At 37.3% G+C, this 230686-nt stretch carries 200 protein-coding genes, 1 tRNA gene and 1 pseudogene (2 of these 202 cut by a window edge); 124 read left to right on the forward strand and 78 right to left on the reverse strand.

Features of this window, described 5'->3' with window-relative positions; translation table 11 throughout:
- The 8 genes and pseudogenes from APB85_RS05530 to APB85_RS05565 form a co-directional block, all read left to right on the forward strand.
- Positions 1-885: the 3' portion of a primase-helicase family protein gene (locus APB85_RS05530; RefSeq protein WP_057480878.1), read on the forward strand. Its footprint begins 333 nt before the window's first position; 885 of the gene's 1218 nt are visible here — the last part of the coding sequence; its start codon lies off the left edge, out of view; its stop codon occupies positions 883-885.
- Positions 866-1195 (forward strand): hypothetical protein, encoded by a 330-nt coding sequence (locus APB85_RS17205; RefSeq protein WP_057480877.1) that lies wholly within the window; start codon positions 866-868, stop codon positions 1193-1195. Before APB85_RS05530 ends, APB85_RS17205 begins: the two co-directional genes overlap by 20 nt.
- Complete coding sequence (locus tag APB85_RS05535; protein ID WP_057480876.1) at positions 1138-2025, forward strand: toprim domain-containing protein; 888 nt, start codon at positions 1138-1140, stop codon at positions 2023-2025. Before APB85_RS17205 ends, APB85_RS05535 begins: the two co-directional genes overlap by 58 nt.
- Before the next feature lie 125 nt (positions 2026-2150).
- On the forward strand, positions 2151-2447 hold the full coding sequence (gene mbpA, locus APB85_RS05540) for a mobilization protein MbpA (RefSeq protein ID WP_057480875.1): 297 nt from the start codon (positions 2151-2153) through the stop codon (positions 2445-2447).
- A gap of 68 nt (positions 2448-2515) precedes the next feature.
- Positions 2516-3202 (forward strand): annotated as a pseudogene (locus tag APB85_RS05545) (relaxase/mobilization nuclease domain-containing protein); the annotation flags it as partial.
- Positions 3203-3327: 125 nt separating this feature from the next.
- Positions 3328-3786 carry a DUF6730 family protein gene (locus tag APB85_RS05550; protein WP_057480874.1) on the forward strand — a complete coding sequence of 153 codons (459 nt, stop codon included), beginning with the start codon at positions 3328-3330 and terminating at the stop codon, positions 3784-3786.
- A gap of 1103 nt (positions 3787-4889) precedes the next feature.
- Positions 4890-8027 (forward strand): SusC/RagA family TonB-linked outer membrane protein, encoded by a 3138-nt coding sequence (locus APB85_RS05560; protein ID WP_057480872.1) that lies wholly within the window; start codon positions 4890-4892, stop codon positions 8025-8027.
- A gap of 10 nt (positions 8028-8037) precedes the next feature.
- Complete coding sequence (locus APB85_RS05565; protein ID WP_103294420.1) at positions 8038-9570, forward strand: RagB/SusD family nutrient uptake outer membrane protein; 1533 nt, start codon at positions 8038-8040, stop codon at positions 9568-9570.
- A gap of 519 nt (positions 9571-10089) precedes the next feature.
- On the opposite strand, the gene APB85_RS05570 is transcribed toward APB85_RS05565, so the two are convergent.
- The 5 genes from APB85_RS05570 to APB85_RS05590 form a co-directional block, all read right to left on the reverse strand.
- Positions 10090-11222, reverse strand: a protein-coding gene (locus tag APB85_RS05570; protein WP_103294421.1) for an IS3 family transposase whose coding sequence is annotated in 2 segments (ribosomal slippage) — positions 10090-10961 and positions 10961-11222 — 1134 coding nt in all. Because the reading frame shifts where the segments join, the coding sequence is not laid out codon by codon here.
- A 50-nt stretch (positions 11223-11272) separates the two neighbouring features.
- The gene (locus tag APB85_RS05575) at positions 11273-12817 is read right to left on the reverse strand and encodes a glycoside hydrolase family 43 protein (protein ID WP_103294422.1); all 1545 of its coding nucleotides are present in this window, start codon (positions 12815-12817) and stop codon (positions 11273-11275) included.
- Positions 12818-12850: 33 nt separating this feature from the next.
- Positions 12851-14782: a glycoside hydrolase gene (locus APB85_RS05580; RefSeq protein ID WP_057481867.1), complete on the reverse strand. Its 1932-nt coding sequence runs from the start codon at positions 14780-14782 to the stop codon at positions 12851-12853.
- A 34-nt stretch (positions 14783-14816) separates the two neighbouring features.
- Positions 14817-15806 carry a glycosyl hydrolase gene (locus tag APB85_RS05585; RefSeq protein ID WP_057481866.1) on the reverse strand — a complete coding sequence of 330 codons (990 nt, stop codon included), beginning with the start codon at positions 15804-15806 and terminating at the stop codon, positions 14817-14819.
- A gap of 17 nt (positions 15807-15823) precedes the next feature.
- Positions 15824-18304 carry a glycoside hydrolase family 9 protein gene (locus APB85_RS05590; RefSeq protein ID WP_083482202.1) on the reverse strand — a complete coding sequence of 827 codons (2481 nt, stop codon included), beginning with the start codon at positions 18302-18304 and terminating at the stop codon, positions 15824-15826.
- Between the two features lie 159 nt (positions 18305-18463).
- Between APB85_RS05590 and APB85_RS05595 the strand changes: the two genes are divergently transcribed.
- Positions 18464-19840: an AGE family epimerase/isomerase gene (locus tag APB85_RS05595; RefSeq protein ID WP_057481865.1), complete on the forward strand. Its 1377-nt coding sequence runs from the start codon at positions 18464-18466 to the stop codon at positions 19838-19840.
- 408 nt (positions 19841-20248) lie between these two features.
- Positions 20249-20680 carry an IS200/IS605 family transposase gene (tnpA, locus tag APB85_RS05600; protein ID WP_103294424.1) on the forward strand — a complete coding sequence of 144 codons (432 nt, stop codon included), beginning with the start codon at positions 20249-20251 and terminating at the stop codon, positions 20678-20680.
- A gap of 209 nt (positions 20681-20889) precedes the next feature.
- Here tnpA and APB85_RS05605 read toward each other — a convergent pair whose 3' ends face one another.
- From APB85_RS05605 to APB85_RS05635, 7 genes are all read right to left on the reverse strand, one after another.
- Positions 20890-22107 (reverse strand): glycoside hydrolase family 27 protein, encoded by a 1218-nt coding sequence (locus tag APB85_RS05605; protein WP_057482358.1) that lies wholly within the window; start codon positions 22105-22107, stop codon positions 20890-20892.
- A gap of 78 nt (positions 22108-22185) precedes the next feature.
- Positions 22186-24675 carry a glycan-binding surface protein gene (locus tag APB85_RS05610; RefSeq protein WP_160319255.1) on the reverse strand — a complete coding sequence of 830 codons (2490 nt, stop codon included), beginning with the start codon at positions 24673-24675 and terminating at the stop codon, positions 22186-22188.
- A gap of 76 nt (positions 24676-24751) precedes the next feature.
- Positions 24752-25825, reverse strand: coding sequence for a hypothetical protein (locus tag APB85_RS05615; protein WP_057482360.1), 1074 nt, complete (start codon positions 25823-25825; stop codon positions 24752-24754).
- Positions 25826-25841: 16 nt separating this feature from the next.
- Positions 25842-27425 carry a RagB/SusD family nutrient uptake outer membrane protein gene (locus APB85_RS05620; protein ID WP_063870594.1) on the reverse strand — a complete coding sequence of 528 codons (1584 nt, stop codon included), beginning with the start codon at positions 27423-27425 and terminating at the stop codon, positions 25842-25844.
- A gap of 8 nt (positions 27426-27433) precedes the next feature.
- On the reverse strand, positions 27434-30604 hold the full coding sequence (locus tag APB85_RS05625) for a SusC/RagA family TonB-linked outer membrane protein (protein WP_057482362.1): 3171 nt from the start codon (positions 30602-30604) through the stop codon (positions 27434-27436).
- A 273-nt stretch (positions 30605-30877) separates the two neighbouring features.
- On the reverse strand, positions 30878-31846 hold the full coding sequence (locus APB85_RS05630) for a glycoside hydrolase family 5 protein (protein ID WP_063870595.1): 969 nt from the start codon (positions 31844-31846) through the stop codon (positions 30878-30880).
- 12 nt (positions 31847-31858) lie between these two features.
- Positions 31859-32731: an AraC family transcriptional regulator gene (locus tag APB85_RS05635; protein WP_057482364.1), complete on the reverse strand. Its 873-nt coding sequence runs from the start codon at positions 32729-32731 to the stop codon at positions 31859-31861.
- 210 nt (positions 32732-32941) lie between these two features.
- Between APB85_RS05635 and APB85_RS05640 the strand changes: the two genes are divergently transcribed.
- The 5 genes from APB85_RS05640 to APB85_RS05660 are packed head-to-tail and all read left to right on the forward strand — an operon-like array spanning position 32942 to position 39573.
- Positions 32942-34063, forward strand: a complete 1122-nt coding sequence (locus tag APB85_RS05640) for a glycoside hydrolase family 26 protein (RefSeq protein ID WP_057482365.1) — start codon at positions 32942-32944, stop codon at positions 34061-34063.
- Between the two features lie 13 nt (positions 34064-34076).
- Positions 34077-35915, forward strand: a complete 1839-nt coding sequence (locus tag APB85_RS05645; protein WP_057482366.1) for a sodium:solute symporter family protein — start codon at positions 34077-34079, stop codon at positions 35913-35915.
- A 10-nt stretch (positions 35916-35925) separates the two neighbouring features.
- Positions 35926-37116 carry a glycoside hydrolase family 130 protein gene (locus APB85_RS05650; RefSeq protein ID WP_057482714.1) on the forward strand — a complete coding sequence of 397 codons (1191 nt, stop codon included), beginning with the start codon at positions 35926-35928 and terminating at the stop codon, positions 37114-37116.
- Positions 37117-37120: 4 nt separating this feature from the next.
- The gene (locus tag APB85_RS05655; protein WP_057482367.1) at positions 37121-38314 is read left to right on the forward strand and encodes an AGE family epimerase/isomerase; all 1194 of its coding nucleotides are present in this window, start codon (positions 37121-37123) and stop codon (positions 38312-38314) included.
- Positions 38311-39573 (forward strand): glycoside hydrolase family 26 protein, encoded by a 1263-nt coding sequence (locus APB85_RS05660; protein WP_057482368.1) that lies wholly within the window; start codon positions 38311-38313, stop codon positions 39571-39573. Before APB85_RS05655 ends, APB85_RS05660 begins: the two co-directional genes overlap by 4 nt.
- On the opposite strand, the gene APB85_RS05665 is transcribed toward APB85_RS05660, so the two are convergent.
- The 3 genes from APB85_RS05665 to APB85_RS05675 form a co-directional block, all read right to left on the reverse strand.
- On the reverse strand, positions 39570-40946 hold the full coding sequence (locus APB85_RS05665; protein WP_057482369.1) for a sialate O-acetylesterase: 1377 nt from the start codon (positions 40944-40946) through the stop codon (positions 39570-39572). The two genes, APB85_RS05660 and APB85_RS05665, sit on opposite strands and share 4 nt — an antisense overlap.
- Before the next feature lie 3 nt (positions 40947-40949).
- Complete coding sequence (locus APB85_RS05670; RefSeq protein ID WP_057482370.1) at positions 40950-42032, reverse strand: SGNH/GDSL hydrolase family protein; 1083 nt, start codon at positions 42030-42032, stop codon at positions 40950-40952.
- A 214-nt stretch (positions 42033-42246) separates the two neighbouring features.
- The gene (locus APB85_RS05675; protein ID WP_057482371.1) at positions 42247-43452 is read right to left on the reverse strand and encodes a site-specific integrase; all 1206 of its coding nucleotides are present in this window, start codon (positions 43450-43452) and stop codon (positions 42247-42249) included.
- Between the two features lie 385 nt (positions 43453-43837).
- Here APB85_RS05675 and APB85_RS05680 point away from each other — a divergent pair, with 385 nt between their 5' ends.
- The 7 genes from APB85_RS05680 (at position 43838) to APB85_RS05710 (ending at position 52504) form a co-directional block, all read left to right on the forward strand.
- Positions 43838-44188 carry a hypothetical protein gene (locus tag APB85_RS05680; RefSeq protein WP_057482372.1) on the forward strand — a complete coding sequence of 117 codons (351 nt, stop codon included), beginning with the start codon at positions 43838-43840 and terminating at the stop codon, positions 44186-44188.
- Between the two features lie 210 nt (positions 44189-44398).
- On the forward strand, positions 44399-45778 hold the full coding sequence (locus APB85_RS05685; RefSeq protein WP_057482373.1) for a hypothetical protein: 1380 nt from the start codon (positions 44399-44401) through the stop codon (positions 45776-45778).
- A 577-nt stretch (positions 45779-46355) separates the two neighbouring features.
- Positions 46356-46763 (forward strand): response regulator, encoded by a 408-nt coding sequence (locus APB85_RS05690; RefSeq protein WP_057482374.1) that lies wholly within the window; start codon positions 46356-46358, stop codon positions 46761-46763.
- A 37-nt stretch (positions 46764-46800) separates the two neighbouring features.
- Positions 46801-50307, forward strand: coding sequence for a PAS domain S-box protein (locus tag APB85_RS05695; protein ID WP_057482375.1), 3507 nt, complete (start codon positions 46801-46803; stop codon positions 50305-50307).
- Positions 50294-50686: a response regulator gene (locus APB85_RS05700; protein ID WP_057482376.1), complete on the forward strand. Its 393-nt coding sequence runs from the start codon at positions 50294-50296 to the stop codon at positions 50684-50686. Before APB85_RS05695 ends, APB85_RS05700 begins: the two co-directional genes overlap by 14 nt.
- A gap of 328 nt (positions 50687-51014) precedes the next feature.
- Entirely contained in the window at positions 51015-51713 is a 699-nt protein-coding gene (locus tag APB85_RS05705) for a DUF2490 domain-containing protein (RefSeq protein ID WP_057482377.1), read from the forward strand.
- A gap of 23 nt (positions 51714-51736) precedes the next feature.
- Entirely contained in the window at positions 51737-52504 is a 768-nt protein-coding gene (locus APB85_RS05710) for a carbonic anhydrase family protein (protein WP_057482378.1), read from the forward strand.
- A gap of 139 nt (positions 52505-52643) precedes the next feature.
- On the opposite strand, the gene APB85_RS05715 is transcribed toward APB85_RS05710, so the two are convergent.
- A complete protein-coding gene (locus APB85_RS05715; RefSeq protein WP_057482379.1) occupies positions 52644-53555 on the reverse strand; it encodes a YitT family protein in 912 nt (303 codons plus the stop codon).
- 426 nt (positions 53556-53981) lie between these two features.
- Between APB85_RS05715 and APB85_RS05720 the strand changes: the two genes are divergently transcribed.
- The 9 genes from APB85_RS05720 to APB85_RS05760 all read left to right on the forward strand — a co-directional run bounded on the left by APB85_RS05720 (position 53982) and on the right by APB85_RS05760 (position 71004).
- Positions 53982-56750 carry a helix-turn-helix and ligand-binding sensor domain-containing protein gene (locus APB85_RS05720; protein ID WP_057482380.1) on the forward strand — a complete coding sequence of 923 codons (2769 nt, stop codon included), beginning with the start codon at positions 53982-53984 and terminating at the stop codon, positions 56748-56750.
- Positions 56751-56988: 238 nt separating this feature from the next.
- Positions 56989-60015, forward strand: a complete 3027-nt coding sequence (locus APB85_RS05725) for a SusC/RagA family TonB-linked outer membrane protein (protein ID WP_057482381.1) — start codon at positions 56989-56991, stop codon at positions 60013-60015.
- A gap of 11 nt (positions 60016-60026) precedes the next feature.
- Positions 60027-61490 (forward strand): RagB/SusD family nutrient uptake outer membrane protein, encoded by a 1464-nt coding sequence (locus APB85_RS05730; RefSeq protein WP_057482382.1) that lies wholly within the window; start codon positions 60027-60029, stop codon positions 61488-61490.
- A gap of 12 nt (positions 61491-61502) precedes the next feature.
- Positions 61503-63557: a phage tail protein gene (locus tag APB85_RS05735; RefSeq protein WP_057482383.1), complete on the forward strand. Its 2055-nt coding sequence runs from the start codon at positions 61503-61505 to the stop codon at positions 63555-63557.
- Positions 63558-63568: 11 nt separating this feature from the next.
- The gene (locus APB85_RS05740) at positions 63569-65218 is read left to right on the forward strand and encodes a family 16 glycosylhydrolase (RefSeq protein ID WP_057482384.1); all 1650 of its coding nucleotides are present in this window, start codon (positions 63569-63571) and stop codon (positions 65216-65218) included.
- A gap of 123 nt (positions 65219-65341) precedes the next feature.
- The gene (bglX, locus tag APB85_RS05745; RefSeq protein WP_057482715.1) at positions 65342-67618 is read left to right on the forward strand and encodes a beta-glucosidase BglX; all 2277 of its coding nucleotides are present in this window, start codon (positions 65342-65344) and stop codon (positions 67616-67618) included.
- A 2-nt stretch (positions 67619-67620) separates the two neighbouring features.
- Positions 67621-68379: a glycoside hydrolase family 16 protein gene (locus APB85_RS05750; RefSeq protein ID WP_057482385.1), complete on the forward strand. Its 759-nt coding sequence runs from the start codon at positions 67621-67623 to the stop codon at positions 68377-68379.
- A 119-nt stretch (positions 68380-68498) separates the two neighbouring features.
- Positions 68499-70583 carry a response regulator gene (locus APB85_RS05755; protein WP_057482386.1) on the forward strand — a complete coding sequence of 695 codons (2085 nt, stop codon included), beginning with the start codon at positions 68499-68501 and terminating at the stop codon, positions 70581-70583.
- A gap of 244 nt (positions 70584-70827) precedes the next feature.
- Positions 70828-71004: a PID-CTERM protein-sorting domain-containing protein gene (locus tag APB85_RS05760; protein ID WP_160319256.1), complete on the forward strand. Its 177-nt coding sequence runs from the start codon at positions 70828-70830 to the stop codon at positions 71002-71004.
- Here the strand turns inward: APB85_RS05760 and APB85_RS05765 are convergent, their stop codons facing one another.
- Positions 71005-71592 (reverse strand): riboflavin synthase, encoded by a 588-nt coding sequence (locus APB85_RS05765; protein ID WP_057482388.1) that lies wholly within the window; start codon positions 71590-71592, stop codon positions 71005-71007. It abuts the gene before it with no gap.
- A 145-nt stretch (positions 71593-71737) separates the two neighbouring features.
- On the opposite strand from APB85_RS05765, the gene pdxA reads away from it, so the two are divergent.
- The 9 genes from pdxA (at position 71738) to APB85_RS05810 (ending at position 79225) form a co-directional block, all read left to right on the forward strand.
- A complete protein-coding gene (pdxA, locus tag APB85_RS05770; RefSeq protein ID WP_057482389.1) occupies positions 71738-72784 on the forward strand; it encodes a 4-hydroxythreonine-4-phosphate dehydrogenase PdxA in 1047 nt (348 codons plus the stop codon).
- A gap of 96 nt (positions 72785-72880) precedes the next feature.
- Positions 72881-73420 carry a YceD family protein gene (locus APB85_RS05775; protein ID WP_057482716.1) on the forward strand — a complete coding sequence of 180 codons (540 nt, stop codon included), beginning with the start codon at positions 72881-72883 and terminating at the stop codon, positions 73418-73420.
- A 9-nt stretch (positions 73421-73429) separates the two neighbouring features.
- Complete coding sequence (gene rpmF, locus APB85_RS05780; protein ID WP_037318365.1) at positions 73430-73627, forward strand: 50S ribosomal protein L32; 198 nt, start codon at positions 73430-73432, stop codon at positions 73625-73627.
- A gap of 176 nt (positions 73628-73803) precedes the next feature.
- Complete coding sequence (locus tag APB85_RS05785) at positions 73804-74799, forward strand: beta-ketoacyl-ACP synthase III (protein ID WP_057482390.1); 996 nt, start codon at positions 73804-73806, stop codon at positions 74797-74799.
- Between the two features lie 20 nt (positions 74800-74819).
- Complete coding sequence (gene accB / locus APB85_RS05790; RefSeq protein ID WP_057482391.1) at positions 74820-75329, forward strand: acetyl-CoA carboxylase biotin carboxyl carrier protein; 510 nt, start codon at positions 74820-74822, stop codon at positions 75327-75329.
- A gap of 54 nt (positions 75330-75383) precedes the next feature.
- The gene (gene accC / locus APB85_RS05795) at positions 75384-76736 is read left to right on the forward strand and encodes an acetyl-CoA carboxylase biotin carboxylase subunit (RefSeq protein WP_057482392.1); all 1353 of its coding nucleotides are present in this window, start codon (positions 75384-75386) and stop codon (positions 76734-76736) included.
- Between the two features lie 130 nt (positions 76737-76866).
- Entirely contained in the window at positions 76867-77982 is a 1116-nt protein-coding gene (locus APB85_RS05800; RefSeq protein WP_057482393.1) for an NAD(P)/FAD-dependent oxidoreductase, read from the forward strand.
- Complete coding sequence (gene mtgA, locus APB85_RS05805) at positions 77979-78650, forward strand: monofunctional biosynthetic peptidoglycan transglycosylase (protein WP_057482394.1); 672 nt, start codon at positions 77979-77981, stop codon at positions 78648-78650. The genes APB85_RS05800 and mtgA overlap by 4 nt, the downstream gene beginning before the upstream one ends.
- A gap of 122 nt (positions 78651-78772) precedes the next feature.
- Positions 78773-79225, forward strand: coding sequence for a hypothetical protein (locus tag APB85_RS05810; RefSeq protein ID WP_057482395.1), 453 nt, complete (start codon positions 78773-78775; stop codon positions 79223-79225).
- A 335-nt stretch (positions 79226-79560) separates the two neighbouring features.
- On the opposite strand, the gene APB85_RS05815 is transcribed toward APB85_RS05810, so the two are convergent.
- Positions 79561-80571, reverse strand: coding sequence for an ABC transporter ATP-binding protein (locus tag APB85_RS05815; protein ID WP_057482396.1), 1011 nt, complete (start codon positions 80569-80571; stop codon positions 79561-79563).
- A 54-nt stretch (positions 80572-80625) separates the two neighbouring features.
- Complete coding sequence (locus APB85_RS05820) at positions 80626-81672, reverse strand: ferredoxin--NADP reductase (protein WP_057482397.1); 1047 nt, start codon at positions 81670-81672, stop codon at positions 80626-80628.
- A 192-nt stretch (positions 81673-81864) separates the two neighbouring features.
- On the opposite strand from APB85_RS05820, the gene APB85_RS05825 reads away from it, so the two are divergent.
- The 20 genes from APB85_RS05825 to APB85_RS05920 all read left to right on the forward strand — a co-directional run bounded on the left by APB85_RS05825 (position 81865) and on the right by APB85_RS05920 (position 101072).
- Entirely contained in the window at positions 81865-83349 is a 1485-nt protein-coding gene (locus tag APB85_RS05825; RefSeq protein ID WP_057482398.1) for a DUF5687 family protein, read from the forward strand.
- 12 nt (positions 83350-83361) lie between these two features.
- The gene (locus APB85_RS05830) at positions 83362-84087 is read left to right on the forward strand and encodes an ABC transporter ATP-binding protein (protein WP_057482399.1); all 726 of its coding nucleotides are present in this window, start codon (positions 83362-83364) and stop codon (positions 84085-84087) included.
- Between the two features lie 90 nt (positions 84088-84177).
- On the forward strand, positions 84178-86688 hold the full coding sequence (porW, locus tag APB85_RS05835) for a type IX secretion system periplasmic lipoprotein PorW/SprE (RefSeq protein ID WP_057482717.1): 2511 nt from the start codon (positions 84178-84180) through the stop codon (positions 86686-86688).
- Positions 86689-86707: 19 nt separating this feature from the next.
- The gene (locus tag APB85_RS05840) at positions 86708-86938 is read left to right on the forward strand and encodes an AtpZ/AtpI family protein (protein ID WP_057482400.1); all 231 of its coding nucleotides are present in this window, start codon (positions 86708-86710) and stop codon (positions 86936-86938) included.
- Positions 86928-87311 carry a hypothetical protein gene (locus APB85_RS05845; RefSeq protein WP_057482401.1) on the forward strand — a complete coding sequence of 128 codons (384 nt, stop codon included), beginning with the start codon at positions 86928-86930 and terminating at the stop codon, positions 87309-87311. Before APB85_RS05840 ends, APB85_RS05845 begins: the two co-directional genes overlap by 11 nt.
- A gap of 134 nt (positions 87312-87445) precedes the next feature.
- Entirely contained in the window at positions 87446-88537 is a 1092-nt protein-coding gene (gene atpB / locus APB85_RS05850) for a F0F1 ATP synthase subunit A (protein ID WP_057482402.1), read from the forward strand.
- Between the two features lie 23 nt (positions 88538-88560).
- Positions 88561-88791 (forward strand): ATP synthase F0 subunit C, encoded by a 231-nt coding sequence (atpE, locus tag APB85_RS05855; protein ID WP_057482403.1) that lies wholly within the window; start codon positions 88561-88563, stop codon positions 88789-88791.
- A 91-nt stretch (positions 88792-88882) separates the two neighbouring features.
- On the forward strand, positions 88883-89377 hold the full coding sequence (locus APB85_RS05860) for a F0F1 ATP synthase subunit B (RefSeq protein WP_057482404.1): 495 nt from the start codon (positions 88883-88885) through the stop codon (positions 89375-89377).
- Positions 89378-89383: 6 nt separating this feature from the next.
- Positions 89384-89938 (forward strand): ATP synthase F1 subunit delta, encoded by a 555-nt coding sequence (gene atpH / locus APB85_RS05865; RefSeq protein WP_057482405.1) that lies wholly within the window; start codon positions 89384-89386, stop codon positions 89936-89938.
- A gap of 74 nt (positions 89939-90012) precedes the next feature.
- Positions 90013-91593, forward strand: coding sequence for a F0F1 ATP synthase subunit alpha (gene atpA, locus APB85_RS05870; RefSeq protein ID WP_057482406.1), 1581 nt, complete (start codon positions 90013-90015; stop codon positions 91591-91593).
- Between the two features lie 118 nt (positions 91594-91711).
- Positions 91712-92572, forward strand: a complete 861-nt coding sequence (gene atpG / locus APB85_RS05875) for an ATP synthase F1 subunit gamma (protein WP_057482407.1) — start codon at positions 91712-91714, stop codon at positions 92570-92572.
- Positions 92573-92686: 114 nt separating this feature from the next.
- A complete protein-coding gene (locus APB85_RS05880; RefSeq protein WP_057482718.1) occupies positions 92687-93130 on the forward strand; it encodes a hypothetical protein in 444 nt (147 codons plus the stop codon).
- A gap of 25 nt (positions 93131-93155) precedes the next feature.
- On the forward strand, positions 93156-94607 hold the full coding sequence (locus APB85_RS05885) for an oligosaccharide flippase family protein (RefSeq protein WP_057482408.1): 1452 nt from the start codon (positions 93156-93158) through the stop codon (positions 94605-94607).
- 2 nt (positions 94608-94609) lie between these two features.
- Complete coding sequence (gene dut, locus APB85_RS05890) at positions 94610-95044, forward strand: dUTP diphosphatase (protein WP_057482409.1); 435 nt, start codon at positions 94610-94612, stop codon at positions 95042-95044.
- Positions 95045-95133: 89 nt separating this feature from the next.
- The gene (locus APB85_RS05895) at positions 95134-96150 is read left to right on the forward strand and encodes a sugar phosphate nucleotidyltransferase (protein WP_057482410.1); all 1017 of its coding nucleotides are present in this window, start codon (positions 95134-95136) and stop codon (positions 96148-96150) included.
- Positions 96151-96315: 165 nt separating this feature from the next.
- A complete protein-coding gene (locus APB85_RS05900; protein WP_057482411.1) occupies positions 96316-97692 on the forward strand; it encodes a tetratricopeptide repeat protein in 1377 nt (458 codons plus the stop codon).
- On the forward strand, positions 97693-98463 hold the full coding sequence (locus tag APB85_RS05905) for a DUF4292 domain-containing protein (protein ID WP_057482412.1): 771 nt from the start codon (positions 97693-97695) through the stop codon (positions 98461-98463).
- On the forward strand, positions 98463-99686 hold the full coding sequence (locus tag APB85_RS05910; protein WP_057482413.1) for a murein hydrolase activator EnvC family protein: 1224 nt from the start codon (positions 98463-98465) through the stop codon (positions 99684-99686). The genes APB85_RS05905 and APB85_RS05910 overlap by 1 nt, the downstream gene beginning before the upstream one ends.
- Positions 99687-99748: 62 nt before the next feature.
- The gene (locus APB85_RS05915; RefSeq protein ID WP_057482414.1) at positions 99749-100450 is read left to right on the forward strand and encodes a carboxypeptidase-like regulatory domain-containing protein; all 702 of its coding nucleotides are present in this window, start codon (positions 99749-99751) and stop codon (positions 100448-100450) included.
- Positions 100434-101072 carry a hypothetical protein gene (locus APB85_RS05920; RefSeq protein WP_057482415.1) on the forward strand — a complete coding sequence of 213 codons (639 nt, stop codon included), beginning with the start codon at positions 100434-100436 and terminating at the stop codon, positions 101070-101072. Before APB85_RS05915 ends, APB85_RS05920 begins: the two co-directional genes overlap by 17 nt.
- On the opposite strand, the gene APB85_RS05925 is transcribed toward APB85_RS05920, so the two are convergent.
- Positions 101069-101581, reverse strand: a complete 513-nt coding sequence (locus APB85_RS05925; RefSeq protein ID WP_057482416.1) for an acyl-CoA thioesterase — start codon at positions 101579-101581, stop codon at positions 101069-101071. The two genes, APB85_RS05920 and APB85_RS05925, sit on opposite strands and share 4 nt — an antisense overlap.
- A gap of 57 nt (positions 101582-101638) precedes the next feature.
- Positions 101639-102571, reverse strand: coding sequence for an HU domain-containing protein (locus tag APB85_RS05930; protein ID WP_057482417.1), 933 nt, complete (start codon positions 102569-102571; stop codon positions 101639-101641).
- Positions 102572-102669: 98 nt separating this feature from the next.
- On the opposite strand from APB85_RS05930, the gene dprA reads away from it, so the two are divergent.
- Entirely contained in the window at positions 102670-103770 is a 1101-nt protein-coding gene (dprA, locus tag APB85_RS05935; RefSeq protein ID WP_057482418.1) for a DNA-processing protein DprA, read from the forward strand.
- Here dprA and trpS read toward each other — a convergent pair.
- A complete protein-coding gene (trpS, locus tag APB85_RS05940) occupies positions 103767-104735 on the reverse strand; it encodes a tryptophan--tRNA ligase (RefSeq protein WP_057482419.1) in 969 nt (322 codons plus the stop codon). The two genes, dprA and trpS, sit on opposite strands and share 4 nt — an antisense overlap.
- Positions 104736-104809: 74 nt before the next feature.
- Between trpS and APB85_RS05945 the strand changes: the two genes are divergently transcribed.
- Complete coding sequence (locus APB85_RS05945) at positions 104810-105568, forward strand: lysophospholipid acyltransferase family protein (protein ID WP_057482420.1); 759 nt, start codon at positions 104810-104812, stop codon at positions 105566-105568.
- Between the two features lie 33 nt (positions 105569-105601).
- Here the strand turns inward: APB85_RS05945 and APB85_RS05950 are convergent, their stop codons facing one another.
- The 4 genes from APB85_RS05950 to recA form a co-directional block, all read right to left on the reverse strand.
- A complete protein-coding gene (locus APB85_RS05950; RefSeq protein ID WP_057482421.1) occupies positions 105602-107068 on the reverse strand; it encodes a hypothetical protein in 1467 nt (488 codons plus the stop codon).
- Positions 107065-107607, reverse strand: coding sequence for an RNA polymerase sigma factor (locus APB85_RS05955; protein WP_057482422.1), 543 nt, complete (start codon positions 107605-107607; stop codon positions 107065-107067). The genes APB85_RS05950 and APB85_RS05955 overlap by 4 nt, the downstream gene beginning before the upstream one ends.
- Before the next feature lie 12 nt (positions 107608-107619).
- On the reverse strand, positions 107620-108099 hold the full coding sequence (locus tag APB85_RS05960; protein ID WP_057482423.1) for a hypothetical protein: 480 nt from the start codon (positions 108097-108099) through the stop codon (positions 107620-107622).
- Between the two features lie 127 nt (positions 108100-108226).
- Positions 108227-109243 carry a recombinase RecA gene (recA, locus tag APB85_RS05965; RefSeq protein ID WP_057482424.1) on the reverse strand — a complete coding sequence of 339 codons (1017 nt, stop codon included), beginning with the start codon at positions 109241-109243 and terminating at the stop codon, positions 108227-108229.
- Between the two features lie 471 nt (positions 109244-109714).
- On the opposite strand from recA, the gene trhO reads away from it, so the two are divergent.
- The 7 genes from trhO (at position 109715) to APB85_RS06000 (ending at position 116953) form a co-directional block, all read left to right on the forward strand.
- Positions 109715-110746 (forward strand): oxygen-dependent tRNA uridine(34) hydroxylase TrhO, encoded by a 1032-nt coding sequence (gene trhO / locus APB85_RS05970; RefSeq protein WP_057482425.1) that lies wholly within the window; start codon positions 109715-109717, stop codon positions 110744-110746.
- A gap of 117 nt (positions 110747-110863) precedes the next feature.
- Positions 110864-112024, forward strand: coding sequence for a PSP1 domain-containing protein (locus APB85_RS05975; RefSeq protein ID WP_057482426.1), 1161 nt, complete (start codon positions 110864-110866; stop codon positions 112022-112024).
- Positions 112017-112508 carry a gliding motility lipoprotein GldH gene (locus APB85_RS05980; protein ID WP_057482427.1) on the forward strand — a complete coding sequence of 164 codons (492 nt, stop codon included), beginning with the start codon at positions 112017-112019 and terminating at the stop codon, positions 112506-112508. Before APB85_RS05975 ends, APB85_RS05980 begins: the two co-directional genes overlap by 8 nt.
- Positions 112509-112520: 12 nt before the next feature.
- Positions 112521-114833 carry a penicillin-binding protein 1A gene (locus tag APB85_RS05985; protein WP_057482428.1) on the forward strand — a complete coding sequence of 771 codons (2313 nt, stop codon included), beginning with the start codon at positions 112521-112523 and terminating at the stop codon, positions 114831-114833.
- Between the two features lie 202 nt (positions 114834-115035).
- Positions 115036-115737 (forward strand): CoA transferase subunit A, encoded by a 702-nt coding sequence (locus APB85_RS05990; RefSeq protein WP_057482429.1) that lies wholly within the window; start codon positions 115036-115038, stop codon positions 115735-115737.
- 163 nt (positions 115738-115900) lie between these two features.
- Positions 115901-116254 (forward strand): four helix bundle protein, encoded by a 354-nt coding sequence (locus APB85_RS05995; RefSeq protein WP_057482430.1) that lies wholly within the window; start codon positions 115901-115903, stop codon positions 116252-116254.
- A 45-nt stretch (positions 116255-116299) separates the two neighbouring features.
- Positions 116300-116953, forward strand: a complete 654-nt coding sequence (locus tag APB85_RS06000) for a CoA transferase subunit B (protein WP_057482431.1) — start codon at positions 116300-116302, stop codon at positions 116951-116953.
- A 56-nt stretch (positions 116954-117009) separates the two neighbouring features.
- On the opposite strand, the gene APB85_RS06005 is transcribed toward APB85_RS06000, so the two are convergent.
- The 15 genes from APB85_RS06005 to hemA all read right to left on the reverse strand — a co-directional run bounded on the left by APB85_RS06005 (position 117010) and on the right by hemA (position 128797).
- On the reverse strand, positions 117010-117375 hold the full coding sequence (locus tag APB85_RS06005; RefSeq protein WP_057482432.1) for a DUF6616 family protein: 366 nt from the start codon (positions 117373-117375) through the stop codon (positions 117010-117012).
- Positions 117376-117486: 111 nt separating this feature from the next.
- Entirely contained in the window at positions 117487-118200 is a 714-nt protein-coding gene (locus APB85_RS06010; protein ID WP_057482433.1) for a 3'-5' exonuclease, read from the reverse strand.
- Positions 118184-119338, reverse strand: a complete 1155-nt coding sequence (locus tag APB85_RS06015) for a serine hydrolase domain-containing protein (protein ID WP_057482434.1) — start codon at positions 119336-119338, stop codon at positions 118184-118186. The genes APB85_RS06010 and APB85_RS06015 overlap by 17 nt, the downstream gene beginning before the upstream one ends.
- 13 nt (positions 119339-119351) lie before the next feature.
- Complete coding sequence (locus APB85_RS06020) at positions 119352-119843, reverse strand: methylated-DNA--[protein]-cysteine S-methyltransferase (RefSeq protein WP_057482435.1); 492 nt, start codon at positions 119841-119843, stop codon at positions 119352-119354.
- Complete coding sequence (locus APB85_RS06025; protein WP_057482719.1) at positions 119779-120906, reverse strand: CNNM domain-containing protein; 1128 nt, start codon at positions 120904-120906, stop codon at positions 119779-119781. Before APB85_RS06025 ends, APB85_RS06020 begins: the two co-directional genes overlap by 65 nt.
- A gap of 132 nt (positions 120907-121038) precedes the next feature.
- On the reverse strand, positions 121039-121512 hold the full coding sequence (locus tag APB85_RS06030) for a hypothetical protein (RefSeq protein ID WP_057482436.1): 474 nt from the start codon (positions 121510-121512) through the stop codon (positions 121039-121041).
- Between the two features lie 96 nt (positions 121513-121608).
- On the reverse strand, positions 121609-121944 hold the full coding sequence (locus tag APB85_RS06035) for a hypothetical protein (protein ID WP_146256358.1): 336 nt from the start codon (positions 121942-121944) through the stop codon (positions 121609-121611).
- Positions 121945-122016: 72 nt separating this feature from the next.
- Positions 122017-123006: a porphobilinogen synthase gene (gene hemB, locus APB85_RS06040; protein ID WP_057482438.1), complete on the reverse strand. Its 990-nt coding sequence runs from the start codon at positions 123004-123006 to the stop codon at positions 122017-122019.
- 46 nt (positions 123007-123052) lie between these two features.
- On the reverse strand, positions 123053-123403 hold the full coding sequence (locus tag APB85_RS06045; protein WP_057482439.1) for a four helix bundle protein: 351 nt from the start codon (positions 123401-123403) through the stop codon (positions 123053-123055).
- Positions 123404-123443: 40 nt separating this feature from the next.
- Complete coding sequence (gene hemF / locus APB85_RS06050) at positions 123444-124346, reverse strand: oxygen-dependent coproporphyrinogen oxidase (protein ID WP_057482440.1); 903 nt, start codon at positions 124344-124346, stop codon at positions 123444-123446.
- A gap of 2 nt (positions 124347-124348) precedes the next feature.
- Positions 124349-124807: a DUF6973 domain-containing protein gene (locus APB85_RS06055; protein WP_103294425.1), complete on the reverse strand. Its 459-nt coding sequence runs from the start codon at positions 124805-124807 to the stop codon at positions 124349-124351.
- A 26-nt stretch (positions 124808-124833) separates the two neighbouring features.
- Positions 124834-125862, reverse strand: a complete 1029-nt coding sequence (gene hemE / locus APB85_RS06060; protein ID WP_057482442.1) for a uroporphyrinogen decarboxylase — start codon at positions 125860-125862, stop codon at positions 124834-124836.
- Positions 125863-125939: 77 nt separating this feature from the next.
- A complete protein-coding gene (locus tag APB85_RS06065; RefSeq protein ID WP_057482443.1) occupies positions 125940-126602 on the reverse strand; it encodes a uroporphyrinogen-III synthase in 663 nt (220 codons plus the stop codon).
- Between the two features lie 21 nt (positions 126603-126623).
- Entirely contained in the window at positions 126624-127544 is a 921-nt protein-coding gene (gene hemC, locus APB85_RS06070; RefSeq protein ID WP_057482444.1) for a hydroxymethylbilane synthase, read from the reverse strand.
- The gene (gene hemA / locus APB85_RS06075; RefSeq protein ID WP_057482445.1) at positions 127541-128797 is read right to left on the reverse strand and encodes a glutamyl-tRNA reductase; all 1257 of its coding nucleotides are present in this window, start codon (positions 128795-128797) and stop codon (positions 127541-127543) included. Before hemA ends, hemC begins: the two co-directional genes overlap by 4 nt.
- A 201-nt stretch (positions 128798-128998) precedes the next feature.
- Between hemA and APB85_RS06085 the strand changes: the two genes are divergently transcribed.
- The 11 genes from APB85_RS06085 to APB85_RS06135 all read left to right on the forward strand — a co-directional run bounded on the left by APB85_RS06085 (position 128999) and on the right by APB85_RS06135 (position 138691).
- Positions 128999-129898: an AraC family transcriptional regulator gene (locus APB85_RS06085; protein WP_057482447.1), complete on the forward strand. Its 900-nt coding sequence runs from the start codon at positions 128999-129001 to the stop codon at positions 129896-129898.
- 2 nt (positions 129899-129900) lie between these two features.
- Positions 129901-130659 carry a ThuA domain-containing protein gene (locus APB85_RS06090; RefSeq protein ID WP_063870596.1) on the forward strand — a complete coding sequence of 253 codons (759 nt, stop codon included), beginning with the start codon at positions 129901-129903 and terminating at the stop codon, positions 130657-130659.
- 89 nt (positions 130660-130748) lie between these two features.
- A complete protein-coding gene (hemH, locus tag APB85_RS06095) occupies positions 130749-131783 on the forward strand; it encodes a ferrochelatase (protein WP_057482448.1) in 1035 nt (344 codons plus the stop codon).
- Positions 131783-133138, forward strand: coding sequence for an MATE family efflux transporter (locus tag APB85_RS06100; RefSeq protein ID WP_057482449.1), 1356 nt, complete (start codon positions 131783-131785; stop codon positions 133136-133138). The genes hemH and APB85_RS06100 overlap by 1 nt, the downstream gene beginning before the upstream one ends.
- A 54-nt stretch (positions 133139-133192) precedes the next feature.
- Complete coding sequence (locus APB85_RS06105) at positions 133193-133468, forward strand: addiction module protein (RefSeq protein WP_057482450.1); 276 nt, start codon at positions 133193-133195, stop codon at positions 133466-133468.
- Positions 133431-133742, forward strand: coding sequence for a type II toxin-antitoxin system RelE/ParE family toxin (locus APB85_RS06110; RefSeq protein WP_083482218.1), 312 nt, complete (start codon positions 133431-133433; stop codon positions 133740-133742). The genes APB85_RS06105 and APB85_RS06110 overlap by 38 nt, the downstream gene beginning before the upstream one ends.
- Positions 133743-133748: 6 nt before the next feature.
- Positions 133749-134297, forward strand: a complete 549-nt coding sequence (locus APB85_RS06115; protein WP_057482721.1) for a CopD family protein — start codon at positions 133749-133751, stop codon at positions 134295-134297.
- Between the two features lie 39 nt (positions 134298-134336).
- Positions 134337-135791, forward strand: coding sequence for a sensor histidine kinase (locus APB85_RS06120; protein ID WP_057482452.1), 1455 nt, complete (start codon positions 134337-134339; stop codon positions 135789-135791).
- Between the two features lie 28 nt (positions 135792-135819).
- Positions 135820-136602 carry an enoyl-CoA hydratase/isomerase family protein gene (locus tag APB85_RS06125; RefSeq protein ID WP_057482453.1) on the forward strand — a complete coding sequence of 261 codons (783 nt, stop codon included), beginning with the start codon at positions 135820-135822 and terminating at the stop codon, positions 136600-136602.
- Between the two features lie 90 nt (positions 136603-136692).
- Positions 136693-137769, forward strand: a complete 1077-nt coding sequence (locus APB85_RS06130; RefSeq protein ID WP_057482454.1) for a PA0069 family radical SAM protein — start codon at positions 136693-136695, stop codon at positions 137767-137769.
- 136 nt (positions 137770-137905) lie between these two features.
- Positions 137906-138691: an Fpg/Nei family DNA glycosylase gene (locus APB85_RS06135; RefSeq protein WP_057482455.1), complete on the forward strand. Its 786-nt coding sequence runs from the start codon at positions 137906-137908 to the stop codon at positions 138689-138691.
- A gap of 3 nt (positions 138692-138694) precedes the next feature.
- Here APB85_RS06135 and APB85_RS06140 read toward each other — a convergent pair whose 3' ends face one another.
- From APB85_RS06140 to APB85_RS06150, 3 genes are all read right to left on the reverse strand, one after another.
- Positions 138695-139348, reverse strand: coding sequence for an HD domain-containing protein (locus APB85_RS06140; protein ID WP_057482456.1), 654 nt, complete (start codon positions 139346-139348; stop codon positions 138695-138697).
- Between the two features lie 49 nt (positions 139349-139397).
- Entirely contained in the window at positions 139398-140129 is a 732-nt protein-coding gene (locus tag APB85_RS06145) for a lysophospholipid acyltransferase family protein (RefSeq protein ID WP_057482457.1), read from the reverse strand.
- 228 nt (positions 140130-140357) lie between these two features.
- The gene (locus APB85_RS06150; protein WP_057482458.1) at positions 140358-140768 is read right to left on the reverse strand and encodes a BrxA/BrxB family bacilliredoxin; all 411 of its coding nucleotides are present in this window, start codon (positions 140766-140768) and stop codon (positions 140358-140360) included.
- 232 nt (positions 140769-141000) lie between these two features.
- On the opposite strand from APB85_RS06150, the gene APB85_RS06155 reads away from it, so the two are divergent.
- Entirely contained in the window at positions 141001-141738 is a 738-nt protein-coding gene (locus APB85_RS06155) for a TerB family tellurite resistance protein (RefSeq protein WP_057482459.1), read from the forward strand.
- Here the strand turns inward: APB85_RS06155 and APB85_RS06160 are convergent.
- On the reverse strand, positions 141735-144005 hold the full coding sequence (locus APB85_RS06160) for a TonB-dependent receptor (protein WP_057482460.1): 2271 nt from the start codon (positions 144003-144005) through the stop codon (positions 141735-141737). The two genes, APB85_RS06155 and APB85_RS06160, sit on opposite strands and share 4 nt — an antisense overlap.
- A 156-nt stretch (positions 144006-144161) precedes the next feature.
- On the opposite strand from APB85_RS06160, the gene APB85_RS06165 reads away from it, so the two are divergent.
- The 3 genes from APB85_RS06165 to APB85_RS06175 all read left to right on the forward strand — a co-directional run bounded on the left by APB85_RS06165 (position 144162) and on the right by APB85_RS06175 (position 146172).
- On the forward strand, positions 144162-144818 hold the full coding sequence (locus tag APB85_RS06165) for a metal-dependent transcriptional regulator (RefSeq protein WP_057482461.1): 657 nt from the start codon (positions 144162-144164) through the stop codon (positions 144816-144818).
- The gene (locus APB85_RS06170) at positions 144819-145640 is read left to right on the forward strand and encodes a ZIP family metal transporter (RefSeq protein WP_057482462.1); all 822 of its coding nucleotides are present in this window, start codon (positions 144819-144821) and stop codon (positions 145638-145640) included.
- Between the two features lie 70 nt (positions 145641-145710).
- Positions 145711-146172 (forward strand): hypothetical protein, encoded by a 462-nt coding sequence (locus tag APB85_RS06175; RefSeq protein WP_057482463.1) that lies wholly within the window; start codon positions 145711-145713, stop codon positions 146170-146172.
- A gap of 181 nt (positions 146173-146353) precedes the next feature.
- Here the strand turns inward: APB85_RS06175 and feoB are convergent, their stop codons facing one another.
- The 3 genes from feoB to APB85_RS06190 all read right to left on the reverse strand — a co-directional run bounded on the left by feoB (position 146354) and on the right by APB85_RS06190 (position 149441).
- Positions 146354-148456 (reverse strand): ferrous iron transport protein B, encoded by a 2103-nt coding sequence (gene feoB, locus APB85_RS06180; protein ID WP_057482464.1) that lies wholly within the window; start codon positions 148454-148456, stop codon positions 146354-146356.
- 1 nt (position 148457) lies between these two features.
- Entirely contained in the window at positions 148458-148688 is a 231-nt protein-coding gene (locus APB85_RS06185) for a FeoA family protein (RefSeq protein WP_057482465.1), read from the reverse strand.
- Positions 148689-148769: 81 nt separating this feature from the next.
- Positions 148770-149441 (reverse strand): SCO family protein, encoded by a 672-nt coding sequence (locus APB85_RS06190; protein WP_057482466.1) that lies wholly within the window; start codon positions 149439-149441, stop codon positions 148770-148772.
- Between the two features lie 218 nt (positions 149442-149659).
- Between APB85_RS06190 and rseP the strand changes: the two genes are divergently transcribed.
- The 6 genes from rseP to pncA all read left to right on the forward strand — a co-directional run bounded on the left by rseP (position 149660) and on the right by pncA (position 154627).
- Positions 149660-150976 (forward strand): RIP metalloprotease RseP, encoded by a 1317-nt coding sequence (rseP, locus tag APB85_RS06195; protein WP_057482467.1) that lies wholly within the window; start codon positions 149660-149662, stop codon positions 150974-150976.
- A 109-nt stretch (positions 150977-151085) separates the two neighbouring features.
- Positions 151086-151159: transfer RNA gene (locus APB85_RS06200), tRNA-Asn, on the forward strand.
- 432 nt (positions 151160-151591) lie between these two features.
- Positions 151592-152023: a hypothetical protein gene (locus APB85_RS06205; RefSeq protein WP_146035374.1), complete on the forward strand. Its 432-nt coding sequence runs from the start codon at positions 151592-151594 to the stop codon at positions 152021-152023.
- A 41-nt stretch (positions 152024-152064) separates the two neighbouring features.
- Entirely contained in the window at positions 152065-152592 is a 528-nt protein-coding gene (locus tag APB85_RS06210) for a macro domain-containing protein (RefSeq protein WP_057482469.1), read from the forward strand.
- Between the two features lie 14 nt (positions 152593-152606).
- Positions 152607-154010: a nicotinate phosphoribosyltransferase gene (locus APB85_RS06215; RefSeq protein WP_057482470.1), complete on the forward strand. Its 1404-nt coding sequence runs from the start codon at positions 152607-152609 to the stop codon at positions 154008-154010.
- 5 nt (positions 154011-154015) lie between these two features.
- Positions 154016-154627: a bifunctional nicotinamidase/pyrazinamidase gene (gene pncA, locus APB85_RS06220; protein ID WP_057482471.1), complete on the forward strand. Its 612-nt coding sequence runs from the start codon at positions 154016-154018 to the stop codon at positions 154625-154627.
- Here the strand turns inward: pncA and APB85_RS06225 are convergent.
- Positions 154614-155393 carry a THC0290_0291 family protein gene (locus APB85_RS06225; RefSeq protein WP_057482472.1) on the reverse strand — a complete coding sequence of 260 codons (780 nt, stop codon included), beginning with the start codon at positions 155391-155393 and terminating at the stop codon, positions 154614-154616. The two genes, pncA and APB85_RS06225, sit on opposite strands and share 14 nt — an antisense overlap.
- A gap of 202 nt (positions 155394-155595) precedes the next feature.
- Here APB85_RS06225 and gdhA point away from each other — a divergent pair, with 202 nt between their 5' ends.
- From gdhA to APB85_RS06270, 9 genes are all read left to right on the forward strand, one after another.
- Positions 155596-156939 (forward strand): NADP-specific glutamate dehydrogenase, encoded by a 1344-nt coding sequence (gene gdhA, locus APB85_RS06230; protein WP_057482473.1) that lies wholly within the window; start codon positions 155596-155598, stop codon positions 156937-156939.
- An 84-nt stretch (positions 156940-157023) separates the two neighbouring features.
- On the forward strand, positions 157024-157743 hold the full coding sequence (recO, locus tag APB85_RS06235; RefSeq protein ID WP_057482474.1) for a DNA repair protein RecO: 720 nt from the start codon (positions 157024-157026) through the stop codon (positions 157741-157743).
- Positions 157744-160152: a TonB-dependent receptor gene (locus tag APB85_RS06240; protein WP_057482475.1), complete on the forward strand. Its 2409-nt coding sequence runs from the start codon at positions 157744-157746 to the stop codon at positions 160150-160152.
- A 203-nt stretch (positions 160153-160355) separates the two neighbouring features.
- A complete protein-coding gene (locus APB85_RS06245) occupies positions 160356-160724 on the forward strand; it encodes a M57 family metalloprotease (RefSeq protein WP_057482476.1) in 369 nt (122 codons plus the stop codon).
- Between the two features lie 422 nt (positions 160725-161146).
- The gene (locus tag APB85_RS06250) at positions 161147-163156 is read left to right on the forward strand and encodes a tetratricopeptide repeat-containing sensor histidine kinase (protein ID WP_057482477.1); all 2010 of its coding nucleotides are present in this window, start codon (positions 161147-161149) and stop codon (positions 163154-163156) included.
- Positions 163149-163826 (forward strand): response regulator, encoded by a 678-nt coding sequence (locus APB85_RS06255; RefSeq protein ID WP_057482478.1) that lies wholly within the window; start codon positions 163149-163151, stop codon positions 163824-163826. Before APB85_RS06250 ends, APB85_RS06255 begins: the two co-directional genes overlap by 8 nt.
- Before the next feature lie 265 nt (positions 163827-164091).
- The gene (ileS, locus tag APB85_RS06260) at positions 164092-167493 is read left to right on the forward strand and encodes an isoleucine--tRNA ligase (RefSeq protein WP_057482479.1); all 3402 of its coding nucleotides are present in this window, start codon (positions 164092-164094) and stop codon (positions 167491-167493) included.
- Between the two features lie 4 nt (positions 167494-167497).
- Complete coding sequence (locus tag APB85_RS06265; protein WP_057482722.1) at positions 167498-167881, forward strand: TraR/DksA family transcriptional regulator; 384 nt, start codon at positions 167498-167500, stop codon at positions 167879-167881.
- 159 nt (positions 167882-168040) lie between these two features.
- Positions 168041-168661: a lipoprotein signal peptidase gene (locus APB85_RS06270; RefSeq protein ID WP_057482480.1), complete on the forward strand. Its 621-nt coding sequence runs from the start codon at positions 168041-168043 to the stop codon at positions 168659-168661.
- Here the strand turns inward: APB85_RS06270 and APB85_RS06275 are convergent.
- Genes APB85_RS06275 through APB85_RS06300 form a run of 6 tightly spaced genes read right to left on the reverse strand, consistent with a single transcriptional unit; the run spans position 168658 to position 173437 of the window.
- The gene (locus tag APB85_RS06275; protein ID WP_057482481.1) at positions 168658-169080 is read right to left on the reverse strand and encodes a response regulator; all 423 of its coding nucleotides are present in this window, start codon (positions 169078-169080) and stop codon (positions 168658-168660) included. The genes APB85_RS06270 and APB85_RS06275 overlap by 4 nt on opposite strands.
- 19 nt (positions 169081-169099) lie before the next feature.
- Complete coding sequence (locus tag APB85_RS06280) at positions 169100-170548, reverse strand: sensor histidine kinase (RefSeq protein WP_057482482.1); 1449 nt, start codon at positions 170546-170548, stop codon at positions 169100-169102.
- Between the two features lie 48 nt (positions 170549-170596).
- A complete protein-coding gene (locus APB85_RS06285; protein WP_057482483.1) occupies positions 170597-171166 on the reverse strand; it encodes a 5-formyltetrahydrofolate cyclo-ligase in 570 nt (189 codons plus the stop codon).
- Positions 171159-172139 carry a succinylglutamate desuccinylase/aspartoacylase family protein gene (locus tag APB85_RS06290; protein WP_057482484.1) on the reverse strand — a complete coding sequence of 327 codons (981 nt, stop codon included), beginning with the start codon at positions 172137-172139 and terminating at the stop codon, positions 171159-171161. The genes APB85_RS06285 and APB85_RS06290 overlap by 8 nt, the downstream gene beginning before the upstream one ends.
- Before the next feature lie 3 nt (positions 172140-172142).
- Complete coding sequence (rimK, locus tag APB85_RS06295; protein ID WP_057482485.1) at positions 172143-173015, reverse strand: 30S ribosomal protein S6--L-glutamate ligase; 873 nt, start codon at positions 173013-173015, stop codon at positions 172143-172145.
- The gene (locus APB85_RS06300; protein ID WP_057482486.1) at positions 173012-173437 is read right to left on the reverse strand and encodes an ATP-dependent zinc protease family protein; all 426 of its coding nucleotides are present in this window, start codon (positions 173435-173437) and stop codon (positions 173012-173014) included. Before APB85_RS06300 ends, rimK begins: the two co-directional genes overlap by 4 nt.
- 177 nt (positions 173438-173614) lie before the next feature.
- Here APB85_RS06300 and uvrC point away from each other — a divergent pair, with 177 nt between their 5' ends.
- From uvrC to APB85_RS06360, 12 genes are all read left to right on the forward strand, one after another.
- The gene (gene uvrC, locus APB85_RS06305; RefSeq protein ID WP_057482487.1) at positions 173615-175420 is read left to right on the forward strand and encodes an excinuclease ABC subunit UvrC; all 1806 of its coding nucleotides are present in this window, start codon (positions 173615-173617) and stop codon (positions 175418-175420) included.
- A 21-nt stretch (positions 175421-175441) separates the two neighbouring features.
- The gene (locus APB85_RS06310; protein WP_057482488.1) at positions 175442-177670 is read left to right on the forward strand and encodes a patatin-like phospholipase family protein; all 2229 of its coding nucleotides are present in this window, start codon (positions 175442-175444) and stop codon (positions 177668-177670) included.
- A gap of 191 nt (positions 177671-177861) precedes the next feature.
- The gene (locus APB85_RS06315) at positions 177862-179028 is read left to right on the forward strand and encodes a homogentisate 1,2-dioxygenase (protein ID WP_057482489.1); all 1167 of its coding nucleotides are present in this window, start codon (positions 177862-177864) and stop codon (positions 179026-179028) included.
- A 38-nt stretch (positions 179029-179066) separates the two neighbouring features.
- Positions 179067-180209, forward strand: coding sequence for a 4-hydroxyphenylpyruvate dioxygenase (gene hppD, locus APB85_RS06320; RefSeq protein WP_057482490.1), 1143 nt, complete (start codon positions 179067-179069; stop codon positions 180207-180209).
- 300 nt (positions 180210-180509) lie between these two features.
- Positions 180510-181289: a DUF3108 domain-containing protein gene (locus tag APB85_RS06325; protein ID WP_057482491.1), complete on the forward strand. Its 780-nt coding sequence runs from the start codon at positions 180510-180512 to the stop codon at positions 181287-181289.
- A gap of 3 nt (positions 181290-181292) precedes the next feature.
- Complete coding sequence (locus APB85_RS06330; protein ID WP_057482492.1) at positions 181293-182261, forward strand: tryptophan 2,3-dioxygenase family protein; 969 nt, start codon at positions 181293-181295, stop codon at positions 182259-182261.
- 2 nt (positions 182262-182263) lie between these two features.
- Entirely contained in the window at positions 182264-183502 is a 1239-nt protein-coding gene (locus APB85_RS06335) for a peptidoglycan DD-metalloendopeptidase family protein (RefSeq protein WP_173636772.1), read from the forward strand.
- Positions 183503-183632: 130 nt separating this feature from the next.
- Positions 183633-185264 carry a glucose-6-phosphate isomerase gene (gene pgi / locus APB85_RS06340; protein ID WP_057482494.1) on the forward strand — a complete coding sequence of 544 codons (1632 nt, stop codon included), beginning with the start codon at positions 183633-183635 and terminating at the stop codon, positions 185262-185264.
- Between the two features lie 190 nt (positions 185265-185454).
- Complete coding sequence (locus APB85_RS06345) at positions 185455-187986, forward strand: TonB-dependent receptor (RefSeq protein ID WP_057482495.1); 2532 nt, start codon at positions 185455-185457, stop codon at positions 187984-187986.
- 9 nt (positions 187987-187995) lie between these two features.
- Positions 187996-189714 carry a hypothetical protein gene (locus tag APB85_RS06350; RefSeq protein ID WP_057482496.1) on the forward strand — a complete coding sequence of 573 codons (1719 nt, stop codon included), beginning with the start codon at positions 187996-187998 and terminating at the stop codon, positions 189712-189714.
- A 99-nt stretch (positions 189715-189813) separates the two neighbouring features.
- The gene (locus APB85_RS06355) at positions 189814-191451 is read left to right on the forward strand and encodes an Ig-like domain-containing protein (RefSeq protein WP_057482497.1); all 1638 of its coding nucleotides are present in this window, start codon (positions 189814-189816) and stop codon (positions 191449-191451) included.
- 267 nt (positions 191452-191718) lie between these two features.
- Positions 191719-194466, forward strand: coding sequence for a TonB-dependent receptor (locus APB85_RS06360; RefSeq protein WP_057482498.1), 2748 nt, complete (start codon positions 191719-191721; stop codon positions 194464-194466).
- Positions 194467-194637: 171 nt separating this feature from the next.
- Here the strand turns inward: APB85_RS06360 and APB85_RS06365 are convergent, their stop codons facing one another.
- Both APB85_RS06365 and APB85_RS06370 read right to left on the reverse strand, forming a co-directional pair.
- Complete coding sequence (locus APB85_RS06365) at positions 194638-195405, reverse strand: TrkA C-terminal domain-containing protein (RefSeq protein ID WP_057482499.1); 768 nt, start codon at positions 195403-195405, stop codon at positions 194638-194640.
- A 211-nt stretch (positions 195406-195616) separates the two neighbouring features.
- Positions 195617-196333 carry an energy transducer TonB gene (locus tag APB85_RS06370; protein WP_057482500.1) on the reverse strand — a complete coding sequence of 239 codons (717 nt, stop codon included), beginning with the start codon at positions 196331-196333 and terminating at the stop codon, positions 195617-195619.
- A 231-nt stretch (positions 196334-196564) separates the two neighbouring features.
- On the opposite strand from APB85_RS06370, the gene APB85_RS06375 reads away from it, so the two are divergent.
- Entirely contained in the window at positions 196565-197002 is a 438-nt protein-coding gene (locus APB85_RS06375; RefSeq protein ID WP_057482501.1) for a hypothetical protein, read from the forward strand.
- A gap of 15 nt (positions 197003-197017) precedes the next feature.
- Here the strand turns inward: APB85_RS06375 and APB85_RS06380 are convergent, their stop codons facing one another.
- Positions 197018-198100 (reverse strand): endonuclease/exonuclease/phosphatase family protein, encoded by a 1083-nt coding sequence (locus tag APB85_RS06380; protein WP_083482222.1) that lies wholly within the window; start codon positions 198098-198100, stop codon positions 197018-197020.
- 102 nt (positions 198101-198202) lie between these two features.
- On the opposite strand from APB85_RS06380, the gene APB85_RS06385 reads away from it, so the two are divergent.
- From APB85_RS06385 to APB85_RS06395, 3 genes are read left to right on the forward strand one after another with little or no spacing between them, the layout of a single operon-like run.
- Positions 198203-201016 carry a TonB-dependent receptor gene (locus APB85_RS06385; RefSeq protein WP_057482503.1) on the forward strand — a complete coding sequence of 938 codons (2814 nt, stop codon included), beginning with the start codon at positions 198203-198205 and terminating at the stop codon, positions 201014-201016.
- Between the two features lie 10 nt (positions 201017-201026).
- Positions 201027-202406: a DUF5689 domain-containing protein gene (locus APB85_RS06390; RefSeq protein WP_057482723.1), complete on the forward strand. Its 1380-nt coding sequence runs from the start codon at positions 201027-201029 to the stop codon at positions 202404-202406.
- Between the two features lie 30 nt (positions 202407-202436).
- Complete coding sequence (locus APB85_RS06395) at positions 202437-202844, forward strand: hypothetical protein (protein WP_057482504.1); 408 nt, start codon at positions 202437-202439, stop codon at positions 202842-202844.
- A 20-nt stretch (positions 202845-202864) separates the two neighbouring features.
- On the opposite strand, the gene APB85_RS06400 is transcribed toward APB85_RS06395, so the two are convergent.
- From APB85_RS06400 to APB85_RS06460, 13 genes are all read right to left on the reverse strand, one after another.
- Positions 202865-203593, reverse strand: coding sequence for a hypothetical protein (locus APB85_RS06400; RefSeq protein WP_057482505.1), 729 nt, complete (start codon positions 203591-203593; stop codon positions 202865-202867).
- Positions 203594-203669: 76 nt separating this feature from the next.
- Positions 203670-204890 carry a GTPase HflX gene (gene hflX, locus APB85_RS06405; protein WP_057482506.1) on the reverse strand — a complete coding sequence of 407 codons (1221 nt, stop codon included), beginning with the start codon at positions 204888-204890 and terminating at the stop codon, positions 203670-203672.
- Between the two features lie 162 nt (positions 204891-205052).
- Complete coding sequence (locus APB85_RS06410) at positions 205053-205946, reverse strand: DUF3078 domain-containing protein (RefSeq protein ID WP_057482507.1); 894 nt, start codon at positions 205944-205946, stop codon at positions 205053-205055.
- A gap of 89 nt (positions 205947-206035) precedes the next feature.
- A complete protein-coding gene (locus APB85_RS06415; RefSeq protein WP_057482508.1) occupies positions 206036-206548 on the reverse strand; it encodes a DUF2480 family protein in 513 nt (170 codons plus the stop codon).
- Positions 206549-206630: 82 nt separating this feature from the next.
- Positions 206631-206954 (reverse strand): iron-sulfur cluster assembly protein, encoded by a 324-nt coding sequence (locus APB85_RS06420; RefSeq protein WP_057482509.1) that lies wholly within the window; start codon positions 206952-206954, stop codon positions 206631-206633.
- Between the two features lies 1 nt (position 206955).
- The gene (locus APB85_RS06425; RefSeq protein WP_057482724.1) at positions 206956-207333 is read right to left on the reverse strand and encodes a SufE family protein; all 378 of its coding nucleotides are present in this window, start codon (positions 207331-207333) and stop codon (positions 206956-206958) included.
- 43 nt (positions 207334-207376) lie between these two features.
- Positions 207377-207805: an META domain-containing protein gene (locus APB85_RS06430; protein ID WP_057482510.1), complete on the reverse strand. Its 429-nt coding sequence runs from the start codon at positions 207803-207805 to the stop codon at positions 207377-207379.
- 10 nt (positions 207806-207815) lie between these two features.
- Positions 207816-209054: an aminotransferase class V-fold PLP-dependent enzyme gene (locus tag APB85_RS06435; protein WP_057482511.1), complete on the reverse strand. Its 1239-nt coding sequence runs from the start codon at positions 209052-209054 to the stop codon at positions 207816-207818.
- A 48-nt stretch (positions 209055-209102) separates the two neighbouring features.
- Complete coding sequence (sufD, locus tag APB85_RS06440) at positions 209103-210419, reverse strand: Fe-S cluster assembly protein SufD (protein WP_057482725.1); 1317 nt, start codon at positions 210417-210419, stop codon at positions 209103-209105.
- A gap of 99 nt (positions 210420-210518) precedes the next feature.
- Positions 210519-211271 (reverse strand): Fe-S cluster assembly ATPase SufC, encoded by a 753-nt coding sequence (gene sufC, locus APB85_RS06445; RefSeq protein ID WP_057482512.1) that lies wholly within the window; start codon positions 211269-211271, stop codon positions 210519-210521.
- A gap of 41 nt (positions 211272-211312) precedes the next feature.
- Complete coding sequence (locus tag APB85_RS06450; protein WP_057482513.1) at positions 211313-211699, reverse strand: hypothetical protein; 387 nt, start codon at positions 211697-211699, stop codon at positions 211313-211315.
- Positions 211700-211722: 23 nt separating this feature from the next.
- Entirely contained in the window at positions 211723-213168 is a 1446-nt protein-coding gene (gene sufB, locus APB85_RS06455) for a Fe-S cluster assembly protein SufB (protein ID WP_057482514.1), read from the reverse strand.
- Positions 213169-213214: 46 nt separating this feature from the next.
- Positions 213215-213544 (reverse strand): HesB/IscA family protein, encoded by a 330-nt coding sequence (locus APB85_RS06460; RefSeq protein ID WP_057482726.1) that lies wholly within the window; start codon positions 213542-213544, stop codon positions 213215-213217.
- Between the two features lie 272 nt (positions 213545-213816).
- On the opposite strand from APB85_RS06460, the gene thiL reads away from it, so the two are divergent.
- A complete protein-coding gene (gene thiL / locus APB85_RS06465; protein ID WP_057482515.1) occupies positions 213817-214881 on the forward strand; it encodes a thiamine-phosphate kinase in 1065 nt (354 codons plus the stop codon).
- Between the two features lie 31 nt (positions 214882-214912).
- On the opposite strand, the gene APB85_RS06470 is transcribed toward thiL, so the two are convergent.
- From APB85_RS06470 to APB85_RS06495, 6 genes are all read right to left on the reverse strand, one after another.
- Positions 214913-215164, reverse strand: coding sequence for a hypothetical protein (locus APB85_RS06470; RefSeq protein ID WP_057482727.1), 252 nt, complete (start codon positions 215162-215164; stop codon positions 214913-214915).
- A 72-nt stretch (positions 215165-215236) separates the two neighbouring features.
- Positions 215237-216007: an alpha/beta fold hydrolase gene (locus tag APB85_RS06475; protein ID WP_057482516.1), complete on the reverse strand. Its 771-nt coding sequence runs from the start codon at positions 216005-216007 to the stop codon at positions 215237-215239.
- Between the two features lie 202 nt (positions 216008-216209).
- Positions 216210-217502 carry an aminopeptidase P family protein gene (locus APB85_RS06480; protein ID WP_057482517.1) on the reverse strand — a complete coding sequence of 431 codons (1293 nt, stop codon included), beginning with the start codon at positions 217500-217502 and terminating at the stop codon, positions 216210-216212.
- Between the two features lie 63 nt (positions 217503-217565).
- Entirely contained in the window at positions 217566-217790 is a 225-nt protein-coding gene (locus tag APB85_RS06485) for a hypothetical protein (RefSeq protein WP_057482518.1), read from the reverse strand.
- A gap of 186 nt (positions 217791-217976) precedes the next feature.
- Entirely contained in the window at positions 217977-218267 is a 291-nt protein-coding gene (locus tag APB85_RS06490; RefSeq protein ID WP_057482520.1) for a chaperone modulator CbpM, read from the reverse strand.
- On the reverse strand, positions 218264-219193 hold the full coding sequence (locus tag APB85_RS06495; protein ID WP_057482521.1) for a DnaJ C-terminal domain-containing protein: 930 nt from the start codon (positions 219191-219193) through the stop codon (positions 218264-218266). Before APB85_RS06495 ends, APB85_RS06490 begins: the two co-directional genes overlap by 4 nt.
- A gap of 332 nt (positions 219194-219525) precedes the next feature.
- On the opposite strand from APB85_RS06495, the gene asnB reads away from it, so the two are divergent.
- The 7 genes from asnB (at position 219526) to APB85_RS06530 (ending at position 227915) form a co-directional block, all read left to right on the forward strand.
- On the forward strand, positions 219526-221196 hold the full coding sequence (asnB, locus tag APB85_RS06500; protein ID WP_057482522.1) for an asparagine synthase B: 1671 nt from the start codon (positions 219526-219528) through the stop codon (positions 221194-221196).
- Positions 221197-221529: 333 nt separating this feature from the next.
- Complete coding sequence (locus APB85_RS06505; protein WP_057482523.1) at positions 221530-222192, forward strand: succinate dehydrogenase cytochrome b subunit; 663 nt, start codon at positions 221530-221532, stop codon at positions 222190-222192.
- A gap of 12 nt (positions 222193-222204) precedes the next feature.
- Positions 222205-224208 (forward strand): fumarate reductase/succinate dehydrogenase flavoprotein subunit, encoded by a 2004-nt coding sequence (locus APB85_RS06510; protein ID WP_057482524.1) that lies wholly within the window; start codon positions 222205-222207, stop codon positions 224206-224208.
- A 67-nt stretch (positions 224209-224275) separates the two neighbouring features.
- Positions 224276-225022 (forward strand): succinate dehydrogenase/fumarate reductase iron-sulfur subunit, encoded by a 747-nt coding sequence (locus tag APB85_RS06515; RefSeq protein ID WP_057482525.1) that lies wholly within the window; start codon positions 224276-224278, stop codon positions 225020-225022.
- Between the two features lie 165 nt (positions 225023-225187).
- Complete coding sequence (locus APB85_RS06520) at positions 225188-226342, forward strand: methionine aminotransferase (protein ID WP_057482728.1); 1155 nt, start codon at positions 225188-225190, stop codon at positions 226340-226342.
- Positions 226343-226485: 143 nt separating this feature from the next.
- Complete coding sequence (gene pdeM, locus APB85_RS06525; RefSeq protein ID WP_057482526.1) at positions 226486-227121, forward strand: ligase-associated DNA damage response endonuclease PdeM; 636 nt, start codon at positions 226486-226488, stop codon at positions 227119-227121.
- Between the two features lie 2 nt (positions 227122-227123).
- On the forward strand, positions 227124-227915 hold the full coding sequence (locus APB85_RS06530; protein ID WP_057482527.1) for a hypothetical protein: 792 nt from the start codon (positions 227124-227126) through the stop codon (positions 227913-227915).
- A gap of 27 nt (positions 227916-227942) precedes the next feature.
- Here the strand turns inward: APB85_RS06530 and APB85_RS06535 are convergent, their stop codons facing one another.
- Complete coding sequence (locus APB85_RS06535) at positions 227943-229301, reverse strand: dihydrolipoyl dehydrogenase family protein (RefSeq protein ID WP_057482528.1); 1359 nt, start codon at positions 229299-229301, stop codon at positions 227943-227945.
- Positions 229302-229474: 173 nt separating this feature from the next.
- Between APB85_RS06535 and mfd the strand changes: the two genes are divergently transcribed.
- On the forward strand, positions 229475-230686 hold the 5' end (the start) of the coding sequence (gene mfd, locus APB85_RS06540) for a transcription-repair coupling factor (RefSeq protein WP_057482529.1). Its footprint extends 2175 nt past the window's final position; the window shows 1212 of its 3387 coding nt (coding positions 1-1212); its start codon is at positions 229475-229477; its stop codon lies beyond the right edge, outside the window.

Consider the following 230686-nt stretch of genomic DNA (forward strand, 5'->3'; position numbering starts at 1 on the left):
CTTTTATACCTGAAACCTATTCAGATCCTGCCCATCTTGTGTTTGGTTTCAAAAGAAAGGGTGACCGGAAAAACTACTTTTCTCAAATGGTTAAAGGCTATTTTCGATAATAACCTCACCTATCTCACCAATGATAACTTCAGCAGCCAGTTTAATGCAGACTGGGCAAACAAGCTGCTTATTTGTATAGATGAAGTACTGTTCAATAAGGAAGAACTTACCGAGCGAATTAAATACCTCAGTACTACCGATTATAATAAAATGGAGGCTAAAGGCAAAGATAAGCGTGAACTTGAATTTTTTGGAAAGTTTATCCTCTGTAGTAATAATGAAGATAACTTCATAAAGATCGATAGCGATGAAACCCGTTTTTGGGTGCTAAAAATACCTTCCCTTAAAACAGAAGAAACCCAATTTTTAGAACATCTAAAAAAAGAAATTCCGGCTTTCTTGTTTTACCTGCAACACCGGGAATTAGATACAGCCCATAAAACCCGAATGTGGTTTACCCCGGAACAGATTAGGACAAATGCCTTGCAAAATTTAATGCGCAATAACAGGAACCGGGTAGAAAAGGAACTTGCTAGTATGCTTCTAAGTGCTATGGAAACTTTTGATTTGGAAGAAGTAAATCTATGCCCTATGGATGCGCTCCAAATTTTAAACCACACCCGGGTTAGGACCGATCTTACCCAGTTGAGACAAATACTAAAAAATGACTGGAAATTAAAGAACCAGGATAATTCCCGCACCTATCAAAAAATGGTGATGTGGCAGAATGGCCTTGCGCCAATCCCCGGCAAAGGGCGCTACTATACCATTGAAAAATCCTTCTTGCTTGGGAATTTTGAAGATTTGGAAAACGATGAAACGATGCAAAAGTGATGCGTGCTGTAATCCCAGTGTTATCAAGGCTTGCGGGAAGATTTGCATCAAAGCAACAAATTCGGAATACAACAAAAGAGAAAAGCCTCCGGTAATTTCTTCTTTTTTTGATGAATTGATGCAAGATAGAAATAAGACCAGTAATACTGGGGATTTTCAGCCGCATCGTTTCCGCATCACTTTATCATCAAAAATAAAACGATGCGGAGATTTGAATCTATATGATAGTATCCAATGGGAAAATGAAAAGAAATGGAAAACACAGAAACATCAAAAAGCTGGGAAAAAGCCCGTAATATTTGCATCGTAAAAACGCTTGCAAAATTAGGGCACTTTCCCAGCAGAACAACGGAAAAAGAAGCTTGGTTTCTGAGTCCCCTGCGGTCAGAAACACAAGCCTCTTTCAGCGTCTCTTTAGTAAAGAACCTATGGTATGACTTCGGAATAGGAGAAGGAGGTTCAACGATAGATCTTATTATGCTTATGAAATCCTTTTCCGTAAAGGAGGCACTGGAATATTTAAAGAACAATACGGAGACTTTTTCTTTTAGCCCATCAAAACCTGAAGATCGTTTGAAGCAAGCGGAAATTCGAATCCTGGAGGTTGAATTGATTTACCTGCAGGGATTAGTGGATTATTTGAAATCCCGGAATATACCTTTTGAGATTGCCGCTAAATATTGTAGACAGGTTTGGTATAGCTGTAAAGGGAAACGATTTTTTGCAATCGGACTTAAAAACCATAAGGGAGGCTGGGAACTTAGAAATAAATACTTTAAAACCTCCAGTAGCCCAAAAACCTATTCACTTTTTGAAAGAGGGTCTAAACAATTAATCATCACGGAAGGGATGTTTGATTTTCTTTCCCTGGCTACCATCGATGAAGATTTGGTTCAAAATTCAGACTGCATCATTTTAAATTCACTGGCTTTTGTGGAAAGGATAAAAATGCTCATTCCTAAATATGAGAAGGTTCTTATCTATCTTGATAATGACCCGGCAGGTAAAAAAGCAGCTAGTTCACTTTTAAACCAGTTTGATAATGTGACCGATTGCGGTGATTCCTACTCTGGATATGGAGATCTAAATGAAAAATTAATCAATGAAGGATGCTTTAAAAAATCCCTGACTTTAAAATAATGATGCTTTGGTAAATGGTAATTGCCTATCGGAGAATTTCAGTTGAAAGGGAAAAGCAAGATGTGTCATTGTAATGACAATCTTGCTTTGCGCCCGATGGTTGCAAAGATTTTAAAAAGAAAAAAATGAAAAGGGAATACATCCAGGTTCGCTGCTCGATCTACGAGAAGAAGCTGCTCCAAAGAAGGGCGGCCCGGGCAGGAATTTCCCTTTCAGAATATATCAGGGCAACGGCCTTTGATAAAAACATTGTAGAACGGATCACCCCGGAACAACTGGAGACTTATAAGATGCTGGTCCAGTACAAAAACAATTTTACCCGCATTGGGAATATGTTTAAAAAGCGGGATCCAAAGCTTGCCAGGGAAGTGGAAGACCTTGCGAAAGAAATCAGGGCCCATTTAAAAAACTTTAAAAAATGATAGGAAAAGGACATAGCGTTTCAGGCACCAGGGTTTCCATATCCTATGGTTGAAACCAGGAAAAAGAAGCTGATGTCGTATTAAGAGAAAACGTGGCCGGGGATACCCCTGCAGAAATAGCCGAAGAATTTAGGATTATCCAGTCGCAAAACCTGCGATGTACCAATAACACTCTAAGTTTTATCGTCAGCCCCACGATTGAGGATGGGCAGGATCTAAGCAAAAGAGACCTGGAAGAGATCGCCAGAAAGTTTTTAAAGGAAATGAACCTGCAAAACAACCAATCCATTGGATTTGTTCACCGGGATAAAGCGCATACTCACGTCCATATCTATACCAACAGGATTGGTTTTGATGGCAAAGCTTACAATGACAGCTTTATCGGAAAACGAAGTCAGATAGCGGCAGATAATGTTGCTAAAGAATTAGGACTTACCAGGGTTCGGGAAGTACAAAAGGAAAAACTACACGAATTAAAGCACTTGCGACAAGAAATTAAAAATATACATGATCGCGTACTTCAGTCCAGACCAAAATCGCTAGATGAATATATCAGTAAGATGAAAGCCCAAAAGGTTGAAGTGATTCCCACCATCAATAAAGCCAATCAACTACAGGGGTTTCGGGTGGAATACAAAGGAGTAAATCTAAAAGCCAGTGAAGTGGACCGGTCGATGAGCGGGAATAGGTTAATTCCCCAGATCGCCCAAAACAGGAGTTTTACAAGGCTAAAAGAGGTGCCAAAAAGCCTTTAGGTCTTAGATAAGACAGTGCAACTAAGCAGCAATCTGTCAACCAAAATAGCTAAAGAGATTTTAAAAGGAATAGTAAAAACAGTAAGAGATACCGGTATAGGTATGGGATATTAAAATTTTAAGCGATGAAAAAACTAGATGAAATTATGGAACTGATGGCCGATGAGATGGATGATTTCAAAACTGCTGTACTGGAACTTCAAAAGCTTTCAGAACAATTGGTAAAGATAAGCATCCCAATAAGCACGGAAGCTGTGGAAAAGAACCTGAACACATTCCTGCAAAAACAGGAAGCAGAAAAGCAAAAAACGGATGAAATCCTTATGGAAATTGATCGAAAATTAAAACACGCCAAGGTTATACCTAATTATTTGCTGATTCTTTTTGGAATCTCAGGAATTACTGCCCTGGGTTCAGTGGGGTATTTCGGGTACACCTCGAAAGAAAAAGTAGAAGACAATTTTGAAGTATATCGGACGATTGTGGAATCTCAAAATAAGCATTATGAAGATTATTTTGCAGCATATCCGGAAATCCAGGAGGCATACTGCGAGTGGATACAGGGTGGATACCCCGATTTGTAATGATAAATGGCCTGTAGCAAAAATTAGTAAATTTGCGACAAATGCCCTGAAACACTCAGTAAAACCGTGGAAATTTGCGGTAAAAATTTAGTAAAAAATAAAAGCAAATTTTTAAATGAGTGGTCAAAAGCGTGCAGATTACCAGTAAATGGCTTGAAAGGCCCTGAAAACAGGAGAAAATTTACTGGTTTTATAAAATTAAATAGGTTGCGCCCTATGCTGTTTTTACTTTACGCTTAACTTCCCGTACACTATAAAAACAGCATAGGATCCTGCGCAGGTTATGGTAGATATGGGGCGGGAGGATTAGCAATTAATCTTGATAATGTTAGAGATAGAATTGTTTTATGATCTAAATGTTGATTTTATGTGACGGCAGATGCTATTAAGATGTTTTATTACACTACAATAATTTTAAGCAATAATTCTAATTGACTTCCGACGTTATATAATGGGCTAACAAAGGGCTTAATATCTTATTTCTATAAAATTTTAAAGGGCTTAGTAAATATAAATAGAAGGTAGCTTTGACCTTATTTAAATTACTTTCAATATTATAATTCTGCTTTATCGAAAATAGGTAGCCCACACCGCTATATATGACAAAAGCATTTAGCGAATATGATTTCCAATCTTACCTCTTACAGAAATCCGCTATCATATTTTATCAGTCCGTTTTAATTTCCATAGAATTTCGGCAGATTTTGGGAAGAAGACATGTTATTTATTCAAATATTAGTAATACGATTTCACTACAGTTTACAAAAGTTTTTCTAAAAGTTTTTCATTTCCAATTTAAAGCATTCATCATTTTAGATTTTAATAAAGGACAACTCGAGTAACGAAATTATGTCTTAAAATGATAAATAAGTGTTTGTAATTCGAACCCGATTAACATATCAAGGTTTGATGTTATATGGAATTGTATTGCAGACCATCCAAAACATTATCAGGTTTTGTTTCAATATTGCTTTTCTGTTTGATAAAAATTATCAATTCTTAAATTATTTGATTAGAAATTGATAAAATAATATTAACTAAAGCTTATTAAGTACTCTAATTTTGGCTTTGATTTTAGAAATAATAAGATAAAAAGTGAAATTATGAGTAAATTCAAGGGTCTTCTTGGGTTATTATTAATGTTGTGTACACAGATTGTAATGGCTCAAACTAAAACTATTACTGGTACGGTCACCGATGATAATGGTATGCCTTTGCCAAGTGTATCAATTTTGATTCAAGGAACCACAACAGGTGTAACTACAGATTTTGATGGCAATTATAGTATTGATAATGTCAATTCTAATGATAAATTGATTTTTTCTTATGTTGGAATGCAGGAAAAAGTAGTTGAAGTAAATGAGCAAACTACTATTAATGTTGTTCTTGAAAATGATGCCAATGGCCTGGAAGAAGTTGTATTAGTAGCTTACGGGAGTTCCACCCAAAGAGATTTAACAGGAGCTGTGGGTTCCGTATCCAGTGAAGATATTGAAAAGTTTCCTGCTACCTCTGTTAGTCAGGCACTTCAAGGAAAAGCTGCAGGTGTTCAAATAACTCAAAATTCAGGAGGGCCAGGAGCTGGGCTCTCGGTAAATATTAGAGGTGTAGGTTCTTTTGGAAATAACGATCCATTATATGTTGTGGATGGTTTCCCTACCCAGGATATTTCATTCTTAAATCCTAATGATATAAAGTCCATGTCGATATTAAAAGATGCTTCGGCTGCCGCAATATATGGAGTTAGGGCAAATGCCGGGGTTGTTATTATTGAAACCAAAAAAGGTCTTAGGGATAGAGTTACGGTTAGTATCGATTCCTGGGCCGGGTTTCAGTTGGAGCCGGAGCAAATTGATATGTTAGATGTTAATCAATTTACCGATTTTGCACTCGAAATTGCCGAAAATCAAGATAAGCAAGTTTTGGATGAATGGAGAAATCCGGGAGACTTGCGTAATATCAATTGGCAGGATTATGCTTTTGATACAGGTTTTAGACAAGGTCATAATATTAGTATTCGGGGGGGAGGTGAAAAAGCTAGAGCTGCTCTGAGTGTCGGAATGGTGGATGAAGAAGGCGTTATTTTAACCTCCTCTTATAAACGCTACAATATTGGGTTAAATGCTGATTATGATATTCTGGAAAATTTAACCGCCAGAGCAGATATGAAATATGCTTATTCTGAGAGTTATCAGAATTTATCTCAGGGTTATTATGGATTTACAAAGCTGTTTACAAACGTTCCGTATCTTGATGACCGAACAGGTACTAATCAACCTTATGACGGGAATGGTAATTATGGCGCTTTTCCTGATACTGGTTTACTTTCAACCACAAATAATGTTTTGGCTAGTGCCTTGCAAAACGACAATGATAATGGTACCAATAATCTTTTAGGTAATCTTGCTTTGGAATATAGCTTCCTTGATGGATTCAAGGCCACGGGTAAATTTGGTTTTCAAACTCAGAATTATGCTGGATGGTCTTTCCTCCCAAGATATAATCGTGGTAATTCTAATGCTGATAATAATCCTTCAGCAACCTATACTATAAACCAAAGCACCTTTAATGAATATCTCGCTGAAGGTTTATTAGAATACAAAAAGACATTTGAAGACCATAGAGTGGAAGTCTTGCTTGGAGTTTCTGCACAAAAGAATAAGTTTAAGAATGTATATGTAGAATCAAGAGGATTTTTAAGTGATGATATTCGAGATCTTGCTGCTGCCGAAGAAGTAACTAATAGATCTGGTACTTGGGGAACGGCTACTTTTGCAAGTACCTTCGGCAGAGTCAACTATACTTTTAAAGATAGATACACCCTTACGGCAACCTTGCGTAGGGATGGGGTAGGAAATAAATTTTCAGAAAATAATTTATATGGAACATTTCCCTCTTTAGCGGCTGGATGGAATATAGATGAAGAAGCATTTATGGAGAATTCCACTTTTGACTTATTAAAATTAAGAGGAAGTTGGGGTGAAACAGGAAATAGCCAAGGAATTGAGCCTTTCCAGTTCTTTACTTCTTATACCGGAGGTCCCACCAATGATAATAATGGATATGTTTTTGGTGGACAACCCGTTTCCGGTTTGGCTCCTGCCTCTTTGGGAAATCCTAATTTAGGTTGGGAATCTCAGGTTCAAACGAATGTAGGTATCGATGCTGAATTGTTTAATAGACAGCTTTATTTTACTGTGGATTATTTTCATAAGTCTGCAGAGGACTTTTTGCTAAGGGAAACAACGCCACCGCAAACAGGATTTACTTCAAGAACTGTAAACGCCGGAAATGTTGAAAATAGAGGTCTTGAATTACTCGTAGGATATCGCAAGAATCAAGGAGATTTTCAATTTGATCTATCTGCGAATTTCACAAAAATTGAAAATGAAATTTCAGCACTAACAAGAAACCAAGATTTTTTGATTTTTGAGACCAACTTTGTTCCAAATTTTGTGGACAATTGGTTAGGTTTCACCCGCTCTTATGTCGGTGGTAATGTAGGTACCTTTTATGGATATAGGGCAAACGGAATTTTTCAAACACAGGCAGAAATTGATGAATTAAACGCTGAAGCACCAGATGGTACTTATCAAGAATCCACCGGGGCAAATCCTATCGCTCCCGGAGATAGGCGTTTTGTAGATTTAAATAATGATGGAGAAATAACGGCGGCAGACCGCGAAGTTATCGGAAGCCCCTTTCCAGATTTTTATGGAGGTGTAAATTTCAATGGCTCTTATAAAAATTTCGAACTTGGAATAGCCCTTTATGGTTCTTATGGAAATGACATTTTAAACTTTACCAGAGTGGAGCAAGAAACTGCCGGAGGTTATGGTATAAACAGTGCTTACACCAACGTAAGTCAGGAGTATTATGAAAATAGGTGGACCCCGGAAAACCCATCTAATACTTACGCTAGAGCGGTGGTAGAGGATGTGAACCAGAATAACCGGGTTTCTAATCATTTTGTCGAAGATGGTTCTTTTTTAAGACTAAGAAACATCCAACTCGCTTATAATCTATCGCCTGATGTCATAGAAAACATAGGTCTCACAAATGCTAAGGTATACGTTAGTGGGCAGAATTTACTCACGTTAACCGGCTATAGCGGAATGGATCCTGAAATAGGTAGTGTGACTGATATTGATGGTAACGGAGGGGTTCAATCGAGAGGAGTAGATTTTGGCGCATATCCATCTCCTCAGACTTTCACAGTAGGTGTTAATTTACAATTCTAAAATTAAAAGTATGAATTTAAAAAAGCTAAAAATAACCAGTATTTGTCTTTTTCTAACAATGTTAGGTTGTTCTGATGATTATTTAATTGATCAGCAATATGACGGAGTTACTGATGAAATAGTATTTAATGATCCCGAAACCGCATCGGCGGTCGTCACAAGTGTTTATGATACCTTTCAAGGTGGGACGGTAGAATATTTAACAAAGGCGGTATTTTATCCGGCTAATTTCTTAACTCAGGATTTTAAGAATATAGGCTCTGATGCATTTTTCCAAACCTTTCAAATTCCTGTAACCTTTGTGCCATTTAATAATATGTGGACTCAGAATTATATTGGTATTGGTAGAGCAAATAATGCTATTTACAATATAAATTTAATGGTTGAGGAAGGAGATATTGATGCTGAATATGGTAATAGATTAATTTCAGAATCAAGAGCTTTAAGAGGTGTGCTATATTCTATTATGGCGTCTAATTTTGGAGGTGTACCAATTGTAACTCAAACAGCTGAACGGATTGAGGACCCTGAAGCTCCCAGAAATACACAGGAGGAAGTTTTTCGTCAGGTGATTGAGGATATGGAGATGGCAGCAGAATATTTACCCTGGGAATATCCCGAATCGGAAACGGGGAGGATTACTAAGGGAGCGGCTTATGCCTATATGGGTAGTGCATATATGTGGCTTGGAGAATATCAGAATGCAATTGAAGCTTTTGAAATGTTAGAAGGACATTATACGCTTGAGGATGACTTTCTTGCTATTCACGCAAATGATAATCAAAATAATAATGAATCAATTTTTGAAGTTCAGCTATATGACGAATCTGGTGATCTAGGTTGGGGACGTGACGATAATAAAACGTTTATTCAATCTTTTACGATGCCTAATGAAATTGGGAATGGTGGGGGTTACGCGGTTCCAACTGAAGCTTTATACAATTCCTTTGAAGATGGGGATGAAAGAAGGTCTGCTACTCTCATTGGACCTGGGGAGGAACATCCAGATCCTATTATAGACATTGCTATGTATGAAAATGTACAGCAAAATTTTGGAGGTATCAATACCTTAGGTACAGAAGAAGATCCGTGGACGGGTATTGACGGCCTTCCGGGGAGAGAAGGGTATTATGCAGTCAAATTATGGAGAAACCCTATTGTAGACGGTTGGTCAGGACCTAATATTTTTGGAGGTCAAAACTTAATATTTTTGAGATACGGGGAAGTGCTTTTAAGCCTTGCTGAGTCTTACCACAAAATAGGCAACGATTCAAAATCTATGGAATATTTAATGAGAGTTCGAAACCGAGCTGGATTGGAACAACCACCCCAAGGTGAACTTATGAATTCAATACTTGAAGAGTATAGGCACGAATTAGCCGGCGAATTTTCACTTTGGTGGGTTCTAAGACGCTCTGGTGACCATATTGAGTATATTCAAGATCGTTTTGATATTGCCATTCCAGAGGGAAAAGATTTAATGCCCATTCCGCAACAACAAATTGACATAAATCCAAATTTAACTCAAAACCCAGGATATTAATTAAACCATTAAGTTAAATTCAGGGTAAAGGCTCCAGATTGAACTGGAGCCTTTTTTATGCATATGATCATAAGGGGACGTTATTCGTAAGGTACTAATCTTAAATACCTTTTAGAGGAATAATTAGAACCAAATAGTCACGGGTTCCATTCAAGGTTGATCCAAGAAGGACCTGATGTTAAGAATAGAAAATGAATAAATGCATTACAGTTCAATCTTATTCTTACCCATTGTTTAAAGACGGGGAAAAGGAGAGAGGAAAACTGGTTTTTGTCCAAGTTTCATAATCATGCTCGGCTTTATTGCTTTTCGGAAGTGTTGGGAAAAGTCATATTTAACTTGAGAAATCATTACTAATTACTGATTTCTTCTTAAGATTATAAAAATTGCCAAACCAAAATGGAGAATGGGTCTGGTTATAGAAACAATAGGTCAGATTCAGTATTTTTTCGATTTACTCTTCAGGAGATAAATAATCAAATTCATAAAATTTCCCAAAACCTATAGTGTAAGCTTCCCCTAATTAGAACTGCTTGATTGTCCAAAAATATCATTTTTCATTCTCCTGTCGGTACCGACAGGAGAATGAGTTTTTGCGTATGCTACGGGGGCCATTTTTCCCAGTGCATTATGTGGTCTTACATTGTTGTAATCTTCCATCCAGGTCTCGGTTTGTTCCCTTACCTGATTTAGATCTTCAAAGAGGTACTTATTGAGAACGCCTCTTCGATATGTTCCATTGAATCTCTCTATAAAAGCATTCTGGGTTGGTTTCCCAGGTTGAATATACTGAAAGTCGATTTCTTGCATCTGGCTCCATTCTGAAGCGATCTTAGCAACAAATTCAGGACCATTATCCATTCTTATTTTTTTGGGTTTTCCCCTGCGATTAATCAAATGGTTCAATACCCAGACGACACGTTTGCTGGGTAGTGAAAAATCAATTTCTATATGCAATGCTTCTCGGTTGTAATCATCAATTACGGTTAAGCCACGGAAGCGTCTTTTGTTTTCTAGGACATCGGTCACAAAATCAATACTCCAGCAACGATTAGGAGCTATGGGAGCCTCCAGGGGTTCTTTAACCCTGGCAGGTAAACGCTTTTTTACCTTTCGTCTCAAACTTAAACCAAGTTTTTTATAGACCCTGTACACCCGTTTATGGTTCCAGGGCTTGCCTTCACTCCTTAGACGATCGTAAGCCATCCAGAAGCCTTCTTCGCTATGTTCTTTAGCTTTCTGTTGTAGAGCCTCTTCGATAGCAGTATCATCCTTTGGAATTGGCCTGTAATAAAAAACGCTTTTACTCATATTTAAAACACGGCACGCCCTGCTAATACCGTAACGCGTAAGTTCTTTGGCTATGGTTCTTTTACGGCAGGGCTCTAAAGCTTTTTTTCGATGATTTCTTTGGCCATTTGATGATCCAGGGATAGATTGGCATACATCTGCTTCAGCCTTCGGTTCTCCTCCTCAAGGTCCTTCAGGCGCTTCAGCTCCTTGCCGTTCATACCGCCATAACGTTCCCGCCACTTGTAGAATGCAGCTGTACTAATGCCATATTCACGGCTGATTTCTGCGGCCGTTTTTCCGTTATCAAACTCCTTTAAAATCTTTGCGATTTGCTGTGGTGAATATCTACTCTTCTTCATAATTACTGTTTAAAGTTATAAAATATATTATACTTTTAAACAGTTCGTTTTTAAGGGTAGCTTACAATAGAACTATTATCATCAGAGACTGCAAACATCCCTAGCATTATACCTGTAAATCCTCCTGCAGTTTCAGAACTTAAGTATCTTACATCCATTTTGTCAATGAAATTATAGTTTTCTCCATCAAGACAATACGAAAAATCATAATAATCATTACTACCTTCAATATTGAGGTAAACAACTTCTTCGTTAGAAAGCTCAGTTATAATTTTCTCATGGGTTAATTCTCCCAAAATATAGCGTAGCACTAACTGTTGTTTAGAATTATTTTTTTGTCTCAGAAAAAGGTCGTAGTGTGATTGATGATCCATAAAAACTGTTACTCCTGCTTCATCTTTTTCACTTGCATCTAATAGATTCAACTTTACAATAGAATTGAAATTAATGTGTTCCTGGCGTCGTGCAATTAAAGTTGGTGAGCCGTTATCGTTTAACGAAACGGGAGATACTTTTAGGTTTATAGATCCTTCCTTAGCGTTGATACTATAATTCTCCTTTATAGGGTTTCTAATATAATTCCATTTATGTCCGAGTTCTTTTTGAGTGAAATTTGCTGGCTCTTTTGAATCTTCAAATGGTTGTAATGCTAAAGTTGGAACGTTCATATCAAGGCTAACTGTTCCACTTTTATTAATTACCGGCCAGTTGTCATTATTCCAAGATACCGGAGCTAAAAAAGTTTCCCTACCTAGCATATGGTGGTTCCCTGATTGAGGTCTGAAGCCCAGAAAAACTACCCACCAACTTCCGTCCTCTGCCTTAGCAAAATCGCCGTGTCCGGTCCCCTGAATTGGACTTGTTTGGGTTTCTACACCGATATGGGTTAAAATTGGATTTTTAGGATTAGGTTCATATGGTCCTTCAATATTTCTGCTGCGGGCTATGGTTACTGTATGTCCATATTCTGTACCTCCTTCCGATAATAAAAGGAAATACCAATCGTCCTTTTTATAGATATGAGGGGCTTCAGGATATCTTCCTCCGGTACCACTCCAAATTGGTATAGGTTCTGAAAGTTGCTCACCTGTTTTAGGATCTATTTCAGAGAGGTATATTTGATTATCTGGATTTACGGTAAGATAGCATTTTCCCCCCTCGAAAAAGAGGGATGGGTCTATTCCCTTTTGTTCTAGCCATATTGGTTCTGACCATTCACCTTTTGGGTCTTCAGTATAAACTAAAAAATTACCTTTATGGGAAACATTTGTAGAGACCATATAGAAGACACCCTTATGGTAACGGAGGGTTGGAGCATATATACCTTCTGAGATCCCTGCATTTTGTAAATTAAGCTGTGATTCCCTTGTTAAGCAATGACCTATTTGCTCCCAGTTTATTAAATCTTTACTATGAAAAATTGGTACCCCTGGAAAATAGGCGAAACTACTATTTACCAAATAAAAATCATCCCCGACTTTACAAACACTGGGATCTGGATGAAACCCCTCAATAATGGGATTTTTAAAGCCCTGTGCGTTGCAAAGGACTATCGCAAAATGGAAGTAAAGAAGAAAAGGAAGTAGTCTGCTCATAGGTATGTGAAATCTTTAAACTTTTAGATATAATTACTCAGTTACCAAACTTGTAAATCCTGCTCCCTGTAATTGCAATGTAATCGAACCATTTCGCACCGATAATGTTTCCATTAATTCGTTTGATTTTTCTTTGTTAGTAAGGAACACCTTCATTTTGCTCACTTCTTTAGGTAAACCTGTTATTGTTACTTTTCGGGTAGCACCTTTATTTACCAGGTGAATAGCATAAATGCCTTTTTCCTTATCACCGTATGCAGCAGCAGTTATAGCGTCATTACTAGTGGTGATAGGAAGTGCGTAAAGGCCTTTTGGCGTATTACCTAATTGCTGAAGATTAAAAAATCTTTGAGTTGGATGTAATTCTTCTTCAGTATTCCCGAAAATACCACCGCCCGACATCGGTGAATAATCGGCGGTAAGCTGCCATTGTAGTATTGTTAAAGGTTGGGCTTTGTTTAATATCTTTAAATAGACATCAATTTCATCTAAAGCATAGGTAGGTTCTTCCAAAATTTGAGGATAACGCCATGCTCCAGCATCTATGCTCCCTTCCCCAATAAAGAGTGGCTTATCTACACGGTTTGAAATATCATACCATCTTAGAAGGTTCTCATCCGTCCATCCACGCCAGGAATGAAATGAAACCCCACCAATATAAGGTCGGCTTTGAGGATCGGTAGAAGCCGTGGTTGTAAAATCCCAGCCATTGGCATCAGCAGTGTCTCCCAGTAAAAATTCAGTTTTCAGTCCATTTTCCCGAAAATAGGCTCCCAATTCTTTAATCATTTCATTGTGATCTTCCTCTGTTTGGCGAACATCAATGCCTAAATCGGCTTCATTAAAAGAGAACATAACCGTCTCTACACCATATTCTTGCTTAAGATATTTAATATAGGAAGTAAGAGAATTATAAATTTTCTCCTTTTTTTGAAGGTTGAGCAAATTACCCCGATTTCCATTCATATCTAATCCGCTTGAAGGTTCTCCGATTATTGCCCAACGGGGAGCAAACCAGGCAGCGAGAATTACTGGGATTCCTTTTTTATCCAGGCGTTGCGCCATTTCCATAGCAGCTTCTACCTTTGGATCAAGGTTACCTTTTCTGGCTTCTTCAATAGGATCTTTACTTGAATCAGGATGCCATTCTCTCCAGGGCATTTCAACTCGTGACCAGGCAACTCTAAGATTTTTCAGGCTATAGTCGATTACCTGAGGATCTGTCTCAGGGTTTTGCAACCTGAAATTACCACCAATTCCATCGAATTTCTTCCCTTCCTGTTGAGGGAAAACTTTTAGTTCTACAATTGAATTATCAATTTCTCCAGTAGCTTTAATGCTAAAGGTATTGCTGTAGTTTTTCTTTGGCGAAATTTCACCCGAGGCAATCTCAAAATTTAACTGATAAAAACCTTCTGAATTTTTTCTGATTATAACCTTAGTTTGATGTTTAAAATCAATTACAAATTCTCTTGAAGGAACACTTACCACTAAACCTTCGGCTGGTGCATTATATAAACCATCCAAATTTCCAGAAAGATCATTACTTGAAAGTGATGATGGAGTTCTAAAGTCAAATTGAGTTTCCTTTCCAAACTCTTCAGGCAATTCTATTCGAAAAAACGCCCCATTGAGATCTAGAGAATCGGGAGAACTGAATTCAACTTTTATATTAGCTTTTCCTTTTTCAACATCGCTAATGGTTTGTTTCCACTTGATGCTATCCATTTGATAGCTGAATGTTTTAATACCCTGATTCCTTTTAAAATCTATATCTTGCCCTTCTTTTCTGGTAATCCAGGCATTATCCCAATTAGATTTCATTAAAACAAGGCTGGAATTAAATTCCATTAATTGATTGTCGACCCTGATGCCTGTCATATTTCCCCAGGTTGTAAATTCGGCCTGTGCAAGAATAGAAGGCGCCCCAATTAATATAAATAAGATGGTAAATAGATTTTTCATTTTTTATTTTAGTTTTTTGAATTGCTACTTGATTTTATTTCTTTTTATCTGTTTCTCTTGAAATAGTCTTTTCGAAATTATAAATAGCTTTTACTTTTTCTTCTGAGTTTGCAGTCTGTAACCAATTTGACCATACCATAAACCAACTCCATTGCGGTTGAGCTTCCAGTATATTTGGTTTTGGTAACTGCCCCACTTCGCCAAGAGCAATTGGCTTCCCGTCTGCAAGTTTTAAAAGCTCTTTATAATCTTTTTGCTCATAATCAAAGTGATAAATATCAGTGGCAAGGATGTCAACATATTCATGACCAGGATAAAATTCCTGATATTCAAACGCCTCGTCCTGTGGTATATCCCTTGGACCATTAGCATTCCACACCCAAATAAGATTATTTAGGTTGTGGTGATTCGTATAACGTTCGTACATTAGTTTCCATAATTTTTGATAACCTTCGGGACCTCTTTTATTTCCCCACCAAAACCATACACCATTCATTTCGTGGTATGGTCTCCACAAAACCGGAACATTAGCTTCCTTAAGTTTCTTTAGATGGCCTGCAACATTATCAATTTGGTCCAACCATTTTTCGTGAAGTGTAGTGCCTGGAGTTACTAACTCTTCCCAATCGGCATCGCTAATCTCGTTTTGTACACTATTAGCCCAGCCATATGGAGGAGTATCCTGAGGTCTTCCTACATGCCACATTAGTGTTACTATAGCTCCTTCCCGGTGTTTTTCGATAGCGGCCTCTACAATCCTTTCTCCTGGATCGGTTTCTCCGTTCCAGTAAAAATCAGTTCCCCAAACCGCAGGGAATTTTCCGGTAATGGCTTCAACTTGATTATAAAACTTATCAGGTTCCTCATTATAGCTGTGCTGTCCGGATAGTATATTATCGTCTAAAGAATATATATAATGCAATAATTCCTTAGCTTCCTGGGTGGCATTTTTGTTCACCGGTGCTTTTTGGCTAAATACATTGCTAAAAAAGATAAAACTGATAAGCGTAACAGCGAATTTCATGTAATTTATTTTTAAGTTTATTTATTCAGTAGCTTGTCTGCCGCCAGTACTAAGAATAGGTAATCTGTAGTACCTCCTCCCAAAACATATTCGGTTTGTTGCCAAAGGAATGGCCATTCTAAAAGTTCAGGAAAGTCGGGACGAATTAATGCAGTACCAGAGCCAATTCCACCCGGGGTAAAGGAAAAATCTCCGCGGTTCATGCCATAAGCCTGCGTTAAGGATCGAGAACCAACCCCTGATGCGAAAGAAGACGTGTTTACGCCCGGATGTGTTCCTAAAACAAAATTGAGTGCGTTTAGCATATATTTCTTCGGAAAGATTTCAGGAAAAGCGGTATGTAAGAAATACTGTTTCATCCCAAAATTCTGAATTCCCCATCCTGCACCCCAGATATCGGGTTCATAAGGCATTCCGTATGGAGTTTGCGCTCCTAATTTTTCTACTTCCTGGTAATAATTTTTGACGGAAGCTTTTATTTTATTTCTGAAATTTTTATCTTGAATTTCATTAAAAATTGGGGCCAGTACCCAACCGGTTTGCGCAATATTTTCAGAAAAAATTTTAATATTTTCTTTTATAAAATTTTCATATTTCGCTTCAGCAGTACTTCTAAAAAGTTCTACACTTAAGCTGAGTTTTTGCAAGGGATTATCTGTAGAGGTATTTTCCCAGGTTTTTATAGCAATTTCCAGGGCATCTTCAGCAAGTTCAGGATTAAAATCTTTTAGAGACCTGTAAGTGGCGGCCAGGGCTGCGGCGCTTTGTAATTCCCTACGCGGATTGTCTTCGGTAAAAACCCAGCGATCATCTGGAGCGCCTTCTTGGCCTAAGGGAATTTCTTTTGAAGTACTGGTTTCTTTATAAATCTTGCCATCAGAATGGTTTATCGGGTCGCCCAGCAAAACATATTGGTCTAAAGTAGGCACAATCACCCCGCGATAAAACCTGCCCAATGATTTATAACCATTAACAATATGTATGGTGCCGTGTTCTATTTGCTGAAGAAAATCGGGCTTTCCATCGGGTTGTAAAATATCTACGGTTTTGGTTTTTTGGTTTATGGTGGTATTATCATAACCCTCCTGGAAAATCTCATAAATATGCGAAAGTCCGTGGATGGTAGAAGCCTGGGATTCTATTCTAAGATCGTAATCTCCGGCATCGTGCCAACCACCGGCATCAAGTCCCGGTACGTGTTCGCCAGGTTGGAAACTGGTTAAAGTTTTAGACCCCTGAAGATATCCGTCAAAATGATTGGTATCTACCGGTGCCATCCTGGCATCGTCCAAATGGCAGCGTCCGTGCCAGATTTTATAGCGATCATTTACCAACATATGGCACATTTGGACCGGTAAGAAATACTCCAAAGTAGGTTGCCATATACCGCGTTTATAGATATTTTCGTTAATTTGAAAAGCTTCAGTGGTATAATCGCCATATTGAATCACATACATTCCCGGCTCTTTGATATCGGAGAAGTCCAGCTGATAATATTTATATCTAAGAAACTTACCCCATTCCGAAGGATTCTCTGAAATTACTTCGGTTAAACCACCTTCATTATTTACCCTTAATAATTTCGCCTTTTTCAGGTTAGTATCATTTTTATCGGTTTCTATCACGGCAATTTTTTCCTGAGCGGGGTGATAACCAACTTGGGAAATTTGAACTACGGGATCGTAAGTGTAATCTTCCAGGGTGTTCGGAGTAATAAGCCATTCTATAGCATTACTTGTAGCTCCTGATGGTACGAGAGACCTTACCACAAACCATCCGTTGCTATGCTGGGCACGGCCGTCTATTAATTCTAATTGATTTTCTTTTAAATTTTCAATTTTTAAAGTTTGTCTGGGTGTCCCGGGAGCAATAACAAGTTCTTTTCCCAAGGCCATAGGTTCTATTTGATATTCATCTTCATCATTATAATATCCAGGGCCGTTGGCCTGACGGTTAAAAAGACCAAATTCGTTATCCATATAGTAGGATTTCCCAAAAAGATAACCGGGGAAGAATTCGATATTCATACCTACTTTGCCGATCCATGCTTCGGGCAAAGCTTCATCAAGATCGACTACAATCTTAAAGGATTTTCCCTGAGGAATAATTTTTAGATTATAAGAAAATTCCAGGTCCGGATACTCAATAGGATTAAAGCCTTTTCGATTTTTGGCTTCATCGGGATAAGCCATTTTTACGCTAATTATATTTTTTTCTCTGTCCACGACCCGTTCTCCAACTTTGGGTACAGGTTGCCATTGCCCCGGAGTAGGTTCGAGGCGTAAATCGCCGTTGGTTGCTACTCTAATCCCGTTTTGTATAATTCCAACACCGCCTTGATGACTTTCCGGATAGAAATCGTGCGCAAGCATGACATTTAACCCGCGCATTTCAAGGTATTCCTCATCGTTAATCCTTAAACTTTCGCCCTGGTTTTGTGCAATACCAACTTTCGTCAAAAAGCAGCACATTAGAAAGGTGTATAATTTCAATTTCATTCTTATTAGATTTAGCTATAAAACTATGGAGATAGGTTAATAAGGATTTATACTATTTTATCAATTCATTATATGAATTTTTCAAAAGTGTATAAGGCAATGATTTTCTTTTATCTTTAAATTATCAAAAATGAAATTTAACGATATTAAAAGTTAACAATGAAAAAAATTATCCTATTAGTGAGTTGTTTTAGTCTTTTGTATTCCTGCAATTCAAATAAGTCGAAAAAAGATAATAATGAAATAGAAAGAGAAAATTCAAATCAAGCGTTAATTGCTGAATTTGAAAATGCTGCAGATAAAGATTTATTAAAAAAGTGGTATCCATTGGTAATAGATAAAGAAGACGGGGGATATTATAGTCAGGTAACGCACGATTTTAAACTAGGTGAGGAGCATAATAAAATGGTTGTGACTCAGGCGCGCCATATTTGGACAAATGCTAAAGCTTCAAAACGAAATCAAGAAGAAGATTCTTCTTATTTAAAGAATGCGGCTCATGGTTTTGAGTTTTTGAGAGATATAATGTGGGATAAAGAAAATGGTGGATTTCATAACCTAGTAAATAAAAGCGGAGAACCTATTATCAAAAAAGGTGAAGCTAAAACCGCCTACGGAAATTCATTTGCCATTTATGCTCTGGCAGCATACTATGATGCTTCTGGAAATGAAGAAGCACTTGATTTAGCGAAGAAAACCTTTAGGTGGCTTGAAGAACATAGTCATGATAAGAAATACAAAGGGTATTTTCAGCATTTAGAAATGAATGGTACACCAGTTAAGAGAACTGCGGAAATGGCTTCAACATCAGATATTGGGTATAAAGATCAGAACAGTTCCATTCATTTAATGGAAGCATTTACTGAATTATACAGGGTGTGGCCTAATGATCTCGTGGGTGAGCGTTTAGAAGAATTACTTTTGATCATTCGGGATACTATCGTGAATGACGATGACTACATGAACCTATTTTTTGAGCGGGACTGGACTCCAGTGTCCTTTAAAGAAAAGTCTAAAGAAGAAATTAAGAAGCATTACTATTTAGATCACATTTCTCCTGGCCACGATGTGGAAACTGCTTTTTTAATGTTAGATGCTTCTGAAGCCTTAGGGCTGAAAAATGATAGCCTTACTTTGCAAACCGCGAAAAGAATGGTTGATCATAGTTTAGAAACCGGTTGGGATAAAAAAGTAGGTGGCTTTTATGATGGCGGTTACTATTTTGAAGGAGAAGATGAAATTACTACTGTGAATGATAAAAAGAATTGGTGGGCACAGGCAGAAGGCTTAAACACTTTATTGATTATGGCTGAAAAATTTCCTGAAGACGAGACTAATTATCGCAAATATTTTAACGAATTATGGAGCTATACTAAAACATATATGATGGACCAGGAGCAAGGAGGCTGGTATGAATGGGGAATAGATAAAACCCCAGGTGCCAAAACAGCTTTAAAAGGTCATATTTGGAAAGCAACGTACCATAATTATAGAGCTTTAAGTCACGTGGCAGATAGGTTGAGGGAAATGAAATAAATTACCTAGACTATCTCATATGCTGTGTAGGTAGAAAAATAACAGGGGGTCGTGTTCCCTGTTATTTTTTTGTATAATTTTAAATAGAAGGGTGGCATATATAAAATGTGTGAAGCGGAATTCGATTGTCATACAGACTAAGATATAAGCCAGAAGTACAATACTTTCAATAGCTCTATTGTTTTGGTTAAAAATGTTGCGTTCATAAAGACGCCACTATAATACGGCCAATCCCTATCAGAATTTGGGGTATAATCTTAAATCAGTTCCTTAGGTTTTATGAAAAAAGGGTGTAGACTTTTTTAAAGTCTACACCCTTTTATTTTAATTGGTCTCAAAAATGGGATTTAAACCCTGCAATTTTATTGCAGCACTTTAGTAGTGCGAAAAAATCTATATTTTCGTATTATGAGTTATCAAAGAAAAGGCTCTCATACGGTTAGTTATTTAACGTGTCATATTGTTTGGGTTACAAAATATCGTTACAAGGTACTCCGAGGAGATGTTCAAACTCGTTGTCGTGAACTTTTAATCCAAATATGTGAAGCTGAAGGTATAGAAATACTTAAAGGAGTAGTTAGTTCGGATCACGTTCATATGCACATCGAATATGCTCCAAAATTGAATGTAAGTAGCATATTGAAAAAACTTAAAGGTCGTACATCAAGGAAACTTCAACAAGAATTTCCAAAATTGAAGGAGCGTTATTGGGGACAACATTTTTGGTCAAGTGGTTATGGAGTCTGGAGTACTGGTAATATTACCGATAAAATGGTCAATGAATACTTGGAACATCACCGGCGTGATTCGAGTGATAATTCCAATTTTATATTGGAATAGTAAAGGGGACTTTTAGTCCCCAGTATTAATGAACCTCTGCACTTTTAGTGCAGAGTGGTTTAGTTTATATACGTGCCGCGAAAGTGCCATTCTTTTTTACTCGGTAATTGAGATTAAATGATCCGAGGCTTGACTTTAGATAGAATTAAATTATACTTTCCAATCTTTATGCTTCGAGAAACTGCTACGAAGTAGTTTTCTGATAATATTTATTCCAATTCCTTTGGGCTAAGCCTAAAAGTAAGCACATCGTGTGGGGAAATTCGTGCTTTTAATTTTTTGTCTGTATCCTTCAGATTTTTATCTCTCCAGATATCTTCAACTTTAAAAGTTGTTTCGTTGAAATCTACAGCATAATCAAAATCAGGGTCTTGAATTTTGTGTTTTTCCCAGTCAAATTCAACGTTCTTTTCTTCATCAGCACGATTCAGGAAAGTTACTGCCCATTCACCGTTGGAGAGTGGCTTGAACCAGGTTTCCAGACCATCTTCAGTATTGTATTTGAATGCCTGCACTCCAAGAGAGTCCTGGTTGATAGCAATCATTTTTTCATTGGTCAGAATATCTACTGTTTCAGGAGACATTTCGCGCAAATCATTTCCTGCAATTAAAGGAGCTGCAAGCATGCTCCACATAGTGAAATGCGCACGGTCTTCACTAGTGGTCATCCCATTACCAACCTCCATCATATCTGGATCATTCCAATGCCCGGGGCCGGCATATTTTCTCAGTCCCTCCTGCATATCTAGAATTTTTAGGACTCCCCAGGATGACCAGTCTCCATGATCTTCTTCACAATCCCAGCAATTGTAGATATCTCCAGTTGTTCTCCATGTATGTGCAACATCTTCTGCCCATTCCCAGGGCTGATTATCGCCCCACTCGCACATCGCAAAAAGAATTGGTCTTCCTGCAGAATATAAAGCATCCCTCATGGTACTATAGGCGCCAATTGGGTTAATATTTTCAGTATTACACCAGTCATATTTTAAATAGTCTATTCCCCATTCAGCATAAGTAATGGCATCCTGGTATTCGTAACCGCGACTTCCTGGTTCCCCCGCACAGGTTTCTGTTCCGGCATCAGAATATATACCTAATTTTAGTCCTTTAGAGTGAACATAATCAGCCAGTGTTTTCATTCCCGATGGAAAGCGCTCAGGATCCACTTGAATAAAGCCTCTTTCATCCCTTTCTCCATGCCAGCAATCGTCAATAATTACATATTCGTAACCAGCATCTTTCATTCCGCTAGCCACCATGGCATCGGCTGTTTCTTTTATGAGGTTTTCATTAATGTCGCAGGCAAAGGTATTCCAAGTATTCCATCCCATTGGTGGGGTATCTGCCAGGTCTTCAGATTTTTGGGCAAAGCTGTTTAAACTTAAAAGTAATGCTAAAAAAATATAAGTGTTTGTTCTGATCATTATTATTGATTTTTTTGATTAAAAAAAATTCCCTGAAAAAAAGATCCCAGGGAATATGGCTAATTAAATTTGTATGGTTTAGTGTTCTTCAAAGCGCACATTATCTATGGCAAAATTTAGAAGTGTATCGGCTCCTTCAAAGGCCATCCCAAATTCGGCATCTACCAGGCTGAAATCAGGCTGGTTTAATACAGATGCGGGAATGCTGACTGTGGTCCAGCTTCCACCGGTATCAAAAGCTTCACCGGTATCGTTCCAGGGCTGCCAATCGTAAAATGCGTCAACACCTGATGTAGCATTGAACCTTATTCTTATCATTCCCTCACTTATTGGTTCCAAAGTATAAATATCAAACTTAAGGTTGTAATCATCTAAATTTGAACCCACCACGTCTGCACCAAAAAAGGTATCATCATTTCTCCAAAACAGATCTTGCCAGCCGGTTCCCCCAGTCTGGAAATTAGTTCTTCCATAGTTGCTTCCGTCCAAGCTAATGGATGGATCATTCTCTACAGTTGTATTTCCCCAGTATGGATCCTTACCATCCCAGTCAAAAAAGACAGCTTCACTATTTGCTACCGGCTCTGGCCCGCCACAACCCGGGGTATCGAAACGCACATTATCTATAGCGAAATTCAGTAAAACATCGGCACCTTCAAATGCCATCCCAAATTCGGCATCTACCAAACTAAAATCTGGGACACCTAACACTGAAAGAGGGATTTCAACAGTTTCCCAACCATCTGTGGTATAAGGTTCCCCGGTATCGTTCCAAGGCTGCCAATCATAAAATGCATCTACTCCGTCTGAATCATTAAACCTAATTCTAAACATTCCTTCACTAATAGGCTCTATTACATTAATATCAAACTTTAATACATAATCCTCCAGGTTATTGCTTACCACATCAGCGCCGTAAAAAGTATCATCATTTCTCCAGAACAGATCCTGCCAACCGGTTCCACCGGTTTGAAAATTGACTCTTCCATAGCTACTTCCATCTGGGCTGAGAGACGCGTCATTTTCAGAGGTTACGTTGCCCCAATAAATACCTTTATCATCCCAGTTGAAGAAAACAAGTTCTTCATCTCCAACAGGGCACTTTCCTCCTTCGTCTGAAGGTATTCCTAAAACGGGAACAAGGCTATTTGGAATAAGCACTCTATTTATTTCGTGAATTAAGCCATTTGTTGCACCTATGTTGGAATTTACAATTCCGGAGGGTATAGCGTCTTCAAAAGAGGGTCTTAGCCTTGCATTTTCCCCAGTTAAGTCGGCAGTAATAATTTCTTCTTCAAACAAGGTGGTTATTTCCCCGCCATCGGTAAGCTGGCTGCTCATTAAAGCACCTTCACGTAAATGGTACATTAAAAGATTTGAAAGGGCTTCCAATTCTTCTTCAGATTCAAAATCATTCAAGCTTTCAAAATTTGTAATTTGTGCAAACAAGGCTGTAAACGCATCGTTATTTGGAATAAAAGCTGTTAATTCCTGTTCTTCATCTTCTAAAATACTGGTTAAACCAGCTTTTTCAACGGCAGCTAGAAAGGAAGAATATCCCCTGTCTTCACTACGTTCTTTAAGGTTAAGCGTAGCTCCTAAAATTTGTTGAAACACATCTTCTGGCAATAGCACCTTATCTACACCGTGTACAACGCCATTTATTCCCTGGATATCGGTCGTGGTAAAATTGGTGTTAGTGTAACTAGCATCAGATATCACTGCATCCGCACTAATTGTTAGAATTTCTCCTTGAAGGGTTGTTTGCTCGGTTTCGGCGATGACCTCTGATAATGTATTAGCTCCTGAAACCACATGATGTTCTAAAACCTCCTGCAGGAGGTCAGCAGGGATATCGCTAAGGTTTTCCCATCCAAAAGCTCCGTTCAGTTGCATCATGAAATTCTCAAAAGCTGTATTTGTAGGGGCAAAGACTGTAAATGGATAAAGTTCATTATCAATAGCTGTGGTTGATAAAGCTTCATCAAGGCCAGCTAGTTCAATAGCTTCCGAAAGCATTGAGAAATTAGGGTTCGCCTGGGTATGATCATAAACAGTGGGGGGTAGAAGAACACCATCTATTTGATGTAAAACACCATTCGTAGACCCTATATCTGAGGAGTTTGCTATTAGCGAAGCAGTTCCATTAAGAGATATACCACCCTCTGTATTTAAAAATAAACTTAGATTGTTCTCTTCCGGTCCTATAGCCATTGTTGCAGTATAGCCTGTTGATAAGGTGGAAGAGAAATCGGCAGTAGTAGTACTTAAAATATGATTTAGTAAAATATTTTCTAATTCGGTTTCACTTAATCCTGAGATATCAACCTCATCAAAAGCACTGTTATTAGGAGCAAATACTGTGTAGGTCGTCGTACTCCTAAGTGTGGAGTCCAGTCCAGAACTTTCTAAAGCTCCGTAAAGGCTTGAGAGGTTCTGTGTCTCACTTATAATTTCACTTAAATTTCTTGGATCATCACCGAGTTGCGGGTATATCTCATCGTCCTTATCGCAGGAAGCCAACCCTGCAACAACAGCTAGAATAACCAGGTAGTATTTTTTTATCATTTCTATGTGTTTTAAATTCAAAAGCATTAATAGGCTTTACAGAGATTTAATTTCAGTAAAGCCCATTTTTTAAAGGCTACAGGAAGCCAAAGTCATCTATATAGAAAATATACTGAGCTTTACCAGTGCCTGAAGATTCCTGAAAGTCTATGCGATTAATTACCGCAGGTGCTCCTCCATTAGGGAAGAATTCCGAAAGCGGAATAACGTATTTAGTCCATTCTCCGGGAATTAGTTCTACTGTAACCTGTCCTGCAAAATCGTTGATTGCAATATTAACTGAGTCTCCGGGGTCTCCTGTTCCGTACAAGGAAACTGTGATAGATTCGTATTCATCAAAGGCTATGCTAGGCGATAGGAATGTTAATCCGGCCCACGCTTCTCTAACACTTTTTATAGAATACTGTCCGAGAGCTTGTTCTTCGGATTGAAGTTCAAAAGTACCTCCCCATTGGCTCATTTCCCAATCTGGATTTAGATCGTCTATGTAAATTGAATAATTAAACCCATAAGAATCTGATTGTGCGGAAGCCCCCCTTGAAGTTTCTATGTTAATAAATGCCTGTTCAATTCCAGATGGAACGGCAACGGTAACTTCGGTTTCAGTTACTGAGAGAATTTCGGCTTCTCTTTCTACAAGGTTACCAGCTTCTTCTGTTCCTGATGTGAAAATAACATTGGAAGTTTCAGAAAAATCGCCACCCAAAAGTGTTACGGTCTTTATACCTTCTTCCGTAGTGCTCTCCGTAAAATCTGTGATTGTCAATAAAGAAAAATCATATTCTGTAGTACCACTAAGGTTTTCTACCATCATAATGTTATCTTGACCAACATAAGGAGCTGTCTCTGGTATTGTAACAAAAGCCAATTCATTTGTGCCCAGGGCCGGATTGAAACCTGCTCGTTCCCCATTAAAATATATGCCTATTATAGAACTTAGGTTTTCACCTCTTATAATATAGGTGTTTTCTAAAGTACCTTGTGTTACTGGAACATCTTCTCTTGCTTCGCTAACACTGGTAATTACAGGCGGCGCATTGTTATTCTCAATATCTGGCGTGTCGAATTCGTCACTACAAGAGGTAACTACTAAAAGTAAGATTAATAGCGTGAAAGAAAGCGAACCGATTTTTATATTTTTTATATACATAATTTAGTCTTTAAAATTATTGTTCGTCATCAAAATCATATGGTACCGGTGCCTCAAGTAAAGCTGGATTATTTTGAGTCTCATTACTTGGGTATGGAAATGTTAAATCTTCCATGTTTGGAGTAAACATTTCAGAAGTTATGGTAGGCGGAGTAGTATCATTATTAAAAGTTCCTCGCTCAGTTTGAGCTAAGAAATCTAGAGCGAAATCTGGTCCCCTTCTAACTACATCATACCAAAACTCAAATTCAAAAGCTAGCTCAATCCTTCTTTCATGAAAGATATCTTCTATCGTAGGGTTTTCTATATTTTCGAGGCCAGCTCTTCTTCTTACTTTATTTAATGATTCTGTTCCTTCGGCTACTGAACCTCCGCCCATCAATGCTGCCTCAGCGTGAATAAGCAAAAGCTCTGCATAACGCATAATATAGGTGTTATTAGGATAACTTTGCATACCACCACCTCCATTAGTCTCTGCGTTTCCTACTACATATTTCTTAATTCCCACATTAGTTCCCTGGTGATTTACATTTTCGGAAACTGTGTATCCACCATTAAGATCAGGATAATAAGAACCTGGATCCATTATGGTTGCATAATAACGTTCGTCTTCTTCCTGATCCTCATAAGCTTCCTGTAAATCTATTGATGGGCCTATTGCTGAGTAACCATCGGAAAAACCAGTAATTCCTGCCTGTGCAAAAAGGGACTGCAATCCGTTTCCTTCTGAATATTGGCCTGAGGTAGACCATTGAAGTGCGAAAATTGATTCTGGATTATTATCATTTGCTGTTAAGAATAAATCATAATAACTTCCCGTTGGATCACCATCCTCTGCATCACCTCCGTATAATTTGAATTCGCCAGAGTTTATTACTTCATTTGCTAACCTATAGGCTTCGGAATAATTTTCTTCATAAAGATAAATTTTGGCTAACATTGCTTTAGCCGAACCACTTGAAACACGGGCATTATTTTCATAATTGGCGCCCCTTGTTTTTTCATCCAAGTTTTCAATGGCGAATTGGTAATCCCTTTTTATAAACTCATATACATCTTCAACAGGATTACGAGGTACTACCGGCTCCAGGACATACTCATTGTTGTCTGCAATAATAGGAACGGAACCAAAGATTCTTACCAAGTAAAAGTATGCCGTGGCTCGTATAAAACGTGCTTCTCCGAGTGCATTATTAACTACATCCTGCGAAACATCTTGACTTACCGCATCCGGCAACGTATTAATTAGAGTATTTGATTGTCCAATTACTGCATATAATGACTCCCACGATTGAGTAAGGGTGCCGTGTTCTCCTGTTATGGCAAAATTGCCAAAATCTGAGTTTCTGGCATCCCAGGTACGACCATTTCCTGAACTTAACTCTCCAATGGCCCAGGCTACATTTGTGATAAAATTAAACCATGGTTTGGAATATAAATGATTTGTAGAATTTGTTACCTGATCCTCTGTATTATAAAAGGTATCTGCACTATACGAATCTTCTGGTGGCCGATCGAGGAATTCTTCACTACAAGCGGTGAATAATATAATTGCGGAAAAAAGTACAGTTAATTTTTTATTTATAAGGTTCTTCATCATCTTCAATTTTATAATTCAACATTTAATCCAAGGGTATATGTCCTTGGCGATGGATAACGCCCGTTGTCTAATCCCTGCAACAAGGCATTTTGATTATAGGCGCCAACTTCGGGATCGTAACCAGAGTAATTTGTAAAGGTGTATAGGTTTTGGACACTACCGTAAATTTTAAGGTTGTTTAGCCCTATTTTTTCTGCGAAATTTGAAGATAAATTGTAGCCCAGGGTTATATTTTGAACCCTTAAATAGGAGCCGTCTTCAATATATCGATCAGAAATATTGATGTTAGGGGTATCATTCCTGGCCAAACGCGGCGCAGAAGCATCTGGGTTATCTATAGACCAATAATCCAAAACAGAAGGAGATTGGTTTACATAGTAGAGGTTTGCGGCGGTTAAAGTCCTATCTACTGCGTTAAAAATATCATTTCCATAAGATCCCTGCAGAAAAACAGAAAGGTCAAAATTGTTATAAGAAAGGCTATTCTGGAAACCAAAAGTGAAATCTGGGTGCGGGTTACCTATAACGGTACGGTCATCATTATCTATTACCCCATCGTTATTGATATCCTTGTACTTTATATCCCCCAACCAGGTGGTCCCAAAAAGGGCATCTTCGAATGGTCTTCCAAATTGTACAGCAGCACCTTCAAAATCTTCAGTAGTCCTAAATAATCCCTCTACCTGGTAGCCGTAAAACATACCTACAGGATCACCAACCCTGGTTAGCGTAATGTTTTGGTTGGAATCGTTAAGGCTTATATCCCCATTTATTGTTAAATCTCCTAGCAATTCGTTTACTTCATTCTTATAATGAGAGAACGTAAGGGTGGAATTCCATTGCAATGCTGCTTCAGGAGCGGTACTGTAGGCAATTGTAAGGTCAAGACCTCTGTTTACCATCTCTCCAAGGTTTACCCATGGAGCTGTAATCGCCCCGGGGGAATTTCCGCCGGTAATAAAATCTGTTACTGCTAGTTGATAAAGAAAGTCACGAGAAACCTTATTATAGACTTCTACAGTAGTATTTAATCTTTGATCAAAAAGGGAGAAATCTAAACCTAAGTTAGTTTGTGTAGAGGATTCCCAAGTAAGCCCCGGATTCTCAAAATTAGCGAATTCAAATCCAGTGCCAAGACCTGTATTAATTGTATTTAACCTAACGCCGTAAGCAAAATTAGGGATAGCCTGGTTTCCTACTTCTCCGTAACCTCCATAAAGACGGATGTTTTGAATGGCATCAAAATCTTGCATGAAATCTTCGTTGGATAATCTCCAAGAAGCTGAAATGGAAGGGAAATATCCCCATCTGTTTCCTTCGGCAAATTTTGAGGAGCCGTCAGCACGTAGGGACGCAGTAACATTGTATTTATTATTAAATGAATAAATAAAGCGCGTGAAATAAGACTCCAAAGCCGAACTTCCGCGGTATTGATCTGTAAAATCGTTAGCATTACCTGTTCCTAAGACCGGCATTTCATTACCTACAAAATTCCCGTCCTGGGCGATAACACCTTCCCATTTAGATTCCTGAACTTCCTGCCCGAACAATGCGGTGATATCATGATTATCTCCAAAGGTATTGTTATAGGTAAGTAGGTTTTTAATGATCCAGAAATCATTATTTTCCCTTCTTACATTTAATTGATTCTCTCCACGATTCAAAGCTCCGTAGGTAAATGTTGGTTGAAACCTATCGCTTATATTATTGCCGAAATCTCCACCAAATTCCGTTCTGAAGGTCAGGTTTTCGTGAAAGGTGAATTCTGCGAAGAGGTTACCAAAAAAGCGGTTTCTAGTAAGGGTGTTATCTATGTTTAATGCTTCTGCTATTGGGTTTCTTATACCGTAGGCGATTTCCTGTTCTGTAACCGGTCCAGCAAACGAACCATCAGGATTATAAACTGCAGTGGCAGGATTGTTTAAAAGGGAAAGCGAAATAATACCATTACTTGCATTATTCAAAGTAATTTGATCGTTCGTGCGGCTACCTGTTAAAGTAATTCCTGTTTTGATCCAGTCGTTTACGGTAGCATTTACATTAGCTCGAACCGTTGTTCTATCAAATGAGGATCCAATCACTGTTCCTTCCTGATCAGTATGGGAGGCTGATAGGAAATAATTGATATTTTCTGATCCTCCGGAAAATGAAAGCTCGTGATTCATCTGAAATGCATTATCAAATATCTCTGCCTGCCAATCGGTTCCCGGGCCCAATAAATCTGGATTTAAAAACTCAATCTGTTCATCCAAACCGTAGATTGCCCCAATAGTATTTTGTAGTGTAGCATACTCCTGGAGGTTCATCACGTCTATTTTATTTGTAGGTTCCTGAACTCCAACATAAGTGTTGTAGGTAAGTCTTCCCTGCCCTTTTTTCCCTTTTTTAGTTGTAATTATAACCACCCCGTTTGAACCTCTGGAGCCGTATATTGCAGTGGCAGAGGCATCTTTTAAAATGTTAATAGATTCAATATCATTAGGGTTTATAGAAGCCAGGGGGCTGACATCTGTTGCTCCGGTTCCTGCTCCAATACCACCATCAGCTGTTGAACGCCCGCTTGTAGCAATATTCCTGGAATCTCCAGATACAGGTACGCCGTCTATAATATATAGAGGTTCACTTGAACCCGTAATGGTATTTACACCCCTAATTTTTACGGAAACTGCGCTACCTGGCTGCCCGGAATTTCGTGTAACCATTACACCGGCTGCTTTTCCCTGCATAAGTTGATCCACTCCAACTTGCGGAATATTTTTAATGGCTTCCGCATCAATCCTGGAGACCGAACCACTAATTTCCTCTTTTAATTGAGAGCCATAACCTATAACCAGAACTTCATCCAGACTCTCAGAATCTTCGCTTAGAGTAACACTTAATTGTTCCCCACCAGCAACTTCAACCTCTTTGCTTATAAAACCAATAAAGCTAAAAACTAAAGTGGCACTTTCACCGGTATTAATTTCAAAATTACCGTCAAAGTCTGTGGTGGTCCCGTTACTAGTATTTTTTACTAAAACGTTTACGCCTAATAATGGCATACCGTTTTCATCGGTAACTGTTCCGCTTACTGTTTCTTGTGCTTGAATTTGTTGAAATGAGACCCCAAGAAAAAAGATTAAAAAAAGAGGAGGGTATTTTATGAAACCACTCCATCGTTTTAGTAGAATTTTGTACATAAAGACTATTGTTTGAATATTGTTTAAACAATTAAGGTTTTAGAGATTTTGATAGACTTGTATTGAGGCATCTATAAAATCAGACCTAATTTTTTAGCATACTCAAAAATAGCTTAAAAGTTAAGTTAGTGTTAATATTATTTTATCATTTGCTAATAATATTTTTCCATTTATTATGAATGTGCAAAGGAAACCGATTCAAAATTTTGTTATTAATAATTCGAAACAATTAAATTGCTAAAATCTAATTACAATTTCTTAAAAATTGAACTATTAATGATCGGTTGTAGTAAGTATAGTTCTAATGAAAGCACCAGACTCTGACCAGGATTCTTTTTTCCCAATATCTTTTGGAAGGGAGTTAGGTTTTAAAGCGGCAGAGGCTTCATCTTTATCGGCGATAGACCAGTTACACCAAGATATGTTATATCTATCCATAAAATCGAACCATTTCTGGGTATTTTCTTTATAGACTTTACCATCTCCATTTGCTTCTGTTGTGCCAAATTCAGTCACAAAAATGGGCAATCCTGCTTTTATTGCCTTTTCTGCTTTGAGCATCAATTCTTTCTGATGTGTACCAGCATAAAAATGAAGGGTATATGCAATATTATCTTCCTTTATTGGGTTCTTTGCGGCTAAGTCTACATCCTGCGACCAGTTTGGTGTGCCACAAACGATAATATTGTTTTTGTCAAATTTTCTAATCTCCTTTATGATTTCTGTGTGATAAGGTTTTAAAACCTCATTCCAGGAAACATCCAAAGGTTCATTATATAGTTCGTAGATTATATTAGGGTGATTTGCATATTTTTTTGCAGTTTCTTTAAAAAACCGCTTTGCTTCGTCTAAATGGTTTTCGGCATTATGGTCGTGCCAGTCTACAATAACATAAAGGCCTAATACAATAGCAGCATCAATTACGCGGTAGACTTTCTGTTTTTCCTGTTCTGGGTTTTTTAAAAAACCTTCATGTTCTATCCCCATTGCTGCTCTTACTACATTTATTCCCCAGTCTTCTTTCAGATTTTTTATAGTTTCATAATTATAATATTGAGGCTGCCATTGGCTCCAAAATAAAGACATTCCTTTAAGTTGTATGACTACGTCCTTCTCGTTAAGAAGCCGTGTGCCTTCAATTTTTAGCTGGCCGTTGAGCTTAACTGGGGACTGGTCTTGTTGTGCCTGAAGACTGCTAAAGATTAGAATAGCACAGAGGAAAAAGATGATTTTCTTTGTCATTTTATTTATAGTTTAGAGGACTCTTTTTATTCCACGGAATTCTTCCCGGTACTGGCTTGGTGTACAATTTTTATTTTTTTTAAAGACCCGGTTAAAATTTGCAATGTTATTGAATCCGCATTTAAAAGCAATTTCTGCAACGCTAAGCTCCTTTTCTATTAACCACCTAGCTGCATAGCCTATTCTGGTATCATTTACATATTCAATAAAAGTTTTTCCAGTTCTTTTTTTAATAAAGCGATTGAAAGATACCTGGCTCATATTTACCAATTCAGAAATTTCAGCGAGGGAGATTTTATTATGATAATTTTCCTGAACATAATCGTAAATAATCCTTATCTGCTCACTATTTTCAAAATCTTTGTTATTAGAAGTATATGTGGATAAGAGACGTTGATTTCTAGAAGTAGCTAAATCGTGCAAAATAGAAATCAGCTCGAGAAAGTAATCAATACTATCAATTTTAGATAGCTGAAGAATTTTAGGTTTAATTTCATTCGCGATTTTTTCTGAAAATAAAATGCCGTGAGCAGATCTTTCAAACATATCCTTAATAGGCTTCATAATTCTTCGGCTCAACAACCTATTATCAAATAAGTCATCGTGAAACTGAATAGTAATTTCGTGAATTTTGTCATTGGTGCAATTATAAAGTTCCCAGCCGTGTTGAAGGTTGGGGCCTACCAGTACTAATTCTATGTTTTCAATTTCCTCAAGACTGTCACCGATAACTCTTCTAACTCCTCTGCCATTCAAAATAAAATTTAGCTCATATTCGGGATGAAAATGAATGGGAAAGTCAAAATCATCTTTAATTCGGTCGAAAACAAGAAAACTATCTTCTGGAGCTAAAGGTGTGATTTCTCGATGAACATCTCTTGTCATAAATTTGATTTTGTTAGAATTGGAAAAAATTTCATCATTAAATGACAAAATCCTATTAATTTGATATTAACAATCGCGCTATTTTTGATTTTTAATAATTAATAGCTGCTTCAAAATAGTTTTTAATAAAAAACTGAGGTTAAATATAAAATAACATTTTTTTAATAATAAAATATTTTGTCATTTTTCTTGCCTTTAAATTAAATCCTAATGAAGAAAATTTTCATATCAGTAATACTTATTCTTCTCTATTTGAGTGTAATTAGTTGCGGAAGCTCCTCAAACCTTGATTTAAGCAATATTAATACTGCAAATGAAAAAGCCACGATAGGAACCAAAATTCTCTACAAAAAAATAGAGGAAATTTCGAAGCAAGGAATAGCTTTTGGTCACGAAGATGCAACGGCCTACGGTGTGGGTTGGAAAGATGATGGCGGGAAAATACAAAGCGATGTAGAAAAAGTAACCGGTAAATTTCCAGCGGTACACGGCTTTGATGTAGGACATATTGAATTAGGACGATCACACAATTTAGATACAGTTTCTTTTGAATTAATGAAAAACCATATTAAGAAAATTCATAAAGAAGGGGGTATGATTACCATAAGTTGGCATCTTAATAATCCGCTTTCTGGGGGTAGTTCATGGGACTCAATTCCAGCTGTAGCATCGATTCTAGAGGGTGGAAACCAAAGAAAAAAATATGAATTATGGATAGGGAGACTTTCCAGTTTTTTAAAATCGCTTCAAGATGAAAAAGGGGACTATATACCTATAGTTTTTCGACCTTTTCACGAAATGAATGGTTCTTGGTTTTGGTGGGGAGGAGAGAATACTACACCAAAAGCTTACAAGCAATTATGGAAGGAAACTTATAGTCTTCTAAAGAAACAAAAGGTTAACAATTTATTATTCGCATTTTCACCAAACACTCTGAGTTCAAAGGAAGAATTTGATACGTACTATCCGGGAGACGATTTTGTTGATATTATAGGTGTAGATGTTTATAATCACGATGGAGATGAAGCTTTTACTAAAAGTTTAATTTCCAACATTGAGATACTAAAAAATAAAGCACGAAATTCAAACAAGCCTTATGCGCTAACCGAAACTGGTAATACTAAATTCGGCGAAAACCCAAAATGGTGGACAGAAGCTTTGTATCCAGGAATTGAAGGCACAGGAATATCTTGGGTACTAGTATGGAGAAATGCGCGCCCCAATCATTTTTTTGCTTCATTTAAAGAAGATGTTGCTAAAGAGGATTTTAAAGATTTCGAGGAATTGAAAGAAATATTATTTCTACCTGAAGTTAAAAAAATCGATTACTAATAAAAAATAAAGAATGCTACAGGAGCTTGATATCCTAATTATACTATTATATCTAATTGGTACCATAGTTATTGGCCTTGCCTTGAGAAAAAAGGCCCAAAGAAGTAAAGATGATTATTTATTAGGTGGTAAAAACCTGCCCTGGTACATGATGGGTCTTTCTAATGCTTCTGGAATGTTTGATATTTCCGGGACTATGTGGTTAGTTACATTAACCTTTGTATATGGTTTTAAAAGTATTTGGATTCCTTGGTTATGGCCTGTGTTTAATCAAGTTTTTTTAATGGTATACCTATCAGCATGGCTCAGAAGATCTAATGTAACTACCGGTGCAGAATGGATTTTGTTTCGATTTGATAGTGGACGTGGCGGGAGATGGTCGCATACAATTATTGTAGTTTTTGCTATTTTAAGTTGTCTTGGTTTTCTAGCCTATGGATTTATTGGATTGGGAAAATTTGTAGAAATTTTTATCCCGTGGGAGATTATTTCAGCCTACGTGCCATTTAATGTTCCTCCGGCTTACATACCTCATTTTTATGGAACTATATTCACTCTTTTTGCAGTTTTCTATTCAGTTTTAGGTGGTATGTCTGGAATCGTCTGGACCGATTTATTGCAATATTCTATAATGACAATTTCTTCTATTGCTATTGCAGTAATTGCGTGGCAAGCTATGGGCGAGAATACACTTAATGTTCCCGAAGGATGGGCAAATCCCTTTTTTGGTTGGGAACTTAATATGGATTGGTCTGGAATAATCAGTGAAGTTAATACTAAGATAGCTTCAGATGGATATTCGCTTTTTGGAATATTTTTCATGCTTATGTTGTTTAAGGGAATTCTATCGAGTATTGCTGGACCTGCCCCGAATTATGATATGCAGAAAATTTTATCTACAAAATCACCTTTAGAAGCGGCCAAAATGAGCGCCTTTTCAATAGCGGCTTTAATTCCTACACGATATTTAATGGTAGGCGGTTTTTCAATATTAGGTTTGTTGTTTTACGAAGAATTAAACTTAACCACTGCTGGAATTATTGATTTTGAAAAGGTACTTCCAGCTGCAATACAACAATTTGTTCCTGTAGGTTTATTGGGACTTTTATTAGCTGGTTTATTAGCTGCTTTCATGTCTACATTTGCAGGAACCTTAAATGCAGCCCAGGCTTATCTTGTAAATGATATTTATTTAAAGTACAGAAATCCGCTAGCTTCATCATCAAAAGTGAAAGTAATGAATTACAGCAGCGGAATTGTTGTTGTATTAATAAGCATAGTGCTAGGCTTTTTTGTACAGGATGTCAACTCAATTCTACAATGGATAGTTTCCGCTCTATTTGGTAGTTACGTAGTTTCTAATGTTCTCAAATGGCACTGGTGGAGGTTTAACGGTGAGGGATATTTTTGGGGAATGCTCTCTGGGATTATTCCCGCACTCATTTTTCCAATTTTTACGGATACGCTAGATTTATATTATTTCCCCATAATTCTTTTAATTTCAGTTGCAGGAAGCATAATCGGAACCTATTCGGCACCTCCAACTGATGAGGAAGTTTTAATTAATTTCTATAAACAGACAAGACCATGGGGTTTCTGGAAACCTATTTATAGTAAAATTAAGGCTTCAGAACCCGGGTTCGAGAAGAACACAGCATTTAAGCGTGATATGTTTAATGTAGTGATAGGCACACTTGCTCAAACCCTTTTAGTGATTATTCCATTATACTTAATAATGCACAAAAATATTTCAATGATTGTGTCTATTGTAATTCTCATTATATGTGTGATAATACTGAAGAAAAATTGGTGGGATTATATTAAGAATGAACCAAATATTACCAGAAAATAAGTTTAAACCTATGCAGAAAAAACAAGCAACCTGTAAAATACCTGGTTACGATAAAATTCGGCAAAAGCATCAAGAATTACTTGAAACTCCAAATATGCCGGTAGATGATTCAAATGGAGTATTTATTAGATATCAAAACCCTGTCTTAACAGGAGCCCATGCTCCTCTGGAATGGCGGTACGACTTTAATGCGGCTACCAATCCTTTTGGATTGGAGCGAATAGGGATAAATTCAACCTTTAATCCAGGTGCGATAAAATGGGGCGGAAAATATCTTTTAGCTGTTAGAGTAGAAGGTAATGATCGCAAGTCTTTCTTTGCTATTGCCGAAAGTCCTAATGGAATAGATCATTTCAAGTTTTGGAAAAAGCCTATTGAATTGCCACAGACTGAAATTCCCGATACCAATGTGTATGATATGCGCTTAACCAAACACGAAGATGGTTGGGTTTACGGTGTTTTTTGTACAGAAAGAAAGGATACCAATGCACCTCAAGATACTACTGCTGCGGTTGCAAATGCCGGAATAGTTCGGACAAAAGACCTAATTCATTGGGAAAGGTTACCAGATCTTATTTCTAGCTCTGGACAGCAACGTAATGTTGTGCTACATCCTGAGTTTGTTAACGGAAAATATGCAATCTATACCCGTCCGCAAGATGGTTTTATTGAAGTGGGAAAAGGAGGTGGAATTGGACTAGGTTATATCCGCGATATTACCAATCCGGTTTTAGAAGATGAGAAGATCATTAACCAAAAAGCTTATCATACGGTTTATGAAATGAAAAATGGTTTAGGTCCGGCACCAATTAAAACTGAAAAAGGCTGGCTGCATTTAGCCCATGGTGTAAGAAATACTGCGGGAGGATTACGCTATACACTATATCTTTTTATGACTGATCTTCAGGATATTGATAAGGTGATTTACCAACCTGCAGGTTATTTTATGGCGCCGAATTATAAAGAAACAGTGGGGGACGTCCCCAACGTTCTTTTTGGTAACGGCTGGATTACTGACGATGATGGGAAAGTATTTATTTATTATGCTTCTTCAGATACCAGGTCTCATGTAGCCGTTTCATCTGTAGAGATATTGTTGGATTATGTGATGAATACTAGGCAGGATAAATATACTTCATTAGAATCTGTTAAAGCAATTCTTCAGCAGGTGGAAAGTAATAAGACAATTACAGAAGGATAATAGAATGCAGGTAGAAGCGGAAAAGTTTCAACATCAGCTAAAAGCTGAACTTCAAAATATTCTATCTTATTGGAGGGAGTATAGTGTAGATAAAATGCATGGCGGGTTTGTGGGAAAAAGGGACCACTTCAATAATTTGATTGAAAAGTCAAATAAAGGTGTCATTCTAAATACCCGATTATTATGGAGCTTTTCTGCAGCTTGTAATTTTAATAATGATCCTGAATTGAAAGTTCTGGCTGATCGTGCATACAATTACCTGGAAGCAAATTTTTATGATCCTTCTAATAAGGGGTTTTTCTGGGAAATAGATTATTTAGGAAATACCGTAAATACTCGAAAACAAATCTATGCTCAGGCTTTTAGTATTTATTCTTATGCTGAATACTATAAGTTATCAGGAGAGGAAAATGCCAAAGAAAAGGCATTGCAAACTTTTGGGTTGGTTGAAAAACACGCGCGGGATTTAGTTGATAACGGATATCTGGAAGCTTTTCAGGCGGATTGGAAACCTATAGAGGATATGCGACTTAGTGCGAAGGATCAAAACGCTCCAAAAACAATGAATACCCACTTGCATATTTTGGAAGCTTATACCGCCTTATTGCAAATTACAGGTGATATCAGAGTTAAAGAAGCTTTAGAGAATTTGATAAACCTATTTTTATCAATTTTCTTAAATAATAAGACCGGCCATTTCGGATTGTTTTTCAATGAAAAATGGGCATTGCAAAATGCGGTAATTTCTTACGGTCACGATATTGAAGCTGCCTGGTTACTAATTGATGCTGCCAAAACAAGTGGTAATTCATTGTTGATCACTGAAACTACTGAGGCTGCAATTCTTGTAGCAGATACTTTTCTGAAAGAAGCTTATGTAAAAAACAAGGGTATTATTAATGAAAAAAATGAAGAAACCGGGGAAACCGACTTAGACAGGCACTGGTGGCCACAAGTTGAAGCTATGTTGGGTTTACAATATGCTTTTAATATTTCGGGAGATAAAAAATACCAAGCTGCGATATTGGATATCTGGGATTTTACCCAAAACAATTTAATAGACAGGCAAAATGGCGAATGGTTTTTTAGAATAGACCAGGCCAATAAACCTTATATACAAGAAGATAAACTAAGCATGTGGAAAGCACCTTACCATAATTCCAGGGCGCTAATGATGCTTTTAAAAGAAAAAAGATGAAAAAACTTAGCTATTTTTTATTGGTATTTGTGCTTTTAACAGCCTGTAGTAAGGATGATGAGATAATTAACGAACCAGACGAGGAACAGGGAAACCCTGAAGAAGAAATTCCGGAAGAACCTGAAGAAGAAACTCCAGAAACTTATGCTTTTGCGCCGGAAGAAACACTAAGCTATATGGTAGATGCATCGGCTACTGCTGAAACGGTTGCTTTATTTTATAACCTAAAATCGGTTTCAGATAATCATTTTATAGTAGGCCAGCAGGATGCATTCAGCTCGTTCTTTGATGGAAATGATGGTTTTTCTGATATGAAAAAAACTACACTAAGCGATCCTGGCTTGTTGGGGTCAGACTTTATGTTTATAACCGATGATCAAAACGATGGTACTGCACAGAACTGGTTTTATCAGCAGGAGCAACAAATTATAAATAATGCTTTACGCGCTTATAATAGCGGAATGATTAATGCTTTTACCTGGCATCTTCGGGAACCTTATGAGGGAGAGACCTTTTATTCCGATGAAATGACCGAATTTCAAAGGCAAAATGCTTTTAAAAGTATTCTTCCCGGTGGTGCGAATCACGACTACTATAAACAAAAACTGGACAAGGTTGCTGAAGTTTCTCTAAATATGATAGGAGAAGACGGTACGCTTTCTCCCATTATTTTCCGACCATTTCACGAGTTTGAAAAAGACTTTTTCTGGTGGGGGGCTGCTTACAGTACCCCTGAAGAATTTAAAACTGTATGGCGTTTTACGGTAGATTATTTAAAGAATGAAAAAAATGTTCATAATCTACTTTATGCATTTTCTCCCGATAATTCTTACTTAACCAAATCTGCTTACCTGGAGAGATACCCCGGCGATGAATATGTAGATATTTTGGGAATGGATAATTATGGCGATCTTATTGCCCAGGATGGTTCTGGTTTAAATGCTGCCAACCAAAAATTACAAGTAGTTTCAGATCTTGCCAAAGAGAGGGTAAAAGTAGCTGCCCTTACAGAAACGGGCTATTTTGTAACTCCTTCCCAAACCAGCCTTGCCGAGAAGTTTTATTCTGAAAACCTTTATGGGGTACTTACGAATAATGATGTGAATATTGGTTTTATGATGTTTTGGCAGAACTACGAAGATTCTTATACCGTACCACTCCCGGGAATGGATGGCGAAGAAGATTTTGTAGACTTTGTAGCAAAGGATGAACCATTATTATTGAATGATATGCACGATTTCTACAGTCTTCCAAACTAATTTTGTGTTGTAAAACTTGAAGCTGGCAAGCCTGCTACGTTAAAAATATTGGAGCTTGCTGTATTCTGCCAGGAGTACCTTACAAAAACAGGGTTCTTAACTGCTTTGGCTTTTAAATGAATTATATTGTTTTTAATTTCCATTCTAGCAGGATAGAATTTTTTATCAGATCCGGCAATCTCAAACTGAGATTCGGGATTTTCCCGACCAATTTTTAAACCTTCTGAATACTTAAAATGTACTTTCACTATTTTTCCTTCAGTAGTTATATAATCAAACTGAGGGGCGTGGGCTTTAATCTTTTTTCCGTAAACTTCAGCTAAAGCCAGGTTGGCAAATCTTATTCCAGGTGTGAGTTTATCTTGAGGATGGATGTCGTGAATATTTCCTACATCACTGGTCATCACCATTCCTGTTTTTGATAATTTTAAAACCTTTCGTTGCGCGTCTCTTACCTTTACCCCCGCAAACCCCTCTCCATAATCATATGGAGCAATTTGAGCATAGTAGAAAGGAAGATCTTCTTCCCATTTGCTTCTCCAGCTTTTAATCAAACTGGTAAAAATCTCTTCGTAATAATCAGCATTTATGGTATTAGATTCTCCCTGGTACCAAAGTATTCCCTTAATTTTCATTGAACTTATGGGGTAAATCATAGCGTTGTATAAAAGAGCAGGTTTTATTGGTCCCCATTCATTTTCCTCTAGCATTTTAGCAGCTTTCTTTAAAGTATCATTCTTATTAAATAACACTTCAGGCATCCATACTTCGGCCGGTGTACCTCCCCAACTGGCATTTATAATTCCAATTGGTACATTTAAATCTTCCTGTAATTTTTTAGCAAAAAAATAGCCTATTGCGCTAAAATACTTCATCGTTTCCGGTGAACTTTCTACCCAATTCCCTTCTAAATCTATTTGTGGTGAATCGGCTGTTCTGTGGTCAACGCTAAAAAACCGAATATTTTTGTTTGTCGAATTCCTAATAGCAGCTTCGGCATTGTTTATCCCTGCTGAAGCACTCCATTCCATATTAGACTGCCCCGAAATTAGCCACAGCTCACCTAGTAAAAGGTTTTTTAGGTTTACCTGGTTGTAGCCGGTAATAGTTAATTGGTGGGGTCCTTTTTTTGCGTTCGTTTGTATCTCTATGCTCCACATAGCATTTTTATCGGCTTTGGTGGTGTATATTTTATCACTCCAGGTAGAACTTATTTCTATTTCTTCCCCTGGTTTAGCCCAACCCCAAATGTTGACGTTGGCTTCACGTTGCAATACCATATTATCTCCAAAAACACCTGGCAGACTGACATTTGCAAAAGCTGGCGTTTGAGATAGGAAGCAAAGGCTAAAAAGGATTAATAATTTCTGCATTCGTTATGATTTTAAAAGATTTCTAAAAAAGGGAATGAGTTGTTTTGCCATTGCTTCATGGTTTTCTATATCAGGGTGCCCTGTACAACCTCCTGGAGATATATTTTTAAACTGAAAAATTGTGATTTCCTTTTCTAAGAATTCATTTTTGATCTCCTTAAAAACATCAGAAAGGATAGATTTCTGTTCGGCGTTAAGCATGGGACTATCAAGTAAAGCAATTTTTACATTTGGGTATTTTGAAAAAAGCATTTCAACAAAGTCAATATAAGCAGTCGTAAATTTCTCCCGGTTAAATTCTGTACGCTTTTTCTCCCCATCTCCTAACGAAAAATCATTAGTACCGAGGGCAATACTAATTATATCAGGAGCATTTTCAAAATTTCCTTTTTCCTTCGAGTCAGAATTTAAATAGAGATTCTCATAGACATCAGGCATTACTGGCTGGTCTTCATCATTCCAGTTTCGGTACATTCCCATTCCTGAAACACAATTCAGTTTAAAATCAGTATCTAGTGCCCGCGCAATTCTGGGGCCATAAGCCATATAAGCGTTATGCTGATCGTACCACTCTCCATTACCACAAGGAATCTCTAGAGTATCTGCACCCATTCCACACGTAATAGAATTTCCAATAAATTCAATTTCCGGCCTTTTGGGAAGATCTAATTTATCGATTTCAAACGCTTCAATTTTTTTGACAATAACTGCGCCGGTAGAGGCTTCAGTAGCTTTAAATATGGAAATGTCGTGAAAACCTGTCCTATCGTTTAAAGGGAACTTTAAGGGAAGGCTTTTTTTTACCTTAAAACGTCCTTTATAAGTATCACTAATTTCAAGATTAATATAAGCGTGATCTGTTTCGGGTAATTCAAAATCAACAATTAAAGTATCAGTTTTTGCTTTAAAATGAATAGCTGAAGCAGAATTAATCAAAATTAGGCTGGAGTCCTTTTTTTCGGAAGTTCTGCCTGATGTGGAAACTAGCTCCGTGGAAACACTATAGGAATTCCGGGATTTATCTTTTGATATATTACAACTTGAAATACAAACAATTAAAATAAGGAAAAGTAGAAATCTATTCATAGAGGTTTTTAACGCTAATTTAAAGCTTTTAACCAACAGTTATTTGTATGATTTTTTCAACAATTAATATCATTTTTACATTTATTAATGTTGAGAAAATAAGCGGCTTCAGAATTCAATTTGCTTCATAATTTACAGCTTTGATAAAAGCAAATATTGAAAAGTAATTCCAAGTAGTTATTGAATTTATAGTTTAATTAGAAATTCTATATAATTACTGCAACAATAATTCACTGGCTTCATCCAGTATGGCAGTATCGAGCTCTTTTAGATAAGCTTTGGTGGTTTTTATATCCTGGTGACCGAGGGATTCACTTATGATATCTGTTCCCGCACCTTTTTGTTTTAAACAATTGGCGAAGCTATGTCTGGCAACATAACTCGTAATGGGTTTATCAATTTCTGCGAGACTTGCTAATTCTTTTAGATCTTTATTAAACTTGCTCAGGGTTTTTCTTTTCCTGTCGTTTAATTGTGTGGGGGTGAGGTTGTCCCTAAAAAGTATTGGAAAAATGTACGGTCTTTTATTTTTACGGTAATAGTCAAGTATTTCTTTTACCGGTGGCATAATTTTGATAATGAAGTTTCCCTTGGTTTTTGCTCTTGTATAATGAATTCTGTCACCGGAAACATTACTCCATTTGAGCCTCATCATATCGGCGAAATTCATTCCCCTGGTATAAAAGCTAAAAATAAAAAAGTTTCTACTGTTGATTAGATGAGGCTTATCACTTAAATCTAAATTTTGTAGGTTATGGACCTCTTCAATGTTAAGGGCTTTTTTAATTGCTTTACCTTTTAGTTTGGATATATTATAGTGTTTAAAAGGGTAAAGTTTTTCATCTATTATTCCCCTTTTTATTGCCACATTGAAAATAGCCCGTATAGCTCGCATTTTCACGCCAATACCTCCACCGGTTCCGCCTTTATTGCGAAGGTGTACTTCATATTTATCTAAAAAGGTAGGGGTCACTTCGTAAAAATGTAAAGACTTTTGTTTTGTGAATTTCTGCATTGAATTCTTAGTATGGTGATAAATGGCTGCATTGCTCATTCTCCCTGCCGCTTTAAATTCATCAATTTGCTCTTGCCAAAATGCGAATATATTTGAAGCTTCAGGATTTGATTGCGTTCTAAATTTCCTTTCAAAATCATTCAAAGAATAGAAGTCCTGGTTCATTTCCAATTCACTAATTACTTCTAAAGCACGATCTTCAAATTTTCCTATTAATCGATTTGACTTAAGTTGCTGAGTAAACTTCTTATTAAAGCGTCCCAACTTAGAATCCCATTCATTTAAATTAGCTTCGAATGGAGTTCCGAAAAATTTAGATTTACGATCTTTGGTTACCCTTAATAAGACTGGGTATTTTCCGTTTCTTAGTGAAGTTTTACGAAGGATGGTTTTAATTGAAGCCATAGCTTTATCTTTTAAATTTCCATCGATTTTATGTACAACATATGTACAACAAATTGACAAATAAAGGTAATTTAAAGAAACTAAAATAAAAATAAATATTCATAAAACATTGATAATCAGGTAAATGAAAGTAAATGAAAATTACAAGTATGCTAATTTAGACTTCTCATAATCAAGGGGTCCCTGGTTCGAGCCCAGGTGGGACCACCTTTAATGCTTGTAAAGCCCTATAAACACTATGTTTGTAGGGCTTTTTTTATTTTAGGGGGTGAATATTCATAGAATTCTGGACTTTTATTGTTAAAATTATAGCAGTTATGGTCCATTTCTAAAATTTGATATATTCTATGTTATATTTGAAATTCTAAACAAAAAATAAATTTATATGGATGCTGCAAGAATAGGATTAGAACAAGATAATGGCGAGATGCTAGGATATAATATTAATTCTGAAATTCAGAATGGACTTTACCTAACTACGGAAACGGATTTAATTAATGAAAATATTGATAATTTTAATATTGACATTAAGGTTATTCCAAATCAAGTAGCTACAAAGATTTCTAAACGAGATAAAGTAGCTATAATTACTTTTGTAGTAGATGAAAGCAGAAAGTATCAATATTTAGTTGGTGCAGATTTGGACATTGAAAAAATGGAAAAAATGAATTCTAACAAGATACCAGAACAAATTAAAAATCTTATCAAGGAGGCATATTCTTTAACCCAAAAATAATAAACTTTCAGATCTTATATAATTCTTTACAGAAATTTACTTTAGTTCAGAAATTTTAATAAACCCTACAGGCAGTACGTTTGTAGGGTTTTTTTATTTCTAGAGTCATAAGATTTAATTTAAATTTCATACATTCATTTTATAGGTACTTACTTTATTGAAATTCTCAAACAAATAATTGTAGAAAATTCATCTAATTATGATTCGTATATGGAAAAATTAAATTTCGCCTCCTTTGCCGAACTTTTAAAAAATCCAGATAAATCAGATCATTCTAACTTAATATTTGAATTTGATCACAGTTCTGAAATATCATTTGCAGAAATATCTACAGAAAATACGTTTAAAAATTGTTCGTTCACAGGACAGGGTTTTGATATAATTGGAAAAAATCAAAATGAAAATAAAAGGACACTTCAATTTCTGAAATGTGAAATTCTTATAAAGGAAATTACTATTTCAGAAGGTATTTTTCAAGATTTTATTATTTCTGATTCCAATTTCACAGGATCTTTAACCTTTGATTGGTGTTATTTTGCCAATTGTAAATTTCAAGAAGTTCAAGAGGGGGTAAAATCTATCAAAATAAAAAATTCCGATTTTCAAAACATAAAAATTAAGAACTTAGTTGCAGAAAAGCTTTTTGTTATTGCTAGCACTATTCGCAGTAGTGGAGAAGTCAAAAATTGTAAGATTCAAGATGTGGATTTTAGTGGTTCTAGTCTTTCTTCTTTTTATTTTAGAAATAATGAGGTGTTTGGTTATGCTAATTTCGAACTTATAACTGGAAAATCTACCTCTCTAGAAATAAGTAATAGTCTTTTTCATAAACAGGTAAATTTCGAAACTCAACCTATTAAAATTATCTATCTCAATCAAACACATTTTTTTGATATTGTTTCATTTCAAAATGCTGTCTTAAAACGAATTTGGATTAATAAGGTATTGTTCGAAAAAGCAGTGTTTTTTGAAGGTATTGAATTAACTGATATAATGAATTGTAATATCAAGAGTATTAGAACAATTAAGCAACAACTCGTACTAACTAATAATAACCTTGATTATTTGAGATTTAGAAAAATTGAAAAAGAACTTTATAGGTTACAAACAAGAGAGCTACTATTTAATAAGGATTACCATTTTCATTATGAGAAGTATAGGGATACACGTTGCTTTTCTAGAGAAGGAGAACATTACTCTTATTATATTGAAAAAAATGATGTGCCTAAAATAAATAGATTTGAACTTTTGGGCGATTATATAACTTTATCAATGCATAAAACTATATCGAATTATAGTACGGATTGGAAAAGAGCAATAGGGGTTACTATATTATGTGGGTTTATATTGTACACCGTATTTTATTATACCGTAAATTACTCTAATGATATTTTAATAGATATAGATACAGTTAATGATTTTTTTAATGGATTGCCCAGATTTTTCCTCGTAACCGACTTCAAAAACCCACTGGAGAAAAACGAATATTATATTAATGCTATATCTTGGATTCCTCTTTTAATAGGTAAAATTTTTATAGCATTTGGAATATATGAAACAATTCAGTCCTTCAGAAAATTCAAAGGATAGGTCTTAGATAGTTTTGCTAATGCTATCCGCCCTTACAAAGTACTAAAGTATTTATTTAGATCAATCATTTTAATCTGTAGAAAAGGCTGATCTATATGATCTTTAACTTCAAATTCTTTTATAACCGCATTTAAACGCACAAAGTTGTCTGTAAACTCTGTGGTAGTGTAAAAGTCTGTGTAGAGTTCTGAAACACGCTTAGAACAGTTCCAAACCTGACATTTAAACTTAGCGTTGTTCTTAGTCACGTACTTTGTAACATAAGAAGCAATAGACCTGATATTATTAGAATTTAATTGCTTTACGTCAAATGCTGATGAAGGCTTGTAATTTTTATTTCGAGGTGTAATGCCGTTTTTTAACTGTAAGTCTATCCAGTAATTCCACCACTTTTCAATTTTCCAGTATCCTTATAGAAAAACTGTAACTAAGTATTTTCTTATAAAAATAATGTTATCTGACTATCGGGTATATTCCAAATCCTAATTATTGTCTGCTTAAAATAAATAGGTAAATCTAATTATTGAAAAATTAAATTATTAAATTGTGCCGCGACCATGACCCTAAACTTTACGCGATGTCCCCTACACAGTACCCTTGTATTCTAGCTATAGACGATACTCCTATTAACCTTTTATTGATTCAAAAACTTATTGAAAAAATATATCCTTCGGCCATAGTATTAAATTCCAAAAATGGGGATGATGCTGTTCTTAAGTTTAAGGAAAATAAGGTAGATCTCATATTTTTAGATATTCAACTACCAACTATAGATGGCTTTGAAACTGCGCGCCAAATTAGAGCCTTTGAAGTGGATGGTAATCGTACACCAATTATAGGGCTAAGTGGCTATGAAAAGGAACAATTTATTACAAATGGTGGCAGTAAAAATATGGACGATTTCCTTAGAAAACCTATAAAAATGGAATCTTTAGAAAGAATCGTAAATAAATTTCTAGCTGGAGATATAAAACAATCTTGCTAATCGCAATTTGTGATTACTGCTATTATTTAACTATGAAATGAAAAAACCTGAAAAAACCAAGAATGAGGGCGATAGATTAAAGGAACTCGAAGCGTATGATATATTAAACGCAGAGCAGGAAGGTGATTTTGATTTTCTTACCAAAATGGCTGCTCAAATTTGTAATACCGAAATTTCTTTAATTAGTTTAGTTACAGAAGATAGACAATTATTTCTCTCTCACCATGGTTTAGAACACAAGGAAACCTGTAAAGAATATTCCTTTTGCGCTTATGCCCTTCATCAACCCGATAAATTATTTATAATAGAAAATGCTTTGGAAGATGAGCGTTTTCAGGATAATCCACTGGTAATACAAGAACCTTTCATACATTTTTATGCAGGCATACCCCTGGTTAATGAAAATGGATATGCGTTAGGCACCTTATGTGTTATAGATTCTGAGCCTAAAACATTAGATCTTGAGCAAAAAAAAATGCTAAAGAACCTCGCTAATCAGGTAATGAAACTTTTGGAGTTAAGAAAAAAACAAATTGAAACCAGCAACATAAATCAAGAGCTTAGAAAAAATTTAGATTTATTGGAAGAAACTCAGCAAGCTAATAAAATTGGGGGTTGGGAGCTAGATATAGCAACGGGAAAAACAATTTGGACAGAATTTGTTTATCATATTCACGAGGTGCCTTTAGATTTTAAATTCGATAAAAAAAGTGCAATAGAATTTTATCATCCTAACGATAGGGAGAAAATTAGTAAAGCGGTAGAAAATACCATAGCAACTGGTAATCGCTTTGATGTAACCTGCAGGTTAATTACAGCAAAAAATAATGAGATTTGGGTAAGAAGTACCGGCCGTAAAGTAGGAGGTAAATTGATTGGGAGCTTCCAGGATATTACTGAGTTCAAGAAAAATGAATTAAAATTTGAGGGTATATTTAATTCTACTTTTAGCTTTATAGGGTTCTTAGATCTTGATGGGACCCTACTGGATGCAAATGAGACCGCTTTAAAAGTTGCTGATCTTCAACCAGAAGATGTAATTGGTAAACCTTTCTGGGATTGTTATTGGTGGCAGATATCAAAAGAAACCCAGGAAGAATTAAAAAGAAATTTTTACAAGGCTGTAAAGGGTGAAATAGTTTCTTATGAAGTGAAAGTATGGACTGCAAACAAAATTTCTACTACTATACTTTTTAGCCTCAAACCTATATTTGATGAACACAATAACGTGGTCTATATATTACCAGAGGGAAGTCCTGTTCAGGAAATTGTAGATGTTAGGCAAAGGTTTAAATCTGTTATAGAAGGTACCAATGTGGGCACCTGGGAATGGAATGTTCAAACGGGAGGGACTATTTTTAATGAAAGATGGGCAGAAATTTTAGGCTATACTCTAGAAGAACTCCAACCGGTAAGTATAGAAACCTGGACTAGCCTGGCGCATCCAGATGATCTTATAGAATCTAATCGTTTGTTAAATGAATGCTTTCAAAAGAGAACCGAGTTTTACGAGTTTGAAAGCAGAATGAAACATAAAGATGGCGATTGGGTTTGGATCATGGATCGAGGAAAGGTATTTGAATGGACCGAAGATGGTAAGCCATTGAAAATGTATGGGACTCACCAGGATATAAATCAGCGTAAGAAATACGAAGAAGAATTACGAGTAAGCGAAGAAGCTTTTAGAGGAAATTTTGAAAATGCTGCCATAGGTATGGCTTTGCTTAATGAAGAAGGAAAATGGCTGAAAGTAAATGAAAAAGTCTGTGAAATTTTAGGTTATACAGAAGAAGAATTGATGCAACTTACCTTTCAGGATATTACCCATCCCGAAGATCTAAACAAAGATTTAAATTTACTTACAGAAGTAATTGAAGGTAAAAGACCTAATTATAATATGGAGAAAAGATATTTTCATAAAAATGGAAATATTATTCATATAATTTTAGCTGTTTCAGTAGTAAGAAATCATCGTGGAGCTATTCTTTATTTTGTATCCCAAATAATTGACATTACTGCAGCAAAGAAACATACCGAAAAATTAAAGTATCAGCAGAACTTACTAAATGCTTTATACGAATTATCACCTATCGGTATTGCTCTTAATGATTATGAAACCGGCCAGTTTAAGGATGTAAATGATAAGTTGGTTGAGCCTTCCGGCTATTCTAGAGAAGAATTTATGAATTTAAGCTATTGGGATTTAACTCCAATAGAATACGAGCGGGAAGAGAAAAAGGTACTAAATCAATTAGAGAAGACCGGAGTTTATGGTCCATTCCAAAAAGAATATAAACGAAAAGATGGGTCAAGATATCCGGTACTTTTGCGCGGTGTAATGGTAGAGGATCTCAATAGAAATAAATTTATTTGGTCTTTTATTCAAGATATAAGTAAGGAAAAAGAAGCAGAAAATAAACTACAGGCGGCCCTATCTAACCTTCAGGCTATTTTAGATGCAAGTACGCAAGTGGTTATAATTGCAACTAATAAAGAGGGGGTGATTACCCATTTTAATTCAGGAGCAGAAACTGCATTGGGATATAGCCAGGAAGAAGTGCTTGGGAGATTAACTCCTCTAGCTATACACGAAAAGAAGGAAATTAGGGCTGAAGCAAAAAAAATAGCTAAAAAGGGTCAAAAATTTTCAGATTTTGAAGTGCTTACTTTTGAGGCGCAAAAAGAAGAGCCCGGTGCAAAAGAATGGACCTATATAAGAAAAGATGGTAGTAAGTTTACGGTATTGCTATCTGTAACTGCTATTAAAAAAGATGATGAGATTACCGGTTATCTGGGAGTGGCGGTAGATATTTCAGAATTAAAAAGAGTTGAAAACGAAATTAAATCTTTACTGGATATCACCCAGGATCAAAATAACCGCCTGAAGAATTTTGCCCATATCGTTTCTCATAATTTAAGGTCTCATAGTTCTGGTATTATTGGTCTTTTGGATGTTTTAGAGACTGATCATCCAGAGTTGGAGAGCAATGAACTTTTTAAAATGGTTAGCCGTGGTGCCGAAAATTTACAGCAAACAGTAGAAGATCTAAGTGATGTAATATCGGTTAGTTTTAATAAAGCCAATCTACATGCTGTTAGTTTGTACGAGGTGATAGAGAAAAATATAGATAGCTTATCTAACCAGATAAGAAACGCAAATATAAAGATTGAGAACCAGGTTGATATAAATACAAAAATTCAGGGGGTTCCTGCTTATATAGAAAGTATAGTCTTAAACTTTATCACCAATGCTATTAAATATAGATCACTTGAAAGAGATAGTTACTTGAAGATTTATAGTAAAGTAAAGAAAGATAAAACTATTCTGTTTTTTGAAGATAATGGTTTGGGAATGGATTTAAAGAGGCACGGAGACCGCTTGTTCCAAATGTATAAGACTTTTCATACCCATAAAGACTCCAGGGGCTTAGGCTTATTTATTACTAAAAATCAAATAGAAAGTATGAACGGGAAGATTCAGGTGGAGAGCATGGAAAACGTGGGGACAACCTTTAAAATTATTTTACCTAATGAAAAAAATTAATCTTGCTTGCATCATAGAGGATGATCCCGTGCATCAAATGCTTACTCAAAAATACGTTAAACTTACTGGCCTTGTTGATAATCTAATGGTTTGTAAAAACGGAAAAGAGGCCTATAACTTACTTAGTTCTCTTATAACCACAGGAGAACCGGTGCCCGAGGTAATTCTGTTAGATTTGAATATGCCTGTGTGGGATGGATGGCAGTTTCTTGAAGAATTTCTTAAAATTCCCATTGAACAAAAGATCACCATATTTATTTTAACCAGTTCTATAAATGAAGATGATTTTATAAAAGCCGAAATGTTTAATTTGAGTAGTAATTACTTAATAAAACCTATAAAAGTAGATAAACTAAAAACTGTGCTAAGTGAAATATAGAGATTAAACCTTTTAGCACAATATTTAAGAATAGTAATAGTACTGTTTTAAAGCTAATTACCAGATAACAGATGATTTTAGAGATATTTTCATCCAAATTTATTTTTATAGTACCAGATAAACGCACAAAGTTGTCTGGTAAACTCTGTAAACTCACTTCCGTAGTAATTTAAAGTCTGTGTTACGTTCTGAACACTCTTAACAGAAGACCATTTATTCCCAATGGTGTCTTGTTTAGAATCATTCTTATTTAATTGTTAAATACTATAGAAATAGTTAAATATGAACTATTTTTATGTTTAACAAAAGCAATTAAAATCTAAACAAAATGAAAAATTTTTGTTTCTTCATATTATTCAGTTGCTGCTATTTCTCTCAAGCCATTGCTCAGGATCCTGACGAAGATCAACTTGGTGCCTGGTATATGTATTTTTGGAACACAAATTTTGGAGAATCTAATTGGGGCCTACAAGGTGATTATCAATATCGCGATTGGCGCGGGTTGGGCGACCGGGAACAATTATTACTTAGAACAGGTGTTACATTTACTCCTAAAGAATCTGGTGTTAAATTTACGCTGGGTTATGCAAATATTACCACAGGGCAGTATGGAACCAATATTGATTCCCCCGTTTCAGAAAACAGGATCTACCAGGAAGCATTGTTTGGACAAACAGTATGGAAAAGACTACTACTTACCCATAGATTAAGATATGAACAAAGATGGGTAGAAGCCCAGGATTTTAGAACACGATATCGTTACAATCTTTTTGTATACATTCCATTTACCGGAACTACGCTAGAAAAAGGTACTCCTTACTTTGCCTTTTATAACGAGGTATTTATAAATGGAGAACGAAATATTGGAGACGGGCGTGAGGTACAATTTTTTGACCGAAACAGGACCTATTTAGGTCTTGGGTATGCCTTAAATAATAAATTGAGAATGCAGGTGGGATGGATGGAGCAAACCACGGTAAATTGGCAGAAGGGACAATTACAGATAAGTCTGCATCAAACCTTTTAGTATTAACTTTAAATAGTCATAAAATGAAAAAACTAAGGTTACCATTATTGATGTTACTGGCAGCATTTGTTTTTACTTCCTGCCAGGATGAAAAAAAGACTGAAACTGCCCAGGAACAAAACCAGGATGAAAGGGTAGAAGAAGGAGTGGTGGAGAGTATTCTTACCGCTGAAGAGCAGGCCGATATGACGCCGCAAGAAATTATAGGAAGACTTAAAAAAGGGAACGAGAATTTTGTAAATAATAACCTTACCCAACGTGATCATTCGGCACAACGTAGAAAAGCAATGATTGGTCAGTATCCAAAAGCGATAGTACTTTCTTGTGTAGACAGCCGTGTACCGGTAGAAGATGTTTTCGACCTGGGAATTGGTGATATTTTTGTAGCCAGGGTAGCCGGGAATATCGAAAACGAAGATATTGTTGGCTCTATGGAATTTGCCACTGCAGTGGCAGGTTCAAAAGTAGTGATCGTAATGGGCCATACGGCCTGTGGTGCAGTAAAATCTGCCATAGACCAGGTAGATGCAAAATCGATGAACATGAATTCCCTGGCCGATCTGTTAGACGAAATTCAACCTGCCGTGGAAGAAACCGAGCTTGATGGAGAGCGTAATGCTAAAAATACAGAATTCACCAATAAGGTGATCAAAACAAATGCGATGCGTACTGTAGAGAATATTCGTGAAGCCTCTCCTACCCTTGCTAAAATGGAAAATGAAGGTAAGATCATGATCGTTTCGGCAGTTTATGATATGGAAAGCGGGGTTGTAGATTTTCACAACAACTAATCTTTTCTAAAAATAGAAATATTTTAAAACGCTTTATATGAAATAACAGAAGAGAATTCTCTTCTGTTATTTTTTTGAATACTTATAAAATATATCGATTTCAATTGGTAATCAATTCTTCATAAGAACTCTCGTAAAACTATATTTCAATGTTATTTTCCTGAAATAAGGTAGGAGACAACTGCCTTTGCTTTCTGCGGGTAAGATATTTTCTTAAGACTCCTCCCGAGACTTTGTTCACATCAAATTCAATAACAAAGGCGTCTTTATCTACCTTTTTTAATACCCGGTAAACCTTTTTTGTATCGATCCTGTTCACCACCGTATGTATAATCTCAAGATTTTGCTTTTCTCCCTGGCTTCCATAACCCTTAGTACCCTGATAGATGGTCATTCCCTGCCCGATATCTTTTAGTAGTGTCTTTTGCATTTCCCCCGATTTGGAGGTCACTATCATAAGGCCCACATAATCCTCAAAGCCCTCCAGTATAAGATCGATAGTTTTTGCCGTAATAATATAAGTGAGTACAGAATACATTGCCACTTCTAGCGAGAATAAAAAGCCGGCTAAAAGGAAAAGCACCACGTTAAACCAAAAAATTATTAGGCCAATGGAAATTCCTGTTCGTTCGTTGACGAATATTCCAAGAATTTCCGACCCGTCCAGCACCGATCCATTTTTAATAGCGATCCCAATTCCTGCGCCTAAGAATAGCCCGCCAAAAATGGAGATAAGCAGTTTATCGTCTGTGATGGGCTGAAAATTTTCAAAATGAATTACGAGAGATAATATCAAGACAGATATTAGCGACCTTATCACTATTCTTTTAGAAACCGTGAACCAGCCAATTACAAAAAATGGAATACTAATAACCGGAAGAATTATGGAGATTTCGAACCCGGTAATTTTATTCAATAAGATCGAGATTCCGGTTACTCCGCCATCTAGAAAACCATTTGGAAGGAGAAAGGCTTTAAGGCCTATACTTGCTAGCACTATAGCAATGGCGAGTTGAAAAAATTCCCAGAAAATTATTGGTTTTATTTTCATAGAAGTAATCAGACCTAAATTACCATTTCTGGCTTTTCGATTGCCGCTATTGTTTTAAATAATTCATTTAAAGATATGATAAATACTTTTTTACAAGATCGACAGGTGTGATATTTTTGAGTATAAGCTTTTATTTATCGTATAGAATATAACTTTTCAACAGAGCAAGGGTTAAAAAGTATTTTTTAAAAGCAATTAATTTCCTAAGGAATTAAATCCGTATTTTCAAATATAGATTCGCATGGTTTATTAACCACTCTCAAAGGCGCAAGATCAAAAGATATTGAAATGAAAAGGATAAAATCGTTTATACTGTACAAAACTTAACCGGCATACTTTAATCGAAAATTGCAACAATGATTTTCTAAAAATATTCTTCTTAGTAAAAGCCCATATTATTTAGTAATTTCCGTTTTTTGCTAAACTATGCGTTTACTAGCCTTCTTTTTATTTTTTAGTTTCAGCCTGTTTGCGCAGGAATTACCTCCAATAACCAATTTTGATCCCGGTATTTATAATGCTGGCAATCAAAACTGGATGATTTCCCAGGCGCCTAATAATCATATTTATGTGGCCAATAACCTGGGACTGCTCAGCTTTAACGGGGAGCAATGGAATCTTCATAAAGTTCCTAATGCAAGTGCAGTTCGCTCGGTTTTGGCCCAGGAAGATAGGATCTACACCGGTTCTTATATGGATTTTGGCTTTTGGGAACACAGTAAAAAAGGGGAGCTAACCTACACCAGTCTTACTGATCTTTCTAAAGAGGAGATTTTGGATGGCGAACAATTTTGGCATATTGCTGCCTTAGAAGAATACATAGTTTTTCAAAGTTTACGCAGACTGTATAGCTACAATAAAAAAACCGGTCAGTTAAGTACAATTACCGCCGGCGATATTATTTCGAATTTATTTAGGGTAGACAATAAGTTATACTACCAGGTAGCCGAAGATGGTTTATACGCTATAGATAATGGTGTAATAGAACGCGTGATTACCAATGCCGAAATTGAAGATAAACCCATTATTGGACTGTTCCCTTTCGAGGAAAATAAAATGCTGGCTGTCACCCGAGATGACGGACTTTTTACCATAGAAGGGAATACCTGGCGGCCTTACCAATTCGAAAACTATCCAATAGAGGAAAGTATTTTTACCGCGCAATTACTCGAGGATAAAACATTGGTGTTGGGCAGCATTGGTGATGGTTTACATGTTTATAACCTAGAAACTTCCCTGAAATACCAATTGTTACAACCGGTGATTAATAACAACACTGTTTTATCAATAATGGAAGATAAAGCAGGTAATATTTGGGGCGGCCTGGACAATGGTTTGGTGCTTATTAATCGCAAAAGTCCGTTTAAATTGTTTACAGATATCTACGGAAAAGTAGGTACGGTTTATTCCAGCTACCAATTCCAGGATCATTTATATTTAGGTACTAACCAGGGCTTATATGTGAGCAATGATACTTCTAAAGACTATGAACTTATTCCCGGCACCAGCGGGCAGGTTTGGAGTATTAATGAAATAAACGGAAAATTATTCGCCGGTCACGATCGTGGGGTTTTCGCGATAAAGGGTAATACTGCTAATCATATTTTTGATGGTCAGGGTGTTTGGGAAATTAAGGAATTCAAGAACGGGTTGCTCCAGGGACATTACGATGGAATTAGTTTTTGGGAAGATGGCAAATTTGAAAAAGACCCGAAGTATTTGGCTAATTTCGATCTTTCTTCACGTAACCTTATAGTTGAAAATGATTCGATAATTTGGGTGGGCCACGATCACAAAGGAATTTTTAAGCTGAAAATTGATACTGAGGTCAGGGAAGTAAAAAGTAAAGAAAATTATAACGTATCCTATCAGGGCGGGATGGGCTTAAAAGTATTTCAGTTCAATGATTCTATATATTATTCTACTGAAGATGAAATTTATAAATATGATCCTTCCAAAAATAAATTCCTTCAGGAGAACAATTTAAACGCGCTTATAGAGGAACCTCGAATTACTGGAATTTCTGAAGTTTTGCCAGACAATACCTGGTGGAGTTTTGGCAAAGAAAATCTTGTTTATGTAACCAGGGACGCATTTCAGGATAGATTAAGTGCAAAGTCGGTAGCAATTCCTATAGAATATAGAAGTATAGCAAAAGGATTTGAGAATATTTCGCTAATTGGTGAACGCGAGTACTTGGTGGGATCTAATTTAGGATATACTATTTTTTCTACGCCTTTAGATCTTCCAGAGATGGAGAAACTTAGTATTAATAAGGTTTCTACGGCTAGTTTAGAGAATAATTTCAGCAGTCATGGATTACAGCTCGAGAATCTGGAATTACCCAATGCCGAAAATAATATCAATTTTGAATTCAGTATTCCTGTTTACTCTAAACTTACAAAACCGGTTTACAGCTATAGAATTAACGGCTTTAGTAAGGGTTGGAGCGATTGGCAAACCAATGGGAGTGCTACTTTTGAAAATATGCCATCGGGCGATTATGTTTTTGAAGTAAGAGGTAAATACAATAATAAAATTAGCGAGATCGCTTCCTATACTTTTAGTATTGCTCTGCCCTGGTATGCTACTACCACTGCAATAATTATTTACATTCTGTTGTTTCTACTGCTCATTTTTATCCTGCATAAAATTTATACAGGATATTTCCGAAAACAACGCAACAGGTTGATGGAGCGTAACCGCAAGAAAATTGAAATTAAGCAGTTAGAATCCCAGCAGGAGATAATCACGCTTCAAAATCAAAAGTTAGAGTCAGATATGGCATCTAAAAACCGGGAACTCGCTGCTTCTACGATGAACCTGATTAAAAAGAATGAATTTTTAAATGAACTGAAGAAAAGATTGACTTCAGCAAAAAATGAAGATGATATCCAAAAAGTTATTTCAGTAATCAATAAAAATATTGCCGAAAAAGATAACTGGAAACTGTTTAAAGAGGCCTTTGATAATGCCGATAAAGATTTCCTTCAATCGGTAAAAGAAGCACATCCAAACCTTACTTCCAACGATCTTAAACTTTGCGCTTATTTAAGGTTGAATTTATCTTCAAAAGAGATTGCTCCATTGCTAAATATTTCGGTGCGAAGTGTCGAAATAAAACGATATCGTTTGCGTAAAAAGATGGATTTAGACCATGATCAGGGTTTAGTGGAGTACATCCTCAAGTTTTGAGCACTTAACATTTAACCATTTTACCACAACATCGCCTCAACATTCTTGTTAAAAGCCCTAAAATCAATACTTCAAGTGATTTTTTTTGAAACTGCGTAATCTTCGGTTTCAGAGCGCTATAATAACAAATTCGTAAAATTTTCTCCTTATAATTTTCATGTTGAAGTATTGTAAAGGCGCTTTTTCTATGGCCTTAACAATTAATTAATAAATTGAATTCGAATTAAAATCTCAACAAATGAATAGAATACTTGTACTAATTTTGTTTTGTATTGGAACCTTTTCCTTGCAAGCACAAAACTTTTCGGTTTCGGGAACCGTAGATGAAGCAGACACCGGTCTTCCGCTCCCCGGAGTGAACATTATTTTAAAGAATACTACTAATGGTGTGGTAACCGATTTTGACGGTAATTATACCATTAATAATATTGCGGCTGGAGATGTTCTGGTTTTTTCTTATGTAGGTTTTTTACCGCAGGAAATAACCGTAGGGGAAAATCAAACAGAAATTAATGTTAGTTTAAATACAGATTCTGCTGCTTTAGATGAAGTGGTGGTAATTGGTTATGGAACGCAGCAAAAGAAAGATATTACAGGAGCTGTTTCGGTAGTATCAAATGAAACTATTGAGCAGCTTAATCCTATTAAGGTAGAACAAGCCTTGCAGGGTACTGCGGCTGGGGTTAATGTAACACCATCTTCTGGTGCACCCGGTGCAGGTATTAATATTAATATTCGTGGTATTGCTTCCAATAGTGAAAATGGACCGCTTGTACTTATAGACGGTTACCAGGGAGATTTAAATACTATTAACCCTAACGATATAGAATCTATTTCTATTCTAAAGGATGCTCAGGCTGCTATTTATGGTATTGCCGGTGCTAACGGGGTTGTTTTGGTAACTACTAAATCTGGTAAAAAGAATACCGCTCCTACTATACAATATGATGCTTACGTAGGGGTTCAGGAAACTTCAAGAGAACTTCCTTTACTTAATGCTACAGAATATGGTTTGCTTTTAAATGAAAGCTATGCCAATAACGGACAGGCTTTACCATTTCCAAATGTTAGTGAATTAGGTAGAGGTACAAATTTTCAGGAAGAAGTTTTTGATACTTCTCCAATTATGAGTCATAACCTTACCTTAAATGGAGGTTCAGAAAAAGTAACTTACTCTTTTGGGGTTTCGCACCTTGACCAGGAAGGAATTATTGGCGCTAAAAAATCTGATTTCCAAAGAAGCACCGCCAGGTTTAATATTGGGGTAGATATTTCAGATGCATTCACTTTTACCGGGAATACTATTTATACAAGTATAGACAGGAGATCAATAAACGAGAACGGTTTAGGATCAGTACTTTTTAACGCACTAAACATTCCACCAACTTTCGGTGTAGATCAGGAAGATGTTAATGGAACCCTGGGGAACGAGATCATTAACCCGCTTTCGCAAATTGAAAACACTTTTAATGACTATAATCTGAATAAATTCAATGGCTCATTCAGTCTTGATTATATGCCGATAGATGAATTGACATTTACCTCAAGAATAGGGTATAGTCTTTCTACTTCAAAAGGAAAAGATTTCGCGCCAATTATAGATTATGGTCCGGGTAAGGTTTTCAATAATGTGCGTAGTACAGTAAATCAAAATAGAATTAACGATAATTCTTATACGTATGACCTTTTTGGAACTTACGAAAACACTTTTGATGAGACACATCACCTAACAGGAACTGCCGGTATGACGGTAATTAGAAACTGGGGAGATGGTTTATATGCCACTGGTTATGATGTTCCTAACAATTCATGGGATTTTGCAGATATAAGCTTAACCACCGGAACTAATGATGGTTTAAACAACAGTGCTTATAAATATGATATTAGAAAATTATCTTTCTTCGGAAGACTACAATACGATTATAAAGGAAAATACCTTGTTTCAGGTATGCTTCGTAGAGATGCTTCTACCAGGTTTGGACCAGAAAATCGTGTAGGTTACTTCCCTTCTGCAACTGCAGGTTGGATTCTTTCAGAAGAAGATTTCTTAAGTGATTCTAACGTGATTTCTTTCTTGAAATTAAGAGGTAGTTTTGGTATTCTTGGTAATGATGAAGCCGGTGGCGCCGAGTTCTACCGTTCTTTATTAAACGGTGAAGCTACTTATGTTTTAGACGGAAACTTAGTGAACGGTACCGCATTAGGTAGAATTGCCAATCCTGCTTCAGGATGGGAAGAAGCCGAGAAAACTAATATTGGTATAGATCTAAGACTTTTAAATAACAAAATCGATATATCTGCCGATGTGTTTAGAGAAGATCGTAAAGATCTATTGATTGCCGGTATTCCTGTTTCAGGAATCTTTGGTGGCGGTGCACCGGGTTCTGGAGCTCCAACCATTAACGCGGGAACTACCCGAAATGAAGGTTTAGAATTTGCTATAAATTATAAAGAGAATTTTGGAGACGATATTCGAGTTGGAGTTGGTTATAATGCCACTTTCTTAAGAAACGAAGTTACCGAAGTGAATGGAACCGAGTTCCTTCCAGGCGGGCAATTTGGTGTGGGACAACCACAACCGGCACGTTTCCAGGAAGGTTTCCCAATTGGTTACTTCTACGGATATGAAACTGACGGGATCTTCCAAAATCAGGCAGAAGTAGATGCGCATCCTTCACAGGAAACTTTAGGTGCAGCAGCTTCTCCCGGAGATATTCGTTACGTAGACACAAATGGTGACGGAGTTATAAATGTAGATGACCGTACTAATATTGGTGATCCTATTCCTACCGCTACAATGGGTCTAAACCTTAATTTTAGCTATAAGAATTTTGATTTTACCGCTTATACCTACGCTTCTTTAGGAAACGATATGGTAAGAAATTACGAGCGTAATCAACCAAATGTAAATCGTCACGCTTATTATTTAGAAAGATGGACAGGGCCGGGAACCAGTAACGAAGTGCCACGTGTAACAACGGGTGCAACTTCTAATGTTGCTTTTTCAGATTTTTATGTGGAAGATGCTTCTTATGCCAGGCTCCAGAATGTTCAAATAGGTTATAGCCTACCTGAAACATTCCTTGAAAAAACAGGAATTAACCGTTTAAGGATTTACACTTCGGTACAAAACCTTTACACATTTACCAATTATAAAGGTTTTGATCCTTCGGCTTCAACCGGGGAAGCCATTGGTGGTGGAATTGACTACGGTTTTTATCCAGTCCCAAGAATTTTCCTTGCCGGATTAAACCTTAACTTTTAAAAAATCGCACAATGAAGAGATACAATAACATATTCAATAAGATGCTTCTGTTGCTCCTGTTGGCTTTTAGCTTTGGATGTACCGAAGATTATTTGGATGAAACTGAAGAATACACAATAGATTCAGAAAACTATTTTAATTCTGAAGAAGATTATTATAACGCGATGATTGGCGTTTATGATATCTTACAATCTACTTATGTAAATGTATTGCTGGGCGAAATTGCTTCAGATAATACCCTAAGTGGAGGTGAAAGCGCCAACGATGTTATAGGCTTTCAACAAGTAGACGAAATGACGCACACCCCTGTAAACGATAACCTGGACGACGTTTGGGATTGGAATTTTGCCGGGGTACAACGCGCAAACTACGTTTTGGAATTTCAGGACAAAACAGATTTTGAAGGTCGCGAAATGATTATTGCTGAGGTTCGTTTTTTAAGAGCTTATTTTACTTTTGAATTAGTAAAATGGTTTGGACCAATTCCAATAAAAGGAGATGAGCGTTTTGTATTGGGAGATGAGACCTCTGTGCCAAGAGCTTCTACCGAAGAAGTTTACGCACAAATTGAAAGCGATTTACAATTTGCTATAGACAACCTTAATTATACCGCACCAGAAACTGGTAGAGCAACCAAAGGAGCTGCAATGGCTTTGCTTGGTAAAGCGCATTTATATCAGGAAGAATTTGATGAAGCTGCAAATGTATTGACAGATTTGATCGAAAATGGTCCTTACGCTTTAGCAGATTTTGATACTCTTTTCTTACAGGAAGGCGAGAATAACGAAGAATCTGTTTTTGAAGTACAGTATACAGGTGAAGAAGGAGCAGGTTTTGGATGTTTACAGTGTAGTGAAGGTAACGTAGCCGTAGGTTTCCAGGGAATAAGAAATTATTCGGGTCCTGTTTTTGAACCTGGTTTCAGTTTTAATGTTCCTACTCAAGAAGCTTACGATATGTTTACTGAAGATGATATCAGGAGAGAGCCTTCTATTTTAGATATAGAAGCCTGGGCAGCCGAAACTGGCGCAACTTATGCCGAAGGTTATAAGCATACCGGTTATTTTAACCGAAAGTATCTTCCAAGAGAAAATGATAACGTAGGTGATGCTAACCTTACCCAGCCTAATAATTACCGCTCTATTCGTTACGCCGATGTGTTATTGATGGCTGCTGAAGCCCTGAACCGTGGTGGAATAGACGATAGTGAGGCTAGAACTTACCTTAATGTAGTTCGTGAGAGAGCAGGATTAGATAGCGTAGATGCCGCAGGAAATGCTCTTACCGAAATTATCTACGAAGAAAGAAGAAAAGAATTAGTAGGCGAAGGTCACCGTTTCTTTGATTTGGTAAGAACCGGCAGAGCCGCAGATAACATTGAAGGATTTACTGCAGGGAAAAACGAACTTTTCCCTATTCCGTTAGAAGAAATAGAATTTTCTCAGGGTAACTGGGAGCAAAATCCGGGATACTAAAACATTAGAATTATGAAAAGACATTATAAAATAATTTTTGCATTCCTTCTTGCTCTGCCATTTTTTGGCTGCGAGAGTGATGACGATGCCCTTGTAGATCTTGAGCAGGTACAGGCACCGGCAAATTTGGGTGCAACATTTCAAATAACTCAAGATAATTCCGGTTTGGTAGAGATTACCCCAACCGGTGAAGGAGCTGCGGAGTATACCGTAGATTTCGGCGATGGTTCTACTCCTGCAGAAGGGATTAAAGTAGGAGACGCTGTAGAACACGATTATGCAGAAGGTGAATATGAAGTAGAGGTTACCGGGATTAATATTAACGGTAAAATGGCTTCAGGAATTCAGCCTTTAACCGTTTCTTTCCTTGCACCAGAGAATTTGGAAACTGAGATTGTAAAAGATGCCAATAATAATTATTTGGTAACTGTTTCAGCCAGCGCTACAAACGCTGCAATGTTCGAAGTTTATTTTGGTGAAAACGAAGATGAAGAGGCAACTCCCCTTATGCCGGGAGAAACTGTTTCTTATACTTACAGTAGTATAGGTACATACAATGTTCGCGTAGTAGCTCTTAGTGGTGGTGCAGCGACTACTGAAGTTGAACAGGAAATTACTATTACAGATCCGCTTTTCCTTCCTATAGATTTTGAATCAGAAACGCTTAATTATACTTTTAATAATTTTGGTGGCGGCGAAGGAGCAGGAGCACCGGTAATTGATAACCCAGATCCTTCTGGTTTAAATACCAGTGCGAGGGTAGCTTCTTATACTAAACCTGCAGGCTCTGAAATATGGGCAGGAACAACTATTGGTCTTGATGAACCTATAGATTTTTCTTCAGATAAATACATTAGTGTAGATGTATGGTCTCCAGCGGCAGGAACTCCGGTTATTTTTAAGATAGAAAATCTTGATGATGCCGATCTTTTTGTTGAAAGTACTGTAGAAACTACAGTTAGCAATGCCTGGGAAACCCTGACTTTTGATATGTCGGCGGTAGATACAAGCATTGATTACGGTAGACTGGTGCTATTCTTTAACTATGGAACTCCAGGAAATGATGAGACGTATTATTTCGATAATATTCAAACAACCACTTTAGAACCATTAAAACTTCCTATAAATTTTGAATCTGAGAATCTTACCTATGCGTGGGGCGGATTTGGCGGCGCAGGCGCAGGTGTGATAGATAACCCAGATATGTCTGGCATAAACACCAGTGCTAAAGTTACCGAACTTTCTAAAGGAGATGGATCTGAAGTATGGGCAGGGGTTTCTTTAAACCTGGACGAAGCTCTAAGTTTTGAGAACGGAACTACCGTTAAAATGAAAACCTGGTCTCCAGAAGCTGGAGTGCCGATCCTGTTGAAGTTTGAAGACTCAGATTCAGCACCAGACAATAACGGAAACCCTTCAGTATTTGTTGAGGTAACTCAAAATACTACGGTTGCTAATCAATGGGAAGAGCTTTCTTTTGATCTAAGCACTTTTGACGCTTTTAACGAAAGTGTAGGTTATGACCGTTTGATCGTATTCTACGACTTCAACAGCCCTGGTGAAGGCAATAGCTTTTACTTTGATGATGTTACTATTGGCGAGGTACAAACCGAATATATTTCACTTTTTAGTGATGTTGCTGATGATGTGGCAGTTGATACCTGGAGAACTAGCTGGTCTATTTCAGACTATGAAGAAATAGAGTTTGACGGAAAATTGTCTAAACATTATTTCAACTTAGATTACGTTGGAATTGAAACAATCGCCAATCCTGTAGATGCTTCAAATATGACGCATTTCCATACCGAATTCTATACCGATAATGCTACTGTTTTTAGAGTGAAGTTGGTGGATCTTGGTCCTGATGGTGTTTTTGGAGGAGGAGACGATTCTGAATCAGAAATTGTTATAGAGAATCCTGCCCAGAATGAATGGGTAAGTTTGGATATTCCACTATCAGAATTTGAGAACCTTGATGGGATGGCCAACATCGGACAGCTTATTTACTCTGGTTTACCTGCTGGAGGGGTTAATGTTTATGTGAACAACATTTATTTTCGTAATTAAAAAGCATAAAAATGAAAAATATATTTAAAACAAGTCTTGCGGTACTTTCGCTGGTTTTTTTCAGCGCCTGTTCCAACGACGATTATGATATAGGTGATATTACCACACCTTCTAACCTAAGTGTTACCGCTGAAGTGGTAGGGCAAACTGAGGAAATGCCTAATGGCGACGGTAGTGGCGCAGTAAGCTTTACCGCCAGCGCCGATAACGCCATGACCTACAAGTTTATTTATGGCGATGGTTTTGAAGAAGTTTCTGCTTCTGGAGAAACCACCCATAGTTTTAACGAGAACGGGGTAAACGATTATACGGTAACAGTTGTGGCCTCGGGTACAGGGGGAGCTTCCTCGAATATGACCACCACCGTAACTGTTTTTAGTGATTTCAGCGATCCGGAAACTAAGGAGTTACTTACCGGCGGAAGTTCAAAAACCTGGTATGTGGCGGCCTCACAGCCGGCTCACCTTGGTGTAGGCCCAAGCTCTGGAGAAGGATTTACGGCTCCTATATACTATGCAGCTGCTCCTTTTGAAAAAGCGGGTGCAGATGTTAGTTCTTGTTTCTATACCGATGAAATGACGTTTAGCCTGAATGAAAATGATAATATAGTTTACAATTACAATAACAATGGGCTAACCTTTGTAAATGTAGCTTACACCGGTGATTTTGGTGGAGATGGATCTGAAGACCAGTGTCTTGATTTTGGTAATACTGGAGACTTTAGTGCTTCTCTTTCTCCTTCAACTTCTGGGTTGCCAGAAGATGCTACTACCGGTACGGTAATTAATATCGCTGGCGGTGGAACAATGAGCTACTATGTAGGTTCAAGTTCTTACGAAGTTCTTAATATTACACCAACTACAATGGATGTGAGGGTAATACCGGGTAACGATCCTGCTTTGGCGTGGTATTTAAAATTCACTACTTCCCAGGGTGGAGAAGAAGAGGAAGAATTTGAGAGTCAGTTTAACACCGAGATCTGGTCAGATGAGTTTGATGGTGATGCACTTAATACCGATAACTGGAACTATGAAACTGGTAACGGCAGCAATGGCTGGGGTAATAATGAAGCTCAGTATTATACAGATGCTGAAGACAACGTAAAAGTAGAAAACGGAAACCTTGTAATTACAGCAAAAAGAGAAGCTGAGAGTGGTTTTGATTTTACTTCTGCCAGAATAACTACTAAAGATAAATTCGAATTTACCTTTGGTCGTGTAGAGGTTCGTGCAAAATTACCTGCAGGAGGGGGAACCTGGCCTGCAATCTGGATGCTTGGCGCTGCATTTCCTGAAGAATCATGGCCAGGAGTTGGTGAAATGGATATTATGGAATTTGTAGGAAACGATCCCGATAGAATTTCATCTGCCTTACATTTCCCTGGAAATTCAGGAGGTAACGCTATTGTAGGAGACACAGAAGTTTCTGACGTAACCTCAGAGTTCCACATATACGAAGTTGAATGGACAGCGGAAAAGATCACTTTCCTAATGGATGGTGTGCCGCATTTGGAGTTTGATAATAATGATTCAACTCCTTTTCAAGAAGACTTTTTTATCATACTAAATGTTGCTATGGGAGGTACTCTTGGAGGTAATATTGCTGATGATTTTCAAGAATCTTCTATGGAAGTGGATTATGTGAAAGTTTTCCAGGAATAATATTATTTTAAAAATCAGACTGCCTGATTACTATGTAATTTTACGGTTGAAGATAATTTGTTTGTAGGCCACAAACTTAATTACCACACACATAGTCCAGGCAGTTTTTTTATGCTCAAAAAAATGAAAAAACGTTATCTGTTAGGTGTTTTCCTGTTGAGCTGTTTTATAGCAAAAGGGCAGGATTCAACCATAAAAAGTTCGGTTAAAAATGTAGAAGCCAAAGTAGATTCGGTTTTAGCATTAATGACCCTGGAAGAGAAAGTTGGACAGCTTGTTCAATACAACGGTAGCTGGGATCTTACCGGTCCTGCTTCTGAAATGAATAACAAACAAAAAGAAGAAAATCTTAAGGCGGGTAAGGTAGGCGCTATGCTAAATGTACTTTCGGTAGAAGCTACCAAAGAGGCACAGAAGCTGGTGATGGAAAATTCTCGGTTAAAGATTCCTTTAATGTTTGGTTATGATGTAATACACGGGTATACTACTATTTTCCCTGTGCCGCTGGCAGAAACAGCTAGTTGGGACCTGGAAGCTATGGAGAAAACAGCAGAAATTGCAGCATTAGAATCTGCAGCTAACGGGGTGAACTGGACCTTCTCGCCTATGATAGATGTTTCCCGGGATGCACGTTGGGGAAGAATTATGGAGGGATCTGGTGAAGATCCTTATCTAACCTCTAAAGTAGCAGTTGCTAAAGTAAAAGGTTATCAAAGTAACGATCTTGCCAACCCGCGTAGTATAGCTGCTACGGCAAAGCATTTTGCCGGTTATGGTTTTGGTGAAGCCGGTAGAGATTATAATACCGTGCATATTGGTGAGAACGAACTTCACAACACCATTCTTCCACCTTTTAAAGAAGCTGCCAAAGCGGGCGTTGCTACCTTTATGAATGCTTTTAATGATATAGATGGTACTCCAGCCACTGCGCATAAAACCCTTCAACGTGAGATCTTAAAAAAGGAATGGGATTGGGATGGATTTGTAGTTTCAGATTGGGGTTCTATCCCAGAAATGATCGCGCATGGGTTAGCGCGTGATAAAAAGCACGCAGCACAAATTGCTTTAAATGCGGGTAGTGACATGGATATGGAAGGTGGCGCTTACGAATCTAGCCTGGTAAGCCTTGTAGAAGAAGGAAAAGTAAGTCAGGAATATATAGATGATGCCGTAAAACGTGTTCTTCGTGTAAAATTTAAACTAGGATTGTTTGATGATCCTTATTTATATGCTAATCCAGAACTTTTAGAGAATATCTCTTTTGAAGAGCATAGAAATGTAGCTCGGGATGTAGCTAAAAAATCTATTGTTCTGCTAAAGAATGAAAATGACCTGCTGCCAATTCAGGATTCTATTAAGAAAATCGCTGTGATCGGGCCATTAGCCGATGATAAAGATACACCTATTGGAAACTGGAGAGCACAGGGAGAAGCTAATTCGGCTGTTTCTTTACTTGAAGGTTTAAAAAACAATATGAATAAAGATGTAGAAATTAGCTATGCTAAAGGTGCAGATCTTGGTATGGGGGAAAGAAGTTTTTTAATGCCCTTAAAGATTAATGAAACCGATACATCGGGATTTCAGGAAGCTATTAATAAAGCTTCTGAGGCCGATTTGGTAATTATAGCCCTTGGTGAAGATGCATTTCAAACCGGTGAAGGAAGGAGTCAGGTAGATGTTGGTTTAGCTGGCGTTCAGCAGGAATTACTTAAAGAAATTCGCAAAGTGAACAAGAATATTGTTTTGATGCTTATTAACGGGAGACCATTGGAGATCACGTATGCTTCAGAAAATATTCCGGCTATAGTTGAAGCCTGGCAATTAGGATCAGAAAGCGGAAATGCGATTGCCGATGTTTTACTGGGAGATTATAATCCTTCGGGAAAACTTCCGGTGTCTTTTCCACGTGCAGTAGGTCAGGAGCCTCTTTACTATAATCAAAAAAGTACAGGACGTCCTTCTAATCCTACTCATGTGACTTATTCTGGATATACCGATGAGAAGAAAGATGCACTTTATCCTTTCGGATTTGGACTTAGTTATACCAATTTCGAATACGGAGATTTAACAATTTCAGCAGAAGAACTTACTCCTGGCAGCCCTATTGAAGTGAGCTTTAGTCTTAGTAATACCGGTGAAAAGGAAGGTAAAGAAATCGTTCAGTTATATATAAAAGACATAGTAGCGAGTACTACGCGCCCGGTTAAGGAACTTAAGGGCTTTGAAGCGGTACAATTAGCTCCGGGGGAAACAAAGACCGTAACTTTTGAAATTAACGAAGAAATGCTTCAGTTTTATACTGCTAATGAAAAGTGGGAGTCTGAGGCTGGTGAATTTGAAGTTATGATTGGCGGAAATTCTAGAGATCTTCAAACAGTTAAGTTCAGTTTAAAAAAATAAATATGAAGAAGAGAAGTATAATTTCAGGACTTTTCCTATTTGTAGGTCTACAGCTTAGTGCCCAGGAATTAATTTGGGAAGAGAATTTTGAAGGTGATTCCCTAAATATGGAGAACTGGAGCTACGAAACCGGTGACGGCTGTCCCGATCTCTGCGGCTGGGGGAACAATGAGCGCCAAATTTACAATGAAGATTATGTAACTATAAAAGATGGAAATCTAGTAATTACCGCCGATAAGGTTGGTGATGCTTATTACAGCGGAAAAGTGAACACTAAAGATAAGTTCGAGTTTCAATATGGAACTGTTGAGGTTAGAGCTAAGTTGCCCGATGGGCACGGACTTTGGCCTGCAATCTGGATGCTAGGTAATAATATAAATGAAGTGGGTTGGCCTGCTTCGGGTGAAATTGATATTATGGAATTTGTAGGTAGGAAACCTGATACTATTCATAATGCGTTGCACACACCGGCAAGCCACGGCGATACTGAAAATATTGAGACCACGCGGATAGAAAATGTAACTTCAGATTTCCACGTTTTTAAAATGAACTGGACTGAAGACGCAATAACCTTCTACATAGATGATGAAAAAACCTATACCTTTTCACCATCAGAAAAGAATGAGGAAACTTATCCTTATAGGCATCCGTTCTATTTTTTACTGAATCTTGCAGTAGGTGGTAATTTTGGTGGACCGGAAGTGGACGATTCCATTTTTCCAAAGCAATTTTTAATAGATTATGTAAAGGTTTATAAATAAAAAGGTCAATTACTGAATTTTTTGACTTACCCTGTAGACTTTGGTTTGCAGGGTTTTTTATTGCATTTCATTTTCAGCCTATTCATTTTTAATATATTTGTCCCTCATAATGGCCCCTTATGAATATTACTAGTACTGAAGACATTAAGGAGATAAAAAGGCTTCAAACCTTACTCTCCTATAATATTTTAGACACTCCCTACGAAGAGGATTTTGATGAATTAGCACAGCTCATTGCCCTTATTTGCGATGTGCCAATTGCTGTTATTTCTATGATAGATGATAAAAGGCAATGGTATAAAGCAAAAGTGGGTATAGATGAGAACGAAACGCCTAAAGAAGAGACATTCTGCCAATATACGGTGTTGCAGGATGAACTCATTGAAATACCTGATGCTCTATTAGATGAACGCGTTAAAAATAATCCTCATGTAACTTCCGAAAATGGAATTCGGTTCTATGCCGGAATGCCTTTAAAAGCCGAAAACGGTTCAAATATTGGAACTGTATGTGTGGTTGATGGTAAACCGAAAGAGCTAAACGACCGGCAAAAAAAAGCATTGAAATTGCTTACAAAGCAAGCTATGCACCTTATAGAGGTTAGGCAGAAAAATAAAAGCCTGGGAACCGAATTGAATAGTATTCTTGAAAAAAAGGTAGAGCAAACCCAAAGGAAACTTGAGCTTAAGGAAATTGAGAATAAAGACCTGATGAAGGCAGTCAAGAATTCTAGTGGTGTCGTAGAATTTAATCCAGACGGTACAATAATTTCCATAAATAAGAATTTTGAAGAGATTTCTGGTTATTCTGAAAGTGAACTCCTGGGCAGTCATCACAAAATGCTAATTACCCCAAAGGATTATGCAGAAAGCGACCAATTATGGAAATCTTTAGGCCAGGGAATATTTAAAACCGGCCGGGTACGTAGAATACACAAAGACGGAGCAGAATTTTATTTACAGGCGAGTTATAATCCTATCCAGAATCTTGAGGGAAAAGTGATAAAAGTTGTTAAGATTTCCCAGGATATTACCAAAGAAATTGAGGCCGCTATATCACTGCAAAAAGCCAAAGAAATGGCTGAAAATCTCAATGAACAAAAAGACAATTTTATTGCCAATGTGAGTCATGAGATTAGAACGCCAATTCACGCCGTGCTTGGATTTACCGATCTTTTATTGGAAAACGAAGATGATAAGCACAAAATTAATTACTTAAATGCAGTGAAAATTGCCGGTGATTCCCTGCTGTTTATTGTAAACGATATTCTGGATCTTTCAAAAATGGAAGCTGGGCTATTGCAAATAGATAAGGATGTTTTTAATGTTAGAGAGGTAGTTAGCAGGGTTTTTTCAATTTTACACCTTAAAGCACACCAAAAGAGAATTGAATTTGAACCATTTGTTAGTCCGGATGTTCCAGAATTATTGATAGGTGATAAAAACAGGCTTTCCCAAATACTTATCAATCTTTTAGGGAACGCGATAAAATTCACTACAGAGGGAAGTGTAAGCCTTGAAGTCACTGTAATTAAGGATATTTCAAAAAAAACGATACTGAATTTTAAAGTTTCAGACACCGGAATTGGAATTCCGCAAGATAAATTAGATACTGTTTTTCAACGTTTTTTACAGGCAGAAGAAACCACCTCGCAAAAATACGGCGGTACCGGCCTGGGACTTAATATCTCCAGGCAGCTTATAGAAAAACAGGAAGGGAGTATTGAAGTGAAGAGTGAACATGGAAAGGGAACCGATTTCATTTTTGATATTCCATTTGAAAAGCCTTTAGAACAACTTGAAATTTCACAAGCTGAGGCAGACGAGATTTTTCAGGATTATACGGGTAAAATACTGGTTTGTGAGGATAGTGAACTAAACCAACGTTTGGTTAGAGCTATTTTAAAGCGAAAAGGCTTAAAAGTGGATGTGGCGTCAAATGGCGAAAAGGCACTTTCGTTTTTAGAAGAAAATAGCTACGATCTTATTTTTATGGATGTACAAATGCCGGTTAAAAATGGTTATGAAACTACCAAAATTATTAGAGATCAATTGAAACTTTCCACTCCTATTGTGGCGTTAACAGCAAATTTTATGGCTGCAGAAAGACAAAAATGTAAAGAGGTTGGAATGGACGATTATTTAGCAAAACCATTTCAAAAGAACCAATTATTTGAAAAAGTTGAAAAGTGGGTTAATGTTTAAAATAATATTGCAAAGCTTAAGTGAAATTAGGTAAACCAAATTAGAAGGAAGTTCAACTCCATACCAGCAAATGTTAAAGTAAAGCGAATTTTTATTATATTTATATAGTGTTGCCCCCACACAAAACCATCTTACCTGTTTTTACGTTATATAACCCAAACCATAGTTTTTGGGAGATAATATTATTGTGGTACATTACGCACGAATTATGAGGGTCAAAATAAATTTTTTATTTATTATAATCATGCTGCTTTTATCTACAGGTATTTCAGCACAGGTTCAGAGCCATAATTTGCCCGAGCCTCAAATGCGAGAAGAGGGTCCTGTTGTACCTCCCGGTCTTCCTATAGATTTCGGCATCTCCGCTTTAATCGCTGCCGGTTTGGGATTTGGGATTCATCATATAAGAAACAGGAAGTAACTACTTTAATTCCTGAATTCGCTTTACGTACTTGCCTATTACATCAAATTCCAGGTTTATAACATCTCCTTCTGTAAAATGTTTAAAAGTAGTATGCTCGTAGGTGTATGGAATTATAGCTACGCTAAATTCGTTCTTCTTTGAATTAACCACGGTCAGACTCACGCCATTTACCGTAATAGATCCTTTTTCTATGGTAATATTCTGTAAAGAGGGGTCATATTCAAAAGTAAATTCCCAGCTTCCGTCTTTCTCCTGTACTTTTTTACAAATAGCGGTTTGATCTACATGTCCCTGTACAATATGGCCATCAAGTCGGTCGCCAAGCTTCATTCCACGTTCCAGGTTTACCGGTGAGCCTTCAGCTAAATCTTTTAAATTGGTTTTTTCCAGGGTTTCGGCTACTGCAGTAACTGTATACTCGTTATCATTAATTGAAATCACAGTTAGACAAACGCCATTATGCGCTACACTTTGGTCTATTTTTAATTCAGGCGTCATTGCCGCTTTTATGCTGAAATGCATATTTCCACCTTCAGGCTTTACGCGACTTACTTCTCCTACTTCTTCAATAATTCCGGTAAACATATCTTTGGATTATTCTTACATTTGTGATGTAAAAATAGAAATAAACAGGGGAAGTTTAATGAAATATCCAGGAACAAATTCATATTTATACCTGGGTTGAGATTGATAAAAGTCGTAGAATAGCTAACCCAAATAATTTGAGCAGATGAAGCACGCGGAAAAGGTGAAATTAGGAATAAGTATAGGAGATTTGAATGGAATTGGCAGTGAAATAGTGCTTAAAACCTTTGATGATTCCCGAATGCTGGATTTTTGTACACCGATTATTTTTGCTTCTACCAAAGTGCTTACGTTCTTAAAGAAGCAATTTAATCTTTCTTTAAATTACCAGGGAATAGATGATGCCTCCAAGGCAATTGACGGAAAAATAAACGTCGTAAACGTATGGAAAGAAGGCGTTAACATTAATTTTGGAGAAGAAGATCCAAAAATTGGGGAATATGCATTTAAATCTTTACAGGCTGCTACCCATGCACTTAAGTCAGATGAAATAGATGTTTTGGTAACCGCACCAATTAATAAACACAGCATTCAGTCGGCAGATTTTAATTTCCCGGGACATACCGATTATTTGGCGAAAGAACTGGAAGGCGAAAGCCTTATGTTTATGATTACCGATACCTTAAAAATAGGCTTGCTTACAGACCACGTAGCTTTAAAGGATATCGCTAATACGATTACACCAGAATTAATCGAAAAGAAACTGAAGATAATCCAGGAAACTTTAAAACAGGATTTTAGAATCCAAAAACCTAAAATCGCTGTTTTGGGTATAAATCCTCATAGCGGAGATAATGGAGTTATTGGGAAAGAAGATGAAGAAATTTTAAAACCAACGCTTCAGAAGTTACGCGATAAAGGAGACCTGGTCTTTGGCCCATTTTCAGCAGATAGTTTTTTCGGCTCAAAAAATTATGTAAATTTTGATGCGGTGGTGGCTTCTTACCACGACCAGGGTTTAATTCCGTTTAAAACCCTGTCTTTTGGGAACGGAGTTAATTTTACCGCAGGATTGAGCAAGGTGAGAACTTCGCCAGATCACGGTACCGCTTTTGAGATAGCCGGAACTAATTCAGCAAATATTAACTCATTTAAGGAAGCTGTTTTTCGTGCTATAGAGATATATAAGTGCCGCGAAGAATATAAGGAGCTCACTAAAAATCCTTTAAAGAAACAGGGTAAAAAGTTATAAACAAAAATTTGTTTATAACAGCGCTCTAATTTATTAATTTTTATATATTTGCACCCGCCTAAGCAGAAGCTGCTCGGGCAAGAAACTGATGATGAGATGAGGAATTTAGCAGCGTATACGATCCCTTTTGTAGGGTTAAAGCTGGGAAAACACCAGTTTGAATACGATATTGATAATGAGTTCTTTGAGCATTTTGAGTACGACGATCTAAACAGTTCCAACGTAAAAATTGATTTGTTGTTAGAGAAAAAAACAACAATGATGGAGCTTACTTTTAAAGCATCCGGTTCTGTGAACGTAAATTGTGACCTTACCAATGAGCCATACGACCAGCCAATTGATGGAAGTTTATTTTTGGTTATAAAATTTGGTGAAGAGTTTAATGATGAAAATGAAGATTTGCTAATTTTGCCGCACGGTGAATATGAGGTGAATGTTCAGCAATATATTTACGAACTTATTGTACTATCTATACCATTAAAGAGGGTTCATCCCGGGGTAGAAGACGGAACTTTAGATTCAGAAGTACTTGATAAACTTGAGGAATTAAGTATTAATAATAACGAGAATAAAAATGATGAGGATGAAATAGATCCTCGCTGGGATAAATTAAAAAACTTATTAAACGATAAATAACAGCAAGCCATGGCACATCCAAAGAGAAAAATCTCTAAAACAAGAAGAGATAAAAGAAGGACACATTACAAAGCTTCGGTACCAAAAATAGCTACAGATCCTACAACAGGAGAAGCTCATTTATACCACAGAGCACACTGGCATGAAGGTAAATTATATTACCGAGGTCAGGTATTAATTGATAATACTGAAGAAATAGAAGCTTAGTTTAACATAGAGCTTTAACTTTTATATAAACTCTCACCTCGTGGGAGTTTTTTGTTTTAAGTTGAATAAGTGCTAAAAAGGCCTTAATTTGCACGCCCAGTCAAAGAAAAATTAGTACTTTTCTTTAGATATTTTTGCGTTTTTCTAAGCGTAGAAGGGGTTTAAAAGTCAAATCTATGAATAAAATCACAGCAGCTATTACCGCTGTGGGCACCTATGTGCCCGAGGATGTGTTGACCAACAAAATGTTGGAAAAGATGGTAGAGACCAATGATGAATGGATCTTCAGCAGAACCGGAATTAGAGAACGCCGAATACTTAAAGACCCTAGTAAAGGAACTTCATACTTAGGAATAGAAGCAGCCAAAAACCTTATAGAAAAATCTAATCTCGATCCAAAAGAGATAGACCTGGTGATTCTTGCTTCTGTAACTCCAGATCTACCCGTAGCCTCTACAGGTGTACATATTGCTACCCAAATTGGCGCTACCAATGCATTTGCATACGACCTTCAAGCTGCCTGTTCAGGATTTTTATATGCGATGTCTACAGCATCAGCATATATAGAATCTGGGCGCTATAAAAAAGTATTGGTGGTAGGAGCCGATAAAATGTCTTCTATAATTGATTATACTGATAGAACTACTTGTATTATCTTTGGTGATGGTGCAGGTGCGGTACTTATGGAACCAAATGAAGAAGGTCTTGGCTTACAAGACGAGATTCTAAGAAGTGACTCCATAGGAAGGGAATCTTTAAAAATAGAAGCTGGTGGTTCATTAATGCCACCAAGTGAAGAAACTGTAGCTAACAAGTTACATTATGTAAGGCAGGATGGTAAAACCGTTTTTAAATTTGCGGTTTCTAATATGTCTGGAGTTAGTGAACAAATTATGGAGCGCAATAAATTAATGAATGATGATGTAGATTGGCTTGTTGCGCACCAGGCAAATAAAAGAATTGTGGGAGCCACGGCTCAGCGCATGGGACTTGACGATAAAAAAGTGCTTATGAATATTGAGCGCTATGGAAATACTACATCGGCTACTTTGCCTTTATTGCTTGGAGATTATGAAAAGCAATTCAAAAAAGGAGATAATTTAGTTTTTGCTTCATTTGGAGGCGGTTTCACCTGGGGAGCTACCTACTTGAAATGGGCATATAATTCTTAAAAAACCAACACCCTAATATTATGGATTTAAAAGAAATTCAGAATTTAATTAAGTTTGTGGCCAAGTCTGGTGCCAGTGAAGTAAAACTGGAGACTGGCGATGTAAAAATCACTATTAGAACAGGCTCAGACGAGAAAGAAACTATTGTTCAACAAGTGCCTATGGGTGGCCAAATGCCACAAATGCCTGCACAGCCGCAACAGCAGCAACAGCAAGCACCGGCACCTTCACAGGAAAGTGCACAGCAGAGCAGTGATGATCAAAAATCAGCTGGTGAGGATAATTCAAATTATATCACGGTAAAATCTCCTATTATTGGAACTTTCTACCGCAAACCTTCTCCAGACAAACCAACCTTCGTAGAAGTTGGTGACTCGGTTAAAGAAGGCGATGTACTTTGTGTGATTGAAGCTATGAAACTCTTTAACGAAATAGAGAGCGAAGTTTCAGGAAAAATCGTAAAAGTACTGGTAGATGATGCCTCTCCGGTAGAGTTCGATCAGCCTTTATTCTTAGTAGATCCATCATAAATTACTGCCCATTTAGCTTAAGGTACTTTTTCCTGGGCCAAAAAAACAATAGGTATGTTTAAAAAAATATTGATTGCAAACAGGGGCGAGATCGCTTTGCGCGTAATTCGCACCTGTAAAGAAATGGGAATTAGCACAGTTGCGGTTTATTCTACTGCAGATGCTGAAAGCCTTCACGTAAGGTTTGCTGATGAGGCCGTATGTATTGGACCTCCCCCAAGTAATTTATCTTATCTTAAGATCTCAAATATTATCGCTGCCGCGGAAATCACTAATGCCGATGCAATTCATCCCGGTTATGGTTTCCTTTCTGAAAATGCTAAATTTTCAAAGATTTGCGAAGAGCACGATATAAAATTCATCGGAGCTTCTTCTGAAATGATTGCGAAAATGGGAGATAAAGCTACGGCAAAAGCTACAATGAAAGCTGCCGGAGTTCCATGCGTACCAGGATCAGAAGGGATTATAAAAGACTTCACCGAATGTAAAAAGCTAGCTAAAGAAGTTGGTTACCCGGTAATGCTTAAAGCTACTGCTGGTGGTGGTGGTAAAGGAATGCGTGCCGTATGGAAAGAAGAAGATCTCCAGGCTGCCTGGGATTCTGCTAGACAGGAATCTGCAGCCGCTTTTGATAATAACGATATGTATATGGAGAAGCTTATTGAAGAGCCTCGCCATATAGAAATACAGGTTGTTGGAGATAGTAGAGGTAAGGCTTGTCATCTTTCTGAAAGAGATTGCTCGGTACAACGCCGTCATCAAAAATTAACCGAAGAAACTCCTTCTCCTTTTATGACCGATAGTCTTCGGAAGAAAATGGGAGAAGCTGCCGTAAAAGCTGCAGAATATATTAAATATGAAGGCGCAGGTACAGTAGAATTTTTGGTAGATAAACACCGAAATTTCTACTTTATGGAAATGAATACGCGTATTCAGGTAGAGCACCCAATTACCGAGCAGGTAATAGATTACGATCTTATTAGAGAGCAAATTCTTGTAGCAGCAGGAGTGCCAATTTCCGGGAAAAATTATTTCCCACAATTACACTCTATAGAATGCCGAATTAATGCTGAAGATCCCTATAATAATTTTAGGCCTTCTCCCGGGAAGATCACTAATTTACACGCGCCAGGTGGGCACGGGGTGAGAATAGATACACACGTTTATAGCGGATATATCATTCCGCCAAACTACGATTCTATGATCGCCAAATTGATCACTACCGCCCAAACGAGGGAAGAAGCGATCAACAAAATGAAACGTGCATTAGATGAGTTCGTGATAGAAGGTGTGAAAACTACCATTCCATTTCATAGACAACTTATGGATCACCCAGACTATGTTGAAGGGAATTATACCACTAAGTTTATGGAAGATTTTAAAATGAAACCACTCGAAGAAGATTAAATTTCAACGTCATTCTGAACTTGTTTCAGAATCTAACATCTAGAATAGTTAAAGCATAAGACCTCACAGATTTTCTAAACCTGTGAGGTCTTTTTTTATTTCGTATTTTCATTGAAAATTAACCAACTCCATGAACCTTTCTTACTGGGAAACCAAAACCTGGTTTTCAAATATTGATTTTTGCATTATCGGCAGCGGAATTACTGGGCTAAATTGTGCACTAAACTTAAAAAATCGTTTTCCAAAATCTAAAGTCCTGGTTTTAGAACGTGGCACCTTACCAAATGGAGCTAGTACAAAAAATGCCGGTTTTGCCTGTTTTGGAAGCGTTTCTGAGATCCTAGATGATCTAAATTCCCATACAGAGGAAGAAGTGATGCAACTTATTCAAAAGCGCTTAAAAGGCTTGAATTTACTTCGGAAGAATCTGGGAGACCAAAATATAGGCTATAAAGAATATGGTGGTTACGAACTTTTTACCAAAGAAGATCAGCCACTTTTTGCAGATTGTAAAGCGAAGTTGCCTGAACTCAATGAGATGCTAAAACCGGTATTTGGTGACGTCGTTTTTAGTATTCAAAAAGACAACTTCGGATTTCGAAATGTTCAGAAAAAACTCATCTTTAATCAATTTGAAGGGCAATTAAATACCGGAAAAATGTTGGAGACTCTGCTATACAAAGTGCAGAAGGCCGGCATCAAAATTCTGAATAATATTACTGTGGAAGAATTCATTGAGACCAAAAATGCTGTAAATATCAAAACCGATAAATTAGAATTTTCGGCAAAGAAATTATTGATCGCTACTAATGGTTTTTCAGAAAAATTGGGCATTGCTCAGGTAAAACCGGCACGCGCCCAGGTGTTGATCACCAAACCGTTTAAAGACCTGGAGATCAAAGGCACATTTCATTTAGATAAGGGTTATTATTATTTCAGGAATATTGACGATCGCATTCTTTTAGGCGGTGGCAGAAATTTAGATTTTAAGTCCGAAGAAACCACCGAAATCGCTCAAACAGAACTTATTCAGCGGAAGCTGGAAGAATTGCTTAACACCACCGTTTTACCTGAAACCTCCTTTGAAATTGATCAACGCTGGAGCGGAATTATGGGCGTTGGAAAACAGAAAAACCCTATAGTAAAACAGATTTCAGAAAACGTTTATTGCGGAGTGCGGTTAGGCGGGATGGGCGTAGCCATTGGTAGTTTAGTAGGAAAAGAACTTTCAGAATTGGTAGCATGATCAAGAAAATATTCAAATTTATCCTGAAACTTATAAGTGGTTTAATCTTATTTTCCATTTTTATGGTTTTGCTATATAAATGGCTTCCGGTACCATTCACCCCTTTAATGGCTATTCGTTATTTTGAAAATCCTGAAGAAGAAATACGGCATTCGTGGGTGCCACGACAAGATATTTCCCGGCATTTGCAACTTAGTGTGATTGCCAGCGAAGATCAAAATTTTGTAAAACATAATGGATTTGATTTTGAAGCTATAGAGAAGGCAATTGAGGACAATCAAAAAGGAAAGCGGGTGCGCGGTGCCAGTACAATTTCCCAGCAAACAGCAAAGAATGTGTTTTTATGGCCGGGGAGAAATTGGTTTAGAAAAGGCCTGGAAGTTTATTTCACATTTTTGATCGAAACTTTTTGGAGTAAAGAACGAATTTTAGAGGTTTATCTCAATAGTATTGAAATGGGCCGGGGAGTCTACGGCGCAGAAGCTGCTGCACAGCATTGGTTCAACAAATCGGCGGCAAATCTTTCTATTTACGAAGCCGCTGCTATTGCCGCGGTTTTACCGAACCCCCGGGAATACCGGGCAAATCCCGCAAGCAACTATATAAATCAAAGAAAAAACTGGATTGTAAGGCAAATGCAGAATTATGGGAAATTTACATTGGAATAAATTTACAATAATTTCATTTATCGTCAATCTGAACTTGTTTCAGATTCTAATATCTTAGATCCTGAAATAAATTCAGGATGACCACTGAAAAAACTATTTGTGGCTTTTAGCTAAAAAAACCTATGAATTCAATAAAAGAAAAACTTTATAAAGTTTGCGAGGCTTATGTGGAAGAACGTATAAAGCGGATTGAAGCTTCTATGGCCGGACTGGAAAGTGATCTGGAAAACGAAACCAAAAGCAGTGCGGGCGATAAATATGAAACCGGCCGGGAAATGATAAACCTGGAAATAAATAAACTAGCCGAACAGCTACAGCAATTTAAAAATCTTAGAAATACGCTTAATATTGCTAAAAGCAGAACTAACAATGGCTCCGCTCAATTGGGAACTGCGGTAAAGACCAATATGTCTAATTATTTTATCGCCATCCCGGCAGATCGTATTATTGTAGATGGCGATGAATATTTTGCCATTGGCGCCAATTCCCCGATCGCGCAATTATTGCTTCATAAAAAAGCCGGAGAAGAAATTACCTTCAACGGGAAATCAGCTGAAATACTTGAAGTGTTTTAAATTAAAATGATTAGCCACGAATACACGAATATTCTATAAAATTGCTTCTCTACTTTTAAAGGGAATGAATAAAGGTGGGGTTAGGTTACAAAAAACAATGCGTGATTGCTCAGAAAGCACGACTGAAGCAATCCGCATAAATGAAACTCTCATTCAAAAGATTACCGCGCTCCTGCGTCGCTCGAAATGACGATAGTAAAGAATAAAAAACAAGAAACAAGATCAAACCCTTCCGGTCTGCGGACTTCTCTCTTGGAAGAAATGGCGTTTATCCCTGGGTATTAGGCTTGGGTTTTTGGGCCATAATTTTATATATAACGTCTAATGACTACAGACTATCGACTGGAATTATTCGTGTATTCGTGGCGAAGATTAAACTGCTTCAACCTGGATTCGATTAATTTCTCTGAAACTTTTAGATTTATTTTTTTTCCTTCTTTTAATTCCTGTAAATGATTAAAATATACAGTTTTTCCGTTTAAACTGGCTTCAATTAGCCAGGTTTCACCTTTAAACCAGGATTTTTTTACTGTTGCTTTTATTCCGGAAGTTTTGGAAAATTTTATTTCTTCAGGGTAAAGAATTAATTTTTTTCGGCTGCTTTCATCTTCAACGAGGTCCTTTAGCATAAATTCATTTACATCGCCAAAAAGGGAAGCTACATATTTATTTGGCGGATTTTGATATAATTCCGAGGGAGCATCTTCCGCATAGATTTTTGCATTTTTCAGGACGACAGTTTTGTCGGCAAAAGAAAGTGCATCGGTACTATCATGGGTGGCCACAATACAGGCGATATTCTGGTCTTTTAAATAAGCAAAAAGTCTTCGGCGTAAATTATTTTTCCTGAAATGATCTATATGGCTAAATGGTTCATCCAGCAAAAGCAGTTCGGGTTGTTTGGCCAGCGCCCGTGCTAAAGCTACCCGCTGTTGCTGGCCACCGCTTAAAAGTTTCGCTTTCTTATCGGCTAGCTCGGTCATTTCAACAACTTCCAGCAGCTCTTTTATGCGCTTCTTCTTTTTCTGTGGATATTGATTGCTGAGGTATTTCCCAATATTATCGGCTGCACTTAAGGGAAGCATGAGATCGAAATCTTGTGCCAGGTATTTAAACGATGGCTCTCCAGGCACGAGGTTGAATTTTGGCCCTAATAATTCCTTTTCTCCCCAAAAAATCTCTCCATCGGTATGAAGTAAGCCGTAAATAAGTTTAAGCAATGTGCTTTTTCCGCAGCCACTTTCTCCAATCACCGAGAGATTTTCTCCTTTTTCAAGCTTAAAACTTATGTTTTTTAAAACCGGTTCTTCAGCATAGGCAAAAGAGACATTTTTGAGTTTCAGCATAAAATTGATTTGTTCTTAACAAGATAATCTTTTCAGCCTTTCTTGCCAAAGAAACTATACATCGTCGTAGTCTACTTTTAATTTTGGGGTAAGTGGTTGTGCCTGGCAGGTAAGGATCAAGCCTTCTTCGATCTCCTCATCGGTTAAGATCTGGTTTTTACGCATTTCGGCTTTTCCTTCTACGATCCTGGCAATGCAACTGCTGCAAATCCCGCCCTGGCAGGAATATGGCACATCTAGATCGTGCTCTAAAGCGGCATCCAATACTGTTTCTTTGATATCCATCGAGAAAGTAGTTTCCTCATCGTCTACCATAATGGTAAGCTCGGTTTGTCCTTCTACATTGGTTTCTATAGCACCTGTGTCTTCAGAAGTAAAGAGTTCATAAAGAATTTTGTCTTCGGTCACTCCATTTTCTTTTAAAACATCACTTACCTGGTTGATCATTTCCTCTGGCCCGCAAAGGTAGAAAGCATCAAAAGCATGTTCTTTAAATTTGTTTTTAACCACAAAATTTACCGTGCTGGTTTCAATTCTTCCAAAGTGAGAATTGTCTTCTCTAGTACGGCTGTATACAAATTCAATAAAAAGCCGATCAGGAAATTTTGCTTGCAGTTCAAGTAATTCCTTAAAGAAAATGGTTTCTTCAGGAGATTTATTTCCATAAGTAAGCACAAACCTGCTTTTAGGTTCTTCGGCTAAGACCGTTTTTATGATAGAAAGTACCGGTGTAATTCCGCTTCCGGCAGCAAAGGCTGCATAAGTCCTGGCTTCGCCGCTAGGTTTGAGAATAAATTTGCCTTCTGGTGGGTGAACTTCCAAAATGTCGCCCGCATTAAGCTTGTTATTGGCGATTACCGAAAATTTTCCGCCTTCTACCTCTTTTACGGTCACTTTAAATTCTCCCGAATTTGGTGCCGAACAAAGGGAATATGCACGTCTTAATTCTTCGTCGCCTAATTTTGCTTTTATCGTTATATATTGGCCAGCATTAAATTTAAACTCTTCTTTTAAGTTTTCTGGAATATTAAAAGACAAGCTCACTGCCTGTGGGGTTTCCCTAATTACTTCTTTTATCTCTAATGGAAAAAACGTACTCATCAAAAAATTATTTTTGGCAAAAATACAAAGTATGTGAAATTAAAGAGTGTAACAAATGCCTAAATTTCTATACTTGTAAGGTAATCGATATTGGTATTGTGGAGATGAACAATTTTTTAGTCTAAGCACTCCTCAGTTTTTGGATGGATACCAGCGCGTTTTTAATTCCAATTATTGGGTAAATTATAAATTATGTTTAAACGATTTTTATGGTTAGAATGGAAATCTTTCTTCCGTTCTGCGAGTGTTGGGAAAAGTATTGGGTTAAAAGTCCTGCTAATTTTCCTGGCCTTATATTTTTCGGTCGCTTTTCTTGCTTTGGGAATTGGACTTTATCCTTTATTGAAGGAATATTTTCCAGATCAGGATCCGTTACAGCTGGTAAACAGGTTTGTATTATTATGGCTGGTGTTTGAGCTAGGTTTTAGGTTTTTTATTCAAACCTTGCCGGTTCTGGACATAAAACCGCTTTTAAATTTACCAATTTCCAGGCGCAAAGCAGTGAATTTTGTTTTGAGCAAGTCTATGTATTCCTTCTTTAATTTCCTGCCATTATTTATTATAATTCCCTTCGGAATTTTTTGTATTTATAAGGCTGATTATGGGACCTGGAACCTTATAGGCTGGATGCTTGCTATGATAGCCATCACCCAATGTATCAATTTTCTGAATTTTATTTTTAAAAAGAGATTTACCGATGATCTAAAGGCTTTAATTCCTGCGATTCTTACCGTGGTAGTTTTGGCGGCTCTGGAATACTTCAGGGTTTTTGAAATTAGTTTCTGGTTTGGGAAAATGTTAGATTTTCTTGTTTTAAACCCTTATTTGGTAATTATTCCTATAGTTCTGTTAGTAGTTCTATTTAAATGGAATCAACATAACCTGGAAAGTAAATTTTATTTGGATGCCGGTTTAAAGCAGAAACAAAAAGATGCCGATACAAAGGATTTTGGATGGACCAGAAAATTTGGAACGCTTGCTCCTTTTCTTCAGCAAGATCTAAAACTGATATGGCGAAACAAAAGACCAAAAACCACAATTTATATGTCTTTTATTTTGTTGGGTTACGGGTTGTTCTTTTATCCTAACGATGCTTACCACCAGTTTGAAGCTTTCTATGTGTTTATAGGTATTTTTATGACCGGTATATTTATGATCAATTTTGGGCAGTTTGTACCTTCATGGGATGCTTCATATTATCCCTTAATTATGTCGCAGAACATTCCTATGAAAGATTACCTTTCGTCTAAAGCGTTATTGCTTAGTTTTAGCGTAATAATACTGGCTATTCTTACTACACCTTATATTTATTTCGGCTGGAATATATTATTGATAAATATGGTAGCCGCTTTATATAATATTGGGGTAAATGTTCCTATTTTACTCTATTCAGGGTCTTTCAACAAAAAGAAAATAGACCTTGATAAAAGTCCGTTTATGAACTACCAGGGCACTGGAGCAGCACAATGGTTGGTTTCTATTCCTTTAATGGTGGTGCCGGTCTTAATTTTCTGGCTTTTAGAATTCTTTATAAGTTTTGAAGCAGCTTTAATAGGACTTGCAAGCCTGGGAGTGCTTGGTCTTGTTTTACGCGCTAGTTTAATGGAATACATTGCGGGAGTTTACCGAAAAAGAAAATATGCGATGATTAACGGCTTTAAACAAACCGGCGAATAAAATTTTATAATTATGATAACAGCTACAAACCTTAGTAAAATATACGGCGGAACAAAAGTTCTAAACATAGATCATCTCGATATCCCAACAGGAGAAAGTTTTGGCCTGGTAGGTAATAACGGGGCCGGGAAAACAACTTTCTTCAGCTTATTGCTGGATTTAATTAAACCAACTACCGGTAACATTTTTAACCACGAGATCACGGTGAGTCAAAGTGAAGACTGGAAACCTTTTACCGCTTCTTTTATAGATGAAAGTTTTCTTATTGGATATTTAACCCCGGAAGAATACTTCTATTTTGTGGGGGAATTACGCGGGGCTAATAAAGCTGATATCGATTCGTTTTTAGCCAATTTTGAAGATTTTTTTCACGGAGAAATTTTAGACCGAAAGAAATATTTACGAGATCTTTCTAAAGGAAACCAGAAAAAAGTTGGTATTGTTGCGGCTTTAATAGGAAACCCAAAAGTGGTGATCTTAGATGAACCTTTTGCTAATTTAGATCCTACCACTCAAATTCGCCTAAAAAAGATTATTAAAAAACTTACTGAAAACAGGGAAACTACGGTGCTAATTTCCAGCCACGATCTTATTCACGTGACCGAAGTTTGTGAGCGCATTGTGGTTTTAGATAAGGGCGAACCGGTAAAAGATATTAAAACCTCTGAAGCTACTTTAAGTGAATTAGAAAGCTATTTTTCGCGTGAAGTTGGCGCCACTCCGGTAGAAGAACTATAATGAATTGGTTTGCGTTTGCAAAAAGAAGCGTATTTTTGCACACTAAATAAGCTGATTTTTAGTTATAAAGCCATCGAGAAACGGTTAATTTTGAATATAATTACCAAACTTATTCTACTATTGCTCCTGGTGGGGAGCATCGCTGGCTGTTCGCGTAAAAAGAACACCTTTGTAAACCGAAACTGGCACGCGGTTACTACAGAGTATAATACACTCTATAACGGCAATCTTGGCCTTGAACAGGGAAAGGAAGAGCTTAACCAAAACTACGCCGATAATTACTGGGATATTCTACCCATTGAACGGATGCAAATTGATGAAAACATCGTTTTGCCCGATAGTGTTCGAAATCAAAATTTTGGTTATGCCGAAGAAAAAGCGGTAAAAGCGATTCAGCGTCACTCGATGCTGATAGAAGGAAAGGAAAGAAACCCGCAAATAGATGAAGCTTATTTATTGCTGGGGAAAGCCCGGTATTTCGATCAGCGTTTTATTCCCGCCCTGGAAGCTTTTAATTATATCCTAAGACGTTATCCTGCCAGTAACAATATTATTCATGCCCGTGTTTGGCGTGAAAAAACGCATATGCGGCTCGAAAATAATCGACTTGCCATCAATAATCTTAAAAAAGTGCTGGATCTGGATTATCTTGAAGAACAGGATATTGCCGATGCCAGTGCTACAATGGCCCAGGCTTATATCAATCTTCGACATTTAGACAGTGCGGTTGTTCCGCTAAGTAATGCTGCAGAGTTTACCGATGAAAATGAAGAAAAAGGTCGCTATTTTTATATACTGGGACAACTTTATAATCGCTTAGGGCAAACTGCATCGGCTAATGCTGCTTTTGACGAGGTAATAGAGCTAAACAGGAAATCTCCCAGGATTTATATGATTAATGCTTACGTTCAAAAGGCACGTAATTTTGAACTGGGACGGGGTAATAATTATGAATTACGGGAAATGCTTCGGGAACTGGAAGAAGACCGTGAGAACAGGCCATTTTTAGACAAGATTTATTTCCAAATAGGAGAATATTATAATCGGTTAGACTCTACCGAAACTGCTATAGATTATTATAAAAAATCACTGAGAGAGCCCGCCAGCGATGTTTATCTACGCTCTATCAATTATGAAATTCTCGCGGATATAAATTTCGACCAAAGCAATTATGTATTAGCAAGTAAATATTTTGACAGTACCCTGGCAGAGATGGATCCTAAACTTAGAGAATTTAGAACCATAAAGAAGAAAAGAGATAATTTAGAAGACGTTATAAAATATGAAGGCGTAGCTTATAAAAACGATAGCATATTACGCTTAAGCCAAATGACGCCTGCGGCAAAATTAGATTATTTTAAAGATTATACATCCGGTTTGCGTGCCCAGTTAGAAGCTGATGATGCTAAAGCTGTATTACCTGCAACTCTGCCGGCAATAGGTTCAGGACAACAAAATTCGGCGCGTACTTTTTATTTTTATAATGAAGCCAGAGTTCAGCAGGGCAGACAGGAATTCTTGAATCAGTGGGGAAATAGGCCATTAGCCGATAACTGGCGTTGGGCAGAAGTGAATTTTGAAAACGAAGATGCCGTTGCAGAAGAAGCCGGGCTTTCACAACAGGTTTTAGATAACGATCCAAGGCTTGATCCTTATACTTATATAAATCAAATTCCGACCGATTTAGCGGTTTTAGATACCATAACCCGGGACAGGGATTTTGCGTATTATCAACTGGGAATAATTTATAAAGAGAATTTCAGGGAATATAAAATGGCGCAGGATAGATTGGAAGCTGTTTTAGAGATGTCTTCAGATGAGCGCCTTATTTTGCCTTCTATGTATAATCTATATCAGGTTTATCAAACTACAAATCAAAGTTTTAGGGCAGAAGAAATGAAGCAGGAAATTTTGGAGAATTACCCAGATTCCCGCTACGCAGCATATATTTTAAACCCTGAAAGCATCCTGGAAGATGAGAATTCTCCTGAAGCAATTTACGCTGAACTTTATCGTGATTTTGAAGCGCAAAATTTCAAGGAGGTGATTGCAAAAACCAATAGATATAGTTCAGAATTCGCCGGAGATGCAATTGTTCCTAAGCTGGAACTTTTAAAAGCCCAGGCCAGCGGAAGACTTTTAGGTTTAGAAGCTTATAAAAGCGCATTGAATCACGTGGCTTTGACCTATCCGCAAACTCAGGAAGGAAAAAAAGCGCAGGAAATTTTAAATAAAACAATTCCGCAGTTAAGTGGTTTAGAATTTAATACCGATAGTCTTCAGCAAAATTATAAATTGCTTTATAAGTTTGATGTTTCAGAAGAGGAACCGGCTTTAGCTTTAAAAGAAAAGATAGAAGCTGCGATTTCAGAAATTAACTACGATCATCTTTCGGTTTCTATAGATGTTTATGATCCGGAAGTGGTTTTTGTGATGGTGCACGGTCTTGAAAATCTTAATAGGGCGAGAGGTTTTGCAGAGTTGCTTGAAATAAATGAAGATTATTTAGTTGAAAAAGAACCTATCGAGATTTCAACAGAAAATTATAGAATTGTACAAATTCAGAAGAATTTAGAGGAATACCCGCAACCGATCAATTAAGATTTTTTCAGCTTAAATTATGAAAAACGATAATTTAAATAAATACCTGGGTTTTGTGAATATTGCTTTCCAGATGGGAATCATTATTGCCGGCGGAGTTTTATTAGGGATCTGGTTAGACGGGAAATTTCCGAATAAATATTCTGCATTTACAATTTCCTTATCACTTTTAGGGGTTTTTATAGCGCTCTATCAGGTTTATAGAAGTGTAATTAAAATGAGCGAAGAAGACGAAAAAAATGAAAAATGATCTATTGGCTTTCCTAAAGCGATTGCTTCCTTTTACTTTATTGTTATGGTTAATTCAGTTTCTATTGCAGCGCTATGTTTTAGAAATGGAATTCTATTATAGCAGTTTTAGTATTTATCTATTCCATTTCCTGGCTACATTTCTTATTTATTTAAGCCTGGTTTTTGTTTATCGAAATTTTACCGAGAATACCGGTTTTGCTTTTATGGGATTAAGTTTATTTAAGATGGTGGCAGCGGTAATTTTTTTACTTCCCTTAGTCTTAAGCGAGATAAATGCAGTGTTTGCTAATATTCTTGCCTTTTTTATTCCCTACTTTTTGTATTTGATCTTTGAGACCCTATACGCAGTGAAACTAATAAACAAAGCTTAAGATGCTGTTTATCAGTTATAATAATAAAAATAACGCTTTTGCTAAAATTTTAGTTGGGGTGCTTTCAAATAAAAATTAAAAGTATACCTTTGCACCCGAATTTAGAGCCCATAATTTTAAGCAGAACAGGTACTATGATAGCACATAAATCTTTAAAGATTATAGTGACGTTTACACTAGCCTTAGCCTTACTTCCTTTTAACGCTTTTGCCAAGGACGATTCTCAGGCAGAAGAAAATAAAGATGAATTTAATCCTACCGAGATGATTATGCACCATATTGGTGATTCTCATGGGTGGCATTTTTTTGGTGAAGGAGACAGTTCGTTTACTTTACCGCTTCCAGTAATTCTATTTACTGAGGAAGATGGTTTTGTTACTTTCATGTCTAGCGAATTTCACCACGATACCGAAGGGCATCATGTGGTAGAAAAAGATGGGATGCGTTTTGTGAATTATCACGAAGATATTTACAAATTAGACGCAGGTGCTGAAACTGTTGAGTTTGATGAAGAGCATAACGTGTTAAATGCCAGTAAACCCTGGGATTTTTCTATAACCAAGAACGTAGCTGCTATGTTCTTAACCGTTATTTTAATGTTGATCTTCTTCTTCGGTTTAGCCGGTCACCACAAAAAGAATAAAAAAGCTCCTGCTGGTTTCAATAATATATTAGAGACTTTAGTGCTTTTTGTTCGCGATGAGATCGCAAAACCTCAAATTGGCGATAAGAAGTATATGAAGTTTATGCCGTTTTTATTAACAGTGTTTTTCTTTATCTGGATCACTAACCTTTTAGGTTTGTTGCCGGGTGCTGCAAACGTAACGGGTAATATTGCGGTTACCGTTTCTTTAGGTTTATTTACGCTTGCTTTAATATTGATAAACGGAAATAAGGAGTTTTGGAAGCATACCTTGTGGATGCCTGGAATTCCAACATTCGTAAAGCCAATTTTGATGGTGGTGGAGGTGATTGGTTTAGTAATTAAACCGGTTGCGCTTATGATTCGTTTATTTGCTAACATTACCGCGGGTCACATTATTATATTGAGTTTAATAGGATTGATATTTATACTGGAAAGTGCTGGAGTTGCCTGGATTTCGGTTCCTTTTGCCCTTTTTATTACAATATTGGAATTGTTAGTAGCATTCCTACAAGCGTTTATTTTTACAATGCTGTCTGCCCTGTTTATCGGGATGGCAGTTGCGGAACATGAACATCATTAATTTTAATTTTTAATTTTTATACTATGGAGTATTTACACATTGGACTTGCAGCTTTAGGAGCTGGATTAGCAGTTGTTGGAGCCGCTATTGGCGTTGGTAAAATTGGTGGTTCAGCAATGGACGCTATTGCCCGTCAACCGGAAGCTTCTGGAAAAATCCAGACTGCAATGATTATTGCTGCTGCACTTGTAGAGGGTGTTGCCCTTTTTGGAGTTGTAGCTGCGTTGCTAGGGGTGCTTACTACACCGGCTTAGTCCTAAGATTTCAAAAACCCATTCGTAACGGTTGGTTGCGAATGGGCTTTTTAAAAAATGATGTTAACAGGTATTATATAAATAAAGAATTATGGATTTAATTACTCCGGAAGTTGGTCTGATTTTTTGGCAAACCATCGTATTTTTAGTGCTGATGCTTATTCTTGCCAAATTCGCCTGGAAGCCAATTCTTGGTGCGGTAAGAACTCGTGAAGAGTCTATTAATGAAGCTCTTGCTTCTGCTGAAGATGCACGTAAAGAGATGCAAAATCTAAAGGCAGATAACGAAAAGTTGTTACAGGAAGCTCGTGCTGAAAGGGATGAGATCCTTAAAGAAGCACGTCAGTTAAAAGAAAAGATGATTTCTGAAGCTGAAGGTGATGCGCAGAAAAAGGCCGGTAATATCGTAGCTAAGGCTAAAGAAAGCATTGAAATGGAGAAGCGTGCAGCTATGGCCGATATTAAAAATCAGGTAGCTACACTTTCTATAGAAATTGCTGAAAAAGTAATTGGAAAAGAATTGTCTACCGAGGAGAAGCAACATCAGATGATTGATAAGATGTTGAACGATGCTACCTTAAACTAAGAAGTAATGAAAGGAACCAGGGCAGCACAACGTTACGCCAAAGCAATTTTAGACTTGGCAAAAGAGAAAAACACTGCAGATATCGTTTTTACTGATATGCAACAGATTTCTCAAACTATCGCAAAAAGTGAAGATCTTTCGGATATGCTTAAAAGTCCGGTTGTAAATTCAACGGTTAAAAAAGCCAGTTTAAAAGAGATTTTTAAAGATGCTGGAGAAATTACCCAGGGAGCTTTTGATGTGCTCGTTGAAAACGGAAGAATTAATATTCTTGATTTAGTAGCGAAAAATTATATTGTTCGTTACAATACAATGAATCGTTCTCAGGAAGCTGTAGTAACTTCAGCAGTTCCTTTAACTGCAGAGCTTGAAGAAAAGATTTTAGCTAAGGTTAAGGAATTAACTGGGACCGGTGCGAAGATTAAAAATGTTGTCAATAAAGATATTATAGGAGGTTTTGTTTTAAGAGTTGGAGATCTGCAATATGATGCCAGCGTATCCCGAAACCTTAATAGGCTAAAAAGGGAGTTGAAGACAAACTCATATATTTCATCTATATAAATGCCCATAATGGGCTTGCAAAAAGTTAATAAAAACCGTCACGCAATTATCGTGGCATTTTATCTTAAATAATTATGGCAGAAGTAAATCCTGCTGAAGTATCAGCAATATTAAAGAAACAATTATCAGGTTTTGAAAGTGGAGCCTCTTTAGACGAGGTGGGAACTGTACTTACTGTTGGTGATGGTATCGCTAACGTTTACGGTTTGGCAAACGCACAATACGGGGAATTGGTTCAGTTTGAAAGCGGCCTTGAAGGAATGGTTTTAAACCTTGAGGAAGACAATGTAGGTATCGTATTATTAGGACCTTCTAAAGATGTTAGAGAAGGATCTGTAGTAAAAAGAACCGAAAGAATTGCTTCTATCAACGTAGGTGAAGGAATTGTTGGTCGTGTAGTAGATACTTTAGGAAATCCTATAGATGGTAAAGGTGATATTGAAGGGGAAACTTTTCAGATGCCATTAGAGCGTAAGGCGCCTGGTGTAATTTACCGTCAGCCGGTAAGTGAACCAATGCAAACAGGAATCAAATCTATTGATGCGATGGTACCTGTAGGTAGAGGGCAGCGTGAGCTTGTGATTGGTGACCGTCAGACCGGTAAAACTACCGTTTGTATTGACACCATTCTTAACCAAAAAGAATTTTACGATGCAGGGGAACCTGTACACTGTATATATGTTGCAATTGGGCAAAAAGCTTCAACTGTAGCAGGTATTGCAAAAGTACTTGAAGATAAAGGTGCAATGGAATATACTACCATTGTAGCTGCAAACGCTTCAGATCCTGCTCCTATGCAGGTTTATGCCCCTTTTGCAGGTGCTGCTATTGGTGAGTACTTTAGAGATACTGGTCGTCCTGCTTTGATTATCTATGATGACCTTTCTAAACAAGCCGTTGCATACCGTGAGGTATCTTTGCTTTTACGTCGCCCACCGGGACGTGAAGCTTACCCTGGAGATGTTTTCTTCTTGCACTCAAGATTATTAGAGCGTGCTGCAAAAGTTATTGATGATAACGATATTGCACAGAATATGAACGATCTTCCTGATTCTCTTAAAGGAAAAATCAAAGGAGGAGGTTCTTTAACCGCACTTCCAATTATTGAAACACAGGCAGGAGACGTTTCAGCATATATCCCAACCAACGTAATTTCGATTACCGATGGTCAGATTTTCTTAACTTCAGATTTATTTAACTCTGGGGTTCGTCCTGCAATTGATGTTGGTATTTCTGTATCTCGTGTAGGTGGTTCGGCGCAAATTAAGTCGATGAAGAAAGTTGCCGGTACTTTAAAATTAGACCAGGCACAATATCGTGAACTTGAAGCCTTTGCTAAGTTCGGTTCAGATCTTGATCCTACTACTTTAAGAGTTATTCAAAAGGGTAAGCGTAACGTGGAAATCCTTAAGCAGGCTGAAAATGATCCTTACCCGGTAGAAGACCAGATCGCAATTATTTATGCAGGTTCTAAGAACTTGCTAAAAGATGTGCCGGTAGAGAAAGTGAAGGAATTTGAAAAAGACTACCTGGAATATCTTAACGCTAAGCATAGAGATATGCTAGATACGCTAAAAGCCGGTAAATTAACCGACGAGGTTACAGATACCTTGGTTTCAGTTGCGAAAGAGCTTTCAGCTAAGTATAAAAAATAGTATTGAGTATTGAGCTTAGAGCAGTTAGAAACTTAAGTTCATATTTAAACTTTAAATAAATTATAGGTATCGAGTATTTGTCTAAAATCTAAATACTCGATACTCAATACTAAATAAAATGGCAAACTTAAAAGAATTACGTAGCAGGATTACTTCGGTATCATCAACGATGCAGATTACCAGCGCCATGAAAATGGTGTCGGCAGCAAAGTTGAGCAGGGCTCAGGATGCGATCACGCAAATGAGACCTTATTCTGAAAAATTAACCCAGCTGTTACAGGATTTAAGTGCAACCCTTGATGATGATACCAGTAGCAAATACGCCGAAGAACGCGAAGTGAAAAACGTGTTGATGGTGGCTATATCTTCTAATAAGGGCTTGGCGGGTGCTTTTAATACCAATATTGTAAAGGCCGTTAAGTATAAAGCTAAGAACGATTACGATTCTAAAAAGATAGATCTTTACACACTTGGTAAAAAAGCCAATGATGTTCTTAAAAAGGACTACGAGGTTTATAAGAATAACAATGCAATTTACGACGACCTTTCTTTTGAAAACGTATCAGAAATTGCAGAAGAATTAATGCAGCTGTTTTTAGACGAAAAGTACGACAAGATCGTATTGGTGTACAACCAGTTTAAGAATGCAGCTACACAAATTGTACAGCACGAACAATTCTTGCCTATAGAACAATTTGAAACGGAAGAAGAAAAGCAACTCGATTACCTTTTTGAACCTTCAAAGATCGAGATTGTAAAAGAGCTTATTCCTAAATCTCTAAAAATGCAATTGTTTAAAGCATTAAGAGATTCTTTCGCTTCAGAGCACGGTGCCCGTATGACGGCGATGCACAAAGCAACCGATAACGCAAAAGAACTTCGTGACGATCTTAAGTTGTCTTACAACAAAGCCAGACAGGCTTCTATTACCAACGAAATTCTTGAAATCGTTGGTGGTGCCGAGGCATTGAATGGATAAACCAAAAAATAATATTCCGGAAGTAATTCCGTTCTAAAAACCCGTAAGTTAACTACGGGTTTTTTATTTGGTATGCGTTTTGTTTTTGTACTTTTAAACAACAAACTTTCTACTATGAAGAAACTACTATTTTTATTCAGCAGTATATTCGCTCTAATCTTAATTACAGGCTGCGGCAGCAATAAGGAATTACAGGAACGTGCTCCCGCACAGTTTCAGGATATTTATTATACACAGGGTGAAAATGGGTTAGATCTCCACATTCCTGTGGCGGTTATTCAGGATAATCGGGTAAGTATGGATAGTGTTTATTTTAGAGGAATGAAATCTCCATTGGTTCAGGATAAAGAACAAACTAATCTCTTTACTGCCAATTTCAGCACTGCAGGTGGAATGGATGTGATGAGTTCCGATCCTACTGAAGAAAACAAAAATAGGGTGCCACAAAAAACGGAAGAAATGCCCTTTGAGCTTGAAGACGAAGAAGCTATTCTCGTGTTTTCTCAAAATAATAAAACTAAATATTATAAGCTAACGGGAATAGAAGCGCAGAACTAAGCTCAAAATCTAATTTATCCTTCGATTGGGTACCTTTAAAAAACTATTTCAGCAAACTTTTGTTTACGGCCTCGCCACAGTGTTGCCGCGTATGCTGAATGTGATTATGGTGCCGCTATATACTCATGTTCTACCGAAAGAAGAATATGGCGAAGTTTCTATAATCTTCGCCTATTTTGTATTTTTCAATGTGATCCTTGCTTATGGGATGGAAACCGCTTTTTTTAGGTTTTACAATAAAATGAAGAATAGTAAGGAAGTGCTAAGTACTTCCGGTTGGTCAATTGTAGCAACGTCTATACTGTTTTTTACAGCAGCTTTTTTAGCACAGGATTTTATTGCTGAAATGGCAAATATACCGGTGAAATATATTCAACTGGTGATCTGGATTCTATTATTGGACGCCCTCGTGATCATCCCGTTTACCTGGCTTCGAGCAGCTGAAAAACCTATGCGGTTTGCAATAATTAAAATTATAAATGTTTGCATCAACCTAGGCCTCAATATTTTCTTTTTACTGTTTTTAAAAGATTTGGCAGTAGAGGATTCAGTTTTTCAAAGTATTTATATTCCAGATTTTGAGATCAGCTATATCTTTATTTCCAACCTGGTGGCCAGCGCTGCTACGCTGTTAATGATGCTTCCTTTCTATTTTAAAATAGATTTCAGCTTTAATACCAAATTATGGAAATCTATGTTGTCTTATGCTTTTCCGGTATTAATCGCAGGACTTGCTTTTTCGGTAAACGAAGTTTTTGATAGGATAATGTTAGATTATTTGCTTCCGCAGGATATAGCCCGGGCCGAGATTGGTGCTTATGCAGCTTGTTATAAGTTAGCCTTATTCATGACTCTTTTTGCCACGGCATTTAGATTGGGAATAGAACCTTTTTTCTTTAGCCACGCTGAAAATAAAAATGCCCCGGAAACCTATGCAGTAATCACTAAATACTTTGTAGTTTTTGGAAGTTTTATACTTGTGGCCGTGATCGTTTTTATAGATATCTTAAAAGAACTTTTAATTCAAAATAGTACGTATTGGGATGCAATGCATATTGTACCGCTTATTCTACTTGCAAACCTGTTCCTCGGGATATATCACAATCTCTCCGTTTGGTATAAGATTACAGATCGTACCCGTTTTGGCGGCTATATTTCTGTAGTGGGAGCTTTATTTACCCTGACGCTCAATATTATCTTAATTCCGTATATAAGCTACACCGGTTCTGCCATTGCAACTTTGGTAGCTTACGGGGTGATGATGCTGCTTTCATATTTCTACGGAAGAAAATATTATCCCATTCCATATAACCTTAAAAAAATAGGCGGCTATTTAGTACTTTCCGTCTTATTTTCGGTATTTTCCTTTTACGTTTTTCGCGGAAATTATTTCGTTGGAATTAGCTTATTAATAGTCTTTCTCGGAACCGTATATGTTTCGGAAAGAAAACAACTTATTAAAATATTACAATCTTAACTATGCAAGTAAAGATCATCAATAAATCGGCACACAAACTGCCGCATTACGAAACTGAAGCTTCAGCAGGAATGGACCTTAGAGCCAATATTTCTGAAGCTGTTACGTTAAAACCATTAGAGAGAACTATCGTTAAAACCGGACTTTTTATTGAGCTTCCGGTAGGTTACGAAGCTCAGGTGAGACCAAGAAGTGGCCTGGCCGCCAAAAAAGGAATCACCGTGTTAAACGCACCCGGCACCATAGATGCCGATTACCGTGGAGAAATAGGGGTGATTTTGGTGAACTTATCTAATGAAGAATTCACTATAGAAAATGGCAAACGTGTTGCTCAAATGGTGATTGCTAAACACGAACATATTTCCTGGGAAGAAGTCGATACGCTAGAAGAAACCACTCGTGGTGCAGGTGGCTTCGGAAGCACAGGAAACAAATAAAAATATAATTTAATCGGTGAATGCCGGTTGTGCGGAAAATTAATATGAATATCGATTTTCAAGGATTGAAGATCACAAAAACTAAATAAATGAAGATTATAGTTCCCATGGCGGGTCGTGGTTCACGACTTCGTCCTCATACGTTAACAGTGCCAAAACCTTTAATTCCCGTAGCTGGAAAGCCAATCGTGCATCGTTTGGTAGAAGATATTGCAAAGGTTCTTGACCAACCAATAGACGAGATCGCTTTTATTTTGGGCGATCCTGCTTTCTTTGGAGACGATATCGTAGAAAGTTTAGAAGGCCTGGCAAAAAGCTTAAATGCAAAAGCCTCTATTTACCGCCAGGATCAACCTTTAGGGACCGGTCACGCTATTATGAGTGCGAAGGAATCCCTTTCTGGCCCGGCAGTTGTAGCTTATGCTGACACCTTGATAAAAGCTGATTTTAAACTTGACAAGGAGGCCGATGCGGTGATTTGGACTAAAAAAGTAGCGAATCCCGAAGCTTTTGGGGTGGTAAACCTTAACGAAAAGAACGAGATTATAGAATTGGTTGAAAAGCCAAAAGAATTTGTAAGTGACCAGGCCGTAATTGGTATTTACTATTTTAAAGATATTGCAGTTTTAAAAGAGAAGCTGGAAGAAGTGCTTGATGAAAACCTGATGCATGGTGGCGAATACCAGATTAATGATGGTATTAAGAAAATGATGGCTGAAGACAGGATCTTTAAAACCGGAACCGTAGACGAATGGATGGATTGCGGAAACAAAAATGTAACCGTAGAAACCAATGGCAGAATGCTGAATTTTCTGCACCAGGATGGTGAAAAATTGATTTCAGATTCTGTGAAGATCACTAATTCTGAAATTACCGAACCTTGTTATATTGGTGAAAATGTAGAGCTGGTAAATGCTAAAATAGGACCTAATGTTTCAGTAGGCGATGGGACTAAAATTACTGATGCTGAAGTGAAGAATAGCTTAATTCAAACTTTTGCTGAAGTGAGAAATGCAAAACTGGATAACGCGATGATAGGGAATTTTGCGAAATTTGACGGGAACTTTACCCAAATTAGTATTGGTGATTATTCAACTTTAGAATAAGCTTATTTAAGAGGTTGTTTGAAGAATCGGATTTCGTCAAGCTGAACTGGTTTCAGCTTCTAACATGTTTTGAATAACAATAAATTAGTTCCTGAACTAAATTCAGGAGGTCGATCATAAAAATTTTTCAAACAACCTCTTTATTTTAATTTTATCCTGAAAATTATGAAAAAGTACTTCTTCATTATTGCTATGCTTTCAGGAGCCTTGTTTTCATTTCAGGGAAGTTTTGCCCAGGAAAAGGAAGTGGTGCTTGAAGATGTAAATCAGGATGACCTTGGGAATGTAACCGACGAATTTCAGGAGCAATTCTTTGAGGCCTTAAAACAAAAGGGTATTGAGAATTACGAAAAAGCCATACTTGCATTAGAAGAATGCCAAAGACTGGAACCAAATAATCCGGTGGTATATTTTGAAATGGCCAGAAATTACAGTGAGTTAGAGAATTATGACAGGGCGATTGCAAATCTTGAAAAGGCTCACCAATTAGCGCCTAAAAGGGAAGATGTTCTAGATCAACTTTATAAGACCTATACAAGGGCAAAGCAATATGATAATGCTATCGAAACCTTATTGAAATTACTGAGTTTTGATGAAGACTATAAAGAAAAGCTTGCCAATATTTACCTGTTAAACCGGCAATTTGATGAGGCGCTCCAAACTATAGATGAACTGGACGAGCATGAAGGGCCCAGTACTTACCGAAATAAATTACGAAGGCAAATCTACGCCCGCACCGGCGACACCGCCGCACAAATAGAGAACCTGGAACAGGGAATCGCTAATAATCCTGAAAACGAAAAGAATTATCTCAATCTCATTTATATCTATAGCGATATGGGAGATGACGAACAGGCTTATAATACCGCTTTACAATTGCTGGAAGCTAATCCCGGATCTACCTTAGTGCACCTGGCACTGTATAAATTTCACCTTGAAAGAGAAGAACCGGAAGAGGCTGTTAATTCAATGAAAATTGTTTTTGAAAGCGAAGAAATTGATGCCGAATCAAAATTTAAAGTGCTTAATGATTTTCTGATTTTTGTAGATAACAATCCCGAATATGAAGAAGATCTAATGCAGGTAAGCAAAATGCTTAGCGAACGTGAAAATGCTCCAAAACTCTACAGCCAATTAGGTCAGTATTATATGAAACGTGGGGAACTGGAAGATGCGTTAAATTTCTTTAAGGCCGGGCTGGCGGAAAATACTGATGATTTTCAGTTGGTAAAAAATACTATTTTTCTTCAATTAGAGTTAGAAAAGTATAAAGAGGCCCGGGATTTGAGTAAGGAAATGCTAGAGGTATTTCCGGCGCAGCCTGTTTTGTTTTTGTTACAGGGCATTGCACTAAACCAATTGAAGGAGTATCGTGAAGCTATAGAAATACTTACATTTGGTCTGGATTACTTGATTGATAACCCAAGGATGGAAATTGATTTTTACACACAATTAAAAATGGCCTACAAAGAACTTGGAGAAGAAGAAAAATCGGCTGAATTTTCGCGTAAGGTCGAAGCTTTAATAAAAGAAATAGAATAGATGTATAGAAAGATTTTAGGAGTAGTGTTATTAAGCCTTTTTATCGTTTCCTGTGGAAGCCGGAAGGGAGTAAAAGGAATTGCTACTAAAAATGCTGAAGCCGCAAACATTATAGAAAGTCACTATAATTCTGAAACCAGCTTTACCACACTTACCGGTAAGTTAAAAACGGTTTATCAAAACGAAGACCGTACGCAATCGGTTAATTTGAGTTTTAGAATGGAGAAGGATAAAGCGATTTGGATGAGCGCTTCGGTACTGGGATTTCCAGTTGCCAAAGCCTACATCACGCCTTCTCGGGTAAGTTATTACGAAAAGGTAAGTCAAACTTATTTTGACGGAGATTTTCGACTGCTAAGTGATCTTTTAGGCACTCCATTAGATTTCCAGAAACTTCAGAATTTACTCATAGGTCAGGCAATTTATGATCTTAGGGAAGAGGAGTTTGAATTTTCCCAAACCGCAAAAGGCTTTCAATTTATGCCTTCAAATGGTGGATTAATAAGAAAAATGTTCCTTTTGAATCCTAAAAACTTCAAAACCTCTGCCCAGCAGCTGGCACAAACAGAAGAAAATAAAAGTGTGACCGTAACTTATTCTGATTACCAGGAAGTGGAAGGAAAGATTTTTCCGGAAGAAATAAGTATTATTGCCAATGAGGCCGGAAGCAGCACGAAAATTGAACTTACCTATCGTTCACTGGAATTTGACAGGGGAGATCTCAGCTTCCCATTTGATATCCCATCAGGTTATGAAGAAATTAGTTTATAATGAAGATTAAGAAGTTTTCTGGATTATTATACTGTTTTATATTCTTACTGCTTTCCGCGGGAAATTTGTCAGCTCAAACAACTCGAGAAAGCCTTGAGAAAAAGCGGGTAGAACTTCGGAATGAGATCCGTAGAATAAATGAGCTAAGAAGCAGTAATAAACAAAAGGAGCGTTCGGTTTTAAGTCAGGTAGAAGACCTGGATCAACAAATAAGAAGTACAGAAAATTTAATAAAAGTAACCAACCAACAGGCCAATCTTCTAACCAATCAAATAAACGCGAATACCAATAAAATTTCCAGGCTTAGGGAAGAACTGGAGCAGCTTAAACAAGATTATGCAAGGATGATCGAGAAATCTTACAAAAGCAAATCTTCGCAGAGTAGGATAATGTTTCTATTGTCTTCCGAGAACTTTTTGCAGGCTTATAAACGGCTGCAGTATATGAAACAGTATACCAATTACCGCAAGCAGCAAGGAGATGAAATTAAAGTGAGAACTGAAGAGCTGCAGGAACTCAATGCCGATTTAGCCGATCAAAAAGAAGCTAAGGATGCGCTTATTGCCGAAAACAGGCAAACCAGAACTCAACTGGAAAAGAACAAAAAAGCGCAGCAGGATTTGATGCAGAATATTAGAAGTAAAGAAGGTGAATTCGCTGCACAGATTAGGCAAAAACAACAGGAGATCAATAAAATTGACGCTCAAATTGAGAAAATGATTCGTGAATCTATTGCGAAATCTAACGAAGAAAGCGGCTCTACCGAAAGAAATGTTTATGAATTAACTCCCGCTGCAAAAGCTCTCGCAGCAGATTTTGTAAAAAATAAAGGCCGTTTGCCCTGGCCGGTGCGTTCTGGCGTGGTTACTTCCCGTTTTGGTAGGCAGCCCCACCCGGTGGTGAAATCTATTAGCATAAATAACAACGGGGTAAATATCGATACCGATTCTGGTGGAAAAGCGCGCGCTGTTTTTAATGGTACTGTGAGTGAAGTTCAGGTGCTAAAAGGAGCTAATAAAGCGGTTATGGTAAGGCACGGAGATTATATTACCATATACGATAACCTTGAAAAAGTTTATGTGAAAAGAGGAGATGTAGTAAGTACAGGGCAGGAGCTTGGTGCTGTGGCGACCAGCCGCACCTCAGGAAAAACTACTTTGCACTTTTTGATCTATAAGAATATGCAAAAGATGGATCCGGCAGATTGGATTCTGGAAATGTAGTTTCTCCACGCAACCTTTATCGTTTTTTTGCATCTTAATAGTATAAACCTGGTTATTTGCCTATGAAAAAAGAATTACTACTTCTAATATTTATTGTTTTTACCGGTTGCGTCCAGCACAACGTAGGAGTGGTTGGCAGTAAGAGAATGCTGATATCGGGAAATATTCTAAATGCTGAAAATACACCGATAGAAAATATAAGTGTAATCGCATCGGGCGCAGAATACGATAGACTATGGGCAAGGCCAGCCCAAATGCTTGGAGAAAGTTCTACAGATGCATCCGGGGAATTTTCTTTTGTAAGTTTAGATACCGATAATAGTTTTTATGGGGTAAGTATAAACCATCCAAATCATCAGGATTACAGGGAAGAATTTAGTACTATTCACTATTTAGATACTATTGGCTCGAGAGGAAATTCCTTTGAATTGACAAATATACAACTACCTAAAATTCTGGAATTTCAAGTTAAGCTCAATAATACTTCGGCCAGAAACGATACTTTATTTTTTGAATTTTCTTATTCTTCTACTGAAATATACAGAAAAATTCAGGAAGATTCATTTGATAATCCCCTCCGGTTTCAGGGGGAGAGCGAATACTGGAACAAAATATTGCCAGGAGAAGATGAAATGACAATTTCAGCTAAAACTATAGAAAACAGCGATCTTCAGTTTAAATATAAATTTAGTGCTGAAGCGGTTTACGATACAATAAATGTTGAAATAACTCCTGAAAATTCCGTGTATGAGTTCAACTTTTAAACTTTTTCTATTCGCTATTCTATTTCCGCTTTCGCTAACTGCGCAAGATAGTATCCCCGAACCACATCTAAATCAATATGTAGCTACAGATCCTGAAACCGTATTTTTTGTCGGAGAATTTTTTAGAGGTTATAGTGTAAATAATTCCAGTTGGGAGAACTATTCTCAATTAGGTTTTGGCCTGGATTTTAATTGGTTTGTATTACCATTCTTGACAATTGGTGGAGAATATAGCCTTATGGGTGGAAATTTAAAAGGAGAGGACATCAATAATACCGGAGCAGTGAAAGGTATTACCAGTCATTATTTGGGACTTCATCTTGGTTATTATCACGCTTTTAATAAAGAATGGAACTTACATACCCTGGCCGGTTTTGGGGAGGTTAATAATGTAAACCGAGCCCCGGATTCTCGTTTTGTCGAAGATGGGAACAGTTTAATTTTGCGAAGCGAGATAGGATATCGGTTTGATAAAACCGCCGCGATTTTCATCAAAGCTACATTGCGCTGGGACAGAATGGACATTGATACTCCGCCAACTCTCGACGATTATTTCAATAAGCAAAGTTTGTTGCTGCTTGGCTTTGGGGTGAGGCTTCATCTACAAAACCCGAATGGCTAACTCTCAAATAAAGCTTTGAGTTCTGTAGCTTCATTTGGCTTCATTTTTCCTGCAAGTACCAAGCTAAGTTGCTTTCTTCTTAAAGCTGCTTCATAGCGCTCTTTTTCCAGCTCTGTTTCGGGATCTAAAGGAGGAACGGCAACAGGAGAACCCGTTTCGTCTACGGCTACAAACGTATAGATGGCTTCATTGGCCTTAGAGCGGTTTCCGCTTTCGCGATCTTCCACCCAAACATCAATAAAGATCTCCATAGAAGATTTAAAAGCCCTGGAAACTGCAGCTTCTACCGTTACCACACTTCCCAAAGGAACAGCTTTATTAAACGCTACATGGTTTACCGATGCGGTAACCACAATACGGCGACTGTGCCTTCTTGCAGCAATGCTGGCAGCACGATCCATCCTGGCAAGTAACTCACCACCAAATAGATTGTTTAGGGGATTGGTTTCACTGGGTAAAACCAAGTCGGTTAAAGTAGTTCTGGATTCTTCTGGGTGTTTTGCCTGCATTTTGCCAATTTTTGGCAAAAATAAGGTGCTTTGGGCAATTTACAGCTTAAAGAACTATTAAAGTTCCTGAACTAATAGCCACGCAGCTTCATTGATGGATTTTACTTCACGCAACATATTTATGGCGTCTCTTCTTTTTTCGTGACTGGCATAAACTACCTGGTGTAATCCATATTTGTTCTCGCCAAGAAGATGAGCTTTAAAACCTTCTTTTCTAAGTTCAGCAACTTTGGTTTTAGCATTTTCTTCTACACGGAATGCCCCGGCTACAATATGATAGCTTCCGGTTTGTTTAGCTACGTTAAAAGTAACTGCCGGTAAAGGATTATCAATAACAAAAGTAGCCTGCTGAATTTGCTCCTGAAGTTGTTCCTGGGCTTGTTGTTGCTCGGCTATATTGTGTTTGGAAACCTGGCTACTATAAATATTTAATCCTGCAAAGCCCGAAATTCCTAAAGCAATAAGACCTATAGCGGCATATTTAAGATAAGCAGGAGTTTTTCTTCTTCTTTCAGGGGTAAATAGGATAGGAGCTTTTTCTTCCAGCTCTTCCACTTGCTTCTTATAAGTTTCGCGGCTAATTGCTGAAGTTTTAAAGCTATCCAGTCCAAAAGAATCGGTTAGATAATTTACGTGCTCAAAAGGTTCAAACTGAAGTTTTTCTTCCGAATAAAAGAAACGTCCAATATTTTCCAGCTCAACCTTGCCATCCTCTTTAAAAGATTCTTCCAGTTTTTCTACAAAATCAGCAATCATATTTACTGAAGTAGTATAAGATACTTTTTGCGCTGCAGCAATATAGTTTGCCAAAAGCCCATCGTTCTTCCTTAATTGCGAATTAAAAGAAACCACTTTTTTGGGTGGATGGAAAGTTTGGGTGTCTTTGTCTATAAATGCCGGTTCTTTTTGGGATAAAAAAGCCCCAAAGCCTGGCAGAATTACGCATTCATAACGATAAAGTAAATCCTGGATGTAGTTAGCTATCTTCATTGCCGCAAAAATAAGGGGTTATTTTATTCCTCCTAAAGTTACCCAAAGAAATTTTATTAACAAATCTTTTTTTCTGTAATTTTAATGAAAATTCAATTATGTCTTCTGAAGAATTACAGTATGTCCTGGCCTTGCAACATATTCCAAATCTGGGAGATACGCTTGCTAAGAAATTGATCAGGCATTTTGGATCGGCTAAAAATGTATTGCAGCAGAAAAAGCAGAATTTATTAAAAATAGATAGGATTGGTGGCTACCGTTTACGCGATTTTTTTGATGCCTCTCATCTCAAAGCCGCAGAGGAAGAGTTGAAATTCATTGAAAAGAATCAGATAAAAGTACTTTATTTTAAAGATCAGGATTATCCCGATAACCTAAAGCATTGCATAGATGGTCCGGTGGTACTTTTCCAAAGAGGGAATATCAATTTAAAGAAACAAAAAATTGTTAGTGTAGTAGGTACCCGTAAGATCACGCAAAGTGGTGTGGCTTTTTGCGAAAAATTTATAGAAGAATTGAGTCCGTTAAATCCTGTGATCGTTTCTGGCTTCGCCTATGGAGTTGATATTACCGCACAAAGGGCAGCAGTGGCCAATAAATTGCAGAATATAGGTTGCCTGGCACATGGTTTAAATCAAATTTATCCAAAAGTGCATCAAAAATATGTAGCCTCAATAGAAGAGCATGGCGGGTTCTTTACCGATTTCTGGAGCAGTGACAAATTTGATAGGAATAATTTCTTAAAACGAAACCGAATCATCGCCGGTCTAAGCGAAGCAACTGTAGTGATAGAAAGTGCTGAAAAAGGTGGTTCGCTGGTTACTGCAGATATTGCAAATTCTTATAACCGGGAAGTCTTTGCTGTGCCGGGAAGGCCTTCAGACAAATTGAGTAAAGGCTGTAATGATCTTATAAAATCTCAAAAGGCCCATTTATTGAATTCTGCAGCAGATTTGATCTATATGCTAAATTGGCAACCGGAAGAATCAGCGAAACCGGTACAAAAACAACTGTTTGTAGAGCTTGATGAGGAAGAAAATAATGTTTTAGATTTTCTGCAAAAGGAAGGGAAAGCCCAGTTAGATAGCATTGCGATAAACTGTAACTTTCCCTCTTATAAAACTGCGGGTATTTTAATTAATATGGAATTAAAAGGCGTGGTACGCCCATTACCCGGTAAATTATTTGAATTGATCTAGTAACCTACTTTTTTCCTTACCCTGTTTATAACCTGATTAGCTACATTTCTGGCTTTTTCGGCACCGACTTCCAGGGCTTTGTCAATCTCTTCCAGGTTATTCATATAATATTCATACTTTTTTCTGGGAGTTTCAAACTGCTCTAGAAGCAATTCGTATAAAGCTTGTTTAGCGTGCCCGTATCCAAAGCCACCCGCTTCATAATTCTTGCGCATTTCAGCGATTTGTGCATCTGTAGCCACTAATTTATAAAGTGCAAAAACATTACAGGTATCAGGGTTTTTTGGTTCTTCGAGAGGTGTGCTATCGGTGTCAATAGCCATAATTTGCTTCCTTAGTTTTTTATCGGTTACAAATAAATTTATGGTGTTGCCTTTAGATTTGCTCATTTTGGCGCCATCGGTTCCAGGAACGTACATGGTGTTTTCCTGAACTTTCGCTTCAGGAATTACAAAAGCTTCGCCCATTTTAGAATGAAAACGTGAAGCTACATCACGCGTGATTTCTAAATGCTGAAGCTGGTCTTTTCCTACGGGTACAACTTCGGCATCATACAGTAAAATATCTGCTGCCATTAACATTGGATAGGTAAAAAGCCCGGCATTCACATCTTCTAACCTATCTGACTTATCTTTAAAAGAATGCGCTAAGGTTAAGCGTTGATAAGGAAAAAAGCAACTTAAATACCAGGAAAGCTCTGCCGTTTGCGGAATATCGCTTTGTCGGTAAAAAACGGTTTTTTCAATATCTATACCGCAAGCAAGCCAGGTTGCCGCTACAGAATAGGTGTTGTTTCTTAAAGTTTCGGCATTTTTTATTTGGGTTAGCGAATGCATATCTGCAATAAAAATAAAAGAATCGTTATTGGGTTTATTGGCCATTTCTATAGCCGGTAAAATTGCTCCCAATAAATTTCCTAAGTGTGGAGTTCCTGTACTTTGTACTCCTGTAAGAATTCTGGACATCTGCTTTTTCGGTTTTCTGCAAAGGTAATTTTTTTACCGAATTCCCTCGGTTCAATTTAGTACTTTTGGCTTCTATGAACATCCTACGCACAATACTTACTATTTTATGGCGAATCTGGTTTTATATTTTACTCGTATTACCAATTTTAGTAATGTTTCCGGTGCTTGTTGTATTTTCTTCGGCAGAAAGGCTTTATCCTAAATATTATGTTTGTGCCCGTATTTGGGCTAAATGTATCTTATATGGAATGGGTTTTTATCCTGAAATTAAAAGGATGCAGCAACTTGACCCGAAGAAGAATTATATGTTAGTTGCTAATCATACTTCTATGATAGATATTATGATGATGCTGGTGATCATTAAGCAGCCATTTATTTTTGTAGGGAAAAGAGAACTTGCTAAAATTCCTGTTTTTGGATTTTTCTACCGAAAAACAAATATAACCGTAGATAGAAATTGCGCAAAAAGTAAGCAGGATGTGGTTACTGAAGCTCGCCGAAGATTAGATATGGGAGAGAGTATTTGCATTTTTCCCGAAGGAGGTGTGCCCAGTGACAGGTCTTTGGTTTTGGATTGTTTTAAAGATGGGGCTTTTAGATTAGCTATAGCTCATCAAATCCCTATTGTTCCCATAACCTTTTACGATAATAAAAAACGCTTTTCTTATAAATTCGTTTCTGGGTCCCCGGGGAAACTTCGCGTGAAAATTCATGAATTTATTACTACAAAAGGAATGCAACCCGCCGATAGAAAAAATTTAAGAAATCAAACGCGCCAGGTAATTTTTGAAGAGCTTACTAAAAACCTGGAGCAAGAAAATCCTTCAAAATAAAACTTCTGAAGGATTCTACTCCTTTCATAGGTGCTAAAAATTGAAACTTATTCCGGAATACACGCCTAAATAGAATGGGCGTACGCCTGGAGCATCATTAAAAGTATCTAACTGATACTTAAATATGGGTTCTAAATTCAACTGAAAACTATCGGTAAGTTTGTAATCTAATCCCACTCCCACATTGGTACTAAAGCTAACTTTATTAATATTATTTGCTTCGCCAATTCTGGTGTTTTGATTATTGGTATTTACCTTGATATTATTTTCATCTAAAAACAGGCTGCTTCCGCCGGCAATTAAGTTAATTCCAATTTTACGATCTACAAGATTATATTCAATTTCCAACGGAACTTCAATAAATCCAAACTGTTGATTGATTTCGCCGGGTAAGGCCATGTTGGTGCCAGAGAAATTACTTCCGTCACTATTTTCCAGCTCCCTTCCCGGAATAATAATGGGTGCGCTATCTATTTGCACATTATCTGACTCGTAATTTATGGAACTAATATTATTAGGGTTTACAGTGGCAGAAAACATAATATCTTCTACATCGTAACTCATTGATACTTTAGAAATTCCACTCCTAATCTTTATTTTATCTGAAATTGCATAGGCCAAATTCATTCCATAAGCCATACTTACCTGCGAGCTGGTATTGTTACCTGCAAATTGTGGCGCTATCGGGCTTCCTTTTCCAATATTGTCATAAAAAACAGGAGCGGCAAAAGTGCTTAAACGCAGTTTCTTTTTGGTTGTTTCTGCAATAAGATCTTCTTCTTTTTCCAGGTTTTTATCTTTTTCAATCTGGGCTAATTGCCGGGCTACTTCCAGGCTGTCTTTCGTTGAAAATTGCTCTTCTATTTCAGTTTTATTCGCTTCATTTTGAGCGATAGCTTCAGATTCCTGCTGTTCGTTTTTTGAATTTGGATTGATGAAATCCTTATGTTGAATATTTTTTTCTTCGGAATTTTGATGATCTTCTGTGGCTAATGCTGAATTCTGCTCGCTTACTTCACCTGTAATAATATTTTCTGACTTCTGTTTTTCAGCAGAATTACCTGAAGTTTTTTCGAACCCGGAATTAATGTTTTCTGAAGCTAAAGCCGAATTGTTATTAGTTGATGAGTTTTTGGAATCTTTAGATGTTGAATAAAATGTTTCATCCACATTGTTCTTCAATATTTCTGAAGCATTGGTAAACTGTTCGTTTTTATTGATTTCTGGTAAATTTATTTGAGGTTTTGCACTTTCTTCCACTTCAAAAACAACTTGTGTCTCTGTGAAATTATTCTGGCTAAAGAAATAGCCGCCAAGCACCAGCGCTAGAACTGCGGCAACTCCGCCAAGTTTTATCCATAGCGGAATGATAAAAGGCTTTTTTCGATCTTTCTCCTTCAGTTTGCCGGCAATATTATTCCATAACTCAGGACTTGGTTCTGGGGCAAAATCCCTGAACTTTTCCTGGTATAGCCGGTCTATGTTTTTTCTTTCTTTCATAGCGATTGCACCTTATTGTCGTTGAGGTGGTTTTCTATTTTAGACTTCAAAATATGCCTGGCACGGGCCAAATTAGATTTTGAACTTCCTACACTTATATTCAGCATTTCTGCAATCTCTTTGTGTGAAAATCCGTCTAGTGCATAGAGGTTAAAAATTTGCCGGTAACGTTCTGGCAAATCCTGAATACTTTCTAATAGAAAATCGGTTGTAATTTCTTCGTCATCAACTTCTATTTCTGGATCTTCCAGAAGGTTTTCATTAATGATCTCAAAATATTTCTCTTTTCGGTGCTTTTGTAGGGTGGTGTTTATGACAATACGTTTCATCCAGCCTTCAAAAGAACCTTTATCTTCATATTGGTTGATTTTATTGAAAATGGTGATGAAACCATCTTGCAAGTTGTCTTCAGCCTGCTGATAGTTATTAGAATATTTAAGGCACAGGCCAAAAAGTTTACCGGAGTACAGTCGGTAAAGCTTTTCCTGTGCCCTAATATCCTGTTTTTTACACTGATGTATGAGTTTTTCTAAACTCACTAACTTAGATTGTTATGTGTTAGTATTTTCTTGTGGTGTTGTTGGTCCTGGCTCTCCAACCGGAACATCAATAATTAAAAACTCTGCTTCTCCATCTTCATCTTCTCCCGTAAGTAATTTAAATTGGTAATTATTGTAATCTTCACTAGTAATTCTTAAATCTGTTATAGTGCGACTATCAGTTAATTCTCCTTCTTCAGTACAGTCTGTAATATTTGCATCATATGAAGTTAATGCAGCAATTTCTATTACAAATGTAGAATCGGTTTCCTCAGCTATGTATTGATTGACGCTAAAATTAGAAAATTTGTGACACGCATTAGGTAGCTCATAAGCTACTTCTAAATCATAACTTTCACCAATTTCAAAATATTCCGGTAAATCAGTACCGGTAATTTCTGCGATCGCAAAATTTAAATTGGGACCATCATCATCTGTCTCGCAACTGTAAAGACTTAGGGCCAGGACCATTAACAAGGCAATTCTTTTCATTTTTAATTTGTTATTTAAGTGTTATCTATTTCATAGATGCAGCTTTATTGAAATGGTTGCGTGCCGAAACAAAAAAATCCCTTTTTTTAAGGGATTTTTAAGACTTTGTTGTTATTTAATCTTGAGCTTAAGCTTCTTTAGCTATTTTAATAGCATTTTTTATTTTTTCTTCAAGCTCATCCATAAGGTCTGGATTGTCTTTTAGTAGAGTTTTTACCGCATCACGACCCTGACCTAATTTGGTATCTTCGTAGCTAAACCAGGAACCGCTCTTTTTCACGATTTCATAATCAACCCCAATATCTATAATTTCTCCAATCTTAGAGATTCCTTCGCCATACATAATGTCGAATTCGGCGGTTTTAAATGGAGGGGCAACTTTGTTTTTCACCACTTTTACACGGGTTTTATTACCCATAACGTTACTATTACTATCTTTTATTTGCGTAGAACGTCTAATATCTAAACGTACCGAAGCATAGAATTTTAAAGCGTTACCACCGGTAGTAGTTTCTGGGTTTCCAAACATAACCCCGATCTTTTCCCTTAACTGGTTAATAAAGATTACGGTACAATTTGTTTTACTAATAGAAGAGGTGAGTTTTCTAAGGGCTTGAGACATTAAACGGGCGTGTAATCCCATTTTAGAATCTCCCATTTCACCTTCAATCTCACTTTTAGGAGTAAGCGCAGCAACCGAGTCTATCACAATTATATCTATTGCTCCAGACCGGATTAAATTATCGGCAATTTCCAGTGCCTGTTCTCCATTATCTGGTTGCGAAATAATAAGGTTCTCTATATCTACACCAAGTTTTTCTGCATAAAAACGGTCAAAAGCATGTTCTGCATCAATAAAGGCAGCGATGCCTCCTTTTTCCTGAGCTTCAGCTATTGCGTGTAAAGTTAAAGTTGTTTTACCCGAAGATTCAGGTCCATAAATTTCAATAACCCTTCCTCGTGGATATCCTCCAACACCCATGGCTAAATCTAAACCTAAAGAACCGGTAGAAATGGCGTCTATGTCTACTACGGCCTGGTCACTCATCTTCATCACGGTACCCTTTCCGTAGGTTTTATCCATTTTATCCAGGGTAAGCTTTAAGGCTTTTAGTTTTGCTTCTTTTTCTTTATCGTTGCTCATAATTTGAATAATCTATTTAGAGAGTTGCTAAATTACTATAAGTTTTCCTGCATCACAATTTTATATGAACGGCTTTTGTATATTTACCTTATATGATAGATTTAAAATACTGAAACAATTTTGCTGAGGTATTTTAATTTTTTGAATCAAATGCCTCGCTGTACTTGCAAAGAGGTAATAAACCAAATAGAAATTTAAAAATTAACTCTGCCTATGAGATTTTTGAGAAAAAGTCTGGTTATGCCTGGTGGTTTTGATGCTTCAGCGATTATTTTGCTGAATGTGAGTTGCCGGGTAGACGGTGGCTAGAATTTTAAAATCTAATTTATGAAAGAAAGTAAAAAAGATTACAAACCGAATTAGCCACACAAAAAATGCCCTGGGAATTCAATTTTCAGGGCATTTTTTCTTCCTTGAATTTTAAACGTATCTTTGCAAAAAATTTCTTTAACCTTAACTAATTCGTATAGCATGCAACTGTACAATAAATTAAGCGCTAAAGAGAGGGAAACACTTATAGACGAAGCGGGAGAAGACCGTTTAACGCTCTCTTTTTATGCCTACGCCAAAATTGGCAATCCACATTTATTCAGAAATCATCTTTTTATCGCCTGGGACCAAATGGATGTGCTTGGCCGCATTTATGTTGCGCACGAGGGGATTAATGCCCAACTTTCTGTTCCGGCAAAACGATTTGAGGAATTTAAAAAGTTTATTGATAATATTTATTTTCTTGAAGGCGTGAGACTAAATATCGCTATTGAACACGACGCCAAAGCTTTTTTAAAGCTGAAGGTTAAAGTTCGTGATAAAATAGTAGCTGACGGACTTAATGATAGCACTTTTGATGTTACCAATAAAGGGGTGCACGTAGATGCTTTAAAATTCAACGACCTTATTAGCGATCCTAATACTGTATTGGTAGATATGCGTAACCATTATGAAAGTGAAATTGGTCATTTTCAGGGAGCCATCAAGCCAGATGTAGATACATTTAGAGATTCTTTGCCAATTATAGAGAACGATCTCAAAGATTATAAAGAAGATAAAAACCTGGTAATGTATTGTACCGGTGGTATTAGATGTGAAAAGGCCAGCGCATATTATAAGCACAAAGGGTTTAAAAATGTGTATCAGCTGGAAGGTGGAATTATTGAATATGCCCGCCAGGTAGAAAAGCAAAAACTAGAGAACAAGTTTATAGGTAAGAATTTTGTTTTTGATCATCGCCGTGCCGAACAAATTTCAGGAGATGTGATCGCAAATTGTCACCAGTGCGGAAAAGCTTGCGATACCCATGTAAATTGCGCTAATGAAGCCTGTCACTTACTGTTTATTCAGTGTGAAGAATGTGCCGAAAAAATGAATAATTGTTGTTCTACAGATTGCATGGAGATTGCTGCATTGCCTTACGAAGAGCAAAAAGCCCTGAGAAAGGGTAAAGGAAACAGCAATAAAATATTCAAAAAAGGGCGTTCTGAGGTTTTAAAATATAAAAGTTAACACAGCGTTCTTAAAAGGGAGTGCCAATTAATATTGGTATATTTACCTTTTTAGAATCTCAATATAAACCCAAAAGTCTGCAAATTAGTTTGCAAGACTTACAACATATAAATATTTATGGCTTGTAGCAGTTGCTCAACCAAAGACGGTCAGCCAAAAGGATGTAAAAATAACGGAACCTGTGGCACAGATTCCTGTAATAAACTTTCTGTATTCGATTGGCTTTCAAATATGTCTATGCCTAACGGTGTAGAACCTTTTAATTATGTAGAAGTTCGCTTTAAAAACGGAAGAAAACACTTTTTTAAAAATACCGAAAACCTAAGCCTTAGTATGGGCGATGTAGTGGCTGTTGAAGCCTCTCCCGGGCACGATGTGGGTATGGTAAGCCTTACCGGAGAACTGGTGAGGGTGCAAATGAAAAAGAAAAAAGTAAAACCCGATAGCGAAGAAGTTCTAAAGATTTACCGAAAAGCCACCCAAAAAGATATTGATGTTTGGGAAGAAGTTCGCGGTAGGGAAGAAGCGATAAAGAAACGTGCTCGTGAAATCGCCATTCGCCTTAATCTTAGTATGAAGATTAGCGATATCGAGTTTCAGGGGGATGCTTCAAAAGCAACTTTTTATTATACAGCAGATGATCGCGTAGATTTCCGTCAGTTAATCAAAGAATTTGCACGGGAATTTAATACGCGTATAGAAATGCGCCAAATTGGTTTAAGGCAGGAAGCTGCCCGCCTTGGCGGAATTGGCTCTTGCGGGCGGGAACTTTGTTGTTCTACCTGGCTTACAGATTTTAGATCGGTAAGTACTTCTGCAGCGAGATATCAGCAATTATCCTTAAATCCGCAGAAATTAGCGGGACAATGTGGAAAGTTGAAATGTTGCCTTAACTACGAGCTGGATTCTTACCTGGAGGCTTTAAAAACCTTTCCAAGAACCGATACCAAGCTTTTTACCAAAAAAGGAACTGCAGTTTGCCAGAAAATAGACATTTTTCAAGGCGTACTTTGGTATGCCTATGAGGGAGAATGGATGAACTGGCATAAATTAACCGCAGAACAGGCGAATAAAATTATAGCTTCAAATCGTAAGAAAGAAGATGTTGGTAGCCTTGAAGAGTTTGAAGTTCAGCTTCAAATTGAAGAGAAACCAGATTTTAATAATGTGGTTGGGCAGGATAGCTTAACGCGTTTCGATAAGCCCAAAGGTCAGCAAAAAAAGAACAAGTCAAAAAAGCGAAGAAAACGTAAAGGAAAACCTTCTAAGAATGCGTAATGCCTGGTTATTTTTAATTTTTATTGGCGCCTTTGCCTTTTTTACTTCCTGCGATAAAAAGCGGGTTTATGACGAATACAAACCTGTAAATGGCGGTTGGGACAAAGATTCTACCCTGGTCTTTAAATTGGGAAAATTAGACTCGCTACAAAATTATAACCTGTTTATAAACGTTAGAAATAATAAAGATTATAATTACAGAAATTTATTTTTAATTACCGAAATGCGTTTTCCGCAGGGCAAAGTAATTACCGATACCCTGGAATATGAAATGGCAGCGCCAGATGGAACCTGGCTTGGTACAGGTTTTGGTGATGTAAAAGAAAGTAAGCTCTGGTATAAAGAAAATGTGAGTTTTACTGAACCCGGTAAATATAGGATTGCCATAAAACAGGCAATGCGTAAAAACGACCAGGTTGATGGAATAGAGAATTTAGAAGGAATTACCCACGTAGGTTTCAGGATAGAAAAAGACCTGCAATAATATTTTACATAAATGGCCGGAACAAAAAAGAAGCAGCAAAAGACCAAAACCAGTAAAAGGCCTTATATTATTGGATTTTGGACTCTTTTTGGTATTGGATTATTAGCTGTAGTTTTAATTTTCTTAATGGCGGGCTGGGGCGCTTTTGGTAAGATGCCCAATTTTGAAGAGCTTGAAAACCCTGAAACCAATCTTGCTACCGAAATTTTCTCTTCAGATGGGGAAACTTTAGGAAAATATTATAGTGAAAACCGTACACCTATAAAATACGACGATCTTCCCGACCACCTGGTGGAAGCCCTTGTTGCTACCGAAGATGAACGTTTTTATAAACACGCCGGGATAGATGCAAAAGGTACGATTAGAGCCGCGGTTTACCTGGGAACAAGAGGTGGTGCGAGTACAATTACCCAGCAGCTTTCTAAATTATTATTTACAGAGCAAGTGTCCAATAATCCTTTTGCCAGGATCTTACAAAAGGTAAAAGAATGGATTATCGCTACCAGGTTAGAACGCCAGTACACCAAAGAGGAGATTATTACCATGTATTTCAATAAATACGATTTTGTGTACCAGGCAGTGGGAATTCGTTCAGCTTCAAAAATTTACTTCGGAAAAGAAGCTAAAGATCTTAATATAGAAGAATCGGCGGTATTGGTGGCGATGTTAAAAAATGCTGCGCTATACAACCCTGTGCGTAGGCCAGAACTGGTAAAACAGCGTCGTAATCAGGTTTTTGTTCAAATGCATAAAAATGGATATTTATCTGAACAGGAAAAAAATTCTCTTCAGAAATTACCATTAAACCTCGATTTCTCTCCTGAAGGTCATGATGAAGGTATGGCAACCTATTTCCGTGTATACCTGCAAGGCTTTATGAAAGACTGGATAGAAAAAAATCCAAAACCAGACGGAACAGAATACAGCCTTTATAGTGATGGATTAAAAATTTATACCAGCATAGATTCTAAAATGCAACAATATGCTGAAACTGCGGTGGAAAAACATATTTCACATCTTCAGAAAGAATTTGACAGGCAAAATAAAAATAATAAAACCGCTCCATTTCGGGATCTAGACCAGGGACAGATCAATAGTATTGTGAGAAGCGCGATGCAGCGTTCGGTAAGATGGCGGGAAATGAAAGATCAGGGAAAATCTGAAGAAGATATTCTGGCCTCGTTCGATAAAGAGACCGAAATGCGTGTTTTTTCCTGGGATGGCATAAAAGACACCATTATGACGCCTAAGGATTCTATTTTTTATTACAAAGGATTCTTACAGGCAGGCTTAATGTCTATGAGACCGCAAACCGGGGAAGTGAAAGCCTGGGTTGGGGGAACTAACTTTAAACATTTTAAATACGATCACGTAAAACAGGGAAAACGCCAGGTAGGTTCTACTTTTAAGCCATTTGTTTATGCTACTGCAATAGACCAGTTAAAGCTTTCTCCTTGTGATATGATGCCTAAGAACAGGTTCACTATAGAACAGGGAAAATACGGGAATACCAAAGACTGGTCTCCAGAGAATGCTAACGGAGAATATGATGGGATGATAAGTTTGAAAAATGCCCTGGCACAGTCTATAAATACGGTAACCGCAAGATTAATTGATAAAACAGGCCCCGAACCGGTTATAGATCTAGTAAAAAAATTAGGAGTAGATACCGAAAACTTTTCAACTGGCCCTGCGATTGCCTTAGGTACCGAAGATATGAGCCTTTTTGAAATGGTTTCTGCTTATAGCACTTTTGTAAATGAAGGTGTTTATGTGAAACCGGTGATTGTAAACCGGATTGAAGATAAAAACGGAACGGTTCTATATCAACATGTTCCGCAAACTCGAGATGTACTTAATAAGGAAGCTGCTTATGTAACGGTAAACCTTTTGGAAGGCGTTACTCAGTATGGTTCAGGAGCTCGTTTGCGCGGGACTTACGCGAAAGAATTTGACCATTACAAACGTGGGGTAACTGGTTATCCTTATGATTTTAAGAATCCTATTGCCGGTAAAACCGGAACCACGCAAAATCAAAGTGATGGTTGGTTTATGGGAATGGTTCCCAATTTGGTGACCGGTGTTTGGGTTGGTGCTGAAGATCGTGCCGTTCATTTTCCTGGTATAACTTACGGCCAGGGAGCTACAATGGCGTTACCAATTTGGGGAATGTATATGAAAGATCTTTATGCAGATGAAGAGCTTGATGTTTCACAAGAAGCATTTCCAAAACCCGATAATCTTTCTATTGCGACAGACTGCGAGCAGTATAATCAGGAAAATCAATCTCAAACCGATAGTGTACCAGACGAACTTGATTTTTAAGCGCTATAGAGGGTTGGATTCCTCCAGGCGAATCTCGTAATTTTAAAAAGTATATTCCGATTCAGACGTCTTGGTCTTGCCTCGTAGTTTTTGATTATTTAGCAAAATTTCAGCTTTATTTATCAGGAAAATATAATCTACAAGCCTAAAAGCATTGTAACAGCATTTTTATTTTCGTATTTTTCGGTAAAATTAAATACCGATGATTAGAAAAACTGTAGCGAATGTAAAGGATGCTTTGCAGGGCGTAGAAGATGGTATGACGTTTATGCTGGGAGGTTTTGGCCTTAGCGGTATTCCAGAAAATGCCATTTCAGAATTAGTTCGTCTTAATGTAAAGAATCTTACCTGCATTTCCAATAACGCCGGGGTAGACGATTTTGGCCTCGGACTTTTACTTCAAAAGAAACAAATAGATAAAATGGTTTCTTCCTATGTGGGAGAAAACGACGAGTTTGAGCGCCAAATGCTTAGCGAAGAGCTGGACGTAGAACTTATTCCGCAGGGAACATTAGCTGCGCGTTGCCAGGCTGCTCAACAAGGGTATCCGGCAATATACACACCTGCCGGTTACGGTACCGAAGTTTCCCAGTTTAAGGAAACCCGTGAGTTTGATGGCAAAATGTACGTATTAGAAAAAGCTTTCAAAGCCGATTTTGCATTTGTAAAAGCCTGGAAAGGCGATAAAGCCGGAAACCTTATTTTTAAAGGAACCGCCCGTAATTTTAATCCGCTAATGTGCGGTGCCGCTAAAGTGACTGTGGCTGAGGTGGAGGAACTTGTAGAACCGGGAGAACTGGATCCAAACCAGATTCATATTCCGGGAATATTTGTGCAGCGCATTTTTGAAGGAAAAAATTACGAAAAACGGATTGAGAAGAGAACAGTTCGAAAAGTGAGTTAATGGTTAAAAGTGACCATTGAACAAAGAACCAATATTAAATAGACTATGATTTGAAGATTTGAAAATGTGATAATTTGAAGATGATTTATTGATTAAACGTTTTTACAAAATTGCCATAGCTTAGTAAAAATCGAAGGTTAAATGAATTAATTGCACTTTGGTTATGAGGAATGATAAAGATAATATTATAGTAAGCAAAACTTTTGATTTTGCGCTAAAGATTATCGATTATTCGGAAAAATTGAGATCAAACCATAAATATGAAATGTGTTCTCAACTTTTTAAAAGTGGTACTTCAATTGGAGCAAATGTTTGGGAGGCCCAAAATGCTGTAAGCAATGCTGATTTTATTCATAAGTTTAAAATATCAGCTAAAGAAGCTGATGAAACTAATTATTGGTTAAAACTTTGCAAAGCATCAAAACATCTTCCAGACCCAGATGAAGAACTTTTTTCAGAATTGACCTCTATTACAAGGATAACTTCAAAGATTATAAGTTCGTCTAAAAGACGGTAAACAGAATTTTCAAATCAGCAAATAATCAAATTTTCAAATTGAATTATGTTAGACAAAGAAGGAATAGCAAAACGTATTGCCAAAGAGGTGAAAGATGGGTATTATGTGAATTTGGGAATTGGAATTCCTACCCTCGTAGCCAATTTTGTACGCGATGATATAGAAGTAGAATTTCAGAGTGAAAACGGAATCCTGGGAATGGGACCATTTCCATTGGAAGGAGAAGAAGATGCCGATCTTATTAATGCTGGAAAGCAAACTATAACTGCACTTCCCGGTGCTAGTTTCTTTGATTCAGCAATGAGCTTCGGGATGATTCGCGGTCAGCACGTAGACCTAACCATTTTAGGAGCTATGGAAGTTGCAGAAAACGGTGATATCGCCAACTGGAAAATTCCGGGGAAAATGGTGAAAGGTATGGGCGGCGCCATGGATCTTGTGGCTAGTGCCGAAAATATTATCGTAGCTATGATGCATACCAACAAAGCAGGTGATTCTAAACTGCTTAAAAAATGTTCCCTGCCTTTAACCGGCGTGGCTTGTGTGACTAAAATTGTAACTAACCTTGCGGTTATTGAAGTTACTAAAGACGGTTTTAAACTGCTGGAAAGAGCTCCCGGAGTAAGTGTAGAAGAAATTCAAAAAGCTACTGAAGGAAAATTGCTTGTAGAAGGCGAAATTCCTGAAATGGATATATAATATAAGTACTTTGAGACTCTACATTTAGAGTCTCAAAGTACTTACTATTTAATAATTTAGATATCTAAAAACGAGGTGGAAGTTTCCTTAATGTTGATAAGAAAATCAATAGCCTCATCGCGATCAATTATTTCTCCTCTCGAATTAGCCTGCGAAAAGTATTTATACCAGCCAACCCGATCTAAATTATCTTCAAGCATTTTCACTTCTTCTTTAGAAGGCATTTTCCAAACCGTTATATATCTATAATCACTACGGTAAGGAGTGTGCTCATCGTTACGAGCCCAGCCCATATTTTCTACACCTCGAGATTTCATCTCTTTAATGCGTTCTTCCATATTTGTGAAAACCTGGCGACGTTCTTCAACGCTAAGTTTTATCCATTGATGGGTAACATTCCACATTTCAATATACAAATACATAACAACAAAATTTATCGGTTATATTCTAAAGTTAGTAATTATTTGGTGGATAATTCTTTAGCTCAGGTTAAAATGATTAAAGATATGATAAGACTCATAAATTTTAAAGGCTTATACGCTAACCACTTCTGATGCTTCTAATAGTTTTTCCTGGCGTAGTTTTAAAATAACCTGTGCAATGGCAAGTACATCTTTTTCACAGTAGCTAACAATACGATCCAGATCTTTATCAAGGTAGAAAACATTTCTTACGTCACTACCTGAAATATCATCTTTAGGAGAAGGAATTTTTAACACGTTTGTCAATAATTTTAAAGATGTAAAATGTTTGTAATCTCCAAATTTCCATAACTCCAAAGTGTCCAAATGTGGTACTTCCCAGGGCTTTTTTCCAAACAAGTTTAGTTTTAGAGGTAGTGAAAGATTATGAATTAGCATTCTGCGTGCAATGAAGGGAAAATCGAATTCCTTGCCGTTGTGAGCGCAAAGTAAATGCTGAGGTTTTGAAAAATGTTCTTTTAATAATTCTGAAAACTGTTGGAGTAGAGTTCTTTCTTCATCTTTAAAAGTGGTTAGTCTAAAAGTTCTCTCGCCATTTTTAAAGCTGAAAAAACCAACCGAGATACAAACAATCTTACCAAACTCTGCCCAAATTCCGGCACGGTCATAAAACTGTTCTGCAGTAAATTCGTCTTTGCGCTGGTATTGGGTTTTTTCTTCCCAGAGTGACTTCTTTTCTTCAGAGAGATCATTGAAACTTTCGAATTCAGGCACGGTTTCAATATCGAGAAAGAGAATATGCTCTAGCCTAATTGTTTGCAACATCGTTTAGCATTTTATAAGTCTCATCAATATACTTATAGAAATCGGGCGCGTGCTCTTCGTCTTTATCTTTTTTAATCAGGTTTTCCCCCAATCTTACAATAATTAGATCGTCTTCGGGAATAACGATAACATATTGACCGTGAATACCACGCATATAGAAAATATCTTTGTCTTTATAATCGCTTAACCAAAATCCGTATCCATATTGCGGACTGTCTTTAAACCTTGGCTGAGTAGATTGCTTAACAAATTCGGGGCTCAATAGCTGTTTGCCATTCCATTGTCCATTGTTTTTATAAAGTTTCCCAAACCGTGCAAAATCCCTTGCGTTAGACGCTATGCAACAATAGGCCTTCTCCATCCCGCTTTCTTTGCTATCTAGTTGCCAAAGGGCATCGTGCTGCATATTCATGGGTTTCCATAAATTCTGACTTAAATAATCTGAAAGATTCTCCCCTGTGGCTTTTTCTATAACCATACCGAGTAAAATAGTATTGCCACTAAGGTATTTAAAGCGCTCTCCGGGAGTTCCGGTTACTTTTAGACGTAATACTAATTCCCGAATATTTTCATCAAAATAAGCCCTTGCAGTCATCCCGAAGGGGTTATAATAATTCTCATTCCAGTTTAGGCCAGAAGACATAGAAGCCAGGTCTCCAACTTTTAGATCAGATTCAAACTGTGGGAAAAAATCGGAAACAGGTTGCTCCAGACTTTTAATATATCCATCTTTAATAGCGCTTCCCAATAATGCCGAAACAATACTTTTGGCCATAGAAAAGGAGTTTGTTTTAGAGTCGGGGCCATATTCCTGGTAATATTTCTCAAACCAAATACTGTCATTTTTAATAATTAAAAATGCAGCAGTTTCCAGCTCTTTGTTTAATTGGGCTAGATCTTGAGTTGATTCAACAGAGTTGTAATTGGAATGTCCTGGCCATTTATTAGGTTCAGTTCCTGCCTCAATCAGCCTGTTTTCAAAATGTGGATAATCATCTATAAAAGCAGTGTTGTGACCTTGAAAATAAGTGGCTTGAATTCCGCGGAAAATATAACCGAAATCAAAAATAATCAGAATAACGATGGCGATAGAAAGGACGAGTATTACCGAGCCAAGAATCTTTAAAAATCTAGTCATAGGGCTGAGGTTTTTAGAACATTGAAAGTTGTGAAGTATTGTTTTCGTGGTTTAAAAGCCATTGTTTTCGCTGCAATCCACCGGCATAACCGGTTAGGGAACCGTCACTGCCAATTACACGATGGCAGGGAACTACCACCCAAAGTGGGTTTTTTCCATTGGCTGAAGCTACTGCCCTTATTGCTTTTTCATCACCTAATTTCCTGGAAAGATCGAGGTAGCTACAGGTTTTTCCGAAAGGAATTTCGTTAAGTGCTTTCCAAACTTTTTGCTGAAAAGCAGTTCCTTGCGGATTTAATTTTAAACTGAATTCTTCCAGTTCTCCGTTAAAATAATCGTTTAATTGTTGAAACGCCGACTGAAGAAAATCGGGAATTTCTGTTGAAGTTGGGATTTTTTCATCCAGAATATGGATGGCCGAAACCCCCTCTTGATCTCCGCTAATTCTGGCTGTTCCCAGTGGAGTTTTCAGAAATATCTGATTTTTCGTCTTCGTTTTCTTCATTGTCTCTCCTTTGAATTAACCCAAGGCGTTTAGCTCTTTTTTCCCAATTTTGGCGGGCCAGCATTTGCATATCTTCAATACTATCGCTTTCGTCCATTATTTCAAGCCCCAACAAAGTTTCAATAATATCTTCCATGGTTACCAGGCCAACGGTATTTCCAAATTCGTCTACGATCATGGAAATATGCCCTCTTTTTTGAACAAAATTCTCAAAAAGTTCGGGGATTGGAGTGTCCTCAGCACTCATAAAAATATCTCTTTTTAGTGTGCTCAAAGGTTCAGCACCTTTATCGTCTATCATTTCCTCCAACACATCATCTTTTAAAATAAAACCGGTAACATTGTTGGTTTGGTTTTTATAAACGGGAATCCTGGAAAACTTAAGATTTTTATGAGTTCGGTGAAATTCTTCTATGCTGGTATCTTCATTTTCAATAATCGCCACAGAATATGGCGTCATTACATCTTTTGCCTTAACCGATTTAAATACAAGTAGGTTTTTAATAACCGTGGTTTCACTTTCGTCAAAAACGCCTTCTTCTTCGGCAGCATCGGTAATTGCAGCAAATTCTTCGCGGTTCATAGAAGAAACGTGAGCCGATTTCCCTATTAGTTTTGTAGTGAGCATCATCAACCAAAGTATACCGGTATACCTAAGCGGGAAAATCATTATTTTAAGTGCTTTAGCAGTGAAATTTCCTAAAGCCTGCCAGTAAGTTGCGCCTATGGTTTTTGGGATTATTTCTGAAAGAATAAGAATAGCCACCGTCATAACTGCGGAAACTATACCAACAGCATTACCGCCATCGCCATAGATTTTTTCGGCCTGTACACCTACTAAAATTGCTCCAACGGTATGCGAAATGGTGTTTACCGTTAATATTGCAATTAGTGGTTTGTCTATATCTTGTTTAAAATTTGCCAGGGTCTTGGCATATGCTTTTCCTTCCTTATTTTTTATTTTGATATAAGAAGGGGTTACGCTCAATAAAGCTGCTTCCAAAATTGAACACATAAAAGAAAAGAAAATGGAAAGAACAGCAAATAAAATTAGTAATCCCATATTGGTTTTTAGGCTTGTTTGAAATACTAATTTAAAGATAATTCCTGCAAACAGATGCAAAGAAATGATAAAACATAAAAAACAGCCCCGATAGATTAAAATCGAGGCTGAATAAGAGTGGCTGATTAAGCCTTAAGCTGAGAGTTTTGCACTAATTATCCTTTGCCATTTCTGGGCTGCTACTAACCTTTCTGATGCGTTATTATTCTCATTATCATCTTCATCGTAAAAGATAATTTCAGTAGGTTTTTGGTTCTTACTATTTTCAATAAGATCCAAACTAACACTTTTAATTAATTTATGATTCTCTGGGAAAGGATGAGAATTTACTTTACTATTCTTTATTCTAGTGAGATCTAAAACCCGGTGTTGCATATTATTGGCAGGTTCTATAATGAGCAGCTTATTTGCTTTACTGTCTAACCCCAGCAATAAATTGGCCGAAATCTCAACGGTATCGGTTGTTAAGTTATTTTCAGCACTTATTTTTTTAAGGTTCTTAAGCCTGTTTTTTTCTTTGTTGTTCTGTTGCCAAATCAGGTATAATATTGGCAGCATAAAAACGGCTAAAAGGCCAAGGCCAATTAGTGTAGATACGGTATCCATTTTAATAATATTTAGGTGAATTTTAATTTGTTTGCTCTTTTTTTTGAGCTAAATATGAATTGCGAAAAACCTTAAGTTCTTCGGAAATCAAGCAATTCACCAGAAAAAATGGAAAGGATATATTTGTTGAAGTATTAACTGTCTTTGGTCTATATAGTTGAAAAAAGATTTTTTCTCAACTGGAAGCAGTAAGGGTTCTTTTGAAGTAAAAGTAGGAGCTGAATTCCCTGAAAAAATAGACAGATTTTCTTCTGAAATAGTATTTTCAGAAGAGATAACTTCAGAAAATAGTACCGCCTGTTTATTTTGATCGGCCTGCAGATAATCGTAATTACGGGAATCAAGATTATGAGCAGAAAAACCAGAAAAAGCGAAGCCCTGCCCTGAAAAGGACATAAACAATATGGCAAATAGCGCATATAAAGCTTTCAAATTTTTCTGGTTTTTCACCCTGTAAATGTATATAAAAACCTGATTGGTTATCGCTAAATTTTAGTTATAAAATTAGGAAATCAATTTCACCGCATCTTTAGCGAAATAGCTGGCAATCATAGAAGCACCGGCTCGTTTTATGGCGGTTAATTGTTCTAAAACCACAGCATCGTGGTCTAACCAACCTTTTTCGGCTGCAGCTTTAATCATTGCATATTCGCCGCTAACCTGGTAAACCGCAACTGGAACATCTACTGCATTTCTAATATCACGAACAATATCTAAATAGCACAAGCCTGGTTTTACCATCACAATATCGGCACCTTCCTCAATATCCATAAGGGTTTCTTTAACCGCCTCTTCGCGGTTTGAAGGATCCATCTGGTAGGTTTTTTTATCTTTCGGAATATTTTCGGCATCAACAGGTGCAGAATCCAGTGCATCCCTGAATGGTCCATAAAATGCTGAAGCATATTTTGCGCTGTAACTCATAATGCCGGTTTCGTGAAAACCTTCATCTTCCAAAAGACTGCGCATTTCAAAAATTCGGCCGTCCATCATATCGCTTGGAGCTAGAACATCAGCACCTGCTTTAGCGTGAGAAAGTCCCATTTCAGCTAAAATAGCAGTAGTATCGTCGTTGATTACTTTTCCATCGGCAATAACTCCATCGTGTCCATAAGCAGAATAAGGATCCAGGGCAACATCGGTCATGACCAGCATTTCCGGAACTGAATCTTTTACTGATTTAATAGCGCGTTGCATTAGTCCGTCAGCATTTAAAGCTTCCGTTCCCGCATTGTCTTTTAAGTTATCAGGCACTTTTACAAAAAGCAAAACCGATTTTATTCCTAGACTCCAAAGTTCTTTAACTTCCTTTTCCAGCAAGTCAAGGCTAAACCTAAAATAATTAGGCATAGAAGCGATCTCTTCCTTTTTGTTCTTTCCTTCTACCACGAAAAGTGGCGCGATAAAATCGTTCGGAGTTATTGCGTTTTCCCTAACCAGGCTTCTCATCGCCTCGCTGGTTCTTAATCTTCTATTTCTTCTTAATGGATACATTTATTTAGCTTTAAGCCAATAGCTATAAGCAATTAGCTGTTGGCGTTTAATTTAATTTTTGAATTAAAGAGTTCAGCATTTTTTTAATCTCTTCTACTTGAAGCAACAATGGTTTGCTTTCTGCTTCTGTTATAAAATAAAGATCAATACTTAATAGAATTTGGTATTCTAATTCATTGGCTGAACCAAATGCAATGTAGAGAAATCTTGCAAAATCTTTGTCGCTTTTCCTTCCACAGCCTTCAGCAATATTTGTGGGAATAGAACTGGAAGAACGTTTCATTTGGCTAACCAAACTATAAAGTTCTTCTTGAGGATAATTGGCTACTATTTGATAAACATCAAGCGTGAGTTTATGTGCTTTTTCCCAAACTGAATAATTTTTATAGTTTCTCATACTTCCCTGCTTAATGCTAAAAGCTAAAGGCTAACAGCTATTAAACCCAAGATTTCGGTTTTTCCAAAACCTTCAATATTTTCTCTTCTTCACTGCCGGGTTCTGGATGGTGGTCATAAACCCATTGCACATGAGGAGGCAAACTCATTAAAATACTTTCTATTCTTCCGTTGGTTTTTAAACCGAAAAGCGTGCCTTTATCGTGTACCAAATTGAATTCCACATACCGGCCACGCCTTATTTCCTGCCAGTTTCGGTTTGCCTCAGAATATGATAACTTTTTACGTTTTTCAACAATAGGTGCATAAGCTTCCAGGAAGCTATCACCAACTTCGGTTACAAAATTGTACCAGTCTTCAATACTTTTTTCTTCGGAAGCTTTTAAATAATCAAAGAACAATCCTCCAATTCCACGGGCTTCGTTTCGGTGGGAATTCCAGAAGTACTCATCACATTTTTTCTTGTATTCCGGGTAAAACTCCGGGGAGTGTTTATCGCAAGCTTCTTTTGAAACCTTATGAAAATGTTCGGCATCCTCTTCAAAAAGGTAATAAGGCGTAAGATCCTGCCCGCCGCCAAACCACTGGTCTAAAACATTTCCTTCTTTATCATACATTTCAAAATAACGCCAATTAGCGTGAACTGTGGGTACCATTGGGTTTTTAGGATGGATCACCAAACTGAGTCCGCAGGCAAAAAAATCTACATCGCCAACTTTAAAATATTGTTGCATTGCCGGAGCTAAAGGCCCGTGTACTGCCGAAATATTTACGCCGCCTTTTTCAAAAACAGCACCGTTTTCTATAACCCGGGTTCTGCCTCCACCACCTTCTTCACGTTCCCAAAGGTCCTGTTGAAATTTGGCTGTGCCGTCTATCTCTTCCAGTTTTTCGCAAATGCGATCCTGTAAATCTTCAATATATTTATAAAATTCCGCTCTCATTTTCAATCTTCAATATAAACCAGTTTATCTTTCGTTTTTTCTATTTCTTCCACTTTGGAAACCTTAATAGCCACTTTCATTTTTTCCTGAAACAGAAGAATAATTTCCTCAGTTGGAACGTCATTTCCTTTAAATAAAGCCTGCCCAAACCGGTTGTTGTGTAAATCCATAGCTTTGGCCAGTTTTTTATTTGGAGAAAGTTTTTCGTGTAAACCTGTAAAATGGTCGCTCCAAACTCTGGCAGCTTCAACCGATCTGGAAATTTTAAAACATTTCTGGCAAATTAAATAATTCCAGAGGGCGTGTCTAAAGGCATTTTCTTTTCCATTTTTATGATGTTCTTTTTTATAAAGATCGTCACAAATTCTAATGGTCTCAATCGTTGCCCGGTAGGTTGGTAAAATATAGCGCGGTTTAATTATAAAAACTTTAGAGACCGCAAGCAGTTCCTTAAAGTTCATGTTTTTAATCCGCGCCCAGACTGCCACTAATTAGCTTTGTATTCTTTTACCGCATCTACAAAAGCTTTTGCGTTTTCAACTGGAATATCGGGTAAAATACCGTGTCCCAGGTTTACGATATAACTATCCTTTCCAAATTCATTAATCATTTGGGTTACCATTCTTTTGATCTCTGCTGGAGGAGAATATAATCTTGAAGGATCAAAATTACCCTGTAAGGTAATTTTGCCGCCACTTAAATAGCGAGCGTTCCTGGCGCTAAGCGTCCAGTCTACTCCTAAAGCTGAAGCTCCCGAATTTGCCATTTCGTGAAGTGCAAACCAGCATCCTTTTCCAAAGGCGATAACTGGAATTTCATCTTTTAAAGCATCAATGATCTGCTGAATATATTTCCAGGAAAATTCCTGGTAATCTACAGGACTTAACATTCCTCCCCAGGAATCAAAAATTTGTACTGCATCAACTCCGGCAGCAACTTTTGCTTTAAGATAAGCGATAGTTGTATCGGTGATTTTTTGTAATAATTGGTGGGCAGCCACCGGATTAGTAAAGCAGAATTTCTTCGCTTTATCAAAATTCTTAGAACCCTGCCCTTGCACGGCGTAGCATAGAATTGTCCATGGAGAGCCGGCAAAACCAATTAGTGGAACTTCGTTATTTAATTCCTGTTTGGTCATTTTAATGGCGTCCATCACGTAACCTAAAGTTTCCTCGATATCTGGAACAATTACATTGTTTACATCTTTAGCGGTACGAATAGGATTTGGCAACCACGGGCCAACACCGGGTTTCATTTCTACCTCGATATTCATCGCCTGAGGGATCACTAAAATGTCACTAAATAAAATAGCAGCATCGGTTCCTATTTGATGAATGGGCATCACGGTGATTTCGGTTGCTAATTCCGGGGTTCTACAGCGTGTGAAAAAGTCGTATTTTTCTTTAAGCTTCATAAAATCTGGAAGGTAACGGCCTGCCTGTCTCATCATCCAAACCGGTGGGCGTTCTACCGTTTCTCCTTTTAAAGCTTTTAGAAATAGATCGTTTTTTATCATTTTTTAGAATATTTTACTCGATAATCGAGATTAAATGTTTCGAGGCTTGACTCGAAATCAAATTATATTTATAAATATTAAATGCTTCGTGAGCTTGCTCCGAAGTATTTTACTACCTGCACAATCACATTTTCAATGGTCGGTTTGGTAGCAATTATTATGTTATTTGTATGTTTTTGCGCTTCTGCAGCCGTAGTGTTTCCTATGCAAAAAGCCGTAGTGTCTTTTAACTGATTTTTGGCTGTAAAACTCTGCACCGCACTGGGGCTAAAAAATAAAATCCCTTCAAATTCCTGCGGAAAGGACTGCTGATTCAAGCTTGTTTTATAAACTTCAATTTCGTTAAACTGAACATTTTCTTTTTGCAAAATCTCAGGAAGTTCATCCCTTCTTTTATTTCCGCAGAAAAAAGTAAATTCTTCAGCAGCATATTTTTTGGTAATAATTTCGGCTAGATCTTTGCCATAATCTGCTATTTCCTGAATATGAAATCCATTGTCACTTAAAAGCTCCCCGGTTTTTTCTCCAACACAAAAACAATTTTTAAGTTGAACTTTTTCTAAAACGGCATTCACTGCATTTTTACTGGTGAAAATGGCGTTTTCAATTTTTTCTGAAGGAAGTTTAAAATTGGTAGTTTCGGTTACAATCGCATTATATTCTACCAGGCTTAATCCCGAATTGAGAAACAATTGTTTCTGGGAGTTACTGAGTTTTTTGGTAGAGAGAATGCTCTTCATTCATAGTTATTTAAATGAGAATCAGCCTTCGGTATTTATTTCAGCTTTAATTTGCTGCATCAATTTTGCACCGCCATTATTAAGAATTTCTTCAGCACAACGCCTTCCAAGATTCTCAATATCGTGTATGGAAACTGTTTTTTCTACCCCAATTTTTTCTTTCCCATCCAGGCTAAATAATGCGCCTTCAAAGTAAACCAAATCTTTATCTATAGTGGCTAAAGCACCGATTGGGGCGGTACAACCACCTTCTAAAACCTTTAAGAATTCGCGTTCAATATGCACGGTAATTTCAGATTCTCTATGGTTTAATAAAGCAAGTGCTTTGCGGGTAAATTCGTCTTCTTCCATGGCCACCACAAGCATTGCGCCTTGTGCCGGGGCTGGAATCATCCAATTAAGATCTGTGAAATTATCTGGTTTTAGAGCGATGCGCTCCAGGCCGGCAGCTGCGAAAATAGCTCCGTTCCAGTCGTTATCGTCTAATTTTTTCATTCGCGTATTTACGTTTCCACGTAAATCTACCACCTTATGATTAGGGTGCTTATTAAGCCATTGCGCTTTTCTTCTAAGACTTCCCGTGGCAATAATGCCTTCACTTTCTAAGAAATCAAGGCCTTTATGAATAAGAATATCTTTAGTATTAGCTCGTTTTAGAACCGCAGCTTCAACAATGCCCTTGGGTAGTGCTGTAGGTACATCTTTCATAGAATGTACAGCGATGTCAATCTCGCCTTTTATCATGGCGACATCCAGGGTTTTGGTGAAAATCCCGGTGATGCCCATTTCGTAAAGTGGCTGGTCTAGATTAAGGTCTCCCGTGGATTTAACAGGAACTAGTTCGGTTTTATGGCCGGCCTTTTCCAATGCATTTTGCACTGTTTTTGCTTGCCAAAGCGCGAGTTCGCTATCTCTGGTGCCAATGCGAATTACTTTGTTCATTTGGCCTGTTCTTCTAGCTGAAATACTTTCTGGATTAGTTCCAGGCTTTCATCGGTGGTTTCGGAATCTCCTTTTAAATGATTAGCGAAATGCTTCATTATTTTTTGAATGATCCTGTCACTAACTATTTCAGCTTGTTCATCGTTGAAATCTGAAATTTTCTTGCGCTGAAAATCTAACTCGGCATCTTTCATACTTCTAAGCTTTTTCTTTAAAGCTTTTATGGTAGGCGCGAATTTTCGGGTTTCCAGCCATTTATTAAAATCGGTTTCCACCTCTTTAATAATTACTTCGGCTTCAGGAATAAACTGCTTTCTGCGTTCTAGGTTCTCATCGGTAATTTTTGAAAGCTGATCCAGATGAACCAGTTTTACATTCAGTAATTGCGCTACATCTTCTGAAACATTCTTTGGAATAGAAAGGTCTAAAACCAGTAGATCTTTATTAGAATAGATCAGTTCTTTAGAAATAGTAGGGTTTTGCGCCCCTGTAGCCACAATTAGGATATCGGTATTTCTTATTTCTGCCTGTAAATCGGCGTAATCTTTAACGATAAGGTTGAATTTCCCTGCAATTTTTTCCGCTTTATCTTTGGTACGGTTAATAAGGGTAATATGCTCGTTATGTGTATGCTTTATAAGGTTTTCGCAGGTATTTCTACCTATTTTTCCTGTTCCGAATAGTAAAATATTCTTATCAGAAACATTGGGTACATTTTGCAAAATGTATTGTACAGAAGCGAAAGAAACTGAAGTCGCCCCTGTAGAAATTTCGGTTTCATTTTTAATGCGCTTACTAGCCTGGATTACCGCGTTTACAAGTCTTTCTAAAAAGGCATTGACAAGACCAAGCTTTTTGGAACGGGTAAAGGCAACTTTTAACTGACTAATAATTTCGAAATCTCCCAAAATCTGGCTATCCAGCCCGGTGCCAACTCTAAACATATGAGAAATAGCCTGTTTGCTCTTATGAACATAAGCTACTTTCTCGAACTCTTCTACGGTGCCGTGTGTATGTTCACATAGCAGTTTAATAAGTTGAAATGGATGTTGTGCAAATCCGTAAATTTCGGTGCGGTTGCAGGTAGATGTTACCAGGATAGCTTCAATCCCTTCGGCACTAGCTTGCTGAAGTAAACGTTTCTTTGCTTCTTCGTCTAAGCTAAAATGTCCTCTTATCTCTGCATCAGCCTTTTTGTAGCTAAGGCCTATTGTGTAAAAATGTTTTCCGCTTGCGATGTGATAATCTTCCATGTACCTATTTAGGCTATTCGGTCGCAAAATTAAGCTAATGCTAAATCAAAAAGTAACGCTCAAAGTACTTTTTGTATCGCTTTCAGTTATTTTAGGTTTTTTATATCTTCAAAAAATGGTATTTGCTTACATTTGTAGTAGTGATAGTCGATTTGGAGGTAATAGTTTAGAACAATTCTAAATAGTCTAAAAATTAAAAATATGATTTTAGAAGATAAAAATAACGCTCAAGGATTTACGGAAGAATTAAAAGTTGAAGATGGTTTTTATCTTTTAAAGTTTCAAAACGAAACTTCTGATAATCAAAAAATTATTCGCGATATAGATAGTAGTTTTATCCAGTTTCATTTCAATTTAAAGGGAAACTGTAAGTTTCTGTTTAATAATAGCAATTACGAGCTTCCGCTTAACGAAGAAAGTTCATTATTACTATATAACCCACAACAGGATCTTCCGCTTAACTTAGTTTTAGAACCGAATTCCTGGTTAATTTCCCTGGTGATTTCTATTAAAAAATTCCATTCACTGTTTTCACAGGAAGCCGGATACATCACTTTTTTAAGTGCCGATAATAAAGATAAAAAATACTATAAAGATGCTCCCATTTCGCCTTCTATGGCGATAGTGCTAAATCAGGTAATGAATTTTAGTCTTACCCAAAGCATTAAAAATCTTTATTTAAAGGGTAAGGCTTATGAGCTGCTTAGTTTGTATTTTAATAGAACAGAAGATCCAGATGTAGAGCAATGCCCTTTTCTTAGTGACGAAGAAAACATTATAAAGATTAGAAAAGCTAAAGATATCGTGATTTCCCGAATGGCTGAGCCACCTTCGCTACAGGAATTATCTGATGAGATTGGATTAAGCCTGAAAAAACTAAAAGAAGGTTTTAAACAAATTTATGGCGATTCGGTGTATAGCTTTTTATTTGACTATAAAATGGAATTCGCAAGAAAACTTCTGGATAGTGGCGATTATAATGTAAACGAAGTTGGGTTGAAGGTAGGCTACAGTACTTCCAGTCATTTTATTGCGGCTTTTAAAAAGAAATTTGGTACTACGCCAAAGAAATATATCATGTCTTTAAATCCAAACGTTTAATTATGTCTAGATTAATGCTGACTTTTTTCCTTTCGCTGGTTTTTATTTCACAAAACCCCGGATTTGCTCAGGAAGTTGAGGAGCAGGTCAAAAATGATAAAGATAAAGTGCTGGTTTTCTATAAAACCGAAGGCTTTTGGCATAAATCAATTCCTACAGGAAGGTCTTTTATTGCTGATCTTGGAGAAGATCACGATTTTGAAGTTATTGCCACTAAAGATGCAGATGATTTTAATGAAAAGAACCTGGCAAAATTTGATCTCGTAATTTTTCTAAGCACTACCGGAAATGTGCTGGATGAAAAAGAACAGGAAGCTTTCGAAACATATATAAAAAGCGGTGGTAATTTCTTCGGAATTCACGCCGCAGCAGATACTGAATATGAATGGCCGTGGTTTGGCGAATTGGTAGGAGGTTACTTTGCTGGCCACCCAGAAATACAGGAAGCAGATATTCATGTAAATATGCCTGAACACCCGGCTGTTTCTCATCTGCCAAAGATTTGGACGCGAACAGATGAATGGTACAATTACAAAAATCTAAATCCTGAAATGCAGGTGTTGCTTTACCTTGATGAGAATTCTTACGAAGGCGGAACAAACGGAGAAGAGCATCCCATAGCCTGGTTTAGGGAAACCGGTTGCGGCGGAGTTTCTATTTATACAGGCTTGGGTCACACCATTCAATCATATATAGAACCCGGTTTTAAAGAGCATATCTTACAAAGTATTTTGTATGCGTTAGACAAAACAAAAAACTAATTCCTCTATTAAGGCATAAAAAAGTGCAATAATATAAAGCTTTGTTACACTTTTAATAAGCTTATTTTTGATGTTGAAAAAGAAAAACTATGAGTAAAGGCGTACTATTGGTTAATTTGGGATCCCCAAAAAGCACCGACCCAAAAGATGTAAAAGAATACCTCGACGAATTTTTAATGGACGAACGTGTAATTGACGTTCCTTATTGGGCCAGGGTTCTTTTAGTACGGGGAATTGTACTAAATACAAGACCTAAAAAGTCGGCTGCAGCTTACCAGAAGATCTGGTGGGATGAGGGTTCTCCTCTAATTGTTCTGTCAGAACGCCTTCAGGAAAAAATGGATAAAAATACCTCTGTGCCCATTGCTTTGGCAATGCGTTACGGAGAACCGAGTATAAAGTCTGGGCTTCAGGAATTGCACGATAAGGGTGTAGATGAGGTGTTGCTTTTTCCTTTATACCCTCAATTCGCGATGGCTACCACAGAAACTATTCTTGTTTTAGCCGAACAGCTTAGAAAAGAACATTTTCCAAAAATGCAATTTACTGCAGTGCCGCCATTTTATAATCACGCAGATTATATTAGGGTTTTAGCGGAAAGTATTGCTGAAAAATTAAAAGGAAAAGATTTTCAACATTTATTGTTTTCTTATCACGGCGTGCCGGAGCGACATATTAGAAAAAGCGATGTTACTAAATCTCATTGTAAAATAGATGGTAGTTGTTGCCAAACGCCTTCTGCAGCACATCAATTTTGTTATCGTCACCAATGTTATGAAACCACACGCCTGGTTGCCGAATACTTAGAATTAAAAGAAAACTCATACAGTGTTTCTTTCCAATCTCGTTTAGGTTTTGATCCATGGTTGCAACCATATACCGATAGAACCATAGAGCGTTTTGGAAAACAGGGCATGAAAAAACTAGCTATTGTAACTCCCGCGTTTGTTTCAGATTGTCTGGAAACTTTAGAGGAGATCGCTATGGAAGGTGAAGAGATTTTTCACGAAGTAGGAGGCGAAGAATTTACCGTTGTTCCTTGTTTAAACGATCGAGATGATTGGGTAAAGGTGCTTTCTCGCTGGGTAGATGAGTGGGCGCACCAAAAGCCCGTTGAAGCATAATGGCCTCGGCGAATTCTCAAAATCTTGGGAGAAAACCAATAGGTAAATTACTTGTACAGCAAGCGGCACCGGCTTCCATAGGAATTCTGGTAATGTCGCTCAATATTTTAATCGATACCATTTTTGTAGGAAATTGGATTGGTTCTACCGCTATTGCAGCAATTAATGTAGTACTGCCGGTTTCATTCTTTATTGCCGCGTTGGGAATGGCTATTGGTATTGGCGGTTCGTCTATAATTAGCCGGGCACTTGGCGGTGATGACCGTAAAAAAGCTTTAAAGACCTTTGGAAACCAGATTAGTTTAACGCTAATTCTTACCATTACCTTAGTTATTATTGGGCTAATATTCGTGGATTCCCTTATTCCTGCTTTTGGGGGAAAAGGCGATATTTTTGAACCTGCAAAAGTATATTACACCATAGTACTTTACGGAGTGCCTTTCTTAGCACTTTGCATGATGGGTAATACCGTGATTAGGGCAGAAGGGAAACCCAAATTCGCGATGATTGCCATGATAATTCCGTCTGTAGGGAATTTACTTCTGGACTATTTCTTCATCAATCAAATGGGGCTTGGCATGTGGGGTGCAGCCTGGGCTACTACGGCTTCTTATCTTTTTTGTTTTGCCTATGTTTTCTGGTTTTTCGTCTCTAAAAATTCGGAGCTTAAAATCAGTTTACCAGATTTCGGACTTAATAAATCTATACTTTCTGAAATGGGTTCCCTTGGTTTTGTCACTTTATCGCGGCAAGCAGTAGTTAGTATTATTTATTTACTGATGAATAATATTTTATTTGATCTCGGCGGCGAAGATTCAGTAGCGATATATGCGATTATAGGTAGAATGTTAATGTTCGCCCTTTTTCCTGTTCTTGGAGTTACACAGGGTTTTTTGCCTATTGCCGGGTTTAATTATGGCGCTCAAAAATACCAACGAGTTAAAGAAAGTATTAATACTGCTATTTTATATGCCTGCGGATTGGGTTTATTAGTTTTTGGTGGGATTATGTTTTTTGCTGAAGAGATTGTTGAAATCTTTACTCAAAATCCAACGATTATTGCCGAAACTCCAGATGCCATGCGTTGGGTTTTTGCGGCTACTCCTATTGTTGCCATTCAACTAATTGGTGCAGCGTATTTTCAAGCGGTAGGAAAAGCAATTCCGGCATTATTGCTTACGCTGTCCCGGCAGGGATTCTTTTTTATTCCGTTAATTTTAATTTTACCGAATTACTACGGAGAAATTGGAGTTTGGATCTCTTTCCCCATCGCCGATTTACTTTCTACTCTTGTCACAGCCTATTTTCTAAATAGGGAAATCAGGCTAAAACTGAAGCCCGAAACCTCCCGATAATATTCCCGAAGAAAAATCATAAATCCCTATCTTTGTTAGATAGCTGTAAATACCATGGATGCAAATGCTTTAAAAATAGAATTGATACAAAAGATCATTGCCTGTGATGAAAAAGATTTGCTTATAAAAATTGAAGGTTTGTTGAAAAATGTAAAACCTGAAGCCAGTGAGCCTAAAGAAAGCTATGAAGTAGAAGGCCGAAACAGTCAACTTTCTAATGAACAACTTGAAGAAATAGAAAGGCGTTGGAAAGCTTACAAAAGTGGCGAGGAGAAGGCAATTCCCTGGGAAGATGCCAGGAAAGAAATTGAAAGAGAATATGGGTTTTAGCCTTAAGATAAACTCTTCGGCTCAACTTGATTTGAAAAGTGCGATCGATTGGTATGAATCTAAACAATTCGGTTTAGGCAAGCGATTTTTAAATGATTTTGAAAACACATTAATCCAAATTCAATCTAATCCATATATTTTTCAGCTGGAAAATAATTCTAGAAATGCCCTTTTAGATATTTTTCCTTACCTAGTGATTTTTGAAATAGACTATCAAGAAATAATAATCCTAGCGATTTTTAATACCCATCAAAATCCAACCAAAAAACCATAATTTGTGATAGAATATTACCAGTATATAAAAGCTTTACATCTTATTTTCGTGATCACCTGGTTCGCCGGGCTTTTTTATATCCCGCGCTTATTTATTTATCATATTGAAGCCACGCAAAAACCTGAACCTGAAAAGAGCATTCTAGCTAACCAATTAAAACTAATGACCAAAAGGCTTTGGTTTATCATCACCTGGCCTTCGGCTATTTTAGCGAGTTTATTTGCTTTTTTATTATTGCATTTGGCCCCGGGTTGGCTTTCACAAGATTGGATGTTGGTAAAACTGGGATTTGTGGTCTTACTCTATGCTTATCACATAAAATCTCATTTCATTTTTAAAGAACTTCAAGACGATATTGTAAAATGGACCTCCAACCAAATGCGCCTTTGGAATGAAGGCTCTACCTTAATCCTTTTCTCCGTAATATTCTTAGTAATAGTTAGGGATGCTTTAAACTGGATCTACGGAGTTTTGGGAATCTTTTTGCTAGCCGCAATGTTAATGTTGGGTATTAAAATGTATAAGCGAATTAGAACTAAAAACCCCGATGCTTAATTGGTGTGATAATTGATTAATTTGGGCTAATTATTATTTATGAAGCTTTCAAAACTTTCTTTAAGTACCCGCATTTTTATCTCCATGATCTTATTGGTGCTGGGAGCTTCTATTTTAATTGTGGGAATCACTGTTTACCAATATAAACAGGAAGCCGAGAATTATCACCGTGAACGCCTGGAGAGAAAAGAGCAGGCTATTACCGAAAATATTAAATTCATATTGGCCAGTACCACCTTCCTGGTCAATACGGAGAATATGGATATTATCTTAAGGGAGCGAGATAAAATTCACGAAGTGGCCCAGGTTCACGAGATGCAGATAAATGTTTATGATCTGCAAGGTAAACTTTTAATAAAATCAGATCAATCATTTTTTAGAGATACCACAGATAATCAGTTAGACCGCCACATTTTGCAAAAATTAGAATTATCTGAAAACAAGAGATATATAGAAAAGAATGAAATTAATGGGCAAAAGTTTCAGTCTTCTTATACTTATATTACAGATGGGAAATTTAAGCCACTTGCCATTCTATACCTTCCTTATGTTCAGGATGATACTGTGCTAAACCGAGACCTTAATAATTTCCTTTTAAGAATGGGAGAAGTGTATTTGTTTATGCTGGTTCTTGCTATAATCCTGTCTTATTTTCTTTCAAAATATATCACCAAATCCTTAAAGATCATTTCAGATAAGATCACTGAAACCAGGCTGGATAAACGTAATCAAAAAATAGACATCACCAACGCTTCCGAAGAGATCTACACGCTCGTAGCCGCTTATAATAGTATGATAGATGAGTTGGAAGAAAGTGCGGTTAAACTAGCTGCAAGTGAGCGGGAGCAGGCCTGGAGAGAGATGGCTAAACAGGTGGCACACGAAATTAAAAACCCGTTAACCCCAATGCGTTTAAGTGTACAAAGTTTTGAACGCAATTTTGATAAGAACGATCCCGAAATTCAAGATAAAGTAGCCGAGTATTCTACTACGCTCATCAACCAAATAGATACCATGAGCTCTATTGCAGAGGCTTTTTCAAATTTCGCAAAAATGCCAGCTCAACAAAGTGAGATGCTAAATGTGCCAAAAATAGTAAAGCTGGCGCTGGATATTTTTAATGAAAATTATATTCAATTTAGCAGTGAAAAAGAAGAGATTCTGGCCAAATTTGACCGTACCCAACTTATTAGGGTAATTACCAATTTGGTGAAAAACGCAATACAGGCAATGGAAGGTCAGGAAAATCCGCGAATAATGGTGAGTATTCACGAAGAGGAAGAAAATGTTTGCGTGATCATTTCAGATAATGGGACGGGGATTTCCGAAGAAAATTTAGAGAAGGTATTTGAACCTAAATTTACTACCAAAAGCAGCGGAATGGGACTTGGGCTGGCTATGGTAAAGAATATTGTGGAAACCTATAATGGAAGTATTACCTTTACCTCTAAGCAAGGAAAGGGGACTACTTTTAGAGTACGTTTTCCGAAGTAAAATAAGTAACGAACCAAAAATTTTAAATATGGAATTCGAAAATATTTTAACCGAAAATAACGACGGAATTTTACAGATTATCATTAACCGTCCAAAGAAATTAAACGCACTAAACCGGGATACTATCCAGGAACTCCACGATGCTTTTTTAGATGCAAAGGACGATGAAGAAGTAAAAGTGGTGATCTTAACAGGAACCGGTGAAAAGGCTTTTGTTGCCGGTGCAGATATTAGTGAATTTTCCGATTTTTCTGCAGAAGAAGGCCGGGAGCTTGCAGCCGATGGCCAGGCGAAGTTATTCGATTTTGTAGCCAACTTTCCTAAGCCGGTGATTGCGGCGGTAAATGGATTTGCGCTAGGCGGCGGACTTGAATTGGCTATGGCTGCTCATTTTAGAGTAGCAAGCGATAATGCAAAAATGGGACTTCCCGAAACTTCACTTGGGTTAATTCCCGGATATGGTGGTACACAACGACTTCCGCAACTTGTTGGTAAAGGTCGCGCTATGGAGATGATCATGACCGCAGGTATGATAGATGCTAACCAGGCGCTTCAATATAACCTGGTAAATCACGTTTGTGAGCCTGAAGAATTAATAGAATTTACAGAAAAAATTGCTAAGAAGATTATGAAAAACTCTCTAGTAGCAATGAGTGCTGCAATTAGGGCGGTTAATGCAAATTACGAAGATGGTGTAAATGGTTTTGAAGTGGAAATTAGCGAATTTGGAAGTTCTTTTGGAACCGAAGATTTTAAAGAAGGAACTTCAGCTTTTTTAAATAAACGCAAAGCAGATTTTCCAGGGAAATAATATAAAAGCTTTGACATTCAGAAGATGTCTTTTGAATGTTAAAGCTTATTTTTTATTCTGTTAATTGGATATATTCCATAAATTTGTAATATGTCCAATAATAACGAATTTATCTACGGAAGAGGTGCGCAATTAAATGTTTCTAACCGATTTGATGCGCACAATCACGAGTTTAGGGATGATTTTCTAAATCATTGCGCTACTGAAGGCGATGAAGTGCAAAACTCCAAAACCGTTTTAATAGATACTTTTTCTAAAAGTATTGTGAATAAAGTGACCAGCCCAGATGTGGGCATGGGTTTTTCTTTAAACCCTTATCAAGGTTGCGAACACGGTTGTATTTATTGCTATGCCAGGAATTCTCACGAATACTGGGGCTTTAGTGCCGGGCTTGATTTTGAACAGAAAATTCTTGTAAAAAGAAATGCGGTCCAATTGCTCGAAAAGAAGATTAGCGGTAAAAAATGGGAAGCTGCACCCATAGTGCTTTCCGGAAATACCGATTGTTACCAGCCTATTGAGAAGAAATTGAAAATTACCCGTCAACTACTGGAAACTTTTCTAAAGTACAAACATCCGGTGGGTATTATTACCAAGAATGCTTTGGTGCAAAGGGATATGGATGTTTTACGCGAGCTGGCAGCAGATAATTTAGTACACGTAAACCTCTCGGTTACTTCACTGGAAGAAAAAACCCGTAGGATTCTGGAGCCCAGAACCGCAAGTATTAAAAAACGCCTTGAAACCATAGAAAAACTTTCCAGAGCGAATATTCCCGTTAGTGTTATGATGGCGCCTATAATTCCCGCCATCAATTCTCACGAAATCATGCCTTTGGTGAAAGAGGTTTCTGAAAGGGGCGCACTGGGTGTAGGTTATACCATTGTGCGTTTAAATGGTTCGATCGGTGCAATTTTCACCGATTGGATTAGAAAAACAATGCCAGATAGGGCCGATAAAGTTTTGAATCAAATTGAAAGTGTACACGGTGGGAGTCTCAATGATAGTCGCTTTGGGACAAGAATGAAAGGAGAAGGCGAGTTTGCCGATCAGGTAAAGCAGCAGTTTAAAATAGCGCGAGCTAAATATTTAAAAGGAAGAGAAAGACCATTGCTAAACTGCGATCTACATGAAAAATTTAAAGACGGGCAAATGAAACTGTTTTGAGAGACTTTAGTAGGTTTTAAACACGGTGCAGAATTAGATCATAAATTTTATGATGAATTTATAAGCTTAATGCTGAAATCATTGATATTTTAGAAATAAGAGAAAAACTGATAACTCAAAACTGAAAACTGAGAACATGCCAGAATTACCAGAAGTTGCTTACCAAAAAAAATACGCTGATGCTACTATTTTACATAAGAAGATCGTTAAAGTAGAAACCGGGGATAAAAAGATCTACCAGTCAGATAAAAGTGAATTTGTAGAAACCCTAAAAGACAATCAATTTACCGGAAGCGAACGCCTGGGGAAATACTTATTTCTAAATTTAGAAAAGAATGGCGTTTTGGTAGTGCATTTTGGAATGACGGGAAAACTGGAATACTATCAACATGAGGAGATGCCCAAATATGCGCAACTCACACTTACTTTCGAAGATCATTCCAGGGTTTCCTTTACCTGCCCGCGTAAATTCGGGAAACTTTATTTAGCTAAAAATTTAGCTGAGTTTCAGAAAGCGAACGATCTGGGAGTTGATGCACTTGCCCTTACAAAAAAACAGTTTTTCGAAATTTTAGATGGTAAAACCGGAACGATCAAAGGCTTGCTTATGAATCAAAAACTAATCGCTGGAATTGGAAATTTGTATGCCGATGAGGTGCTTTTTCAATCTAAAGTTCATCCAACAAGCAAAGTTGATAAACTTTCGGAAAAAGAGAAGCAGGAGGTTTTTAAAGAGATCGAAGAAGTATTGGAAGTGGTAAAAGAAGCCAGGGTAGAAGGGAAGAAACTCCCGAAGTCTTATCTAACTAAGGCGCGCAAAAAAGACGCAGAATGCCCCAGGGAGAACGGTAAAATTGAACAAATTAAAGTTTCTGGGAGAACTACTTATTTTTGTCCTACCTGTCAACAGGAAAAATCTTAGAATTTAAACTTTTCCGTTCCACTCCGCATAAAATTGCTCCAGGTAAAGTTCCATAAATTCATGGCGCTTTTGTGCGATCTCCTTTCCTGTTTTAGTGTTCATTCGGTCTTTTAGTAAAAGCAATTTTTCATAAAAATGATTGATGGTGGGTGCAGTAGAAGCTTTGTATTCTTCTTTGCTCATATTCAGTTCTGGCTTAATTTCTGGATCGTAAAGAGCGCGGGCTTTAAAGCCGCCATAATTAAAGGTTCGGGCAATTCCTATCGCACCCAACGCATCTAACCTGTCGGCATCCTGAACAATCTCCAATTCTATAGAATTAAATTCCTGCTGAATATTTCCGCCTTTAAAAGATACATTTTCGATGATTTTTACCACGTGATCTATAACTTCAGGATCAACCTGTTCTTTCTGAAGAAATGTTGATGCCACTTTGGGTCCAACACTTTCATCCCCATTATGAAATTTAGAATCTGCGATATCGTGCAGCAAAGCTCCTAATTCCACGATAAAAAGATCAGCATCTTCACTTTTTGCGATCAGTTTAGCATTATTCCAAACCCGCTGAATATGAAACCAGTCGTGACCACCTTCAGCATTTTTAAGGGTTTCTTTTACGAAGGCTTCGGTGTTTTTTAATATTTGGGGTCTGTTCATTGATGATAATTAAACCTCACAGGTCTCCAAAACCTGTAAGGTTTGGTTGTTATTTTATATCTGCAATAATTGTTCTTTCAACTTTTGCCGCTAAACTTTCAGGATCGCCCGATGCTACAGGAATAGGCTCGTGAACTTTCACTTTTATATGAACGCCGGGTTCCATCGGGAAATTACCATGTTTAAAAAGTTTCCATGAATTATTTATGGTAATGGGAACTATTAAAGCTTCGGGCATTTGTTTAAAAAGTAGTTGCATTCCACTAACTGCAAATCTTTTTGGAGCTCCATCCCGGCTGCGGGTTCCTTCAGGAAAAATCACCGCAGAACGATTAGTTTCATTAAGATACTTTGCGAATTTAGCCATTTTAGTAAGCGATTCCCGCTTATTCTTTCGGTCTATTAAAACCGAACCTCCATGGCGTAAATTAAAAGAAATACTGGGAATTCCTTTTCCCAATTCCTTTTTACTTACAAATTTTGGATGGTGCTTCCGCAAATACCAGATTATTGGAGGAATATCATACATTCCCTGGTGGTTTGATATAAATATGCAGGGCTTCTCGATAGGGATATCCTGGGGATTTTCAAAGGTAAATCGTGTTCCTAATACATTTAGGCAACGCATTAAAAAGAAATTAAAAATATCTACACTTTTTTTATGAGCCTGGTATCCGCCAAGGTTTAAGCACAGCCACTGGATTGGATGAAAAACCAGCAGATTTAAAAAAAAGAAAAAATAGAATAAAACCGTTAAGGGGTATGAAAGTATTTTTTTCATCACATAGATTATGCGGCTAAATTAAGTATTTAAGCCGAAAACCTACAAATACAAATGTGGGAAAGGGAAATAAAAAAGGTCTGAAAGAGCTTTAAGAACGTCATCCTGAATTTATTTCAGGATCTAACTTATAATTAGGTTAGAAGCTGAAACAATCCCGATGCTTCGGGGCAGCTTGACGAAAAGTGATCTTTCAGACCTTTTTCTATGATTTATACTAGCTGCCGCTTAACAGAACTCGTTATAAGCTCCGGTAAGGTTCTCAGCAATCATTTCAGCCGGGCGGCCTTCAATGTGGTGACGCTCTAGCATATGTACTAATTCACCATCTTTAAAAAGTGCCATAGAAGGCGAAGATGGAGGGAAAGGTACCATTAAGCTACGAGCTTTGTCTGTAGCTTCTTTGTCAACCCCTGCGAAAACAGTTACTAAATTATCTGGTTTCTTTGCATTCTGTAAAGAGATTCTGGCGCCTGGTCTTGCATTAGCGGCAGCACATCCACAAACCGAATTTACAACTACCAGGGTAGTTCCTTCTTTCTTCATTGCGTTCTCTACATCTTCTACAGTGTGTAATTCTTCAAAACCAATGCTGGTAAGGTCTTCACGCATAGGTTTTACTAAATCTGCTGGATACATATATTTGTTTTTTTTGTATTAAACTTTAGTAAGTAACAAAGATACCAAATTAACTTCAGCTGCCCATATTCCAATTAATTATGTGCGAATAGCTTAAATTGATGAACTTGACTAAATATTTGGTCGAAATGCACGACTCAAGCTAACAAAATTTCGGGCGAAGGCTTTGGGGCTTTTGAATCTCATTTAATGAGTAAAATAGTATCTTTGCCGCTTATTTAAAATTTTCTTCATGTTTAAATGGATTGCCGCAGTACTTGGCTATATGTATTTCCGGTTTCCGGGAGCGATTTTAGGTTTTATAATAGGAACGCTTATAGATAACTGGACGCGCGGAAGTGGCGGTGCATTTAAACAAATGTTTGGGCAGCAGGAAGAGCAAAAAGTTTCTCCAGGCGATTTTGAACTTAACCTACTTTCTTTATGTTCCCTTGTAATTAAAGCCGATGGCCAGGTTTCTCAGTCTGAAATGGACTATGTACGCTCCTATTTTGTTCAGGCTTACGGGAAAGAACGCGCCAATGCAACATTTAGAACCTTTAATGAACTAATTAAAAATCGTGAAATTTCGGCATCAAGAATTTCACAATATTTGGCTGCCAGAACAAAGTATCCTGCGCGTTTGCAAATTATTCACTTTCTCTTCGGAATAGCGCAAGCCGATGGCCGCGTTAGTGAAGCTGAGGCTCGCGTGATCCAGGAAATTGCCGGCTATCTTAGAATTGGCCGAATGGATTTTGAAAGCCTAAAAGCCATGTTCTTTAAATCGGCCGATAATGCTTATAAAATCCTTGAAATTGAAAAATCGGCTACTGATGCTGAGGTTAAAAAAGCATACAGAAATATGGTTAAAAAATATCATCCCGATAAATTAGGCCATATGGATGAAGCTTATAGAAAAGGAGCTCGCGAAAAATTCAATAAAGTCCAAGAAGCCTACGACCAAATTCAGAAGGAACGCGGACTTTAGAAATTATATTTTAAATTCAGCATAAAATTTCTGCCCGGGCTACTCACATTAAATGCTCTTAAAATTGACATATGGTCTACATAGTTTTTATTTAAAGTATTATAAACTGTAATGCCCGTTTCCAGCTGATCGTTTCCTAAATTAAATTTCTTACTTACTCCTAAATTAAGCAAAGTATAACCGGCTGTAGTTTCTTCGTTAAGACCGGCCCTGTTCTGGTCACTTACCAATCTTAATTTTGAAAAAGCATAGAGCGATCTATCTTTTAAGCCAAAATAGCCAACTTCCAGATTAAAATTATCTGGGGGAATAAAACTCAAGTTTCTATCGTTTTTAAGATCTTCTGCCCTTACAATAGCTCCTGAAAATTTTGTTTCCAGGCGTTGTTGTTGAAGCCAGGTATGTTTTATCTCAAATTCAAATCCGTATAAGTTAGCATCGGTTTGGAGGTAAGACCAAACTTCCAGATTTTGATTTGGCAAGCTTTCATCGGTAGCAGTGAAATAAATAGAATTGTTTACCCGGCTACCAAATGCTGAAAAAGTACTTTCAAACCTGTTGTTTCTGTAGGTATAACTTAAATCTGCCTGTACACTTTGTTCCCTGCCAAATTGATCGTTTCCCTTTTCAAATCGGCTGGTGCCGGGATGCGGACCGTTAGAGAATAATTCAGCCAGATCTGGCGCTCTAAAACCGGTAGAGAAGTTAAATTTTAATTGGTTGTTAGCATTGAATTTTTTAGTAGCGCCAATAGAACCCGTAAAACCATTAAATGTTCTGGTAAGTTTTCGATTTTCAGGATTTCCGGGAAGAATAAAGTCTTCTGCCATTAGTTCTTCCGAACTGGCATCAGCAGTAACATTTCTATAGTCGTAACGAAGGGCGCCCTGAAAAAACCAACTGTCAATATCTAAACTGGCCAGGTAGTAAATTCCGTTTTCAAAGATTTCGGCATCAGGAATTAGAAATTCCTGCGAATTTTTAATATTCTGGGTTTTTACAAAACTTCCCTGGGTTCCTAAGCTATGTTTTATTTTTCCGTTAGGTAAAGTTATTCTTGCATTGTAAAAGCTATGATTTTGCTGCAATCCAAGATCTACAAGACCAAAATCCTGCTCCACTTCCTTTCTATTATTTGAGTGATGTGAAAGGTGCAAAGAAGTTTCAAAATTCTCGTGTTGTGTAGTTTGATTATAAGAAAGTAAATAATCTTTTACTTCCTGAAACGGCAGTTGCATTTCCCTATCGTTTCGGCTGGTTGCAAGGCTTTTTGAATCCTGCATTTCTTCATCTAGGATTATCCCTAAATTCTGGTCATTAAAGGAAAATGATAATTTATTCTGAAAGTTTTCTTTTTCAATTCCGGTGTGTAGTCTTAGTGTCTTCGTATTGAATCGGCTGTTTCCAATTAATCTTCCATTCCCGTTTTTATAATCGGCGTGATTTTCATAGGCAAGATCGGTAGCTATAAAAATTCCATTTTCAAAAGATTTCCCCAGAGAAACATAGGTGCGAATACCGTTAGAAACGCTATTAAAAGTAGTCCCAATATTTCCGGAAAGCTTAGTAGATTCTTTATAAAACTCATCATCCTGGGTGAGTAGAACACCGCCCAAAGCACCTGAACCATATAAAACGGAAGCAGGACCTTTAATAACTTCTACTTTTTTAATACCAAGGTCATTAATTCCCAGGCCGTGATCTGCGCCCCACTGGTGATTTTCCAGCTTATTTCCCTGGTAAATAGTAACTACCCTCGAGAAGCCAAGTCCGCGGATAAAAGGTTTCACGATACCCTGTCCAAACTCTGCTCCATAAACGCCAGGAATTTCCCGTAAACTACCCATCATCCCGTTAGGATTTCCTTTAGTTTCAATACCCCGCATATCTATGCTGGATACATTATAAGGGGTGCGGCGTGTAAGCCCCGTTTGTGTATCTACAATCAAGACCTCATTAAGTTCTTCAGAAGATTTCTTCAGTTCAACATTAAGGGTTTTGCTTTGTTCTTCTTTTATTAGAATTTCATGATTAACCTTTTTAAAACCAATAGCGCTAATCTCAATACTATGATTCCCTGCCGGAATATTTTTCAATAGGAATTTACCGTCCTTATCTGCAGTAGTGCCAAGGTTTGAAGCTTTGATGTAGACATTTGCAAAAGCCACAGTGCTGCCTTCGGAAGTGATTTCTCCCGAAAGTTTTCCCTGCTGGGCAAAGCCAGAAAAACTAGTTAGTGTAAAGAATATTATTGCTAATGTTTTCATTTTCTTATTTTTGTCAAAACTATAAAATAAATTTAGATAAGTCTAAAAATTGGTTTTTAATTTTAAAAATGTATTTTTGGGAAATGCAAACTACCTCCAAGTTAGATATCGAGGTGCTGGTGGCTTTGAATTTCGATTATCAAGTAAATTAGAAGTATGTTTAGTTTTTCAGAAGAAAATTATCTTAAAGCGATTTTTCATTTAGAAAGAAAGTACCAGGCCGGTGTGAGTACTAATGCCCTGGCGGAAGAAATGGAGACCAAGGCTTCCTCGGTGACCGATATGATTAAAAAACTATCGGAAAAAGAATTGGTGATCTATAAGAAATACCAGGGAGTAAAACTGAGTGAATTGGGAGGGAAGACCGCTATCCAGGTAATTAGAAAGCACCGGTTGTGGGAATATTTTTTGGTAGAAAAGCTCAATTTTAATTGGGATGAAGTACACGATATAGCCGAACAGCTGGAACATATTAAATCTGAAAAACTTACCCGGGAGTTAGATAAATTCCTTGGTTTTCCTAAACGGGATCCTCACGGAGATCCTATTCCTGATGCTGAAGGAAACTTTAGTGTAGCTAATAAAATGCTGCTTTCTGAATTGGGGAAAGCAGAAAAAGGAATTTGTGTAGGCGTAAAAGATTCTTCATCAGAATTTTTAAGGTTTTTAGACAAGAACAATATTTCCCTGGGGAAAGAAATTAAAGTACTTGAAAAAGAAGCTTTTGATGGGTCGATGCTAATTCTCATAGAAGAGAGAGAATTAAGAATTTCACAACTAATATCAAATAATCTATATATAAAAATACAATAGATGGAAGAATTAATCGCTTATTTTGAGCAATTAGATCCGGTAACGGCAGCATTACTGGCTACAATTTTTACCTGGTTACTTACCGCTGCGGGAGCTTCCCTGGTTTTTCTATTTAAAAAGATGAATAGAAAGTTATTTGACGGTATGCTAGGGTTTACCGGTGGTGTTATGGTGGCTGCAAGTTTTTGGAGTTTATTGGCGCCAGGAATAGAAATGAGCCCCGGAGAAGGTTTTGAGAAAACAGTACCGCCTCTTGTAGGATTTGGGATGGGAGCACTTTTTCTATTCGGACTTGATAAAATACTGCCTCACCTGCATGTAAACTTTAAAATGAATGAAACCGAAGGAATTAAAACTCCCTGGCATAAATCTGTTTTACTTACCCTTGCAATTACGTTGCATAATATTCCTGAAGGTTTAGCGGTTGGTGTGCTTTTTGGAGCTGCGGGTGCAGGTTTGGAAGGGGCTAGTATTGGTGGCGCTGTGGCTCTTGCTATTGGAATTGGTTTACAAAACTTTCCTGAAGGTTTTGCGGTTGCCATGCCGCTTCGAGGGCAGGGAATGAGCCGTTGGAAAAGTTTTAATTTTGGTCAGCTTTCGGCTATTGTCGAGCCTTTTGCTGCGGTGCTTGGTGCCTGGGCTGTAATGACTTTTGAGCCTATTTTACCATATGCACTTTCTTTTGCCGCCGGTGCGATGATCTTTGTTGTGGTGGAAGAAGTTGTGCCAGAATCTCAAAAGGGGAATTTTACCGATATACCAACTATGGGCTTTATTTTAGGCTTTATGGTGATGATGACCCTAGATGTTGGTTTGGGTTAAAATCTCTTGCAACATTTTAGTTGAGGTATAGTCTTTTTAATAAAGAACTATGCAAATAAACTCGAGATATATGAAATTGACTTACAATAACAGCATTTTTCCCGTTTTAAAATCAGCTTTGTTGGTTCTTAGTCTTTTTCTTTTTACTATTTCAGCATCAGCGCAAGATGAAGCTGAAATTAAAACATATTTTGCAGAAACTCAGCTGGGAGAATCTTTCAATTTTAATGAAAGAACAATCCGGTTTAAAGAAGTGTTGGTAGACTCAAGATGCCCGAGCGATGTAACCTGTGTGAGAGCCGGGGAAGCAAAAATTCTGGTAGAAATATTTAAAGATGAAAAATCTTTAGGGCAAGAAATTATTACGGTGGGAGCAAATTTGAATTCTTTTAAAACCAGCCTGGCTAAATTTTTTGGGGAAGAATTGGACATAGAATTCCTTTCACTTTCTCCATATCCTAAAACTTCAAGGAAGATAAAAGCTTCAGATTATCAACTTAAGTTGAAAGTAACAGAGAGGGTGGAAGATTAACTACAACCACAACCTGAAACTCCGCAAGCTTTGGTCTTTTCAGACTTCTTTTTTAAGAATGCAGGTTTCCAAATAAATTTTGTCAAAATATATCCCAATGCGATCGCGAAGGTTATAAAAACGAGAATTTCCTGAATTAATTCCATAATATTTAAGTCGTTTTATACTATTTAACTTACACTTATTTTAATAATTGAAAAGCTGCTAATGCTACAAAGTAGGCGAATAAGGTCATTACCACCAGCTGCAAAACAGGCCATTTCCAGGTGTTGGTTTCTTTTTTGACAATAGCTAAAGTACTCATACATTGCATGGCGAATGCATAGAACAATAGCAAGCTGACCCCACTGGCGAAAGTGAATAGTGGACCACCCAAAATTGGATTTATCTCCGCAGCCATCCGGTTTTTAATGGTTTCTTCTTCATCGCTGCCTACGCTGTAGATTGTAGCCAAAGTCCCTACAAAAACTTCACGAGCAGCAAAAGAACTTATTATAGCAATTCCAATTTTCCAGTCGTAACCCAAAGGCGCAACAACCGGCTCAATACCTCTTCCCATAATCCCGATATAGGAATTTTTTAATTTGAAGGAAGCAATTTCTTCATCAAGCTCATCTTCTGTGATATTGCTTTGCTCGTCATATTGCTCGCTCACAATTTCACTGGCATTATTAAAATTATCTCCCGGCCCATAACTGGCTAGAACCCACAAAATAATTGAAATTGCGAGGATTATTTTCCCGGCTCCAAAAACGAAAGATTTGGTTTTTTCAACCACATTGATGGCAATATTTTTTCCCATTGGCATCTTGTAGTTAGGCATTTCTATAACAAAGTGGCTTCGGTTTTTAATTTTTAGGATCTTATTCAATATCCACGCAGAACCAATAGCCACACCAAATCCTAAAAGATACAGCAGCATTAAGGTTAACCCCTGGAGGTTAAAACCCCAAACGGCTCGATCTGGAATTACCAGCGCAATTATTATTAAATAAACCGGTAAGCGTGCTGAACAGGTGGTAAAGGGTACCACCAAAATGGTGATTAAACGCTCTTTCCAGCTTTCAATATTTCTGGTTGCCATCACAGCAGGAATTGCGCAAGCTGTTCCTGAAACTAAAGGCACCACACTTTTTCCGCTAAGTCCAAATTTTCGCATAATTCGGTCCATTAAAAATACTACCCGACTCATATAACCGGTTTCTTCAAGGATGGAAATAAAGAAAAACAGGAACGCGATTTGGGGTATAAAAATAACAATACCACCAAGTCCGGGAATAATGCCTTCAGCAATAAGATTGGTAAAAGCTCCGGCCGGTAAAGTAGTTTTTGTCCATTCACTTAAAAAAGCGAAAGTTTCATCAATAAGATCCATTGGATAGCTGGACCAACTATAAATCGCCTGGAAGATCAACAAAAGAATACCAAAAAATATGGTATAACCCCAAACTTTGTGAGTAAGAATGCGATCTAAACGAGAACGAAGGTCTTTTGCAGAACTGGCATCCACTTTCATCGTTTCTTTTAAGACCCCGTTTATAAACTGGTATCTTAAAATGGTTTCTTTATGTTGAAGTTTCTTTAGCTCGGTATGAGATTTAGTATCAAAATGATCGGAATTTGTAATTTCATTCCGATTGATATTACCAAAGTTTACATCTTGAGTAATTACCAGCCAAAGTTTATAAAGTGATTGCTTCGGAAAAGCTTTTCGTAAGCGATCAAAATATTCAGGAGCAATAACTGATGCATTTACACAAGGCTCGTCTGAGATATGCCGATAATTGATTATCGCTTCTTTGAGTTCATCAATCCCGGTATTTTTTCTGGCGCTTACCAGAACTACTTTAGTATTTAATCGTTCTTCCAGCAGATCTACATCCAGCGAAATTCCTTTTCGCTCCATCCTGTCGGCCATGTTTATAACCAGGATAGTAGGAATTCCAAGATCTTTAATTTGTGTAAAAAGGAGTAAGTTTCGTTTTAGGTTTTCTACATCGCTAACTACAACCGCAACATCTGGATAATCTTTATCACTTTTATTCAGTAATAATTCTATTACCACATTTTCATCTAAAGAAGAGGCGTTAAGGCTGTAGGTTCCCGGAAGGTCTAAAATATGGGCTTTAAGGCCACGCGGTAGTTTACAAATTCCTTCTTTTTTTTCAACCGTGATACCAGGATAATTACCCACTTTTTGATTAAGACCGGTGAGCTGATTAAATACAGAGGTCTTACCGGTATTGGGATTTCCTATTAACGCAACATTTATTTGTTTAGCCATGTTAGCTTATAAGGTCAATTTCTATAAGTAAAGCGATCTCTCTTCTAATGGCCAGGTGGCTGCCGTTAATGTTTAAATACATAGGGTCTCTAAAAGGAGCCATTTGTAGCATTTCCACTTCATTGCCCGGCAAACAACCCATTTCGAGTAATTTTAGCGGAATATTTTCTTCTGAAAATTCCTTGATAATTCCGCGTTCACCACGTTTTAAGTCGGCCAGAGTTCGTTTCACTTTTTATTTAGATTGATTTTAAACAAGACAAAAGTAAGGTAAAATTTCAGCAGTAAAAAATTTCCATAGAAAAACTCCCTTTTAACGATATTCCCGTTTTAAAACCTTGATATCGTGCATTAGGTTTTCTATGGCTTCGGCATCGGTACCATCATAAAAACCTCGAATTCTTTTTTCTTTATCTACGAGTACAAAATTCTCGGTATGAATCATATCGTACGGTCCGCCATCACCATTGCTTTTTGAAGCGAGGTAAGATTTTCGAGCCAGCTCATAAATATGTTTTTTATCACCTGTAACTAGATTCCATTTTTTGTCCATTACACCTTTTTCTTCGGCATAAGCTTTTAAAACCGGTACAGAATCGGTTTTTGGGAAGACTGTATGAGAAAGTAATAAGACTTCAGGATCGTCTTTAATTTTCTCCTGAATTTTCAGCATATGATCAGTCATTACCGGGCAAATGGTGAGGCAGGTGGTGAAAAAGAAATCGGCTACATAAATTTTATCCTTATAATAATCCTGGGTAATGGTATCGCCATTCTGGTTAATAAGTTCAAAGTCTTTTACGGTGTGGTATTTTCTAACATAGCGCACCGTAGAATCTACAAGCTCGGCATTTACCATATCTGGTTGATAAACGGGGAGAGTTTCTTCGGGTTTTAGCAGAGAGTAAATACTATAAATAATAATTACTGAGAGTATAAACAGTACAATGGCAAATTTCTTTAGCCAGGAAAAGAGATTACGCATACTATTAATTTTACTCGATATTCGAGATTTTAATTTTTTGAACTTAGTCTTCCTGAAATTAAATTTCAGTAAAAGCTGATGCAAAATTAAGTGCTAGCAATCAATTAGTCGCAGTTTAAAACCTAAAATTTCAGCTCACTAAAACAGGAAGGCTTTTAACTTTTGTAGGAGATTATAAAAGGTTACTTTTGTGCGATTTAAAATTTGAAGCATTACGAATGGATCCATTTATAGTTAAAGCCATACAGTTACTGTTAAGCTTGTCTTTATTAATAGTCTTACACGAACTTGGGCATTTTATTCCCGCTAAATTATTTAAAACCAGAGTAGAGAAATTCTTTTTGTTCTTCGACGTGAAATTCGCGCTTTTTAAGAAGAAGATCGGCGGAACAGAATATGGTATTGGATGGCTGCCTTTGGGTGGTTATGTGAAAATATCGGGAATGATAGATGAAAGTATGGATAAGGAGCAAATGGCAAAACCGCCAGAGCCCTGGGAATTTAGAAGTAAACCGGCGTGGCAACGACTTATTATTATGCTTGGTGGGGTTACGGTAAACCTTGTGCTTGGTTTCCTTATTTATATGATGATCATGTTTGTTTGGGGTAAAAACTACGTAGGTCCAGATGAAATGCCTAAAGGTTTTGCAATTGCCGAAGAATTTAAACAATACGGTTTTGAGGATGGTGACCGTGTTTTGCAACTAAACGGAGAAGATTTGCAGAATAGTACCGATGTAAATAGGTATTTATTTATGCGAGATGTAAACAGCATAACTGTTTTGCATCAAAATGGCGAAGAAGAGACTATTGAAGTTCCTGAAAATATTGGAGAACAAATGTGGGAAAAAGGCGTAATGTTACCTTTTATTCCTATTCAAAATCCGGTTATAGAGGAAGTTACCGCCGATAAAGCTGCCGAAATTGCTGGCCTGCAAAAAGGAGATAGTATTATTTCTGTAAACGAGCAGGAGATTGGTTATTGGCACGAAATAGGTAAAATCACCAAAGAAAATAAGGAAAAAGAAATAGAGCTGGTTTTTAAGAGAGATAATGATATTAAAAGCATTATGATCACGCCAGATGAAGAAGGAATGCTTGGGTTTAGTATAAAATCTAACTATGAAATAAAGCAGCAAAAATATGGTTTTGTAGAAAGTATAAAACAAGGTTTTGATTATGGTTACTGGACACTACACGATTATGTGGCTCAGTTTAAATATGTTTTTACACAAAAAGGCGCTACACAGTTAGGCGGATTTGGAGCCATTGGCGGGATGTTTCCCGATACCTGGGATTGGAAAGGTTTTTGGCATACTACAGCACTTATTTCTATAATCCTGGCCTTTATGAATATTTTACCTATCCCGGCTTTAGATGGTGGGCACGTGATGTTCCTGCTTTATGAAATGGTAACCGGAAGAAAACCTAACGATAAATTTATGGAAATTGCCCAAATGGTTGGCTTTTTCATCTTAATTGCCCTGGTGCTTTATGCCAATGGGAATGACGTATATCGCTGGTTATTTGAATGATAGAATACCAATTGAATTTTATCAGAAAAAAACCTGAAAAAAATTCAATTTTTGTTTTGCGGTGATTTAAAATTTGGTTTATATTTGCAACCGCAAAAGAGCAAAACACTCCTCCTTAGCTCAGTTGGTTAGAGCATCTGACTGTTAATCAGAGGGTCCTTGGTTCGAGCCCAAGAGGGGGAGCAACTCGCGAAAAGCCTTACAGAAATGTAAGGCTTTTTTGTTTTACAGCTTTTTCTGAAGAATCTGCGTTACAGTTCTACCACTAAAATTTTTTACTAGTCTCAAATTGTACCTCTTCTAGTTGACTGAAAATTTTTCGGTTTAAATATTCCTCATCAAATTCTCCTTTATTTAATAATTTCTTTAGAATAATGGTTTTGAGGTGTAACTTTTCTAAATTTTTGATACTTATTATCAAAATACAATTGATCATTCATTAAAAAACTTCATCACTTAAAATCCTATTTCGATTTTATCAACCCCAATCTATTATGAAAAAAATACTACTTGTAATTCTGCTATCAACTTTAGGTTTTAAAGCAAGCGCTCAGGAAAAAGACAATGAACAGATAGATAAATAACTTCGGAAAGATTGAATTGGGCTTTCACGGATTGAGTTTTGGATATGAATTGCCCATTTCGAATAAATTTGTTTGGGAAAATGCTATCGGCGCAGGAATGGGAATGAATGCAAGAGGCAATAGTGCTAACTATACCTTAGATGTTGTAAGACCTGTTCCTTTTTTGAAATCTAAACTTAAATTTGTCTATAATATTAATAAGCGAATTAAGAAGGAGAAAATTACTGTAAATAATTCTGGAAATTATGTGGCGCTGCAAACTAAATATTCATTCGGAAAAAGCGGTAGTTTCACGTATAATCCTGCATTACTAACCGAAGTGCACTGGGGACTTCAACGAAGCTTGGGTGGCAATTTTATATTTAACACACATATTGGGCTTGGTTTTGTAAGTGATTTTGATACCAGTAGCACGGCTTTCTCGCCTACTTTTGGTTTGGCATTTGGATATCGCCTATTTTAATTTGTTTGAATTCTTGAGGTTGTTTTCGTAAATTCTGAATTATGAAAAAGACTATTCAGAATGTAGAAATTGAAGTTTCTAAAGGAGATATCGCCAATCAACCTGAAATTGAAGCTGTGGTAAATGCAGCAAATGCTCAACTCACTACTGGCGGCGGCGTGGCGGGAGCAATTCATAGTGCTGCAGGACCGGGACTTTATGAAGAGTGTAAGCCTCTTGCGCCTATTTCTCCCGGAGAGGCCGTTATTACCGGCTCTCATAAATTACCGAACAAATATGTGATTCATTGTCTGGGGCCGGTCTACGGTCGGGATAATCCGGCTGACAAACTTTTGGGAAATTGCTATAAAAATGCGTTGAAATATTCAGAAGATAAGCAGGTGAAGTCTGTGGCTTTCCCCGCTATTTCAACCGGAGTATTTGGTTATCCTATAAAAGAAGCGACCAGGATCAGTTTTAATACAATTTTAGCCGAAATCCCAAAGCTTAAACACCTGCAAAAGCTTAAATTTGTTTTATTCAGTGAAGCAGATCTTAAGATTTACGAAGCGATGCTTGACGAAGTTTAAACTAACTAAAAGCTATGCTAGATTTTTCAGCTACTTATACCGACCAGTATCAACTGGCGATGGCGCAGGTATATTTTAAAAAAGGCCAAAAAGATTACACCGCAATATTTGATTATTATTTTAGAAAACTTCCTTTCAATGGTGGCTACGCAATTTTTGCCGGGCTTCAGGATCTGTTGGAGATCATTGAAAATATAAAATTTAGCGATAAAGACCTGGAATACCTTAAAAAGCAGGATTTTGATGATGATTTCCTGGAATATCTAAAAGATTTTAAATTCCGCGGAAATATTAATTCGGTTCAGGAAGGGGACGTGGTTTTTCCGACGCGGCCTGTTTTGCAGGTAGAAGCCAATATCATTGAGGCGCAAATAATTGAAACTATTTTACTGAATTTACTCAATTTTCAAACCTTAGTTGCCACAAAAGCAAGTAGGATAAAATTGGTTTCTGGAGAGCGCACTTTGTTAGATTTTGGTTTGCGACGGGCCCAGGGGCCTGGAGGTTACTATGCTACCCGCGCGGCTATTGTTGGCGGTTTTCATGGGACGAGCAATGTAATTGCCGGTAGGGATTTTGATATTCCTGTTTCAGGAACTATGGCACATTCCTTTATTCAAAGTTATGATGAGGAAATCACTGCTTTTAGAGATTTCGCTGAAGGAAGACCAAAAGATTGTGTGTTGTTAGTAGATACTTACGATACGCTTAAAAGCGGTGTGCCAAATGCGATTACAGTCGCAAAGGAAATGGAGGAGCGCGGTCAAAAATTAATGGCTATTAGGCTTGATAGTGGAGATTTAGCTTATCTCTCTAAGCAATGCAGAAAAATGCTGGACGAGGCCGGATTGGATTATGTGAAAATTGCAGCTTCTAATCAATTAGATGAAAATGTGATAAAAAGCTTGCTGGAACAAGGCGCCAGGATAGATGTTTTTGGTGTGGGTACTAACCTTGTTATTGGAAGTCCCGATGCCGCTTTAGACGGGGTTTATAAATTAGCTTATTCCCACGGCAAACCAAGAATTAAAATTTCTGAAAGTATTATTAAGGTGACGCTTCCGCATAAAAAACAAGTATATCGTTTAAGGGATGCTGAAGGACATTGCGTTGGAGCCGATCTAATAGCTCTTTTTGAAGAAAATGATATTGAAAATATGATACACCCCTTTGAACCTTATAAGCAGATGCGAATTGGGGAATTACAAAAAGAACCCTTGCTTCAGCCAGTAATGGAAAATGGAGAAAATAAATTAGAGCATAAATCCCTTCAGGAAATTGCTGAATACAGCAAAAGCAGGCTTGCAGAGCTTTCTATAGAATATAAACGATTCAACAACCCACATATTTACAAAGTGGGGATTACAGAAGCTTTAAAAGCAGAACGGGATAAATTAATTGCTTCTTATCAAAAATAAGATTTATGAAAACGCTAATTATTGTAGATCCACAAATCGATTTTATGCCCGGTGGTTCCCTTGCGGTGCCAAATGGAGATGAAATTATACCGATAATAAACGAGCTTCAGGAAAAATTTGATCTGGTGATCGCCTCCCAGGATTGGCATCCAGAAGGTCACGCCAGTTTTGCCAGTAGTCATAAAGGAAAAAACGTATTTGAAACCATTGAGCTAAATGGAATTGAACAAGTGATGTGGCCGGAACATTGTGTTCAAAATACTGAGGGCGCCGAATTTCATAAAGAGCTGAAAACCGCGAAAATTGAAGCAATTTTTAGAAAAGGAACCAGTCTGGAAATTGATAGTTATAGTGCCTTTTATGATAACAGGCATTTAAAATCTACTGGCCTTTCTGGCTATTTAAAAGAGAAGAATGCAGAAGATCTTTATTTCTGCGGACTTGCAGCTGAAATTTGTGTACATTTTACCGCTAAAGATGCAATTAAAGAAGGTTTTAAAGCTACAATAATAGAAGATGCTACACGAGCGCTAAACGCGGAAGATTTTGAAAAAGCAAAAGCAGAATTAAAAGATTTAGGCGGTAAGGTTATTACTTCTTCAACTATTGAAAATTGATGTAATAAACATAGCCTACATTAAACCAAAAAATATAATCATTAAACTTATTTTGAGGCGCATTAATATTTAGTCCGTCAATCCAGTCGCTGCCATAATATTGTCCGCGAGCTTCAATTAAAAGGTCGTGTCTAAAACCTAATCTGTAACGAACACCAAGCCCGCCAACTATAGAATAGGTGCTGCCGCGTTCAAAATCCATTCCGCCAATAAAAGTTGGGAATACATTCTTGGGATTCTCCAATGAACCGAGATCAGAATACGCATCAGCTTTATAAGACACAAAATGTCCGCCTAAACTTATATAAGGGGAGAACATATATCCCGAATGCGTAAAATCCCGAATTCGAAAAGGATGGTATTCCAGGTGTATCCCACCTTCAATAATTTCACTTTCCCCATGCATTGCTCTAAGTAACTGCCCTCCAATAGTATTCTTTCTGGCCACAGGGCCAAAATGTTCTAACTTGGAGTAGAAATAATCCAGCTCATTTCTAATTCTAAAGTGGTTGGTGAAAAAAGAAGCCGCCTGGGAGTAGTGGCAGTCGGTTTTGTAGGCAAAATTCATATAATGGGAAATCCCTATCCCGTAACCCGCATTGTTAAGGTTGTTTTTTACATTCCAGCGTTCCCCGTAATCTGTAAAAAAAGAAGCCGGGCCTGCTTTAACAGCAATTTCGTGAGCAATCCCAAATTGGGAATATCCCTTTACCTGGAAGAGTAATATAAAAACAATAAGAGGTAAAAATATCTTGTAATTGCGCATTACTTCAGACTTGGGCGAGCAACAAATATATAAAAACTACTTTAACAAAAAATTATAGATTTCATTCTGTCTGTAAATTCTTAAAATGGAGACGTTAATATTATATGAAAAGATAAAAATTTGAGGTCATTTTTTATAGAACTCATATATTTGCAACATAAAACACAGTTTTTTTTATAAACTATTTGTAGTATCACGCAATATGGAACAAAATATACAAGATTTCCTGGATAAAGTATCTCAAAGAAATCAAAACGAACCGGAATTCATGCAGGCAGTGCACGAAGTTTCTGAAACTATTATTCCTTTTATAGAAGAGAATAAAAAGTATCAAAACATGCAATTGCTGGAACGTATGGTAGAGCCAGAACGAGTAATTATGTTTAGAGTGTCCTGGTTGGATGATGAAGGTAATATTCAAGTAAATCGCGGTTTTAGAATTCAAATGAATTCAGCAATAGGACCTTATAAAGGCGGATTGCGTTTTCACCCTTCTGTAAACTTAAGTATACTTAAATTTCTTGCTTTTGAGCAGGTATTTAAGAACAGCCTTACTACTTTACCAATGGGTGGAGGAAAAGGTGGATCTGATTTTGACCCAAAAGGAAAATCTGATAACGAGGTGATGCGTTTCTGCCAGAGCTTTATGACAGAGCTTTATCGCCATATTGGCCCAGATACCGATGTTCCTGCTGGAGATATTGGAGTTGGTGCCCGTGAAGTTGGTTATATGTTTGGCCAGTACAAGAGATTGCAAAATGAATTCACAGGAATTTTAACCGGAAAAGGACTTTCTTATGGTGGTTCCCTTATTCGTCCTGAAGCTACAGGTTATGGGAATGTGTATTTTGCTCAAAATATGCTAAGAACAAGAGATGAATCTTTTGAAGGGAAAACAGTAGTTGTTTCAGGTTCTGGAAACGTAGCGCAATATGCTGCAGAGAAAGCACTGGAATTTGGAGCGAAGATCTTAACCATGAGTGATTCTGGAGGATATATTTATGATGAAGCCGGAATTGATGAAGAGAAGCTTCAGTTTATCATGGACCTTAAAAATGTTAGACGTGGTAGAATCAGTGAATATGTAGATGAATATTCTTCAGCTAAATACTTTGAAGGTGAAACGCCTTGGGGAGTAAAATGTGATGTGGCGCTTCCTTGTGCAACACAAAACGAACTTGAAGAAGCTGATGCTAAGAAATTAGTAGAGAATGGATGTATGTGTGTTGGCGAAGGTGCTAATATGCCTTGTACACCAGAGGCTGTAGAGGTATTTAAAGAAGCAAAAATTCTTTTCTCTCCGGGTAAAGCTTCTAATGCGGGTGGTGTTGCCACTTCAGGATTAGAAATGAGCCAAAACTCTATGCGTTACAGCTGGACTTCAGAAGAAGTAGATAAGAAGTTACACGAAATCATGAATAATATTCATGACCGTTGTGTAGAATTTGGAAAAGAAGAAGATGGTTATATAGACTACGTGAAAGGAGCAAATATTGCCGGTTTCGTAAAAGTTGCCGATGCTATGCTTGCCCAGGGAGTAGTATAGATCTCAATCATTTAAACGATAAACTAAGGCCGCTTTTTTAGCGGCCTTTTTTAATTATCTTCGAAGAGAAGAAATTCCTAAAAAATGCTTGTTACCACTCCGGCAATTGTTGTTAGTGCCTTAAAATATGGTGAGGCCGATTTGATCGTGAAAGCCTACACTTATAGCGACGGTTTAAAAACCTATATGCTAAAAGGAATCTTGAAATCAAAAAAAGGCAAATTCAAGGCGTCGCAATTCCAGTTGCTTACCCAGTTAGAGATCGTAGCGAATCATCGTAACCAGGGGAAGATGGAGTACCTTAAAGATGCGAAGGTGTTGCACACTTACACCAGCCTGCATACCAATATGGTAAAAGGCGCGATGCTTATGTTTTTGGCAGAAGTTTTAAAAAATGCAATTCGGGAAGAAGAAACTAATCCTCAATTGTTTAAGTATCTTGAAAACTCACTCATGTGGTTAGATCTGCATGATAAGATCGCCAATTTTCATCTTTTGTTCTTATTAAATTTAACCAGATATCTTGGTTTTTATCCTGATGCCGATGCGAAAGAGTTCACTTATTTTAATCTCTTAGAGGGCGTTTTTGAAATAAATAGCGTGAATAATTACTGCGTAGATGGTCAAAACGTGGCGGTTTTACGGCAGTTATTAGGCATAAATTTTGATAAGTTGAATGAGGTAAAATTGAATCAACAAAGTCGGGCAAATTTCCTGAATATGCTGCTTTTATATTTCGAGTTGCATATTGAAGGATTTAAGAAACCAAAATCACTTGCCGTCCTCAACGAAATTTTTAGCTAAATGCGAAATTCAATAATAGGAGTAATTCTCCTTTTTTTTATGGTTAATAGTATCTACGCTCAGCAGATACAGGTTTTGAATGAAGAAAGTCACGAACCACTTGCCAGTGTGGCTTTATACAACGCTGAAAAATCTAAAAGTGTATTAACTAATTTTGATGGAGTAGCTAATATTTCAGTATTTGATAAAGATGAGGTTATTCATTTTAAGCACGTAAACTTCACCGATAAAAGCCTCAGGAAATCCCAAATAATCCGGAATAATAATAAAGTTTATCTAAAAAGTGATGGTAATGAGCTAGACCAGGTAGTGCTTTCGGTGGCTAAATTTGAAATGAATAAAGATGAAATTCCGCAGAAGATCGTCAGCTTTTCAGCAAATGATATTATTATGGCCAGCCCGCAAACTTCGGCCGATCTTTTGGAAAGCAGCGGGCAGGTTTTTGTCCAGAAAAGTCAGTTAGGCGGTGGAAGTCCAATGATTCGCGGGTTTGCTACGAACCGTCTTTTAATTACCGTAGATGGAGTACGAATGAATACCGCGATTTTTAGAAGCGGAAATCTTCAAAATATCATCTCAATAGATCCCCTGGCGGTAGAAAATACCGAGGTAATTCTCGGCCCGGGCTCGGTGGTTTATGGAAGTGATGCGATTGGCGGGGTGATGAATTTTTACACTTTGAAGCCGAAATTTTCCTTTACTCATAAAGCTTCGGTTTCTGGTAGTGCTTACTCCCGTTACGCTTCTGCAAATAATGAAAAAACCGTACACGCCGATGTGAATATAGGCCTGGAGAATTGGGCATTTTTAAGCAGTATTAGCTTTTCAGATTTTGATGATTTAAGAATGGGATCTCACGGACCTGATGAATATTTGCGAAACGAATATGCAGTGCGAAGAAATGGGGAAGATGTAGTGGTTGCAAATGATGATCCTCGAGTGCAAAAGCCAACCGGATATCAACAAATTAATTTACTGCAGAAAGTAAAGTTTATGCCACATAAAGATTGGGACCTAAATTTAGGACTTATCTATTCTACCACATCAGATTTTCCAAGATTTGACAGGCTTTACCGAAAGCGCGATGGTGATTTGCGTACAGCAGAATGGTATTATGGCCCTCAGGAATGGTTTATGGGGAATTTTAAGATCAATAAAAAAGGAAACGGAGCATTCTATGATAAAGCCCAGATGACAACTGCTTATCAATTTTTTGAAGAGAGCCGTCATAACCGGGATTTAGGTGAAGATTGGTTATACAACACCAAAGAAAATGTAGATGCTTATTCGGTTAATTTTGATTTTGAAAAGACCTTTGAAGAGAGTCGGTTGTTTTATGGAGCCGAATATGTTTTTAATAAAGTGAATTCTACGGGATTTGCAGAAAATATTTTAACGGAAGAAGAAAACATCACCGCTTCACGATATCCAGATGGTTCTACCTGGCAATCCATTGCGGCTTATACCACCTATCAATGGAAGATCCAGGAAGATCTTTCTTTTCAATCTGGAGTTCGGTATAATCATATTTTGGTAGATGCTGAATTTGATGAGAATTTATATGATTTTCCATTTAGTGAGGCCAAAATTAATACCGGAGCTTTAACCGGAAGTGCGGGAATTAACTGGCAACAAAACAGGTTTATCGGGTGGCGATTGAATCTTTCTACAGCTTTTAGGGCTCCAAATATAGATGATGTGGGGAAAATTTTCGATTCTGAACCTGGAGCAGTAGTAGTGCCAAATCCAGATTTAAAACCGGAATATGCTTACAGTAGTGAGCTTGGTTTTGATTGGAAGCCTGCCGAAAATATCAGTTTTATCGCGACCGCATTTTATACATATTTAAATGATGCGATGGTACGCAGGGATTTCAAATTAAATGGAGAAACCGAAATAGATTACCAGGGAGAACCAAGTCGTGTACAGGCGATTCAGAATACCGCGAAAGCGCACGTTTACGGATTTGAAAGTGGGATAGAAATCGATTTTTCTGTTGCACTAAGATTAACTTCCAAAATTAGCATAACCGAAGGAAAAGAAGAGCAGGAAGATGGTTCTACCGAGGCATTACGGCACGCGGCTCCTGTATTTGGGAATACACATTTAATATGGCACAAAAAAAGATTGAAATTCGATCTTTTTGCTGAATATAATGGGCAATTTGATTATGAAGATCTCGCACCATCAGAACAGGGTAAAGCCTATTTATATGCTATAGATGATAACGGAAATCCTTATTCACCTTCCTGGTATAGCCTAAATTTAACCGGTCAATACGAACTAAGTAAAAACTTGCTGGCAACCGCTTCTTTAGAAAATATTACCGATCAACGTTACCGAACTTATTCCTCGGGAATCGCCGCTGCAGGTAGAAATTTAATTTTAGCGCTTCGTTATAACTTTTAAAGCTTGAGGAGTTTGCCAGTTCCCACCTAAAATCTACCAATTTAGCATCAAAAATAAATTTTATACCTCTCTTAAGCCCTACTGTTAGGGGTAGCTTACTAAAAGTAAGGGATTCCCTTACTTTTAGTAAGGATTATTTTTCCGCTTTTTGATTTTCAAAATTTAATTTCACGGCCTATTAAGCTTTCAATCAAAATTGCTTTATGAATCCCATAACAATAGTATTAGTTTTTCTGGCATCAACAGCTTTTTTTACTGCTTTCCAGAAAGAAAACGCCGAAAGGCCAAGTGAAGCCGAAGTGAAAGAAACCACTAAGGAAGCAAAGATCTTTAAAGAAGAGTCTAAACAAATTAGTGCTTTGCATGTTCACACCCAGGATGCTGAAGCTATAGATTTCCTGCTTTCAGAGGCTAGTGCTAAAACAACTTGCCTTATAGGATTTCCAGGCGGTAGCGACCCATATAAATATATGCCAATTTTCTCTGGTATGGAGAATTATCCTCCTTATACTAATCAGTTTGTGAACATCCACGAGATAGGCCATTCTTTGGGACTTCGACGTACTGATTAGTTTAGTAGGCAAAGTGGTGGGCAAAGCGGCGAGTTTCAAGACCCTGGTGAAGCGGTTCACCTACACGGCACCCCAACCGAATATGATTAAAATTCGCTTATGCTTGCCTGCTTCTGTGCCACTAGAGTGAAGGCTTTGTCTATTACGGTGAAGTTGCTTTATAATAAGTTTATTAATGTTAGAAAATTTGGACTCAGTCTTAATTTGTTAGTTTAGGAGGGTGTCTGTAGGGGGCATCCTTCTTTCTTTTCTGAAAGTAAGTTGCTTATTTTACAGATAAGTAATTATGAAAATTAGTTAATTACCGAAACGGTATTCGGGAATGGAACTTGAAATATTTAATGTGGAAAAAACAGCACATAGGGGAATGAGTAAAACCATAAATAAATAACCCCAATTTTTTTATATTTTTATCGGCCCACATGCAATATAAATCTACATCTTTTTACAGGCTGATAATTTTATTTTTCTTGTTTTTTTCCTGTAATTCAAATAAGAAAAATGAACTTCCAAATCAAAACACTCGCACGCAACAAATAGAGCAATTAAAGGCTGCAAAGAATCCTTCTGTTTATAACGCACTAAGAGATACGATCTTGAGTTATCCAAATGACTCGTTGAAGAATACTTTAATATCTGATATTTCCTATCATTTCTATTCTAAAAATGATTCTATTAAATTCCGCTACTGGAATTCCTATTCGTTTAAAATTTCCGAAGAGCGAGAAAATATTTCAGGCATAGCAGAAGCTAACTGGGATCTTGGTAACTTTTTTTATCGGCAGAATAATATAGATAGTTCTTACTATCATTATAATCTTGCTTATGAAGAATATCTGGAGGCCAGGGACGAAATAAAAGCCGGTAGGATGTTATTGAATATGGCAATTCTTCAAGAATATATAAAGGATTATGTGGGAAGTGAAAATACTACTTTTAAGGCCCTCGATTTATTTGAAGAGTCAACCCAAGCTGAGAAATACATCTACCGGGCCAATAATAATCTTGGCATAATTTATAATGGTTTAGAAAATTATCCTCTGGCACTTGAATACCACAGAAAAGCCTTAAGAAATGTGGAAGTTTTAAAGCAACCGGTAAAATCTGCACAATCTTTAAATAACATAGGTGTAGTTTATCAAAACATGTTAGATTACCAAAGCTCTATTTCTAATTATAACCGTGCGCTTTCTGTAGATAGCATTTATGAGAATAACACCAGGCTCTACGCGATGCTTACCGATAACCTGGGATATTCAGAATTTAAATTGGGCAATTACCAGGTAGCAGAATATTTGTTTCAGGAAGCACTGCAAATTCGCGATAGTATTGGTCATAAGGCGGGTGTAGTAATCAATAAACTGCATCTTGGGGAGTATTATTTAAAAAGTGGCGATACCACAAAGGCATTTCAGTATACCAGAGAGGCTAATTTGCTGGCTGAAGAGACCACGAACAATCGAGACTTATTGGCTTCTTATCTCTTACTTGCTCAAATAGAGCCTCAAAAAGCATCAAATTATCTGGATAATTATATTCAACTTAATGATAGCTTATTAAAGAAAGAACGTGCTATTCGCAATAAATTTGCCCGAATTAGGTTTGAAACCGATCAATATATTCAAAGAACACAGGAACTCAGCAATGATAAATTATGGATTAGTTTAGCAGCTATAATTTTAGCTTCGGTCTTATTTCTTTTATACCTATTGAAAGCTCAAAAAGTGAAAAATAAGGAGCTCAAATATCAAAAAGAACAGCAGGAATACAACGAAGAGATCTATAAACTCTTGCTTAAACAACAAACCAGGCTTGAAGAAGGGAGACAGGAAGAGCGCTCCAGGATATCAGGCGAATTGCATGATGGCGTTCTGGGTAAACTTTTTGGAATTAGAATGAATTTTGGATTGTTAAATTTAAAGACATCCAATCAAGAGGCGGATAAGTATGATCAATTATTAGAGAAATTGCAAGTGACAGAAGATGAGATAAGGCAAATTTCACATAATCTTATTTGTGAGGTTTCTGCATCTCATCTTAATTTTGTCAAATTGCTAGAACAACTGGTAGAAGAATATCGCCAACTTACTTCGGCAGAAATTAAATTTAATTTTGACGAGGATATTGAAGGGGAGTTAGTTGATGAAAATATTCAAATTAATTATTATCGAATTTTACAGGAGGCTCTACAAAATGTGATAAAACATGCTGAAGCTAGCGTAGTATCCATAAAAATCTACCGTTTACAGAATTTTTTGCTAATGGAAATTCGAGATGATGGTAAAGGTTTTGACATTCGTAAAAAAGTAAAAGGAATTGGTTTAAAAAATATGAGGAATCGAATGGAAAAAATTGACGGAACATTTAGTTTTGAGACTTCGGGCAAAGGAACATACCTGCTTTTTAAAGTGAAAATTTGTAAAAATGGATAAATCTATTTCGGTATTAATTATTGATGATCACCCTATTATTGCAAGTGCATACGAATCTGCCTTAGAGAGTTTTGTGACTCAAAATGCCACGTATAATTTTAAGATCACGAGCATTTATAACTTAGATGAAGCCCAATTGCTATTAAACAATCCTAATTTTGTTGAAAATATTGATCTGGTATTTTTGGATATGCGTTTACCTGCTAGCAGTGATGGAAGTCTTGTTTCGGGGGAAGACCTTGGCAACCAAATAAAGACTAAACAGCCTGGGGCCCGTATTATAGTTTCTACCACTTTTAATGATAATTATCGTTTACATAATATTCTGCAATCCATAAATCCTGAAGGATTTTTGGTTAAAAACGATATTAATCATAAAGAGTTACTAAGTGCTGTAGAAAATGTCCTTGCCGGTTCCCCTTATTATAGCAAAACGGTACTCAACCTGCTTAGAAAACAGGTGGGGAGTGATATTTATTTAGATGAAGTGGATCGTAAAATGCTCTACGAACTCTCTATTGGGTCTAAGTTAAAGGATCTAACCGATCTCCTTCCCCTTTCGGTAGCTGGGATCGAAAAACGCCGACGAAATTTAAAGAAAATCTTTGGTATTTCTGGAGCAGAAGACCGGGAATTGGTGAAAGTGGCAAAGGAGAAAGGCTTTTTATAGTTTTAAAAAGGAATCCTGGTAATACTAATCTTTTCATTTTTCGCATTCTTAAAAAGGGAATGGCTGTTTTTTCGCCCCAAGAGTAGCTAAGTTTCCAGGTTTTAATTAGAATTAGCTTAAAGAATAAATAAACCTGGCAGGTATTAAAATGAATAAGACTTTTATCTCTAGCTTTAATTTCTTTTGGGTTAGCTTTTTCCGTTTTTCTAACCCGCTCTTTTCTTAAAATTGATTATTTTCGCGACTCATTGGAAATTTTGAAAAAATGAGCAATAAGTTCCCTGAATATAAAGGACTTGACTTACCAAAAGTAGCTAAGGAAATCTTGAGTTACTGGAAGGAGAACGATATTTTTGAAAAAAGTGTTTCTACACGAGAAGGCAAAGAAGCGTTTGTGTTTTTTGAAGGCCCACCTTCTGCGAACGGGCTTCCGGGAATTCACCACGTAATGGCGCGAGCTATTAAGGATATTTTTTGTCGCTATAAAACCCAAAAAGGATACCAGGTAAAACGTAAAGCCGGTTGGGATACTCATGGTCTTCCGGTAGAACTTGGTGTAGAAAAAGAATTAGGGATTACCAAAGAAGATATTGGGACCAAAATTTCCGTAGAAAAATATAACGAAGCCTGTAAAAATGCGGTAATGCGTTACACCGATGTGTGGAACGATCTTACCGAAAAAATAGGCTATTGGGTAGATATGGAAGATCCATACGTTACCTATAAATCAAAATATATGGAAACAGTTTGGTGGCTGCTTTCCGAAATTTATAAAAAAGACCTTATTTATAAGGGGTACACCATTCAGCCGTATTCGCCAAAAGCAGGGACTGGACTTAGTTCTCACGAACTTAACCAACCCGGAACCTACCAGGATGTTACCGATACCACTGTTACGGCCATGTTTAAAATCACTGATGCTTCAGCAGCTTCGGTTGAAAAGGACCTGGAAGGGGCATTTTTAATCGCCTGGACCACGACCCCTTGGACTTTGCCGTCTAATACTGCGTTGACCGTTGGACCAAAAATTGAATATGTTTCAGTAAAAACATATAACCAGTACACTTTTGAGCCAATCACTATTTTGGTTGCAAAGGCACTGGCTAAGGCTCAATTCGATAAAAAGTTTATTGAAGTTCAAACTGAAGAAGAACTTCAAGCTTATACTGAAGGCGATAAAAAGATCCCGTTTTTAATCGGGGAAACTTTTACAGGAAAGGATCTTGTAGGGATAAAATTTGAGCAGTTGTTACCTTATGCATTACCTGCAGAAAATCCTGAAAATGCTTTTCGTGTAATTGCTGGAGATTTTGTGACTACAGAGGACGGTACCGGAATTGTGCATACTTCGCCAACTTTTGGTGCAGATGATGCGCTGGTAGCTAAACAGGCTACGCCTCAAGTTCCGCCATTATTGGTGAAAGATGAAAATGGGAACCTTGTTCCGTTGGTAGATCTTCAGGGGAAATTTAGACCAGAAATGGGCGATTTTGCCGGGAAGTATGTGAAGAATGAATATTATGATGAAGGGCAGGCGCCAGAGAAATCTGTAGACGTTGAACTTGCTATTAAACTGAAAGAAGAAAATCGTGCTTTTAAAGTAGAAAAATATGTTCACAGCTATCCAAACTGCTGGAGAACCGATAAACCTATTTTATACTATCCGCTGGATTCCTGGTTCATAAAAGTAACCGAATTCAAGGAGCGCATGCACGAATTGAATAAAGGCATTAACTGGAAACCAAAATCTACCGGGGAAGGCCGTTTTGGAAATTGGTTGGCCAACGCGAACGACTGGAATTTATCCAGAAGTCGTTATTGGGGAATTCCATTGCCAATTTGGAGAACCGAAGAAGGAAAAGAGGAAAAGTTTATTGGTTCTATTGCAGAATTGAAAGAAGAAATGGCGAAGTCGGTTAAAGCCGGCTTTATGGATAAAGACATTTTTGAAGGTTTTGAACCCGGCAATATGAGTGAAGAAAACTACGATCTGGTAGATCTTCACAAGAACGTGGTAGATGAAATCACGCTGGTTTCAGATTCTGGTAAACCAATGAAGCGCGAAGCCGATCTTATAGATGTTTGGTTCGATTCTGGTTCTATGCCTTATGCACAATGGCATTATCCATTTGAAAATAAAGAAAAAGTAGAAGAAGGTGAACGTCAGGCCGATTTCATAGCCGAAGGCGTTGACCAAACCAGGGGCTGGTTTTATACCCTGCACGCAATAGCTACTATGATCTTTGATGATGTGGCTTATAAAAACGTAGTTTCTAACGGACTTGTTTTAGATAAAAACGGGCAAAAAATGTCCAAACGTCTCGGGAACGCGGTAGATCCTTTTGAGACACTTGCGGCTTACGGCCCAGATGCCACGCGTTGGTATATGATCTCTAACGCCAATCCATGGGATAATTTAAAATTTGATATTGAGGGAATAGCTGAGGTGCGCCGTAAATTTTTCGGTACACTTTACAACACGTATTCTTTCTTTACTTTATATGCGAATATTGATAATTTCACCTATAAAGAAGAGGATGTTCCTTTAGCTGAAAGACCCGAGATAGATCGTTGGATTCTTTCTGAATTACATACTTTAATTGAGAAAGTAGATAAGTTCTATGCCGATTATGAACCTACCAGGGCAACCCGTGCAATTTCAGAATTTGTTCAGGAAAACCTTAGTAACTGGTTTGTGCGTTTAAGCCGAAGAAGATTCTGGAAAGGCGATTATCAGCAAGATAAAATTTCAGCATATCAAACCCTTTATACTTGTTTGGTAGAAGTGGCGAAGCTGGGCGCGCCTGTGGCGCCATTCTTTATGGATAGACTTTACAAAGACTTAAACAAGAGTACACAAAAAGAAAACTTTGAATCGGTACATTTGGCTGAATTTTCAGAGTATGATGATAAGTTTGTTGATAAATCTTTAGAGCGAAAAATGGAGAAGGCTCAAACCATTTCTTCATTGGTTTTATCGCTTAGAAAGAAGGAAATGATAAAAGTAAGACAACCGCTGCAAAGAGTAATGATTCCGGTGCTTGACGAACAGCAACGTGAAGAAATTCAGGCGGTTGAAGACTTGATAAAGTCTGAAGTAAACGTAAAAGAACTTCAGCTTATAGATGATGCTTCAGGATTACTGGTTAAGCAAATAAAACCAAACTTTAAGGTTCTTGGCCCAAGATTTGGAAAGGATATGAAGCTGGTAGTCAATGAGATAAATAAATTAACTTCTGAAGACATATCAAAGATAGAGCGAGAGGGCAATATTGCGATAAATCTTAACGGAGAAATGATTAAATTAGCTACTGAAGAAGTAGAAATTACTTCCCAGGATATTGAAGGCTGGTTAGTGGCAAGTAGTGGTAATATTACCGTAGCTTTAGACGTTAGTATCTCAGAAGAATTAAAAAAGGAAGGAATTGCCAGGGAATTGGTAAACAGAATACAGAATATGAGAAAAGATTCTGGCTTTGAAGTTACCGATACCATTGAAGTGACCCTACAAAGAGACGGTATTGTCGAGGATGCCGTTAACCAAAATATAACCTATATCAAGAATGAAACATTAACTGCAAGTCTCGAATTTGCGGAGGTGGTAACTGAAGGAGCCGAGGTGGCTTTTGATGATATTACCACTAAAATGTTTATTAAAAAACATTAGAATTATGGCAACTGAAGTAAAAGAACGGTATAGCGATGCCGAATTAGCTGAGTTTAAGGCCCTGATTAAAGGCAAAATCGCGAAGGCGCAGGAGCAATTGGAGATTTATCAGAATGCTTATAAAAATGATGGAAACAACGGTACCGATGATACCTCTCCTACATTTAAGGCTTTTGAGGAAGGTAGTGAAACGATGAGTAAGGAAGCGAACTCTCAATTGGCTATTAGACAGGAAAAGTTTATTCGTGACCTCAAAAATGCATTAAACCGTATTGAGAATAAAACCTACGGAATATGCCGTGTAACCGGGAAATTAATTGCAAAAGAGCGTTTAAAACTGGTGCCGCACGCAACATTAAGTATTGAAGCTAAAAATATGCAGAAATAATAAATTTCTGGATTTTATGTATAATACGTCCCTTTGCTTATGCCTTGGGGCGTTTTTATTTGAATAATTAATAAATTTGCTTGCGATAAGCTGATTTTTAGCCGTGTAAAAACTAAATAATATAGTATTTTAGCGGCGTTCTTAAATTCTACAGAGTTCATGTCCTTAAAAAAAGCGAGTGTTATAATCGTTTTGGTACTTTTAATAGACCAAATTTCAAAATTTTATATCAAAACAAATTTTTCGCTTGGCGAGGAAGTTCCGGTTTTTGATTGGTTCAGGATTTTATTTGTAGAGAACGAAGGTATGGCCTGGGGAACCAAGATCCCGGGGGAATACGGAAAACTTTTCCTTACGCTTTTTAGATTGGTGGCCATTGTTGGTATTGGTTACTGGTTATGGGATTCGGTTAGAAAAAATGGTTCCCGAATTTTAATTACCGCAATAGCCTTAATCTTCGCAGGTGCTTTTGGTAATATTATAGACTCTGTTTTTTACGGGATTATCTTTAACGATAGCTATGGCCAGGTTGCCGAATTTATGCCGGCACAAGGCGGCTACGGCACCTTGTTTCACGGTAAGGTGGTAGATATGCTTTACTTCCCACTATGGCAGGGCAATTTGCCTGAATGGATTCCCTTCTGGGGCGGAAATTATTTCACTTTCTTCGAGCCGGTATTCAATATTGCCGATACCGCAATTAGCGCGGGTGTAATTTTACTGCTGCTTTTTAATAAGCGTGCTTTCCCAAAAGAAGAAGATAAAAAAGAAAATAATTAAGCGGCGGCGTTCCCGTTGCGGTCAAAGATCTTCTCGAATTTCTTTAATTCTATCGGTTTGATTAAGTAATCTGTAACCAGGTTAAAAGATTTTGCACGTTCCAGATCTCTAGGATCTATAGAAGAGCTTACTACGTAAAGTGTGATCTTCTTTTCGAAGTTATTCTTTATCTTAATAAATTCATTTAGAAATTCCCAGCCATCCATAACCGGCATATTAATATCAAGAAAGATAATGTCGGGTAGTACGTCTTCGGTAGCGTTTTCCAGGATCAATTTAAAATGATCTAAAGCTTCCCTACCGTTTTTGAAAATTAGAAGATTTTTTGAAAGTTTTTTTATTTCAATAATCTTCTTTACCAGGTTCACGTATATTTTGTCATCGTCAATAATACACGCCAATTCTACTTTTTGCCCCATGAGAATTAGTGTTTAGTTTTTAAAACTTAATCTTAAATGTAGTGCCTACATCTATAGTGCTGGTTACCGAGATTGAACCGCCAAGTGCCTCCACCTGGTTTTTTGTAATAAAAAGTCCAATTCCTCGTGAATCCAGGTTCTCATGAAAGGTTTTATACATCCCAAACATCTTGTCACCATATTGATCCAGGTCAATGCCTAACCCATTATCACTAACCTCCAAAAATTGAGTTTCGTTCTTAATATAGGTCTGAATATAAATTACCGGTTTTCTACCAGGATGTTTATATTTTATAGCATTTGTGATTAAATTTAGTAAAATACTTTCAAGATACTCAGGTATATAGCTAATTTCTTTTAGTGCGTGGAATTCAGCTACGATTTTTGCATTTTCTCGATTTATTAAAGATGAAGTTGAAGCTATTACCCCACTTAAGGCTTTTTCAAAAGAAACAATTCGGCGTTCTTTGCGTAAAATTGATTGTTTATTTACAATCTCGTTTAACTGATTTATTGCTGAATCCAAATTTTCAGAAATATCGGTCACATTCGGGATTAATTCAATTTTATCTTTGTTGGTTTTAGCATCTTTAAGCAATTCTACAATTAAACAAAGATTGCTGCTGTGGGAGCGCAAATTATGTGAAACAATGTGGGCAAAATTAAATAGCCTGGAATTTTGAGTAGCGATAATATCCAGGGAATTCTGTAAATTCAGTTCGTTGACTTTCTGCTCATTAATGTCCTGGAAGACACCGCGAATTCCTATGATCTCCTGTTCTTCGTTATACACCGGTTTTCCGGTAGCACGCACCCAAAAATCTTGGTGATAAAGATTCCGCATTTTTAATTCTACTTTAAACGGAATCCCATATTTCTCGCATTTTTCAAAAGCAGAAATTACTGTTGGGTGTTCCTCTGGGGCATAAAATTTAAAATGTTCTTCATAAGGTGGCTGGTAATCCAGGGGGCAGTCTACAATCTTTTTGGTAACATTATCCCAATAAATATTCTTGTTTATCGTATCTATATACCAGCCGCCGGTATTGGTCATTTGTGCGGTTTCCCGATAATAGAAGAAATTTTCTTCAATAGTATACTGGTCGCGCTTGCTTTGGTGAATATTAACAAATAACAGTACAGCTGTTTCCCTGTTGTTCTCTTTGTTTTTAAGGTTTCGGCATTCAAACCAACGGTATTTCCCATTGTTAAGTTTGAGTTTAAGCTCAATACTGAAAGCTTCATTTTCTTCGGTCAATTTATCGAAATATACTCTGAAGTCGTAGCGATAGTCCTGATGCAAAATTTCTTTCAGGAAAAAATCAAAATAGGATTCAGAAAATTCGGGATTTCCAACGAGGGTATTGAAATGTTCTGACCAGGTTACCTCTTTATTTAGAAGATTAATCTTCCAATAAGCGATATCAAAATCTTCAAGAATACTGTTTAATTGAAGGTCGTTTAGCATTAAAGGGGCGAAAGTTTTGTTAAAAATAACAGAATGCTTCCTAATTCCCTAATTTTTAAAGCTATATAATTTATTTGGCGTAACGCAATAATCCAAGGGAATGTCGGTGCTAAAAACTTCATTAAATTCGGGTTCGGCTTCAAAAAATGAAAGCCCGATTTTGATTACATCTGCTTTACATTCGCTAAGAAAATTATCGTAAAAACCCTTACCATAGCCAATGCGATGTCCCTGCTCGTCAAAAGCTAAAAGCGGGACAAAAACCACATCTATTTGTGATGGAGCGATAGGAATACCGCCTTCAGGTTCAGGAATATTCCATCTATTTTTTTTAATCACGCTGCTATCGGTAAGTAAAAAATGTTCCAGTTTATGTTCCTTGATATTGGTTTTAGATAGCACCACGTTTTTATCTTTTCCCTGGAGAATATGTAAAATGTTTTCGGTATCAATTTCTTTCTGTTCAGTAATACTTAGAAAGAGGTGATAAAATTCTTTTTGCCAAACCGGTAATTGAAGTAATTGATTGGCAATTTCCAGGCTAAGCGCTTCTATTTTATCTTCGGAAAGCTCTAAACGTAAAGCTTTGTATTTTTTTCGTAATTCGGCTTTATTCATCTTTTGGTGGTGCTGAAATATGAAAAATGGCATCACCCTGGTACACAATAGGAGACTCGTTAATATTAATCACATATCCTGTATTAACCGCTTTAATTTTATGCCTGAATTTCCCGTAAGGATCGGTAATAGTGCCTATATATTCTCCTTTTTCTACGTGTTTTCCGCAGGGGATTTTTATATGTAAAAGCCCGCTGTATTTGGCGCGCATCCAATTAGTATTTTCAATTACAACGGTTTCCCCAATAGCATCTGGATACTCAAATTTAGGATTTAACATTTCCAGGAAACTCAAAATTCGCATAGCACCTTCTACGCCGTGTTTGGCTACGTCTTTATTGCTGTCTTGAGATTTTCCTCCTTCAAAAAGTAGAACAGGAATTCCTTTTTTCGCACAGGTCTCCCGATAAGATTTTGTAATGGTCTTAGAGTGTATGGTAAATGGAGCGCTAAAAATACGTGCGTATTTTAGGCTTTGCTCATCGCCTCGCTTTACCCTTATTTGTGGTGCGTTAAACCTGCTGGCGCCGCCGGTATGAAAATCAAGGCAAAAGTTAGCCAGGGGTAATATTTTTTTTACAAACTGGAATGCAAATCTACTGGCAAGAGAGCCGTGTTTAGTTCCGGGGAACATCCTGTTGAGGTCGCGCCCATCGGGAAATTCCCGGCGTAAGTTCAGAAATCCAAAAATATTAACCACGGGAATACAAATAACGGTTCCTTTTTGAGGCCTATTGATTCCTTTGGAGATAATTTGCCGAACAATTTCTACCCCATTAATTTCATCGCCGTGAATTCCTGCAGTTATTAAAACCACTGGGCCAGGCTTTTTAGAACGTTCAATAATAACGGGTACCTCTACCGAGGTAGTGGTGTACAGCTTGGCCATATTAAAATTAATAGTGGCACTTTTTCCCGGCTTTACCTTCTCTCCCAGGATTTCCAAAACATTGTCACTGGTTATTTTTGCCATAGGCTAGACGTTCCGTTCTATATATCTTATTATGGATTTTGCAATATCTTTACCGGTAGCTTTTTCAATACCTTCTAAGCCAGGAGAAGAATTTACTTCCAGGATTAGTGGCCCTCGAGCACTTTGCAGCATATCTACACCGGCCACACCGAGCCCCATTGCTTTAGTAGCCTTTACAGCAGCAATTTCTTCTTCATCGGTAAGTTCAACAACTTCTGCCGTACCGCCACGGTGAAGATTAGACCTAAACTCCCCTTCTTTACCCTGTCTCTTCATGGCTCCAACTACGTGACCATCTACAACAAAAGCTCTAATGTCTCCGCCTTTAGCTTCTTTGATGAACTCTTGTACAATTACCCGGGCCTGTAGGCCATTAAAAGCTTCAATGACAGATTCAGCAGCATTTTTTGTTTCGGCTAAAACAACACCAACGCCCTGGGTTCCTTCTAATAATTTTATTACTAAAGGTGTACCTCCAACTTGTTTAATAACTCCTGAAACATCCCGGGAGTAATTGGTGAAAACCGTTTTTGGCAGTCCAATTTTAGCACGGGAAAGAACCTGTAAACTTCTAAGTTTGTCACGACTTCTTACTAAAGCTTCAGAATCTGTGGTGGTAAATGCGCCCATCATCTCAAATTGTCGCACTACTGCAGTACCATAAAAGGTTACTGAAGCACCAATTCTTGGAATTACCGCATCTACACCTTCTATATATCCACCTTTATAATAAATGTTTGGTTTGCGTTTTTCAATAACAATATCGCATTTTAAAGGATCTACTACTTCTACGTCGTGTTTGCGTTTAGTAGCGGCTTCTACAAGACGTTTGGTAGAGTAAAGGTGGCTGTTACGCGAAAGGATTTTTATTTTCATTTTTGCTTAAGATTGTAAGAAACGTCAGTTAATTCGGTGTCCACGATAAATTTTTTGGTAAGGAATTTTCGGCCAATTAATACCGGAAACCTCATTTCCTGTCGGGAAGACAAAGAAAGGGAAATTTTATACACCTTATTAAAAATTTTAATGGTAGATATTACCTGATATCTTTTTTGAATTATGCCATTGCTACTGCGAACAAAAACGATATCATAATCAGAAAAAGTAAATTTCTTTCCATTGTATAGCGGGTGCTCCTCGTCAAGGAAAGTGCATTCTAAAACTCCGTCCTTTTCCACTATATTTTCGCAGTGAATAGACGAAGTGTAAGCGCCGGTATCAATCTTAATTGCGATATCATCTAAATGTAAAGCAGGAAAATCTGCTTTGTCAAAACGCCCAATTACTGTTTTCTCCATACCGCAAGGTAATAAAATACCCCTGCAATCATTTTATAGAAATTATAAAATTTAAAGCCTTTATGCCCACAAATGAGCTTATTAACGGGATTTCCGAGCTTTATTTAATATAAATTTAACATTTACAAGTCCTGGCAATTTTTAAAGCTACGCATAATAAATTCTACCTTTGGGGAGATGGAAACGCCAGCTTTAGAAGTACAATTAAAAACACTGCCCAATAGTCCCGGGGTCTATCAGTATTACGATAAGAACGGAAAGATACTGTATGTAGGCAAAGCCAAGAACTTAAAGAAACGGGTTACTTCCTATTTTACCAAGCGCCACGATAGTCATCGTATTGGCGTGATGGTGAAGAAGATAAAGGAGATAAAGCACATTGTGGTAGAATCGGAAACCGATGCGCTGCTTTTAGAAAATAATCTTATCAAGAAGCATCAGCCGCGGTTTAACGTGATGCTTAAAGACGATAAAACCTATCCCTGGATTTGTATTAAAAATGAACGTTTCCCAAGAGTTTTTCCTACTCGAAAATTAATTAAAGACGGCAGCGAATATTACGGGCCTTTTACGAGTTTTAAAACCGTAAATACGCTATTGGAACTTATTAAAGGTCTATATAAACTTAGAACCTGTAATTATGATCTTTCCGAAGAAAAAATAAGAAACGGGAAATATAAAGTTTGCCTGGAGTACCATTTAGGAAACTGTAAAGGCCCTTGCGAAGCTAAACAGCCTGAGGCAGAATATAACAGCAATATTGAGGCAATTCGGCAAATTGTAAAAGGAAATTTTAAAGATTCGTTGCAGCAATTTAGAGAGCAGATGAAACTTCACGCTGAAAACATGGAGTTTGAAGATGCACAGCGGATTAAAAATAAAATAGATGTTCTGGAGAATTATCAATCTAAATCTACGGTAGTTAATCCTAAAATTACCAATGTAGATGTGTTTTCAATCGTTTCAGATGAAGGTTATGGTTATGTGAATTTTCTACAGCTTTCTCACGGTGCAATTATCAGGTCGCATACCATAGAGATGAAGAAAAAGCTGGACGAAACCGATGAGGAACTTCTGGAATTGGCAATTACCGAAATACGACAGCGCTTTAGTTCTAATTCAAAAGAAATATATGTTCCTTTTAAAGTTGATGCCGGGGAGGATGTAAAAGTTACCATCCCAAAACTTGGCGATAAAAAGAAAATCGTAGAATTATCACAACGCAATGCGAAATATTACCGCCAGGAGCGTTTTAAGCAGATGAAAATTGTAGATCCAGATAGGCACGTGAAACGAATTATGGCGCAAATGAAAGAGGATCTTCGGCTTAATGTTGAGCCCCGCCATATAGAATGTTTTGATAATTCGAATATCCAGGGAACAAATCCCGTTGCCGCCTGTGTGGTTTTTAAAAATGGGAAACCAAGTAAGAAAGATTATCGTAAATTTAATATTAAAACCGTTGAAGGGCCAGATGATTTTGCATCTATGGAAGAGGTGGTTTTTAGACGTTATAAACGTTTGCTGAATGAAGGAGAAGACCTGCCCCAGTTAATTATTGTAGATGGTGGAAAAGGTCAGCTTTCTTCAGGAGTAAAAGCACTGGAAGATCTGGGTTTACGTGGGAAAATAGCCATAATAGGCATCGCAAAACGTTTGGAAGAGATTTTTTATCCGGGAGACACTATTCCTCTTTATTTAGATAAGAAGTCGGAATCTTTAAAGATCATTCAGCAATTGCGGAATGAAGCGCATAGGTTCGGGATTACATTTCATCGTAACAAAAGAAGTAAAAGTGCGTTAAATACAGAGCTGGAAGAAATTACCGGAATTGGTGAAAAAACCGTGGTAGAATTATTAAAACAATTTAGATCGGTAAAACGTATAAAAGAAGCTTCAGAAAAAGAGTTGGCCGAAGTTATTGGGGTTTCTAAGGCAGGTATAATTTACAATCATTATAAAACAAAAAATACTCCCGAATAAGCTTGTGAAAATTATGCATACATGAAAAAACTACTGCTTTTGCTTCTTCTGTTTGCAGCCTTTCCAGGGATTTCCCAGGAGCAGGAAGATTTAAAAGTGGGATTGGTTTTAAGTGGCGGTGGAGCAAAAGGCTTAGCACATATTGGCGCCTTAAAAGTTATTGAAGAAGCTGGGATTAGAATAGATTATATTGGCGGAAGCAGTATGGGAGCTATCATTGGCGGCCTGTATGCTTCAGGTTATACTGCGCATCAGTTAGATTCCATTTTTCACGAGACTAATTTTAATATTTTAATTCAGGATAATATTCCGCGTAGCGCAAAATCTTTTTACGAAAAAGAAGATGCCGAAAAATATGCGCTTAGTTTACCTTTTGATGATTTTAGAATAGGCTTGCCTTCGGGACTATCCAGGGGACAGAATATTTATAATTTAATGTCCCAACTCACTATGCACTTGGGAAATGTAGATGATTTTAGTGAATTACCTATCCCATTTTTTTGTGTAGCTGCAGATATTGAAACCGGGGAAGAAGTTATTTTAGATGAAGGTTCTTTTGCACAGGCTGTTTCTGCAAGTGGTGCAATTCCTTCTATTTTTAGCCCCGTGAAACTAGATGGGAGATTACTAACCGATGGCGGGGTGGCAAACAATTATCCGGTAGAAGAACTTAGAAAAAGAGGAGCCGAGGTAATTATCGGGGTAGACGTGCAAGATAGCCTGGTAGATAGGGAGGATTTGCGTAGCGTATTTGATATCCTTACTCAAATAAGCAATTTCCGCACAATTAGTGATATGAAGGAAAAAATCCCTAAAACTGATATTTATATCAATCCGGATATTAGTCCGTTTTCAGTTTTATCTTTCGAGAAAGGCGAAGCGATCATTGATTCCGGAAGGGTGGCTACATTAAAGCGTAAGGACGAGCTTAAGAAGTTAGCTGAAAGGCAAACTGGCAGCCGAGAAAAGGTAAAGATCTCTACCGTAGATACACTTCAAATTAGCACGCTAACTCTGGAGGGGAACAATGCCTATCCGCGTTCTTATATCATGGGTAAATTAAGGTTGAATTATTTCACCGATTTTACACTTCAGGATCTAAGTAAAGGAATTAACAACCTTTCTGCTTCCGGAAATTTCAACAGGATTAATTATCGCTTAATTCCCAATAATGATGACGGGCTTTATACGCTTGCCATGAAAATGGAAGAGAGTGAAAATAAAAGTTTCTTGCGTTTAGGCTTGCACTATGACGAACTTTATAACATTGGTGCGCTAATTAATTATACTCGCAAAAGTTTGCTCTTTTCAAATGATGTAGCTTCCCTGGATATAGTGGTTGGGGATCAATTCAGGTATAATTTCGACTATTATATAGATAAAGGTTTCTATTGGAGTATTGGACTCAAATCCCGATATAATAAATTTGAACACCCGGTTTCTTTTGATTTTGCTCGTGAAAATGCCGGGTTAGAAGATATTGGTATCAATAAAATAGATGTAGATTACCGCGATTTCACCAACCAGGTTTATGCTGAAACTTTGTTTAAGCAGGTTTTTTCCTTTGGGTTGGGAGCTGAGCACAAATACCTGAGAATTGCTTCAGAAACATTAGGCGATCCAAACGCCGGAATTGATGAGAATACCCTTTTTGAAAATAGCCATTTCTATAGTGCTTTTGGGTATTTAAAATACGATTCTTACGATAATAAATACTTCCCGTCTCGAGGTGTTTATTTTGATGGAGATTTTCACGTTTACCTGTTTTCTTCAGATTTCAATAACGATTTTGCTGAATTCTCTATAGCTAAAGGAACTTTGGGTTACGCTTTTTCTCCTTTTAATAGGTTTTCTACCCGAATTGTGACTGAAGCCGGATTTAGAATAGGAGGCGACGGCGTTAATACGCTCGATTTCTTCCTTGGAGGATATGGAAATAACCTGATTAATAATTTTGTTCCATTTTACGGATACGATTTTATAAGTCTCTCGGGAGATAGTTATATTAAAGGTCTTTTGGAGTTTGATTACGAGATTTTCAGAAAAAACCACGTGATTTTAGGGGCCAATATTGCCAATGTTGGGAATAAGTTATACTCATCTGGAGAATGGTTTAGCCTGCCAGATTTTACAGGTTATGCCCTTGGTTATGGTGTAGATACTTTTATGGGGCCACTGGAATTAAAATACACCTATTCGCCAGAAATTAAAGCCAGCCAGTGGTTCTTTAGCCTTGGCTTTTGGTTTTAGTAAATCAATGATTGTAATTCCCTCAGTTTTTGCTGAAAGCTTTAGATATTCCCTGCTGGTTTTTAGAGATGTTTTAAGAATGTTTCCTTAAAAATTCCCGATATTTGTTTTAAGGTAAAATAACACCGAAAAAAATAACAAATTCTCAATATTCTTTTAGAAATTGTGGGTTGAATTAAAAATATCAGATTATGCCTTTTTATCATAAACTCGGTAAAATTCCTCATAAACGTCATACGGTTTTTAAAAAGCCAGATGGCAGCCTATATTACGAACAACTTTTTGGTACTATTGGTTTTGACGGGATGTCTTCTAATCTTTATCACGAACATCGCCCTACACAGGTAAAAGAAGTGAAAGGGAGCTATAGTGTAAAGCCCAAAATCGCTGCCGAAAACAATATAAAATCTTACCGTTTTAAAGGATTCCAGGTAAAACCGCATCCAGATTATCTAGAAAGCCGAAAAGTGGTTTTAACCAACAGTGATGTAGACATCACCCTAGCTTCTCCTCAAGGTTCTACAGATGATTATTTCTATAAGAATTCAGATTCAGATGAATTACTATTTATTCATAAAGGAACCGGGAAATTAAGAACCCACCTCGGAAATTTAGATTTTAAATACGGGGATTATTTATTAATTCCACGGGGAACTATTTATAAAATAGATTTTGATGACGAAGACAATCGCTTGTTTATAGTAGAGTCCAGAAGACCAATTTACACACCAAAACGCTATAGAAACTGGTTTGGGCAATTGCTAGAGCATTCGCCGTTTTGCGAGCGCGATCTAAGGCAACCTTATGAATTGGAAACCAATGATGAAAAAGGCGATTTCCTGATTAAAATAAAAAAGCAGGGTGAAATATTCGATATGGTTTACGCAACGCATCCTTTTGATGTGGTGGGTTACGACGGGTATAATTATCCCTATGCTTTTTCGATTCACGATTTTGAACCTATAACCGGGAGAATTCACCAGCCACCACCGGTGCACCAAACTTTTGAGACCGATGCTTTTGTGGTTTGCAGTTTTTGCCCCCGTAAATACGATTATCACCCAGAAAGTATTCCGGCCCCATACAGCCACAGTAATATAGATAGTGACGAGGTGTTGTATTATGTAGACGGTGATTTTATGAGTAGGAACGATATTGAAGCCGGCCATATTTCTTTACACCCGGCGGGTATTCCGCACGGGCCGCACCCGGGAGCAGTAGAGCGAAGTATCGGGCAGGTAGAAACCGAAGAGTTAGCGGTTATGGTAGATACATTTAAGCCGTTAATGCTTACTGAAGACGCGATGGAAATTGCCGATGAAAGCTACCATAAATCCTGGTTGGATGAAAATCATTAAAATTTGTAATTAAAAAATTAGCAATAAAAAATATTAAAATGAGTACTGATAATACATCACTAAAATTAGAAAAGGTAATGAAGGATGCTGAAGATTTTCTTCCAATCCTGGGTACCGATTTTGTTGAGCTTTATGTAGGTAACGCCAAGCAGGCAGCTTATTATTACCAGCACGCCTGGGGTTTTCAACCGGTAGCTTATTCAGGACTGGAAACAGGCAGGAAAGACAGCGTATCTTACGTATTACAACAAGGCAAAATTAGAATTGTACTTACTTCACCACTACAGCCAGAAGGGGATATTAATGCTCACATTAATAAACACGGAGATGGTGTGAAAATGGTAGCGCTTTGGGTAGACGATGCGAGAAAAAGTTACGAAGAAACTACAAAGCGTGGTGCTAAATCTTATGTAGCACCTTACGAAATGGAAGACGAACACGGGAAAGCTGTGATTTCGGGAATTCATACTTACGGAGAAACGATTCACCTTTTCGTTGAAAGAAAAGATTACGAAGGGCCATTTCTTCCCGGCTATAAAACTTATGCGACTAAAGCAAAGGCAGAGGACACAGGCCTAAAATACATAGATCACATGGTTGGTAATGTAGGTTGGAACGAGATGAATAAATGGGTAGAATTCTATGGCAAAGTTATGGGCTTCGCTCAAATGGTTTCTTTTGATGATAAAGACATTTCTACAGATTACACTGCCTTAATGAGTAAAGTTATGAGTAACGGGAATGGTAGAATTAAGTTCCCTATCAATGAGCCTGCTAAAGGAAAGAAGAAATCCCAAATAGAGGAATATATAGACTTTTATAATGGTGCCGGGGTGCAGCATATTGCACTGGCAACAGATAATATAATTGAAACGGTAACCCAGCTTAGAGATCGCGGCGTAGAATTTTTATACGTGCCAGATACTTATTATGATACCTTATTAGATAGAGTAGGAGAAATAGATGAAGATCTTGAGCCTTTAAAAGAGCTTGGTGTATTGGTAGATCGTGATGATGAAGGTTATTTATTACAGATATTTACCAAGCCGGTTTTAGACCGTCCAACAATGTTCTTTGAGATTATTCAGCGAAAAGGAGCTCAATCTTTTGGAAAAGGTAACTTTAAAGCCCTTTTTGAAGCAATAGAAAGAGAGCAAGACTTACGAGGGACTTTACAATAATCCTAAAACAACCAAATTAACTTAAGTTTATGGTTAAAAAATTGCATTACCGAAAATTATTTTGTTAAACTTAATTTTCTTGTTGATAGAAGTCTATTAAATGTAGACTTTTGCGCTCGCATTTTTGGAGTGGTTACCAATAATGTAATTAATTTTTTTCATAATTTAAGTTTTAGTTGGTTAATAAGACAAAAACCCCTTCATTAATTTGACGGGGTTTTTTGTTTTAATACATTTGGAATAAAAATTGTAAATATCCTTATCCCAATCAATCTGAAAATCAGCATTTAAAAATTTGGTATGAAAAAAAGTATATTTACAATATTCCTCTTCCTCCTAACCGGCTTGGCGCTTCAGGCGCAATCTCAAAAAGCATTTAGCGCCGGCGAATGGTTTAAATTCCGCATACATTATGGCCCTTTTAATGCAAGCTACGCAACTTTAGAAGTTGATGAAACCAGTATGCAGGGTGAGCCTGTTTATCATATTAAAGGCAGGGGGAAATCTACTGGTTTATTACATTGGTTTTTTAAAGTAGATGATAACTATCAAACCTATATTGATAAGCAAGATGGGAAGCCTTATAAATTTATTCGAAAAATAGATGAAGGTGGCTATACAAAAGATCTTGAAATAGACTTTAATCACAAAGAGAATAAGGCATACGTTTTTGATAGAAAACACAACGAGAATCATACCTATGCTACCAAGCCGAATGTTCACGATATGTTATCGGCATTTTATTATATTCGCAACAATATTAAAAACGACGAACTTAGCCCTGGAGATGAAATGCGTCTCAATCTCTTTATAGACGATGAGAATATGGATTTCAAGCTAAAGTTTCTTGGCAGGGAAGTAATAAAAACGAAATTTGGTAAAGTTGCAACCCTAAAATTTAGGCCTTATGTGATGGCTGGTAGGGTTTTTAAAGAAAAGGAAAGTCTTACCTTTTGGGTGAGTGACGATGCCAATAGAATTCCTTTAAAAATTGAAGCGAATCTTGCGGTTGGCTCCCTCGATGCCGATTTAGATTCTTACAAAGGTTTGAAGCATCCGTTTAAAATAATTATGAATTAATACATGGAAATAAAGCCGGAAATTGCAGAACGTATTTTTGCATTAGAGGAAAAGTTTAAAAACTCAGGCCAGGACCTGGCCTCCTATTTAGACGGACTTTTGCACGATAAGTACCTTACGTATTGGGATTATTTGAATATAGATACGTTGTTAAGTTTGCAAAAAACCCTGACGCATTTCCCAGATGAAAAAATCTTTATTTCGTATCATCAAATTAGTGAGCTTTATTTTAAGCTTATTATTCATGAGCAGAAGCAAATAATTGAAAAAGAAGCACCTGATTCTGATTTTTTAATCGAAAAATACAATCGCTTAAATCGCTACTTTAGAATTCTTACTGATTCTTTTGATGTAATGATTAAAGGAATGGAAAGAGATCAGTTCCTTAAATTCAGGATGTCTTTATTGCCTGCCAGCGGATTTCAATCGGCGCAGTTTAGAATGATAGAAATCTATGCTACACCTTTAGAGAATTTGGTTTCCTATAAAATAAGAAATCAATTTTCGGAAAAGAATAGCCTGGAAGTTTTGTACGAAAATATTTACTGGAAGAAAGGCGGAATTGATCTTGAAACCGGCGAGAAAACCTTAACACTTAGGCAGTTTGAAAAGCGTTATACCGCACGTTTCCTAAGGATAGCTGAAGAGTATAAAGGGAAAACCCTTTTTCATAGATATAAAGAACTGCCAGATTCGGTTAAAAATAATAAGTTTTTGAAAGAAGCATTGCGTAATTTTGACGCCAATGTAAATGTAAACTGGCCCCTAATGCATATGGGTGCTGCTTACAGGTATTTAAATAAGGATAAAGAAACAATTGCGGCTACAGGTGGAACAAACTGGAAAGAATTTTTGCCGCCTTCATTCCAAAGAAATAGCTTTTTTCCTTATTTATGGAGTGAGGAAGAATTAGAAAATTGGGGCAAAGAATGGGTAAACCATATGTTTAATACAGAAAAAGAAAATTGCTAAAATTGAAAAAATTAAGTTTCCTACTGGTATTGATGTTGGCTTTTACAGCCTGTGAAGATGACGCAAAAGAAACCGCGCTAAACACTGAAAAGGTAGAAAAAAAGGCGCCTAAACCTGTGAATAAAGAATTCGGATTTATTCTGGATGATTACGAGGTGGTTGATGGTGTTATAGAATCTGGAGATAGCTTTGGTTATCTGCTAGATCAGCACGGAGTAGATCGAGGAAAAATTTACGAAATCTCAGAAACAGTTAAAGATACCTTTAACCCGGCACGAATTACGGCCGGGAGAAAGTATATGATCCTAAAAGCAAAGGATTCAGCGAATACTCCGCAGTATTTTATTTATCAGAACGACAGGATAAATTATACCGTGGTTGGCATTGGAGATAGTATTAGTGCTTCTCGAAAAAAGAAACCGGTAAGCATACGAAAAAGAGAAGTTTCGGGTGTGGTTAGTTCTTCGCTTTCAGAAGCTGTAGCAGAGCAGGGCTTAAGTAATTTATTGGTGTATGAGCTTTCTGATATTTACCAATGGAGTATAGACTTTTTTAAACTTCAGAAAGGAGATCAGTTTAAAATGATCTATTCTGAAAAATATATAGATGATACTATTTTTGCTGGAATTGAAGATGTAGAAGCTGCGGTTTTTAAACACGGAGATCGCCCATTTTATGCTTTCCAATATGAGGTAGATTCTGTAACCGGGCAACCAAGTTTTTATGATGAAGAAGCTAAAGCTTTGCAAAGCTTCTTTTTAAAAGCTCCGCTAAATTATAGCAGAATTTCTTCAAGATACACTAAAAGAAGATTTCATCCTGTTCAAAAGAGATGGAAAGCCCACCTGGGAACAGATTACGCTGCTTCTCGTGGAACACCGATTGTAAGCACGGCTGACGGAACTGTTATCGCTTCCAGTTATACTTCCGGAAATGGAAATTATGTTAAAGTGAGGCATAACGATAAATATACCACCCAGTATTTACATATGAGCAAGCGCAACGTTCGTAACGGTCAACGTGTAAAGCAGGGTGACGTTATTGGTTTTGTAGGAAGCACCGGTTTGGCTACAGGGCCGCACGTTTGTTATCGTTTCTGGGTTCATGGGAAGCAGGTAGATCCTTATCGCCAGAACTTACCAACTGCAAAGCACATAGAGCCTGAGCATAAGGATAAGTATTTTGCAGCAATTGAAGGTCTAAAAACTGCACTAGACGAAATTCCTTATAAGGCAATCTAAAAACAACAATTAAGTCCCAAATATATTAGGTGTAATGAGCAATTTTCGGTCTAAGTATCCGAAATGACTTGATTTGCATTTAATTATAGAAAAATATAAAGTATAGGCAACGCCAAAAAGAAAAAATAGCATGAAAAATATTAATCCAACCCAAACAACAGCCTGGAAAAAATTAGAAAAGCATTTCAGCGATGTGCAGCAATTGCAACTAAAAGAGCAATTTGAAAAAGATCCAGAGAGAGCATCGAAGTTTTCTATTGCCTGGGAGGATTTTTACCTGGATTACAGTAAAAACCGGATTACTGCTGATACCCGCGATTTGTTGCTGGAATTGGCAGAAGAATGTGATCTTAAATCTGCTATAAAATCTTATTTTGAAGGTGATGCGATCAATGCTACGGAAAATCGTGCGGTTTTACATACCGCTTTAAGAGCTTCTGCAGATGCTAAAATAGAGCTTGATGGAGAAAATGTAGTACCTGAAGTACAGGAAGTAAAAGAAAAGATCAGGAAATTTTCTGAAAAGATTATAAGTGGAGAAAAGAAGGGCTATACCGGAAAAGCTTTTACCGATGTTGTAAATATTGGCATTGGAGGTTCAGATCTGGGACCTGTAATGGTTACCGAGTCACTTACCTATTATCATAATCATTTAAAAGTTCATTATGTTTCTAATGTAGATGGTGATCATGTTCACGAAACCTTAAAAAACCTAAATTCTGAAACTACTTTATTTCTGGTGGTTTCAAAAACCTTTACCACCCAGGAAACTCTATCTAATGCAACAACTATTAGAAACTGGTTTAGAAAATCTGCTCCTCAGGAAGCCGTTGCCGAACATTTTGCTGCTGTTTCCAGTAATTTAAAGAATGTAGAGGAGTTTGGGATCGCTATAGATAATGTATTCCCTATGTGGGATTGGGTTGGCGGCCGTTTCTCTCTGTGGAGCGCTGTAGGACTTTCAATAAGTCTGGCAGTGGGTTACAATAACTTTGAAGCTTTATTGAAGGGCGCTCAAAAAATGGACGAACATTTTAAAACTTCAGATCTTAAGGAGAATATTCCGGTGCAACTAGCCTTGTTAAGTATTTGGTATAATAATTTTTATAAAGCTGAAAGTGAAGCGGTGATTCCTTATACGCAATATCTTCAAAAGCTTCCGTCTTATTTGCAGCAAGCAATAATGGAGAGTAACGGGAAAAGTGTAGATAGAAACGGAAAAAAAGTAGATTACCAAACGGGAACCCTAATTTGGGGAGAGCCGGGGACCAATTCTCAACATGCTTTTTTCCAGTTAATTCACCAGGGAACTAAATTAATTCCTGCAGATTTTATTGGTTTCAAAGAGTCTTTACATAAGGATAAAGACCATCACAACAAACTAATGGCTAATTTCTTCGCGCAAACCGAGGCTTTGCTACAGGGAAAAACTAAAGCTGAGGTAAGAAAAGAGCTCGAAACTAAAGGTTTATCTGATGATGCGATAGAAAGATTATTGCCTTTTAAAGAGTTTGACGGAAATAAGCCAACAAATACTTTACTTATAAACAAACTTACGCCAGAAAGCTTAGGGAAACTTATTGCTATGTACGAGCATAAAATTTTTGTTCAGGGTGTGGTTTGGAATATATACAGCTACGATCAATGGGGTGTAGAATTAGGTAAGCAGCTTGCTAGCAATATTCTTGCGGAAATAGAAAATAAATCGGTAAATAATCACGATTCTTCTACAAAAAGTCTTTTAGAATTCTTTTTAAAGTAAAAATAGGTGTTTTGTTAACAACCTGTGAAAATCAATAGGTATCAGCAAATCAAATAGTTAAAAATTTGTTTTAGTTTTGCGGCGAACAAGGTGTTAAAGTTAAATTTCTTAACATTCCGGTAAACTCCGGGAAGTAGGTTTTAGCTTCATTTGCACCGAAATTTAAACTCAAAACAAACAAATTTTAAACATGAGGAAATTATTACTCCTGGCCCTGTTTTTAACATCGGCTACAATTTTTGCTCAAGGAACTATTACCGGAAAGGTGATCGATTCCGAAATGGATGGTCCCCTCCCGGGTGCTAATGTTAAGGTGAAAGGCACATCCAATGGTACTATGACCGATTTTGATGGTAACTTTAGTCTGGATGTAGATGCAGCAAGAGGTTCTATCGAGATTAGTTTTGTAGGTTACAAGACTAAAGAGGTTCAGTTTTCAGTAAATGGTTCAACAGATTTGGGTAGTATAACCCTGGCTCCTGATGCAGGGGCATTAGATGAGGTGGTTGTTACAAGTTTCTCTCTTGCGATAGATCGTAAGACTCCTGTGGCTGTTTCTACTATTAGTGCTGCTGAAATTGAAACCAAAATAGGAAACCAGGAATTCCCTGAGGTTCTTAAATCTACCCCAGGAGTTTATGCTAACAAAGCCGGAGGTGGTTTTGGAGACGCAGAACTTAGAATGAGAGGTTTTGAAGGTCAAAACATTGCTGTATTGATTAATGGTGTTCCGGTAAACGATATGGAAAATGGTCGTGTGTACTGGAGTAACTGGGCTGGTCTTTCAGATGTTACTAAAACTATGCAAACACAAAGAGGGCTTGGTGCATCTAAAGTAGCTGTGCCTTCTATTGCAGGTACTGTAAACATTGTAACTAAATCTACTGACGCAGAAAAAGGTGGAAACGTTTTTGCTGCAACTGGTAACGATGGTTATACTAAGTTTGGAACTACCGTTTCTACTGGTATGAATGAAAATGGTCTTGCCGCTACTGTTTCTGCCTCAAGAACTGCTGGTAATGGGTATGTAGACGGAACTGAATTTGTTGGTTACAACTACTTCGTAAATATTGCTAAAGAACTTAACGAAGATCATACTTTATCTTTTACTGCTTTTGGTGCTCCCCAAAGACACGGGCAGCGTCAAAACAGACACCTTATTGAGACTTACCGTGAAAGTGAGAGCGGTATTCGTTTCAATGGTGATTGGGGTTATATGAATGGGCAGGTAACCCATATTGAAGATAACTTTTATCATAAACCTCAATTGTCTCTAAACCACTATTGGGATATTAGTGATAGAACCTTGCTTTCTACAGCTGTATACGCTTCGTTTTCTAGCGGAGGTGGAGGCGGATGGGCCGGAGAAAATAAGTTCGGTCTTAATTCAAAATACAGAGACGGAGCTTTACAACCGGTAAACCTTGATCTTATTGTTGATGAAAACGTAGCTCTTGGAGCAGAGGGTTCAGAAACTATTTTGAGAGCCTCAAGAAACGACCATAACTGGTACGGAGCACTTTCTACTTTATCTACAGATATAAATGAAAATATCGAATTACTTGCAGGTTTAGATTTAAGGTATTACGAAGGAAAGCATTATCAGGAAGTAACAGATCTTTTAGGTGGTCAGTACTGGTTTGATGATTCTGATGTTAACAATCCGGTAAACCTTGCGCAGGTTGGGGATAAAATTAGCTATAACAATGATGGGATCGTATTATGGGAAGGCGGATTTCTTCAGGCTGAATATTCTAAAAATGATTTAGATGCCTTTATTTCTGTTGCTGCTTCAAATACTTCTTATAAGCGAATTGACTATTTCAATTATACCGATAATGACCCACTACAGGAAACCGATTTTATAAATTTCTTCGGTTACCAGGTAAAAGGTGGGGCTAACTATAACTTTACAAGAAGTAGCGGTGTATTTGCAAACATAGGTTACTTTGAAAGAGCACCTTTCTTTGATGCGGTATTCCTTAACTTCCAAAACGACATTAACGCTGATGCTCCAAATCAAAAGATTTTTAGTGCCGAGGTGGGTTATACTTTTAGAACCGATAAGTGGAGAGCTAATGTAAACGCTTACAGAACACAGTGGAACGACAAATCTGAAAACTATAGTTATAACAATCCTGATGGATCATTAGGTGTAGCTAATATTCTTGGGGTGAACGCACTTCACCAGGGTATTGAAGTAGATTTTGAATACCGCCCATTTGATGAGCTTAGCATTACTGGATTCGCTTCTCTTGGAGATTGGATGTGGAGTGATGATGTAACTGGAGTTCAGATTTTTGATGAGGAACAAAACCTTATTGATGAAATTAACCTTTATATAGAAGATACTAAGGTTGGAGGTTCTCCTCAAACTACTGCTGGTTTAGGTGTAGATTATGAATTCCTTCAGGATATGAGATTTAGAGCTAACTATAACTTCTTCGGAGACTTCTATTCAGACTTTGATCCTGTAAGCAGAACAAATCCTGATACTCCTGAGGTATGGAAACTACCTGATTTTGGAACTGTAGATGTAGGGCTTACCTACGATTTCCCTGTAGCTGGTTTTGACGCTGTGCTTAATGCCAACGTTTATAACGTGACTAACACAAGTTATATTGCTAATGCGCAAAATGGACTTGGAAACGATGCACGTACAGCACTTGTGTGGTACGGATTCGGTAGAACATATTCTGTAGGAGCAAAATTTAATTTCTAAAAAATAAAAATGAAAAAGTCTTTTAACCTTTTAATGATGTTATTGGGGCTGGTTATAGTAAGTTGTAACCCCATGGATGACATCCACGACGAAATTGACGCCGAGTTAGATAATCAACTTGCAGTAGCTGAAGCTGATTATGTATTAACTGAAGATGATTACGAAGAATTAGGGCAGAGCTTTCCTAACTTTGGATCAGTTGAGGATGCAAGAACTTTAGTTCCTGCTCTTTTATCTGATCTTTACCCAACTTACGGAGCGGGATCTATAATTAATGTTGAATTTGATTTGTACGATCCTCTTTCAATTGAAGATTATACAGTATCTGGTTCAGATTATGAGTTAATTGATTTAGATACAGATTATTTCAGTGGAAATGGTGAAATCACCGACTTTCTGGAAGCTAAATATCCTCAAATGGAGGAAGGTGATTACGTAAACTTGACTTACGACATTCTTGCAGAAGAAATAGCATACACTTTAGATGCTGATGATTTTGACGTTATAGGTGAAGAGCTTGCAGCTGTATATCCAGATCCGGCTTCTAGTGCTGCTCAGTATAGCAACTTTGATAGAAGAGACGATAGAGACCAATATTGGAGTAATGATATGATCGTTGAAGCTCTTGGAGCTGTTATTTCTGAACAATTTGGAGATGTTGCAGGACAAAAATATAATGTAAGCTATGCTATTTACGATGGTAATTCAGGTACGGAAAGTATGACTGTTCAATTTGACGGAAACACTTATGTTGCTGTTGGAGGTATGGCTTATGATTTCTCTGATGAAGATTATGACAATGTAGGAGATGAGTTTGCAACTGATTATCCTGGCCCTGCCGGAAACGCTGCCCAGTTTGGAAGCTTTGACGTAAGAGAAAGTAGTGATAATTACTGGAGTGAAGCTATGATCCTTGAGGCTATCAACTTTACGCTTATGGAAGCTTATCCAAATGCAGCAGAAGGAGACCAGTTTGTTGTTTCTTACGCTATATATAGTGGTTCTGTTTCTACACAGGTTACTAATGTAATTCTTAGCGGAGGAGAATATGTTATAGACGATAATGCATCTGTTTCTACTATTGAAGAAACTACAGTATACGCTTATACCAATGGAAACTGGAATCAGCCGTATTCACTTCCTGAAGATTCTTATACCGAAGAATTTGGTCAACGTTTTGGTAATTTTGGTGATGAGGAAGAAGCACTTACTAAAATTGCTATTTTCCTTGGAAGAGAATTTCCTTATGCTTCAGAAGGTGAGTATAAAGCAGTAGCTTACCAATTTTATAATGGTGATGAAACTGTTACTGAATACGCAAATTTTGTTTTCGAAAGTGGTAACTGGAATGCAATCCAATCGGTAGTTTCAGAAACTTTACAGTTCGGTTACGAAGATGGAATGTGGATTCCTGACAATACTATTAACTATATGCTTTCTGGAGACGACTATTCTATTATTGCTGATGCATTAGCCGGTAATGATGAGTTGTCAACACAGGTGGCTAGTATGGATAGATATTCTAACTTCGACCGTCGTCCGGGAGCAAGCGCTTACTGGGATGACGATGCCATACTTTTAGCTATGCAATCTTTATTAAACGAAATTGCGGCTAATGCAGAAGAAGGGCAAAAGTATACACTTACTTTCGATATTTATAATGGTTCAAACACTACAGAAAGCCTAAGCCTTATTAAAGAAGGTGGTGAGTGGGTAGTTAATGAATAGAATTATAGAATTGTTTTATTAAAAACCTCCTGTCTCCTATGATAGGAGGTTTTTAGTTTTTTATTTAAAAGTTAGATATTTGTAAACCAAAACATAGCTATGAAAAAATTGTATTACCTGTTCTTGTTTATATTGATTGCAGCCTGTTCTTCTGAAGATGATGGCGCAAGCGAACCTAAAGAGCCACAGGAAGAAAAAAATCCGGTTGCCGTTGCCGATGAGATTGCGGCAAGCGAAAATGAAGAGCTAACCTTTAATAGGGCCCTTCTTTTGGATAATGATGATTTAATTGAAAATGCAATCCTGGTAGATATAGATTCTGAAACCGCAGAAGGTGGCTCTATAGATGATAATAGAAATAGTACATTTACATACAACCCTCCTGCAAATTTTACAGGGAATGACACCTTTTCTTACACTATTTGTATTCCTGGAGATTTAGACCGTTGTGCTAGTGCACAGGTAACTGTTGTGGTTGGAGATGCCGGTTCGCCTGTTGCGGTAAACGATACTTATACGATGGAAGAAGGAAGCTCTTACACCATTCAAAATCATTTAGATAATGATGAGGTGATAGACAATGCTGTAGTAACCGAAGTTGTGAGTAATTCTGGTAATGCTAGCGTAGTTTTGGAAGAAGATGGTAAAATAACCTACACCCCTAACGAATCCTTTTCGGGCGAAGACAGTTTTACCTATACGCTGTGTGATGATGATGAAACCCCAAGTTGTTCTACTGCTACTATTAATATGTTAGTAGAAGATACAGGTTCACCTTTTGCCCAAAATGACCTGGTAATTGTAGAAGAGGGGGTATCAGAAAAAATTATTAGTAACCTTTTAGATAACGATGAATTAACCGATGATGCGACAATAACCAGTATTGACGCTTCTTCCAGTAATGCTACTATAAACCTAAATGATGACGGTAGCATTTCCTATATGCCACAAGCAGGTTTTACAGGAGAAGATACTTTTACTTATACCATTTGCGACGACGATGCTGAAGCTACTTGTTCTACAGCTACTGTAGCGGTGAATGTTGTAGCAACCGTTAGTTTTGATATTCCTATTGATCTTAAAGCATATTATCAGGATGCAACTTTTACTACTGATCCTCAACTTTTATATGCCGAACTTTCGACTTTTACCAATGCTCAACATACCAATAGGCTTGAGTATGTACAAAGACACGACTATTTGTATGATGCTGATGCTGCACTAAACGATGAAAGTATGGTAGTGCTTGTATATTCTGGTGAATTAAGACCAGATGATCAATATCAAATTGGTGATTTAGATGGAGATGAAAGTTTTAATACCGAACACATTTATCCTCAATCGAGGTTAGATACAGAGGAATCTGTAAGTGATTTGCATCTTTTAAGAGTAGCCGATGTTGATGTAAACGAACTAAGATTAAACTTTCCATTTACCGATGGCAACGGGGAATATAAGCTTGTTGACGATAGTAAATGGTTTCCGGGAGATGAATGGAAAGGCGATGTTGCGAGGATGGTGATGTATGTAAACCTTAGTTATGGCGATGATTTCGATGAAGTTGGAAGCCTGGAACTTTTTCTTAAATGGAACAGGGAAGATCCCGTTTCTGCTTTCGAATTACAACGAAATAATGTTATAGAAAGTGTTCAGGGTAATCGTAATCCGTTTATTGATAATCCATACCTCGCAACCTTGTTATGGGGAGGAGAGGCAGCTGAAAATACCTGGGATTAGATAAAAATTCTATATTTCTATAAAACCAGCCTCTTTTTGGCTGGTTTTTTTATTTCGTAATGTTAGAATTTTTTAACAAAATCATGTGAGCTTCCCCAATGCTTCAACTTCTTTATTTGCTGGTATCTTATTTTGTGAAAGCTAATTGTAATTAGTTGGCATAATGGTTAAAGTTAAAAATCTTAACACTCAGATAAACTTAATAATCTGGAAATAGAGTTCTTTTGCAAAGAATTTAAACTCAAACAAACAACTTAAAAGAAAAAAATGAGGAAATTATTAGCATTAGCTATGTTCTTAACATCAGCTACAATTTTTGCTCAAGGAACTCTTACTGGAACAGTATTAGATTCTGAAATGAACGGTCCGCTTCCGGGTGCAACCGTTATGGTGGTAGGTACCAATAATGGTACTACTACAGATTTTGACGGTAATTTTTCCCTGGATGTAAAATCTGCTTCAGGTAGAATTAGCATAACTTTCATTGGGTATGAAAGAAAAACGATCAAATTTGATGTTGCAAATGGTGCTACACAGGATTTAGGTACTATTGCTTTAGGAGTAGATGCAGATGCCTTAGCCGAGGTGGTAATTACAGGTATTGCCGATCTAGCTAAAGATCGTGAAACTCCGGTTGCTGTTTCAACTATTAGAGCAGCAGAAATTCAAGAAAAATTAGGTTCTCAGGAATTTCCTGAAATTCTAAACAACACGCCTTCTATTTATGCTACAAAACAAGGTGGTGGATTTGGAGATGCCCGTATTAACATTCGTGGTTTTGATACTAACAACTCTGCCGTGATGATTAATGGTGTTCCAATTAACGATATGGAAAACGGAGCTGTTTACTGGAGTAACTGGGCTGGTCTTAGTGATGTAGCTTCTGCCATTCAGGTTCAGAGAGGATTAGGTTCTTCTAAATTAGCGGTGTCTTCTGTAGGTGGAACAATAAACGTTATTACAAGAGCAGCAGATAGAGCTGAAGGAGGTTTTGTTACTGCTATGACAGGTAATGATTCTTACCTTAAAACTGTTGCTTCTTACAATACCGGACTTATGGAAAGTGGTTTTTCTACAACAGTATTGTTGAGCCAGACTCAGGGAGATGGTTATATAGACGGAACGGAATTTCAGGGGTACAACTACTATTTAGGTTTTGGATACAGACCTAATGATACACACGATTTTCAATTCACGGTAACCGGTGCACCACAGTGGCACAACCAACGTAGTAGAAGTAGTTCTATTGACACTTATCAACGTTATAGTGATAATGATGATCCTAATATAAAATATAACGAAGAATGGGGTTATTTGAATGGTGAAGCATATTCGTTTAGAAGAAACTTCTACCATAAACCAATTATGTCTTTAAACTGGGATTTTGATATTAATTCTAAAACGCAACTTTCTACTTCTGCTTATGCATCTTTTGGACGTGGTGGCGGAACCGGAGAGATTGGTACTATTAACGGGAGAAGACAATTTGCTCTTCCAAGAACTAATGATGGCCTAATTAGAGTAGACGATATTTTTGCTTACAATAGTGGGCAGCCAGTACCAGATTTTGGTAATGAAGCAAATCCTGAAGGGCAGAGAACTTTAACCGATGGTATTTACCTAAACCAGGGGAATAATGATCGTTCTTCAGCCAATGGTATTACCAGAAGAGCTTCAATTAACTCTCATAACTGGTTTGGAGTATTATCTAATCTTAGCAATCAATTAACCGACGAACTTACTTTAGATGTTGGTATTGACTTAAGAACGTATAAAGGAATTCATTATAGAAGAGTAAATGATCTTCTTGGAGGAGATGCTTATCTGCAAACCGACAATGACAATAACGTTCCAAACCCGGTACTACGTGAAACTTATGATGCAGATCCTAATTTTTGGGTATTCTCTGATATTGATTCAGAAGAAAAGATCGATTATTACAACGATGGTTTAGTAAGATGGGCCGGTACTTTTGGACAGTTAGAATATAACAATGAGGTTATTTCAGCATTTGTTCAGGGATCTATCTCAAATCAAGGCTTTAAGAGAGTTGAATACTTTGGAGAACTTGAAGGAAACCAGGAAACAGATTGGGAAAACATTATTGGTGGAAACATTAAAGGTGGTCTTAACTGGAATATAGACGAAATGCATAATATATATGCAAACGCAGGTTATTATTCTAAACAGCCTCTTTTTGATGCCGTTTATATTAACTTTGGAAATAACTTAAACCCAGATCTTCAAAATGAACAGGTAATTGGTACTGAGATCGGGTATGGATTTAGATCTAGTTTCTTTAGTGCAAACGTAAACTTATATCGAACTTCCTGGGCAGATAGATTTGAAAGTGATGGAGCGGTATTTAATGCAGAGACTCCTCAGGAAATTAGAGGTACTGCTAACCTTTACGGAATCACGCAGGTACACACCGGTCTTGAAATTGATTTCACCGGAAGAATATCCGATAAATTAGGATTCAACGGAATGATGTCTATAGGAAACTGGGAGTATGATGGAGACGTAGAAGCAACTTATTTCGATAACGATCAAAGCCCGATCTTAGACGAGAATGGTAATCCACAAACGGCTACTTTAGCTTTAGATGGTGTGAAAGTTGGAGATGCTCCGCAGTTTACCGCTAGTATTGGTGCAGATTACGAAATAATAGAAGGGCTTGGAGTTGATGCTAACTATAGATATGTTGATAATCTTTATGCTGATTTTGATGCAACAGATGCATTAGGTGAAGAAAACTTTGAGGCGTTAAAATTACCTTCTTTTGGATTGGTTGATGCCGGAGCTTCGTTTAGATTACCAATTGGTAAAAACAACAATAATCTTAACTTTAGAGTTAATGTAAATAACGTGTTTGATACTATGTATATTTCTGAAGCAGATACCAATCTTTTAGCTGGTGCTGGAGATGAAACTTACGATGGCGTTAACGTTAATAACAGAGTGTATTTTGGTTTCGGAAGAACCTGGAATGCAGGAGTGACTTTTAATTTCTAAGCAAAAGAGATTAATTCTTAATATAAAAAACCACCCCAACTCGGGGTGGTTTTTTTGTTTTAAACTATTGAGAACGAAAATCTATGAACTTTGTCAATAGGGGATAATATTTATTGTATAAAGACTTATGAGAACGTATTGAAAAATTTAATTTGAAAATAATAAATTAAATCATTTTTCTTTCTCTGTGGTGGTTTGATCTTTTTTTCTCTCGGCTTCTTTTTCAACAAATTTTTTATGTTGTACTTCCCCGCCAAAGTCTCTGGTTCTCTTGTAAATACTTTCAAAAACCTCTGCTTTGCCATATACGGTAATTACATCGTGGGGCAAAATTTTTGAATTTCCCGAAGGAGAACCTAAATAGTCTTCACCTTTTCTGTCTATTCCCAGTACGGTTATGCCTTCTTTTCTAAGATCCAATTCTATTAAAGTCTTATTGGCCAACCAACTATCTTTCTCTACCCGCATTTCACTTACATGGTAATTGTCGTGCAAATGCAGTACAGCAGCATAATCCTGTACATTTATATCGGTATATTTTTTTAGCATTTTACTAATCAATTTTGATAGTCCGCGGTCTACCCAATCACTTCTAATGGCCCACCACAATATGGCAAGTCCTACCACAACTATGAGCAATCCATACAGCTTAGCCGAATTGCTATCTGGTAGCACAAAAGTTAGAATTAAGGAAGACATAGCCGTTACTATACCGGCATTACCAATAAGCATAAGGCTGTATATAATCTTTCTTCGAACCGGGTGGTTCATTATTTTTTCAGATTCCGCAGAAGTATAGCCTGAGCCGGTATATGCAGATCGAGCCTGAAATCTTGCGCTTTGGGTAGAAAGTCCGGTGTGAGCTAAAGCAATGGCCGCAACCCGTGTAATCAAGGCTGAAAGTGTGATGATAAAAAATAACGTAACAGCGGCAATCATAAATATTGATTTATAGATATATGTATCAATATAAGATAAACTAATTTTTGAATTTTTTTATACTAATTATAAGTTTATGCTTTCTAATTGCGTGTTTCTACATTTTAAATCTCAGGTCCGGGCTTTTTAGTCTGATATGAGTTCCCTTTTATTTTCGAAACCTTTTGTCTGAACCTCCAAAATCAGCATAGATGTGGTAGGAACCTTTTCTTTAATTCTGAACCTGAAAAATTATGGGTAAGGCATAATTTACATTAACGGGCTTTCCGCGTTGTTTTCCCGGTTGCATTTTAGGTAAGGATTCAATAATTGTTTTGGCTTCTTCTTCAAGCTTAGGGTGTGGTGCTCGTGCCTGTATGTTTACGATGTCTCCTTCAGTATTTATTTGAAAGAGTATGTTGATGCGGTTTATTCCTGAAAGTCCTAATTCACTTCCAAGTTCCTTATTAAAATTCTTATTTACATAAGCGGTGATCTTCTCGCTCATACACCTTTTTCTCTCCGCATTATCATTTAGACCTTCACAGCCCGGAAATACCGGTACATCTTCAATTAGTGTAAAAGGCACGGTTTCTGGTTTTTCTTCTGGTTTGTGCTCAATTATATCTTCGGGTTCCACGATATCTTCCAGGCTTATTTCAGTAGATTTAATTTCGTCTTCTTCGAGCTCGGGATCGTCTTCAATTACATCTATTACCTCGGGAATTACCGGTGGTTTAGGAGGTGGGGTATTTGCCAGTTCGGTAATGGGGATTTCTTCATCTTCAAGGGCATCTAAATAAACCTGTTCGCTAGCAAATTCTTCCTTATCATAAGTTTTCCATTCTATTAAAAGCAGACTGGCCAGTAAGGCGAGGATAAGTCCGAAGGACAGAAACAAATTTGATTTTTTTCGAAGGTCAGCTTTAGGGTTTTTCTTAGGTTTCATAAGATTAGTATTAAATTAATAGTATAGTGATATACAGTGAAAATTTAATCTAATGGCTGGTATTTTGAATAACTATCAATTAAAATGCCAAAAAATTGAATGAAATTTATATAATTGATTTAAAGCTTATTCTGTTCTAAAATTAAAGAGCTAAGTGTCTTCTATAAACTAAGAAGTGCAATTGAGTGGCTTTTTTGTAGAAAATCCTATCTTTACTAAAAATTTACTTCTATGTATCCAACAGTACAATTCATACATTCTTATTGGGCTTATTTAGTACTTATTGTTTTGTTCGTGGCCGTTATAAATTCAATTATAGGGTATGCTTCGAATAAGGAATACGGTGCAACTAATTTTAGGATCGCGCTTTTTACGCTTATCACTACACATATTCAGCTTTTAATAGGAATTGTTTTATACTTTGTATCTCCTTATTTCTCTGTTTTACTTGAAAAAGGTATGGGTGCAGTAATGCCTGATCCAACTCTAAGGCTTTATATCATGGAGCATCCTTTAATGATGATTATCGCTGTGGTACTAATAACCATTGGATATTCCAAGCATAAAAGTAAACTTACCTCAAAGCCGAAATTTAAAACCCTGGCTATATTTTATACTTTAGGATTATTGGTGATGTTGTCGCGTATTCCCTGGAGTGCCTGGTTTTAGATTGCTATAAACTTTTCATTCACTCCCTTTTGGAGTGCCTGGGCCGGCTTGCTTTAGAAGATAAATATAAACAGGGAAATGATCACTGTATCCTCCCTGGTAGCCGCTATAACCATAGCTTCGGAAGGGATAACCTTTGTATTGTCCGCTTTCTGTAATAAGGTATTTCTTATTGAAGATCCCTGCTTTATAGAACTGAAAACTTGAATAGTCTTTCTTCGTTAAAGCTCCCGAAATAAGAATTTGGTCAAATAAATTCCAACCATCTCGGTAGGCAAGTGTCCCCATACCTTTTTTGAACATACGCTCCATAGGATTGTATAATTGATGCGGACTTAAGCCATTTGGATCCTCTTTTGTTTTCAGTATTTCCTTGAAGCTTTTATTTGTAGGATCATCATTAAAATCTCCCATACTTATCACTTTGGCTAAAGGTTTCCTTTTAAATATTGAATCGAGAATTACTTTATTTAGAGCTGCTGCTTTTTCCCTTTTGTACCTGCTGGCCGTTTCCCCGCCACTTCTTGAAGGCCAGTGATTCACTATAAAATGTAACTTTTCATCATCAATTTTTCCACTTACCACCAGTTGATCCCTAGTGTAAACGCGTTTGTCGGGTTCTTTACTGTCATAGATTAGTAATTCGTGTGAAACTGAATTTTCTAATCTAAAAATATCTTTTCTATATAATAAGGCTACATCGATTCCGCGGCGGTCTGGCGATTCATAATGTACAATACCATAGTTATAGGCTTTGAGTTTTGGTTCACTTATCAGGTCTTCTAAAACCCGCCGGTTTTCAATTTCACAAATCCCAACAATTACAGGAGCTTGCTTTGATATATCTGATCCTATCTCTGGAATAACTTCAGCTAATTTTTGCAATTTATCGCGGTATTTTTCCTGTGTCCAAACATCATCTCCGTCCGGGGTGCGGTCATCATCAAAAGTGAAGGGATTATTTTCAGTGTCAAATAGATTTTCAACATTATAAAAAGCAATACTTATAATTTTATACTCCTTTTGCTGTGAGAAACTACTTTCAGTACTCAAAAAGAAAAACAGGCAAGAAACAAAAAGGGGAAAAATACGGGTAATCATTGTCTTACATTAAAGCTAAATTATTGGTATAAAGTGCTGATATTTTGATTATTAACGCTTAAATATCTTAACTTATATTGAATATGACACTACCTGGGTATGAAATTTTTAATTTTTCTTCTCTTTTTTGGGATGGGATTTTCTGGCTCCCTGGCGCAGGAAATTTCCCTGGAAGGAAAATTGGTAGATGCTCAAACTTATAAAGAATTACCCGGCGCTAAACTTCAGATAGAGAAAAGCTTTTTTGAAACAATTTCTGATGAAAACGGAGTATTTTTATTTTACTCGAAAGATCTTCCGCTCGGCGAACAAATTTTAAGCATAAGTCTTACAGATTACAAACTTCTTAGAATCCCGGTGATCATCGAAAAGGGAATTAATAAAGATCTCGGACTTATTTTAATGCAGCCTGTTCTAGCCGATTATGCGAGTCAAATAAGCACTATAAGCCTATCTGATGCTGAGTTGGATGAGGATGAAGCTCATATAGATAATCTTGCTGGGCTCCTACAGGCTTCTCGTGATGTTTTTTTAAATGCGGCTGCCTTCGATTTTAGTCAAACTTTTTTTAGACCCCGTGGTCTCGATAGCGAACACGGGAAGGTTTTAATAAATGGTATAGAAATGAACAAGGTTTATACCGGCCGGTCTCAATGGAGTGCCTGGGGCGGACTCAACGATGTGCAACGCAATCAGGTTTTTTCCATGGGACTAAGTCCTTCTGAAGTAAGTTTTGGCGGTCTTGCCGGAACCACGAATATAATTATGCGGGCTTCAAAATACGCCAAAGGAGGGAAAGCTTCCATTGCAGCGGCTAATAGAAGCTACAACGGTAGGTTGATGGCGAGTTACGGCTCGGGAGAATTAAATAATGGCTGGGCTTATGCAATTTCGGCTTCCCGTAGGTTTGCCAACGAAGCTTATGTAGATGGAACCTTGTACGATGCAAATGCATTTTTCCTTTCAGTTGAAAAGACATTCAATAAAAAACATAGTCTCAATTTTACAGGTTTTTATACGCCTAACATTCGCGGAAAATCTTCTCCCAATACCGAAGAAGTTTTCGAACTAAAAGGAAGAAAATATAATGCTTACTGGGGCTACCAGGATGATGAAATTAGGAATTCCCGAGTTAGGGAAATAAAAGAGCCGGTATTAATGTTGAATCATTTTTGGAACTTTTCAGAAAAAGTGAGTATCAATAATAATTTCGCTTTTCAATTTGGAAAAATGGGGAATTCAAGGATAGATTTCGGTGGAACCCGGAGGGCTGAAGTTAATGACCAATCGGGTTATATTGGGGGAGGCACCAATCCAGATCCTACTTACTATCAAAAACTACCCAGTTATTATTTGCGCTTCGCAGATAATGCAAATTATGAAGGAGCCTACCTCGCGCAGCAAGATTTCAAAGAAGATGGTCAGTTAGATTGGCAGCAGTTATATAACGCGAACAATGCGGCCGGTTACACTGTTTATGCGCTGGCAGAAGATAGAAGCGATGATCTTAAGTTTGATTTAAATTCTATAATTTCAGCTAAAATCAATGACAATATTGATTTGAATGGAAAACTTGGTTTTTCGTATTTGAACTCTCATAATTTCGCATCCATAAAAGATATGCTGGGAGGTGACACTTATCTTGATGTAGATTTTTTTGCTGAAGGCGACCGGGAAACCTCTCTAGAAAACAGGGCCCAAAGTGACCTTCAAAATCCAAATAGAAGTGTTTCTGAAAATGAGCCTTACAAATATAATTTTCGGTTCTATGCGAGTTCCGCTAAGGCTTTTGGGCAATTAAATTTTGATTACGATCGCCTTGATTTTTATTCGGCTTTTATTGCTTCCCAAACTTCCTATCAAAGAGATGGATTATTCCAAAATGGGAATTACCCCGATAATTCACTCGGTAAAAGTGAGCAATTAAGTTTTACCGATTTTGGAGGTAAAATTGGAGCAAATTATAAACTTACCGCCAAACATTTATTGGGTTTTAATGCGGCCTGGTTTACTAAGCCGCCAAACCTTCGGAATTCCTTTTCAAATTCTCGTCAAAATAATGAGGTAGTGCAAGGTTTAAAAAGCGAACAAATCCACAATATAGATTTTAATTACCGATATAGGTCTCCAAATATTAAAGCCAGGTTTTCTGCTTATTACACTCAAATTAAAGACGCTACTGAAATCTCTTTTTATTATGCCGATGGTCTTTCAGGTTTAGGTAGAAATAGCACTACGGCTTTTGTTCAGGAAGTTTTAAGCGGGATTGATAAACAGCATCTTGGACTGGAAATAGGAATTGAAGCGCAATTAACTTCAGCTATAAAAGTGAAGGCGGCGGGAGCAATGGGACAATTTATCTACAATAATAATCCAGAACTCTATTTAACTTCAGACGATTTTAATGAGATAGTAGATTATGGAACTTCCTATTTAAAAAATTACCGTATTGCCGGAGGTCCGCAGAGAGCCGCGCAAATTGGTTTTGAATATCGTGATGCTGATTATTGGTTTTTTGCCACTACCGCTAATTTCTTTTCTCATGCTTTTTTGGATATAAGTCCCTTAACCAGAACTGCGAACTTTCTTAATGACAGCGATGGGCTACCTATTTTAAGTTACGATGAAAATGTTGCCGAACAACTTCTAAAACAAGAAAAATTTAACGACTATATACTGGTAAATGCCATAGGTGGAAAATCCTGGCTGGTGAAGGGAAAGTTTATCGGGTTTTTTATAAGCCTGAATAATATTTTTGATAAACTCTATAAAACCGGTGGTTTTGAGCAATCCCGAAATGCCAACTATCGCACCCTGAAACAAGACCAGGAGAGGGAAACCCCCATTTTTGCTCCTAAATACTGGTATGGCACCGGTGCTTCTTATTTTGCCATGGTTTATCTGCGATTTTAAAATTATACCGATGAAAAATTTTAAATGGATATTGGTCATCTTCTTTATGGTTTCGTATTCCTCTTGCGTTAAAACCGAGGATTTTCAGTTGCCGGAATCTGAAACCAAAGAGATAAATATTGAAGGAAATATTACCGGAATTTCTGCGGTAAAAAGCAATTTTAATCCTGAAACTAAAGAAATATATGTTTTTTCTGAAACCGATACCTGGATGGAAGCTTATGTGGTTTCCAGTGATGAGGGTGGAAATTTTTATAAAGAGCTGGTCTTGCAGGATAAACCCGAAAACCCCATAGCCGGTATCCTCTTGTTAGTAGATGATAATTCGCTTTTTGAAACCTATAATTTTGGTCGAAAAATATATGTAAAGTTAGATGGCCTCGCTTTATGGTCTAATAATGGAATACATCAACTGGGAATTCAGAATAGGGGAGATGTGGTAGCGATCCCGCCTTCCAGGATAGACGATCATATTATTAGAACGATGGATACTGTTGAAATTGTTCCGCTTCAATTAGAGATTTCAGAATTTAAGGAAGAGCATGAAAATTTATTCATTCAGGTTAAAAATGTCCAGTTCAACCGAAACCTGCTTAGGGAACAACATCATTATACTTTTGCCGGAGAAGTTACAGATGAATATGACGGGGAGAGGCAATTGGAAAGCTGTATTACGGGTGCCAGTACGATGTTGAGCACCAGCACTTTTTCCGGATTTAAATCTTTGTATTTGCCTGAAAATTCCGGCAGTGTAAAAGGAATTTTAACCCGAAATTTTTACGATGATTATTTTGTGATCGCGGTAAATTCTCCCGATGATTTTAGCTTTGGCGGCGAGCGTTGCGACCCTGAATTTTTGAAATGCACCAACAATACTTCCGAAGGAATAAATGTTTTATTCGAGGAGAATTTTACAAATATTACCAGTCTTTCTGCATTAGAAGATGGTGGATGGACTAATGTGAACGTAAACGGAGGCAAAGTTTTTCAACCCGGAACTTTTGATTGGAACCGGTACATTCGGATTTCGGCATTTAATACCGAAGAAGCGCCTATGGAAGCCTGGCTAGTGAGTCCGTCAATAAATTTAGACAATGTTTCAGGAGCTCAGTTGTCTTTTGATATTATGTCTTCTTACGATAACGCCACCATCCTAAGTGTTTTGGTTACTGAAGAATTTACGGGGAATGTATTAACCACTAACTGGCAGCCCATGGATGCGATAATTCCTATAGGCCCTACCAATCAATATGGTAGAGGCTTTGTGAAAAGTAAGATTGATATTTCTTGTTTAAAAGGCGATATTCATTTTGCCTTCAGATATTTGGGAGCTGCACCAGATAAAAGCACAACTTATGATATTGATAACATACGGGTAAGCGGGAATTGAGTAAATTGATTTTTATTTTAAAACCAGAAAATGAAGCAAACTTTACTCTTTCTTTTTTTATTGATTTTCATTTCTACATCTGCGCAGCAATCACAGGATTTCGCCGGGAATTGGTTTTGGGAATCTCCAGATGGGCAAAACACTATGGAGCTACAGCTGGAATACGAAAACCAAAATAGGATCGTTGGTAATCACTGCGTGGTTTTTTATCAAGGTAAAAAAACCGACTGTAAAAGAAACGATACCGGAGCTCTTAGCATTAATTTGGTGAAAATTGCGGAAGGAGTTTATGATGGTACTATAGAAAGTGCAGTAAGTTTTACTTCTGGAAAAATACGTTTGCAATATATAGATCGTGAAAAAGCAATCCGATTTTACTTAAAAGAAGTGCCTCCCGGAGAATTCTATATCCCAAAGGAGGCATTTTTAATGAGATAAGTTTATAATAATTTAAAAACTTACTTCTTGTAAGCTTCACTATATGGAGACCAAATCTCGTAAATAGGATCTCCCTTAGAACTTTTTCCCCGGTGATGCCATTTGCCATCTTTTACTTCGTATTTAAAATCTAAACTGGCTCCCACACGACTCGAATCTCTGGAGAAAAATTCAATATTCTCGATATATTTTCCATTTTCTGCCGTATAAGTTCCGCCGCCGGAGCCATTAAATTCTTTGGTAGCTGAATTAAAAGCAATCCATTGAAATCTTCCGCCGCTTAAGATCTTAACCGTACGCCTGTCTCCGGGAGTCATGGTATTCATTTCCCCGTTTCTTTCACGGCCGGTAATTACCCAGGCTCCGGTGAGGGCATCACTTTCTTCAGAAACTCTTTCCCAAATTTTGGTGGTCCTTCCGTCAGAAATTTCCATCTTGTTTTCACCTTCCCAGGAAATATTATATTCCTGTTCAGTTCCAATGTTTTTGGCGTCATAGGTGTCAAAATCCCTGATTTCGGTTAAGGTTTCATCTTCAAGGCTTAGTTCGCCTCCGGCTGCGCCCAAAAATTCATTATTGCTTAGGTTTTTAGAACCCAGGGCAAAATAACCATCCTGAACTATTTTGATGACTTCACGATCGCTAACAGCTTCCCCGTTTTTTTGAATTAGTTTCCAGGCACCTTCTAATTCCTGGGCAGATATTATTCCGAAGCAAAAAAGGAGCGGTAATAAGATTAATTTTTTCATTTTAATAGAATATTGATTCCCACTAATTTAATATAAAATCCAATAAAAAACCCCGAAAATTTCGGGGCTTAATTTGCTATTTTTCTTCTCCGTATTTATCGTATTCTGGATATAGGAAGTTGTTGTAAGGAAAACGGGTGATATGAATTTTACGAACTGCTTCATAAACCTTTCTTCTAAAATCTTCCATATTCTCCTTGTTCAAAGCAGATATGAACAGCACGTTATCTCCCATTTTATTCATCCAGGTTTGCTTCCATTCTTTTAACGTATAATGCGCTTTGGTCCTTTCGGTCATTAAATCGTCATCTTCAATTTCTTCAGCTTCATATTGATCAATTTTATTGAAAACCATAATCGTTGGCTTATCAATACTTTTAATCTCACTCATAATTTGATTAACAGATTCTATATGGTCTTCGAAGTTTGGATGAGAAATATCTACAACGTGTAACAGTAGATCGGCTTCTCTAACTTCATCTAAGGTAGATTTAAAAGACTCTACCAATTGTGTAGGCAACTTCCTTATAAATCCTACCGTATCAGTTAAAAGGAAGGGTAAATTGCGTATTACTACTTTTCTAACCGTGGTATCTAAAGTTGCAAAAAGTTTATTTTCGGCGAAAACTTCACTTTTACTAATGGTGTTCATTAAAGTAGATTTCCCCACATTGGTATAACCTACAAGTGCTACTCTAACCAATTGACCGCGATTACCGCGTTGCACCTCCATTTGTTTATCTATGGTTTCGAGCTTTTTCTTTAAAAGTGAAATTTTATCCCTTACGATCCTACGGTCAGTCTCAATTTCTGTTTCCCCGGGACCACGCATTCCAATACCACCACGCTGGCGTTCAAGGTGAGTCCACATACCGGCAAGTCGCGGTAATAAATATTCATATTGGGCAAGTTCTACTTGTGTGCGAGCGTAACTTGTTTGCGCACGTTGTGCAAAAATATCCAGGATAAGCGTAGTTCTATCTAAGACTTTACACTTCAGGATCTTTTCAATATTTTTTTGCTGGGCAGGAGAAAGTTCATCATCAAAAATAGCGGTACCTACATCATTTTCATCAACGAATTCTTTTAATTCATTCATCTTACCGGTACCGATAAAAGTTTTAGGATTGGGCTTATCCATATTCTGGCTAAAACGCTTTATAACTTCCCCGCCTGCTGTATAGGTAAGGAATTCCAATTCGTCCAGATATTCTTTTAATTTATCGTGCCCCTGTTCCTTGGTTACAATACCAATTAAAACAGCTTTTTCGTGGGTAAGGTCGGTTTTTTCAATCATAACTACAAAGTTACATAATAGATTACTACTGTGATTTTTGCTGAATTCATTTCAACATATATTTAACTAAAAAAACTCATAAAATAAAAAACCTGCCGCTTATGGGCAGGTTGTATTTAATGTATCAATGCTGAAACAATCAGCATAAATTATTAGATAGATCTAAAATCCATAAGTAATTCCAAGTCCGAATACTTCTCTTATTTGAAATCCCTGTACGGCATTATCATCATAAATAGCCTGGAAAATAAGATTTGTAGAAAGATAATCGTTAATCTTCATTTTCATGTTCATGGTGTAATCTATATCTACATTTTGTGGGTCTTCAAGGTAATTGGAATAGAGGTTCAGTAGGTTTTCCATGGTTACATTTTCAATAACCTCAAATTTAGCGTATCCAGAAACCGAGGCGCCAAGTTCAAAACGCATTGCTTTATTGGCATCTACACCAAAATAATCTCCATCTACGTAGCCAGGTCCAGAGGTGAAATCTTTATCAACAAAAACCATTCTTCCGGTAGCCGGAGCAATGTTTACGTAGAAATTTTCACTTTTTTTCCACATCATCCCGGGACCGAACTGAAGATAGGCGGGAGATAAAAAGTTAGTGTACTCTGTTCGGGTAGTTTCTCGTGTTTCAGCATCTTCCCCAAACTTATAACCTTTAGTAATTTGTGTTCTGAAATTAAGAAAAAGTGAGTAAAACCAGTTAGAGTCCTGTAATTGTTTCCCTGCGATCGAGTTAAATTCTAAACGGTCACTTGTTTTTCTGGCAAATTCGTCGCTGCGCTGCTTGGTGATTCCATAATCTACGAGCAACCTATTATCCCAGGTAAAATCGTCTTTTAAATAATTAAAATTATAGTCAAAAAGTAAATTTCCTGAAAGGTTGGAGGTTCCACCGCCGGTCCATTCTTCGTTAAAGGCCGATTGATTGAAAAGTAAGGAAATGTTTCCTTCTTTAGTCCATCCTTGTTTCTGTTCTTCTTCCTCTTCCTGAGCCGATAAATTAAAAATTCCGCCAAGTAGGGCGAAAGCAAGTACTAATTTTTTCATTTTTTTATAATTCTGAATGTCGCTAATACAGGAATATAAACACTTCCCTGATATTGTTAATTTTGCGTCCAGCATCCTGCTGGCTTATCTTAATTTTTTGGTTTCTTGTATAAGGGTACCGACGAGCAGGCCTCGCCATACATTAAACTCTTTACAACAGGTTGTAATTTTTCTATTAAAAGTAAATAGGCATTTTTTGGAACCGGTTTGTGAGCACAGCCCTTTACAATTACAGGCTTATCCTGTAAATCGCTTACATCCATTTTTAAAATAGCTTCGGTGTAAAGAACTGTTTCCAGGGTTTCCAGGTCGCCGGTAATTATTTTTTTTGCGTAAGGCTGTAAATAGGTGGCCAATAACATAAAAGCCCAGGCCGGTATAATCGCATCGCTGGAACAGGTAAGTGCAATAAATTTACCTTCGTACTGGCTCCAGTCATGATTTTTTGCCTGTTCCCTAAATTCACTTTCCCGTAATACAAAACCTTCCAGCAGCCAGTCTTTTACATCAAACAAAACACGTTCGCCTTCAGGATAATAATCCTCAAGGTTAAAAGTGATTAGTTTGCTGTTAGCTACCCGGTTTAAAATTTCTTCAGCCATAAATGGGTTAAGTGTTAATGGTTAAAAGTTAATAAACATTATAAAGCAAAATTTTTAATCTCTCTTTGGGGCTAGGGTGCTTTTATAAAAGCCCTAATTCCAATTTTGCTTCTTCGCTAATAAGATCCTGATTCCACGGCGGATCGAAAGTGATCTCTACTTCGGCCTCTTTAACCATATCTATAGAAGCTACTTTTTCTTTTACTTCCTGCGGTAAACTTTCGGCTACCGGGCAGTTTGGTGTAGTAAGCGTCATTAGGATCTTTACTTCATAATCGGTGTTTACCATGACGTCGTAAATAAGTCCTAATTCGTATATATCTACTGGAATCTCGGGATCATAAATGGTTTTTAAAACCCTTACGATTTTTTCTCCCAATTCCTGTGTATCTATTTCTTTTTCCATCTTATTTTAGTTGTGTTTGGTATGCCACAGCATACATTTTAAGTTGTTTGATCATACTCACCAAACCATTGGCGCGGGTAGGAGACAAATGCTCTCTTAGGCCAATATCATCAATAAACTTTGTGTCGGCTTCAATAATCGCTGAAGGATGATGATTGGAAAAAGCCCTAATTAAAATGGCTACAATACCTTTGGTAATTATCGCATCACTATCTGCAGTAAAAACCAATTTCTCATCTTTTAGTTCAGCGTGAACCCAAACCTTACTTTGACATCCTTTTATAAGGTTTTCGTCAATTTTATATTTTTCGTCTATAAGTGGAAGTGCTTTTCCAAGCTCTATCATATATTCATAACGCTGCATCCAGTCGTCGAACATCGCGAACTCGTCTACAATCTCTTCCTGTATTTCCTGTATCGTTTTACTCACTATCTTCTGTTTTTTGCAGGTTTAAAAGCTCCTGATTTTCTGCAGATAAAAATATTAAATCTTTATCGCTAATTCTTACTTTTCTGATTTCGGGAATTACTTCATTAAAAATCTCTTCATATTCCATTTGCCCTTCACAGTACATTTTTGTGCCTAGCGGTGGATTAAATTTTATGATAGAATCCTGAATTTTATAAGTTGCTACAAAATTGTTACAACCCGTTTTTCCCGAAAGCCTTTGTTCTTTGCCTTCAAAATTTAAAATAAAGCCTTCTCCCGAAATATCTTCCCCGTCCAATTCCAGCAATTCATAATTGCCGTTAAGGGTCTTTAGATCTGCTGGATCTTCTGAAATTTTTTCTTCTGAATTTCCGCAGGAAATCATTAAAAAGGCGCTAAAAATAAATAGGAATTTCTTCATCGTCTATTGTTTAGGAAAGCATCGATTTTGCTTTTTTAACCGCTTCAATAAACCGGTCAATTTCTTCTTTAGTGTTGTAAAATGAAAAAGAAGCCCTAACCGTACCCGGAATTTTATAGAAATCCATAATGGGTTGGGCGCAATGATGGCCGGTTCTGACAGCAATACCCATTTTGTCTACAAGCGTCCCAATATCATAAGGATGCAAGCCTTCAATATTAAAAGATATCACAGCGGTTTTTTCTCTGGAAGTCCCATAGAGCTTCATTCCCTCAATTTCCTGAAGTTTTAAAGTGGCATAATCCAGCAATTCGTCTTCGTAACGCGCAATAGCTTCAAAACCTATGCTGTTCATATATTCTATAGCTGCGCCAAAAGCAATGCCACCACAAATATTAGGCGTGCCGGCTTCAAATTTATGCGGAAGATCAGCATAAGTAGTCTTTTCAAAACTCACCGTAGCGATCATTTCCCCGCCACCCTGGTAAGGCGGAAGTTTATTGAGCCATTCTTCTTTCCCATATAAAACACCAACGCCTGTTGGGCCACACATTTTATGAGCAGAAACTACGTAAAAATCCACATCTAGTGCCTGAACATCGGCCTTGATATGCGGGGCGGCTTGTGCGCCATCAATTAAAACTGCTGCGCCTTTTTCGTGGGCCTTATCTATAATTTTTTTAATAGGATTGATGGTTCCCAAAGCGTTTGAAACGTGATTTAGGAAAACCATTTTTGTTTTTTCTGAAACTAATTCCTCGAAAGACTCGTAGATAAGTTCTCCCTGCTCGTTCATAGGGATTACTTTTAAAACTGCTCCTGTTTTTTCGCAAAGCATTTGCCAGGGCACTATATTGGAATGGTGCTCTAATGCTGAAACCAGGATTTCATCGCCTTTTTGTAGAATAGACGCAAAACCGCTGGCAACAAGATTAATGCCGTGCGTGGTGCCCGAGGTAAAGATGATTTCGTGCGCTTTTTCAGCATTAAAATGTTGCTGAATTTTTCTTCTTGCACCTTCATATTTATCGGTTGCCTCCTGTGATAAACTATGCACGCCACGGTGAATATTAGCATTGTAGTTAGAGTAATAATCTACAATCGCATCCATTACCTGTTTTGGCGTTTGCGAAGTTGCCGCGTTATCAAAGTAAACCAAAGGATAACCATTAACTTCCCTATTCAGGATAGGGAAGTCTTTTCTAATTTCGTCAACGTTAAATGCTATATTATTAGTAGCAATGCTCATTTTTATATTGATTTGAGGATTCTGGTAAATGCTACTTTTGATAGCGATTTACAGGTTGAATCCTAATTCTACACCCAATTTATGGGCTATAAGTTTATTGATTCTCTTTTTAATTTCCGGAATTTTTACACTCTCAAGAACGTTATTGGCAAAGGCGTACATCAAAAGTCCGCTGGCCTCTTTCTTCGGAATTCCGCGAGATTGAAGATAAAATAAAGCCTCTTCGTCTAACTGACCAATAGTACAACCGTGACTACATTTTACATCGTCTGCAAAAATTTCTAGCTGAGGTTTAGAGTTTATAGTGGCTTTATCATCTAGTAAAACATTATTGTTAGACTGGTAAGCATTTGTTTGTTGTGCTTCTTTTTCAACCACTACTTTCCCGTTGAAAACACCAACCGATTTTTCATCAAAAATACCTTTGTAATCCTGGTGCGATTCACAATTTGGTTCTATATGGTGTACCAAAGTATTGTGATCTACGTGTTGTTTTCCTTCAATGATGGTTACCCCTTTCATTGTAGAATCTATACGCTCTCCTCTTTGATAGAAATTAAGATTGTTTCGAGTTAATTTTCCACCAAGAGAGAAAGTATGTACAGAGCAGAAACTTTCAGATTGTTGCTCGATGTAGGTGTTATCTATTAAAGAGGCAGAAAGTTTATCGTTCTGAATCTTGTAATAATCTACAATCGCACGCTTATCAGCAAAAATTTCAGTAACCGAATTGGTAAGTACCGGGTGTTCGGTTAAACTCTGATGACGCTCAATAATCTGGCAGTGAGAATTTTCATCTACCACAATTAGATTACGTGGCTGTACCAAAATAGACGATTCATTTCCCGTAGAGAAATTAATGATCTGGATGGGCTTATCGGCCATTGTATTCTTATGAATATGAATAAAAGCTCCTTCCTTAGTAAAAGCCGTATTCAATGAATTCAACCCATTTTTTGGAGCTAGTTTGTTGAAATAATTATCAATTACCGGCTTGTAAAGGTCTTTGTTCAACGCTGAAGACATAAGGCAAACATCAATCTTATCGTGCGTGGTGCTGGATAAGTGAGATGAGTAAATACCATCTATAAATACCAGATCGTAAGTATCTATCTCGTGGATAAGGTATTTTTTAATGTCTTTGTATTCTATAGCGTTTTCCTTTTTTGGAAAAAGACTGTAGTCTTCTTTCAAAATCGATTTCAAAGAAGTGTATTTATAATCTTCTTCTTTTCGACTTGGGAAACCCATAGTTTCAAAGTCCTTAATCGCCTGGTTTCTTATTTTATGAAGATCATCATTAGCTCCTGTGTACTCTTCTTCAAAAGCCAGGAATGATGATACTAATTTTTCTTTTAATTCCATCTTTAATTCTTTTGTCATTTCCGCAGCGGCGGAAATCTTCTTAATTGAAAGGGCTTGAATTTTCTATTTAGTTCTAATAAAAAGTCTTATAACCCTGAACTAAACCGCTTTTTCAGCTTTAATCCATTCGTATCCTCTTTCTTCCAGCTCAAGAGCAAGTTCTTTTCCGCCAGACTTCACAATTTTCCCGTCTACCATTACGTGCACCACATCTGGTACAATATAGTTAAGCAAACGCTGGTAGTGAGTAATTAGCAATACCGCGTTATCTTTGCTTCTTAAGTTGTTTACTCCATCGGCAACAATTTTTAAAGCATCAATATCCAAACCTGAATCGGTTTCATCAAGAATAGATAATTTTGGCTCTAACATTGCCATTTGGAAAATCTCGTTTCTTTTCTTTTCCCCTCCGGAAAATCCTTCGTTTAAAGATCTTGATAAGAATTTACGGTCAATTCCCAAACTTTCAGATTTCTCACGAATCTTTTTCAGCATTTCATTAGCCGGCATATCTTCGAGTCCGTTGGCCTTTCTATGCGCGTTGATCGCGGTTTTCATAAAATTGGTAACTGAAACTCCCGGAATCTCCACAGGATATTGAAAAGAAAGAAAGATTCCTTTATGAGCTCTTTCTTCAGGATCCATTTCTGAGATCTCTGTATTTTCAAAAATAATTTCTCCTTCGGTTTGTTCAAATTCTTCTTTCCCGGCAATTACCGAAGAAAGCGTACTTTTTCCCGAACCGTTTGGTCCCATAATAGCATGAACCTCTCCCGGATTAATTTCAAGATTAATTCCTTTAAGGATTTCTTTATCTTCTATACTTGCGTGTAAATTCTTTATTTTTAGCATAAATTCTCTGTATGCATCCCTAATAAAATGGGATTGGTTTATTATTCTTCTTGTTGTTCTGCAGCCTTTTCGGTCTCCAGAATTTCTAAAATTTCTCTTATTTCTATATTCTCGTCCCAGCCATCTTGTCGTGAATTCGTAACTATCTTCCCTTTCACTTTAACAGCTACCATATCAAATTCTTCTTTCTGAAATGGTTGTACCTGTTCGGCCAGTACTTTAGACATGGAGTCTATAGTTACCCCATAAACAAAGTCGCTACCCCTTAAAATGGCTGCTTCACCTGCATAGATAAATTCCCCGGTTAGCGTTTGAATACTATCGGGAACTTTTTCTGTTTCAGGTTGATTCATAAGATCCTCCCGACCTTCGTCCTGGCAGGAAAAAGCCGTAACAGCTAGGGCAATAATTAGCAAAAACTTCTTCATTTTCTCAATCTTCGTTTTCCCTATTATCCTACAGATCCTTCCAGGGAAATTTCAAGTAATTTTTGCGCTTCTACTGCAAACTCCATCGGTAATTTGTTCAATACTTCCTTACTAAAGCCGTTTACAATAAGTGCGATAGCTTTTTCGGTATCAATACCGCGTTGGTTACAGTAGAAGATCTGGTCTTCTCCAATTTTACTGGTGGTAGCCTCGTGTTCTACCTGAGCACTTTTATTTTTCACTTCTATATACGGGAAGGTATGCGCGCCGCATTTATTACCCATTAATAAGGAATCACATTGTGAGAAATTACGTGCATTTTGAGCTCTGCCGTTTATTTGAACCAAACCTCTATAGGAATTTTGGGAATGCCCGGCCGAAATACCTTTGGAAATAATCGTACTCTTGGTATTTTTACCCAGGTGAACCATTTTGGTACCTGTATCTGCCTGTTGGTAATTGTTGGTTACCGCGATAGAGTAAAATTCACCAATAGAATTATCTCCTTTTAAGATACAGGAAGGATATTTCCAGGTTACAGCAGATCCTGTTTCAACCTGTGTCCAGGAAATTTTAGCGCCTTTCTCGCAAAGTCCACGTTTGGTTACAAAATTGAAAACACCACCTTTTCCATCTTTATTCCCAGGGAACCAGTTTTGTACGGTGCTGTATTTAATTTCGGCATCATCCAGAGCAACCAGCTCTACTACTGCCGCGTGCAGTTGATTTTCATCACGCATTGGAGCGGTACAACCTTCAAGGTAACTCACATAACTTCCAGGTTCTGCTACTACAAGTGTACGCTCAAATTGACCGGTACCCGCCTGGTTAATTCTAAAATAGGTAGAAAGTTCCATTGGGCATCTTACACCTTTTGGAATGTAACAAAATGAACCATCACTAAATACTGCGGAATTTAAAGCCGCGTAAAAGTTATCGGTTTTAGGAACTACAGAACCAATATATTTCTTAACCAATTCTGGGTGTTCCTTGATCGCTTCAGAAATTGAACAGAAAATTATTCCTTTTTCAGCAAGCGTCTTTTTAAAAGTGGTGGTTACAGAAACTGAATCCATTACCACATCTACAGCAACACCGGCAAGTTTTTTCTGTTCGTCTACAGAAATACCAAGTTTTTTGAAGGTATCCAGTAATTCAGGGTCTACTTCATCTAAACTATCGTATTTCGGCTTTTTATTAGGAGCCGAATAGTAAGAAATATTCTGAAAATTCGGCTTTTCGTAATGTACATTAGCCCATTCTGGTTCCTCCATGGTTTCCCAATGGCGAAATGCTTCCAGTCGCCACTCTGTCATCCACTCAGGCTCTTCTTTTTTCTTGGAGATTGCTCTAACAATATCTTCATTTAATCCCACGGGAAATGTATCCGATTCGATATCGGTATAAAACCCGTACTCATATTCTTTTGTCTCGAGCTCTTTTTTTAAATCATCTTCAGTATATGCCATCTCAATATTTTATTAGTTAAAGTTCAAAATCTAAAATCCTGAACCGTTAAAGAGAGAAACTCTCTCCACATCCACAGGTTCTTTGGGCATTGGGGTTATTAAATACAAAACCTTTGCCGTTTAAACCGCCAGAAAATTCTAAAACCGTTCCTGCCAGGTATAAAACACTGCGTTTGTCTACTACTATTTTTATGTCGTTATCTTCAAAAAGTTTGTCGTCTTCAGCTTTAACTTTGTCAAATTTTAGTTCATAAGACAAGCCAGAGCAGCCTCCGCTTTTCACACCTACGCGAACAAAGTCCTGCAAATTGTCAAAACCTTCATCGCTCATTAGCGCGGCAATCTTTTTTTTAGCGCTTTCGCTTACTTTTATCATAGCTAAAAAGATTAATTCTAAATTGGGTACAAATATACTATAAAACAAGCGGTTTACCATAGAGGCGGTATATGTTTTAAGAATGAGTTGATAAGCCTTATCGATTCTAACTTTTCAAACCTTTAACGCCTCTATTTTGTTGAAAATTAGTTTGTTTCGCCATTTTAAGTTTTGATTTATAAGGTATTCTTCTACCGTCTCTCAATCTCTGGTTATCTTTATGGCTACAGTTGAATAATATTCATTTATTTTGCAAATTAAAATACACTCTTATGTTTCAGAATAGTCAGGATATGCGTACAAACCTTTCAGAATTAGGTGAATTTGGTTTAATAGATCATCTTACGAAAGGTTTTGAACCCAAGCTTACTTCCACGGTTAAAGCGATTGGCGATGATGCCGCAGTGTTGAATTTTGAAAATAAACACACCGTGGTTACTACAGATCTTCTTGTTGAGGGTGTGCATTTTGACCTTGCCTATATGCCCTTGAAACACCTTGGCTATAAGGCGGTGATGGTAAATACTTCAGATGTTTATGCCATGAATGCAAAAGCTACACAAATTACGGTTTCAATTGCTGCGTCAAACAGGTTTCCTGTAGAAGCACTGGAAGAATTATATTCTGGAATTCAGCTTGCTGCAAATTTATATAATATAGATGTGGTTGGTGGTGATACCACTTCGTCAACTTCAGGTTTGTTTATTAGTATAACCGCTATTGGCGAAGCTGAAAAAGAGGATATTGTTTACCGTAGTGGTGCTAAACCAAATGATTTGCTCGTAGTGACCGGCGATCTTGGAGCTGCTTATATGGGCTTGCAAATCCTGGAACGTGAAAAAGAAGTTTTTAAAGCCAACCCTAACGCCCAGCCAGATCTGGATCCTTATACTTACTTGATTGAAAGACAATTGAAGCCGGAAGCAAGGAAAGATATCGCGCCTTTATTAAAAGAGCTTGGCGTAAAGCCAACTTCCATGATAGATATTAGCGACGGACTTTCTTCTGAAATCATTCATCTTTGTAAAAACTCACAGGTTGGAGCGAATTTATTTGAAGAGAAAATTCCTTTAGATCCTGCAGTGATCTCAGTATGTGAAGAATTTGATATAGATAGTACTACCATTGCCTTGAGCGGCGGGGAAGACTATGAATTACTTTTCACAATTTCGCAAGATGATTATGAAAAGATAAAGGCGAATCCAAATTTAAGTATAATTGGGCATATGACCGAGGAAAAAGAAGGGATGCACCTAATTACACGTGCTAACCAGAAATTACCACTTATTGCGCGTGGCTGGAATTCTATGGATGATAAGGATTCTGAAGAGAAATAAGATTCCGGAAAATTAATTCCGAAATAAATGCTTAAGAAGCGTGAGCGTAATGCTTACGCTTTCTTTTTTGGTGTATTTTAGAAATGTAATCGTTGGTTTCTTTGAATTTTGGGGTTAAGCGAGCCAAAAAACCATTTGCAGTATCAGTCATTTCCATGCCGCATTTCTCGCACTTGTATTCGTGCACGTGATCTGTTACATTTTTAGAAACTCTTAATTTATGTCCAAAAATGTTGCAAAAAACTTTAGCGAACGAAAATGTATTAGGGTTTCTTTCCTTCATAAAAGTTTGATTTTGTTTGTTTTGAAAGTCTAAAGTATAAAAAAAAGTTAAACTTCCGACCAAAAGTTAAATTTAATCGATTAAATGCAAAATTTCTCGAAGTTCTATTTGGTTTTCCAAAAAAGATAAATGTCCATCTGGCAAACTATAGAACTTGCTATTACAGCGTTTAGCTAGGTTTTTTATTGTATTGTACTTTAAAACAGGATCGTTTTTTCCTGCAACCACAATTTTTTGACCTTGAAATTTTGCAAAAAGCTCAGTATGGTCTGTACGAATTTTCATTCCTTTTATAGCGGCATAGATTCCTGTAGAAGAAAATTGTAGAGCACGTTTTTTTAAAATATCAATTTGAGATTTGAATATCTTATTGTTTTCTGGTGTCAATAAATTAGACATTGCCATACTTACAAAAGCCCTTTTATTTTTTAAGACCAAAGTGGCCGCACGATCGCGGTTAGCTTTGCGTTTCTCAGAATCTGCCTGCGGTGTAGAATTTACCAACACTAAGCTATTGAGTATGGTAGGAAAAATATTTTGGAATTCCAAACTTACGTAGCCACCCATAGAGTGGCCAGCAAAAGAAGCTTGTTGGATATCAAGTTCATCTAAAACCGATTTTACTGCTTTGGCCATATCAGCCATAGTATGAACTTCTGCAAAATTACCAGATTCCCCGTGGCCGGGGAGGTCTATACAAATAACCTGTCGCTTTGCTGAAAGTTCTACAACAAAATCCTGCCATATTTCTTTAGATTCTAAAAAGCCGTGTAAGAGAACTAGAGGATTTCCTGTTCCCTGTGAGGTAAATGAAATAGGTGCGTTTTTATAAGTTGCTTCCATGGCTGTTTAAAATAGAAAAAGCCACGAATTTTCAAAATAGTTTCGTGGCTTTGGTTTGAAATCGTCATCCTGAACTAGTTTCAGAGCCTGCTCCGAAATTTATCCGGAGATCTAATATAATCCTAGTTAGTCTCTTGTTAGAAGCTGAAATAAATTCAGCCTGACGGTAAAGTATACTGATCTAATTGTAAGAATTATTCAATTAAGAATTCATAATTTCTTCAATCTCCTCAATTTCAATTGGGATATTGCGCATCAGGTTAAATGGTTCTCCTTCTTTTTGAATTACCACATCGTCTTCCAAACGAATTCCGAAGCCTTCATCTGGTAAATAAATTCCCGGTTCTACGGTGAAAACCTGGTTTGGTTTCATGGGTTCGGTTAAAATCCCGTAATCGTGGGTGTCTAATCCAATATTATGTGCGGTACCGTGCATAAAATATTTTTTGTAGGCAGGCCATTTTGGGTCTTCGTTTTGAACATCGGCTTTATCTAATAAGCCAAGATCCAGTAATTCTGAGGTCATTAATTTACCAACTTCCTTATGGTATTCTGCCCAAATAGTTCCCGGAACTAACCATTTTGTGGCTTCTTTCTTTACCTTATTTACCGTATTGTAAATCTGTTTCTGGCGATCTGAAAACTTTCCTGAAACCGGAATAGTTCTGGTCATATCGCTAGAGTAATTAGCATATTCTGCACCGGTATCTAAAAGGATTAAATCTCCTTCTTTACATTGCTGGTTGTTCTCGGTATAATGAAGCACGTTTGCGTTATTTCCGCTGGCAATAATTGGCGTGTAAGCGAACCCGCGGCTACGATTTCTAATCATTTCGTGCCAGTATTCAGCTTCAATTTCGTGTTCCCAAACCCCGGGTTTTGTAAATTTTAATGCTCTACGGAAAGCTTTTTCGGTAATATCGCAAGCTTTTTGCATAATATCCAGCTCAATTGGGTCTTTTACTGAACGTAGGCGCTGCAAAATAGGATTGCTTTTCGCTACCTGGTGCGCAGGATATTTTTCTTTACACCATTTTATAAATCTTTCGTCACGAGTTTCTGTTTGTACATTCGCTCGATAATGCTCGTTGGTATTGAAATATACTGTTTCGCATTGCGACATAACTTCAAAGAAGATCTTCTCAAAATCCTGAAGCCAGTAGACTGTTTCAATTCCACTAACTTCTAAAGCTTTTTCTTTATCTAATTTTGCGCCTTCCCAAACAGCAATATGCGGATTGGTTTCCGTAAGAAATAAAATCTCACGATGTTCCGGTTTTGGAGCATCCGGGAAAAGCACCAAAATTGCTTCTTCCTGGTCTACACCACTTAAATAAAATAAATCCCTGTTTTGCTGAAAAGGCATGGTGCTATCGGCACCAATAGGGTAAATATCGTTAGCATTAAAAACCGCAAGACTGTTAGGCTTCATTCCCGCTGTAAAGCTTTTTCGGTTTTTTATAAATAATTTACTGTCTATTTGATCGTATCTCATTTGTTTATATTTTAAACCTTACAGATTGCATAAAGCTGAAAACTGCTGGGTTTATTATTATTTCTATTTTTTATTAATTTCTTTCAATTCAGGTTTTATGTTCCAGAAGTAAAAAAGCATTCCAACAAAAACTCCTATAAAAAGGCTGTGTAGAATTGTGTCAATAAAGTCAGGAATGTTGTCGTTTAAAAAATATTCCCAACCGTAATCCCAAAGAAAGAAGAATGCGCAAAAGAAAAGTACGCAGGTAAAAGGGTTTTGGATCAATCTTGAGAAAGTTCTTTTCATTCTATCTTTTGTAAGCTGAAATCTTAAATTGAGCTAATTTGTTAGTTGTTATTGCAAAGTTATCATTATCTTCCAGAGGAAAAAACCTCCAGGCAAGCCTATAGGCTATTATCCTGCAACAATAATTTCATTTCGAGACAAGGGCTGGCGTATTCAATCTCGATTATCGAGTAAAAAGATCCTGCCTTACTCATATAAGCCCAAACGGTTTTTAAGTTCAAGGTTTTGTTTTTGTAATTTTTTCACTTGCCTTAATAAATGCTGAATTGCTTCAAGTCCTTCCAAATTTATATCGAGGTCGTAATGCAGTCGCCATAACCTTTCAAATTCTGAAATCTCATCGCAATGCACATATTCTGTTTCTTCTACGGTAATAATTTCAATCAAACCGCTTTCGTAAAGCGAACTAACAAATGTGCGTTTAACTTTATACCTTGCGCAAATCTCATCGGTTGGTATTAAATCTTCTAAATTCATGAGCGTAATTTTTGAAGTTCCTGAAACAGTTCTTTTTCTCTCGCGCTTAAGTTTGTTGGCATTTTTACATCATAAGTAATAATTAAATCCCCAAACTGATTTTCCTTTTTATATTTCGGAAATCCTTTGCCTTTTAATTTCACCTTAGTTCCCGTTTGGGTTTCTGGCTTTACTTTTAATTTAACCTTTCCGGCAAAGGTGTCCACGGTGAGTTCCCCGCCGAGTAAAGCGGTATATAAATCCAGGCTCACGTTGCTAAACAAATTCTCTCTTTCTCTTTTAAATTTTGTGTTATTTACAATATTAAAAGTGATATAAAGATCGCCTTTAGGGCCACCCTGAACGCCAGGCCCGCCATGACCCTTAATTTTAATGGTTTGCCCGTTCTCAACTCCGGCGGGAATTGTAAGTCGGATATTCTTTCCATTTACCGTTAGCGTTTGTTTGTGACTCGTATACACATCGCTTAAGTTTAGCTGTAGCTCAGCATTAAAATCCTGGCCTTTAAAATGACGGCCGCGACCCGAACCGTGGGCTCTTGCGCCACTGCCAAACATTTCCTCAAAAAAGTCTGAAAAAGTATCATCATCAAAATTTCCTGAATAGGAATAGCCACCCTGGCCGCCACCAAATCCGCCGCCCGAATAAGCTCTGCCGCCAGAGGCTTGCTGTTGTTTTTTAGCTTCTTCGTAAGCATCGGCGTGTTGCCAGTCTTTCCCGTATTGGTCGTATTTTTTTCGTTTTTCGGGATCGCTCAAGACTTCGTTGGCTTCGTTTATTTGCTGAAACCTCAGCTGAGCTTCCTTATTATTTGGGTTGAGATCTGGATGATGTTTTCTGGCCAGCTTCCGGTAGGCTTTTTTAATATCAGCCTGGCTGGCAGATTTATCTAATTCCAGCAATTTGTAGTAGTCTATAAAATCCATGAAAACTTATGAATTAATGTTGAAATTCTATCTCCTGAAATTACTAAAAAGCTGACTTACTTCCCATTTAGTTTGAATAAAATCGAATAAATTAGGAGAAATTTTATAAAATATGTTATGCGAAATCTTTAATTTTTTGAATAATACTGTTCATGTTTTCTGGAAATTTTACTGCTGAAATTAAATCGTAATTATTATTAAATTTTATTTTTAATATGAAGTTAATATTGAATTTTAAATTTTCATGTGTAACCAAATACATCTTATTAGCTTTTTTTATGAAATATTAACCCAATATTTGTTTCAATATTAATACTTAAAACTTTAAAGCTGTGTGTGGAATTGTATGTGCTTTCGATTTAAAAGATAGGTCTGAAGACTTAAGACCTCAAATATTAGAAATGGCTAAATGTTTAAGACATCGTGGCCCGGACTGGAGTGGAATTTATAGTGATGAAAAATCGATTTTGGCGCATGAGCGCCTGGCTATTGTAGATCCTATTTCTGGTGGACAACCTTTATTGTCTGATGATAAAAAGCTAGTGCTTGCTGCAAATGGTGAGATCTATAATCATAAAGAATTAAGGAGCCGGTTTCCAGATTACAACTTTCAAACAAAATCTGATTGTGAAGTTATCCTGGCGCTTTATAAAGAAAAAGGTGATAGTTTTTTAGATGAATTAAACGGGATTTTTGGTTTTGCTATTTATGATGTCGAAAACGATGAGTATTTTATTGCTCGCGATCATATGGGAATTATTCCATTATATGTAGGCTGGGACCAAAACGGAACCTTTTATGTAGCTTCAGAACTTAAGGCTTTAGAAGGAAAATGCACTAAGATTGAATTATTTCCTCCCGGGCATTATTTATCGAGTAAAAAGGAAGGTTTCCAAAAATGGTATGAGCGAGACTGGATGGAATATGATGCTGTAAAGGATAATGAAACCAGTATCGAAGATTTAAAAGAAGCTCTTGAAAAGGCGGTGCACCGGCAGTTAATGAGTGATGTGCCTTATGGTGTTTTGCTTTCAGGGGGATTAGATTCTTCAATTACTTCTGCGGTTGCTAAATTATATTCAGAAAAAAGAGTAGAGAGTGACGATAAGGATGCGGCTTGGTACCCTAGGTTGCACTCTTTTGCTATAGGGTTGGAGGGTTCACCCGATCTTGCAGCTGCAAAAAAAGTGGCCGATCATTTAGATACGGTGCATCACGAAATAAAATTCACTATACAGGAGGGATTAGATGCGATTAAAGATGTGATCTATCATTTAGAAACTTATGATGTAACCACAATTAGGGCGTCTACGCCTATGTATTTAATGGCTAGAACTATTAAATCTTTGGGAATTAAAATGGTGCTTTCGGGCGAAGGTTCAGATGAATTATTTGGTGGGTACCTTTATTTTCACAAAGCCCCTAGTGCAAAAGATTTTCACGAGGAGACCGTTCGAAAACTAGATAAATTACATCAGTATGATTGTTTACGGGCTAATAAATCTCTTTGTGCCTGGGGTATAGAAGGGCGTGTACCGTTCCTGGATAAGGAATTTATGGATGTAGCCATGAGGATAAACCCTAAAGATAAAATGATTACCGGTGACCGTATAGAAAAGTGGGTGCTAAGAAAGGCATTTGAAGATTATTTGCCGGAAAGCGTAGCCTGGAGGCAAAAAGAACAATTTTCAGATGGTGTTGGTTATAGCTGGATAGATACTCTAAAAGAATTGGTTAATGCAGAAGTGAGCGATGAGCAGCTTAAAAATGCACATTTCAAATTTCCAATCCAGCCACCTTCTAGCAAAGAAGAATATTATTACCGATCAATTTTTACCGATCATTTCCCAAGCGATGCGGCAGCAAAGTCGGTTCCATCTGTGCCTTCTGTAGCTTGTAGTACACCAACTGCTTTAGAATGGGATGAGTCTTTTAAAAATATGAACGATCCTTCAGGTAGGGCAGTCGCTAATGTTCATTCTGACAGCTACCAAAAAGCTTAGAAAAATCAATTTAGAAATTTAAATTTATTAAAAAAGCTACCTAAATCTATGGGTAGCTTTTTTTATGGAATTCTCGCTCTTAACAAGGTTTGTGAATTGTATAACCATAATTTATATGAATCTTTAAGTCCTAAAATGTGAGTGCTTTGAATAATAGCGGATAGGTGAAGCTTTTAACTTGTGGCATTGTGTGGATTGGAAATAATGATCTTCAACAAAATTATCGCTTACTTATATTTGTTCTAAATAGTCCTATAAACAGGCTTGAAAGTTTGTCCGTAAGTGATTTGGAGTGTATTTTTGCTGTTAAATTTCTATAAAATTATCAAACCAATGGGTGGATTTCTTAATTCAACCATAGCAAGAAAATTTGCTATGGCCTTATCGGGACTATTTCTGGTCTTATTTTTAGCTCAGCATTTTAGCATCAATTTTATTTCTGTATTCAGTAAAGACGTTTTCAATGAGGTTTCTCATTTTATGGGAACTAACTTTTTTGTACAGGCTTTATTGCAACCTATTTTAATTTTTGGAGTGATTTTTCACTTTGTAATGGGTTTTATACTTGAAGCGAAAAACCGTGGAGCAAGAGATATAAAGTATGTTAAGTTTGCCGGAAATGAAAATTCAAGCTGGGTTTCAAGAAATATGATTTACTCAGGACTTGTAGTTTTAGCTTTTTTAGGGCTTCACTTTTACGATTTCTGGTTTCCGGAAATGATTCATAAATATATAGAATCACATCCCGAAGACGCTGCTCGTTACTATGATGAGTTAGTGGCGAAATTCCAAAGCCCGGTTAGAACAATATTATACGTGGTTTCATTTGTATTTTTGGCCCTTCACCTTTATCACGGCTTTTCTTCTTCGTTTCAATCTGTTGGATGGAGAAATAAATACGCCAAAGGACTTAGAGGATTCACCAAAGCTTATGCGATCATCATACCGCTAGGATTTATTTTTATAGCCCTTTTTCACTATATTAATAACCTTTAATACGTAAGATTTATGTCAGTTTTAGATTCAAAAATACCTAAAGGGCCTCTAGCAGAAAAGTGGACCAATCATAAAAATGATATTAACCTGGTAAACCCTGCCAATAAGCGTAATATTGATGTTATCGTTATTGGAACAGGTCTTGCGGGAGGAGCTGCAGCTGCAACTCTTGCCGAATTAGGTTATAATGTAAAAACATTTTGTTACCAGGATTCTCCAAGACGTGCTCACTCTATCGCCGCCCAGGGAGGTATTAACGCCTCTAAGAATTACCAGGGAGATGGCGATTCAGATTACCGCTTGTTTTATGATACCGTAAAAGGTGGGGATTATCGTTCTCGTGAAGGGAATGTTTATCGTCTTGCTGAGGTTTCCGGAAATATTATAGATCAATGTGTGGCACAGGGAGTTCCTTTTGCCCGTGAATACGGTGGTTATTTAGATAACCGCTCCTTTGGTGGGGTGCTTGTTTCCCGTACTTTTTATGCGAAAGGACAAACAGGACAACAATTGTTGCTTGGCGCATATTCAGCAATGAACCGCCAGATTAACCGTGGAAAAATACAGCCATTCAACCGTCATGAAATGATGGATTTAGTATTGGTAGATGGTAAAGCTCGGGGAATTATTGCCAGAAATATGATTACCGGTGAGATTGAACGCCACTCGGCTCACGCCGTGGTATTGGCTTCCGGTGGTTATGGAAATGTTTTCTTCCTTTCTACAAATGCGATGGGAAGTAACGTGATGGCAGCCTGGAGAGCGCACCGTAGAGGAGCATATTTCGCAAACCCTTGCTATACACAAATTCACCCAACCTGTATTCCGGTTTCAGGAGATCATCAATCAAAACTTACGTTGATGTCTGAATCCCTTCGGAATGATGGACGAATTTGGGTGCCTAAGAAAGAAGAAGACGCTAAAGCTATAAGAGAAGGTAAGAAAAAACCAACAGAACTTTCAGAAGATGAAAGAGATTATTACTTAGAGCGTCGTTATCCTGCGTTTGGTAACCTTGTGCCTAGAGATGTGGCGTCAAGAGCAGCTAAAGAGCGTTGCGATGCCGGTTATGGAGTAAATAAAACAGGACAGGCAGTTTACCTGGATTTTGCGAGTGCCATAGAGCGTTACGGAAAGGAAAAAGCTTTTACTTCAGGGAATAAAAATGCTTCGAAAGAAGAAATTACTAAGCTTGGGAAAGAAGTAGTTGCTTCTAAATATGGAAACCTCTTCGATATGTATCAGAAGATCGTAGACCAAAATCCATATGAAACCCCAATGATGATATATCCAGCGGTTCACTATACAATGGGTGGACTTTGGGTAGATTACAACCTGCAAACTACCATTCCGGGTTGTTATGCTGCCGGAGAAGCGAACTTCTCAGATCACGGTGCTAACAGGCTTGGAGCTTCTGCATTAATGCAAGGGCTGGCAGATGGTTATTTTGTATTGCCATATACTATTGGAGATTATTTATCAAACGACATTCGTACTGGAGCAATTCCTACAGATTCACCAGAATTTGAAGAAACCGAGAAGGCTGTAAAAGAACGAATTGACAAGTTGATGAATGCCGGCGGAAAGAAATCTGTTGATTCCTACCATAAGGAATTAGGACTTATTATGTGGAACAAATGCGGAATGGCACGTAACGCAGAAGGATTAAAAGAAGCGATTGAAGAAATTGCAGCTTTAAGAGAAGATTTCTGGAAAAACGTAAAAGTTCCCGGAAGTGCTACTTCTAAAAATGCAGAGCTTGAAAAAGCTGGTCGTGTAGCAGATTTCCTTGAACTTGGAGAATTATTCGCTAAAGATGCACTACATAGAGAAGAATCTTGTGGAGGGCACTTTAGAGAAGAATACCAAACCGAGGAAGGTGAAGCTTTAAGGGACGATGAGAACTTTAAGTATGTTGCTGCCTGGGAGTATAAAGGGAAACCTGCAGATGCCGTGCTTCACAAAGAAGACCTGGTATTTGAAAATATAGAATTGAAAACAAGAAGTTATAAATAGAATTGAGATTTAAGTATTGAGTATAAAAGCTCAATACTAAATACTCACTACTCAATACTTTTAAGATATGAAGCTTAACTTAAAAATATGGCGTCAGGAAAATGCCACTGCTAAAGGAAAAATGGTAGATTATCCTGTAGATGGAATAGATGGAGATATGTCTTTTCTTGAAATGCTGGATATACTTAACGAGCAGTTGGTAGAAAAAGGAGAAGATACCATTCAGTTTGATCACGATTGTCGTGAGGGAATTTGTGGTTCTTGTTCTTTGCAAATTAACGGCGAGCCACACGGCCCAGATAAGTTAATCGCAACCTGCCAGTTGCATATGCGCTCTTTTAAAGATGGTGATACCATTTATATAGAGCCATTTAGAGCAAAAGCTTTTCCGGTAATAAAAGACCTTATTGTAGATCGTACTGCTTTTGATAGGATTCAGCAAGCCTGGGGGTATGTTTCAGTAAATACTTCGGGGAATACCGTAGATGCCAATACTATTCCAATAGAAAAAGAAAAAGCCGATGAATCTTTTAACGCGGCAACCTGCATTGGTTGTGGAGCTTGTGTAGCAGCTTGTAAGAATGCGAGTGCTATGTTGTTTACATCAGCAAAAGTTTCTCAGTATGCTTTACTTCCGCAAGGTCGTGTAGAAGCTACCGAGCGTGTTCAGGCAATGGTTAGACAAATGGACGAAGAAGGATTTGGAAACTGTAGTAATACGGGAGCCTGCGAAATAGAATGTCCTAAAGGAATTTCTTTAGAGAATATCGCACGTATGAACCGTGAATACCTTTCAGCAAGTATAAAAGGATAAAACTTCCTTAAATACAAATAAAACGATCCCAAATTCTTTTTGAATTTGGGATTTTTTATGCAACTTAATCAACTACCTCGAAGAAAGTGCAGGAGGTATTTTACGAGAATAAATTCACCCAATTTCGATGTTGCATATCATTTAATGGAATTTAAAAATAATATAATGCCAGATTTTCAAAATCTTCCTTCAAAACTTCCAGCCGGGAAAACCAGTATATTTTCAGTAATGAGTGGGCTTGCAAGAAAGCATAAAGCGATAGATCTTTCCCAGGGTTTTCCCAATTTTGAAACCGATAATCATTTAAAAGAGCTGGTTTGTAAAGCGATGAAAGATGGCTACAACCAGTATCCGCCCATGAATGGCATTCCCGAATTGCGGGAGCAAATAGTTAGCAAAATTGAAAATCTCTACGGAAAGAAATATGAGGAAGCTTCCGAAATTATTTTCACCGCAGGAGCTACCCAGGCTCTATATTGTGCTATAAGTGCATTTGTGCATCCCGGAGATGAAGTAATTGTTTTTAAACCGGCCTACGATTCTTATGAACCCGATATTAAACTGGCTGGAGGTAAACCTGTTTTAATCGAATTAAAAGGAAAAGATTTTAAAATCGACTGGCAGGAAGTTGAAGATAGAATAACTTCTAAAACCAGAATGATTGTAATTAACACGCCGCATAATCCAACAGGAACCGTTCTTTCAAAAAGTGATATGCAGCAACTTGAAAAATTGCTGAAAAGCACCAATATTATCTTGTTAAGCGATGAGGTATACGAGCATCTTATTTATGATGACGAACAGCATCAAAGCGCTTCCAAATTTCCCGGTTTAGCTGAAAGGGCTATTGTGTGTGCTTCCTTTGGCAAAACTTTTCATAATACGGGTTGGAAAATGGGCTATTGCGTAGCTCCCGAAGTTTTAATGAAGGAGATCATTAAGTTTCATCAAGCTACGGTTTTTTGTGTGAATCATCCAATGCAGCGGGCTTTTGCAGAATATTTAAAAAATCCGGAGCACTATTTGAGCCTGGGAAATTTCTATCAGCAAAAACGCGATAAATTCCTTGAGCTGATGCAAGGCTCAAAATTTAAAGGAACTCCCTCAAAAGGTACCTATTTCCAGGTGATGGACTATTCAGAAATTACCGATGAACATGATGTAGATTTTGCCAAAAGATTGATTACTGAGCACGGACTGGCCACTATCCCGGTATCGGTATTTCATAAAGATGGAAAAGATCACAAACAGTTGCGTTTCTGCTTCGCTAAAACCGACGAAACCCTGGAAAAAGCAGCTGAGATTTTACATAAATTATAGTATCGAGGTTGTCTGAAAAGTCTAGTTTCGTCAAACTGAACTCGTTTCAGTTTCTAACATATTTTTAATTGTCAATATCTTAGATTCTGAATTAAATTCAGGATGACGATTTCATTTTTTTTCTAAGTCACTCAAATAAACCAATGACCATAAATCTCCAAAATCAAACTTTTGAACTTCACCCCAGCGGTGCCGCTTTTTGGAAAGAAGAAGGAATCCTCTTAATTAGCGATGTGCATTTAGGAAAGATTTCTCATTTCAGAAAATTTGGAAGTGCGGTGCCTCATAAAGCGATCAATGCAAATTTTTTAAGATTAAGCGAAGTAGTGGGGAAATTTCAGCCAAAAATTGTCTGCTTTTTAGGAGATCTTTTTCATAGCGATCTTAATAATGAGTGGAGATTATTCGAAAACTGGCTTAGTTTTGTAGAAGCCGAAGTAGCTTTAATAGCAGGAAATCACGATATAATTTCCCCCTTAAAATATGAAGAATTGAGCGTGAAAATTCATTCTGAATGGCAGCTTAATGGTTTTTTGCTTACCCACCATCCAGAAAACAGGACAGATTTCTTTAACCTTTGCGGACATATTCACCCGGGCTATCGATTAAATGGAAAAGGAAAACAAAGCCTTAAATTGCCTTGTTTTTTCCGAAGAAAAGATCAATTGATTTTTCCTGCTTTTGGAGAATTCACCGGGAATTTTATGATGAAGCTAAATGAAGGGGAAAAAGCATACGCAATTACCCAAAATGAAGTAATTTTAATAGAAAACAGCTAAAAATGGAAAAACGTCTTGCGGTACTCAATTTTATCTCGGTAATTTTAATTATTGCCGTTAGTTATATTTCTCAAACGGGAATCATTAACGGGAATACTATGGGTAGCCTTAGTGCCGAGTATTATAATCTTTTTACTCCTGCAGGTTATGCTTTTGCCATTTGGGGAATAATCTTTCTTTCGCTTCTAGGCTTTTCTGGTTATCAACTTTTTCAGGCATTTTCAGCGAAAAATGATCTGGAGTTTTTAAAGAATTCCGGTTACTGGTTTTTAACGGCTAACCTGGCCAATGCTGCCTGGGTAATATTTTGGCTTTATGAGTTTACGGGAGTTTCAGTACTGCTCATGTTTTTAATTCTTTTCTCTCTTATAAAAATAATCCTGAAAACCAATATGGAACGCTGGGATGCCCCATTAAAAATCCTTGCTTTTAGCTGGTGGCCTATTTGCCTTTATTCAGGATGGATCGCCGTTGCCAGTATCGCGAATGTTTCGGCTTATCTTTCTAAAATAGATTGGACAGCACCGTTTTTTGGAGAAGAAATTTGGACAGTTATTATTATTGCGGTGGCTGTTTTTCTAAATATCGCTATGATCTGGCGCAGAAATATGCGGGAATTTGCCGCAGTTGGCGTTTGGGCGTTAATCGCTATTTATTTTAGACATTTTGGCGAAATCCCACTTATCGCTTATTCTGCTTTAATAGGTGCGGTTGCTATTTTTTCAAATATTATTTACCACGGCTGGTTGAATAAGGAAACAAACCCGATGTATAAATTGATGAAGCGGGATTAACTCCTCTATTTCGAGGGTGAGACTTTGCTAAACCATTCCTTTAATATCGCTTGCCCAACTGGGATAAGTGAAAATCATTTTCTTTAAAGTTTCACAATCCAGCTTTCCGCACATCGCCATCACAAACATATTGATGATTTCGGAAGCTTCCGGGCCAACTAAATGAGCCCCAAGTACGAGTCCGGTTTTTTTATCCACCAGGGTCTTATAGGCGTATATTTTCTCATTGATATGTTTTGCATTAAACCATTCGGGCACTAATTTGTGTTCCAGTTCATAATCGTATCCCTGTTCCTTAGCTTCCTTTTCTGAAAGTCCTACGGAAGCCAGTTTTGGCAGGGTAAATACTACTGTAGGTTGCGGCGGATAATCTGCTTTTTTAGGCTCTTTTTTATTCAAAAGATTCGCTGCAACGATCTTTGATTCCTGTGAAGAAAGTGGCGTTAAAGGTAAGCCAGAACTTGCCGAAACATCACCACAGGCATAAACGCTCTTGTTAGTGGTATTTTGAAGAAATTCGTTAACGCTAATTCCCTTTTTTGAAAAGTCAACGTTCCCTTTTTCCAAATCCAGATCTTCTATAGATGGAACGCGACCTGCGGTATTAAAAACCATTTCAGCTTTGGCCGAAACCTCTTTTCCGTTTTGATTTGCTTTTACTCTAAAGTTCTTTTGCAGTTTTTCAATTTCATTTACTTCGGCATTAAAAATAAAATCGATTCCCAGGTCTTCTTCCGAAACTTGCTGGATGTATTTCACCATATCTTCATCGAAGTTGGAAAGCGGTCCTGGCGCAAAATCCATCATGGTTACTTTTACCCCAAAACGAGCTGCGATATGCGCGAATTCCATTCCAATATATCCCGCACCGATAAAAATCATCGTTTCGGGTAATTCTTTTAGATCGAGAAAATCTTCGCTTAAAAGAGCATATTCTTCGCCAGGGATCTTTAATGGCATAGCTTTTTGCCCGGTAGCGATAACGATCTTATCTGCGGTTACCGTTTTGCCTTCAACAGAAAGCGTGTTTTCATCCAAAAATTTTGGAGATTGGTGATACATTTTGATGTCCAGAGCAGCCAGATCTTTTTCAGTGGCGGCAGGAATGGCATCTACAAATGTTTCTTTAAAAGTCATGAGATCACTCCAATTTACTTCAGGCATTTTGGTGATTCCCATGCCCTGCATTTTAGTAGCGCGATCTATAATTTCAGTAAAACCAACTAAAACTTTTTTAGGGTCACAGCCACGATTGGGGCAGGTGCCGCCATACTCTCTGTTATCGGCTATCGCGACCTTCCATCCTGCCTTAGCGCAGTCTTTTGCTACACCTTTTCCGGCGGTTCCGGTTCCTATTACAAATACGTCAAAATGCTCAAATCCCATAATTATAAGTTCTTACAGCAAATTAGGCATCTGCAGACATTTTTGCTGTTATAAAAATGGTAAAAGTGGAGTGGAAAAGAAATTCTTTGGTATTAAAGAAAGTATAAATTAACTAACGTTAAAAAAATGTTGAGAGGTTGCGGGACAAAATTTCTGCAATTATCTTTGCGCCAATGAGTAAAACTATTATCGCCCAAAGCTTTGCACAATCCTCGCAACAGCAGGAATTGCGGGAGTCCCTTGTCTCTTCTGAAAAAAATCGGACTAAAATTCAACTAAAAGGACTTGTTGGTTCTGCTTTTTCTTTTGTTGTAGCCAACGCGTTTAAAGAAGCTGAAAAGCCCTTTTTACTGATTTTTAATGATAAAGAAGAAGCTGCTTATTATTTAAACGATCTCGAGCAACTGGTAGGAGAAAAGAATGTGCTTTTTTATCCCGGCAGTTACCGCCGTCCTTATCAAATAGAGGAAACAGATAATGCGAATGTACTGTTACGAGCCGAAGTTTTGAACCGAATCAACTCGCGTAAAAAACCGGCGATAATTGTTACCTATCCCGATGCTTTATTTGAAAAAGTAGTTACTAGAAAGGAACTCGATAGAAGCACGCTAAAAATTTCTGTGGAAGACGAACTTTCTATAGATTTTGTAAACGAAGTTTTATTCGAATATAAATTTAAGCGGGTAGATTTTGTAACCGAACCGGGCGAATTTTCAGTACGTGGTGGAATAATAGATGTTTTTTCCTTTAGTAACGATGAGCCTTACCGTATCGAGTTTTTTGGGGACGAAGTAGATAGCATTAGAAGTTTTGATGTAGAAACCCAGCTTTCTACAGATAAAGTGAAGAAAATTTCGGTAATGCCGAATGTTGAAAATAAACACCTTGACGAAATACGGGACAGTTTTCTAAAATATATTTCAGAAAAAACCGTGGTGTTTGTTAAAAACCTCGATTTACTCACTGCCCAGGCCGATAAACTTTTTAGCAAGGCAGAAGAAGCTTTTAATAAACTTTCTGAAGAAGTAAAACATAGCGAACCCAAAGAGCTGTTTTGTGACGGGCAGTTAATTAAAAGTCAGCTGGAGCTTTTTTCAGTTGTTGAACTGAGCAATCAGGCGTATTTAGAGCCTCAGAAAAATATAGAATTTCAAACAAAACCCCAGCCTTCTTTTAATAAGCAATTCGATTTACTGATTGACAACTTAATTGAAAATCAGGAAAACGGATATACAAATTATATTTTCTGCGTTAGCGAACAGCAAGCCAAACGCTTCCACGATATCTTCGATGACCAGGAACGTATCGTAAAATACCAAACAATTACTTTGGCTTTATTCCAGGGCTTTATAGATGAGGCCGGAAAAAACATTTGCTATACCGAT

The sequence above is a fragment of the Salegentibacter mishustinae genome, assembly GCF_002900095.1.
Lineage (GTDB): Bacteria > Bacteroidota > Bacteroidia > Flavobacteriales > Flavobacteriaceae > Salegentibacter > Salegentibacter mishustinae.

What these genes read in the sequence shown, in the direction of transcription:
- APB85_RS17205 (WP_057480877.1), top strand. Translation starts at nt 866, where the DNA reads ATGAAACGATGCAAAAGTGATGCGTGCTGTAATCCCAGTGTTATCAAG.
- APB85_RS05535 (WP_057480876.1), top strand. Translation starts at nt 1,138, where the DNA reads ATGGAAAACACAGAAACATCAAAAAGCTGGGAAAAAGCCCGTAATATT.
- mbpA (WP_057480875.1), top strand. Translation starts at nt 2,151, where the DNA reads ATGAAAAGGGAATACATCCAGGTTCGCTGCTCGATCTACGAGAAGAAG.
- APB85_RS05550 (WP_057480874.1), top strand. Translation starts at nt 3,328, where the DNA reads ATGAAAAAACTAGATGAAATTATGGAACTGATGGCCGATGAGATGGAT.
- APB85_RS05560 (WP_057480872.1), top strand. Translation starts at nt 4,890, where the DNA reads ATGAGTAAATTCAAGGGTCTTCTTGGGTTATTATTAATGTTGTGTACA.
- APB85_RS05565 (WP_103294420.1), top strand. Translation starts at nt 8,038, where the DNA reads ATGAATTTAAAAAAGCTAAAAATAACCAGTATTTGTCTTTTTCTAACA.
- APB85_RS05575 (WP_103294422.1), bottom strand. Translation starts at nt 12,817, where the DNA reads ATGAGCAGACTACTTCCTTTTCTTCTTTACTTCCATTTTGCGATAGTC.
- APB85_RS05580 (WP_057481867.1), bottom strand. Translation starts at nt 14,782, where the DNA reads ATGAAAAATCTATTTACCATCTTATTTATATTAATTGGGGCGCCTTCT.
- APB85_RS05585 (WP_057481866.1), bottom strand. Translation starts at nt 15,806, where the DNA reads ATGAAATTCGCTGTTACGCTTATCAGTTTTATCTTTTTTAGCAATGTA.
- APB85_RS05590 (WP_083482202.1), bottom strand. Translation starts at nt 18,304, where the DNA reads ATGAAATTGAAATTATACACCTTTCTAATGTGCTGCTTTTTGACGAAA.
- APB85_RS05595 (WP_057481865.1), top strand. Translation starts at nt 18,464, where the DNA reads ATGAAAAAAATTATCCTATTAGTGAGTTGTTTTAGTCTTTTGTATTCC.
- tnpA (WP_103294424.1), top strand. Translation starts at nt 20,249, where the DNA reads ATGAGTTATCAAAGAAAAGGCTCTCATACGGTTAGTTATTTAACGTGT.
- APB85_RS05605 (WP_057482358.1), bottom strand. Translation starts at nt 22,107, where the DNA reads ATGATCAGAACAAACACTTATATTTTTTTAGCATTACTTTTAAGTTTA.
- APB85_RS05610 (WP_160319255.1), bottom strand. Translation starts at nt 24,675, where the DNA reads ATGATAAAAAAATACTACCTGGTTATTCTAGCTGTTGTTGCAGGGTTG.
- APB85_RS05615 (WP_057482360.1), bottom strand. Translation starts at nt 25,825, where the DNA reads ATGTATATAAAAAATATAAAAATCGGTTCGCTTTCTTTCACGCTATTA.
- APB85_RS05620 (WP_063870594.1), bottom strand. Translation starts at nt 27,425, where the DNA reads ATGATGAAGAACCTTATAAATAAAAAATTAACTGTACTTTTTTCCGCA.
- APB85_RS05625 (WP_057482362.1), bottom strand. Translation starts at nt 30,604, where the DNA reads ATGTACAAAATTCTACTAAAACGATGGAGTGGTTTCATAAAATACCCT.
- APB85_RS05630 (WP_063870595.1), bottom strand. Translation starts at nt 31,846, where the DNA reads ATGACAAAGAAAATCATCTTTTTCCTCTGTGCTATTCTAATCTTTAGC.
- APB85_RS05635 (WP_057482364.1), bottom strand. Translation starts at nt 32,731, where the DNA reads ATGACAAGAGATGTTCATCGAGAAATCACACCTTTAGCTCCAGAAGAT.
- APB85_RS05640 (WP_057482365.1), top strand. Translation starts at nt 32,942, where the DNA reads ATGAAGAAAATTTTCATATCAGTAATACTTATTCTTCTCTATTTGAGT.
- APB85_RS05645 (WP_057482366.1), top strand. Translation starts at nt 34,077, where the DNA reads ATGCTACAGGAGCTTGATATCCTAATTATACTATTATATCTAATTGGT.
- APB85_RS05650 (WP_057482714.1), top strand. Translation starts at nt 35,926, where the DNA reads ATGCAGAAAAAACAAGCAACCTGTAAAATACCTGGTTACGATAAAATT.
- APB85_RS05655 (WP_057482367.1), top strand. Translation starts at nt 37,121, where the DNA reads ATGCAGGTAGAAGCGGAAAAGTTTCAACATCAGCTAAAAGCTGAACTT.
- APB85_RS05660 (WP_057482368.1), top strand. Translation starts at nt 38,311, where the DNA reads ATGAAAAAACTTAGCTATTTTTTATTGGTATTTGTGCTTTTAACAGCC.
- APB85_RS05665 (WP_057482369.1), bottom strand. Translation starts at nt 40,946, where the DNA reads ATGCAGAAATTATTAATCCTTTTTAGCCTTTGCTTCCTATCTCAAACG.
- APB85_RS05670 (WP_057482370.1), bottom strand. Translation starts at nt 42,032, where the DNA reads ATGAATAGATTTCTACTTTTCCTTATTTTAATTGTTTGTATTTCAAGT.
- APB85_RS05675 (WP_057482371.1), bottom strand. Translation starts at nt 43,452, where the DNA reads ATGGCTTCAATTAAAACCATCCTTCGTAAAACTTCACTAAGAAACGGA.
- APB85_RS05680 (WP_057482372.1), top strand. Translation starts at nt 43,838, where the DNA reads ATGGATGCTGCAAGAATAGGATTAGAACAAGATAATGGCGAGATGCTA.
- APB85_RS05685 (WP_057482373.1), top strand. Translation starts at nt 44,399, where the DNA reads ATGGAAAAATTAAATTTCGCCTCCTTTGCCGAACTTTTAAAAAATCCA.
- APB85_RS05690 (WP_057482374.1), top strand. Translation starts at nt 46,356, where the DNA reads ATGTCCCCTACACAGTACCCTTGTATTCTAGCTATAGACGATACTCCT.
- APB85_RS05695 (WP_057482375.1), top strand. Translation starts at nt 46,801, where the DNA reads ATGAAAAAACCTGAAAAAACCAAGAATGAGGGCGATAGATTAAAGGAA.
- APB85_RS05700 (WP_057482376.1), top strand. Translation starts at nt 50,294, where the DNA reads ATGAAAAAAATTAATCTTGCTTGCATCATAGAGGATGATCCCGTGCAT.
- APB85_RS05705 (WP_057482377.1), top strand. Translation starts at nt 51,015, where the DNA reads ATGAAAAATTTTTGTTTCTTCATATTATTCAGTTGCTGCTATTTCTCT.
- APB85_RS05710 (WP_057482378.1), top strand. Translation starts at nt 51,737, where the DNA reads ATGAAAAAACTAAGGTTACCATTATTGATGTTACTGGCAGCATTTGTT.
- APB85_RS05715 (WP_057482379.1), bottom strand. Translation starts at nt 53,555, where the DNA reads ATGAAAATAAAACCAATAATTTTCTGGGAATTTTTTCAACTCGCCATT.
- APB85_RS05720 (WP_057482380.1), top strand. Translation starts at nt 53,982, where the DNA reads ATGCGTTTACTAGCCTTCTTTTTATTTTTTAGTTTCAGCCTGTTTGCG.
- APB85_RS05725 (WP_057482381.1), top strand. Translation starts at nt 56,989, where the DNA reads ATGAATAGAATACTTGTACTAATTTTGTTTTGTATTGGAACCTTTTCC.
- APB85_RS05730 (WP_057482382.1), top strand. Translation starts at nt 60,027, where the DNA reads ATGAAGAGATACAATAACATATTCAATAAGATGCTTCTGTTGCTCCTG.
- APB85_RS05735 (WP_057482383.1), top strand. Translation starts at nt 61,503, where the DNA reads ATGAAAAGACATTATAAAATAATTTTTGCATTCCTTCTTGCTCTGCCA.
- APB85_RS05740 (WP_057482384.1), top strand. Translation starts at nt 63,569, where the DNA reads ATGAAAAATATATTTAAAACAAGTCTTGCGGTACTTTCGCTGGTTTTT.
- bglX (WP_057482715.1), top strand. Translation starts at nt 65,342, where the DNA reads ATGAAAAAACGTTATCTGTTAGGTGTTTTCCTGTTGAGCTGTTTTATA.
- APB85_RS05750 (WP_057482385.1), top strand. Translation starts at nt 67,621, where the DNA reads ATGAAGAAGAGAAGTATAATTTCAGGACTTTTCCTATTTGTAGGTCTA.
- APB85_RS05755 (WP_057482386.1), top strand. Translation starts at nt 68,499, where the DNA reads ATGAATATTACTAGTACTGAAGACATTAAGGAGATAAAAAGGCTTCAA.
- APB85_RS05760 (WP_160319256.1), top strand. Translation starts at nt 70,828, where the DNA reads ATGCTGCTTTTATCTACAGGTATTTCAGCACAGGTTCAGAGCCATAAT.
- APB85_RS05765 (WP_057482388.1), bottom strand. Translation starts at nt 71,592, where the DNA reads ATGTTTACCGGAATTATTGAAGAAGTAGGAGAAGTAAGTCGCGTAAAG.
- pdxA (WP_057482389.1), top strand. Translation starts at nt 71,738, where the DNA reads ATGAAGCACGCGGAAAAGGTGAAATTAGGAATAAGTATAGGAGATTTG.
- APB85_RS05775 (WP_057482716.1), top strand. Translation starts at nt 72,881, where the DNA reads ATGAGGAATTTAGCAGCGTATACGATCCCTTTTGTAGGGTTAAAGCTG.
- rpmF (WP_037318365.1), top strand. Translation starts at nt 73,430, where the DNA reads ATGGCACATCCAAAGAGAAAAATCTCTAAAACAAGAAGAGATAAAAGA.
- APB85_RS05785 (WP_057482390.1), top strand. Translation starts at nt 73,804, where the DNA reads ATGAATAAAATCACAGCAGCTATTACCGCTGTGGGCACCTATGTGCCC.
- accB (WP_057482391.1), top strand. Translation starts at nt 74,820, where the DNA reads ATGGATTTAAAAGAAATTCAGAATTTAATTAAGTTTGTGGCCAAGTCT.
- accC (WP_057482392.1), top strand. Translation starts at nt 75,384, where the DNA reads ATGTTTAAAAAAATATTGATTGCAAACAGGGGCGAGATCGCTTTGCGC.
- APB85_RS05800 (WP_057482393.1), top strand. Translation starts at nt 76,867, where the DNA reads ATGAACCTTTCTTACTGGGAAACCAAAACCTGGTTTTCAAATATTGAT.
- mtgA (WP_057482394.1), top strand. Translation starts at nt 77,979, where the DNA reads ATGATCAAGAAAATATTCAAATTTATCCTGAAACTTATAAGTGGTTTA.
- APB85_RS05810 (WP_057482395.1), top strand. Translation starts at nt 78,773, where the DNA reads ATGAATTCAATAAAAGAAAAACTTTATAAAGTTTGCGAGGCTTATGTG.
- APB85_RS05815 (WP_057482396.1), bottom strand. Translation starts at nt 80,571, where the DNA reads ATGCTGAAACTCAAAAATGTCTCTTTTGCCTATGCTGAAGAACCGGTT.
- APB85_RS05820 (WP_057482397.1), bottom strand. Translation starts at nt 81,672, where the DNA reads ATGAGTACGTTTTTTCCATTAGAGATAAAAGAAGTAATTAGGGAAACC.
- APB85_RS05825 (WP_057482398.1), top strand. Translation starts at nt 81,865, where the DNA reads ATGTTTAAACGATTTTTATGGTTAGAATGGAAATCTTTCTTCCGTTCT.
- APB85_RS05830 (WP_057482399.1), top strand. Translation starts at nt 83,362, where the DNA reads ATGATAACAGCTACAAACCTTAGTAAAATATACGGCGGAACAAAAGTT.
- APB85_RS05840 (WP_057482400.1), top strand. Translation starts at nt 86,708, where the DNA reads ATGAAAAACGATAATTTAAATAAATACCTGGGTTTTGTGAATATTGCT.
- APB85_RS05845 (WP_057482401.1), top strand. Translation starts at nt 86,928, where the DNA reads ATGAAAAATGATCTATTGGCTTTCCTAAAGCGATTGCTTCCTTTTACT.
- atpB (WP_057482402.1), top strand. Translation starts at nt 87,446, where the DNA reads ATGATAGCACATAAATCTTTAAAGATTATAGTGACGTTTACACTAGCC.
- atpE (WP_057482403.1), top strand. Translation starts at nt 88,561, where the DNA reads ATGGAGTATTTACACATTGGACTTGCAGCTTTAGGAGCTGGATTAGCA.
- APB85_RS05860 (WP_057482404.1), top strand. Translation starts at nt 88,883, where the DNA reads ATGGATTTAATTACTCCGGAAGTTGGTCTGATTTTTTGGCAAACCATC.
- atpH (WP_057482405.1), top strand. Translation starts at nt 89,384, where the DNA reads ATGAAAGGAACCAGGGCAGCACAACGTTACGCCAAAGCAATTTTAGAC.
- atpA (WP_057482406.1), top strand. Translation starts at nt 90,013, where the DNA reads ATGGCAGAAGTAAATCCTGCTGAAGTATCAGCAATATTAAAGAAACAA.
- atpG (WP_057482407.1), top strand. Translation starts at nt 91,712, where the DNA reads ATGGCAAACTTAAAAGAATTACGTAGCAGGATTACTTCGGTATCATCA.
- APB85_RS05880 (WP_057482718.1), top strand. Translation starts at nt 92,687, where the DNA reads ATGAAGAAACTACTATTTTTATTCAGCAGTATATTCGCTCTAATCTTA.
- dut (WP_057482409.1), top strand. Translation starts at nt 94,610, where the DNA reads ATGCAAGTAAAGATCATCAATAAATCGGCACACAAACTGCCGCATTAC.
- APB85_RS05895 (WP_057482410.1), top strand. Translation starts at nt 95,134, where the DNA reads ATGAAGATTATAGTTCCCATGGCGGGTCGTGGTTCACGACTTCGTCCT.
- APB85_RS05900 (WP_057482411.1), top strand. Translation starts at nt 96,316, where the DNA reads ATGAAAAAGTACTTCTTCATTATTGCTATGCTTTCAGGAGCCTTGTTT.
- APB85_RS05905 (WP_057482412.1), top strand. Translation starts at nt 97,693, where the DNA reads ATGTATAGAAAGATTTTAGGAGTAGTGTTATTAAGCCTTTTTATCGTT.
- APB85_RS05910 (WP_057482413.1), top strand. Translation starts at nt 98,463, where the DNA reads ATGAAGATTAAGAAGTTTTCTGGATTATTATACTGTTTTATATTCTTA.
- APB85_RS05915 (WP_057482414.1), top strand. Translation starts at nt 99,749, where the DNA reads ATGAAAAAAGAATTACTACTTCTAATATTTATTGTTTTTACCGGTTGC.
- APB85_RS05920 (WP_057482415.1), top strand. Translation starts at nt 100,434, where the DNA reads ATGAGTTCAACTTTTAAACTTTTTCTATTCGCTATTCTATTTCCGCTT.
- APB85_RS05925 (WP_057482416.1), bottom strand. Translation starts at nt 101,581, where the DNA reads ATGCAGGCAAAACACCCAGAAGAATCCAGAACTACTTTAACCGACTTG.
- APB85_RS05930 (WP_057482417.1), bottom strand. Translation starts at nt 102,571, where the DNA reads ATGAAGATAGCTAACTACATCCAGGATTTACTTTATCGTTATGAATGC.
- dprA (WP_057482418.1), top strand. Translation starts at nt 102,670, where the DNA reads ATGTCTTCTGAAGAATTACAGTATGTCCTGGCCTTGCAACATATTCCA.
- trpS (WP_057482419.1), bottom strand. Translation starts at nt 104,735, where the DNA reads ATGTCCAGAATTCTTACAGGAGTACAAAGTACAGGAACTCCACACTTA.
- APB85_RS05945 (WP_057482420.1), top strand. Translation starts at nt 104,810, where the DNA reads ATGAACATCCTACGCACAATACTTACTATTTTATGGCGAATCTGGTTT.
- APB85_RS05950 (WP_057482421.1), bottom strand. Translation starts at nt 107,068, where the DNA reads ATGAAAGAAAGAAAAAACATAGACCGGCTATACCAGGAAAAGTTCAGG.
- APB85_RS05960 (WP_057482423.1), bottom strand. Translation starts at nt 108,099, where the DNA reads ATGAAAAGAATTGCCTTGTTAATGGTCCTGGCCCTAAGTCTTTACAGT.
- recA (WP_057482424.1), bottom strand. Translation starts at nt 109,243, where the DNA reads ATGAGCAACGATAAAGAAAAAGAAGCAAAACTAAAAGCCTTAAAGCTT.
- trhO (WP_057482425.1), top strand. Translation starts at nt 109,715, where the DNA reads ATGCAACTGTACAATAAATTAAGCGCTAAAGAGAGGGAAACACTTATA.
- APB85_RS05975 (WP_057482426.1), top strand. Translation starts at nt 110,864, where the DNA reads ATGGCTTGTAGCAGTTGCTCAACCAAAGACGGTCAGCCAAAAGGATGT.
- APB85_RS05980 (WP_057482427.1), top strand. Translation starts at nt 112,017, where the DNA reads ATGCGTAATGCCTGGTTATTTTTAATTTTTATTGGCGCCTTTGCCTTT.
- APB85_RS05985 (WP_057482428.1), top strand. Translation starts at nt 112,521, where the DNA reads ATGGCCGGAACAAAAAAGAAGCAGCAAAAGACCAAAACCAGTAAAAGG.
- APB85_RS05990 (WP_057482429.1), top strand. Translation starts at nt 115,036, where the DNA reads ATGATTAGAAAAACTGTAGCGAATGTAAAGGATGCTTTGCAGGGCGTA.
- APB85_RS05995 (WP_057482430.1), top strand. Translation starts at nt 115,901, where the DNA reads ATGAGGAATGATAAAGATAATATTATAGTAAGCAAAACTTTTGATTTT.
- APB85_RS06000 (WP_057482431.1), top strand. Translation starts at nt 116,300, where the DNA reads ATGTTAGACAAAGAAGGAATAGCAAAACGTATTGCCAAAGAGGTGAAA.
- APB85_RS06005 (WP_057482432.1), bottom strand. Translation starts at nt 117,375, where the DNA reads ATGTATTTGTATATTGAAATGTGGAATGTTACCCATCAATGGATAAAA.
- APB85_RS06010 (WP_057482433.1), bottom strand. Translation starts at nt 118,200, where the DNA reads ATGTTGCAAACAATTAGGCTAGAGCATATTCTCTTTCTCGATATTGAA.
- APB85_RS06015 (WP_057482434.1), bottom strand. Translation starts at nt 119,338, where the DNA reads ATGACTAGATTTTTAAAGATTCTTGGCTCGGTAATACTCGTCCTTTCT.
- APB85_RS06020 (WP_057482435.1), bottom strand. Translation starts at nt 119,843, where the DNA reads ATGAAGAAAACGAAGACGAAAAATCAGATATTTCTGAAAACTCCACTG.
- APB85_RS06025 (WP_057482719.1), bottom strand. Translation starts at nt 120,906, where the DNA reads ATGGGATTACTAATTTTATTTGCTGTTCTTTCCATTTTCTTTTCTTTT.
- APB85_RS06030 (WP_057482436.1), bottom strand. Translation starts at nt 121,512, where the DNA reads ATGGATACCGTATCTACACTAATTGGCCTTGGCCTTTTAGCCGTTTTT.
- hemB (WP_057482438.1), bottom strand. Translation starts at nt 123,006, where the DNA reads ATGTATCCATTAAGAAGAAATAGAAGATTAAGAACCAGCGAGGCGATG.
- APB85_RS06045 (WP_057482439.1), bottom strand. Translation starts at nt 123,403, where the DNA reads ATGAGAAACTATAAAAATTATTCAGTTTGGGAAAAAGCACATAAACTC.
- hemF (WP_057482440.1), bottom strand. Translation starts at nt 124,346, where the DNA reads ATGAGAGCGGAATTTTATAAATATATTGAAGATTTACAGGATCGCATT.
- APB85_RS06055 (WP_103294425.1), bottom strand. Translation starts at nt 124,807, where the DNA reads ATGAACTTTAAGGAACTGCTTGCGGTCTCTAAAGTTTTTATAATTAAA.
- hemE (WP_057482442.1), bottom strand. Translation starts at nt 125,862, where the DNA reads ATGATAAAAAACGATCTATTTCTAAAAGCTTTAAAAGGAGAAACGGTA.
- APB85_RS06065 (WP_057482443.1), bottom strand. Translation starts at nt 126,602, where the DNA reads ATGAAGAGCATTCTCTCTACCAAAAAACTCAGTAACTCCCAGAAACAA.
- hemC (WP_057482444.1), bottom strand. Translation starts at nt 127,544, where the DNA reads ATGAACAAAGTAATTCGCATTGGCACCAGAGATAGCGAACTCGCGCTT.
- hemA (WP_057482445.1), bottom strand. Translation starts at nt 128,797, where the DNA reads ATGGAAGATTATCACATCGCAAGCGGAAAACATTTTTACACAATAGGC.
- APB85_RS06085 (WP_057482447.1), top strand. Translation starts at nt 128,999, where the DNA reads ATGATTTTAGAAGATAAAAATAACGCTCAAGGATTTACGGAAGAATTA.
- APB85_RS06090 (WP_063870596.1), top strand. Translation starts at nt 129,901, where the DNA reads ATGTCTAGATTAATGCTGACTTTTTTCCTTTCGCTGGTTTTTATTTCA.
- hemH (WP_057482448.1), top strand. Translation starts at nt 130,749, where the DNA reads ATGAGTAAAGGCGTACTATTGGTTAATTTGGGATCCCCAAAAAGCACC.
- APB85_RS06100 (WP_057482449.1), top strand. Translation starts at nt 131,783, where the DNA reads ATGGCCTCGGCGAATTCTCAAAATCTTGGGAGAAAACCAATAGGTAAA.
- APB85_RS06105 (WP_057482450.1), top strand. Translation starts at nt 133,193, where the DNA reads ATGGATGCAAATGCTTTAAAAATAGAATTGATACAAAAGATCATTGCC.
- APB85_RS06110 (WP_083482218.1), top strand. Translation starts at nt 133,431, where the DNA reads ATGCCAGGAAAGAAATTGAAAGAGAATATGGGTTTTAGCCTTAAGATA.
- APB85_RS06120 (WP_057482452.1), top strand. Translation starts at nt 134,337, where the DNA reads ATGAAGCTTTCAAAACTTTCTTTAAGTACCCGCATTTTTATCTCCATG.
- APB85_RS06125 (WP_057482453.1), top strand. Translation starts at nt 135,820, where the DNA reads ATGGAATTCGAAAATATTTTAACCGAAAATAACGACGGAATTTTACAG.
- APB85_RS06130 (WP_057482454.1), top strand. Translation starts at nt 136,693, where the DNA reads ATGTCCAATAATAACGAATTTATCTACGGAAGAGGTGCGCAATTAAAT.
- APB85_RS06135 (WP_057482455.1), top strand. Translation starts at nt 137,906, where the DNA reads ATGCCAGAATTACCAGAAGTTGCTTACCAAAAAAAATACGCTGATGCT.
- APB85_RS06140 (WP_057482456.1), bottom strand. Translation starts at nt 139,348, where the DNA reads ATGAACAGACCCCAAATATTAAAAAACACCGAAGCCTTCGTAAAAGAA.
- APB85_RS06145 (WP_057482457.1), bottom strand. Translation starts at nt 140,129, where the DNA reads ATGAAAAAAATACTTTCATACCCCTTAACGGTTTTATTCTATTTTTTC.
- APB85_RS06150 (WP_057482458.1), bottom strand. Translation starts at nt 140,768, where the DNA reads ATGTATCCAGCAGATTTAGTAAAACCTATGCGTGAAGACCTTACCAGC.
- APB85_RS06155 (WP_057482459.1), top strand. Translation starts at nt 141,001, where the DNA reads ATGTTTAAATGGATTGCCGCAGTACTTGGCTATATGTATTTCCGGTTT.
- APB85_RS06160 (WP_057482460.1), bottom strand. Translation starts at nt 144,005, where the DNA reads ATGAAAACATTAGCAATAATATTCTTTACACTAACTAGTTTTTCTGGC.
- APB85_RS06165 (WP_057482461.1), top strand. Translation starts at nt 144,162, where the DNA reads ATGTTTAGTTTTTCAGAAGAAAATTATCTTAAAGCGATTTTTCATTTA.
- APB85_RS06170 (WP_057482462.1), top strand. Translation starts at nt 144,819, where the DNA reads ATGGAAGAATTAATCGCTTATTTTGAGCAATTAGATCCGGTAACGGCA.
- APB85_RS06175 (WP_057482463.1), top strand. Translation starts at nt 145,711, where the DNA reads ATGAAATTGACTTACAATAACAGCATTTTTCCCGTTTTAAAATCAGCT.
- feoB (WP_057482464.1), bottom strand. Translation starts at nt 148,456, where the DNA reads ATGGCTAAACAAATAAATGTTGCGTTAATAGGAAATCCCAATACCGGT.
- APB85_RS06190 (WP_057482466.1), bottom strand. Translation starts at nt 149,441, where the DNA reads ATGCGTAATCTCTTTTCCTGGCTAAAGAAATTTGCCATTGTACTGTTT.
- rseP (WP_057482467.1), top strand. Translation starts at nt 149,660, where the DNA reads ATGGATCCATTTATAGTTAAAGCCATACAGTTACTGTTAAGCTTGTCT.
- APB85_RS06210 (WP_057482469.1), top strand. Translation starts at nt 152,065, where the DNA reads ATGAAAAAGACTATTCAGAATGTAGAAATTGAAGTTTCTAAAGGAGAT.
- APB85_RS06215 (WP_057482470.1), top strand. Translation starts at nt 152,607, where the DNA reads ATGCTAGATTTTTCAGCTACTTATACCGACCAGTATCAACTGGCGATG.
- pncA (WP_057482471.1), top strand. Translation starts at nt 154,016, where the DNA reads ATGAAAACGCTAATTATTGTAGATCCACAAATCGATTTTATGCCCGGT.
- APB85_RS06225 (WP_057482472.1), bottom strand. Translation starts at nt 155,393, where the DNA reads ATGCGCAATTACAAGATATTTTTACCTCTTATTGTTTTTATATTACTC.
- gdhA (WP_057482473.1), top strand. Translation starts at nt 155,596, where the DNA reads ATGGAACAAAATATACAAGATTTCCTGGATAAAGTATCTCAAAGAAAT.
- recO (WP_057482474.1), top strand. Translation starts at nt 157,024, where the DNA reads ATGCTTGTTACCACTCCGGCAATTGTTGTTAGTGCCTTAAAATATGGT.
- APB85_RS06240 (WP_057482475.1), top strand. Translation starts at nt 157,744, where the DNA reads ATGCGAAATTCAATAATAGGAGTAATTCTCCTTTTTTTTATGGTTAAT.
- APB85_RS06245 (WP_057482476.1), top strand. Translation starts at nt 160,356, where the DNA reads ATGAATCCCATAACAATAGTATTAGTTTTTCTGGCATCAACAGCTTTT.
- APB85_RS06250 (WP_057482477.1), top strand. Translation starts at nt 161,147, where the DNA reads ATGCAATATAAATCTACATCTTTTTACAGGCTGATAATTTTATTTTTC.
- APB85_RS06255 (WP_057482478.1), top strand. Translation starts at nt 163,149, where the DNA reads ATGGATAAATCTATTTCGGTATTAATTATTGATGATCACCCTATTATT.
- ileS (WP_057482479.1), top strand. Translation starts at nt 164,092, where the DNA reads ATGAGCAATAAGTTCCCTGAATATAAAGGACTTGACTTACCAAAAGTA.
- APB85_RS06265 (WP_057482722.1), top strand. Translation starts at nt 167,498, where the DNA reads ATGGCAACTGAAGTAAAAGAACGGTATAGCGATGCCGAATTAGCTGAG.
- APB85_RS06270 (WP_057482480.1), top strand. Translation starts at nt 168,041, where the DNA reads ATGTCCTTAAAAAAAGCGAGTGTTATAATCGTTTTGGTACTTTTAATA.
- APB85_RS06275 (WP_057482481.1), bottom strand. Translation starts at nt 169,080, where the DNA reads ATGGGGCAAAAAGTAGAATTGGCGTGTATTATTGACGATGACAAAATA.
- APB85_RS06280 (WP_057482482.1), bottom strand. Translation starts at nt 170,548, where the DNA reads ATGCTAAACGACCTTCAATTAAACAGTATTCTTGAAGATTTTGATATC.
- APB85_RS06285 (WP_057482483.1), bottom strand. Translation starts at nt 171,166, where the DNA reads ATGAATAAAGCCGAATTACGAAAAAAATACAAAGCTTTACGTTTAGAG.
- APB85_RS06290 (WP_057482484.1), bottom strand. Translation starts at nt 172,139, where the DNA reads ATGGCAAAAATAACCAGTGACAATGTTTTGGAAATCCTGGGAGAGAAG.
- rimK (WP_057482485.1), bottom strand. Translation starts at nt 173,015, where the DNA reads ATGAAAATAAAAATCCTTTCGCGTAACAGCCACCTTTACTCTACCAAA.
- APB85_RS06300 (WP_057482486.1), bottom strand. Translation starts at nt 173,437, where the DNA reads ATGGAGAAAACAGTAATTGGGCGTTTTGACAAAGCAGATTTTCCTGCT.
- uvrC (WP_057482487.1), top strand. Translation starts at nt 173,615, where the DNA reads ATGGAAACGCCAGCTTTAGAAGTACAATTAAAAACACTGCCCAATAGT.
- APB85_RS06310 (WP_057482488.1), top strand. Translation starts at nt 175,442, where the DNA reads ATGAAAAAACTACTGCTTTTGCTTCTTCTGTTTGCAGCCTTTCCAGGG.
- APB85_RS06315 (WP_057482489.1), top strand. Translation starts at nt 177,862, where the DNA reads ATGCCTTTTTATCATAAACTCGGTAAAATTCCTCATAAACGTCATACG.
- hppD (WP_057482490.1), top strand. Translation starts at nt 179,067, where the DNA reads ATGAGTACTGATAATACATCACTAAAATTAGAAAAGGTAATGAAGGAT.
- APB85_RS06325 (WP_057482491.1), top strand. Translation starts at nt 180,510, where the DNA reads ATGAAAAAAAGTATATTTACAATATTCCTCTTCCTCCTAACCGGCTTG.
- APB85_RS06330 (WP_057482492.1), top strand. Translation starts at nt 181,293, where the DNA reads ATGGAAATAAAGCCGGAAATTGCAGAACGTATTTTTGCATTAGAGGAA.
- pgi (WP_057482494.1), top strand. Translation starts at nt 183,633, where the DNA reads ATGAAAAATATTAATCCAACCCAAACAACAGCCTGGAAAAAATTAGAA.
- APB85_RS06345 (WP_057482495.1), top strand. Translation starts at nt 185,455, where the DNA reads ATGAGGAAATTATTACTCCTGGCCCTGTTTTTAACATCGGCTACAATT.
- APB85_RS06350 (WP_057482496.1), top strand. Translation starts at nt 187,996, where the DNA reads ATGAAAAAGTCTTTTAACCTTTTAATGATGTTATTGGGGCTGGTTATA.
- APB85_RS06355 (WP_057482497.1), top strand. Translation starts at nt 189,814, where the DNA reads ATGAAAAAATTGTATTACCTGTTCTTGTTTATATTGATTGCAGCCTGT.
- APB85_RS06360 (WP_057482498.1), top strand. Translation starts at nt 191,719, where the DNA reads ATGAGGAAATTATTAGCATTAGCTATGTTCTTAACATCAGCTACAATT.
- APB85_RS06365 (WP_057482499.1), bottom strand. Translation starts at nt 195,405, where the DNA reads ATGATTGCCGCTGTTACGTTATTTTTTATCATCACACTTTCAGCCTTG.
- APB85_RS06370 (WP_057482500.1), bottom strand. Translation starts at nt 196,333, where the DNA reads ATGAAACCTAAGAAAAACCCTAAAGCTGACCTTCGAAAAAAATCAAAT.
- APB85_RS06375 (WP_057482501.1), top strand. Translation starts at nt 196,565, where the DNA reads ATGTATCCAACAGTACAATTCATACATTCTTATTGGGCTTATTTAGTA.
- APB85_RS06385 (WP_057482503.1), top strand. Translation starts at nt 198,203, where the DNA reads ATGAAATTTTTAATTTTTCTTCTCTTTTTTGGGATGGGATTTTCTGGC.
- APB85_RS06390 (WP_057482723.1), top strand. Translation starts at nt 201,027, where the DNA reads ATGAAAAATTTTAAATGGATATTGGTCATCTTCTTTATGGTTTCGTAT.
- APB85_RS06395 (WP_057482504.1), top strand. Translation starts at nt 202,437, where the DNA reads ATGAAGCAAACTTTACTCTTTCTTTTTTTATTGATTTTCATTTCTACA.
- APB85_RS06400 (WP_057482505.1), bottom strand. Translation starts at nt 203,593, where the DNA reads ATGAAAAAATTAATCTTATTACCGCTCCTTTTTTGCTTCGGAATAATA.
- hflX (WP_057482506.1), bottom strand. Translation starts at nt 204,890, where the DNA reads ATGATTGAAAAAACCGACCTTACCCACGAAAAAGCTGTTTTAATTGGT.
- APB85_RS06410 (WP_057482507.1), bottom strand. Translation starts at nt 205,946, where the DNA reads ATGAAAAAATTAGTACTTGCTTTCGCCCTACTTGGCGGAATTTTTAAT.
- APB85_RS06415 (WP_057482508.1), bottom strand. Translation starts at nt 206,548, where the DNA reads ATGGCTGAAGAAATTTTAAACCGGGTAGCTAACAGCAAACTAATCACT.
- APB85_RS06420 (WP_057482509.1), bottom strand. Translation starts at nt 206,954, where the DNA reads ATGGAAAAAGAAATAGATACACAGGAATTGGGAGAAAAAATCGTAAGG.
- APB85_RS06425 (WP_057482724.1), bottom strand. Translation starts at nt 207,333, where the DNA reads ATGTTCGACGACTGGATGCAGCGTTATGAATATATGATAGAGCTTGGA.
- APB85_RS06430 (WP_057482510.1), bottom strand. Translation starts at nt 207,805, where the DNA reads ATGAAGAAATTCCTATTTATTTTTAGCGCCTTTTTAATGATTTCCTGC.
- APB85_RS06435 (WP_057482511.1), bottom strand. Translation starts at nt 209,054, where the DNA reads ATGAGCATTGCTACTAATAATATAGCATTTAACGTTGACGAAATTAGA.
- sufD (WP_057482725.1), bottom strand. Translation starts at nt 210,419, where the DNA reads ATGGAATTAAAAGAAAAATTAGTATCATCATTCCTGGCTTTTGAAGAA.
- sufC (WP_057482512.1), bottom strand. Translation starts at nt 211,271, where the DNA reads ATGCTAAAAATAAAGAATTTACACGCAAGTATAGAAGATAAAGAAATC.
- APB85_RS06450 (WP_057482513.1), bottom strand. Translation starts at nt 211,699, where the DNA reads ATGAAGAAGTTTTTGCTAATTATTGCCCTAGCTGTTACGGCTTTTTCC.
- sufB (WP_057482514.1), bottom strand. Translation starts at nt 213,168, where the DNA reads ATGGCATATACTGAAGATGATTTAAAAAAAGAGCTCGAGACAAAAGAA.
- APB85_RS06460 (WP_057482726.1), bottom strand. Translation starts at nt 213,544, where the DNA reads ATGATAAAAGTAAGCGAAAGCGCTAAAAAAAAGATTGCCGCGCTAATG.
- thiL (WP_057482515.1), top strand. Translation starts at nt 213,817, where the DNA reads ATGTTTCAGAATAGTCAGGATATGCGTACAAACCTTTCAGAATTAGGT.
- APB85_RS06470 (WP_057482727.1), bottom strand. Translation starts at nt 215,164, where the DNA reads ATGAAGGAAAGAAACCCTAATACATTTTCGTTCGCTAAAGTTTTTTGC.
- APB85_RS06475 (WP_057482516.1), bottom strand. Translation starts at nt 216,007, where the DNA reads ATGGAAGCAACTTATAAAAACGCACCTATTTCATTTACCTCACAGGGA.
- APB85_RS06480 (WP_057482517.1), bottom strand. Translation starts at nt 217,502, where the DNA reads ATGAGATACGATCAAATAGACAGTAAATTATTTATAAAAAACCGAAAA.
- APB85_RS06485 (WP_057482518.1), bottom strand. Translation starts at nt 217,790, where the DNA reads ATGAAAAGAACTTTCTCAAGATTGATCCAAAACCCTTTTACCTGCGTA.
- APB85_RS06490 (WP_057482520.1), bottom strand. Translation starts at nt 218,267, where the DNA reads ATGAATTTAGAAGATTTAATACCAACCGATGAGATTTGCGCAAGGTAT.
- APB85_RS06495 (WP_057482521.1), bottom strand. Translation starts at nt 219,193, where the DNA reads ATGGATTTTATAGACTACTACAAATTGCTGGAATTAGATAAATCTGCC.
- APB85_RS06505 (WP_057482523.1), top strand. Translation starts at nt 221,530, where the DNA reads ATGGGTGGATTTCTTAATTCAACCATAGCAAGAAAATTTGCTATGGCC.
- APB85_RS06510 (WP_057482524.1), top strand. Translation starts at nt 222,205, where the DNA reads ATGTCAGTTTTAGATTCAAAAATACCTAAAGGGCCTCTAGCAGAAAAG.
- APB85_RS06515 (WP_057482525.1), top strand. Translation starts at nt 224,276, where the DNA reads ATGAAGCTTAACTTAAAAATATGGCGTCAGGAAAATGCCACTGCTAAA.
- APB85_RS06520 (WP_057482728.1), top strand. Translation starts at nt 225,188, where the DNA reads ATGCCAGATTTTCAAAATCTTCCTTCAAAACTTCCAGCCGGGAAAACC.
- pdeM (WP_057482526.1), top strand. Translation starts at nt 226,486, where the DNA reads ATGACCATAAATCTCCAAAATCAAACTTTTGAACTTCACCCCAGCGGT.
- APB85_RS06530 (WP_057482527.1), top strand. Translation starts at nt 227,124, where the DNA reads ATGGAAAAACGTCTTGCGGTACTCAATTTTATCTCGGTAATTTTAATT.
- APB85_RS06535 (WP_057482528.1), bottom strand. Translation starts at nt 229,301, where the DNA reads ATGGGATTTGAGCATTTTGACGTATTTGTAATAGGAACCGGAACCGCC.